224 protein-coding genes, 1 tRNA gene, 1 riboswitch and 1 other annotated feature (1 of these 227 running past the window's edge) are annotated in these 230,686 nt (G+C 52.0%); of the genes, 62 read left to right on the top strand and 163 right to left on the bottom strand.

The window, feature by feature from the left end:
* Positions 1 to 474: the 5' portion of a helix-turn-helix transcriptional regulator gene (locus NSU01_RS15335; RefSeq protein WP_076244768.1), read on the bottom strand. The gene continues 378 nt to the left of window position 1, outside the view; 474 of the gene's 852 nt are visible here — the first part of the coding sequence; the start codon lies at positions 472 to 474; its stop codon lies beyond the left edge, outside the window.
* 171 nt (positions 475 to 645) lie between these two features.
* Between NSU01_RS15335 and fabF the strand changes: the two genes are divergently transcribed.
* Complete coding sequence (gene fabF / locus NSU01_RS15330; RefSeq protein WP_076244766.1) at positions 646 to 1,884, top strand: beta-ketoacyl-ACP synthase II; 1,239 nt, start codon at positions 646 to 648, stop codon at positions 1,882 to 1,884.
* Positions 1,885 to 2,291: 407 nt separating this feature from the next.
* Here fabF and NSU01_RS15325 read toward each other — a convergent pair whose 3' ends face one another.
* Positions 2,292 to 3,167 (bottom strand): LysR family transcriptional regulator, encoded by an 876-nt coding sequence (locus NSU01_RS15325; RefSeq protein ID WP_083705569.1) that lies wholly within the window; start codon positions 3,165 to 3,167, stop codon positions 2,292 to 2,294.
* Between the two features lie 166 nt (positions 3,168 to 3,333).
* Here NSU01_RS15325 and NSU01_RS15320 point away from each other — a divergent pair, with 166 nt between their 5' ends.
* Complete coding sequence (locus NSU01_RS15320; protein WP_076244761.1) at positions 3,334 to 4,497, top strand: MFS transporter; 1,164 nt, start codon at positions 3,334 to 3,336, stop codon at positions 4,495 to 4,497.
* A gap of 83 nt (positions 4,498 to 4,580) precedes the next feature.
* Here the strand turns inward: NSU01_RS15320 and NSU01_RS15315 are convergent, their stop codons facing one another.
* The 3 genes from NSU01_RS15315 to NSU01_RS15305 form a co-directional block, all read right to left on the bottom strand.
* Positions 4,581 to 5,975 (bottom strand): glycoside hydrolase family 43 protein, encoded by a 1,395-nt coding sequence (locus NSU01_RS15315; RefSeq protein WP_076244981.1) that lies wholly within the window; start codon positions 5,973 to 5,975, stop codon positions 4,581 to 4,583.
* Positions 5,976 to 6,270: 295 nt separating this feature from the next.
* On the bottom strand, positions 6,271 to 7,341 hold the full coding sequence (locus NSU01_RS15310; protein ID WP_042213143.1) for an ABC transporter ATP-binding protein: 1,071 nt from the start codon (positions 7,339 to 7,341) through the stop codon (positions 6,271 to 6,273).
* A gap of 140 nt (positions 7,342 to 7,481) precedes the next feature.
* Positions 7,482 to 8,024 (bottom strand): HXXEE domain-containing protein, encoded by a 543-nt coding sequence (locus NSU01_RS15305; protein WP_042136773.1) that lies wholly within the window; start codon positions 8,022 to 8,024, stop codon positions 7,482 to 7,484.
* Positions 8,025 to 8,294: 270 nt separating this feature from the next.
* Between NSU01_RS15305 and fabV the strand changes: the two genes are divergently transcribed.
* The gene (fabV, locus tag NSU01_RS15300; protein WP_076244759.1) at positions 8,295 to 9,485 is read left to right on the top strand and encodes an enoyl-ACP reductase FabV; all 1,191 of its coding nucleotides are present in this window, start codon (positions 8,295 to 8,297) and stop codon (positions 9,483 to 9,485) included.
* A 101-nt stretch (positions 9,486 to 9,586) separates the two neighbouring features.
* Here the strand turns inward: fabV and NSU01_RS15295 are convergent, their stop codons facing one another.
* The 5 genes from NSU01_RS15295 to NSU01_RS15275 are packed head-to-tail and all read right to left on the bottom strand — an operon-like array spanning position 9,587 to position 14,543.
* Entirely contained in the window at positions 9,587 to 10,555 is a 969-nt protein-coding gene (locus tag NSU01_RS15295; protein ID WP_076244756.1) for an aminoglycoside phosphotransferase family protein, read from the bottom strand.
* Positions 10,556 to 10,558: 3 nt separating this feature from the next.
* Positions 10,559 to 11,527 (bottom strand): sugar phosphate isomerase/epimerase, encoded by a 969-nt coding sequence (locus tag NSU01_RS15290; RefSeq protein WP_042136766.1) that lies wholly within the window; start codon positions 11,525 to 11,527, stop codon positions 10,559 to 10,561.
* A 39-nt stretch (positions 11,528 to 11,566) separates the two neighbouring features.
* Complete coding sequence (locus NSU01_RS15285; RefSeq protein ID WP_042136765.1) at positions 11,567 to 12,637, bottom strand: Gfo/Idh/MocA family oxidoreductase; 1,071 nt, start codon at positions 12,635 to 12,637, stop codon at positions 11,567 to 11,569.
* 48 nt (positions 12,638 to 12,685) lie between these two features.
* Positions 12,686 to 13,783, bottom strand: coding sequence for a Gfo/Idh/MocA family oxidoreductase (locus NSU01_RS15280; RefSeq protein WP_039303577.1), 1,098 nt, complete (start codon positions 13,781 to 13,783; stop codon positions 12,686 to 12,688).
* The gene (locus NSU01_RS15275; RefSeq protein ID WP_042136762.1) at positions 13,776 to 14,543 is read right to left on the bottom strand and encodes a sugar phosphate isomerase/epimerase; all 768 of its coding nucleotides are present in this window, start codon (positions 14,541 to 14,543) and stop codon (positions 13,776 to 13,778) included. Before NSU01_RS15275 ends, NSU01_RS15280 begins: the two co-directional genes overlap by 8 nt.
* Before the next feature lie 312 nt (positions 14,544 to 14,855).
* Between NSU01_RS15275 and NSU01_RS15270 the strand changes: the two genes are divergently transcribed.
* The gene (locus tag NSU01_RS15270) at positions 14,856 to 15,674 is read left to right on the top strand and encodes a helix-turn-helix domain-containing protein (RefSeq protein ID WP_039303582.1); all 819 of its coding nucleotides are present in this window, start codon (positions 14,856 to 14,858) and stop codon (positions 15,672 to 15,674) included.
* A 2-nt stretch (positions 15,675 to 15,676) separates the two neighbouring features.
* Here the strand turns inward: NSU01_RS15270 and NSU01_RS15265 are convergent, their stop codons facing one another.
* Positions 15,677 to 15,889 carry a hypothetical protein gene (locus tag NSU01_RS15265; protein ID WP_076244754.1) on the bottom strand — a complete coding sequence of 71 codons (213 nt, stop codon included), beginning with the start codon at positions 15,887 to 15,889 and terminating at the stop codon, positions 15,677 to 15,679.
* 260 nt (positions 15,890 to 16,149) lie between these two features.
* Here NSU01_RS15265 and NSU01_RS15260 point away from each other — a divergent pair, with 260 nt between their 5' ends.
* Positions 16,150 to 16,830: a TIGR00266 family protein gene (locus NSU01_RS15260; RefSeq protein WP_076244752.1), complete on the top strand. Its 681-nt coding sequence runs from the start codon at positions 16,150 to 16,152 to the stop codon at positions 16,828 to 16,830.
* Between the two features lie 105 nt (positions 16,831 to 16,935).
* Here the strand turns inward: NSU01_RS15260 and NSU01_RS15255 are convergent, their stop codons facing one another.
* Both NSU01_RS15255 and NSU01_RS15250 read right to left on the bottom strand, forming a co-directional pair.
* Entirely contained in the window at positions 16,936 to 17,526 is a 591-nt protein-coding gene (locus tag NSU01_RS15255) for a TetR family transcriptional regulator C-terminal domain-containing protein (RefSeq protein WP_042136757.1), read from the bottom strand.
* 138 nt (positions 17,527 to 17,664) lie between these two features.
* Positions 17,665 to 18,138, bottom strand: a complete 474-nt coding sequence (locus tag NSU01_RS15250; protein ID WP_076244750.1) for a transcriptional repressor — start codon at positions 18,136 to 18,138, stop codon at positions 17,665 to 17,667.
* 253 nt (positions 18,139 to 18,391) lie between these two features.
* Between NSU01_RS15250 and NSU01_RS15245 the strand changes: the two genes are divergently transcribed.
* On the top strand, positions 18,392 to 18,967 hold the full coding sequence (locus NSU01_RS15245; protein WP_076244748.1) for a hypothetical protein: 576 nt from the start codon (positions 18,392 to 18,394) through the stop codon (positions 18,965 to 18,967).
* A 132-nt stretch (positions 18,968 to 19,099) separates the two neighbouring features.
* Positions 19,100 to 19,774 (top strand): S-layer homology domain-containing protein, encoded by a 675-nt coding sequence (locus NSU01_RS15240; RefSeq protein ID WP_076244745.1) that lies wholly within the window; start codon positions 19,100 to 19,102, stop codon positions 19,772 to 19,774.
* Between the two features lie 115 nt (positions 19,775 to 19,889).
* Here the strand turns inward: NSU01_RS15240 and NSU01_RS15235 are convergent, their stop codons facing one another.
* The 4 genes from NSU01_RS15235 to NSU01_RS15220 all read right to left on the bottom strand — a co-directional run bounded on the left by NSU01_RS15235 (position 19,890) and on the right by NSU01_RS15220 (position 24,051).
* Positions 19,890 to 20,639: an amino acid ABC transporter ATP-binding protein gene (locus tag NSU01_RS15235; RefSeq protein WP_042136749.1), complete on the bottom strand. Its 750-nt coding sequence runs from the start codon at positions 20,637 to 20,639 to the stop codon at positions 19,890 to 19,892.
* 12 nt (positions 20,640 to 20,651) lie between these two features.
* Positions 20,652 to 21,320: an amino acid ABC transporter permease gene (locus NSU01_RS15230; protein ID WP_042136746.1), complete on the bottom strand. Its 669-nt coding sequence runs from the start codon at positions 21,318 to 21,320 to the stop codon at positions 20,652 to 20,654.
* Positions 21,321 to 21,413: 93 nt separating this feature from the next.
* The gene (locus tag NSU01_RS15225) at positions 21,414 to 22,268 is read right to left on the bottom strand and encodes an amino acid ABC transporter substrate-binding protein (RefSeq protein WP_042136744.1); all 855 of its coding nucleotides are present in this window, start codon (positions 22,266 to 22,268) and stop codon (positions 21,414 to 21,416) included.
* A gap of 262 nt (positions 22,269 to 22,530) precedes the next feature.
* The gene (locus NSU01_RS15220; RefSeq protein WP_076244743.1) at positions 22,531 to 24,051 is read right to left on the bottom strand and encodes a DHA2 family efflux MFS transporter permease subunit; all 1,521 of its coding nucleotides are present in this window, start codon (positions 24,049 to 24,051) and stop codon (positions 22,531 to 22,533) included.
* A 408-nt stretch (positions 24,052 to 24,459) separates the two neighbouring features.
* Between NSU01_RS15220 and NSU01_RS15215 the strand changes: the two genes are divergently transcribed.
* The 9 genes from NSU01_RS15215 to NSU01_RS15175 all read left to right on the top strand — a co-directional run bounded on the left by NSU01_RS15215 (position 24,460) and on the right by NSU01_RS15175 (position 32,983).
* A complete protein-coding gene (locus NSU01_RS15215; protein WP_179093535.1) occupies positions 24,460 to 25,152 on the top strand; it encodes a TetR/AcrR family transcriptional regulator in 693 nt (230 codons plus the stop codon).
* 68 nt (positions 25,153 to 25,220) lie between these two features.
* A riboswitch (TPP riboswitch) is annotated at positions 25,221 to 25,323 on the top strand.
* 112 nt (positions 25,324 to 25,435) lie between these two features.
* Entirely contained in the window at positions 25,436 to 26,218 is a 783-nt protein-coding gene (locus NSU01_RS15210) for an ABC transporter ATP-binding protein (protein WP_256703900.1), read from the top strand.
* A complete protein-coding gene (locus tag NSU01_RS15205) occupies positions 26,199 to 26,975 on the top strand; it encodes an ABC transporter permease (protein ID WP_076244736.1) in 777 nt (258 codons plus the stop codon). The genes NSU01_RS15210 and NSU01_RS15205 overlap by 20 nt, the downstream gene beginning before the upstream one ends.
* Positions 26,972 to 28,069 carry an ABC transporter substrate-binding protein gene (locus tag NSU01_RS15200; RefSeq protein WP_076244733.1) on the top strand — a complete coding sequence of 366 codons (1,098 nt, stop codon included), beginning with the start codon at positions 26,972 to 26,974 and terminating at the stop codon, positions 28,067 to 28,069. The genes NSU01_RS15205 and NSU01_RS15200 overlap by 4 nt, the downstream gene beginning before the upstream one ends.
* 76 nt (positions 28,070 to 28,145) lie before the next feature.
* Entirely contained in the window at positions 28,146 to 28,943 is a 798-nt protein-coding gene (thiM, locus tag NSU01_RS15195) for a hydroxyethylthiazole kinase (RefSeq protein ID WP_083705566.1), read from the top strand.
* A 27-nt stretch (positions 28,944 to 28,970) separates the two neighbouring features.
* A complete protein-coding gene (gene thiD / locus NSU01_RS15190) occupies positions 28,971 to 29,798 on the top strand; it encodes a bifunctional hydroxymethylpyrimidine kinase/phosphomethylpyrimidine kinase (RefSeq protein ID WP_076244729.1) in 828 nt (275 codons plus the stop codon).
* Positions 29,795 to 30,466 (top strand): thiamine phosphate synthase, encoded by a 672-nt coding sequence (gene thiE, locus NSU01_RS15185; RefSeq protein ID WP_076244727.1) that lies wholly within the window; start codon positions 29,795 to 29,797, stop codon positions 30,464 to 30,466. Before thiD ends, thiE begins: the two co-directional genes overlap by 4 nt.
* A gap of 207 nt (positions 30,467 to 30,673) precedes the next feature.
* On the top strand, positions 30,674 to 31,144 hold the full coding sequence (locus NSU01_RS15180; RefSeq protein WP_076244724.1) for a MarR family winged helix-turn-helix transcriptional regulator: 471 nt from the start codon (positions 30,674 to 30,676) through the stop codon (positions 31,142 to 31,144).
* Positions 31,145 to 31,150: 6 nt separating this feature from the next.
* A complete protein-coding gene (locus NSU01_RS15175) occupies positions 31,151 to 32,983 on the top strand; it encodes an ABC transporter ATP-binding protein (protein ID WP_256703899.1) in 1,833 nt (610 codons plus the stop codon).
* 89 nt (positions 32,984 to 33,072) lie between these two features.
* Here NSU01_RS15175 and NSU01_RS15170 read toward each other — a convergent pair whose 3' ends face one another.
* The 13 genes from NSU01_RS15170 to NSU01_RS15110 all read right to left on the bottom strand — a co-directional run bounded on the left by NSU01_RS15170 (position 33,073) and on the right by NSU01_RS15110 (position 49,365).
* Positions 33,073 to 34,017, bottom strand: a complete 945-nt coding sequence (locus NSU01_RS15170) for a hypothetical protein (RefSeq protein ID WP_042136724.1) — start codon at positions 34,015 to 34,017, stop codon at positions 33,073 to 33,075.
* A 56-nt stretch (positions 34,018 to 34,073) separates the two neighbouring features.
* Complete coding sequence (locus NSU01_RS15165; RefSeq protein ID WP_042136721.1) at positions 34,074 to 34,775, bottom strand: pseudouridine synthase; 702 nt, start codon at positions 34,773 to 34,775, stop codon at positions 34,074 to 34,076.
* Positions 34,776 to 34,860: 85 nt separating this feature from the next.
* Complete coding sequence (locus tag NSU01_RS15160; RefSeq protein ID WP_144026107.1) at positions 34,861 to 35,058, bottom strand: DUF3934 family protein; 198 nt, start codon at positions 35,056 to 35,058, stop codon at positions 34,861 to 34,863.
* A 146-nt stretch (positions 35,059 to 35,204) separates the two neighbouring features.
* A complete protein-coding gene (gene asd / locus NSU01_RS15155; protein ID WP_042136717.1) occupies positions 35,205 to 36,290 on the bottom strand; it encodes an aspartate-semialdehyde dehydrogenase in 1,086 nt (361 codons plus the stop codon).
* A gap of 122 nt (positions 36,291 to 36,412) precedes the next feature.
* Positions 36,413 to 37,639, bottom strand: coding sequence for a VWA domain-containing protein (locus NSU01_RS15150; protein ID WP_042136716.1), 1,227 nt, complete (start codon positions 37,637 to 37,639; stop codon positions 36,413 to 36,415).
* Positions 37,640 to 39,988, bottom strand: a complete 2,349-nt coding sequence (locus NSU01_RS15145) for a DUF5682 family protein (RefSeq protein ID WP_076244715.1) — start codon at positions 39,986 to 39,988, stop codon at positions 37,640 to 37,642. It lies immediately after the preceding gene.
* Positions 39,985 to 41,088: an AAA family ATPase gene (locus NSU01_RS15140; protein WP_042136712.1), complete on the bottom strand. Its 1,104-nt coding sequence runs from the start codon at positions 41,086 to 41,088 to the stop codon at positions 39,985 to 39,987. The genes NSU01_RS15145 and NSU01_RS15140 overlap by 4 nt, the downstream gene beginning before the upstream one ends.
* Positions 41,089 to 41,148: 60 nt before the next feature.
* A complete protein-coding gene (locus NSU01_RS15135) occupies positions 41,149 to 42,996 on the bottom strand; it encodes a HEAT repeat domain-containing protein (protein WP_076244712.1) in 1,848 nt (615 codons plus the stop codon).
* Positions 42,997 to 43,070: 74 nt separating this feature from the next.
* Entirely contained in the window at positions 43,071 to 44,516 is a 1,446-nt protein-coding gene (locus NSU01_RS15130; protein WP_076244709.1) for an SWIM zinc finger family protein, read from the bottom strand.
* 565 nt (positions 44,517 to 45,081) lie between these two features.
* Positions 45,082 to 45,684 (bottom strand): response regulator transcription factor, encoded by a 603-nt coding sequence (locus NSU01_RS15125; RefSeq protein WP_042136705.1) that lies wholly within the window; start codon positions 45,682 to 45,684, stop codon positions 45,082 to 45,084.
* On the bottom strand, positions 45,684 to 46,820 hold the full coding sequence (locus tag NSU01_RS15120; protein WP_042136703.1) for a sensor histidine kinase: 1,137 nt from the start codon (positions 46,818 to 46,820) through the stop codon (positions 45,684 to 45,686). Before NSU01_RS15120 ends, NSU01_RS15125 begins: the two co-directional genes overlap by 1 nt.
* Before the next feature lie 150 nt (positions 46,821 to 46,970).
* Positions 46,971 to 48,038, bottom strand: coding sequence for a fatty acid desaturase (locus NSU01_RS15115; protein ID WP_042136702.1), 1,068 nt, complete (start codon positions 48,036 to 48,038; stop codon positions 46,971 to 46,973).
* Positions 48,039 to 48,159: 121 nt separating this feature from the next.
* Positions 48,160 to 49,365: an MFS transporter gene (locus NSU01_RS15110; protein WP_179093534.1), complete on the bottom strand. Its 1,206-nt coding sequence runs from the start codon at positions 49,363 to 49,365 to the stop codon at positions 48,160 to 48,162.
* Positions 49,366 to 50,434: 1,069 nt separating this feature from the next.
* Here NSU01_RS15110 and NSU01_RS15105 point away from each other — a divergent pair.
* The gene (locus NSU01_RS15105) at positions 50,435 to 50,749 is read left to right on the top strand and encodes a helix-turn-helix domain-containing protein (RefSeq protein ID WP_052421685.1); all 315 of its coding nucleotides are present in this window, start codon (positions 50,435 to 50,437) and stop codon (positions 50,747 to 50,749) included.
* Between the two features lie 172 nt (positions 50,750 to 50,921).
* A complete protein-coding gene (locus tag NSU01_RS15100; RefSeq protein WP_339303493.1) occupies positions 50,922 to 51,686 on the top strand; it encodes an IS3 family transposase in 765 nt (254 codons plus the stop codon).
* Between the two features lie 717 nt (positions 51,687 to 52,403).
* Here the strand turns inward: NSU01_RS15100 and NSU01_RS15095 are convergent.
* The 6 genes from NSU01_RS15095 to NSU01_RS15070 all read right to left on the bottom strand — a co-directional run bounded on the left by NSU01_RS15095 (position 52,404) and on the right by NSU01_RS15070 (position 60,511).
* A complete protein-coding gene (locus tag NSU01_RS15095) occupies positions 52,404 to 53,999 on the bottom strand; it encodes a response regulator (protein ID WP_076245518.1) in 1,596 nt (531 codons plus the stop codon).
* A gap of 21 nt (positions 54,000 to 54,020) precedes the next feature.
* A complete protein-coding gene (locus NSU01_RS15090) occupies positions 54,021 to 55,388 on the bottom strand; it encodes an extracellular solute-binding protein (RefSeq protein ID WP_076245515.1) in 1,368 nt (455 codons plus the stop codon).
* A gap of 14 nt (positions 55,389 to 55,402) precedes the next feature.
* Entirely contained in the window at positions 55,403 to 57,130 is a 1,728-nt protein-coding gene (locus NSU01_RS15085; protein WP_039298143.1) for a sensor histidine kinase, read from the bottom strand.
* Positions 57,131 to 57,214: 84 nt separating this feature from the next.
* A complete protein-coding gene (locus NSU01_RS15080) occupies positions 57,215 to 58,078 on the bottom strand; it encodes a carbohydrate ABC transporter permease (RefSeq protein WP_039298142.1) in 864 nt (287 codons plus the stop codon).
* Positions 58,075 to 59,028 (bottom strand): sugar ABC transporter permease, encoded by a 954-nt coding sequence (locus tag NSU01_RS15075; protein WP_039298140.1) that lies wholly within the window; start codon positions 59,026 to 59,028, stop codon positions 58,075 to 58,077. The genes NSU01_RS15080 and NSU01_RS15075 overlap by 4 nt, the downstream gene beginning before the upstream one ends.
* A 121-nt stretch (positions 59,029 to 59,149) precedes the next feature.
* Positions 59,150 to 60,511, bottom strand: coding sequence for an extracellular solute-binding protein (locus NSU01_RS15070; RefSeq protein WP_042136697.1), 1,362 nt, complete (start codon positions 60,509 to 60,511; stop codon positions 59,150 to 59,152).
* Between the two features lie 329 nt (positions 60,512 to 60,840).
* Between NSU01_RS15070 and NSU01_RS15065 the strand changes: the two genes are divergently transcribed.
* From NSU01_RS15065 to NSU01_RS15055, 3 genes are all read left to right on the top strand, one after another.
* Positions 60,841 to 61,053 (top strand): hypothetical protein, encoded by a 213-nt coding sequence (locus tag NSU01_RS15065; RefSeq protein WP_039298136.1) that lies wholly within the window; start codon positions 60,841 to 60,843, stop codon positions 61,051 to 61,053.
* A gap of 3 nt (positions 61,054 to 61,056) precedes the next feature.
* Complete coding sequence (locus NSU01_RS15060) at positions 61,057 to 61,362, top strand: HNH endonuclease signature motif containing protein (RefSeq protein WP_042136695.1); 306 nt, start codon at positions 61,057 to 61,059, stop codon at positions 61,360 to 61,362.
* A 103-nt stretch (positions 61,363 to 61,465) separates the two neighbouring features.
* A complete protein-coding gene (locus tag NSU01_RS15055; RefSeq protein ID WP_042136694.1) occupies positions 61,466 to 62,368 on the top strand; it encodes a manganese catalase family protein in 903 nt (300 codons plus the stop codon).
* 151 nt (positions 62,369 to 62,519) lie between these two features.
* Here the strand turns inward: NSU01_RS15055 and NSU01_RS15050 are convergent, their stop codons facing one another.
* The 3 genes from NSU01_RS15050 to NSU01_RS15040 form a co-directional block, all read right to left on the bottom strand.
* A complete protein-coding gene (locus tag NSU01_RS15050) occupies positions 62,520 to 62,678 on the bottom strand; it encodes a hypothetical protein (RefSeq protein WP_179093555.1) in 159 nt (52 codons plus the stop codon).
* Positions 62,679 to 62,970: 292 nt separating this feature from the next.
* A complete protein-coding gene (locus NSU01_RS15045) occupies positions 62,971 to 63,333 on the bottom strand; it encodes a hypothetical protein (RefSeq protein ID WP_042136692.1) in 363 nt (120 codons plus the stop codon).
* 315 nt (positions 63,334 to 63,648) lie between these two features.
* Complete coding sequence (locus tag NSU01_RS15040) at positions 63,649 to 64,650, bottom strand: aldo/keto reductase (RefSeq protein ID WP_076245512.1); 1,002 nt, start codon at positions 64,648 to 64,650, stop codon at positions 63,649 to 63,651.
* A gap of 248 nt (positions 64,651 to 64,898) precedes the next feature.
* Here NSU01_RS15040 and NSU01_RS15035 point away from each other — a divergent pair, with 248 nt between their 5' ends.
* Positions 64,899 to 65,570 (top strand): tetratricopeptide repeat protein, encoded by a 672-nt coding sequence (locus NSU01_RS15035; RefSeq protein WP_076245510.1) that lies wholly within the window; start codon positions 64,899 to 64,901, stop codon positions 65,568 to 65,570.
* Between the two features lie 84 nt (positions 65,571 to 65,654).
* Here the strand turns inward: NSU01_RS15035 and NSU01_RS15030 are convergent, their stop codons facing one another.
* From NSU01_RS15030 to rpiA, 9 genes are all read right to left on the bottom strand, one after another.
* Entirely contained in the window at positions 65,655 to 66,788 is a 1,134-nt protein-coding gene (locus NSU01_RS15030; RefSeq protein ID WP_076245507.1) for a DUF4179 domain-containing protein, read from the bottom strand.
* Complete coding sequence (locus NSU01_RS15025) at positions 66,785 to 66,913, bottom strand: sigma factor-like helix-turn-helix DNA-binding protein (RefSeq protein WP_144026122.1); 129 nt, start codon at positions 66,911 to 66,913, stop codon at positions 66,785 to 66,787. The genes NSU01_RS15030 and NSU01_RS15025 overlap by 4 nt, the downstream gene beginning before the upstream one ends.
* Positions 66,910 to 67,038 carry a hypothetical protein gene (locus tag NSU01_RS15020; RefSeq protein WP_339303317.1) on the bottom strand — a complete coding sequence of 43 codons (129 nt, stop codon included), beginning with the start codon at positions 67,036 to 67,038 and terminating at the stop codon, positions 66,910 to 66,912. The genes NSU01_RS15025 and NSU01_RS15020 overlap by 4 nt, the downstream gene beginning before the upstream one ends.
* Positions 67,039 to 67,074: 36 nt before the next feature.
* Positions 67,075 to 67,218: a sigma factor gene (locus tag NSU01_RS15015; protein ID WP_339303315.1), complete on the bottom strand. Its 144-nt coding sequence runs from the start codon at positions 67,216 to 67,218 to the stop codon at positions 67,075 to 67,077.
* A gap of 296 nt (positions 67,219 to 67,514) precedes the next feature.
* Entirely contained in the window at positions 67,515 to 70,673 is a 3,159-nt protein-coding gene (locus tag NSU01_RS15010; protein WP_076245504.1) for an MMPL family transporter, read from the bottom strand.
* On the bottom strand, positions 70,670 to 71,122 hold the full coding sequence (locus NSU01_RS15005; protein ID WP_042136684.1) for a MarR family transcriptional regulator: 453 nt from the start codon (positions 71,120 to 71,122) through the stop codon (positions 70,670 to 70,672). The genes NSU01_RS15010 and NSU01_RS15005 overlap by 4 nt, the downstream gene beginning before the upstream one ends.
* Before the next feature lie 211 nt (positions 71,123 to 71,333).
* The gene (locus tag NSU01_RS15000; RefSeq protein WP_076245501.1) at positions 71,334 to 71,774 is read right to left on the bottom strand and encodes a GNAT family N-acetyltransferase; all 441 of its coding nucleotides are present in this window, start codon (positions 71,772 to 71,774) and stop codon (positions 71,334 to 71,336) included.
* A 136-nt stretch (positions 71,775 to 71,910) separates the two neighbouring features.
* Entirely contained in the window at positions 71,911 to 72,417 is a 507-nt protein-coding gene (locus NSU01_RS14995; protein ID WP_052421844.1) for a VanZ family protein, read from the bottom strand.
* The gene (rpiA, locus tag NSU01_RS14990) at positions 72,386 to 73,066 is read right to left on the bottom strand and encodes a ribose-5-phosphate isomerase RpiA (RefSeq protein ID WP_179093556.1); all 681 of its coding nucleotides are present in this window, start codon (positions 73,064 to 73,066) and stop codon (positions 72,386 to 72,388) included. Before rpiA ends, NSU01_RS14995 begins: the two co-directional genes overlap by 32 nt.
* Before the next feature lie 72 nt (positions 73,067 to 73,138).
* On the opposite strand from rpiA, the gene NSU01_RS14985 reads away from it, so the two are divergent.
* Positions 73,139 to 73,336 carry a hypothetical protein gene (locus tag NSU01_RS14985; protein WP_042136681.1) on the top strand — a complete coding sequence of 66 codons (198 nt, stop codon included), beginning with the start codon at positions 73,139 to 73,141 and terminating at the stop codon, positions 73,334 to 73,336.
* Positions 73,337 to 73,397: 61 nt separating this feature from the next.
* Here NSU01_RS14985 and NSU01_RS14980 read toward each other — a convergent pair whose 3' ends face one another.
* Together NSU01_RS14980 and NSU01_RS14975 are read right to left on the bottom strand one after the other, a co-directional pair.
* On the bottom strand, positions 73,398 to 73,952 hold the full coding sequence (locus tag NSU01_RS14980) for a macro domain-containing protein (RefSeq protein WP_076245498.1): 555 nt from the start codon (positions 73,950 to 73,952) through the stop codon (positions 73,398 to 73,400).
* On the bottom strand, positions 73,936 to 74,379 hold the full coding sequence (locus NSU01_RS14975; protein WP_042136677.1) for a hypothetical protein: 444 nt from the start codon (positions 74,377 to 74,379) through the stop codon (positions 73,936 to 73,938). Before NSU01_RS14975 ends, NSU01_RS14980 begins: the two co-directional genes overlap by 17 nt.
* A 238-nt stretch (positions 74,380 to 74,617) precedes the next feature.
* On the opposite strand from NSU01_RS14975, the gene fsa reads away from it, so the two are divergent.
* The 3 genes from fsa to NSU01_RS14960 all read left to right on the top strand — a co-directional run bounded on the left by fsa (position 74,618) and on the right by NSU01_RS14960 (position 77,075).
* Positions 74,618 to 75,265, top strand: coding sequence for a fructose-6-phosphate aldolase (fsa, locus tag NSU01_RS14970; protein WP_039298111.1), 648 nt, complete (start codon positions 74,618 to 74,620; stop codon positions 75,263 to 75,265).
* Positions 75,266 to 75,413: 148 nt separating this feature from the next.
* Complete coding sequence (locus NSU01_RS14965; protein ID WP_076245495.1) at positions 75,414 to 75,851, top strand: MarR family transcriptional regulator; 438 nt, start codon at positions 75,414 to 75,416, stop codon at positions 75,849 to 75,851.
* A gap of 12 nt (positions 75,852 to 75,863) precedes the next feature.
* Positions 75,864 to 77,075 carry an MFS transporter gene (locus NSU01_RS14960; RefSeq protein ID WP_076245492.1) on the top strand — a complete coding sequence of 404 codons (1,212 nt, stop codon included), beginning with the start codon at positions 75,864 to 75,866 and terminating at the stop codon, positions 77,073 to 77,075.
* Between the two features lie 236 nt (positions 77,076 to 77,311).
* Here NSU01_RS14960 and helD read toward each other — a convergent pair whose 3' ends face one another.
* Positions 77,312 to 79,669: an RNA polymerase recycling motor HelD gene (gene helD, locus NSU01_RS14955; protein ID WP_042136671.1), complete on the bottom strand. Its 2,358-nt coding sequence runs from the start codon at positions 79,667 to 79,669 to the stop codon at positions 77,312 to 77,314.
* 238 nt (positions 79,670 to 79,907) lie between these two features.
* Positions 79,908 to 80,963 carry an aromatic acid exporter family protein gene (locus NSU01_RS14950; protein WP_042136669.1) on the bottom strand — a complete coding sequence of 352 codons (1,056 nt, stop codon included), beginning with the start codon at positions 80,961 to 80,963 and terminating at the stop codon, positions 79,908 to 79,910.
* Positions 80,964 to 81,191: 228 nt separating this feature from the next.
* On the opposite strand from NSU01_RS14950, the gene NSU01_RS14945 reads away from it, so the two are divergent.
* Positions 81,192 to 81,692, top strand: coding sequence for a hypothetical protein (locus tag NSU01_RS14945; protein WP_076245490.1), 501 nt, complete (start codon positions 81,192 to 81,194; stop codon positions 81,690 to 81,692).
* Between the two features lie 32 nt (positions 81,693 to 81,724).
* Here the strand turns inward: NSU01_RS14945 and NSU01_RS14940 are convergent, their stop codons facing one another.
* Positions 81,725 to 82,405, bottom strand: coding sequence for a phosphatase PAP2 family protein (locus NSU01_RS14940; protein WP_076245488.1), 681 nt, complete (start codon positions 82,403 to 82,405; stop codon positions 81,725 to 81,727).
* Between the two features lie 111 nt (positions 82,406 to 82,516).
* Here NSU01_RS14940 and hfq point away from each other — a divergent pair, with 111 nt between their 5' ends.
* Positions 82,517 to 82,738 carry an RNA chaperone Hfq gene (gene hfq, locus NSU01_RS14935; protein WP_039298097.1) on the top strand — a complete coding sequence of 74 codons (222 nt, stop codon included), beginning with the start codon at positions 82,517 to 82,519 and terminating at the stop codon, positions 82,736 to 82,738.
* Between the two features lie 157 nt (positions 82,739 to 82,895).
* On the opposite strand, the gene NSU01_RS14930 is transcribed toward hfq, so the two are convergent.
* Complete coding sequence (locus NSU01_RS14930; protein ID WP_042136662.1) at positions 82,896 to 84,002, bottom strand: lactonase family protein; 1,107 nt, start codon at positions 84,000 to 84,002, stop codon at positions 82,896 to 82,898.
* A 199-nt stretch (positions 84,003 to 84,201) separates the two neighbouring features.
* On the opposite strand from NSU01_RS14930, the gene NSU01_RS14925 reads away from it, so the two are divergent.
* The gene (locus tag NSU01_RS14925; protein ID WP_039298093.1) at positions 84,202 to 84,537 is read left to right on the top strand and encodes a LytTR family transcriptional regulator DNA-binding domain-containing protein; all 336 of its coding nucleotides are present in this window, start codon (positions 84,202 to 84,204) and stop codon (positions 84,535 to 84,537) included.
* 253 nt (positions 84,538 to 84,790) lie between these two features.
* Positions 84,791 to 86,035: a peptidylprolyl isomerase gene (locus tag NSU01_RS14920; protein ID WP_076245485.1), complete on the top strand. Its 1,245-nt coding sequence runs from the start codon at positions 84,791 to 84,793 to the stop codon at positions 86,033 to 86,035.
* Positions 86,036 to 86,132: 97 nt separating this feature from the next.
* Here the strand turns inward: NSU01_RS14920 and NSU01_RS14915 are convergent, their stop codons facing one another.
* Positions 86,133 to 86,327, bottom strand: a complete 195-nt coding sequence (locus tag NSU01_RS14915; protein ID WP_039298089.1) for a hypothetical protein — start codon at positions 86,325 to 86,327, stop codon at positions 86,133 to 86,135.
* A gap of 79 nt (positions 86,328 to 86,406) precedes the next feature.
* Entirely contained in the window at positions 86,407 to 87,006 is a 600-nt protein-coding gene (locus NSU01_RS14910) for a nitroreductase family protein (RefSeq protein ID WP_042136658.1), read from the bottom strand.
* 313 nt (positions 87,007 to 87,319) lie between these two features.
* On the opposite strand from NSU01_RS14910, the gene NSU01_RS14905 reads away from it, so the two are divergent.
* Both NSU01_RS14905 and NSU01_RS14900 read left to right on the top strand, forming a co-directional pair.
* The gene (locus NSU01_RS14905; RefSeq protein ID WP_339303309.1) at positions 87,320 to 88,696 is read left to right on the top strand and encodes a metallophosphoesterase; all 1,377 of its coding nucleotides are present in this window, start codon (positions 87,320 to 87,322) and stop codon (positions 88,694 to 88,696) included.
* A gap of 29 nt (positions 88,697 to 88,725) precedes the next feature.
* On the top strand, positions 88,726 to 88,941 hold the full coding sequence (locus NSU01_RS14900; protein ID WP_076245482.1) for a DNA-binding protein: 216 nt from the start codon (positions 88,726 to 88,728) through the stop codon (positions 88,939 to 88,941).
* A 338-nt stretch (positions 88,942 to 89,279) separates the two neighbouring features.
* On the opposite strand, the gene NSU01_RS14895 is transcribed toward NSU01_RS14900, so the two are convergent.
* From NSU01_RS14895 to NSU01_RS14880, 4 genes are all read right to left on the bottom strand, one after another.
* Complete coding sequence (locus NSU01_RS14895; protein WP_042136654.1) at positions 89,280 to 89,654, bottom strand: hypothetical protein; 375 nt, start codon at positions 89,652 to 89,654, stop codon at positions 89,280 to 89,282.
* A 103-nt stretch (positions 89,655 to 89,757) separates the two neighbouring features.
* Positions 89,758 to 90,687 (bottom strand): phosphotransferase, encoded by a 930-nt coding sequence (locus NSU01_RS14890; protein WP_076245547.1) that lies wholly within the window; start codon positions 90,685 to 90,687, stop codon positions 89,758 to 89,760.
* Between the two features lie 278 nt (positions 90,688 to 90,965).
* On the bottom strand, positions 90,966 to 92,180 hold the full coding sequence (locus NSU01_RS14885; RefSeq protein WP_042136652.1) for a chromate transporter: 1,215 nt from the start codon (positions 92,178 to 92,180) through the stop codon (positions 90,966 to 90,968).
* 76 nt (positions 92,181 to 92,256) lie between these two features.
* Positions 92,257 to 92,601 carry a helix-turn-helix domain-containing protein gene (locus NSU01_RS14880; protein WP_042136651.1) on the bottom strand — a complete coding sequence of 115 codons (345 nt, stop codon included), beginning with the start codon at positions 92,599 to 92,601 and terminating at the stop codon, positions 92,257 to 92,259.
* A 136-nt stretch (positions 92,602 to 92,737) separates the two neighbouring features.
* Between NSU01_RS14880 and NSU01_RS14875 the strand changes: the two genes are divergently transcribed.
* Entirely contained in the window at positions 92,738 to 93,091 is a 354-nt protein-coding gene (locus NSU01_RS14875) for a DoxX family protein (protein ID WP_042136649.1), read from the top strand.
* A gap of 29 nt (positions 93,092 to 93,120) precedes the next feature.
* On the opposite strand, the gene NSU01_RS14870 is transcribed toward NSU01_RS14875, so the two are convergent.
* From NSU01_RS14870 to NSU01_RS14825, 10 genes are all read right to left on the bottom strand, one after another.
* The gene (locus NSU01_RS14870; RefSeq protein ID WP_042136647.1) at positions 93,121 to 93,396 is read right to left on the bottom strand and encodes a hypothetical protein; all 276 of its coding nucleotides are present in this window, start codon (positions 93,394 to 93,396) and stop codon (positions 93,121 to 93,123) included.
* Between the two features lie 126 nt (positions 93,397 to 93,522).
* A complete protein-coding gene (locus tag NSU01_RS14865; protein WP_083705610.1) occupies positions 93,523 to 95,031 on the bottom strand; it encodes a copper amine oxidase N-terminal domain-containing protein in 1,509 nt (502 codons plus the stop codon).
* A gap of 93 nt (positions 95,032 to 95,124) precedes the next feature.
* Positions 95,125 to 95,793 (bottom strand): TraX family protein, encoded by a 669-nt coding sequence (locus NSU01_RS14860; protein ID WP_076245479.1) that lies wholly within the window; start codon positions 95,791 to 95,793, stop codon positions 95,125 to 95,127.
* Between the two features lie 150 nt (positions 95,794 to 95,943).
* Entirely contained in the window at positions 95,944 to 97,107 is a 1,164-nt protein-coding gene (mmsB, locus tag NSU01_RS14855) for a multiple monosaccharide ABC transporter permease (protein ID WP_042136644.1), read from the bottom strand.
* Between the two features lie 6 nt (positions 97,108 to 97,113).
* A complete protein-coding gene (gene mmsA / locus NSU01_RS14850) occupies positions 97,114 to 98,643 on the bottom strand; it encodes a multiple monosaccharide ABC transporter ATP-binding protein (protein WP_042136642.1) in 1,530 nt (509 codons plus the stop codon).
* Positions 98,644 to 98,796: 153 nt separating this feature from the next.
* Complete coding sequence (gene chvE, locus NSU01_RS14845; RefSeq protein ID WP_076245477.1) at positions 98,797 to 99,885, bottom strand: multiple monosaccharide ABC transporter substrate-binding protein; 1,089 nt, start codon at positions 99,883 to 99,885, stop codon at positions 98,797 to 98,799.
* Positions 99,886 to 100,086: 201 nt separating this feature from the next.
* Entirely contained in the window at positions 100,087 to 100,419 is a 333-nt protein-coding gene (locus tag NSU01_RS14840) for a hypothetical protein (RefSeq protein WP_042136638.1), read from the bottom strand.
* 36 nt (positions 100,420 to 100,455) lie between these two features.
* On the bottom strand, positions 100,456 to 101,691 hold the full coding sequence (locus NSU01_RS14835; protein ID WP_076245475.1) for a response regulator: 1,236 nt from the start codon (positions 101,689 to 101,691) through the stop codon (positions 100,456 to 100,458).
* A gap of 21 nt (positions 101,692 to 101,712) precedes the next feature.
* Complete coding sequence (locus NSU01_RS14830; protein ID WP_076245473.1) at positions 101,713 to 103,578, bottom strand: sensor histidine kinase; 1,866 nt, start codon at positions 103,576 to 103,578, stop codon at positions 101,713 to 101,715.
* A 30-nt stretch (positions 103,579 to 103,608) separates the two neighbouring features.
* On the bottom strand, positions 103,609 to 104,622 hold the full coding sequence (locus NSU01_RS14825) for a substrate-binding domain-containing protein (RefSeq protein ID WP_042136634.1): 1,014 nt from the start codon (positions 104,620 to 104,622) through the stop codon (positions 103,609 to 103,611).
* A 268-nt stretch (positions 104,623 to 104,890) separates the two neighbouring features.
* Between NSU01_RS14825 and NSU01_RS14820 the strand changes: the two genes are divergently transcribed.
* The 4 genes from NSU01_RS14820 to NSU01_RS14805 all read left to right on the top strand — a co-directional run bounded on the left by NSU01_RS14820 (position 104,891) and on the right by NSU01_RS14805 (position 108,090).
* Positions 104,891 to 105,079 (top strand): hypothetical protein, encoded by a 189-nt coding sequence (locus NSU01_RS14820; protein ID WP_042136633.1) that lies wholly within the window; start codon positions 104,891 to 104,893, stop codon positions 105,077 to 105,079.
* A 125-nt stretch (positions 105,080 to 105,204) separates the two neighbouring features.
* Positions 105,205 to 106,125: a WYL domain-containing protein gene (locus tag NSU01_RS14815; protein ID WP_076245471.1), complete on the top strand. Its 921-nt coding sequence runs from the start codon at positions 105,205 to 105,207 to the stop codon at positions 106,123 to 106,125.
* Entirely contained in the window at positions 106,115 to 107,107 is a 993-nt protein-coding gene (locus NSU01_RS14810; protein WP_256703933.1) for a hypothetical protein, read from the top strand. Before NSU01_RS14815 ends, NSU01_RS14810 begins: the two co-directional genes overlap by 11 nt.
* Positions 107,104 to 108,090: a hypothetical protein gene (locus NSU01_RS14805; protein ID WP_042136628.1), complete on the top strand. Its 987-nt coding sequence runs from the start codon at positions 107,104 to 107,106 to the stop codon at positions 108,088 to 108,090. The genes NSU01_RS14810 and NSU01_RS14805 overlap by 4 nt, the downstream gene beginning before the upstream one ends.
* Positions 108,091 to 108,105: 15 nt before the next feature.
* Here the strand turns inward: NSU01_RS14805 and NSU01_RS14800 are convergent, their stop codons facing one another.
* From NSU01_RS14800 to NSU01_RS14785, 4 genes are all read right to left on the bottom strand, one after another.
* Positions 108,106 to 109,917 carry an LTA synthase family protein gene (locus NSU01_RS14800; protein WP_076245466.1) on the bottom strand — a complete coding sequence of 604 codons (1,812 nt, stop codon included), beginning with the start codon at positions 109,915 to 109,917 and terminating at the stop codon, positions 108,106 to 108,108.
* Positions 109,918 to 110,341: 424 nt separating this feature from the next.
* Positions 110,342 to 111,331 carry an aldose 1-epimerase gene (locus NSU01_RS14795; protein ID WP_076245463.1) on the bottom strand — a complete coding sequence of 330 codons (990 nt, stop codon included), beginning with the start codon at positions 111,329 to 111,331 and terminating at the stop codon, positions 110,342 to 110,344.
* An 86-nt stretch (positions 111,332 to 111,417) separates the two neighbouring features.
* Positions 111,418 to 112,143: an MgtC/SapB family protein gene (locus NSU01_RS14790; protein ID WP_042136622.1), complete on the bottom strand. Its 726-nt coding sequence runs from the start codon at positions 112,141 to 112,143 to the stop codon at positions 111,418 to 111,420.
* 224 nt (positions 112,144 to 112,367) lie between these two features.
* Complete coding sequence (locus tag NSU01_RS14785) at positions 112,368 to 113,159, bottom strand: SDR family NAD(P)-dependent oxidoreductase (RefSeq protein WP_042136621.1); 792 nt, start codon at positions 113,157 to 113,159, stop codon at positions 112,368 to 112,370.
* Between the two features lie 194 nt (positions 113,160 to 113,353).
* Here NSU01_RS14785 and NSU01_RS14780 point away from each other — a divergent pair, with 194 nt between their 5' ends.
* On the top strand, positions 113,354 to 113,839 hold the full coding sequence (locus NSU01_RS14780; protein ID WP_179093553.1) for a DinB family protein: 486 nt from the start codon (positions 113,354 to 113,356) through the stop codon (positions 113,837 to 113,839).
* A 109-nt stretch (positions 113,840 to 113,948) separates the two neighbouring features.
* Here the strand turns inward: NSU01_RS14780 and NSU01_RS14775 are convergent, their stop codons facing one another.
* The 3 genes from NSU01_RS14775 to NSU01_RS14765 all read right to left on the bottom strand — a co-directional run bounded on the left by NSU01_RS14775 (position 113,949) and on the right by NSU01_RS14765 (position 116,798).
* Positions 113,949 to 114,743 carry an ABC transporter ATP-binding protein gene (locus NSU01_RS14775; RefSeq protein WP_039298046.1) on the bottom strand — a complete coding sequence of 265 codons (795 nt, stop codon included), beginning with the start codon at positions 114,741 to 114,743 and terminating at the stop codon, positions 113,949 to 113,951.
* Positions 114,730 to 115,656 (bottom strand): ABC transporter permease, encoded by a 927-nt coding sequence (locus tag NSU01_RS14770; protein ID WP_042136618.1) that lies wholly within the window; start codon positions 115,654 to 115,656, stop codon positions 114,730 to 114,732. Before NSU01_RS14770 ends, NSU01_RS14775 begins: the two co-directional genes overlap by 14 nt.
* Before the next feature lie 68 nt (positions 115,657 to 115,724).
* Entirely contained in the window at positions 115,725 to 116,798 is a 1,074-nt protein-coding gene (locus NSU01_RS14765) for an ABC transporter substrate-binding protein (RefSeq protein WP_042136616.1), read from the bottom strand.
* Between the two features lie 326 nt (positions 116,799 to 117,124).
* Here NSU01_RS14765 and NSU01_RS14760 point away from each other — a divergent pair, with 326 nt between their 5' ends.
* Positions 117,125 to 118,054, top strand: coding sequence for a C40 family peptidase (locus NSU01_RS14760; protein WP_076245461.1), 930 nt, complete (start codon positions 117,125 to 117,127; stop codon positions 118,052 to 118,054).
* A 99-nt stretch (positions 118,055 to 118,153) separates the two neighbouring features.
* Here NSU01_RS14760 and NSU01_RS14755 read toward each other — a convergent pair whose 3' ends face one another.
* Entirely contained in the window at positions 118,154 to 120,904 is a 2,751-nt protein-coding gene (locus NSU01_RS14755; RefSeq protein WP_305954216.1) for a calcium-translocating P-type ATPase, SERCA-type, read from the bottom strand.
* A gap of 95 nt (positions 120,905 to 120,999) precedes the next feature.
* Positions 121,000 to 121,413, bottom strand: coding sequence for a DUF2500 domain-containing protein (locus NSU01_RS14750; RefSeq protein WP_231575361.1), 414 nt, complete (start codon positions 121,411 to 121,413; stop codon positions 121,000 to 121,002).
* 185 nt (positions 121,414 to 121,598) lie between these two features.
* Here NSU01_RS14750 and NSU01_RS14745 point away from each other — a divergent pair, with 185 nt between their 5' ends.
* Together NSU01_RS14745 and NSU01_RS14740 are read left to right on the top strand one after the other, a co-directional pair.
* Positions 121,599 to 121,955, top strand: a complete 357-nt coding sequence (locus NSU01_RS14745) for a hypothetical protein (protein WP_076245458.1) — start codon at positions 121,599 to 121,601, stop codon at positions 121,953 to 121,955.
* Between the two features lie 92 nt (positions 121,956 to 122,047).
* Positions 122,048 to 122,920, top strand: coding sequence for a YitT family protein (locus tag NSU01_RS14740; protein ID WP_042136610.1), 873 nt, complete (start codon positions 122,048 to 122,050; stop codon positions 122,918 to 122,920).
* 111 nt (positions 122,921 to 123,031) lie between these two features.
* On the opposite strand, the gene NSU01_RS14735 is transcribed toward NSU01_RS14740, so the two are convergent.
* The 4 genes from NSU01_RS14735 to NSU01_RS14720 all read right to left on the bottom strand — a co-directional run bounded on the left by NSU01_RS14735 (position 123,032) and on the right by NSU01_RS14720 (position 128,151).
* Entirely contained in the window at positions 123,032 to 123,319 is a 288-nt protein-coding gene (locus NSU01_RS14735; protein ID WP_039298036.1) for a stage VI sporulation protein F, read from the bottom strand.
* Between the two features lie 66 nt (positions 123,320 to 123,385).
* On the bottom strand, positions 123,386 to 125,437 hold the full coding sequence (gene recG / locus NSU01_RS14730) for an ATP-dependent DNA helicase RecG (protein WP_076245456.1): 2,052 nt from the start codon (positions 125,435 to 125,437) through the stop codon (positions 123,386 to 123,388).
* A 14-nt stretch (positions 125,438 to 125,451) separates the two neighbouring features.
* Positions 125,452 to 126,312, bottom strand: a complete 861-nt coding sequence (locus NSU01_RS14725) for a DegV family protein (RefSeq protein WP_042136608.1) — start codon at positions 126,310 to 126,312, stop codon at positions 125,452 to 125,454.
* A gap of 60 nt (positions 126,313 to 126,372) precedes the next feature.
* Positions 126,373 to 128,151, bottom strand: a complete 1,779-nt coding sequence (locus tag NSU01_RS14720; protein ID WP_076245453.1) for a DAK2 domain-containing protein — start codon at positions 128,149 to 128,151, stop codon at positions 126,373 to 126,375.
* 191 nt (positions 128,152 to 128,342) lie between these two features.
* Here NSU01_RS14720 and rpmB point away from each other — a divergent pair, with 191 nt between their 5' ends.
* The gene (gene rpmB / locus NSU01_RS14715) at positions 128,343 to 128,531 is read left to right on the top strand and encodes a 50S ribosomal protein L28 (protein WP_019911441.1); all 189 of its coding nucleotides are present in this window, start codon (positions 128,343 to 128,345) and stop codon (positions 128,529 to 128,531) included.
* 198 nt (positions 128,532 to 128,729) lie between these two features.
* Here the strand turns inward: rpmB and spoVM are convergent, their stop codons facing one another.
* The 16 genes from spoVM to NSU01_RS14635 form a co-directional block, all read right to left on the bottom strand.
* Positions 128,730 to 128,810 carry a stage V sporulation protein SpoVM gene (gene spoVM, locus NSU01_RS14710; RefSeq protein ID WP_020431362.1) on the bottom strand — a complete coding sequence of 27 codons (81 nt, stop codon included), beginning with the start codon at positions 128,808 to 128,810 and terminating at the stop codon, positions 128,730 to 128,732.
* 171 nt (positions 128,811 to 128,981) lie between these two features.
* Positions 128,982 to 129,650 carry a ribulose-phosphate 3-epimerase gene (gene rpe, locus NSU01_RS14705; protein WP_042136604.1) on the bottom strand — a complete coding sequence of 223 codons (669 nt, stop codon included), beginning with the start codon at positions 129,648 to 129,650 and terminating at the stop codon, positions 128,982 to 128,984.
* Positions 129,651 to 129,654: 4 nt separating this feature from the next.
* A complete protein-coding gene (gene rsgA / locus NSU01_RS14700) occupies positions 129,655 to 130,560 on the bottom strand; it encodes a ribosome small subunit-dependent GTPase A (RefSeq protein WP_042136602.1) in 906 nt (301 codons plus the stop codon).
* 117 nt (positions 130,561 to 130,677) lie between these two features.
* Positions 130,678 to 132,888, bottom strand: coding sequence for a Stk1 family PASTA domain-containing Ser/Thr kinase (gene pknB, locus NSU01_RS14695; protein ID WP_042136600.1), 2,211 nt, complete (start codon positions 132,886 to 132,888; stop codon positions 130,678 to 130,680).
* Positions 132,885 to 133,661, bottom strand: a complete 777-nt coding sequence (locus NSU01_RS14690) for a Stp1/IreP family PP2C-type Ser/Thr phosphatase (protein WP_039298018.1) — start codon at positions 133,659 to 133,661, stop codon at positions 132,885 to 132,887. The genes pknB and NSU01_RS14690 overlap by 4 nt, the downstream gene beginning before the upstream one ends.
* A gap of 6 nt (positions 133,662 to 133,667) precedes the next feature.
* A complete protein-coding gene (gene rlmN / locus NSU01_RS14685; RefSeq protein WP_042136599.1) occupies positions 133,668 to 134,708 on the bottom strand; it encodes a 23S rRNA (adenine(2503)-C(2))-methyltransferase RlmN in 1,041 nt (346 codons plus the stop codon).
* Positions 134,709 to 134,859: 151 nt separating this feature from the next.
* Entirely contained in the window at positions 134,860 to 136,236 is a 1,377-nt protein-coding gene (gene rsmB, locus NSU01_RS14680) for a 16S rRNA (cytosine(967)-C(5))-methyltransferase RsmB (protein WP_076245450.1), read from the bottom strand.
* 104 nt (positions 136,237 to 136,340) lie between these two features.
* Positions 136,341 to 137,282 (bottom strand): methionyl-tRNA formyltransferase, encoded by a 942-nt coding sequence (gene fmt / locus NSU01_RS14675; protein ID WP_076245448.1) that lies wholly within the window; start codon positions 137,280 to 137,282, stop codon positions 136,341 to 136,343.
* Between the two features lie 5 nt (positions 137,283 to 137,287).
* Positions 137,288 to 137,773 carry a peptide deformylase gene (gene def, locus NSU01_RS14670; protein ID WP_042136593.1) on the bottom strand — a complete coding sequence of 162 codons (486 nt, stop codon included), beginning with the start codon at positions 137,771 to 137,773 and terminating at the stop codon, positions 137,288 to 137,290.
* Positions 137,774 to 137,877: 104 nt separating this feature from the next.
* Positions 137,878 to 140,409, bottom strand: a complete 2,532-nt coding sequence (gene priA / locus NSU01_RS14665) for a primosomal protein N' (RefSeq protein WP_076245446.1) — start codon at positions 140,407 to 140,409, stop codon at positions 137,878 to 137,880.
* On the bottom strand, positions 140,409 to 141,641 hold the full coding sequence (gene coaBC / locus NSU01_RS14660) for a bifunctional phosphopantothenoylcysteine decarboxylase/phosphopantothenate--cysteine ligase CoaBC (RefSeq protein WP_076245444.1): 1,233 nt from the start codon (positions 141,639 to 141,641) through the stop codon (positions 140,409 to 140,411). The genes priA and coaBC overlap by 1 nt, the downstream gene beginning before the upstream one ends.
* A gap of 312 nt (positions 141,642 to 141,953) precedes the next feature.
* Entirely contained in the window at positions 141,954 to 142,157 is a 204-nt protein-coding gene (gene rpoZ / locus NSU01_RS14655; RefSeq protein WP_042136588.1) for a DNA-directed RNA polymerase subunit omega, read from the bottom strand.
* 54 nt (positions 142,158 to 142,211) lie between these two features.
* Entirely contained in the window at positions 142,212 to 142,781 is a 570-nt protein-coding gene (gene gmk / locus NSU01_RS14650) for a guanylate kinase (RefSeq protein WP_039298007.1), read from the bottom strand.
* A gap of 18 nt (positions 142,782 to 142,799) precedes the next feature.
* On the bottom strand, positions 142,800 to 143,060 hold the full coding sequence (locus NSU01_RS14645; protein ID WP_006209218.1) for a DUF370 domain-containing protein: 261 nt from the start codon (positions 143,058 to 143,060) through the stop codon (positions 142,800 to 142,802).
* Between the two features lie 51 nt (positions 143,061 to 143,111).
* Positions 143,112 to 144,008 carry a YicC/YloC family endoribonuclease gene (locus NSU01_RS14640; RefSeq protein ID WP_076245441.1) on the bottom strand — a complete coding sequence of 299 codons (897 nt, stop codon included), beginning with the start codon at positions 144,006 to 144,008 and terminating at the stop codon, positions 143,112 to 143,114.
* A gap of 38 nt (positions 144,009 to 144,046) precedes the next feature.
* Entirely contained in the window at positions 144,047 to 145,921 is a 1,875-nt protein-coding gene (locus tag NSU01_RS14635; RefSeq protein WP_076245438.1) for a bifunctional homocysteine S-methyltransferase/methylenetetrahydrofolate reductase, read from the bottom strand.
* Between the two features lie 156 nt (positions 145,922 to 146,077).
* Between NSU01_RS14635 and NSU01_RS14630 the strand changes: the two genes are divergently transcribed.
* Positions 146,078 to 146,335 (top strand): hypothetical protein, encoded by a 258-nt coding sequence (locus NSU01_RS14630; RefSeq protein WP_042136582.1) that lies wholly within the window; start codon positions 146,078 to 146,080, stop codon positions 146,333 to 146,335.
* Here NSU01_RS14630 and NSU01_RS14625 read toward each other — a convergent pair.
* The 5 genes from NSU01_RS14625 to NSU01_RS14605 form a co-directional block, all read right to left on the bottom strand.
* Positions 146,308 to 147,408, bottom strand: a complete 1,101-nt coding sequence (locus NSU01_RS14625) for a GerAB/ArcD/ProY family transporter (RefSeq protein ID WP_042136580.1) — start codon at positions 147,406 to 147,408, stop codon at positions 146,308 to 146,310. The two genes, NSU01_RS14630 and NSU01_RS14625, sit on opposite strands and share 28 nt — an antisense overlap.
* 18 nt (positions 147,409 to 147,426) lie before the next feature.
* Positions 147,427 to 148,641, bottom strand: coding sequence for a Ger(x)C family spore germination protein (locus NSU01_RS14620; RefSeq protein WP_339303490.1), 1,215 nt, complete (start codon positions 148,639 to 148,641; stop codon positions 147,427 to 147,429).
* Positions 148,625 to 150,448, bottom strand: coding sequence for a spore germination protein (locus NSU01_RS14615; RefSeq protein ID WP_256703932.1), 1,824 nt, complete (start codon positions 150,446 to 150,448; stop codon positions 148,625 to 148,627). The genes NSU01_RS14620 and NSU01_RS14615 overlap by 17 nt, the downstream gene beginning before the upstream one ends.
* Positions 150,449 to 150,978: 530 nt before the next feature.
* Positions 150,979 to 151,815 carry a diaminopimelate epimerase gene (gene dapF, locus NSU01_RS14610; protein ID WP_042136578.1) on the bottom strand — a complete coding sequence of 279 codons (837 nt, stop codon included), beginning with the start codon at positions 151,813 to 151,815 and terminating at the stop codon, positions 150,979 to 150,981.
* Between the two features lie 112 nt (positions 151,816 to 151,927).
* Positions 151,928 to 154,738 carry a calcium-translocating P-type ATPase, SERCA-type gene (locus tag NSU01_RS14605; protein WP_076245435.1) on the bottom strand — a complete coding sequence of 937 codons (2,811 nt, stop codon included), beginning with the start codon at positions 154,736 to 154,738 and terminating at the stop codon, positions 151,928 to 151,930.
* Between the two features lie 190 nt (positions 154,739 to 154,928).
* On the opposite strand from NSU01_RS14605, the gene NSU01_RS14600 reads away from it, so the two are divergent.
* Entirely contained in the window at positions 154,929 to 156,815 is a 1,887-nt protein-coding gene (locus tag NSU01_RS14600) for an NFACT RNA binding domain-containing protein (protein ID WP_076245432.1), read from the top strand.
* 153 nt (positions 156,816 to 156,968) lie between these two features.
* Here NSU01_RS14600 and NSU01_RS14595 read toward each other — a convergent pair whose 3' ends face one another.
* The 14 genes from NSU01_RS14595 to NSU01_RS14530 form a co-directional block, all read right to left on the bottom strand.
* Positions 156,969 to 157,868: a PHP domain-containing protein gene (locus NSU01_RS14595; RefSeq protein WP_083705606.1), complete on the bottom strand. Its 900-nt coding sequence runs from the start codon at positions 157,866 to 157,868 to the stop codon at positions 156,969 to 156,971.
* A gap of 54 nt (positions 157,869 to 157,922) precedes the next feature.
* Positions 157,923 to 158,822, bottom strand: coding sequence for a selenium metabolism-associated LysR family transcriptional regulator (locus tag NSU01_RS14590; protein WP_076245429.1), 900 nt, complete (start codon positions 158,820 to 158,822; stop codon positions 157,923 to 157,925).
* 120 nt (positions 158,823 to 158,942) lie between these two features.
* Positions 158,943 to 159,380, bottom strand: coding sequence for a hypothetical protein (locus tag NSU01_RS14585; protein WP_076245426.1), 438 nt, complete (start codon positions 159,378 to 159,380; stop codon positions 158,943 to 158,945).
* 117 nt (positions 159,381 to 159,497) lie between these two features.
* Positions 159,498 to 160,466 (bottom strand): GGDEF domain-containing protein, encoded by a 969-nt coding sequence (locus NSU01_RS14580; RefSeq protein WP_076245423.1) that lies wholly within the window; start codon positions 160,464 to 160,466, stop codon positions 159,498 to 159,500.
* A complete protein-coding gene (locus tag NSU01_RS14575; RefSeq protein ID WP_076245420.1) occupies positions 160,447 to 161,355 on the bottom strand; it encodes an EAL domain-containing protein in 909 nt (302 codons plus the stop codon). The genes NSU01_RS14580 and NSU01_RS14575 overlap by 20 nt, the downstream gene beginning before the upstream one ends.
* 607 nt (positions 161,356 to 161,962) lie before the next feature.
* The gene (gene eutC / locus NSU01_RS14570; RefSeq protein ID WP_076245418.1) at positions 161,963 to 162,673 is read right to left on the bottom strand and encodes an ethanolamine ammonia-lyase subunit EutC; all 711 of its coding nucleotides are present in this window, start codon (positions 162,671 to 162,673) and stop codon (positions 161,963 to 161,965) included.
* A 20-nt stretch (positions 162,674 to 162,693) separates the two neighbouring features.
* Positions 162,694 to 164,049: an ethanolamine ammonia-lyase subunit EutB gene (locus tag NSU01_RS14565; protein WP_076245416.1), complete on the bottom strand. Its 1,356-nt coding sequence runs from the start codon at positions 164,047 to 164,049 to the stop codon at positions 162,694 to 162,696.
* 21 nt (positions 164,050 to 164,070) lie between these two features.
* Positions 164,071 to 165,591: an ethanolamine ammonia-lyase reactivating factor EutA gene (locus tag NSU01_RS14560; protein WP_179093552.1), complete on the bottom strand. Its 1,521-nt coding sequence runs from the start codon at positions 165,589 to 165,591 to the stop codon at positions 164,071 to 164,073.
* Positions 165,592 to 166,356: 765 nt separating this feature from the next.
* Complete coding sequence (locus NSU01_RS14555) at positions 166,357 to 166,620, bottom strand: YlbG family protein (protein ID WP_020432997.1); 264 nt, start codon at positions 166,618 to 166,620, stop codon at positions 166,357 to 166,359.
* A gap of 42 nt (positions 166,621 to 166,662) precedes the next feature.
* A complete protein-coding gene (locus NSU01_RS14550; RefSeq protein ID WP_042136559.1) occupies positions 166,663 to 167,100 on the bottom strand; it encodes a YlbF family regulator in 438 nt (145 codons plus the stop codon).
* A 46-nt stretch (positions 167,101 to 167,146) separates the two neighbouring features.
* Positions 167,147 to 169,300, bottom strand: a complete 2,154-nt coding sequence (locus tag NSU01_RS14545; RefSeq protein WP_076245411.1) for a helicase-associated domain-containing protein — start codon at positions 169,298 to 169,300, stop codon at positions 167,147 to 167,149.
* Positions 169,297 to 171,009 (bottom strand): DNA repair helicase XPB, encoded by a 1,713-nt coding sequence (locus tag NSU01_RS14540; RefSeq protein WP_076245409.1) that lies wholly within the window; start codon positions 171,007 to 171,009, stop codon positions 169,297 to 169,299. Before NSU01_RS14540 ends, NSU01_RS14545 begins: the two co-directional genes overlap by 4 nt.
* 173 nt (positions 171,010 to 171,182) lie before the next feature.
* Positions 171,183 to 171,614, bottom strand: coding sequence for a CBS domain-containing protein (locus NSU01_RS14535; RefSeq protein ID WP_076245407.1), 432 nt, complete (start codon positions 171,612 to 171,614; stop codon positions 171,183 to 171,185).
* Between the two features lie 80 nt (positions 171,615 to 171,694).
* Entirely contained in the window at positions 171,695 to 172,867 is a 1,173-nt protein-coding gene (locus tag NSU01_RS14530; protein ID WP_076245405.1) for an amidohydrolase, read from the bottom strand.
* Between the two features lie 239 nt (positions 172,868 to 173,106).
* On the opposite strand from NSU01_RS14530, the gene NSU01_RS14525 reads away from it, so the two are divergent.
* Complete coding sequence (locus NSU01_RS14525; RefSeq protein ID WP_042136549.1) at positions 173,107 to 173,454, top strand: YugN family protein; 348 nt, start codon at positions 173,107 to 173,109, stop codon at positions 173,452 to 173,454.
* A complete protein-coding gene (gene ftsW / locus NSU01_RS14520; protein ID WP_081969965.1) occupies positions 173,451 to 174,719 on the top strand; it encodes a putative lipid II flippase FtsW in 1,269 nt (422 codons plus the stop codon). Before NSU01_RS14525 ends, ftsW begins: the two co-directional genes overlap by 4 nt.
* Before the next feature lie 105 nt (positions 174,720 to 174,824).
* Here the strand turns inward: ftsW and NSU01_RS14515 are convergent, their stop codons facing one another.
* The gene (locus NSU01_RS14515; RefSeq protein ID WP_019911482.1) at positions 174,825 to 175,190 is read right to left on the bottom strand and encodes an Asp23/Gls24 family envelope stress response protein; all 366 of its coding nucleotides are present in this window, start codon (positions 175,188 to 175,190) and stop codon (positions 174,825 to 174,827) included.
* Between the two features lie 154 nt (positions 175,191 to 175,344).
* On the opposite strand from NSU01_RS14515, the gene cax reads away from it, so the two are divergent.
* Complete coding sequence (gene cax, locus NSU01_RS14510) at positions 175,345 to 176,415, top strand: calcium/proton exchanger (protein WP_042136546.1); 1,071 nt, start codon at positions 175,345 to 175,347, stop codon at positions 176,413 to 176,415.
* A 72-nt stretch (positions 176,416 to 176,487) separates the two neighbouring features.
* Here the strand turns inward: cax and NSU01_RS14505 are convergent, their stop codons facing one another.
* From NSU01_RS14505 to NSU01_RS14485, 5 genes are all read right to left on the bottom strand, one after another.
* Positions 176,488 to 176,790 carry a YlaN family protein gene (locus NSU01_RS14505; protein ID WP_039297956.1) on the bottom strand — a complete coding sequence of 101 codons (303 nt, stop codon included), beginning with the start codon at positions 176,788 to 176,790 and terminating at the stop codon, positions 176,488 to 176,490.
* A 178-nt stretch (positions 176,791 to 176,968) separates the two neighbouring features.
* On the bottom strand, positions 176,969 to 177,214 hold the full coding sequence (locus NSU01_RS14500) for an HPr family phosphocarrier protein (RefSeq protein WP_042136544.1): 246 nt from the start codon (positions 177,212 to 177,214) through the stop codon (positions 176,969 to 176,971).
* Between the two features lie 138 nt (positions 177,215 to 177,352).
* Positions 177,353 to 178,468, bottom strand: a complete 1,116-nt coding sequence (locus NSU01_RS14495; protein WP_042136541.1) for an aminopeptidase — start codon at positions 178,466 to 178,468, stop codon at positions 177,353 to 177,355.
* A 95-nt stretch (positions 178,469 to 178,563) separates the two neighbouring features.
* Positions 178,564 to 179,430 carry a hypothetical protein gene (locus NSU01_RS14490; protein WP_076245403.1) on the bottom strand — a complete coding sequence of 289 codons (867 nt, stop codon included), beginning with the start codon at positions 179,428 to 179,430 and terminating at the stop codon, positions 178,564 to 178,566.
* A 173-nt stretch (positions 179,431 to 179,603) separates the two neighbouring features.
* Positions 179,604 to 181,604, bottom strand: a complete 2,001-nt coding sequence (locus NSU01_RS14485) for a diguanylate cyclase (protein ID WP_076245401.1) — start codon at positions 181,602 to 181,604, stop codon at positions 179,604 to 179,606.
* A 391-nt stretch (positions 181,605 to 181,995) separates the two neighbouring features.
* Between NSU01_RS14485 and rpsD the strand changes: the two genes are divergently transcribed.
* Positions 181,996 to 182,595 (top strand): 30S ribosomal protein S4, encoded by a 600-nt coding sequence (rpsD, locus tag NSU01_RS14480; protein WP_039297946.1) that lies wholly within the window; start codon positions 181,996 to 181,998, stop codon positions 182,593 to 182,595.
* 245 nt (positions 182,596 to 182,840) lie between these two features.
* Positions 182,841 to 185,759 (top strand): transglycosylase domain-containing protein, encoded by a 2,919-nt coding sequence (locus tag NSU01_RS14475; protein WP_081969964.1) that lies wholly within the window; start codon positions 182,841 to 182,843, stop codon positions 185,757 to 185,759.
* 97 nt (positions 185,760 to 185,856) lie between these two features.
* Here NSU01_RS14475 and acsA read toward each other — a convergent pair whose 3' ends face one another.
* Entirely contained in the window at positions 185,857 to 187,581 is a 1,725-nt protein-coding gene (acsA, locus tag NSU01_RS14470) for an acetate--CoA ligase (RefSeq protein ID WP_076245398.1), read from the bottom strand.
* 160 nt (positions 187,582 to 187,741) lie between these two features.
* Here acsA and NSU01_RS14465 point away from each other — a divergent pair, with 160 nt between their 5' ends.
* A complete protein-coding gene (locus tag NSU01_RS14465) occupies positions 187,742 to 188,374 on the top strand; it encodes a GNAT family N-acetyltransferase (protein ID WP_042136533.1) in 633 nt (210 codons plus the stop codon).
* Between the two features lie 25 nt (positions 188,375 to 188,399).
* Here NSU01_RS14465 and NSU01_RS14460 read toward each other — a convergent pair whose 3' ends face one another.
* The 3 genes from NSU01_RS14460 to NSU01_RS14450 form a co-directional block, all read right to left on the bottom strand.
* A complete protein-coding gene (locus NSU01_RS14460) occupies positions 188,400 to 189,095 on the bottom strand; it encodes a 5'-methylthioadenosine/adenosylhomocysteine nucleosidase (protein WP_042136531.1) in 696 nt (231 codons plus the stop codon).
* A gap of 94 nt (positions 189,096 to 189,189) precedes the next feature.
* Positions 189,190 to 190,200, bottom strand: coding sequence for a catabolite control protein A (gene ccpA, locus NSU01_RS14455; protein WP_036695017.1), 1,011 nt, complete (start codon positions 190,198 to 190,200; stop codon positions 189,190 to 189,192).
* Positions 190,201 to 190,575: 375 nt separating this feature from the next.
* On the bottom strand, positions 190,576 to 191,031 hold the full coding sequence (locus tag NSU01_RS14450) for a hypothetical protein (RefSeq protein WP_076245396.1): 456 nt from the start codon (positions 191,029 to 191,031) through the stop codon (positions 190,576 to 190,578).
* A gap of 283 nt (positions 191,032 to 191,314) precedes the next feature.
* Here NSU01_RS14450 and NSU01_RS14445 point away from each other — a divergent pair, with 283 nt between their 5' ends.
* On the top strand, positions 191,315 to 191,839 hold the full coding sequence (locus NSU01_RS14445) for a type 1 glutamine amidotransferase domain-containing protein (protein ID WP_042136527.1): 525 nt from the start codon (positions 191,315 to 191,317) through the stop codon (positions 191,837 to 191,839).
* 103 nt (positions 191,840 to 191,942) lie between these two features.
* Here the strand turns inward: NSU01_RS14445 and NSU01_RS14440 are convergent, their stop codons facing one another.
* The 8 genes from NSU01_RS14440 to aroA form a co-directional block, all read right to left on the bottom strand.
* Positions 191,943 to 193,352 carry a hypothetical protein gene (locus NSU01_RS14440; RefSeq protein ID WP_076245394.1) on the bottom strand — a complete coding sequence of 470 codons (1,410 nt, stop codon included), beginning with the start codon at positions 193,350 to 193,352 and terminating at the stop codon, positions 191,943 to 191,945.
* A 1-nt stretch (position 193,353) separates the two neighbouring features.
* The gene (locus tag NSU01_RS14435) at positions 193,354 to 193,878 is read right to left on the bottom strand and encodes a sigma-70 family RNA polymerase sigma factor (protein ID WP_081969963.1); all 525 of its coding nucleotides are present in this window, start codon (positions 193,876 to 193,878) and stop codon (positions 193,354 to 193,356) included.
* Between the two features lie 221 nt (positions 193,879 to 194,099).
* Complete coding sequence (gene ptsP, locus NSU01_RS14430) at positions 194,100 to 195,866, bottom strand: phosphoenolpyruvate--protein phosphotransferase (RefSeq protein ID WP_042136523.1); 1,767 nt, start codon at positions 195,864 to 195,866, stop codon at positions 194,100 to 194,102.
* Positions 195,863 to 197,749 carry a glucose PTS transporter subunit IIA gene (locus tag NSU01_RS14425; RefSeq protein ID WP_042136521.1) on the bottom strand — a complete coding sequence of 629 codons (1,887 nt, stop codon included), beginning with the start codon at positions 197,747 to 197,749 and terminating at the stop codon, positions 195,863 to 195,865. The genes ptsP and NSU01_RS14425 overlap by 4 nt, the downstream gene beginning before the upstream one ends.
* Positions 197,750 to 198,631: 882 nt before the next feature.
* On the bottom strand, positions 198,632 to 199,300 hold the full coding sequence (locus NSU01_RS14420) for a hypothetical protein (protein WP_042136519.1): 669 nt from the start codon (positions 199,298 to 199,300) through the stop codon (positions 198,632 to 198,634).
* Positions 199,301 to 199,534: 234 nt separating this feature from the next.
* A complete protein-coding gene (locus tag NSU01_RS14415; protein WP_042136517.1) occupies positions 199,535 to 199,969 on the bottom strand; it encodes a CoA-binding protein in 435 nt (144 codons plus the stop codon).
* 167 nt (positions 199,970 to 200,136) lie between these two features.
* On the bottom strand, positions 200,137 to 200,688 hold the full coding sequence (locus NSU01_RS14410; protein ID WP_083705604.1) for a GNAT family N-acetyltransferase: 552 nt from the start codon (positions 200,686 to 200,688) through the stop codon (positions 200,137 to 200,139).
* Positions 200,676 to 201,968, bottom strand: a complete 1,293-nt coding sequence (gene aroA / locus NSU01_RS14405) for a 3-phosphoshikimate 1-carboxyvinyltransferase (RefSeq protein ID WP_076245392.1) — start codon at positions 201,966 to 201,968, stop codon at positions 200,676 to 200,678. The genes NSU01_RS14410 and aroA overlap by 13 nt, the downstream gene beginning before the upstream one ends.
* Positions 201,969 to 202,085: 117 nt before the next feature.
* Between aroA and NSU01_RS14400 the strand changes: the two genes are divergently transcribed.
* A complete protein-coding gene (locus tag NSU01_RS14400) occupies positions 202,086 to 202,394 on the top strand; it encodes a rhodanese-like domain-containing protein (protein ID WP_042136512.1) in 309 nt (102 codons plus the stop codon).
* Between the two features lie 26 nt (positions 202,395 to 202,420).
* On the opposite strand, the gene NSU01_RS14395 is transcribed toward NSU01_RS14400, so the two are convergent.
* From NSU01_RS14395 to NSU01_RS14380, 4 genes are all read right to left on the bottom strand, one after another.
* Positions 202,421 to 202,969, bottom strand: coding sequence for a shikimate kinase (locus NSU01_RS14395; protein ID WP_042136510.1), 549 nt, complete (start codon positions 202,967 to 202,969; stop codon positions 202,421 to 202,423).
* A 147-nt stretch (positions 202,970 to 203,116) separates the two neighbouring features.
* Entirely contained in the window at positions 203,117 to 204,529 is a 1,413-nt protein-coding gene (gene gndA / locus NSU01_RS14390; RefSeq protein ID WP_039297916.1) for an NADP-dependent phosphogluconate dehydrogenase, read from the bottom strand.
* A gap of 267 nt (positions 204,530 to 204,796) precedes the next feature.
* Positions 204,797 to 205,393, bottom strand: a complete 597-nt coding sequence (locus NSU01_RS14385) for a hypothetical protein (protein ID WP_076245389.1) — start codon at positions 205,391 to 205,393, stop codon at positions 204,797 to 204,799.
* A 321-nt stretch (positions 205,394 to 205,714) separates the two neighbouring features.
* Entirely contained in the window at positions 205,715 to 207,004 is a 1,290-nt protein-coding gene (locus tag NSU01_RS14380; RefSeq protein WP_042136506.1) for an MFS transporter, read from the bottom strand.
* A 189-nt stretch (positions 207,005 to 207,193) separates the two neighbouring features.
* Between NSU01_RS14380 and NSU01_RS14375 the strand changes: the two genes are divergently transcribed.
* A complete protein-coding gene (locus NSU01_RS14375) occupies positions 207,194 to 208,669 on the top strand; it encodes an aminotransferase class I/II-fold pyridoxal phosphate-dependent enzyme (protein ID WP_039297911.1) in 1,476 nt (491 codons plus the stop codon).
* A 117-nt stretch (positions 208,670 to 208,786) separates the two neighbouring features.
* On the opposite strand, the gene NSU01_RS14370 is transcribed toward NSU01_RS14375, so the two are convergent.
* The 6 genes from NSU01_RS14370 to NSU01_RS14345 form a co-directional block, all read right to left on the bottom strand.
* Entirely contained in the window at positions 208,787 to 209,110 is a 324-nt protein-coding gene (locus NSU01_RS14370) for a DUF1292 domain-containing protein (protein ID WP_019911532.1), read from the bottom strand.
* A gap of 84 nt (positions 209,111 to 209,194) precedes the next feature.
* On the bottom strand, positions 209,195 to 209,749 hold the full coding sequence (locus NSU01_RS14365; RefSeq protein ID WP_042136504.1) for a hypothetical protein: 555 nt from the start codon (positions 209,747 to 209,749) through the stop codon (positions 209,195 to 209,197).
* A 246-nt stretch (positions 209,750 to 209,995) separates the two neighbouring features.
* Positions 209,996 to 210,232 carry a DUF3892 domain-containing protein gene (locus NSU01_RS14360; RefSeq protein WP_039297904.1) on the bottom strand — a complete coding sequence of 79 codons (237 nt, stop codon included), beginning with the start codon at positions 210,230 to 210,232 and terminating at the stop codon, positions 209,996 to 209,998.
* A 92-nt stretch (positions 210,233 to 210,324) separates the two neighbouring features.
* Complete coding sequence (locus tag NSU01_RS14355) at positions 210,325 to 210,768, bottom strand: GNAT family N-acetyltransferase (protein ID WP_042136503.1); 444 nt, start codon at positions 210,766 to 210,768, stop codon at positions 210,325 to 210,327.
* Between the two features lie 122 nt (positions 210,769 to 210,890).
* Complete coding sequence (locus NSU01_RS14350; protein ID WP_144026120.1) at positions 210,891 to 211,106, bottom strand: hypothetical protein; 216 nt, start codon at positions 211,104 to 211,106, stop codon at positions 210,891 to 210,893.
* A gap of 67 nt (positions 211,107 to 211,173) precedes the next feature.
* Positions 211,174 to 212,259 carry a site-2 protease family protein gene (locus tag NSU01_RS14345; protein WP_076245387.1) on the bottom strand — a complete coding sequence of 362 codons (1,086 nt, stop codon included), beginning with the start codon at positions 212,257 to 212,259 and terminating at the stop codon, positions 211,174 to 211,176.
* Between the two features lie 74 nt (positions 212,260 to 212,333).
* Positions 212,334 to 212,603: a binding site (T-box leader), on the top strand.
* A gap of 115 nt (positions 212,604 to 212,718) precedes the next feature.
* Here NSU01_RS14345 and metG point away from each other — a divergent pair.
* Positions 212,719 to 214,380: a methionine--tRNA ligase gene (metG, locus tag NSU01_RS14340; RefSeq protein ID WP_076245384.1), complete on the top strand. Its 1,662-nt coding sequence runs from the start codon at positions 212,719 to 212,721 to the stop codon at positions 214,378 to 214,380.
* Positions 214,381 to 214,926: 546 nt separating this feature from the next.
* Here metG and NSU01_RS14335 read toward each other — a convergent pair.
* The 5 genes from NSU01_RS14335 to NSU01_RS14315 all read right to left on the bottom strand — a co-directional run bounded on the left by NSU01_RS14335 (position 214,927) and on the right by NSU01_RS14315 (position 218,909).
* A complete protein-coding gene (locus NSU01_RS14335; RefSeq protein ID WP_076245382.1) occupies positions 214,927 to 215,877 on the bottom strand; it encodes an aldo/keto reductase in 951 nt (316 codons plus the stop codon).
* A gap of 174 nt (positions 215,878 to 216,051) precedes the next feature.
* A complete protein-coding gene (locus NSU01_RS14330) occupies positions 216,052 to 216,867 on the bottom strand; it encodes a helix-turn-helix transcriptional regulator (RefSeq protein ID WP_042136499.1) in 816 nt (271 codons plus the stop codon).
* 259 nt (positions 216,868 to 217,126) lie between these two features.
* Positions 217,127 to 217,897 (bottom strand): creatininase family protein, encoded by a 771-nt coding sequence (locus tag NSU01_RS14325; protein ID WP_042136498.1) that lies wholly within the window; start codon positions 217,895 to 217,897, stop codon positions 217,127 to 217,129.
* A gap of 26 nt (positions 217,898 to 217,923) precedes the next feature.
* A complete protein-coding gene (locus tag NSU01_RS14320) occupies positions 217,924 to 218,406 on the bottom strand; it encodes an NUDIX hydrolase (protein ID WP_042136497.1) in 483 nt (160 codons plus the stop codon).
* A 26-nt stretch (positions 218,407 to 218,432) separates the two neighbouring features.
* The gene (locus NSU01_RS14315; protein WP_076245379.1) at positions 218,433 to 218,909 is read right to left on the bottom strand and encodes an NUDIX domain-containing protein; all 477 of its coding nucleotides are present in this window, start codon (positions 218,907 to 218,909) and stop codon (positions 218,433 to 218,435) included.
* Between the two features lie 363 nt (positions 218,910 to 219,272).
* Here NSU01_RS14315 and NSU01_RS14310 point away from each other — a divergent pair.
* A tRNA-Val gene (locus tag NSU01_RS14310) sits at positions 219,273 to 219,344 on the top strand.
* A 1,170-nt stretch (positions 219,345 to 220,514) separates the two neighbouring features.
* Entirely contained in the window at positions 220,515 to 220,709 is a 195-nt protein-coding gene (locus NSU01_RS14305) for a YuzF family protein (protein ID WP_076245377.1), read from the top strand.
* 39 nt (positions 220,710 to 220,748) lie between these two features.
* On the opposite strand, the gene NSU01_RS14300 is transcribed toward NSU01_RS14305, so the two are convergent.
* Positions 220,749 to 220,871 (bottom strand): hypothetical protein, encoded by a 123-nt coding sequence (locus NSU01_RS14300; protein WP_256703930.1) that lies wholly within the window; start codon positions 220,869 to 220,871, stop codon positions 220,749 to 220,751.
* A gap of 88 nt (positions 220,872 to 220,959) precedes the next feature.
* Here NSU01_RS14300 and NSU01_RS14295 point away from each other — a divergent pair, with 88 nt between their 5' ends.
* Both NSU01_RS14295 and NSU01_RS14290 read left to right on the top strand, forming a co-directional pair.
* Positions 220,960 to 221,124 carry a hypothetical protein gene (locus NSU01_RS14295; RefSeq protein ID WP_179093550.1) on the top strand — a complete coding sequence of 55 codons (165 nt, stop codon included), beginning with the start codon at positions 220,960 to 220,962 and terminating at the stop codon, positions 221,122 to 221,124.
* Positions 221,125 to 221,165: 41 nt separating this feature from the next.
* Positions 221,166 to 221,360 carry a DUF6199 family natural product biosynthesis protein gene (locus NSU01_RS14290; protein ID WP_076245371.1) on the top strand — a complete coding sequence of 65 codons (195 nt, stop codon included), beginning with the start codon at positions 221,166 to 221,168 and terminating at the stop codon, positions 221,358 to 221,360.
* 548 nt (positions 221,361 to 221,908) lie between these two features.
* Here NSU01_RS14290 and NSU01_RS14285 read toward each other — a convergent pair.
* Positions 221,909 to 222,880: a helix-turn-helix transcriptional regulator gene (locus NSU01_RS14285; RefSeq protein WP_076245368.1), complete on the bottom strand. Its 972-nt coding sequence runs from the start codon at positions 222,878 to 222,880 to the stop codon at positions 221,909 to 221,911.
* 194 nt (positions 222,881 to 223,074) lie between these two features.
* Between NSU01_RS14285 and NSU01_RS14280 the strand changes: the two genes are divergently transcribed.
* Positions 223,075 to 223,500 (top strand): hypothetical protein, encoded by a 426-nt coding sequence (locus NSU01_RS14280; RefSeq protein ID WP_076245366.1) that lies wholly within the window; start codon positions 223,075 to 223,077, stop codon positions 223,498 to 223,500.
* Positions 223,501 to 223,573: 73 nt separating this feature from the next.
* Here NSU01_RS14280 and NSU01_RS14275 read toward each other — a convergent pair whose 3' ends face one another.
* Positions 223,574 to 224,056 (bottom strand): cupin domain-containing protein, encoded by a 483-nt coding sequence (locus NSU01_RS14275; RefSeq protein WP_076245363.1) that lies wholly within the window; start codon positions 224,054 to 224,056, stop codon positions 223,574 to 223,576.
* 15 nt (positions 224,057 to 224,071) lie between these two features.
* The gene (locus NSU01_RS14270) at positions 224,072 to 224,218 is read right to left on the bottom strand and encodes a hypothetical protein (protein WP_179093549.1); all 147 of its coding nucleotides are present in this window, start codon (positions 224,216 to 224,218) and stop codon (positions 224,072 to 224,074) included.
* Positions 224,219 to 224,505: 287 nt separating this feature from the next.
* Here NSU01_RS14270 and NSU01_RS14265 point away from each other — a divergent pair, with 287 nt between their 5' ends.
* On the top strand, positions 224,506 to 225,099 hold the full coding sequence (locus NSU01_RS14265) for a YdeI family protein (protein WP_076245361.1): 594 nt from the start codon (positions 224,506 to 224,508) through the stop codon (positions 225,097 to 225,099).
* 449 nt (positions 225,100 to 225,548) lie between these two features.
* Here NSU01_RS14265 and NSU01_RS14260 read toward each other — a convergent pair whose 3' ends face one another.
* From NSU01_RS14260 to NSU01_RS14240, 5 genes are all read right to left on the bottom strand, one after another.
* Positions 225,549 to 225,683, bottom strand: a complete 135-nt coding sequence (locus NSU01_RS14260; protein ID WP_081969953.1) for a cyclic lactone autoinducer peptide — start codon at positions 225,681 to 225,683, stop codon at positions 225,549 to 225,551.
* A complete protein-coding gene (locus tag NSU01_RS14255; RefSeq protein ID WP_042136302.1) occupies positions 225,680 to 226,213 on the bottom strand; it encodes an accessory gene regulator B family protein in 534 nt (177 codons plus the stop codon). Before NSU01_RS14255 ends, NSU01_RS14260 begins: the two co-directional genes overlap by 4 nt.
* Positions 226,206 to 226,832 carry a hypothetical protein gene (locus tag NSU01_RS14250; RefSeq protein ID WP_081969952.1) on the bottom strand — a complete coding sequence of 209 codons (627 nt, stop codon included), beginning with the start codon at positions 226,830 to 226,832 and terminating at the stop codon, positions 226,206 to 226,208. Before NSU01_RS14250 ends, NSU01_RS14255 begins: the two co-directional genes overlap by 8 nt.
* Before the next feature lie 277 nt (positions 226,833 to 227,109).
* The gene (locus tag NSU01_RS14245) at positions 227,110 to 227,301 is read right to left on the bottom strand and encodes a hypothetical protein (protein ID WP_171716490.1); all 192 of its coding nucleotides are present in this window, start codon (positions 227,299 to 227,301) and stop codon (positions 227,110 to 227,112) included.
* Between the two features lie 274 nt (positions 227,302 to 227,575).
* Complete coding sequence (locus NSU01_RS14240; protein WP_052421827.1) at positions 227,576 to 228,067, bottom strand: hypothetical protein; 492 nt, start codon at positions 228,065 to 228,067, stop codon at positions 227,576 to 227,578.
* Between the two features lie 131 nt (positions 228,068 to 228,198).
* Between NSU01_RS14240 and NSU01_RS14235 the strand changes: the two genes are divergently transcribed.
* Together NSU01_RS14235 and NSU01_RS14230 are read left to right on the top strand one after the other, a co-directional pair.
* Positions 228,199 to 228,375: a hypothetical protein gene (locus NSU01_RS14235; RefSeq protein WP_171716491.1), complete on the top strand. Its 177-nt coding sequence runs from the start codon at positions 228,199 to 228,201 to the stop codon at positions 228,373 to 228,375.
* A gap of 39 nt (positions 228,376 to 228,414) precedes the next feature.
* A complete protein-coding gene (locus NSU01_RS14230) occupies positions 228,415 to 229,020 on the top strand; it encodes a thermonuclease family protein (protein WP_076245355.1) in 606 nt (201 codons plus the stop codon).
* A gap of 36 nt (positions 229,021 to 229,056) precedes the next feature.
* On the opposite strand, the gene NSU01_RS14225 is transcribed toward NSU01_RS14230, so the two are convergent.
* From NSU01_RS14225 to NSU01_RS14215, 3 genes are all read right to left on the bottom strand, one after another.
* On the bottom strand, positions 229,057 to 229,728 hold the full coding sequence (locus tag NSU01_RS14225) for a stalk domain-containing protein (RefSeq protein WP_042136296.1): 672 nt from the start codon (positions 229,726 to 229,728) through the stop codon (positions 229,057 to 229,059).
* Between the two features lie 166 nt (positions 229,729 to 229,894).
* Complete coding sequence (locus NSU01_RS14220) at positions 229,895 to 230,110, bottom strand: hypothetical protein (RefSeq protein ID WP_039297855.1); 216 nt, start codon at positions 230,108 to 230,110, stop codon at positions 229,895 to 229,897.
* Positions 230,111 to 230,242: 132 nt separating this feature from the next.
* On the bottom strand, positions 230,243 to 230,650 hold the full coding sequence (locus NSU01_RS14215) for a hypothetical protein (protein WP_076245352.1): 408 nt from the start codon (positions 230,648 to 230,650) through the stop codon (positions 230,243 to 230,245).
* Positions 230,651 to 230,686: the final 36 nt, after the last annotated feature.

Genomic DNA, 230,686 nt, shown 5'->3' with positions numbered 1-230,686 from the left:
ATTGCGCTGCTCCGGCGGCAGCTTGGCGAAATCAAGAAACACATGTGCGGCCGCCTCATTCCAGCCGACAATGCCGCAGTGCCGGTCCGAGATGATTGTCGGACAGCTCTTCAGCTCCTGCAGGATCTTCTGCAGGGACGGATGAATCACTGAGCTCTCCTCTTGAGGATAAATCATACTTCCCGGCCCGTTATCCAGGGCCAGGGCAAATAAGTAGCTCCGCTCATCCTTGGTCAGCCGCAGTGCTGCGGCAATACAATCCAGAACGGATGGAGATACTTTAATATCACGCCCCTGCTCAAGCCACGTGTACCAGGTATTGCTGACCCCGGCCAGCTGTGCCACCTCTTCGCGTCTTAGCCCCGGCGTCCTTCTGCGCGAACCTTCCGGCAGTCCTGCCGCTGCCGGAGAGATGGCCGCTCGTCTGGATTTCAGGAAATCGGATAATGCTTGCAGCCTGTTCTGATTGGACATTGTATCTCCCTGCCTTCCGGTTGGTCTGCCTATTAGTGTAGTAGTAATTATACTAGTATAAACTACAACTTGTAATAGGATAAATTAAGTGGAACAATAGGTCTAGAACGCATCCGGTTATACTTACAACACTTAAGTTTATGCTCACATAACTTTTAGGAGGATTATCATATGGAACGCGTAGTGATCACAGGGATGGGCGTAATTTCGCCGCTTGGCAATACCGTAGAACAATTCTGGAGCCGCTTGGCTGCTGGTGAATCGGGAATTTCGCCGATCACTACTTTTGATACAACACATTTCAAGACCAAAATTGCCGGCTCTGTACAAGAGTTCGATCCTGACGCCAGATTCGGCCGCAAGGAAGCGCGGCGCATGGACCGGTTCAGCCAGTTCGCGCTTGCCGCCGCCGAGGAGGCCTGGGCCCATTCCGGCCTGCAGCTGGACAAGATTGACCGCGAACGGCTCGGTGTCTATGTAGGCTCCGGAGTAGGCGGCATCCAGACCCTGATGGAGCAGGGTGATCTGCTGCGCTCGCGTGGCCCGGTACGGGTAAGTCCAACCCTGATCCCGATGCTGATCTCCAATATGGCAGCAGCAATGATCAGCATTAAGCTGGGAGCCTTAGGGCCGACCCTCTCGCCGGTCACTGCCTGCTCGATTGGTAATACTGCCATCGGCGAAGCCTTCCGCCTGATCCGTTACGGCGGAGCCGATGTGATCCTCGCCGGGGGTGCCGAAGCGGCGGTGACCGAAATTGCCCTGGCCAGCTTCGGCAATGCAACCGCCCTATCCACCCGCAATGAGGAGCCGCAGAAGGCCAGCCGGCCTTTTGACCAGCGCCGCGACGGCTTTGTCATCGGGGAAGGCGGCGCCATTGTCATCCTGGAGTCCCTCTCCCATGCCTTGCAGCGGAATGCTGTCATCTATGGTGAAGTAACCGGCTATGGGGCCAGCTCCGATGCTTATCATATGGTAGCCACTCATCCCGAGGGCATAGGTGCCTATCAGGCGATGAAGCTGGCGCTGAGAGAGGCCGGAATCGCTCCGGCAGAGGTGGATGTAATTAGTGCCCACGCGACCAGTACGATCGTCGGGGACCGTTCTGAGACCATGGCGATCAAGAAGCTGTTCGGTGAGGACGCCTACCGGATTCCGGTCACTGCGAACAAGTCGATGACCGGACATGCACTCGGAGCAGCCGGCGGCCTGGAAGCCATCGCCCTGCTCAAAAGCATTCAGGAGGGTCTGATTCCGCCGACAATCAATCTGGAGCAGCCTGACGAATTGTGCGACCTGGATTATGTTCCTAACCATGCCCGTCAGGCTGATCTGAAGATCGGGATCTCCAATTCCTTTGGCTTCGGCGGACATAATGCGGTCATCGTGCTGCGCAGGTATGAGGAGTAAATCAAGATGAAGTTGCGGCATTCAATGGCCTAAGAATAGTATGTTACCAATTAACAGCGGATCTCCAGGCGGAGACCCGCTGTTTGTCATACAAGTTACCGGTCACGCAGCGAGACTGGAACACAGGAGACAATTCCTGCAATTGGATTCGTTACCGGCAGAATGGAGACTTTTAGAAAGCACTCTAGACCTAAATGTTGTACGTTCTGCAACTCTGACCGATAAGGAGCCGGGTGGTTGGAAGGATTGTTGTATAAAATACAAGAATAATCCGGCTAAGCCGCTTGAAAACGCTGAAATCCTACATTTTATACAACAATCTTGAATTTCTGCCGCTAGGATCAGGGAAATGTTGTATTATGGGCATGATTTTATAAGAAGTTACCCTATCAGGATTTGCATACAAATCAATTGAAATACGCAATAGTTTTCTCAATAAATGTCTTGGCCGATTGAGTCAGAAACCGGTCTGACCGGTGAATGATCTCAAAGTGACGGTATGGCGGATCATCTGTAATTCGGATGCAGCGCAGTGTCGGTTCATTCATCGCTTGGATCAGAGGATACGGCAGCAGGGTGCCTCCGACATTGGCTTTTACCAGGCTAATAATGGAAGTGGCCGAACTGATCTCCATGATCGTATTTAAGCTGAAGCCATATTTACGGCAATAGTTATCCACCAGTTCTCGGCCTGTAAATCCTTCGGGGAACATCACCGTTTGGATATCACGCAGCTCCCGGATACCAATTGAGCTTCGCTTCGCCCAATCATGATTCTCGGAAACGACGAGCACATATTCTTCACTGCACAAAGAAATGCGTACAAGCCGGTCATCAGGAGCAGACGAGACGTCGATGCCGATGTCTACTTCATTCTCCAGCACTTGATTCAAGACGAAGACCGAAGAGACAACCTTCAGCTGCACCTTGGGGAACCGGGTATGAAAATCTGCCAGCAAAGGAGTAATCCGGTAGTCCAGATCGGAAGGGAGAACACCGATTACCAGTCGGCCCCGCTGATCATTGCGGAATTCAGCTAATGCATCCCGGGTATTCTGTAAATGACGGATCATCTGTACACAGTGCTCCAGAAACAGGTTTCCTGCCTGTGTCATCACAATCTTCTTGCCGACCCGGTCGAATAAGGGAACGCCGAGTTCATCCTCCAGCGCACGTATTTGTTGACTCAGCGTAGGTTGGGATATGCCAAGTTTCTCAGCTGCCCGTGTGAAATGAAGCGCCTCGCACACCGCAATGAAGTTTTCCATCTGACGAATCTCCATATCAGCCACCTCCAATCATTGGTTTTAGTAATCATTTTAATAGAAACAATAGTATTGTTCAATCATTCTAATGATTCTATACTTAACCGTGCATCCCCCAATGCTCTGTCACGGGCTCATGCTCACGGGTGAAAGCCACAATACTACTACCACGAGGAGATTCAGAATGAAACTTTTTTACATCGTCTTGGCGCTTATCCTGGCTTCACTGAATTTACGGCCGCCTATTACATCCATTTCTCCTCTAATGAGCACCATACAAAATGATCTGGGTATAAGCGGGATTACCGCCAGTCTGTTAACCACACTTCCGGTATTATGCATGGGCCTATTTGCTCCGTTCTCCGTTAGATTAAGCAGAAGGTGGGGAAATGAAGGGGCCATTGTTCTGGCTCTAATCCTCATCGGGCTGGGTACGGGATTACGCTGGTTTGTGGACACAACTCCATTGATGATGTTCACTTCTTTTATGTCGGGTGTAGGGATCGCCTTGGCAGGACCGCTGTTGTCCAGCTTCATCAAACAGCATTTCCCTGACCGGGTGGCAGCCATGGTAGGGATCTACTCTACAGCGATGGTGGCGGGGGCGAGCATTAGTGTGGGACTATCGGTTCCGCTTCAGCATCTGCTGGGGGGATCATGGAGGAGCTCACTGGCTGTATGGGCATTCCCCGCAGCCATTGCATTGCCTGTCTGGTTGCGGTTAGCCTGGTCTGCGCACACAGACCGGCAATCCGGTATAACTAAGAGTGTATTTCATGCACCTCTTCCAGTGAAGAACAGGCGTGCCTGGGTGCTGACCCTATTCTTCGGGCTGATGGCAGCGATCTTCTATTCCTTAACCGCCTGGCTCGCGCCAGCCATCCAAAGCCAGGGGTACAGCCAGGAGACGGCCGGAAACATCCAAACCTTATTCACATTGATATCGCTGCCCTCTACGTTGTTCATACCCATGCTTGTACACCGCTACCAAAGACGTGTATTCTGGCTTGTCGGGTGTGCGTTAATGGAGTTGACCGGTGTCCTGATGCTGAACCTATCCGTTAGCCCTTGGCTCGCGGCGGTCCCGCTCGGTATTGGTGCGGGCGGAATGTTCCCGATTGCATTAATGTTGCCCATTGATGAAACAAGCAACGCCCAGGAAGCCAGTAGCTGGTCTGCAATGACCCAATCCGGCGGTTATATTCTCGGAGCGCTTGGGCCGCTGGCTATGGGCTGGTACTACGATGCTACGGGCAGCTTCGTACAAGCATTCTATGGTTTGGCTGGCATCATCGTACTTCAGATTATCGTTCAATTGGCAATAGGGAACAAAAAAAGTTCTCCATAATAAAAAACAGCGGCAGCCAGGGACTATAGTTCGTCCTTTGCTGCCGCTGTTTCATATGATCATAGCCACCGGGGAATGTAACGTTACTTGTTCTCCGGTGAAACCTGGCTTCCCCAGACTGAGATGCCTTCCGCCGACAATGCCGTGAATGTCATTACATTACTTCCAGTGGCTTCATTCCATTCGCGCAGGAACACTCCGCTGTACTCCGTCCCGTCTATAGTCAGCTTCGCACTATGCTCATCACCCAGGCTCCATGTACCTGTTACTGCGCCGCTTATCGTACCGTCTGTATTCAGCTTAAGGAGCTGCGACTCTACAATCTCTGCAGTAATATCTTTGCCGTGATTGATATATTTGTACTCCCCGGCCACATCCCTACCGGAGTACTTGCCGATCTTCTCCCCGCTGTAGCGGTGGGGCGCCACTACCGGCCAGCCCGCTTCGTTCAGGAACATCTGGTGTACCCGCACTTCATGCTGCTCGCCAAGATTCGGGAACCGGGTATGGAAGATCAGATAATACTGCCCGCTCTTCTCATCATAATATGCCGAGTTATGTCCGGGAGAGACATACCCTGCACCGCTGGCTGAAGGTTCCTGATCCGTGTTCAGGAACTCATAACTCCCCATCAGCTTCACTCCGTAAGGTGCATATGCCGGATCATCAAACAGAACACCAGCCGTCCCCCGCGCGTCAATCATAGCTTTGCCTTCAGAATCCTCAAACGGTCCGTCCGGGTTCTTGGAGCGTGCAACACGGATATTATAGCCGCCATTCGCATCGAGCCCGCCGTAAGACAAGAACAAGTAGTAGTAATCCGTCTCCGGACTGTACAGCATATAAGGCCCTTCTATCCGGGCATGATCCGCCCCCAGCAGCTTCTTGCCATACCCTTGGTCTGCCAGCGGAAAGCCCGTAGCCGGGTCCAGCTCCAGAATGAAGATGCCTCCGGAATACGAACCGTATACCATCCACAGCTTGCCGTTCTTATCAAAAAACACATCAGGATCTACTACATTAGGCTTCTCGGTAGCATCATAGACCTCAGCGTCATCTCCGGTGCCGGCCATACCAGATTTAAGAATAATTCCTTTATTCTTATAAGGGCCTTCGACCTTGTCAGCGGCTGCGATGCCGAGTGCCGACAGCGGAGAATCTCCCCGGCATGCATCGTAGTACATGTAGAACTTCCCGTCCGCCAGCTGAATGACATCAGGCGCCCACAGGGTGTCCGATTGTGCCCAGCTGAGAGTCTCACTGAGTTCCTCCGTTACATTGGGGATAAGCACGTTGTCATCCGTTACCCCGGAGGAAATCTGAGTCCACGACATCAGATCCTTGGATTTGGCCGAAGCCAAATGCGAACCAAACACATAATAAGTATCGTCAGCCTTGATCACGGATGGATCGTGTACCGATACATTCTCAAACTCAGGTGTGCCTGCAGCATTCCCGCCACTGCAGGCAGGCAGCAAAGCTAAGGATATTAAAGCGGTTAGCGTTCTTGTTCTCAAGTTATAACCCCCTTATGTATACCCTTACATTTTGCTGCGCAATGACAAATTAGTCAATACTTTTATTTATATATATTTGTATTATTTTATATTTATATAAACTTAAAGTCAGGCAGATCGGCCGGGCATGTTCTTTGCGGTAACTTTAAGCTTCGTCCACCTTCGAAGAAACTCATTGCTTCCTGAATCGTCAAAAAAGCGCCAAGCCGCAATCGGCCTGACGCTAATCTTAATAGTATGTGCTATAGCCCGGTTCTTAATACTCGCTGCTGTTCTGCACGAGAACCGGCTCCGGATAGGCATTGCTCAAAACGCGGCGCTGCTTCTTCACGACATCCGGCGGTTCTACCGCAGGTGCCATCGGATGCATCAGCCAGGACTTCACAAGATGAGTATCGGAAACCTTGTACATTGGCGGTTCTTTCTCCATGTCAATCGCCATGGCATATGTGCTCCGCAGTGCGAAGGCATCACCCTTAGGCGGCTTGATCAGATCGGGAGGTGTTCCCGGAATCGCTGTAAGCAGGGAACCCTTGCTCTCAAGGCTAGGCATGGAAGCCAGCAAGCCCCAAGTATACGGATGTCTCGGATCATAGAAGATCTCTTCCGCTGTGCCCATTTCAACGATTTGACCAGCGTACATTACGGCAACACGGTCTGCCATTCTCGCCACAACCCCAAGGTCATGGGTGATGAAAATGATCGCTGTATCAATCTTCTTCTGCAGGTCCTTCATCAGATCCAGGATCTGTGCCTGAATGGTTACGTCAAGCGCGGTTGTCGGCTCATCGGCAATCAGGAGCTTAGGGTTAGCGGCAAGTGCCATAGCGATTACGACACGTTGGCGCATCCCGCCGCTGAACTCATGCGGGTACTGCTGGAAACGGCGTTCAGGTGAAGGAATTCCCACCAGATTAAGCAGCTCGATGCCGCGTTTGTAAGCAGCTTCTTTTGTAATTTTCTCGTGCTTGAACAGTACTTCGGTAATCTGTCTGCCGACTTTCATCATCGGATTCAGCGAGGTCATCGGATCCTGGAAAATCATACCGATCTCTTTACCGCGGATTTTTTGCATTTGCTTCTCATTCTTGCCGATCAGATCTTGTCCATCGAACAGAATCTGTCCACGCTTATATTCGCCCGCAGGCTGAGGAACCAGCTTCATGACTGCTTGCGAGGTTACGCTCTTACCGGAACCGGATTCGCCTACAATCGCCAGAGTCTCCCCTTTATTTACATGAAAGCTGACACCACGGATTGCTTGGACTTCTCCTCCGCGTGTTCTGAATGATATAGCTAGGTCTTTTACCTCTAAAAGGCGCTCCATCCTGTCACCCTCTCTGCTTCTTTTCAAATTATGATAATAATTCTCAGTAGCCAAAAAACACGCAATAATATTATTTTATCTATCATTAGGGGGTCACGTCAAGATTTTTCTGAAAACGTCACCGTAACAAATCATCATTCTCAGCTGCGGTTATGTCTTGTCCGGTTCTTCATCATGCCCCATACAAGCAGTGGTGTCAGGATCAGCATGAGCAGCACCGACCACCCTATGTCAGCTTCGCTGACAACATTCTCATACAGCAGGCGGTAAAAAGCATATATCGAGTACGGCAATGCTACGAGCACAGCAGTCACTACACCCGGGGTATACAGCCTCAGAACAATACTTTGTGCCAAATGTGTGAAGACATGCAGCAGAAACACAGCGAGCACGGCTAAGTAGAGCCAGTAGAACTCTAAAAACACCGCAACGAAGGTTACCCCCACTATCAGAATATACACGAAGAGCACATCCATAGCAAAATTCCTGGTGGTCATGCCCATCATAGGCGCCAGGCGCTTCTGCAATGACGGGGAAAGCGACGATGTTATAGCTGGACCGTGTTTGTTCCCCCATGCCTCAACTGTAAGAATTTCCTCAAAATCATGAAACATGAAGAATACAGGCAGCAGCCAGAGCAAGCTTGTTACGTCCATATGTATTTGCAGCCAGTTCAACATCATAACATCCGTCTCCTTTCGCGGGAAAGTTGTCATCCGGTATGTTCTCCGCTGCCCGTCGTCCCTGCCTTACTTGCGGGAATAACATTCAATGAAGTAAATTAGATCAATATAGCATTCATACAGCCTGATCTGGGAGCTCAGATGTTTCTTCACTTCATTATAAGGATCACCTGAGAGGTTCACCATGAGAAAATACTCACTCCGAATCAGGCAACTCCTCTCGATTCTACAATCCCTGCAACCATCGATGAAAGCGAGGTAAATATTATAATGATCATAAAACCCAGAACGCGCGGTTTCATCTGTACGACTGCCCACCCCGCAGGCTGTGCGCATCAGGTACAGCAGCAAGTGAACTATGTACAAAATCAGGGAAAATTTACAGGCCCCCGCAATGTACTCGTAATCGGGGCTTCAACCGGGTATGGACTTGCAGTCAGGATTGCTGCAGCCTTCGGTGCAGGAGCAGCAACTGTAGGTGTCTATAGACCCAGCACAGCCAGCGAGACGCGGACGGCCTCCGCAGGCTGGTATAATTCCGCAGCTTTTGAGGAAATGGCCTATACAGCCGGCCTGCGCTCCTACAGCGTATGCGGGGACGCTTTCACCGCTGAAACGAAAGAACGGACCATAGAGTTAATCCGCAGGGAGCTCGGACAGGTTGATCTTGTCATTTACAGCGTAGCCTCGGCACGCAGAACAGACCCAGAGACCAGAGAAGTTCATCAGTCAGTATTGAAGCCGATCGGCAGCACTTATACCAATACAACGATCAATTTCCATACCGGAGAACTAAGCACGGTACAGATTGAACCGGCCACCGAAGCTGAAATCGATGACACGGTTCATGTGATGGGCGGAGAAGATTGGCAGCTCTGGATTGAAGCGCTCCGGAATTCCGGTGCTCTGGCGGCAGATGCGGTCACTCTCGCCTTCTCCTATATAGGTTCGGAGCTAACACAGGCCGTCTACCGCGACGGAACCATCGGCCGGGCTAAAGATCATCTGGAAGCCACAGCCTTAGAGCTGAATGCCCAATTATCACCAACCGGAGGCCGCGCCTATGTAGCAGTCAGCAAGGGCCTGGTCACCCAGTCCAGCTCGGCGATCCCTGTAGTTCCGCTCTACATCTCCGTTCTCTACAAGGTTATGAAAGAAAAGGGACTGCACGAAGGCTGCATCGAACAAGCATACCGGCTGTATACCGGTTTCCTGTACAACCCGGAAGGGACTCCGGTAGACGGACAAGGGCGCATCCGGATTGATGATCATGAGATGAGCTCCGCTGTGCAGACAGAAGTGGACCGCATATGGCCCAAGCTAAGCACGGAGAATGTCTATCAATATTCCGATCTGGACGGCTACAGACGTGAGTTCTTCCAGCTGTTCGGCTTCGAGACTGGCGGCGTTGATTACGAAGCAGACATCAACCCCGTTATCGCCATCCGGAACAGGTACTGAGTACTGAGTGCTGACTGACATCCAACTGTTCTGATGTGCTGCTCAACAACAACAGCCAGGAGGCCGGATCTCCGAAGAGAACCGGCCTCCTGTTTGTCTCGTCAGATTACAGCTGAGAACAGCTTCCAGGACTCCGCGAGGTTCTCGTGGGCCCAGTTTACATGATTCTCATCCTTATACTGGCGCGAATAACACTCAATAACCATAATAAGATCCAGATACAGGTCGTACAGCCGCTTCCGCAGTAGTTCGTCCGGACTGCTGAAAGCTGTCCCGTACCCCTCATAGAACGCTTCCGAGTTCTCGAAATGCCGGAAATAATACTCCAGCAGCACATCACCCCACATGGCCCGCTCCCAGTCAATAATGGATACGATCCTGCCATCCTGCACAAAAATATTACCGTTCCACAAATCCCAGTGTACAAGACGCGGCTGCGTCACTGCATCCAGCGCCGGCAGATAACGCCCCAGCGCCTGCTCAATTTCCGGCAGCAATGCAGGTAACGCGGCATCCAGTCTCACAGCATCCTGAAGCACATTCAGCAGCATCGCCTTGAAGGTCTCCCTCCAGGACATTCCGCCTCCGGCAGGATCTGCACCGAATAATCCAAAAACTGGCCCTTTAATCTCATTGATCAGACGCTGGTACCGCCCGAGTTCATACTCAATGGAAGAACGCTGCTCTGGAGACAGGCTCTCCTTCACATCACTGTACGGCTCACCTTCAATCTTCTCCATGAAGAAATAAGGGCATGGAATCAGCAGCAGGCTCTCATCATAACTGTAGACTTCAGGCACAGGAATCCCGCCTGCAGCACGGACCAGGCGGAGCGCTCCGACTTCAGCACGCATAATATCCTTCTCATAGCTAAGCACTGCTGTCCCCGGCCCAGGAGCAACCTTAAGGATGACCGACCGTCCATCGCTCAGCTCCAGATCATAACCTGTATTAAAAAAACCTCCGGTCAGCTCTCTGCTGCCGACAACCGCTGCATCTGCACCGAAGGCGCTTGCTGCTAATAGACTCAGCTCCCGGTCATTCAGCTTGACCTTGGTGAAGCTCTCCATCTGTTAGACCCACCACATCTCGGAAAGAGGCTCTTCAATAAGTACCTGGCGGAGATTGTCTACAGCCTTGGAGAAGCCTTCCTCAATAGACATCAGGCCGTCTTCGTGTTCAATGCTGACCACATAGTCGTATCCTACAAGGCGGAGCGCACTCATCATGTCCGCCCACACCTTGACATCATGTCCGTAGCCTACGGAACGGAACTGCCAGGCGCGGTCAAGCATATTCGTATAGGACTGCATATCGGTCAGGCCATGCTTGTTGACATTGACCGGATCAATTACCGTATCCTTCGCATGGAAGTGATGAATTGCGCCTTCACGGCCCAGAATATGAATCGCCTGTACCGGATCAATGCCCTGCCACCACATATGGCTCGGGTCCAGGTTCGCGCCAATGGCTTCCCCTGCAGCTTCTCTTAGTCTCAGCAGCGTAGCTGGCGTATGCACCGAGAATCCTCCGTGCAGTTCAAGGCCAATCTTCACATCATGCTCAGTTGCGAAAGCAGCCTGCTCCGTCCAATAAGGGATCACTTTGTTCTCCCACTGCCAGGTCAGAATCTCCTGGTAATCATTCGGCCATGGCGCAACCGGCCAGTTCGGATATTTCGCGCCTTCATGATCGCCGGGACAGCCGGAGAAGGTATTCACAACCTTAACACCCAGCTTCTGTGCCAGCTTAACCGTGTTCACGAAATCCTCATGGTCCTTGGCTGCCAGCTCCTTCTGCGGATGCAGCGGATTGCCGTGGCAGCTAAGTGCACTGATAATCAGACCGCGGGATTCTACTGCATGCTTGAATTCCTTAAGCGCTGCTTCATTCTCAAGCAGCAGCTTCGGATCGCAATGGCTGTTGCCGGGATAACCTCCGGTGCCGATCTCAACTGCCTTCAGCCCTTTGGATGCTACGTAATCCAGCGCTTCCTCCAGCTTGCGGCCGCCGAACAATACCATAAATACTCCAAGTTTCATTGATGTTGCCACCTCTCCCTGATCAGTTCTCGTATCTTGTTATGCACCGTAGATATCGAAATTCTTGATGGTCTCATTCTTCTCTGCCGCTTCAAAGATAGCTTCAATCAGAATAAGCACACGCAGCACTTCAGCGTTCTTGACAATCGGTTCAGCTGTACCTTCGATTACAGCAGCCAGATTATCATAGAAGCTGGAGGATAGCTCAGACGCCGCCGGCAGGTCTCCGGCAATTGTCGAGCCTTCCGATGGCGGAGCCATCGTCTTGGTTAACCCTACACCTGCACGGATCGGTGTCGGTTCTATTTTCTCGGATGCATTATTGCGGGTGACTATTCTTCCTCTCAGAGACCAGTCCTCAATAATAGCCGTTCCCTCAAGCCCCTTCACATACCATCTTGGCAGCGTGATAAAGTTGGTGGTTCCGACTTCAACGATGGCTTTGATCCCATTCTCAAACTGCAGGCTGGCCTCGAAACCGTCATCCACATCATTGCCGAGAATATAGCTCAGGCTGCTGCTTACGCTTGTGACTTTGCTGTCAATCATGAACAGCAGCTGATCCAGCAGATGAACGCCCCAGTCCAGCAGCATCCCTCCGCCCTGCGCCTTCACATGACGCCAGTCGCCGGGAATCCCGTTAGCACCATGCACCCGGGACTCAAGCTGGAAGAGTGATCCAATCGTCTCCTTCTCATACATCTCCTTGATTACGCGGAAATCCTCATCCCAGCGTCTGTTCTGGTGCACCATCAGCACACGTCCGGCCGTATCTGCCGCTGCCTGCATCTCGGTAAATTCGGCCGAAGACATGGCCACCGGCTTCTCACAGACCACATGCTTGCCCGCCTGAAATGCACGAACAGCAATATCCTTGTGCACATCATTCGGTGTTGCGATCAGAATAATGTCCACCTCCGGATCTGCCAGTACTTCCTCATAGCTGGAATAAGCGGTGTAACCTGCTTCGGCAGCCAGCGCGCGCCGCTCTTCCAGCAGATCGAAGGCTCCGCTCACTATCACGCGGTCGCTTTCTTTAATTAATTGCGTGTGATAGCTGCCCATTCCGCCGTAACCAACGATAACTACAGTATGTTTGATTGAACTCATGGATTCCACTCCTGTTTTCTCTAATAGTCGCGTGAACCGGAGATGCTCTTAGTTGTCAGAACTTCCGTCAAAATAAACGGCACGTCCGGTACGTGCTGATTCATACACTGCTTCAAGGATCTGGGTAACAACAAAAGCCTGCTCCGGCAATACAACCGGATCTTTATCTTCTCTTACCGCTTCCAGCCACAGACGCGCTTCACGGTCAGCTTCAGTCTCAGCAGCACCGGAGTAGAAGGCTACTCCGCCTGATCCAAGATCAACTTTGGTTTCGTACAGGCGTCCGGCACGTTCGCCGTTCAGACGCAGGCCATCCTTCATGTCTGCTCCGCCCTCCGTACCGGCGAGCATTGTCTTGGCTTCACCAAATTCTGACACATTCAGCGCCCAGCTGGCTTCAAGCACAATTGTAGCACCGTTCTCCATTGTAATGAAGCCGAATGCGGAATCTTCAACCTTGAATTGTTCCGGATCCCATGGACCGAAGGCATTCGCCGCATTCTTCTTCTGGCCCAGCTTGTGGAAGGTGGAGCCTACAACCATACGCGGTTTGTAGTTATCCATCAGCCAGAGCGTCAGATCCAGTGCATGTGTACCGATATCGATCAGCGGTCCGCCGCCCTGTTTCTCTTCATCCAGGAATACGCCCCAAGTCGGAACGGCACGGCGGCGAAGCGCAATAGCCTTACCGTAATAGATATCGCCGAGTTCTCCGCTCTCGCACAGCCCCTTCAGATAATCACTGTCTGCACGGAAACGGTTCTGATAAGCAATGGATAATTTCTTGCCAGTGCGCTTGGCGGCATCCAGCATTTCCTTCGCCTGGGCAGTGGTCTTCGCCATCGGCTTCTCGCACAGCACGTGATTGCCGGCTTCGAGGGCGGCCACAGTGATCTCGGAGTGGCTGTCGTTTGGTGTGCATACATGCACGATGTCGAATCCGCCGGCAGCCAGCAGCTCACGGAAATCGGTGAATACAGCAGCGCCTTCCGCTCCGTAAGTCTTGGCAGCCTCTTGAGCACGTTCTTCTACGATGTCACAGAATGCCACCATTTCGGCATCCGCCTGACGGGAAAGACTTGGCATATGTTTGCCGTTTGCGATACCACCGCAACCGATAATAGCAATTTTGAGTTTGTTAGACATGAATATTTCCTCCTTGATTACCATATGATTTGATCCAATTCAAACTGTCAGCTACACTGGCAAGCGGTGAACGGCTGCAATAATCCTGTTCAACCACTGCCCATTCCACACCAGCCGCCGCGGCTGCTTCAATAATTGCAGCCAGATTGACTTCGCCTTCACCCAAGACCACAGTCTCCGGAGAACCGTCTTCGCGTTTTTTCAGGTCCTTGAGGTGGATGATCGGCAGCCGTCCTGCGTATTTATTGATGTATTCTACCGGATCATATCCGCCATAATACACCCAGCATGTATCCATTTCCACTTGAAGCTGCTCAGCAGGCACCTCATCGAACAGGTAGTCAAAAGCTGTGCGGCCGCCCACCTTCTCCGTGAATTCGAAATCATGATTATGATAAGAAAGAACCGCCCCGCCTGCCCGGCATTTGTCGCCGATCAGCCGCAGGTTCTTAGCCACTTCAGGCCAATTACGCTGTTCTTCCGTCAGAAAAGGCACGATCAGATTGCGGTTGCCAATCTCCAGATTGAAGCTGATTTCCTGTTCCGTATCGTTCAGCATAACATCGTACGGGCGATGCGCTCCGAGAGCCACGAGTCCTGTTTCCTCAAGCAGTGCCTTCACCTGCCCGGCCGTCCGGCCGAAATAGTGGAAGAATTCCACACCGCTGTAGCCCAGTTCGGCAACCTTGCGTATTGTCCCTTCGAAATCCTGTTCCAGTTCGTCTCTCAGCGTATACAGCTGAAGTCCTACCTTCAACATTATTGCTCTCACTCCTAAGTTTGATCCGAGAGTCCGACTGATCTTGCCGCCACCGCCCTTTGCCCCGCACCTATGCCAGGCATTCCACCTGAACAAACGGGCTGTAAACATAGGATGTAATATAGCTGTCTATCTGTCATCCGCTGCCTCCAGTGTTTGCCTATGTAGCGATCAGAGCCGCAATACAGCCTCCCCCACATCATTTGTATGTTTTTTGCTTAGGTACATGGTAATATGAAAGCGTATATAATAAAATGAATAATATGATTAAAACATGAACAATCTGCTTATCATTTAACAACAGGAGGACTCATGACACCTAACGCAGCCTGCCACATCCTATCCGCCGGATTCTCCTTCCACCGCAAGCCGTTTCATATGTCCCGCAGCGAAGGCGTCCAGTATTATCTGCTGCGCCTCCAGACCGAAGGACGCAGCCGGACGATGGAAGGCGGAGTCATCACTACTGTCGAGAGCGGCAATCTGATGCTCTTCGCACCGACCGATCCCTACTACTTAAGTATCGACAAGGAAGTCTACCCTGTCGGCAAGCCGCGGATTGAGAGCGGCGACTATCATATTTTCTGCAGCGGCCCCTGGATTGAAGAATGGTGGGGACGCAAGCATCGCCCGGCTGTACTCCGGCTGCCGCTCAGCGACCATATTCTTGGCCTGTTCCGCCAGCTTGTACTGGAGCAGCGCCGTCTATCAGATTCTTCACCGGATATCTCCGCGTGTTATCTGCAGATTCTATGTATGGAGATTGACAGGCTGATGTCCGAGCAGCCGGCAATTTCACCCAAGGCCTATCTTGCTTACCGGATGAAGCAGTATGTCGAGGAGCATGCCGCGTACGCCTTCCGTCTGGAGGATGTGGCCGGCCATGTCGATATTTCCGTCTCCCGCGCGGTTCATCTGTTCAAAGAAGCGTTCGGCACTACGATTGTGAAATATGTAAATGACGTCAGGCTGGATATGGCCAGGGAGAAGATCACCTTCAGCCCGATGCCGCTGGAGCATGTATCTGAAACTTGCGGGTTTGCCAACTATACGTACTTCCACCGTGTCTTCCGCAGCCGGTTCGGAATGTCACCCAAGCAGTACCGTATCCATAGCAGGGCGCAGGCGTAAGGTCACGAGACCAGTAGGCATGCAAAAGGAGCGCCATCATTATAGATCCGCTCCTTGTGTTTGACTTTATTCAATTGCTGGCGCTTGCCGGGTGTCGTCCGTACATGCTGGGAGATGGCGCCGTAGTCCTGATTCATCCTGCGGTTTCTTTCGGCACACCAGGTGCCGGAGCGTTCTGCCTTCAGCAGAGCTTTTTGCGTGCGTGTACGTGCCATATGCGGCCACACTCCTTGTCATAAGCTTATTCAGTACATGCGGTACTGTTATTTTAATTTTAACATAATCAACACATTACTGCCCGGTATAATTAACTATAATAGTCTATTACCTTGCCGTCAGCTTACACAGCCTTGTCTCCAGCTTGCGGCGGTGCAGCTTATTACAGTATTCTTGATGGGCAAGGTACATGCGTCTGGCAGAAGAAAGTCATCAATCATACTTAGAAATGAATAGGCAGAATCAGGAGGAGAAATCAATGAAATACGATGTGCTGTATGACGGCGCTTTTGCCATGCTGAAGGTAGTCCTGGAATCAGGAGAAAGTGTGAAGGCGGAGATGGGGGCGATGGTCGCCATGTCGCCGAATGTGGAGCTGAGAGGCACGGTAGACGGCGGGCTCATGCGCGGACTCGGCCGGATGCTGAGCGGGGAGAAATTCTTCTTCCAGGAGCTGACCGCCACCCGCGGACAGAGTGAAGTGCTGCTCTCACCAGGGGCAATCGGGGATATTCAGGCCATTGAGCTGGACGGCTCGTACAAGCTGATGGTGCAGAAGGATGGTTTCCTGGCTGGAACCCACGGTATTCAAGTGAACACCAAAATGCAGAATCTGACCCGCGGCTTATTCTCCGGCGAAGGCTTCTTCATTGTAGAAATCAGCGGCAGAGGTACGGTCTTCCTCTCTTCCTTCGGAGCCATTCACGCCATTAACCTCGGCCCTGGCGAGGAAATGATCATTGATAACGGCCACCTCGTGGCCTGGCCGGATTATATGGATTATAAGGTGGAAAAGGCAGCCTCCGGCTGGCTGAACAGCTTAACCAGCGGGGAGGCACTGGTCTGCCGGTTCCGCGGCGAAGGCGTCGTTCTGGTACAGACCCGCAATCCCGGAAGCTTCGGGACGTGGATCAAGTCCTTTGTGCCGAACCGGCCGTAGCAGCGGCGGGCTGCCGATTCCGAAATTTAAAAAAGATTGAACCTGTTAATAGAAGAATCACAGGTTCAATCTTTTTTGGAAATTCATCCGCGTTTGACCGGGTACTTAAGCCATCAGCTTGTCGAAATGACTGGAAATGAGCATAATCATATCTTCCGGTGTTACCATTTCGGGATAGATTACACTATGGACGACCAATCCGTCTACTAATGCATGCAGCGTCTTAATTTCCCGGTCCAGATCCAGGTCCTGTCTTAACAGATTCACGGCATCCAGGTACTCCATCATCTGGCAGAAGCCGCTATACAGCCCGTTATGTACTTCCTGTTTCAGCGCCTGTATGGCGGGGTCCGCTGCTGCCCGTCCGACAAAAGCCAACCAGACCTCCGCTTCCGCTCTCCTCTCTTCATCAATGGGCATTAATTCATGAATCAGCCTCTCCACATCCTCCCGGGGATTCCCCGAGTATTGAAAGACCTCAACTCTCTGATAACTTCGTTCACTCACCAGTCTCATGGAGAAGGCAAGCAGCTCGGATTGGCTGGCAAAATAATGCCGCAGCGATCCCAGCGACATGCCTGCCTCCTTGGCAACATTCCGCACGGATACAGCTTCCAGACCATCACGCCGGATGATCCGCCAAGCCGCCTCCGCCAGATGATTACGGCGTTCATCATGGTCCACTTTTTTTGGCATAACGTCATTATAGCATGTGCACCAGCGTCATATCCCTGCTCCATAAGTCGCAAATGCGCTGATTCTCCGCTGCAGTCAAACAAAAAGACGCCGGCTGTTAAATCAGCCATGCGTCTTTGAATGTGCCCCAGCTGCGGCTCAGGATACAGCCCGGCATTCTTTATCGCCCTTGCAGCCGTTTCCCTTGCAGGTATTATAGGTGCCTTTGAAATCAAGCCGGTGATCGGTCACACTGAAGCCGTACTCACGGGCCAGCCGCGCTTCAAGGTCCAGCAGCCAGTCATCCTTAATCTCCTCCAGCTTGCCGCATACACTGCAGATCAGGTGGTGGTGCATATGAACATGATCGTCACTGCGCAGGTCATAGCGGGCAACGCCATCGCCGAAATTCATCTTTTCTACAATATGAAGTTCACACAGCAGCTCCAAGGTACGGTATACGGTCGCAAGTCCCAAATGCGGATAACTGCGCTTGACCAGCATATAGACCTCTTCTACGCTTAAGTGATCCTTCTCGTTGTCCAGCAATACTCTTACTATAGCCTCGCGCTGAGGCGTAAGCTTATAATTCTGCGCCGCAAACTGCTGGCTGATATTTGCTACTCGGTTCACCCGGGTTCCCACCTTTCCGGAAGTTGAACAATTCCCGATAATAATTAGTAATCTTTACGATATAAGCATAACAAACTTGTCCGTCAAAGAAAAGGCCTGACACCAGTATAACATCACTTTTCCCCAAAAACGTATAAATAGGTTCTGCGGATTATGATTATATTATTGCCGGCTAGTCTTACGCCCAATCCGAAGTGCGCCCTCCCTCCATACCTTATATAGACTAAATCTCTTATAAGTGAGGATGATTCGGATGGTGAAAATAAAACCTAAGCAGACCCAGCGGCTTGTAACAGCCCGTGTACTGCGCAGAGTAGCCACGGCCATGCTGCCGTTCTACCGGAAAATTGCCGGAAACAGCAGTTATGCCGCTGATTGGACAACCGCTGTTGTCTCCGCAGATCTTGATCTGATGGGCAGCCTGCTGGCCAGAATTCCCACCCTTGCCAGGGTAGAGAATTATGGGACGAACGGCATCGGCTATTTCATCTCGTTTCCTTTTCCGCTGCCGGTTGCGTTCTACACGAATGGAACAACGATTCCGCCGGGCACGGTCCAGTTCACCTTCAGTACAGCAGCCCACCGGAGCATCGCACGGGCCGTTATTCCGCTCTACCGGGAGCTCTCTGTAAATAACTGCTTCGCGGAGAGTCTGGCTGCAGCCATCCGGCGCAGAGACCGCGGTGCGGTAACAGCGATGGTACGCAGCCTCGTCACAGCAGATTCGCTGAAATCCGTAACCATTGAAGACAGCGGGATCGCGCTGCTGTTCAGAACCCGGTTCAGTAAATACCCTTACCGCAACCTGCTGTTCCAGGAAATGATGTAAAACGTCTGCAACCTTTTCTATTGTCATTGCGTCATTAGAGTCAAGTTGAAACGGTTACGCCGTGCTGTAACGGACAATCACCGGATCAGCGTGAAATCTAGTGGTACAACCTACAATAGAGGTGGAATTCAGATGAGTATCAAAAAAAACACGATCGCAGCTTTTACAGCCGTAACGGTTCTTACCTTCTCTTTCGGCGGACAAATTTTTGCAGCCGGCAGCAGCTTTAAGGATATTGACAGTGTAACCGGTAAGGACAAAATCAACTCTCTGAAGCAGCAGGGCCTGATCAAAGGGATATCGGATACCCAGTTTCTGCCCGCATCCACTGTAACTACAGCACAAGGCGTTCAGTTTATCACGGGCGGACTCCAGCTTAGCCTGGCCGCAATCAGTTTCAACAAGGCTCCCGTAGCCAGTGCGATCTTCTCCAAAGTAAAAGACAACGCCTGGTACGCAGAAGCCTTCATCAATGCACACTATAATGACGTGGATATTCCCGCTGATATTGATCCATCCAAACCGATTACCAAAGAGCTGTTCACCAGCCTGCTGATTCAGGGCGTTGAGAAGGCAGGCAACCTGCCGATGATCAACATCGTGCCGGTGGACATCGCCGATGCAGATGCGCTTGAGCCATCCTACCAGGGCACTATCCAGCGGTCCCTGAAATACAACATCAATACACTGGATGCTAACGGCAAGTTCAACCCGAAGAGCCAGCTCACCCGCGCCGAAGCGGCAATTATGCTCTACAACGCACTGGACTATTTGAACTCACGCAGTGATGGAGCAACACAGAACTAACTAATGGCTGAGTAATCCTTCGTGCACTCCCCCGCGCATGATGAATTCACAAGCAGAAAAGGCAGTCCGGGATTCCCCTCCCGGACTGCCTTTTTGCATTAATGCCCACATTCGTTTAGTCTTCTCCGCTGAGCCGGTTCAGGAACTGCAGGGCGCGCGGATTCTTCGTCTGCTCCAGCACCTGCTGCGGAGTTCCCTGCTCCAGAATGACCCCGTTATCCATTAAGATGATCCGGTCGGCCACATCGGCCGCGAATTTCATCTCATGGGTAACAATGACCATCGTCATTCCTTCCCGGGCCAGCTGCTTGATGACCTTCAGCACCTCACCGACCAGCTCCGGATCGAGCGCCGAGGTTGGCTCATCGAACAGCAGCACCTCCGGCTCGACCGCCATCGCCCGGGCAATCGCCACACGCTGCTGCTGGCCGCCGGACAGCTGATGCGGATAGGTATCCGCCTTGTCGGCCAGCCCTACCTTGTCCAGCAGGGCAAGCGCCTTCGTTCTGGCTTCCTCCCTGGAACGCTTCTGAACTGTCACCTGGCCCTCCATTACATTACCGAGCGCCGTCATATGCGGGAACAGATTGTAGGACTGGAAGACCATTCCCGTCTGCTGGCGAAGAGACAGCACGGTACGCTGTGGAATTTTGCCGCCGGGAGTGAAATCCAGCTTAATATTATTCAGAGCCAGGCTGCCCTTGTCGGGAGTCTCCAGCAGGTTGAAGCAGCGCAGCAGGGTGGTTTTGCCGGAGCCGGAAGGTCCGATAATGACCATCACCTGGCCATGCTCAACGGTAAGATCAACCCCCTTCAAGACCTGCAGCGGACCGAAGGATTTATGTAAATCACGTATTTCAATCATGGGTATGCCTCCTTAACTGGCCGAATACCGGTCCAGCCGCTTCTCCAGGTATTTCTGCAGCACCGATAATACTGAGCAAAATAACAGATAGAATAAACCCGCTTCGCAATACAACAGCAGCGGTTCATAGGTGGTGGCTGTAATTTGCTGAGCTTTTCTGAACATTTCTACATATGTGATGCTTGCTGCAAGTGATGTATCCTTTACCAGACTAATAAATGAATTGGATAATGGCGGAACCGATACCCGGGCAGCTTGAGGCAGAATCACCCGCCGCAAAGCCTGTCCACGGCTCATACCGACGGAGAAGGCAGCCTCCCATTGCCCTTTATGTATGGAGAGAATAGCCGCCCGGACAATTTCCGAGGAGTATGCCCCGACACTAAGGGTGAAGCCAATCACAGCTGCGATGAACGGATCAAGCACAATACCTACCGTAGGCAGCCCGTAGAAAATAATAAACAGCTGAAGCAGCAGCGGTGTTCCGCGGATGACCCAGACGTAGAAGCCGGCAATCAGCTTCGGAATTCTCCAGGAAGAGAGCCGCACAAGCGCAGTAATTACAGCAAGTGTAAGCCCAAGTGCAAAGGAGACCAAGGTCAGCGGAATGGTAAAAGCCACCCCGGCTTTGAACAGAGGCAGCAGTGAATCGAGAAATATTTGTATTTTGCGGTCATCCATCGTTCTGACATCCTTCTTGGAACGGCAAGGCGGAAGCAACCAGCTCCGCCCTGTGTCCATAAGTTATTTGAGACTGCCGTCAAGCAGGCAAGCTTATTTCGATACATCAGCTCCGAAGTACTTCTCGGAAATCTTCAGATATGTGCCATCATCATGCATGGCAGTCAGCGCTTCATTCACTGCCTGCACAAGCTCATCGTTACCCTTCAGGAAGACCGCTGCACTATACGAGCCTTCTGCAATCTCATCAACCTTCTTGATCTTGATATCAGGCTTCTGCTTCTTCAGATCCAGGAAGGACAAGCCGTCATTGACGGTTGCATCAATCCGGCCGGAGGTCAGCAGATCAATTGCCTGATTGAAGCCTTCGGTGGATACAATCTCTGCACCGTTATCCGTTGCAATCTGTCCGAGGTTACTTGTCAGGGACTGGCCGGCTTTCTTGCCCTTGAGGTCCGCGAATGATTTGATATCTTCATTATCTTCACTGACGATCAGCACAGCCTTGGATACGATATACGGGTCGGAGAAATCATATTTCACTTTGCGCTCATCCGTAATGGAAACTTCGTTGAAGATCGTATCGAACCGCTTGGCATCCATGCCGGCAAAAATACCGTCCCACTGAGTCTCGATAAACTCGGCTTCCACGCCCAGACGTTTAGTTACTTCTTCAGCAATTTCCACATCGAAACCGGTCAGCTTGCCGTCGGCATCATGATATGTGAACGGGGCATAGGTGCCTTCTGTTCCGATACGCAGCTTGCCGCTGGCTTTGACAGCTTCCAGACTATTCTGCTCAGCAGGTGCTGCACTATCAGTAGCCGCCGCAGTCGGTTCAGCCGCCGCATTGCCGCCTGTTGCTGAATTATTGTTATTGTTGTTGCCGCATGCCGCAACCACGGCCATGGTCAGGAGCAGCATAATTGTCAGACTAAGTTTTTTCATAAGATTAATCCCCTCTCATCTCTCTTTATGTTCCGGACTTGCCGGCAAAATGAATCGTAACACTGAGCTGTTACATCCGTCAATAACTTTTTCCGATAATAAACATCGGATTTATGTTATATAGGTTTTTGATAGTTTAGCTTGCCCCGAAATTGCATTTCTACATCAGTGGAAGACAAACTAAATGATCCACAACGCAAAACAGCGACCCTCCAGTAACGGAGAATCGCCGCCTTACTTCTTATGAATGTGAATGCACCTATTAACCGTGCATGATTTCAGGCAACGCTTTCTCCCTGGAGCCTCCGCTTTCTGGTTTGCGGCCCCTGCGCAGCAGCAGTCCAAGGACGGCGCCGCCTAAAGCTACAAAAATCATAATGTGGAAGGTGTCGGCAAAGCCTTGGGCCAATACAGTCTGCTTGGCCAGCTGCAGGGCTTCCTTCGAGACTCCGTCCACCGTCTGCCCGGCAGCGGCTGCCGCCTCCTGCATTTCAAGACCACGCGCGGAGGTTCTGGCCGTCAGAATCGTAACCAGTGTTGACACTGCAAGTGAGTTAATGACCTGCTGCATGGAGTTGGTGAGTGAGGTTACCCGGTTGACCAGATTGCCTGGCGCCTTGTTCAGCAGATGCGTATTCATCGGCATCATCATCATCCCCATCCCTGCACCGCACATGATTAGCGGAAGAATGAGATCACGGCTCTGGGTGGTCAGATCGACATGGGAATACTGAAACAATGCGCCAGAGACCAGACTGAGTCCGCAAACCACCAGCCAGCGCACCCCGATCCGGTCGAACAGAATTCCGGCAATTGGCATCATCAGCCCGGAAGCAATGGCCTGCGGCAGCAGGGTCAATCCGGTATCAAATGCGCCGAAGCCGCGGGCCTGCTGCAGAAACTGCGGCAGTAGAAATAAAGCACCATATAAGCCGAACTGGGCGATCCACTGCACGATAATTCCGGTGGTGAAATCCACGGATTTCAGAATCCGCAGCTCCAGTAAAGGGGTCCTGGAACGCAGCTCGGCAATGACAAAGGCAATCAGTGCAACAGCTCCCAGAGATAACCCGATTAGCGTTTTGTCCGAGGTCCAGCTCTGCGCACCCTGACTTACACCGTAAGTGAGTGAAGCAAAAGCCAGCGGTCCGAGCACCATTCCGAATTTATCCATGCCGGGAACGGTGTTCTTCGCCGCATTCGGCAGCTTTCGCAGCCCGATCAGCACACAGATAATACCGATGGGGATATTAATCAGGAAGATCCAGCGCCAGGAGTGGTATTCCACCAGCCAGCCTGACAATACAGGACCAATCGCCGGAGCGAACAGCACGGGAATTCCCATAATCCCCATAACAACGCCGACTTTACTCTTCGGAGCCAGTCTGTACACATAAGCCATCCCGACCGGGAGCACACAGCCCCCTCCAAGACCCTGCAATACCCGGAAAACGACCAGCCATTCTGCACTGCTTGGCGTTGCACACAGAATGGAGCCGATCGTAAACACAATAACAGCTGTCAAAAAGACGTTCTTAGCCCCGAACCGGTCAGACAGCCAGCCTGACAGCGGAATGACCGAAGCCTGCGCCAGCATATACCCGGTTACGACCCACTGCAGCGTATGCAGGTCTGTATTGAAATCCACTACCATCCTGGACAATGCCACATTCATTGCCGTACTATCCAGCACGACCATAAATACGCCGGCAATAATCGCCAGCAGCGGAACTAGAATGCCGGATAACCGGAAATCGGCATCCTGCTTCAAGGTCTGATCCATACTCCTTCTCCTCCTGAACTGTCCGCTGTCATCTACGTTGACCTGCGGGCAGGTTTGTCTATATAATTAGTGAACGGACAATTGTCCGCGTTCGCATTTCATAGTCTACGGACAATTGTCCGATGTGTCAAGCGGAATACGCCAATTCCCCACACTTGATTCGTTTACCGGCAGAATAGAGATTTCTTAGGACGCACTGTAGGCATAAATGTTGTATATTTTGCAGCTTTGATTCATGGATAGCCGGGTTTCCGGATGGATTGTTGTATGAAATGCAAGAATAGTTCTGCTAAACTGCTTGAACAAGCTGAAATAATGCATTTTATACAACAATTTGGGATTTAGGCCGATCGAATGAGGGAAATGTTGTATTATGGGCAGGATTTACTTTATATGAAAGGGGATATCATGAAAAAAACAGAAACGGAAGTTGAACCTGTAACATCAGCAGCTCCGGACAATACAGAGAACACAGAGAACAAAGATAACACAGTGAACACAGACATCGCTGCAAAAGAACCCGCCGATCCTTATATGCAGCGGATACTCGAGGCGGCCCGCCAGCTGTTCACCGAGAGCGGCCTCGAAGCTGTCAGTATGTACGGCATCGCCAAACGGGCCGGTATAGGGCAGGGATCGCTCTACCGCCGCTTCACTGATAAGGGCGAAATCTGTTCGGCCCTGCTGCTGGACAGCACCGAGCAGTTTCTGTCGGGGATGGAACAGCAGCTTGCTGCCAGCGCTGGTGAAACGGCTGCCCTCGCGCATCTGCAGAGCAGCATTGAGCAGGTCGTTGGTTTCATTGAGCAATATGCGGAGCTCTTGAACATGATCAAATCCGAATTCACCGGCAAGAAGCAGCTTACCCAGTTCGAACATCCTTTTTTCCAGCGGCTCGGAGTGATTATGGGTGAACTTCTGCACCGCGCATCCGCGAATGGAGAGATTATCGGGATCGATCCCCGCTTCGCTGCCACAGCGCTGATCTCTGTACTTAGTCCCGATCTTTACCTGTATGAACAGAAACGGAACGGCTCCTCCAAAGAGGAAATCTCGCGGGGAATTGTTGCGTTGTTCATCACCGGCCTCTCCAAGCGCTGAGCACAGGCTCTTTACAAGCGGGGAAATTATGGTATATTAAGTACCAATTACGAATTCAATAGCACCTGTTATTTCACTAGGGGAGTCGGCCGACTGAGACGGAGCTTAAGCTCCGGACCCTTGGAACCTGATCTGGATCATACCAGCGGAGGGAAGTGGAGCAGAATGTATCAGCGGTTCCGCGTCTTTGCAAACTGACTGTACCTTCAGGCCCATTCATTTCCTCCGGAAATGGATGGGTCTTTCTTGTTTTCGTAGCGTAATCACTTTTCCCTAAGGAGGCTTGCTTCCCCATCCTATGATCAACATCGCTAACCTGTCCTATTCTTTCGGCGCAGCTTCAAGGGCTCCGGTCTTCTCCGGAATCTCCATGAAGGTCCGCCGCGGCGAGTTCATCTCCGTCGTGGGTGCCAGCGGCTGCGGCAAAAGTACGCTGTTCAAGATTATCGCCGGCCTGCTGGAACCCGGCAGCGGCGAGGTTGCCCTGCATGGGCAACCGCCTAATAACGCCTCGGAGCGGCTCGGCCAGGTCGGCTATATGCCGCAGCGGGATCTCCTGCTGCCCTGGAGAACCGTACTGGACAATTGCCTGCTGCCCTGGGAACTGAAGCGGAGCGGCTCCAAAGAGGAAGCCGTTATTCAGATCCGCAGCATGCTGCAGCAGTTCGGTCTTGGTGATACGGGGGCTGCGTATCCGCATGAGCTGTCGGGCGGCATGCGCCAGCGGGTTGCGGTACTCCGCACCATTGCCGCCGGGAATGAGCTGCTCCTGCTGGACGAGCCGTTCGGGGCACTGGACGCCATAACCAAGCGGGAGCTTCACCGCTGGCTGCTGGAATTATGGTCAGGACTGGACAAGACTGTGCTGTTCATTACCCATGACCTTGAAGAAGCGCTTCTGCTTAGTGACCGCATCTATCTGATGACCGGCAGTGCCGGGGGCGGTATGCAGGAGTTCATCACCGGTCTTCCCCGCCCCAGACATCATAGTCAGAATTACGAACCGCAGTTTGTTGCCCTGCGGCAGGATTTGGAGCTGAAGCTGTATGACAACCGTCTTCTATAGAAGATTGCTGCGGGAGTACAGCCCGGCTATTCTGCTTGTGCTGCTGATTCTTGCGGTCTGGGAAACGGTGTCCCGGCTGGGGCTGATTCCTCCGTTCATCCTGCCGGCTCCCACTGCCATCTGGATTGCTCTGATGGAAGACAGGCATTTACTCTTCGGCGTTCACCTGCCTGCAACGCTGCTTGAGGTACTAACAGGCTTCGCTCTGTCCGTCTTCTGCGGCAGTCTGCTGGGAACGGGCATGCATCTGTTCAGGCCGCTGGCCAAAGCGCTGTATCCGCTGCTGATTATCAGCCAGACGATTCCGCTGGTTGCCCTCTCTCCCCTGTTTATCATGTGGTTCGGCTATACCTTGTGGAGTAAGGTTGCCGTAGTGTTCCTGACCGCCTTCTTCCCGGTGGTTGTCGGCACCTACGATGGGCTGGGCAAGAATACGGAGCAGTACCGCGAGCTGTTGTTGACGCTTGGCGCGAACCGCTGGCAGATTCTCCGCAAGGCTGCTGTTCCGCTGGCCCTGCCGTCCTTTTTCTCCGGACTGAAGCTGTCGGTGGTGTACTGCGTCATTGGCGCTACCATCGGCGAATGGCTTGGAGGCAGCCGGGGGCTTGGTTATTTCAGCCGGAGAATGGCCGGCAATCTGCAAAGTGCCGAGATGTTTGCCGCTGTTGTGCTGCTGTCCGCCCTTGGGATCACTTTGTTTCTGTGTATTGCTACGCTCGAGAAGTTATTTCTGAAGAAAAGAGGACGTTATTCATGACTCCAATCCGCTATAACCGTTATCTCTACACCCGTAGTGCTCAACCTTATAAGTTGCTGCCTTATATATTGCTCCTGTCTGTTCTTTTGGTGCTGCCGGGCTGCGCCGGCAATAACGGGTCGGCTGGCAATAACGTGCCGGCTGGCTCCGGCTCATCATCGGCATCATCCGCTCCGGCGGCAGCCGCAGACGGTACAGCCCATAAGCTGACGATCATGCTCGACTGGTATCCGAACGCCGTTCATTCCTTTTTGTATGCGGCACAGAGTGAGGGGTATTTTGCCGAAGAGGGGCTTGATGTTGAGATACAGATGCCTGCCGACAGCAACGACGCGCTGAAACTGGTAGCTGCCGGACAAGTCGATCTGGCCCTCAGCTACCAGCCGCAGGTGCTGATGGCCCGGGGAGAGCAGATTCCGGTCAAATCCGTTGCCGCTCTGGTACGGCATCCCCTGAACCATCTCATGGTTTCCGCAGACAGCGGAATAACCCGGCCCGGGGAGCTCTCAGGCAAGCAAGCCGGTTACTCCTCCATTCCGCTGTATGAAGCCATGCTGCACACTATGATCCAAACCGATGGCGGCGATCCCGCCTCCCTGAAGCTGATTGACGTCGGCTTTGAGCTTATCCCTGCCCTCTCCACCGGGCGTGTGGATGGAATTATGGGCGGATTCATCAACCATGAGCAGCTGATATTAGAGCAGGAAGGCCATCCTGTGCGTTCGTTCAATCCTGTTGACTACGGGGTTCCTGATTATTATGAGCTGGTGCTGGTCGCAAGTGACCAGGGTCTGCAGAATTCCTCGGAATATTTCCAGAAGTTCATGAATGCTGCGCGCAAGGGTCAGCAGTTCGTCACTAAGCAGCCGGAGCAGGCGCTGAAGCTTCTGCTGGAGCATCAGGATGCCACCGCACCGCTTGATGAAGCCATCGAGAAGCGCAGCCTGGAAATTCTGCTGCCGCTGATGGATGCCGGTGCACAGCCCTTCGGTTATCAGGATAGCGTTTCCTGGGAGAATGTGCGCAAATGGCTGAGCGAGGGCGGTCTGCTGGCTGAGGAAGTTGACAGTGCGGATGCTTTTATTAATTTATAGAACATGCTTTCGAAGTTAGTTTTGCGAAATGATCTCAAGGATGCGTATGCTATCAAAACTTTCAGGAGGAATAATCATGTCTTTTCTATCCAAGGTACGGCAGGCAAATCCGCTCGTACATAACATTACCAATATTGTAGTGGCTAATTTCACCGCTAACGGACTGCTGGCGCTGGGGGCTTCCCCGTTCATGGCCGACGCACTGGAAGAGGTGGCGGATGTTGCCGCGATGTCCGGGGCGGTCGTGCTGAACATCGGTACACTGAATGAAGCTATCATCACTTCAATGGTGAAGGCCGGGCAAGCCGCGAACCGGCATGGTGTCCCGCTCGTGCTTGATCCCGTTGGAGCAGGTGCTACACCGTACCGCACTGACGTTACCGCGAAGCTGCTGGGTGAGCTGCAGCTGACCGCTCTGCGCGGCAATGTGGCCGAAGTAGCCAATGTCGCCGGAGAGCGCTGGGCGAGCAAAGGCGTCGATGCCGGAGCAGGTGAAGGCGATGTGATCGCCTTGGCGAACAAGGCTGCGCGGAAGCTGAACTGCGTGGTGATCATCACCGGCAAGGAGGATATCATTAGCGACGGCACGCGCACCTACATCGCCAGCAACGGCCATTCCATCCTGACCCAAGTGACGGGAACCGGCTGTCTGCTCAGTGCCGTAGTAGGCGCATTTCTTGCAGTAAGCGGCGGGAATGCGCTTAAGGCAGCTGCCGAAGCACTCTCGTTCTACGGCGTGGCAGCCGAGATTGCCGCAGAAGCCGCGGAAGGACAAGGACCCGGCAGCTTCCAGATAGAGTTCCTGAATCAATTGTCCCTGGTGAAGCCAGATATCTACAGCAGCCGGTCACGCCTGCAACTGCTTGAACAATAAAACACACCTCTAAAAGGAGAATACCCGATGACCCGTATACGTAAAGCGTTAACGATTGCCGGCTCTGACAGCGGCGGCGGTGCCGGTATCCAGGCTGATCTGAAGACCTTCCAGGAGCTTGGAGTCTACGGAATGTCCGCGCTCACAGCGGTCACGGCACAGAATACCTTAGGTGTTCAAGGCGTATATCCGCTGGAGCCGGAAGCCGTTGCTGCGCAGCTGGATTCTATTGGCAGCGACTTGGCGCCAGATGCCATTAAGACCGGTATGCTGTTCAGCAGTGAGATTATCGGTGTTGTAGCGGATAAGGTGACAGCGTACGGCTGGCAGCAGCGGCTTGTGATCGACCCGGTAATGATTGCCAAGGGCGGGTCCGCTCTGCTGCTGCAGGAAGCCGTGCAGGCACTGATTACCGGACTGCTGCCGTTGGCTCTTGTGGTTACCCCCAATCTTCCCGAGGCAGAGATTCTCACGGGGATGAAGATCAATGGAATGTCAGACAGAGAACAGGCTGCACGACTCCTTCATCAGATGGGTCCGCAGTACATTGTTCTTAAGGGCGGACATGATCCGGCAGGCGATCAGCTGGTGGACCTGCTCTATGACGGCCGGGAATTCCAATATCTGACCAGTCCGCGGATTGAGACCAGGCATACGCATGGGACCGGCTGTACTTTCTCGGCGGCGGTGGCGGCAGGACTTGCGCTCGGCCACTCTATAAATGAAGCGGTGCATACAGCCAAAGCCTTCATTCAGGCAGCCATTGAGGACAGTCTGAATATCGGGGCAGGACAAGGGCCGACCAATCATTTTGCTTACGGGAACCGCATCAGATCAGGGGGGCAGCAGCTATGAAACGGATTGACAGTGAGGATATGCGTAAGCTCCTTAAGGTATATTTCATTATGGGCAGCGTGAACTGCCGCCTCTCTCCAGCCGAGACTTTATCTGCCGCAGCAGACGGGGGAATCACCTTATTCCAGTTCCGTGAAAAGGGTCCCGGTGCTCTGACCGGCGCTGCTCTGCTAGAGCTTGGACAGCAGCTCCGGGCAATCTGCCGGGACCGGCGGATTCCGTTCATCGTCAATGACGACCTGGAGCTGGCGGTTGCACTTGATGCAGACGGGGTCCATGTGGGCCAGGGTGATCTGCCGGCCCGGACGATCCGCCAGCGGCTCGGTGAGCACAAGATCATCGGCGTTTCCGCCCATAATCTCGCGGAAGCGCAGCAGGCGATTGCGGACGGAGCCGATTATCTCGGGGTCGGTCCGGTCTACCCCACCTCCTCCAAAGACGATGCCGAAGCCGTTCAAGGGACGGCTGTCATTGATACGCTCCGCCGCAGCGGGCTTAATATCCCCCTGGTAGGGATAGGCGGTATAACCCTGGATAACGCCCTGCCGGTGATCCGGGCCGGTGCAGACGGAATCTCCGTAATCTCGGCCATTGCCGGAGCGGAGGATATCCGTGAGACCGCGAGGGCGTTCGGGCGGATTATACAAAGCGGAATGCTTCCGGAATGAGCTTAAATAAATGAGTGTATTTCAATTCCAAAAACACCCGCAGCTGCCTTCACACAGGCGCTGCGGGTGTTTATTGTGCATTCCGGCATAACCTGTTTACCGCTATTTCAGCGTAACATTTACTTTTGGAATATTCAGGCGTATAATCAGTTTACATTGTTAACTGTTAACAAAAGAAACTATTATCAGGTCAGAGGAGGTTGCCCCATGACAGATCCGGCGCAAACGATAGAGGTGTATCATTCCTTGCTCGCCGTTGCCCGCCAGCTCCGTAAGCTGGCCCATCAGAGCGCTGCGGATCTCGGATTAACCGTGCATCAGATCGGTATACTGAATTCTCTCCTCAAGCATCCCGGTCAATCGCAGAAGGAAATAACGGAGCGTCTGGTATTTGCCAAGAGCCGCGTAAGCCTGCATATTGATGCATTGGCCGAGAAGGAACTGGTGACCCGGACCACCTCCGAGGCAGACCGCAGGGAAACGAGGCTGAATCTCACACCGGCAGGTGAAGCGCTGTGCAGGCAATATAACGAAGACGCCTACTCATACCAAATGCTGGGAGCGGCACTGGATCATTTCTCCGGAGAAGAAGTCCAGTCGCTCATTCAAATGCACTCACAGCTGCTTGAACAGCTGACCCGGAATCAGGATAACTTAAATAACACACAAAGCTGGTGATGAATAATGTCCAGAGGTTTCGGTCCAATGGGATTCGGCGGACCCGGGCATGGCAAATTAAAGTTCGATGATGATGAGGCGAAGCCGGATATATCCAAGACGCTGCTGCTCCGCATCGTGAAATATTTCCTTCCTTACTGGAAGCAGACCCTTCTGGTGATGATTGTGCTGTGCATTACTGCAGTGCTAGGGCTGCTTCCTCCGATCCTGATTCAGCATATTATTGACCGCGCGCTCCCTGATAAAAACCTGAGGCTGCTGGTTCTGCTCGTCCTCGCCTCGCTCGGTACAACTGTAGTGTCCGGTCTGCTGGGCGTGCTGCAGAATTACCTGAATTCCTTTATCTCACAAAATATTGTCCACGATATGAAAAATCAGATGTACCGCCATCTGCAGGGCATGCCGCTGCAGTTCTTCTCAGGGGTCAAGCAAGGGGAAGTCATCACCCGGATGACCAGTGATATTGCCGGGATACAGGGCGTGTTCAACAGCACCATCGTCAATTTTGCCAGCAATCTGTTCATTCTGACTACGACAGCGGCAACTCTGTTTATCATGAACTGGAAGCTGGCGCTACTGGGCATACTGGTTGTCCCCCTGTTCATTATGCCAACCCGCAAAATGGGCAATGTGCGCTGGAAGCTGGCCAAGAAAACCCAGGAGAAGATCTCCGAGCAAAACCAGATCATCCAGGAAACGCTCAGTCTCAGCGGATATATGCTCATGAAGCTGTTCACCAAGGAAGACAACGAGCTGGCGAGCTTCAGAACCGTTAATGCCCAGGCGACACGCCTGCAGATCCGGGAATCGATGGCCGGACGCTGGTTTATGCTGGTCCTCACCACCTTCACCAGTATCGGGCCCATGCTGATTTATCTGTACGGGGGTTATTTATTTATCCAGGGAGAGCTGACGGTTGGTGCGATTATCACCTTTGTGGCGCTGCTGGGCAGATTATACGGGCCGGTCATGCAAATGACCAATCTGTATGTGGATGTGAACCGGTCGGTGGCGCTGTTTGAACGGATTTTTGACTATTTCGATATGGACCCGCTGATTGTGGATTCGCCGCTGGCCCTGCCAAGCAGTGCTGACGGCCAGGATATCGTCTTCGACAAGGTGAATTTCGCCTATCAGCCGGGCAAACCGGCCCTGCGGGAAATTTCCTTCACGGCTGCCGCCGGATCACTGACTGCGCTGGTCGGCCCCAGCGGAGCGGGTAAAACAACCATTACCAACCTCATCCCCAGACTCTATGAACTGGATTCGGGTGTGATCCGCATCGGCGGCAAGGATATCCGTGAGTTCACGCTGCACTCCCTACGCTCTCAGATCGGGCTGGTTACCCAGGACACATATCTGTTCAACGGGACCATCCAGGAGAATCTGCTCTATGCAAGCGCCGGTGCCACGGAGTCCGAGATGATTGCCGCCTGTGAAGCCGCTTATATTCATGATTTCATTATGAAGCTGCCTGAAGGCTACAATACGGTAGTCGGTAACCGGGGAATCAAGCTGTCCGGCGGAGAGAAGCAGCGGATCTCGATCGCCCGCGTGCTGCTCAAGAATCCGCCTATTATCATCATGGATGAAGCCACCTCGTCACTGGATACAGTGTCGGAGTTCTATATCCAACAGGCGATGCATCAGCTGCTGCTGGGCAAGACCAGCATCGTTATCGCCCACAGGCTTTCCACCATTATGGCTGCCGATACCATTCTTGTCGTTCAGGACGGCGCTATTGTGGAGTCTGGACAACATGCTTCTCTGCTGGCGGACAACGGGGTCTACAGAGATTTGTATAACAAGCAGTTTCAGGCGTCAGAGTCCGCCACTTGATATTGTACGGAATTGAAAAAGGGATTCACGGAGGCCATTAACCGCTGCCTCCGGAATCCCTTTTTATAATTGAACAGACAAGTCCAGGTTTATCTCTCTGTACGCAATGGCTCCAGCTTATCCATCCATCCGCTGAAGTATTCCGGCGTCTCGTTCTTCTTCAAGCGGTCATAATATTCGTCCACAAAACCGCCGTCTCCGGCACGCTGTCCTGCCCACTCATAGAATTCTTCAAACCGCGTCAATGCAAAACTACGCTTCTCCAGAATCAGATAAGCACTGAGCAGGCTGTCCAATGTCAGGTCTGTGGGGTTATTTTTGTACTCCTGCTCACTTAGCCGCAGCTGGTCTTCCGCATATTGCTTGGTGAGGGTCTTATCCGGTACATACCGTGTTCCCTGAAGCTCATACACGCCTACCAGCGCTGGACCAAGCGGCAATTGCCCGGAAAAGGGACTTGCAAGCAAATCCTCATCTCCGTCCTGATCCGTATCCTCATAGTTCACCGATACATTATCGTTAACAGTTACCTGCATGACTCCGTCGATTTCCTCCACGACAATATAGGATGATTCAGGACGGTTATCCATCAGACTGAACAAAAAAGTGGCATGATTATTCTGCACAAGCGCTTCCGCCCAGAGATCATCTTCCTCACTCCAGATATTGCCGCCTTCCATCTTAATTCCGGCTTGCTTGCTGTCAAAGACAATCTTCCCGTCCTTCACAACCGCAAACTGCGTATACGTAAACTCCCCTTTGTTCCAGTAATACACCTCGTAGATCTGCCCGTTCAGCTGAACGGCATCCATATGTAAGAAGCCTGAATATTTATCCGAAATCTCGGGGGAGACTTCCGGTACTTCCCCCGTAAAATCAGCGGTTGCATCCGCCGGAGAGGCTTGTGGTGCAGTTGACTGTGCTGCTGCTTCTGAAGTCACAGATGCTTCCGGCGGCTCCGCAGATTCATTACTGCCGGTTCCCGAGCAACCGGCTATAACCATTAGCGCTAATAGCAAACTTATTATTCTCATTTGATCCTCCTGATGGTTTGTCAGTATGTCAGCAAACGCTTAAATGCTGTGAATCCCTATTTCTCTGCGTCCAGTCTGGAGTAGAGTTCAGCCAGCTCTTCTGCGGTCAGATGCCTCCACTGCCCCCGCTCAAGGCCGCTGAGCGTAATGTGCATGATCCGGATGCGCTCCAGGCGGAGCACCCGGTATCCCAGCTCCTTGCACATCCGGCGGATCTGCAGATTCAGCCCCTGGGTTAAAACAATCGCGAACTCGTTGTCCGTGATCCTGCGGGTGAGGCAAGGCTTGGTCCGGGTCCCGAGAATACCCACACCGGCTGACATCTCCTGAAGGAATGCTTCAGTCACTGGCTTGTCCACCGTAACGTTATATTCCTTCTCATGCCCATGCTCGGAGCGCATCATCCGGTTAACCACGGCTCCGTCATTGGTCATGAGTATCAGTCCTTCGGACTGTTTGTCCAGCCTGCCGACGGCAAAGATCCGGGAAGGATAACCGACATAATCAATGATATTCCCTTCCACCTGCCGGGCAGCTGTACAGGTAATCCCAACTGGCTTGTTAAGAGCCAGATAGACCCGTTCTTCCCGGTCCGGGCTCAGCGTAACGCCGTCAACGGCCACCGTATCTCCAGGCTCAACACTGGCCCCCGCTGCACAGGCTATACCGTTAATGGTTATCCGTCCCGCCGCAATCAGCCGGTCCGTCTCTCTGCGCGGATATACGCCTGTCTCACTTATATATTTATTAATTCTCACTCCAGTACCCGCTTTCCTGCCCTACATATTAAAGAACACCTGATTCACTTACAAATCAGATGTTGCATATGGGCACATGGCCGCCTTATTTACTGCCTCCGGTTTTGTTGCCTCCGCCGCCGCCCTTGGCTGCGCTTGCTCCCTTAGTTCCCGGTTTGGTACCCGGGCTTCCGGGAGGTCCGCCTTTTGCCGGCTTCACGGGTTTCGCCGTCTTATTCCAGCGGGTCCAGCCCTTGCTCCCTGTCCCTCTGCCTGTGCCGCCGCCTTTACTTTTTGCCACAATATCACTCCGTCGGTATTCAGTTTTCGTCATGCATTCCTCTATCTTACCATTATTCCGGGGGTAATGTCAGGTAAAACCGCAAACAACCTGCGCGGAGAGGCTCCGGCAGGCTGCATTACGAACTGAAATGAAGCTGTTGCTGCTGCTTATTTCGGCTGAATATAACCTTCAGCCTTCAGAAGCTCAGCGATCAGGACAGCACCGCCGGCAGCACCTCTTACAGTGTTGTGGGACAGGCTGACAAATTTGTAGTCATAGAGTGAATCCTCACGGAGTCTGCCGGCCGAAATTCCCATTCCGTTCTCAATATCACGGTCCAGACGGGTCTGCGGACGGTTCTCTTCTTCGAAATAGGTAATGAACTGTTTAGGTGCGCTTGGCAGTCCCAGCTGCTGCGGACGTCCCTGGAAGCTGTTCCAGTGTTCCAGAATCTCTTCCCTGCTAGGCTTCTGCTCAAAGGATGCGAATACCGCAGCCATATGGCCATCAGCAACCGGCACACGAATACACTGTGTGGTGATTACTGGCTGTTCGCTTTTGACAATCCCCTCTTCGGTTACCTTCCCCCAGATCCGCAAAGGCTCCTGCTCACTCTTCTCTTCTTCGCCGCCGATGAATGGAATCACGTTGTCCACCATGTCCGGCCAGTCGGCAAAGGTTTTACCAGCTCCGGAAATCGCCTGATACGTCGTCACAACAACCTTCGAAGGCTTGAAATCATGAAGCGCATGCAGTGTAGGCATGTAGCTTTGAATGGAACAGTTTGGCTTCACAGCGATAAATCCGGTTTCGGTACCCAGACGTTTGCGCTGCTGGGCAATCACCTCAAGATGCTCAGGGTTGATCTCAGGAATCACCATCGGAACATCCGGCGTCCAGCGGTGCGCGGAATTGTTGGAAATAACCGGAGTACCAGTGCGTGCGTAGGCTTCTTCCAGTGCCTTGATTTCTTCTTTCTTCATATCTACAGCGCAGAAGATCAGATCCACATCCGCAGACACTTCCTCTACCTTGGAGGCGTCCTGAACCATGATACTCTTAACGGCCTCCGGCATTGGTGTAGACAGCTTCCATCTGCCTTTGACGGACTCTTCGTACGTCTTACCGGCCGAATTCGCGCTCGCGGCAATAGCCGTTACCTGAAACCAGGGATGATTCTCAAGAAGTGCAATGAAACGCTGGCCGACCATACCGGTACCGCCAACAATACCCGCTCTCAACTTACTTGACATAAGAAATTCATTTCCTTTCAAGCAGCGCCTAGCGATAGGTGCTTTTTAATAACCGATTATAAATGATATATGCATGTTACACAATATGTGATTATAAAGTAAGTGTTTCCTGTTCCTAAAAATTATCGCGCCATCCCCAGACGCTTGGACAATTCACCGAGATCCTGGCCCTTGAGCGCTCCCTCGACCAAAACAGGAAGTAACGCCGGAGTACAGGCAAAGCAAGGGGTTCCGTCACGGGTGAGCTGGGCGGCCAGACGCTCGTCGTAGGAAGGCTTCCCTTCATCCGACAGGGCCAGCAGTGTCATCGTCCGCACACCGGATTCGCGCAGCTCACGCATCCGCCGGACCAGTCCGGCCTGGTTGCCGTTCTCATACAGATCGGAAACAATGATGAACAGCGTCTTCTTCGGCTCCTCAATGAACTGCTCACAATACTTCACGGACTTATGGATATCCGTGCCGCCGCCAAGCTGAATGCCGAAGAGCATGTCTACAGGATCATTGGCACATTGCTCAGTCAAATCTACGACCTCAGTGTCAAAAGCGACCACACGCGTGTTAAGCGCCGGAATGCTGGCGAAGATCGAGCCGATGACCGAAGCCCAGATGACAGAGCTGGCCATCGATCCGCTCTGGTCAATGTCCACGATCACGGTCCATTCCTTGCTGCGGCGTGCCCGGTCGAAATAAAAGAACCGCTCGGGGATAATCATCCGCCGCTCTGCATCGTAATGCTTCAGATTGCGCTCAATGGTCCGCTTCCAGTCCAGCCCGCTCAGGGACGGCAGCGGAGAATGCTGCCGCTTGTTCAGCGCGCCGGTGACGGCACGGCGGATATCCGTCTCCAGCAGCTTGACCAGCTCATCAACCAGTGCCTGGACTAGCATTCTTGCGGTGTCCTTTGTTTTCTCAGGAATTTTGCCTTTGAGTGCCAGAAGCGTACCGACCAGCTGGATATCCGGCTTCACTGCCGCCAGCAGCTCCGGCTCGAACAGCAGCTGCTTCCAGCCTTTGCGCTCCATGGCATCACTCTGGATAATCGAGACAACATCCTCCGGGAAGAAGGTGCGCACATCCCCAAGCCATTTGGACAGGTTAATAGCGGCATGCCCTGATCCCGCCCCTCTGCCCTTCGAACCCGCTTGAGAGGTCCCGTCAGCTCCGCCAGCACCTGCCTCATTATAGATGGCAGCCAGCGCCGCATCCATAATCCGTTCTTCCTCGGTCAGTGTAGGCCCGCCGCCTGTCCCGTAACCGGATAAAGCTTCCTCTGCTTCCTGGCCCAATATCAGCCTCCAGCGCGATACCGCCCCGTTCCGTCCGTTATCCTTAATATCCCCCGCCATCTATAGGTCACCGAAGTCAAAATCATTCAGCTCATCCAGCATTTTGGCTTCCTCCTCCTTCAGCTCGCCTGTAAGAATCTCAGCAGCCTGTTCTGTGTTCACACCCCACAGCTCACCCAGAAGCTCGGAGATCATCGTCTTCTCCCGGGGAGAGAAGGTGCTGAATGCCCGGCGCAGAAAGACCAGGGCACGCTTGAATTCCTCATCGTCCAGGGCATTAATATAATCATTCAGCTGCTCCCACAGGCTCATCCGCGACAACAGGCCGTAGCGGTTACGCATAGACAGCCCTTCGAACCAGCCCGCCCCCAGATCAGCTGGGATACCCGGAGACAGCCGGCGCGACACCTCTGCGGCCACATCTTCCGCAGAGACCGCAGCCCGCTCCATCAGGATCGCGCAGGCGAAGCCGGACAGCCGGGGGTTACGGTCATCCCGCTGTGACAGCTGCTGCAGCTCCTGCAGCCACAGGGCAGTATCCAGAGTCCCGCTATGTTCCAGCGAGATGCCGTTCAGCTCATTCATGGCGCTGATCATCAGCGCCGCAGCTTCGTCGTTACAGCCGCTCGCATCCAGCAGGAACAGGCAGCCGCGCCGGAACAGCTCCTCCAGCAGCGGCACGAGCGGAGCGGTATCCACCTTGCGGATATCGCCGAAGCCGATAATTGTCGCCAGCTCCCGGGCAGCGGCGGCAATAGCAACTACATCGCGGCTGTCCACCGCCAGGCTCTGCAGCACCCGGCTGCTCTCCTCCATCTGCGAGGTCATCGCACACTGGCAGGCGATGCGGATCAGCGCAGACGCATCAGTAATGGAGCGGCACTCCAGCAGCTTCTCCTTCAGCACATAAGCTGAAGCGACTTCAATGGTCTCGCCCAGGAGCGTCGATTCAACCACCTGAATCTCCACCTCCGGTGACCACTGGATAATCCAGTGCTCTGCCCAGGTTGCCCCGGACTGTCCGCTTGGCATATTCCGCACGAAGGATATGCCCAGCAGCTCCAGCCTGTGAAACAGCACGGAACGGTGCAGATCCAGGTAGGCCGCTTCAGCGCTGGACACCCGGCGGTTCTCACGCAGATCGAGCGCCAGGTCACTGGCTACAGTGGACTTATATTTCTCCAGCTTATACCGTTTCAGCAGCCGGTTCAGGTCATCCTGGATCGGTGTCTGGCTGACACCTTCGGCCAGGCTGCCAATCGCCGTACCGACATCTACCCGGGCCAGCGATTCGGCAACAACCGAGAGGTCGCCATGGCCGAGCAGTGTCTGGGCGGCATCGCGCAGATCACGCAGTGTAGGCGCGCTCCCGCCGTGCAGTGCTGCCAGCGACTCTGCCAGCCGGACCGCTTCAATGACTTCAGCCGTGGAGCGGTGCGTCCCGGATCTGCGTACCTGCCTAGCCACGGAGGACAGGTAGAGATGCGGCAGCTCCTCAGCCCTGCCGGACTCCATCAGCTCCCACATCAGCTCGAAGTAATGCGGAGCCCCGTTGCCTGCACCATAGCCGGACATTGTAGAGAGCTTGTAATACGAATACGGCATCAGTGTCAGCTTCGTGCTGCGTGCAGGCAGTGACGCCAGCTCGCTGTCGGTCATCCCGTCTGCAAGGTCTGCCAGTGCAGCAGCATGGTAAGCGCCGCAGATCACTACTATCTTCTCCGGCTGATGGCCGGCTTCAATCTTCTTCCGGATCTGGCGCCGCATATAAGCTTCGCGCAGCGCGTTATAAGCATATTCGCGGGGCTGCTCTACCAGCTCCCGGGACTCTGACAGCTCACGCATCCGGGCTGAGAACGCCAGTATCGCCGCACGGTACGCTCCGCTGCTGGCGTTATGCTCGTAATTGCGTTCCCAATACATATCATAATCAGATTCACCGGCGAGCCGGGCAATCCGGCTGTACACCGATTCCTGCTCCTGCAGCTCATCATCCGTAGGCTCACCTTGTTCATCCGCCGCAGGCTTAAGCACCGGCCTGCTCCCGGATTCAAGCCGCAGGGCATCCTGCAGACCCAGGGTTACGGATGAGGGAAGATCGATGAATTCCGCTTCTGCCCCATGCTCCTTCGCCCATCGCATCCCCTGGTATTCCGGGGAGTAGACAGCAAACGGCCACAGCACCGTCCGCACAGGCAAATCCTCAGTAAAGGCCAGAATTGCAACCGGAGGTTTCGTGACGGTGTGAGTCAAATGACGGATCTCGTCAGTCGCATCACCGGGTCCTTCGATCAGTACGGCGGTCGGCTGAAGCTCATTCAAGTATTCCAGCAGATGCTTCGCACCGCCCGGAGACAGATGGCGCACCCCGAAAATATTCACAACGGCAGCAACAGCCGCCCCACTCACTCGTTCATCTCCTTGCAGGCTTGATACAATCCGCGCCAGTCCGCTCCTTTTTTCTTCATTACATTATCGAGGTATTCCTTCCAGACCAGCTTATCCTTGTCATCATCCTTGACGATAGCCCCCTGCAGGCCGGCAGCCAGATCCCCGTCGGTCAATTCTCCGCTGCCGAAGCTGGCTGCCAGGGCCATGCTGTTCGTCAGCAGGGAGATGGCTTCCGCCGTGGAGATTACACCGGCCGGTGTCTTCACCTTCTCCTTCTTGTCGAGCGTCATGCCGCTGCGCAGCTCGCGGAAGATCGTCACTACCTTGAGCAGTGCTTCATCCGCCGGAACAGAAGCCTGAAGCTCATACGAAGAAGCAATCTCTGCAACCCGCTTCTTCACGATCGACAGCTCGGTCTCCAGATCAGACGGTGCCGGCAGCACTATGATGTTGAACCGGCGCTTGAGCGCCGCTGACATTTCGTTCACGCCGCGGTCGCGCGTGTTGGCGGTGGCAATAATGGAGAAGCCTTTGCGGGCACTGGTCTCCTTGCCCAGCTCCGGCACGGAGATCGTCTTCTCCGAGAGGATGGAGATCAGCGCATCCTGCACCTCGGAAGCGCAGCGGGAGATCTCCTCAAACCGGGCTAGCCCGCCGTCCTCCATTGCCCGCATAATCGGACTCTTGACCAGCGCCTCCGGCGTTGGCCCGTTCGCCAGGAGCATGGCATAGTTCCATGAATAACGTACATGCTCCTCACTGGTTCCGGCAGTCCCTTGCACAACCAGGCCCGAGTTGCCGTAGATCGCAGCCGCCAGATTCTCGGACAGCCAGGACTTTGCCGTTCCCGGCTCACCGATCAGAAGCAGCGCCCGGTCTGTTACCAGCGTGGCGACCGCCATCTCGATTAGCCGCGTGTTACCGATATATTTCGGGGTAATCACGGTCTTGCCCGCCTTGCCTCCGGCAATGAACGTTAACACCGAACGCGGCGACATCTGCCACCCGGCAGGGATACGGCCTGTATCTTCCCTGCGTAAGGCCTCCAGTTCCTCACGGTATAGAACCTCGGCTGGCAGACGCATGTAATCCTGAAGCTGACTTTGTTCCGTCGACATGAACACCTCTCCTTTATAAGAACTCTTCAATTAGATTTCTCAAGCTACATCCGCCCAGGATTATTGCGCACTCTTCAAGCTGTTCAGCACATACTCCAGCTGCTGCTTGCATTCATATCTATATTTAGGGACAATCGCTTCCAGACGTCCAGCATAGCTGACCGGGAAGCGCTCAATCAGTTTGAATAAGTAGAGCTCAAATGTGTAAGCTGTATGAACATTTTTATTCTCAAGGGCTGTCATCAGCAGCTCAAGACGCTCCGGCTCCGGCACCCCGGCCCTCTCCAGACCCTTGAAAATATTAGAAAGGAGATCATAAGTCGTGCGTTTAAATGGCTCCTGCAGCTTGCCAAGCAGGTAGTCCCGCACGCCCTTATGACCCGGCCGGGCAAAAGCGCTTGCCAGGTTCACCGCATCATGCTGAATGAACCAGTCCAGCCAGCGGGAATCCCAGGCTGCCGCAATTTCCTCGGCTGACAGCATCTCCCTGCTGTAAGGCTGCCTGATTCCTGCAGCATCCCACTCTACCTCATACGCCCTCCGGCGGATATCCACGACCCGCTCCTCTATCGTATTAATCAGCAGCTGGGCGCGCTGAGCCGCATCTTTGGCATCCTTGCCCACCAGCGCTTTCAATTTGTCCATAAAGGTTCCGCCGAACCGGCTATACAGCTCCTTGGGCGTCATCACCCGCTGGGCGGCGTGGAAGTAATTCGGCAGGAAACGCACACTCCGCTTCTCCAGCGCCTCCAGCTCTGCCAGTGCAGCTCCGCCCGGAGTATTCTCTTTATACCAGGCTGCCTGGTCAATGAGCGGAATCCAGCCGAGCGGGGAAAACCTGGCATATTCCTGAAGGATATAGCTGTAGATTTCATCCAGCTGCGGGCTACGCTCATGGCGAAGAGCGGTCAAGAATGGAAGAAGGCTATTCCATGCGGCCTCTGTGAGCTTCTTGTCTGCATTATTCTGCGGCGCCTTCTGCAGTTCTTCCATGAACAATGCCGCCAGCTTATCAGACACCTCTGCGGAAGCTCTGCCCGCCAGTACACCGGCAACCATCTCACGGTCCTTTTTCGCCGTGAAAGCCTCCACAAGCCGTTCACCGCCCTGCTGCGAACCGCCTGCAGCCAGCGCCGAGAAGGCAGCTTCACGGATGGCCTTCTTCTTATCTGTTGTCCACTCCAAGAGTGCATCCACATACTGCTCATGACCGGCGAGCCATTTCATAGCGGCTACCCGGATGTCTTCACTGCCGCTTCCGGCGATGCGGAACATCTCCTCCAGATACCGGTCTCCTCCCACCTTGCCGATCACCTCAAGCTTGCGGACCTCGCTCCTGCCGCCGGCTGGATCCAAGCTTTCGAACAGGAATCCGGCAATGTCCGGTCCATAGGACGGAAGAATATCGGTCATCGCAAAGTCTGCAAGTTCCGAATAAGGATCGTTCAGCGCCGAGACTGCCGGCGGCAGCAGCCGCAAATCCTGAAAAACACCTTCCTTGAAAGCATCAATTACAATTTCATATCTTCCGCTTCCCGTTGTGCTGAGCGCCTGCTGAACGGCACCAATCTTGCGGTAGGGCTGATTCGTCTTAAGTTCAAAGCTCAAGGCCGGCAAAGGTCCAGGGGTTCCGTCAACTGCTGTTGTCCCCTGGGTATACAGCACCGACTCCAGCAGCAGCGTAAGCTCCTGCAGTTGAACACCGGGAGCGGCCTCTTCAGCACCGTCAGGCTCCAGCAATGAAGCCACGCCCTCGCCCAGCTTCTTAAAGACCGGTGCGCGTTCCCCCAGCTGCTGAAACTGCGGAAGCAGTCGTTTCAGGCGGAAGTCTCCAGCCGCTAACCCGCTTCCGGCAATATACAGTCTTCTAATCTCCTGATGCAGCTCCTGTAATAACGCTGTGCTCATGGACTGTCCTCCTATATGAATGAACTTGAGTTTAATTAGAGTTCAGATGCTCGCCGCTGTCCTTCCTTGAACTTCTAATACAGCAACCGGATGATTTCTTCACCCTTAATGACTGTCAGCGGCTGGGCAGTCAGCCTTCCCTTGTCCAGGTTATGCTCGAACATCACCAGCAGGTAGCAATCCGTATGCGCGGCAGCCGGCACAAACGGCAGCATATGCACGGTTCCCTGCGGCAGGGACGGAATATCCTCCAGCGCCAGCCTGCTGCCGGATTCATCCGTTATGACATATTGGCCGCTCTCCGTAATGCCCAGACTGGCGGCATGCAGCAGCATCACCGGCAGCTTATCGCTGAGCGGATTCTTGATCTGGTTCTTCACCATCTTGACAGCTTCCGCGTAGGAGCGGTGAGCCTGGGCAGTAGCCCGTTCTATATCCGGGCCTTGCACTGTTCTTGGAGACATGGCTTCAAAACGGACCCGGGCATTCATATCTCCCGGATAAGTATATAGCTGAGGGACCACAGCAATCTCAAAGAAGCTGTCTTCCTCACGCATCAGCTTAGCGGCCTTATACGGCCGGTAATTGACCGTCCGGTGGATCTTCCCGCCTTCCGCAGTGAGGTCCACCCAATACCCGAGATCTACATATTCCAGCCGGGCCATATCATTGAAGCTGTAGAAGGCGAGCTGCAGCAGCTCTGCCCCTTCCTTCACCAGTCCGTATTCCTTCAGTTCACTCAGCTGCCAGGCATGCCCCAGCCACTCATCGATGGTCGATTCATGGTCGAGTGCATGCTCCGGGTCCTCGCTCCGGGCCAGCAGATACGCCCGGCCCTTCTTAATAAATGCATGAAGCCGTGACAGCTGCTCCATCGCATATGTATAGTTCTGTTCCTGGTCCTTGCCGCCGAACATGAGAATCGTGAACCGTCGCAGCTCAATCTGTGCTCCTGACAGATAATAGTTGCCAAGCTGCTTCACCTGCTCCTGAATCGTCTTCATGCTCGAACGGTCAATGGTGGACAGTCCGCCGCGGACGAACCCCAGCACCAGCTTCTCAAGCATATCGAGCCCTTCAAGCTGGGCGGTAATTTTTTTCTTAAGCGCGGATTTGTTAACCTTCTTTGGCTTAGGGTCTGCCCCTTCGGCCGCCTGCTTCACCTTATTCTCTTCCCGCTTCTCAGCCTTCTCACGTTTGGAGGCTATGTCCTCAGGGACGGGGGCGGGGCTGAACGTCTGACCTTCGGCCTTGGCATAGAGCAGCCCTAACGCATGCTTACAGGGAAACTGGCGGCTGGGGCAGCTGCAGCGGAATACCGGATTGTCCGGCACGATGAAATCCACAGAACACTCATAGGGAGTCTTGCCGCTCCCTGCACATTTTCCAAACAGCAGCTCTCCGTCCTCCGACTGATGGAGCTCTATGAAGCTTTTTTTGCGGACCAGACCTTGACCGTTCTTGATGGCTGCAGCATTGGGTGCAAGTGAATCAACGTATGATGAAGTAAGTTCAGGCAAATCAGATTCCTCCCGGCTGAAATAGGATGTACGCGGCATAAATAGGAGTGCGGTTATGACACATGCAAGTTATTACCCAACTTCAACGGATAAGATCACATGTTTGCATTTATCTTAGCAAAAATATTCCACCGATCCAATCCAGAAGACTGTCACAGGGTTAAAATAGTTAATATGACCTAGCTTACTTATCCAGTTAGCGCAGGCAGGGAATAAGTGTATTTCGTACAGTTAAAAACAGGCTTTCCAGCGGATTTGTTCCGTTAATTGTATTCTGTACAACTAAAAATTACGAAAAGTGATCATTCAACGAAAGGCAGTCTATATAAGTGTATAAAATACAGTTATCCTGCTTAACTCGTACTTTCAGGCGATTTTAGTTGCACTAAATGCAGTTAGAGCCAGGCTGGTTTCTCTGCTTCAAGCAAAGTCCGGGTCTGCTCCACTCCTTACGTCTGCCCGTCTGCCCTACCACTAGAATAAGCCTTGTCTCTGTCTGCAAAAAAAAGAAACGGCCCGCTGTCACAGAAGACAGCTGCCGTTTCAATATTCCAAGCAAGTTATTTTATTTAAACCAGCCTTTTTCCTTAAAGCGCGTGATCGCTTCAATCCGGTTGCCGACATCCAGCTTGTCCAGGATCACAGAGATATAGTTGCGGACCGTTCCGGTCGTAATATACAGCTGGCTGGCGATCTCCTTCGTATTCTTGCCGTCTGCGATCAGCCCCAGCACTTCCTTCTCACGCTGCGTGAGCGGATTAGCTTCGCTGCTGTAAGCCTCATCCATCAGCTCCGGCGCATATATCCGTCTGCCGTCCATCACATTGCGGATCGACAAGGCCAACTCTTCGCTTGGACTGTCTTTGAGCAGATAGGCATCAACTCCGGCTTTGACCGCACGTTCGAAATAACCGGTCCGGGCAAACGTGGTCAGAATCATGATTTTGCAGCCCGATCCCTTCAGTGCTTCCGCCGCTTCGAGACCTGTCATGGCCGGCATTTCAATATCCATGATGCAAATATCCGGCTGATGCTGCTTCACCAGCTTCACGGCCTCTTCCCCGTTGCCTGCCCGGCCCACAACCTTCATATCCTCCTCCAGATCCAGGAGGGCAGCGAGCGCCCCCAGCAGCATGCGCTGATCTTCGGCAATCACTATCGTAATCATTACACGTTTACCTCCATTTCCGGCCGCTGTGCAACATTGGGCACCTTAATGACAATCGTTGTTCCTTCGTCACGCACCACTTCCATACTGCCGTTGACGAATTCAAGCCGTTCCCTCATCCCTTGAAGCCCATGACCTTTATGGTAGTGATTAGTCCCTTCAATTCCCGCGCCGTTATCCTTCACCTTGATGATCAGGTCGGTCCGGGAAGGTTCAATCTGAATCAGGCACAGCGAGGCACCGCTATGTTTGACCACATTGTTCACGGCCTCCTTCATACACATGCTCAGCACATTCTCGGTAATCAGGGAAGTGTTGGTCAGGTTAGGGTCACCCTCCAGCATGTAGCCAATCTCTGCCGCCTGGAGTAATTGCCGGATACGGATCAACTCATCTTCAAGCCGGATGCCCCGCATCTGGGTAATCATTTCCCGGACTTCCTTGAGGGCGCTGCGGGCCGTCATCCGGACATCATTAATTTCGATCTGGGCCTGCGCCGGATTCTTGGTGATCAGCTTGCCTGCCAGGTCACTCTTAAGGCCAATCAGCGACAGCCGCTGCCCCAGCGTATCATGCAGATCACGGGAGATCCGCTGGCGCTCCTCCATAATGACCAGCTCGGAGATCCGTTTGTTGGCATCCTCCAGCTGTCCCTGCAGCTTATCCTGATTGTTGCGGTTATAGGTCGTGACCGGCAGCAGCACCACGGCAATGATACTGACCAGCACGAACGGCAGCTGCGAGAGGAACACGGGATTACGCGTAATCAGCTCATAGTTGATGGCCACGATCGTTGTCAGCAGATGAATCGAGTACAGGGTGAAGAACGCGGCCCTTTTCTGGATATTTCCGATGAAAAAAGCCAGGAACAGCGCAAAGTACATATACCCGAAGAGCAGCGTCATCGTTATCGAGACAACAATCTGCACACTGGTCCAGAAATAGACTACCCATCCTTTCGATTTAAACGCCAGCACATAGCAGGCGAAGAAGACGATAATCATCAGAATTCCGTATACCCAGCGGCCTGCCGAGGCCGAGCGAAAGATCGAATAGAACGGAAGAATGTAAAAAACGACCCATACATAGGGGCTCAGTCCCGTGCTTTTATGAAAAATATGATGCCACTTCTGCATGTTAGCCATCCTTTTTGCCAGCAAGATTATACCCCCATTTTAGCATAAACGAACCTGCAACCGGCAATTCCACGCAATGTTTCGGACAAAAAGAAAGAACAGGCCCGGCAACTGCGCTCCCGGTCCTGCCTTCCTCTTCTGTGGCGGCTACTATTTACTCTGGAATCCCGGTTTGATTACCTTCAATACCTCGGCTGCCGCAGGCTTCTTCTGCTGCAGCCGCTGCTTCATTTCCTTGAAGCTGACGAACGTTTTGTGCTCCTCATCCCACAGACGGTATTTCAAGGCCTGCAGACTGGTGCTGAGTGTAATGGTTGTCGCTTTTTGCAGCGGCGGGGTGGCATTATGGGCCAATTCCAGGTTATAGTTAGGCACCTTCGGACTTAAATGATGCACATGATGAAAACCGATATTGCCGGTAATCCACTGCAGCAGCTTCGGCAGCTTATAGTAGGAGCTTCCTTCTACTGCGGCGTTGACATAGCTCCATTCCTCATCATGCGCGAAGTAGGTATCTTCAAACTGATGCTGCACATAGAACAGCCAAATGCCGAGAAAACCGGAGACGAACACAACCGGCAGCTGCACCAGCAGGAATGCCTGCCAACCGACAAGCATAATCATCGTACCGTACAGAGCCACTATCGAGACATTCGTCAAATACGTATTCATGCGTTCCTTGCGTCTGGCACCTTTGGCGTTGAAACGGTACTGGATCACGAAGACGGCAATGGGTCCGAGTACAAACAAAACCAGAGGGTTACGATAGATCCGGTAGTATAGTCGCTGTAGCGGTTTCGCGGCTGCATATTCATCCACGGTCATAATCCAGATGTCGCCGGTGCCTCTTTTGTCGAGGTTGCTGCTTCCCGCATGATGTATCGAATGGCTGTGCTTCCACTGGCGGTAAGGGACCAGAGTGAGCACACCGGTTATTGTTCCGAAAATATCGTTCGCTTTGCGGTTCTTGAAGAATGAGCCGTGACAGCAGTCATGACAAATAATAAAGGTGCGGATGACAAAACCTGCAGCCGGAATGGCGAACAGCAGCGTCAGCCAGTAGGAAACGGATAAGCTGAAATAAGCAGCAGTCCATAGGAGCACTAGTGGTCCAAGTGTATTAATGAGCTGGTAGATGCTCGCTTTACGGTCTGTTTTTTCGTAAGGGGCTACGCTTTTCTTCAAGCTGGAGAGCTGGGATGTCTGGTTTGTAGTCATCGGGATCGTTTCCTCCTCGGATGCATCCATTCAAGGATACTTATCTCTCTACATTATAGAGAAGAAAGTGTCACCCCTGTAAGTCACAAACATCAACCCCGGTGTATGACATATGTCATAGTCACCCCTGAAGAGATTGCCGTCCGGACTCCTTCGCCCTGACCATCGGCAGCAGAATCAGCATCGCGATCAGGAACAGTATGCCGCTTCCGGTGAATACCGTGAACAGCGAGAAGGCTTCCTTCAAATAACCTGCCGCAGACATTCCGATCACCATAAAGCCCATGAACATCGGCCCCATAATACCGCCAACCCTGCCCATAAAGCCGGCCTCGGTATTCCGCAGAATCAGTGTGTTGATGCCGATATGGATACACGGGTAAAAGAATCCGGTCAGCGTCTGCAGTGTGATCGTCAATGCTGTATGATGCGACCACCCCACGCCGACCGTTCCAGCCGCACTGACCAGGAGGCCGAAGGCCAGCATTGTCTGTGGTTTCACGGCTTTGCCTTTGCTCATAATAAGCATTCCGCCGAGCAGCATCGATGCCCCGTTCGCCATCATGATCCATTGCAGGAACCCTCTGTCCCTGCCCAGATTCTCAATGATTACGAATACCCCCAGCGGCTGAATCAGCCCTGCGGCAAGCCCCGCAAACGCAAAAGCCGCGCCCAGATTCCTCAGCACCCGGCTCGAACGCACATAATCCAGTCCGGATTTCATTTCAGCCATGATCCCGTTCCGTGTCTTTCCGGCCTGCTGCGGCGCGTCTTTGGGCAGCAGGCCCAGTATGAGCGCAGAGCCAATGAACATACCGCCCATTACAGCCAGCGATACCTCAATCCCGTAATGATTATAGATGAAAGCGCCGATTACCGGACCAATTACCATAAAGAAAGCAGACAGCGACTGGAACATGGCCATCACACTCTGCAGCTGATTTTCAGGCACATGCTGTTTGAACAGCTTCATCGCAGAAGGCTGCGAGAACTGTGACAATATAGCTGATACCAGGGTGGCCAGCAGCAGTGCTCTCCACGATCCGGATATGACAACTACCAGCACTACAAAGACGGAACATGCCGATAACGCATCACTGATCATCATCGTCCGTTTGGGCAGCCACCTGTCCGCGAAGGTACCGCCTATAATGGCAAACAGAAAGATCGGAGCATATTCGGCCACCGAAATGAGCGAGACATAGAAGGGATCATTATGCGTAATATCCGTCACATACAGCAGAATCGCAAAGTTCCTCACCCATACTCCGAGCTGCAGCAATACCCTTGACATAATAATCGTTCTTACATATTTGTTCCTTAACACGATCCTATCCCCCATACATTAATATAGACTAAATAGATATATATCTAATCTGTTTATTAATATATAGATATTAAGTTATTTTGTCTAGTTATAAAATAGATTATTATTTCATTGATCTAATTCAAAACTGTGAATGTAGCTCGAATCCTATAACGTCACAGACGGACACTGTTCCATAAAAAAGCTCCGATCAAGTGAAAGATCCTGGAGCTTGTAGAGCTTGTGCGGCTTGTTCAGCTTATAAGATATTAAGAAGACCACCGCACATTACTTCATTTAGATTACTATTGGGCTGCCTCCAGCAAACAAACTCCCCTTATCCTCCTCATTTTTCCGTGGAGGCACATTGTGTTCGATTTTTCGCATGTATTTGGCCCTAACACCCTCGCGGAGGCACATTGTATTCGGTTTTTCGCATACATTCGGCCTGATTATCCTCGGGGAAGCTCATTGTGTTCGGTTTTTCGCATACATTTGGCCCTAACACCCTCGCGGAGGCACATTGTGTTCGGTTTTTCGCATACATTTGGCCCTAACACCCTCGCGGAGGCACATTGTGTTCGGTTTTTCGCATACATTTGGCCGGATTACCTTCGCGATAGCACATTGTATTCGGTTTTTCGTATACATTTGACCTAACACCCTCGCGGAGGCACATTGTGTTCGGTTTTTCGCATACATTTGGCCGGATTACCTTCGCGATAGCACATTGTATTCGGTTTTTCGTATACATTTGACCTGATTACCCTCGCGGAGGCACATTGTATTCGGTTTTTCGCATACATTTGGCTCGTCTACCTTCGTGGAAGCACATTGTATTCGGTTTTTCGCATACATTTGGCCCGATAACCTTCGCTGAGGCGCATTGTATTCGGTTTTTCGCATACATTTGGCCCGATAACCTTCGCGGAAACACATTGTGTTCGGTTTTTCGCATACATTCGGCCTGATTATCCTAGCGGAAGCTCATTGTATTCGATTTTTCGCATACATTCTCCACAGCCCCCTAATGAAGTTGGAGTCCTCCCCCATAAAAATGTAGACTGAATACAGGAGGAGGATGAACACAATGGGACACTTAACGGGAACAAGAGAGAAGGCAGCGCAAGAGGTGTTGTCTGGCATTAAGGCAGCGGTGGTTGCCCGAAAATATGGGGTGACCCCAGCGACGGTGAATCAGTGGGTGAGAGATTACCGAGGGGCCCATGGGGAACAAGATCATCCGTATCCCCAGGAGCAGGTGGAGGAACTAAAGCGCCTCCTGGAAGTGGAGCAGAAATACGAGAAGGCCGTCAAGATACTCGGCGAAAAGGAGTTAGAGATTGAGATTCTGCGTGAACTGCTAAAAAAGCCAACCCCTGCTTATCCGAAAAAATCGAGGTAGCCGACATGTTCATTAAGCAGGGGAATACCGCAGCTTTGGTACTGCGTCTCATGGGGCTAGCAGAGTCCACGTACTACGACCGTAAGAAACGCAGGTCACTGTCCCCAAAGGCCGATCAAGGGGGCGTGGAAGACCCCAGCCAGGCTACTCCTTTAACGAGTCTGGGGAAAAGATTAGTGACGAGGAGATCCAGGAATGGCTGCTGGAATTAATCGCTGGAGAAGAGCACGTGTACGGGTACAAACTCCTGGCCAAGTGCTTGTGGAACCAGCACCGATTGAAGCTCAATCACAAGAAAAGCTACCGGCTGTGTCAGGAGCTGGATATCCTGCAGCCCCAGCGTCAGAAGCGCTTTAAGCATCCCCGGAAGCTGCCGGAGAACCGAGTCATTACAGGAGCGAGCCAGCTCTGGCAGATGGACATTAAATACGGGTATGTGGAGGGACGTGACCGGCATTTCTTTGTCCTGAGCATTATCGATGTGTTTACCCGTGTCATCGTCGGCTACCACCGGGGATCGTCGTGTGAGGCCAAGCACGCCTGCCAGACGCTGGCGCGCGCCATGGAGCATCACTGCGCCCCTGACAGCGCTCGCCCTGTGATCCGCACCGACAACGGCCCACAGTTCATCAGCCACCTGTTTGGCGACATGTGTGAAAGCTGGGAAATGACCCATGAACGTATTCCGCCTCGAACGCCGGATTTAAATGCTTTTATTGAATCATTCCACAGTAATATCGATCGGGATTTGTTCCGCAAAGAGGCATTCGAAACGTTCGAAGAGGCCTATGAAGCGGTGGACCGGTACATGGACTTTTACAACAATCGCAGAATGCATACGAGCCTTCGTAACCTGCCGCCAGCTACCTTTGCAGAGTGGGTGCTGACCCTAGAAGACCGCTCCCGCTTCTTCTGGCCGAGAGAAAAAGCGAAATAAAGAGCATATCTACAACAAGTACTGATTTTATACGGAGGACTCCGGGATAAGGGGGTCGCACCGCATTTGGCTCGTCTACCTTCGCGGAAGCACATTGTATTCGGTTTTTCGCATACATTTGGCCGGATTACCCTCGCGGAGGCACATTGTATTCGGTTTTTCGCATACATTTGGCTCGTCTACCTTCGTGGAAGCACATTGTATTCGGTTTTTCGCATACATTTGGCCCGATAACCTTCGCTGAGGCGCATTGTATTCGGTTTTTCGCATACATTTGGCCCGATAACCTTCGCGGAAACACATTGTGTTCGGTTTTTCGCATACATTTGGCCCTAACACCCTCGCGGAGGCACATTGTATTCGGTTTTTCGCATACATTTGGCTTGATTACCCTCGCAGAGGCACATTGTATTCGGTTTTTCGCATACATTGGCCCGGTTACCTTCGCAGTAGCACATTGTATTCGGTTTTTCGCATACATTGGCACTCCCTTGGATCGCGTCCGGTGAAACCAGAGGGGATACTGCAATTATCTTCAGTTATATACCCATAAAAAAAAGCACCCGAAGGTGCTCAATGTGCTCGTGCTCGTCCTTATGCTTATATTCTTATGTTCCTATGTTCCTATGTTCCTACGTTCCTATGTTCCTACGTTCCTACGTTCCAACTTCCTATCTTTCCTTATCTACTCTTTACAGTTAGAGCCGCCCCGCTGCATCATGCCTGCTTCACATGCTCCTCACGATACTCCGTCGGCGTCTTGCCCGTAGCCTTCTTGAACACTTGCGTGAAATACCGCGGGTCCTGATAACCGACCATTGGAGCCACCTGATAGACCTTCACCGTACTGTTCTGCAGAATGTACTTGGCGTTCTCCATCCGGCAGTGGGTGACGAATTCCAGGAAGGTATAGCCCGAGATTTGTTTGAACAGGGTGCAGAAATGGCTGATGCTGAGATCGGCCACCTCGGACACTTCCTCGATGCTGAGATCCTTGTGGTAATTGGATTCAATGTACCGTTTGACTTTCTCAATGATGCTGCGCCCGTCTTCGCGGGCTGCCGTACTGTGACTCTGCTGCAGCCATTCGCGGAATTCCGTCTTGAGCGCTTCAATCATATCCGACAGTGTTCCCAAGCCGTGAAGCTTACTTAAGAGACCCTCTACCGACCATTCATTATGCGTGTTCAGATGCTCGAACTGCCGGTACAGCACCACACTCATCTCAATAATCAGGCGTTCCGCCAGCTGCTGCGGCAGGGCCTGGGATTCTATGAAGACAGACATCTCATCAAAGAGGGCAAGCATACGCTCCAGGTTCAGTGTGCGGATGCTCTCAATCAGCGAGAGCTCCAGCTCCTTGGGATATTTCACCTCACGGCTGCCGGCTGCCGCAGTCTCCTCTTCGATGAACACGCCCGCCTGCCCGGAATAGAATCGCTGATACAAGGCTTGTGCGGCCAAGGGATACACCGTGCTTAACTGATCTATCCCCCGGGTGGTGCGGCTGATGCCCACAGAGCAGTTCAGCTTAGAGTAACGCTTGATACCGTTGATCAGCTGTTCACCTAGCGCTCTTTTGCCGGTGCTGATGGCGGCAGGGAAGAGCAGGATCCACTCCCCGTTATAGAACGGGAAGATCGACAGCGCCCCGTTCTCCAGCGACCATTCCTCCAGGATATTGCGGACCGCGAACAGCCAGAGATGCTTCTCTTCTGCACTCCACTTGGCCGTGAGGCCGGCATAGTCGTCCAGACGGACAACGGCCATGAAATATTCTTCCTCAAGCTCACTGTTCTCCAGCCACTTCAGATGCTGCAGCGGGCGCGGATTGCCGAGCGTGAACTCGGCCAGCATCCGCTCGCGGGCAAGCAGCGACAAGGTCTGGACGGAGAGCATCAGCTGCTCATTCTCCTTCTGGCGGTCGAGCCGTTCTCTGGCCCGGGTGAGCATCACCGCCAGCTCCTCATGATCAATCGGCTTCAGCAGGTAATCAAACGCGCCAAGCCTTAAGGCTTCCCTGGCATACTCGAACTCACCGTAGCCGCTGATGAAGATGAAGATCAGCTTGGAGCTGCGCGGCAGCACCTCTTTCATCAGCGCAATCCCGTCTATGACCGGCATGCGGATATCACTGATGATGATCTGCGGTGAGGTCTCCTGAATCAGCTGCAGAGCGGCCTCCCCGTTCTTCGCTTCACCAGCAATAGTCAAACCCAGCTCTTCCCAAGGAATCGCAACCTTCAGGCTGCGCAGAATAATCGGCTCATCATCCACGAGCAATACTTTATATTTCTCCTGATGCTCACTCATTTTATTGCACCCCCCCAGGCTTTATTGAACGTCCGAGCTCCGGATTAGATTCCAGTATTGCTTGGACGCGTCTTGCAGCTCCTGCAGAGCCTGACCGGCCTGCATTCCTCCACCGATCATCTCTTCAATCACACTTAAGAATGTCTTCTTCACTTCAGGAGACAACAGATTATCGTAGGGTACGAAGCTCTGGTGGCTCTCTTCCATCAGCTCCATCACCTGGGCGAATACCGGTCCGGTCTTATGCGGATCGAAGGCAATCCGCATTGAAGGTATTCTTAGGCCTTCATACACAATACGCGTCTGGATTTCCTTGGTATAAAAGCCTTTCATCAGCTCCAGCGCAGCTTCCCGTTTCGCACCGGTGAGGCTCGATGACAGCCCGATCCCCATGGTGTAGCCGCCGGCAATCGACGGCTCCGCCCCTTTGACCATTGCCGGAAACGGAATCACACCCACCTGATTCTGGAATTCCGCCGGGGCTGTCTGGCCTGAGAAAAGGTTGATGTCCCAGTTTCCGTTAAGATACATCGCCGCCTTCCCGTCAGTGAACAGACGCACTGCATTCTCGGTTGACGTATCGTTGGATTCGCTGCTAAAAGCGCCCTCGCCGATCCACCGGTTCAGATGCTGGAAGGCCTTCATATAGCCGCTGTTCTGAAATCCGGCTTCACTCTCGCCTGTCACCAGCTCCTGAATCAGCTCCGGCCCGGCATAGCGGTCCATTAAGTAATGGGCGAAGATCCCGGCAGGCCAGCGGTCCTCATTCCCCAGGGCGAACGGGATATAGCCCGCCTGCTTCAGCTTCACAATCGTCTCGTCCAGTTCCGCCACTGTTTCCGGAATTTCCAGTCCAAGCTTATGAAAAATAGTTTTGTTGTAATAGAGCGGCTCTGCATTGCCTTCGATGGGCAGGCCATAAATATGTTTGTTAAAGGTCCACAGATGCAGGTCCTTAAACTGATTGCTTAGTCCGTTCTGGTCCGTGAACTCGGTCAGATCCATCAGCCGGTTCGAGCGGACATAGGGCTCAATCTCCGCCCCGCCGAACAAAACGAACATATCCGGCGGCGTACCCGTCACCATCTCGCTTTTAAGCTTCTGTTCCCGGTGAATGTTCTGGTCCAGTCCTTCGAAGTTCACCTTCACGTTCGGATGGCTCTCCTGGTAGCTCCGCACAACCTCCTCGAAGATGGCCAGCAGCGGCCGGTCATGCTCTTTGTTCCAGAAGTGCCGGAAGGTTAAGGTGATTTTCTCGGGAGAGTTATCTTCAATCGGCTCCCGGTCCTCCTGCATAATGAACCAGACCGCACCGGACATGAGCACGATGTAGAGCAGAATCCACCCCCAGTTGGTCAACCATCTCGCAACGTTCCGTTGGTCCTTCATTCCGTTTCTCCTTCTCATGATGGCTGAATCTTCGGAATGCGGATACAAACCGCTGATCCGAAGCCGGGGGATGAGCAGACCAGAATGCCATAAGGATTGCCGAACCGGATGTTCAGGCGTTCATGTACATTCTTCAGCCCCACCCCGCTGTCGCTGTATTTTCTCAGATTGGCACGTTCCTTGTTCCACTGGCTCATCAGCACGGCAAGGTCAAAGCCCGGCCCGTTATCCTTGACGATTATAATGATATCCTTGCCGTTCTCCTGGGCTTTGACCGTAATGGTGCCATGCTCCTCCATCTGCTCAATGGCATGATATAAAGCGTTTTCTACGATTGGCTGGACAATCAGCTTCTGGGTCATCACCATCTTCAGGGAATCGGGCAGGTCCAGCTCATACGAGAATTTCTCTTCGAAACGGAACTTCTGAATATCAAGATAGTGGCGGACATGCTCGAACTCCATTTGCAGCGGAATCAGCTCCTGATTCTGGCTGATGCTGATGCGCAGCAGCCTGCCGAGCGAGATGACCATTTTGCTGATATCCCTGTTGCCGGCCAGCACCGCCATCGAGTTAATGGATTCCAGTGAATTATAGATGAAATGCGGGTTAATCTGCGCCATCAGCGCCTGCATCTCCGCTTCCTTCTTGCGCCCCTGCTCGGTCTGTACCTGCTCGATCAGCTCATTGATCTGCGAGCTCATCCGGTTGAAGCCGTCGATCAGCGAATCGCTCTCATCATTGGCACGGAGCGGCACCGTGATCGGCATGAATATCCCCTGCTTGACCCGCTTCATCCCGTTCACCGCACTGTTAATGCTGCGGACGAGCCTGCGGATGAAATAATGGTCGAACAGAAAAGCAGACAGCAGCGATACCATCCCAAGAATAATGGCGATATTGCGGATGGACACCGATTCCGATGAAATCAGATTCATCGGGGTAATCGCGGCCAGATACCAGTCTGTATTATGTGAAGGCAGGAAAGTGATCAGAGACCGCTCTCCTTGATAATTGTCAATGTAATAGTCCTGCTCCTGGGTATAATTCTCCTGCAAAAAAGGAAAATCCGTCCTTTGTCCAATATACTCTCCGGACTTGTTGAAGACGATATTGCCCTGCTTGTTCACCAGCAGAATATCCCCTTTTTTCAGGGTCGCCGCTTCCCAGAAGATCTGATCGAGCAAATCCGGCTTGACATACACAACCAGATAGCCGATATCCTCCAGTGAATAATAATCTTTAATGACTCTGGCCTGTACCAGCACCGGTTTGCCCGCGCTTGCCGAGCCGTTCTCTCCGGGACCGGACCAGACGGGACGCCCTTCAGCGCTCTCCATCGCTCCGAACCAGACCTGTTTGTGCATATCGGCAAAAGACATCGGCGCATTATATTGATACAGCAGCCGGTCTTTACCGTACAGACTGAAGGATGTGACCATCGGATGATTGATCAGCAGATTGTTAATCTCCTGCTTGCGGTCATAGGTAAGCACAAAGTTCTGCTGCTTGAGCGATTGCTGAATCGCCGGCTGCGTGATCGCAGAATTGGTAATCGATGAAATCTCGCTGAGCGCGAACTTGAGCTTGCGGTCCGTCTCCAGCAATGAAATCCAGTAGAAATTGCTTGATTTCTTCTCCATGGCATTGGAGAAATTGACATACGTAACAATCCCCATAACGATCACGGGAATGAATACGAGAAGAATAATAGCGAACAAGATCTTGCGGCGGAGCTTCATGTATGGTCCCTTCCTCCTGCTGACTCTGTCCATTATTATTCTTCACAGCATTCTATATTTCCTGTTACAGCCAATAACAGTTCATCAGCTCTTGATAGCGCCTGAGGTCAGACCGGCAATAACCCAGCGGCTGAACAGCAGGAATACGACCAGCAGCGGCAAGGTTGCCGTGAAGGTTGCGGACATAATCATTCCATAATCCAGACCGTCACGGGTAGTGAACAGCTGCTGCAGAGCAATCTGTATTGTATAATGCTCCTTGTTCTTCAGCACCACCAGCGGCCAGAAGAAATCATTCCATACGGTCATGAAGTTGAGAATACCCAGTGTAGCCATTGCAGGTGTAATTACCGGCACCGCAATCTTCCAGAAAATTCTGAAGTGCCCGCCTCCGTCGATCCGTCCGGCTTCAATCAGCTCGGTTGGAACCGCAGCGGATATGTACTGGCGCATCCAGAAAATCCCAAAGGCATTAACCATCGCCGGCACAATCAGCGCCTTGAAGCTGTCAATCCAGTGCAGCTTAGCCATAATAACATAGGTCGGCAATACCCCGAGCTGCTGCGGAACAATCAGTGTAGCGATTACGAATACAAACAGCATATTTTTACCCGGGAATTCATATTTGGCGAACGCATAACCGGCCAGTGTACAGAAGAACACGACCGAGATCGTCACCATGGACGATACGAACAGCGAGTTGCCGAGCGCCTGGAAGAAGTCCGATTTTTCCAGCACACGCTTGAAGTTGTCGAAGAACTGGTCTCCAACCGTCAATAGCGGCGGTACATGGAACACGGCTCCCTTGTCATTCGTACCGACGACGAACATCCAATAGAACGGGAAGATAGAGACCAGTGCCCCGAGGATCAGCAGACAATAGAAGCCCAGCTTGCCGAAAAAGCCGAGATCATCCGGTTTTTTTCTGAACATACGAAGTGTGCTCACGCTTTTTTCCCTCCAGTCTCTCTGCTGCCGCTTCTGGAAATCAGCATATTCAGGACAGAGAACAGTATCGTAACGAGGAACAGCAGAACTGCTGTAGCCGCCGCAGTACCGAAGAATCCGTTGCGGAATGCTTCGCTATACAAATAGGTAACCATTGTGATACCTTCCTGCCGGGTAGATCCGGTTCCGGATTGGCCGAGGAAGACATACGGCTCTGTGAAGAGCTGCAGGGCACCAATTGTCGATTGCAGGGTTACGAAAATAATAAACGGCTTAAGCAGCGGCAAGGTGATGGAGAACAGCTGCTGTCTGCGGTTAGCCCCGTCGATCCGGGCAGATTCATACAGATCCATCGGAATACTCTGCAGTCCGGAGAGGAACAGAATCGCGTTATAGCCCGTCCAGCGCCACATCACCATCGTTGAAATGGCGATTTTGACTCCCCACCAGCCGGAGTTGAACGCCATGCTCTCTACACCGATTCCGTTAAGCAGCCAGTTGATCATTCCGTTGTTACCGAACAAGGTGCTGAATACGAGCGTAACGGCAACGATGGAAGTGATATTCGGCATGAAATAGAGAATGCGGAAAGTCTTTTTGAACCGGGTCATGCCCGAGTGGAGCAGCACAGCCAGAAGCAGCGCCAGGAACACCTGCGGCACAGTACCCATCAGGCCCATGATCAGCGTGTTGCTGAATGAGATCCAGAAGGTCGGATCGCTGGTGATCAGATCGTAGTTTTTGAAGCCCACGTATTTCATGGGACCCAGTGCATCCCACTTGAAGAACGATAAATAGAATGTGAAGAAGATCGGATACAGTCCGAATATCGAGAACAGAATAAAGAACGGTGAAATAAATGTATACGCAGTGAAGCGGCTCCGTCTTTGTTCGGTCAAAAAAGGACGTTTGCTCTCGGCATGCGGACTCGCTAATACGGGCTCAGCCATGTCACACCTCCAGTGAATTCGTAAATATAAATCCGGACTCACAGAGGATGAAGCTCTCCGTGAATCCGGACATTTGAGGAATCGTCTTCCTCAATAGACTAAGATTAGCGTCACCAGGAATTTAGCCGCGCTCTGCCAGAGTTTTCGACTGCTTTACAGCATCTTCCCACTCTTTTGCCGGATCAGCTTTCTTCTCAAGTACGTTCTTGAGCGCATTCTTGAAGAAGGTATCCGTCTGGTCATGCAGCGGTCCGTAGTATACCGGTTTAACGCGGTTAGCCGCTTTACCGAATTCAACAGCTGTCTGCTGACCGCCGAAGAACTCATCCTTGAAGTCTACGAATGCAGGATCTTCATACAGTGCAGGGATAGAAGGCATCAGACCTTTGGTCTTGAAGGATTCCAGCTGGTTGTCTTTGTTAACAAGCCATTGGATGAAATCATATGCCTCTTTCGAATGCTTGCCTTCCTTAGGAAGGGTGATGAATGAACCGCCCCAGTTGCCGGCTCCTTCAGGAAGCTGGGCAATTTTCCACTTGCCGGAGGAATCAGGTGCGTTGCTCTTGATGTTACCAGCCATCCATGCCGGGCCCATTACCACTGCGAACGAACCGTCGTTCATGCCTTGGCCCCATTCAGGCGACCAGAGCATAACATTGCTGATCCAGCCTTCTTGAATGCCTTTTACTGTAAAATCATAGGCTTTCTTCACTTGCGGATTGGTGTCGCCGATGAAAGTTCCGTCCGCTTTGCTGAAGTAGATTTCGTCAGCCGACTGGTCACGCAGCGCGTTGTACGTAAGATCCGTCAGATCGGAGAAGTACTTGCCGGTTTTATCTTTGAAGGCTTTGGCTACAGTAGCGAATTTATCCCAGGTATCGATCGCTGCGCTGAATCCTTCAGGATCGCTTGGCAGGCCGGCTGCTTCAGCCAGATCGGTACGGTAATAGACTACAGTTGGTCCGATATCTGTCGGAAGTCCAAGCTGGAAGCTGCCGTCAATAGAAGAAGCCTGTTTCCATTTCCAGTCCAGATAGTTGGCTTGGATGTCTTTGGCACCCAGATCGTTCAGGTTGTAGAATTTGTCCTGTGCGCCCAGGAAGCGTTCCATGAAACCGATTTCAAGCTGGAAAATATCAGGTGCGCCCGAACCGGCCGACAACGCTGTGGTCAGGTTGTTGTGGTGGGCCGTCTGGTCACCGGTGTTCTGTACCTTGATGGTTACATTCGGATGTTCCTTAGTGTATTCAGTAGCCAGCTCTTCATAGTTCACGTTACCCAGTGTCCAGAAGGACAGCTCTACCTTCTCTGCTGGCTCTGTATTAGCCCCTTCAGTTGCCGGTGCATTAGTGCTTGCTGCGTTGCCGCCTGTATTTCCTTCTGCAGCCTTGTTGCCGCCGTTGTTGTTTCCTCCGCATGCCGCGAGCGAACTCATGAGCATGATGGAAACCAGCGTCAGCGCCAGGTTTTTCACTTTTTTCATTCCTCTGTACCCCTCTCAAAGGTTTCTCTTACAAGATTTAGTGTACAGTAGGCAGATGTTTTTTTTGAGGAGGCAAACTCCCGGTTTATGGTGGAAATATTTATGATTCATATAAGACGCACTTAAGTTTGAACTTGAAGCTTCATCGTCACTGCGGTGAACCTTTGGACTTCCGGCCGCTGCCCGCCCCCAGATTTCTTCATCTCATCTGCTGTTCGCGGTGGAGATCCGGTGACTAAAGCTGCCGAAGTGGATTTGAAGCCTGGACCCAGTTATACTAATTGTATTTGCTGTACAGCAGTTATCCCGATATAAAGGAGAATTACCCCATGCCCATCAACCGTCCTTTGCTGACCGACAGCGATCTGCAGGAAGCGATTGACCGCAAGCTGCCCGTCCGTGTATTCCAGGATGACCATCTGGTGAATTCAGGTGCGACGGTGGTCCGTTTCACTGACTCGGATGTTGTTATCCAGTCCCGGGTCAGCGATTTAACCTATTATTCGCGCAGCCGCTGCGAATTCTTCGAAGTCCGGCCGTAGCCCATGAAAGAACAAGCCTTGGGCAAGTGTGAGCTATGCGGCCGTTCCCCTCTCGCAACCACCGTCCATCATCTGACTCCCCGGGAGAAAGGCGGAGCGCTGCTGCCTACCACACTTCTCTGCAAGGCTTGCCACCGGCAGATTCATGCCCTGTATACCAACAGCGATCTGGTTGTTCTTAACCTGACCACGCTGGACAACCTGAGGCGTGATTCACAGATTGCCGCTTATCTCAAATGGATTACCAGGCAGCCGCCCGGTTCCGAGCCCAGGCTCCGCAAATCCAAGCATGTGCGGGGCGGGCGTTAGGCCGCCTCGCATTAGGCATGAATAGATTGCCTGTTATAGAGACACTATAGAGCGGAGAATGGCCGACAGGCTAACCATAATCTATAGTTAGGCAGGTGCATTTATGTTCAAGCGCTTTGACGAAATTGCCATTGAGATTCCCGAAGTAGAGCGTCCAGACCCGAATGCCGCGGCTGCAGTTCAAGAGCTGATGGGCGGTAAATTCGGCGAGATGTCGACGCTGAACAACTATCTGTTCCAGTCCTTCAATTTCCGCGGCAAAAAAAAGCTCAAGCCCTTCTATGACCTCGTTACGAGCATCACTGCCGAAGAGCTGGGGCATGTAGAGCTGGTGTCACATGCGGTCAATAAATGCCTGTTCGGATCGACATCGTACAAGGACCCGGATCAGACTCCGCTTGAACCTTTCAAAGATGCGCGAAACACTTATTTTGCGCTCAGCGGTGCGCAGTCGTCTATGCCTTTTGACTCGATGGGCCGTCCCTGGAGCGGGGAATATGTGTTCAACAGCGGGAACCTGATTCTCGATCTGCTGCACAACTTCTTCCTGGAATGCGGAGCCCGTGCGCACAAAATGAAGGTGTACGAATTAACGGATCATCCGGCAGCACGTGAAGTAGTAGGCTATCTGCTCGTCCGCGGCGGAGTCCATGTCGTGGCTTATGCCAAAGCGCTGGAGATGGCTACGGGAGTTGATGTAAGCAAACTCGTCCCCATCCCTTCCCTCAGCAACAAAGCCTTCAACGAGACACGCAAATACGAATCACGCGGACTGCACACGAAGCTGTACACGAACAGTGAAGGTGATTTCACGGCGATTAAGCAGATCTGGAAGGGACCGCATCCGGAGGATGGCCAGCCGCTTGAAGTCATCGAAGGCTCGCCTAAGGGATTTCCGGTTCCCGATGCACCTGAAGTACCGGAAGAATTCGCACCGGGATTCTCCGAAGAGGAATTTCTGGCTATTGCAGCACGTCTGCAGTCAGCCGCCAATATAAGAGAATAGAAATTGAAGGTTTAACCAACACAAGCAAGAAGAGTTAACAGATAAATATTGCAAAAAAAGCAGGTGCCTTCCTATGATGGAAGGCACCTGCTTCTGCTGGTTCTATAGTTTGCTGCGATATATTCTGCATCTGGTGGTTCCTAGTAAAGATTCATTTCTTCCTATCGCCATAGGCACTGAGCTTCTCATTGAGAACTTCCTGGAAGCTCTGGACTTTGTCTTCTGATCTCTGCGGCTTAGGATTGAGAACGGGCTGAGGTCTAAAAAACTGATGATTAAAAGCCATAAGATTATGTACGCTCATACTCATTGAAGTTCAACCTCCTTCTGTAATCTTCACCTTAGTTTGCGTGAGTGCGAAATATCTTATCCCTTATATAACCTGCTCTTTCAATTCCTAAACAGTTTTATCTCAGAAAAATGGAAATAGCGGACCCAGACTTGAAAAATAAAGTCCGGGTCCGCCGCTGAGGCTTATCTTTGCATTAACATCATTAATGGAGGAGAGCAGCGAACAACCTGTAATGATCTTCACCTCATGAACCAATCTTATTCCATCACGTTACGTTGATACACAAGCCCTGAATGGTAGGATGAAAGCATTATAACGAAAAATCAGTCACGCCTTTCTTAGAGGCATATTTCAGCGTATAGGTTCCTCCGCCCTCAAAGGGCATCGTGGCCATTTTTATCCGGGTATAATCAAGCCTATGCTCTCTTAATACCTTTTTGATCAGAGCCATACCCCGTTGTTCATTTGTAACGACACAAAAGATGTTAAGCGCAAATTGATGCGGGTCTGACACCGTTTTGCCCAACTCATAACCATCCACATAGCCGAGTTCAGCATCAGCCAAGTATTTATTCAGATATTCCGTTACTTTATCCCTCAACCATTCATCGCGCTGGCTCCCTTTAATGCTTTTCAAGGGATATTGTACGACTACCCAGCATTTCTCATTCATTCCAGTTCACTCCCTCGGTCTGATTAGCCCTCAACATGTCCTACGCAGAAAAAGCCAGCACCCGCACCTGCCTGATTATGTATGTGAACTCTCAGAAGTCCCAAACGGCGGATAATTGTATTTCATACAATTAAAAGGTAGCAAAAAACGGAATGTGCCGGATTAGCTGTATTCTGTACAATTAAAAATGGCCGAAAGTCCATATTTAACGAAAGAAGGGGTTTTAGCTGTATGAAATACAGTTAACCCCCCAGTCATTCGATAATCAGTTGATTTTATTGTACGAAATGCAGCTAAAACGCCCCTAATTCCGCATTATTTCTTCACTGCTGCCCAGGACGCTTCATCCAGCAGTTCCAGCTCCTCCGGGTTTAGCCGGAAGGCCATGGCTCCGATATTCTCCCGGGCATGGCGGGCTTTGGATGCTCCCGGGATGGCAACTACGGTGTCGCCATGATAGTGAATCAGCCAGTTAAGGGCAACCTGGCCCGGTGTCACCTCATATTTCTCTGCCAGCTTACCCAGAGAATCAATCAACGGCTTACTGCGGGTCAGACTGGCATCGTCCAGACCCGATTGCATCCGCCGGATCCGGGAGACTGCAGCAATCTGCGACGGATCCTTATGGAAGCGTCCGGTCAGGATGCCCTGCTGCAATGGAGAGTAGGCGATAATGGAAATCCCCAGCTCCTTGGCAGCGGCCAGAGTCCCGTTCTGATCGATATTGCGGTGCAGCAGATTGTATTTGACCTGATTGGAAACAAGCGGAAGCCCGTAGGTTTTCAACAGCCGGTGTGCCTCAACCATCTGCTTGGCCGAATAGTTGCTTACGCCTACATAACGGATTTTGCCTGCCCGCACAAGTCCTGCCATGGCCTTCATCTCGCTGGCAATGGAGGATAAGGAGAACGGCTGGTGTATCTGATACAGATCAATTCCTCTTCCTCCCAGACAGGCGATACGCTGGTCAATCGTTGCGGTAATGGAGCCGGCTGTCCGCAGCAGCGGCCACCACTTGGTAGCGATCAGCGGTGCGGCATGCAGACTGCCCTCCTTCCGGAGCTGATCCAGCACATGAGCCAGCGCCTCTTCCGATTTGCCCCCTCCATAGATTTCTGCTGTATCAACCCAGTTCATACCGCCTTCCAGGCTGATCTTCACGATCTCCAGAATATGCGTATCGGTAAGATTGCTCCAGTAGCGGCCTACAATGCCGCTTCCCCGGCTGAACTGCCAGCAGCCGAGTCCAAGCGGCGATACGGATAAATCTGACTGTCCCAGCGGGCGTAAATTGACCTTGCTTGCGAGTGTCTCCATATTTCATCCTTCTCTCAGAGAATTAATTGAATACAATATGTAAGAGCTTATATAGCTATGAGACAATATAACTGTACACAAAGCTTAAGTCTTACCCTACAGGCTGTCAATTGTAGTGCCATTAAACACTGCATAATAAGGCCATGGCCTTAAAAAAGGAGGATATGGTATAATTACCCTGCCATACTGCTCTAATTCTTGCAGGAAGCTTACATAAACACAATTATAACGGAGGGAATTCATTATCCATGATTAAAATTCTAGGTTTCCTGCTGCTGTACCGTCTGCTCGGCAATCCATTTCTGGCTCTGATCATTCTGCTCGTCGTTCTATATTTCGTAGACCGCCGTTATGTGGGCATTCTGCCCAGCTTCTCCAAGCCTTTCCGCCGCAGCCGCCAGATTTCCAAACTGCGCTTGACCATTGCACAGAACCCGAATGATGTAACCGCCAAATTCGACCTTGCCCGGCTGCTGACAGAGCGCAAACGCTACAGCGAGTCCAAGGAGCTTCTGACAGCAATTGTTGACCGTTACGAAACATCGGCTGAGTATTGGGTGGAGCTGGGGTACGCCAACCTCAAGCTTGGCCAGCTTCCCGAAGGAGAGTCCCAGATGCTCAAGGGACTGGAGATCAACCGCAGGGCGCAATACGGGCAGCCCTACCTTCGGCTCGCCGAAACCTTCCGGCATACGGACCACGACAAGGCCCTCTACTATGTGAGCCAATTCCAGGAGATTCAGACCTCCTCCAGCGAAGCTTATTATCTGGCGGGTTCCATGTACAAAGCGTTGGGGCGCGAGGAAGATGCCAAGCGTGCTTTTGCCGAATCGCTTGCCATTTACCGTTCATTACCCAAATACAAGAAACGACAGGAACGCGGCTGGGCGCTGCGCAGTTATTTCGCCAAGCTGCGCTGAGCGGCATATTATTAATGATACAGGACCTTTACCGCAAACAACCTCCGGCCGCTGCACGTTAACGTGCCCCGGAGGTTGTTTGGGTTATTTTACAGGAACCGTTATTTCAAGTTCAGGAATATATAGCTTATGCCCGTCTTTCCAGACGTAAGGTTTGATTATGATACTCTCCGGCCTCTTCTCAAAAGGTTCAAAGACACTGCTCTGTGATATCGTATGCCCGTTACCGCTACTGCTGCCATCTACCATAACGGCCTCTTGCCCTTGCCCATTCCACAGCTCGAACCAAAAAATGAAACTCCCCTGTTGCTTGTATTTATCTGGAATGGCTTCCTCTATAGCCTTGATATCCGCTCCGGGGTCTCCCGTAACTTCAGTTAGCAGCCGGGTCGATGTTTGGCTTAGTTCCAGCCGCGTGACCCGCAAATGAATATGGTCATGTACCTTGACCTCTCCGGGAACAAGCACAAGATCGCCCAAAGTATTCTTGCTCACCGGAAACTCAAAGCGGAATGGCTGATCAATTCCATTAATAGAGACCAACATGGTGAGATCAAATTGCTCAGGGAGTTGCAGATTAACTCCACTCAGTGCTGTAACGATGACAGAGTCAGGTGCACCCGTCCCTCCCGAAGCCATGGCGTTTCCCGTATTCACCGATTTTCCGTTTATCCGAAACTCAATATTATTGATTCCTCCCGCTTCCTCACCCATACGGGTCAAATCTAACCATTTCCCCTTGTCACCACCGTCTGCCTGAGCACGGGTAAGCACCAATGACAAGCGGCTTCCGTCATACATTTGTTCCGAAACAGTGATCGTCGTCCCGTCCTGAGTAACGCTCTGCTGAATATTTGTGGTTAGACCTGCTTTATTTGCTTTTTGAAGCCCGGCATCTCCTACAAGATTAAACACACTTTCCATGAAGGGCAGCTGCTTCAGGGTCTCTGCCATTGCCGGAGAGATGAACCCCAGGCTAATGATGATCCCAAGCCCCGCAGCCACTGACGCTGCACTGATTATCACCCGGGACAGACAGCTACGTTTGCTCCTGTGTTTGGAGATGTCCTTGTCTGGAGTCTCCTCCAAGCTTGCCTCATCCCGTTCAACGATCATCCGGTAAGTTTTCTCCATACGTGTGTGCACAACTTCCGGCAGTTCAGGAAGACGCTCTTCCTTGAGGCCTTCCAGCCTGCTCTCCAATGGCTGCTGACTCATTCGTTCACCTTCCTTTCTACGGGTTGCGCGAGAGCTTGATATAAGGTTTTTCTGGACCTGTGCAGTCTGGTTTTGACTGCGCTCTCTGAAAGCTCAAGCAGCTCTGCAATCTCCTGTAGCCTCAATCCCTATAATAATGCGGCTTAACAATCGTCCGCGATACCTCTTCCAGCCCGCTGATCGCCTGACGCAGATCTATATCTTCGGCGGATGAAGAAGAGGACTCTATGCTCTCCGGCGGATCGGACATAACTACCACCTTGTCCCGTCTGCGCAGGATCATGTTTCATTCATTAATCAGAATACGAAACAGCCAAGTGTTGAAATAGGCCGCCTCTTTCAATCCGGAGATTGCTCTAAATGCCTTCAGCACAGTCTCCTGCATGGCGTCCGCACAATCCTCGTCATTCCTGACCATGGACTTCGCCATACTGTACATCCGCCTATCCAGACTCTTCACCAGTTGGATGAAGACCTCACTGTCGCCTGCCTGTGCACGCCGGACCAGATCCTCTTGTACGGTATCCAGGGTAGATCTCCTCCCTTCCTTCGGGATGCTGCTGCTTCCCGCTTGTTAGTTTGTTTATATCTGTTTAGATGAAGCACAGGCGCATAAGGTTACCTCAGTACGAACATTATTTTCTTTTCTTATGTAAACAGCAAAGAACAGGCTCCATTAAACTGGAAGCCTGCTCTTTATTGTATCCTATCAGATAATACTGAACCTTAGAGATTCAGGGTTTTCGGCTTTTCCTCTGCAGCTGCCGTACTGAACGGCCACCAGTTGGCCCGCCCGAACAGCCGCACCATTACCGGCACGAAGAACGGAAGGAACAGCAATGCGTACAGGGCCAGACCCGAGAGCACCACGGTGGCAATCTGCATCATCGACAGCACCCCTGAAGGATACATCGAGGCGAAGGTTCCGCCCAGGATAACAACGGCTGACAGAATTACCGTTCCCATATTCCGCATGGCATGCAGAATGGCTTCACGCACATCCCATGTTTTATTCTCATTGAACCGGGCCATCAGGAAGATACTATAATCTACCCCGAGGGCAATCAGCATGACGAAGCTGAAGAACGGAGTCGTCCAGGTGATCCCGGAATAGTTCAGCAGATGGACGAAGATCGCCTCCGTTACGCCCAGTGCTGTAAAGTAGGTAATCAGCAGGGAGATAATCAGATACAGCGGCATAAGGATTGACCGGAGCAGCAGCACCAATATGATGAAAATACCGCCCAGCATCAGAATCACCGTCCGCGTGTAATCCTCATTAGAGATTTTCTGCAAATCGCTGTAGGTGCTGGTCACGCCGCTCATGGCTGTCTCCGCATTTTCCAGCTTCGTACCGGCCACGGCGCGGTCCACCGCCGCCTGGATATCCCCCACACTGTCAATGGCTTCAGCACTGTATGGATTCTCAGCGAATACAACATCCAGCGTCATGACCTTGCGGTCTCCGGACAGATAGGTGTCAAATACCTGCTGAATGCCGTCAGCTTCAAGCGCTTCTGCCGGTACGAAGAACCCGCTCAGCTCGTCATCCTTGGCATCCTGAATCTGCTTAAGATAATCCTGCGCGGAACTCAGGCCGCCTGTGATTTGTCCCAGGCCATCCGCACTTTGGGTAAGACCATCTGTCAGCTGGCCGAGCTGGCCTGTAAGCTCACCGAAACCGTCCGCGAGCTGCTGCTGTCCGCCCTGCAGCTGATCCAGCCCGCTGGTGATGGACGGAAGCTTGCCGACAATCTGTCCCTGTCCGTCTGCCGCCTGATTCAGGCCGGATTGCAGCTGGCCGATACCGGCCACCAGCTGATCCAGCCCCTTCGCCAGCGCGGATTGGCCTGCTGCCGCTTTGGCATAACCGGCATTGGCTTCGCTCAGGCCCGCTGCCGCACCTTTGAGCTGGGCTGAAATCTGGCCCAGCCCTCCGGCCAGCCCTGCAGCTCCAGCGCCGCTCTGCGTCACTGTACCTTTGATCGTCTGGTAATTGATATCCTGCAGCAGCTCCGGATGCGCGGACTCAAGTCCTGCGAAGGAGCCTTCCAGACCTGTCAGAGCATCTGCAACACCCTGAAGCTGTGTCTGCAGGCCGGCAAGCCCTCCATCCAGCGCCGTCAGGCCGCTGCCGATCTTCTTGTAGCCTTCGAGCAGCGCGGTATTGGCCGCTGCCAGCTGTTTCGCGCTTGCCGCCGCCTGCGAGAGGCCGGCCTTAATCTCTCCGGCTCCGGCTGATCCGCTGCGGATGCCGTTCTCAATACGCGACAGGCCGTCACCCAGCGCAACGATGCCTTCCTTGAGCTCAGCTGTACCTTCCGTCAGCTTGGCGCTCCCGGATGCGGCCTCTGTAAGTTTCGGCCCATTCTCTTTCAGCTGCTCGCTTGCTTCTGCAAGCCCGCTCTGAATTTTGGTTAAGCCTTCATTGCTCTGATCCAGCCCGTCGGCGAGCGTAGCGACCTGGGTAGGGATCAGGAAGTCATTAATTTGCTCCCCGGTCGGACGGGACATGCTGCGCACTGCCTTGACTCCGTCCACCTTTTCCAGCTCACGGCTGATTTTCTCGGCCAGGCCCATATATTCAGCCGTATCCATCCGGTCATCATTCTTAATGACAATCTTGCCCGGCATCGACTCACCCGGACCGAAGCTCTCCGAGATAATGTTGAAGCCTTTGACCGACGCGTAATCCGAGCCGATTTCATCCATGCTGTTGAAGCTCAGCTTCCCGCTGTATGTAAGCAGGAACGGCACAACGATGACTGCCACAATCAGCAGCGCAGCCCAGGGTCTCTTCAGGGAGAAGGAGCCTGCCGCCCCCCAAATCCGGCTCTCACTGTGCTCCAGCTTGCCGCGTGACGGCCAGAACAGCTTTTGGCCCAGCACCGCCATGAAGAACGGTACAATCGTCACGAGCGCCAGCAGCATCACGGCAATCCCGACAGCCACCGCGACCGCTGAACGGTACAGCATGAATTTGGACAGGCCGATCGCCAGGAATCCGACGAACACCGCCAGCCCTGAATAGAATACGGTACCGCCCGCTTTACGGTAAGTTGAGATAATAGCACTTTGTGTATCCTCGGAATGGGCAAGCTCTTCCTTGAACCGGCTGATCAGCAGGATGCAGTAATCCGTCCCGATCCCGAACATAACTGCGACCATGAATATCTGTGTGAACGTGGACAGGGGAAAATCAAACCGGTCCACCAGAAAAGCCACAACCGACTGTGACACAATATAACTCAGCCCCACGGTAAGCAGCGGCACAAACGGCGCTACGAATGAGCGGAACACAACGAACAGAATGAGCAGAATAAAGACAACTGTAATGTATTCCGACTTCTTCAGCCCGGCTTCCGAGCTGGCAATCGTATCTTCTGTAATCAGCCCTTCACTGGTCATATAATGATCAGCAGTGACGTCACCCAGCAATGCCCCGGCCTTGGCCGGCAGCTCTTTAACCTCTTCCTCTCCGCCCTGCACCGACAAAGCAACCATGATCGTATTGCCGTCTTTGGCAATAAGGGTATCCTTAAGTTCAGGCTGTGTAAAAGGATCGGTAATCGCACTGAGATTCAGGGAATCCTTATTCGCGGCCAGCTTCTCAACGCCTTGCTTAATACTCTCGGTGTCCGCAGCCTGCAGGCCCTCCGGCTTGTTGAACACAAGCGCAACCTGATGTACCGTTTCCCCGCCTTTGGCTTCTGCCACTTCCTTCATGATCTCGGCGGCCTTTGACGAAGTGTATCCTGCCGGGACCGAGATCTGCCCCTTCTCCCGTACCAGATCGGACATAGCCGGGGCGGTCAGGAATAACACTACTGCCACCGCCAGCCATATAGCGATAATTGCCCATCTTGCTTTTAAAATGGTTCTCAATTGTTTCTACCTCCTGGTTCCTGCATCAGAAATGCCAGCTTCTCAAACATCGTAATGAACCGCTCGATATCGTGATCCTCGAAGTGGAACAAGTAGGGGGAGATAACCTCCTGCATCTGCTTCTCGGAAGTGCTGTAGACACTTTTGCCATGCTCCGTCATCGTCAGATACACCTGCCGGCGGTCATTCTCATCACGGGTCCGCTCAATCATTCCCGCTTCGTCCAGCCGGTTGATAATAGCCGTAATTGAGCTCTTGCCCACCGCCACTGCCTCAGCCAAATAGGTGGAGGTACACTTCTCCTGTCCGGCAATCAGCCGGAGAATCAGGAACTGGTCATTCGTCAGCCCTTCGCCAAAAATATCCCTGAGTCTGGCATTAATCTGCCTGGTCACAACCATATAAGCGTCCACGTAACGGTTGATCCATTCCTCTGCATCCTTTTTCATGCGGGTTCCTCCTTTACGAAATAATAGTTCACGTGTAGAACAGTTTCACAGTAAAACTGTATTGTCCTATTCTTAAAAAGTCAACCGCTGATCATGAATTTTACATTCCAGCGTAAAAACAGCCACCCTGCACCGTAAAGTGCTGAATGGCTGATCTCTTCCCCTATAATCTGTCAGTAATGTTCTGTTACGTTGAGGCCAGCCTTCCGCTTTACTCCTCGTCCTCGGTCTCTTCAACCTCGTACACACAGCGGAACATTTCGATTCCGGCTGCGTTCTCGCCCAGGCTGTATACCATAAATCCAAGGCTGCGGTAGAAATCCGCGGCAATCTCATCTTCGGTCTCCGCCACCAGATAACGCGGCTGACGGGTCGTCACCAGCTCCAGAATCATCCCCCGCGCATAGCCCTTGCCCCGGTTCTCCGGCAGCACTGCAATATGGCGGATATCCAGCGATCCGTCCTCAGTCTCTTCAAAGCCGGTGAGGCCGAGCAGCAGCCCCTCCTCCTCCCAGCCGCATAGCTGCAGTGCCGTTTGCTCCCGGTATTCTGCCGAAGTGCGCTCCAGCGCATCCGGATCATCTATAACCGCATAAGCCAGCAGTTCGTTCACCTCAGGGGTTCCGACAAGCGGCTTCAAATCAATCAACATTATTTGACCTCCTAAAAGTTTGTTTAGCACTTCCTACCATTAAGCGCCTTCCTGCAAGCCTGCTTCGAAAGCACATGCTTAAGTGGGGAATGTTCTCCTGTTGCCGGTGAGATCAAAGGTTCAGAGCAGACTCCGCCTATCCCCGCACCAGCCGCAGCAGTGCATATCCCGCCCATACCCCCAGCAGGTTAAGCAGCAGATCATCAATATCCAGGCTGCCCGCCCGCAGCAGCATTTGCATCAGCTCAAGCACTATTATACATAGAACGGATACTAGCGTTAACCGCAGCAATGAGCGGTAAGCGGTGCTAACCAGAGGCAGCAGGATGCCAAAAGGCACAAACACGGCCACATTTCCCAGCAGGTTAACCAGCCGCCCCGAGTAAGACACTCCGTTACTCATATCAAAATACAGACGCATGGTGCGCAGCGGCTCCAGATTGTAGCGCAGCGGCCCCTCTGTCTGAAGCGTCCGTCCAAAGCCGAGAAACATCCAGTAGATCAGCACTGCACTGTATATGAGTAGCAGCAGCCAGGCCAGTATCCGCCGCCCCGGGGGCAGCTTCTGTCTATTTGCCGCCGGTTTTCCTTTCCGGCGGTGTTTACGCGTGTTAGAGATTGCTCTCACCTTCAATGATTTCAATGGTGCCGTCATTCTTGCCGATCACTGCCATATCGGCAATGCCGATGAACAGCCCGTGCTCCACGACTCCCGGAATACGCTGGAGGGCAAGCGCCAGATCAGCAGCCGAGTCAATAGCCTCGAAGCGGCAGTCGGCAATATAGTTGCCGTTATCCGTCTTATACAGCTCACCGCCGCTGCGGCGCAGCTCCGGCTTACAGCCAAGCTTGGCCAGGTCAGCGACAGTCCACTCCCAGGCAAACGGCACGATCTCAACCGGCAAAGGGAATTTTCCAAGTGTGGTCACGGCCTTGCTCTCATCTGCGACCACAATCATACGGGTGCTGCCCATCGCAACAATCTTCTCGCGGAGAAGCGCGCCGCCGCCCCCTTTGATCAGCTGCAGTGCACCATCAAGCTCATCCGCACCGTCAATGGTCAGATCCAGAGAATCCACCTCGCCAAAGGCAACCAGCGGAATTCCCAGCTCACGGGCCTGATCCTCCGAAGCCTGCGAAGTAGCCACTGCCGTGATCTTCAACCCTTCACTAACACGTTCACCCAGCTTGCGGATGGCCCAGTAAGCCGTAGAACCTGTACCCAGTCCTACCTTCATTCCGTCCTGTACGTACTCGACGGCTTTCTCTGCTGCCAGCTGCTTAACATTGATACTCATTTTATTACCCCCATGTTATCCGTTATAATGAACCAAGTACAATAATGCACACCAGGAGGATTCCGGATGAGAACCGAAAATCAGATTCAATCCAAAATCAACGAATTGACGCTTCAGCGCAGATCTCTGGAGTCGCGTCTGGCACCCTTGTCTGCCGAAGATCCGCAGCGGGCAGCGCTGAATGCCCAACTGACCCGGCTGGAAGATATGATGATGATGCTCGAATGGGTACTGAACGCACCCACGGGTAAATATCACGCCTAACGGGTAGTTAAGGACAATATGTAAGCCCGAACAGATCAGCAGGCAGGCCTACACTGTCAGCTCAGCTATAATCTTTGAGCATGGCCTCATATAGTATGACATTGTCATGTTCAAAGCAGATAAATTCAATCCGCTGCAGCGGGAGCTCCGCTGATGTCCGTTCACGCACATAAGTCACGACTGAATCCAGCGCCGTCTTGCAGGCCAGCTCTTTGGGGAAGTTATAGATTCCTGTACTGATGTTCGGAAAGGCGACACTCCGTGCCCCGTAAGAGCATGCCAGACTGAGGCTGCTGCTGTAACATTGGGATAAAATAGCCGTCTCGCCTGCAGCGCCCCCTTTCCAAATCGGTCCTACGGTATGAATGACTCCCCGGAACGGGAGAAGACCTGCTGTGGTTACCGCGGCTTGTCCCGGGAGTATCCCGCCTTGCTTCTGCCGGATTACAGCGCATTCTTCCGCAATCCGGGGGCCGCCTGCCCGGTGAATCGCACCGTCCACTCCCCCGCCCCCGTAGAGGCCTGAGTTGGATGCGTTCACAATCATCTCACCCTGCCAGGCGGTAATATCGCCTTCACTTACTGAAATCACTACATTGTTAACTGTGATTTGCATGTTCGGCCTCCTGTTTCGCCGCAGTCTCCAGCGCTTTAATCAATTCCTTCTCCCCCCTGCGGACAGCCTTGCCCGGAAAAGATAAATGTTCAAACCGGACTCCCTGCATCGCGGCCTGGCGGAGATTGCTGAGCATATAATTCTGCGCGTCGGACAACACCATCTCGCCCCGTCCGGCAGCAACCCTGCACAGCGCATGCGTGATGAAGGACTCTCTGTCCGCCCCGTCAAACAGCGTGAATTGAAACAAAGGGACTGCTTCCGGCAACTCCTCATTCGGAGAGAAAGTCTGATGATATACAGAATACATCAAATGGCCGGTATAGGCTCTGGATGAATCATTCTCCCGTTCAGCAAGCATTCTGCTGTTCTGAAAGGCAATAATTCCGGCGGCGAACAGCAGAAACAGCACCACACTTCCAATCAAAGTAAATATTCCCTTCACCGCCAATCGCATGAAATGGACAATACCGTTTCTATATTATCATGTAGAGAAGTCTGCCGTGAATGGCCCGGAGGCAAGAAATGTTTATTTAAGCGTTTCATCTATAAAGTTATTTTGAGATATTCAAATTAACAGTTGAAACTTCCCGTGGCATGTCTCATAATGAAGTGGAGCAAACTGATTTGTCAATCCATACGAAATCAAGGGAGGATACCTGGAAATGAAATTTTTCTTGGATACCGGAAATATTGAGGAAATCAAACGTATTACCCGCCTCGGATTAGTGGATGGCGTAACGACGAACCCGTCGCTGATCGCCAAGGAAGGCAGATTGTTTAAAGATGTTATCCAAGAGATCGTGGCGATTGTACCCGGTCCGGTCAGCGCCGAAGTTATCGGTCTCACAGCGGAAGAAATGCTTAAGGAAGCTTACGAAATCGCTGAATGGGCTCCGAACGTCGTAATCAAGCTGCCAATGACTGAAGATGGTCTTGAAGCTTGTTATGAACTGACCAAGAAAGGCATCAAAACTAACGTTACGCTCGTATTCTCCGCTGCTCAAGGCCTCATGGCAGCCAAAGCGGGAGCTACTTATATCAGCCCGTTCGTCGGACGTCTGGACGATATCGGTGTTGACGGCATGAAGCTGATCAAGGATCTGAAGACCATTCTCACTAACTATGGCCTGAAATCCGAAATCATTGCAGCCAGCATCCGCAATATCGCCCACGTAGAGCAAGCAGCTATTGCCGGCGCTCATATTGCTACCATCCCGGGTTCACTCTTGCCTTCCCTCTGGAAGCACCCGCTGACAGACAACGGTATTGAGCGTTTCCTGAAGGATTGGGAGAAAGTGCCGCAAGTTTAAAATCATAAAGGTTTATTAGTTTAAGCCCCCTTCCGCGAAACGCGGAGCGGGGCTTTTTGTTATTTGGCGTCCCGCAAATGCCTTGACCAATTTGCTTGTTGTAATTATAATTGTCATAACAACTAATTTTTCGAAGGAGCATTTTTTTATGCCGCATTCTTCTCCGCAGCAATTTCTCGGTTTCCTGCTGGGCTCCACCCACCGCAGGATTACCACCGGCTTTGCCAGGGCTCTGAAGCCTTATGATATTACTCCCGAGCAATGGTCGGTCCTGCTCATGATCTGTGACCGCAGCGGGATCAGCCAGAAGGAGGTAGCCGCTGCTGCCGCCAAGGACCAGCCGACCACTGCACGGATCGTTGAGCTCCTGCTCAAGAAAGGATTCATCAGCAAGTCCATGAATCCCGGTGACCGCAGGGCTTTTCAGCTCTACGCCACAGAAGAAGGGCAGTCGCTAATCGGAAATACGCTCGGGCTGGAGCAGCAGACCATTAATACTGCTGTGACCGGGCTGAATCCGCAGCAGCTTGAAGAGCTCCGCAGCATGCTGGAGCTGATCTACCACAACACTAACCATCAAGAATAGGAGCACACACCTTTGAGCAATTCAACAGAACGTCTATGGACCAAGTCCTTCATTACTCTCACCCTATGCAATCTGCTGCTGTTCACCGGCCTGCAGATGACCTTATCCACCCTTCCGGCGTATGCGGAAGGCACACTGCATGCAACTTCCGTGCAGGTCAGCCTCGTAACCAGCCTGTTCGCACTCAGCGCTATCGCTTCCCGTCTATTCTCGGCCAAAGCCATGGAGAAGGGCGGCCGTAATCTGCTGATCTTCCTCGGACTGTCCGTTTCACTCGCGGCCGTAGCCGGCTATTACTTTGCAGGCAGTATCGCTGCCCTGCTGCTGCTCCGGATGTTATTCGGCGTTGGCTTCGGAATGGCCAGTACTGCCTTTCCGACTATGGCATCCGACGTAATTCCTGTCCGCCGGATGGGTGAAGGCATGGGCTATTTCGGGCTGTCCACCAGTCTGGCAATGTCCGCCGGTCCGCTGATCGGGCTCAGCCTGCTGCAGGGACCCGGCTTTGGCTCCCTGCTCCTCGGCGCAGGAGCTGCGCTGGCCATTATCTTCCCGCTGGGCTACCGCCTGGCCAAGACCTTGCCCCCGCAGCACAAAGAGCCCGCAGGAGTACCCGTTGCTGCCTCCGGGGGCGGGGCGTACCGCAGGCTGTTTCTTCCCTGCCTCCTTAACTTCCTGTTATCCATCTCCTATGGCGGACTGATTGGCTTCCTGGCGCTCTTCGGAGCTGAGAAGAGCCTGCCCCACGTAGCCTACTTCTTCCTGTTCAATGCCGTGTCGATTGTGATTATCCGTCCGCTGTCCGGCAAGATTTATGACCGCTTTGGCCCGGCAGCACTGCTTATCCCGGGAAGCCTGTTTATCGCCGGCGGTTTGCTGCTGCTCTCTTTTGCATCAACGACAGCTGCCCTGTTCCCAGCCGCCCTATGTTACGGCTTCGGCTTCGGGTCGATGCAGCCTGCACTCCAGACCTGGATGATCCAATCCGTAGAACCGCGCCAGCGCGGGCTGGCTAACGGCATGTTCTTTAACTCCCTTGATCTCGGAGTCGCCATCGGCACCTTGCTGCTTGGTGCAATTGCCTTATATACAAGCTATGCGGTTATGTACAGATATTCTATAATCGCACCTGTCCTGCTGCTCGTAATCTACCTCTTCGTCTATGCATCACAGCGCAGCAGAAGACGCCACTCCCCTGCACAGGAAGTGATCAGCCACACGTAACCCACGCTATAGTTCAAATACCTTCCAATGCCCCCATGACATCAGCAGCAGCGAACCATCGGCGGTCCAAGTGCCACTCCGGTGAATCCAATGCTGCTGTACAGGGCGGCACTCATCGTTTACAACACCTTTTATTGTGGTTATTGTGGTTGGTTCTGGAGTCTGATATTCGCCAGCGTCAAAAAAACCGCCCGGCGTTTACACGCGTAGACGGTTCTGCAGACAATCCATTGCTCTCAGTCCTGTAAAGCTCCTGCCGATACAGTCTCGCGCACCGCAGCCGGAAGGAACGGATTAGGCTGACCCAGGCTGTAGATATGAAGCAGATGCATCGCCCGGGTACAGGCGGTATAGAAAAGCTTGCGTTCATGCTCACGGCCATATTTCTCTGCGGAGCCATCGTAGATAATTACGGCATCGAACTCCACGCCTTTAGCCAGATAGGCGGGCAGCACCAGAGTGCCCTTTTGAAAATTAGGCGTTTCCTTGGTAACCAGCCTAACCGGCAGCCTGCTCTGCAGTTCATTATGCACCCGTGCACTTTCTTCCGCTGTTTTGCAGATAACAGCTACATAATGATAGCCCTGTGCATGCAGACTCAGCACATCCTGCTCCACCGAGGCCAGCAGGTCGTCTTCACTGTCCACGACTGTCAGCAAAGGCTCCTCGCCGCGCCGGTTAAACGGTACGATTTTCTCCCCTCCGGGAATCATCGCCCGTGTAAACTCGACAATCTCATAGGTAGAGCGGTAGCTGCGGGTCAATGAGATCACTTCCGTGTTCTCTTCGCCATAGATGCTGACCAGCCCGGCCAAATCCCCCAGCACCTCACCTTGCGCATAGATGGCCTGGTTGAGATCGCCCAGCACAGTCATTTTGGCCCGCGGAAAGAGCCGGCGCATGAATTCCAGCTGGAACGGCGAATAATCCTGCACTTCATCGACGATCACATGACGGATCAGTGTATTGGTGCGGAAGCCCTGACTGAGCTCCTTCAAATACAGAAATGGTGTCGCGTCTTCGTAGGCCAGTTCGTTCCCGGCAATGGTAGCCAGCGTGAAGCTGCAGATGTCATCCCATACATCAGGCAGAACCTGGCTGCTGTTCAGGCTGTCCATTAACTCCCGGTCGGTAAACAGCCGGCTGTACAGCCCCTTCACATCAACGAACCGTCCGCGTTTGGTCCAGCCGCGCAGCGGCTTGAGGCGCTGGCTGACGATATAACGGGCGAGCATGATTTTCTCCGTTTCAAAATCATCAAAGCTATCATTATGCCCTCCGCCCTTGCGGCGCATCATATTATAAGCACGCTGATAGTCGCTGTTGTCCATAAGCTCAATCTGGTCATCGACCCATGATGCACTGCGTTCCTCAATGCTAAATGCTGCTATTCTTTTGAGCAGCCAGCCGGTCATCAGTTCGATCCGGTTAGCCAGCTTGATACCCGGGTCATAGCTATAGAACTGGCGCTCCATCTCTTCCTTGCCGACAACCGCACGCCCCTGGAACATCAGCGGCTTGAACATCATGCCTTCGTGCTCCAGCAGGTTTACATACCGCCGGATGACATCCAGGAACGATACGGAGGATTTATAGGTGATCCCTGCTCTGCGTATGGACGCTTCCGGCCCATCCGGCGCATTCAGCAGGCTCTCCGTCTGATTGAACACATCCTCCAGCTGAAACTCCTGTCCGAGCCGGTGCTCCAGATACATCTGGAAGGTGGTCTGCTGCATGTTCTCTTCACCGAGTTCAGGCAGAACGGTGGATACATAGCTGTTAAACAGCGGGTTTGGTGAAAAGAGCAGCATCTGGTCTGCCTGCAGCACCTCGCGGTATTTGTAGAGCAGGTAAGCTACCCGCTGCAGCGCCGCTGAGGTCTTGCCGCTTCCGGCCGCACCCTGCACAACCAGCATCCGGCTTCTGTCGTTGCGGATCACCGCATTCTGCTCCTTCTGGATGGTCGCAACAATGCTCTTCATCCGGTCATCGGCGCTGTGGCTCAGCACCTGCTGAAGCAGCTCATCGCCGATCGTTACGCCGGTATCGAACATCACTTCGATCTCTCCATTATCGATTACAAACTGGCGTTTGAGCTCCATGTTCCCCGTAATTAGTCCGCCCGGCGTGTCATAGGACGCCGGACCCGGCGCACCGTCATAATACAGGCTCGATATCGGGGCCCGCCAGTCGTAGATCAGGAAGGTTCCGTTATCCTCCATCAGTGAACCGATGCCCAGATAGATTTTATCTGCCGCAGCATCAGCTGATTCCGAGAAATCAATCCGGCCAAAGTAGGGGGATACGACCAGCTTTTTATATTTTTTGAGTGCTTTACTGGACTGCAGATGATGGCGTTCGCGTTCGTTCAGGATCTGCGCCTGCTGCCGCAGGCTTGTTGAGGTCTCGCCCAGATCGTCAGGACTGCTGAAGTTCACGGTAACTTCTTCCCAGAAGTCCTTACGCATATCCACGACATCCGTACGGTGGAGTCCAAGCTCCTCCGACAGCAGCCGGATGTGGGTAGATAACTGCCTGGTAATTCCGGTTACCCGCTCCTGCTCCTCTTGCCACTCGTGATCATGTTTATCCAATGCATTTCATCCCCTTCAGAAGGTTGACATTCATAATTCTACATGTTATAATTAAATTGAATAACTATGTTTTTTTGAATTAGGCTTTATTTGATATCTTTTTATATTACCAACTCTTTAGCGCTTTTACAAGTTTCCGGCACAATTTATTTCTAAGATAAGAATTGCTTCACGCAATACATAACCCTATGATGTATATATTCATCCGGTCCCTCTGGGACCGGATTTTTTTTGTTCTTTATATTTTTCCCGTCATATCGGCAGTGTCCTTCTCGTCCGTGTTCATCCGGTTAATCTGATCAGCCACCCTATCCAGACGATCCAGCTGATAGCCGTAATCATATATTGCCGCTGCCACCACGGACAACCGCAGCTGCCCGGATTTCTCAGGATCATATCCGTGGATGGCCGCCTCCAGAAATCGGTCGTTGTCCTCTGCCAGAAGTTCAGAATCATTCGCACCCGGCTTCAGCTTATCCTCGAATTTCAGCAGGATGTACTCATGATATTTAATCAGTTGCTCCAGATGCCGGTCAAACAGCTCATCGGTACGTTCTGTCCGCTCGGCCTGGAAGTAATGCCGGTCTATAGCCTCCAGCACCTGAAACCCCTTCTGCAGAGAATTGAGCAGATTCTTATACACCACCATCTGCCTTGTCTGACTGTATTTCGCCCTTCTTAGCTGCTTCTGCTCCTCTTCGAACAATGCATACTTGTCAGCCAATGCCTTAATGGAACCCTCCAGAGCGTTCTTCTCATCCCGGAATACACTTTCCTTCATTTCATGCGATACCGCAGTCCTTAGCAGCAGCGACAGGCTGGTGAACACATTCTCAATCTGCTGGATGTACTGCTTGCGCGGCTTCGGCGGAAAGACAGCGATATTAATAATGAATGCCGACAGAATACCGGTCAGCGTCAGCAGAAAACGGGTGAGCGCAAATTGCCACTGCCCGGAAGCCTCCATTACGGAGATTACGGTAACCAGCGTCAGGCCGATTGTATCAGCGCGGTTCATTTTCATGCTGATCATAATCACCAGAATACATACCAGCCCGACCGCAATCGGTTCATTGGACAGCAGCATTCCGCCCAGCAGTGCTATCACAGCTCCCATGGTGCTGGTCTGAATCTGATCGAGGAAATACCTCCATGATCTGTATATGGATGGCTGCATTGCAAAAATTGCTGCTATAGCCGCACCGACAGGGGAGGCGAAATTAAATAGAACGGACAGATAAAGTGCGAGCGTGACTGCCATTCCTGTTTTGAGTATGCGGGCACCAAAAGCCAAATCCATCCCTCCTAAAGAGCTTGATCTATTTCAATATAGATGCTGTGAATAAAAATTTATGTATATCCTGAAGGTATTCGGTAAATCTCTAATAATTGCACACACATTATTACCCATGAAGCACGCTGGCGAATTTTAGTATGGCTTAAGCCGGGTTTAAGGATTCTTTCAGCTTTCGGGGAATACTGGGTACATGTCAGCCAACATACAACTCAGAAGAGGTGAATCATGAACAACCCTATCCAAAGAATTACTGCATTCACTGCAGCCGTAATGCTCACTATGGCACCGGCTGCCGCTTTTGCGGAGAATCCGTCTACCGGCACAGCCACTTCCGCACCGGATTCCATACACGCCGGCAGGGAGCATGGGCATCCTCACGGCGGGAACAAGAACTTCCGGGCCGGAGGCCATTTCATCATCAATGAAACGGCTAAGCTGCTTGAGATGGACCGTTCAGAGCTCATTGACAGCCTGAAGGCAGGCAAGACACTCTCTGCCCTCGCCCAGGAGAAAAAGGGCTGGAGCGAAGATCAGTACATCCAGAAGCTGAGTGAAGCCGCCAGCCTCAAGGTCGACGAGTCGGTCAAGGACGGCCGGATTACGAAAGAGGACGCCGACAAGCTGAAGGCCGGGCTGCCCGTAATGATCAAGCTGAGCCTTAGCCGTGCGGCTCAGTTTCATCAGGCCAAGCCTTCACAGCAGCCTGCTGCGCCGAAGACACGCTAAAGCACCAGTCAATGATGCGGATGCCCTGCAGATTATTTGCGGGCATCCTTTTTGCCGTGCGGGCCTCCCCCTTTGCGCTCCTTGGAGTTCCGGTAAGCCTCGAAGCAGGCGGCAGACAGCATGAGCCATGCGCCGCTGGCTGCGTAGCCGCCGATCACATCACTGGGATAATGCACGCCCAGATAAATCCGGCTCCAGCCGATCCCGCCGGTCATCAGCACGGTGAACAGAATCAGGATGAATCGCTCACGTCTGTTGTGCATATGCCTCCAGAGAAGATAGGCAATCACTCCGTATAAAGAGAAGGCAGCCATAGAATGTCCGCTCGGAAAGCTGTACCCGGCCTGTTCAATGAGTCTGTGTATAGTGGGACGTTCGCGGTGGAACCACAGCTTCAGCAGTGTATTCAGCAATTGCGAGCCTAAGCCTACCCACAGAAACAAAGCCAGCTCCATCCGGTGCTTCAAGGCGAAGAATAATATAGTCATAGTCAGCAGCGAAATCCCGATAGCCAGCCTCGAGGAGCCGACGAGCGATAAGCTTTTGGCCAGCGCAGTGAGCGGCGGCGATTCCACAGATTGCACGATATGTATAACGGCACGGTCAAAGCCTGCAGCTCCGCCCTGCTTCACCAATACAGCGATCAGGATAAATCCCAGCAAAAACCATATAAAACGGCGAAATCCGCCGGACCAGTAATGATAATAAAGCATAACTACCCCCTTGTCTATTTCCGCGCCTGATGACAGATTTCCTGGAAGAGTCTCTCCCGTGTTATAATTGCCTAAGAAGTTAATTCATACTAAAGATGGAGTGCTGCCAAAGTGGAAAGTCTAAAATTACAGGAACGATTGTTGAACCAGTGTATCTCAACAAAAGTGCCCGTGACCATTTTTACAACTAACGGAGTCAAAATGCAGGGACTCGTAACCTCTTATGACGCTTATACTATCACCTTGCAGGGTCAAGGTGACGGCAGACAGAACGTACTCTTCAAATCGGCAGTCTCCACGGTAGTGCCGCTGAAGCCCGTCTCACTCAAATAAGCAGTCCCGCCCGGCGCATCTCTGGGCCTAACACCTACAAATTAACCGTCCCGAATTCAAAAGGAACACCGGAGCAAGCCATTCCGGTGTTCCTTTTGCCATTGTTGCCTGGCAGGACAAGCATTACACTTTGCAGTTAGTAACCGGTCCGAAATAATTATCCGGCAAATACTGCAGGCATTACACAGACCGGCTTGGACAATTCCGCCGTATTTCCTGTGAAGGTTAACCGCCCGCCGGCAGCATCCAGTGAGAAGACCACCAGATTATTGCCGTCCCGGTTGGCTACAATCAGATAGGCTCCGTCCGGCGTGACCGTGAAGTGGCGCGGATGCCCCCCTCTTGTGGATACATGCTCCACCAATGTAAGCTCAGCCGATGCCGGATTTACAGCGTAGACCACAATACTGTCGTGACCGCGGTTAGAGCCGTACAGATATCTGCCATCCTTGGAAAATGCAATTTCGGCACAGCTGTTATTCTCTGACGGGTAACCTTCCGGAAGTGTCGATACCGTAAATGCCGTCTGCAGAGTCCCTGCATCAGCATCATATAGGAAGGAAGTTACGGTGGAATCCAGCTCATTGATCACATAAGCGGATTTGCCATCCGGATGGAACACGAAATGGCGTGGTCCCGCTCCTTCATGCAGTACAGTATCTCCAAGCGCTTCAAGCTTCTTCGCTTCTTTGTTAATCCGGTAGGTCCGGATCAGATCCAGCCCCAGATCAGACACAAACAGGAAGCGCTCATCCGGACTGAAGATGGCCGAATGCGGATGCGGCCGGTCGTGGCCCGGAAGATCACTATGTCCGGTATGTACTGCAATATCCGTCAGGGCTTCGGGTATCCCGTCTGCATCCAGGGTAAGCAGTCCTACCGTTCCCCCGTGATAGCTGCATACTACAATATGTTCGCTTTCAGCATCTCTATTGATATTACAGGTCGTGGTTTGACCCGTGCCTGCGGCAGGCATCGTCGGAGTCCGCTTCAATTCAGTCAGCTTGCCGGTCTTCGGCTCAATCGCGAAGGTTACAATCTCTCCCTCTTTGCCGCCCTCCCCACTTGGCTTCTCGCCAATCGCATACAGCTTCAGCCCGGAAGGGTCCACATTTACGAACGTCGGGTTCGTTATGCCATCAGCTGTATCCAGCCTCTCAAGTGTACCTCCGGCTTCACCGTCAAAAGCAAACACCTGAACTCCGCTCTCCTCAGCCGTTGCATAAGAGCCGGTAAACAACAGCAGCTTCGTATTCTCATTCATCTGGGTAATCCTCCTCCAACTTGTGGTTATGGATGCATATCAGCCATCTATATAATTTACAGTTTTTCGTGAGGTATGACAAATGCAACGGAAAAAATGACAAAAAACATTTCAAAAATAAGACTTCTCAAAGCAAAAAGAGTATGCTATAATGAAAGCGCTAACATCAATGTTAATTATGTATAAAGGGGGAACACGAATGAGCAGCCTGCTGGAAGCCAGAAATGTATATGAGGACTTCGAGGTGGAGACAGACATTCTGTTCTTTAAGGTCGGGGACCATGACCTTGTCATTTTTCACGGCAGAAACTACAACATTAAAAAGAGAATGACTGCCGAGCAACTGAACCGCTTATTGTCGAGTAACAGCTATTATCATGTGTACGGGGGCTGCTACGTTAACCTGAACAAGATCAGCTCCATCGAAGATGACTGTATCTATTTCGGTGAAATGGGCTTGTATGCGAAATCTGTACGCGTTCCCAGACGCAAACAGGAAAGCATCCGCCATCTGCTGAGAGGACTTAGCTCCTGAGGCGGATACATATCCGTTGCCTGCTAATCCGTAGAATACAGCACAGAATTATTTTTACGCATTCAATGTCTCTCTCATCTGGCCGGAGCGCGCATGGGGAAACCTATTGCTGCTCCGGCTTTTTCCTGTTTCTTAATGGAATATTAAAAAGTTATTATGCTTTTTTATACTTTCTTAAGGTTTGGAATTCTGTTTTCTGGTAAAGTTGTAGAAAGACAGGCACCACCTATATTGAAGGGAGTCATTAATTATAATGGACAAAAAAGATTTCAACGAAAATGGACAGCTTGAAAACGGCGGAACGCCGCCGGAAGAGAACGACACTTCTGTAGTTACCCCGGAAGATGGAATTGAACGTGCCGAGGCCGTATCTGAACCTCAGGCTGAAGTAATTATTCCGGCAGAACCTGTACAAGCTGCAACAGAAAGCTCCAGCAGCGTGCACTCTCCGAAAATTGAAGAAAGCGTTCCCGTGATGAACAAGGTAGGCGACGGTACTCCTCCTTCGAAGCCGGCAGCACCTGCAGGCGGCAAAGGCTGGATGATCGCCTCCATCATATTGGCAGCGGCATTAATTGTAGTCCTGATTGTGCAGCCTTTCAAGAAAGACGACAGCAAGATCGCTGTTGCTACCGTTAACGGAACGGATATCACGAAAGCACAGCTTTACGATAAATTGGTTGAAGCAGGCGGCGAATCCACGCTGCAGAACCTGATTACTACCACTCTCGTGGATCAGGAAGCGAAGAAAGCCAACATTACCGTAACCGATGAAGACATTAACCAGGAGATCGCAGATCTGACCACCCAGTTCGGCGGTGAGGAAGCCCTGAATTCTGCTCTGCAGCAGAGCTCCATGACTCTGGATGACCTGAAGAAGCAAATGCCTTTGCAGGTTGAGATCCGCAAGCTGGTTGAACCGAAGGTTACCATTACGGATGAGGACATCTCCAAATACTACGATGAGAACAAAGCTACCTTCAATCAGGAAGAAGAAGTTCGCGCTTCACACATCCTCGTTGAAACCAAAGAAGAAGCTGATGCCATCGTCAAACAGCTGAAAGACGGAGCAGACTTCGCCACACTCGCTAAAGAGAAATCTGCAGATACCGGTTCCAAAGACAAAGGCGGAGACCTCGACTTCTTCAAACGTGCCGATATGGTTGCTGAATTCTCCGATGCGGCCTTCAACATGAAGGTTGGTGAAACCAGCGGTGCTGTGAAGACCGATTACGGTTACCACATTATCAAGGTTACTGACCGTAAAGAAGCACATGAATACACGCTTGCTGAGAAAAAAGAGGAAATCACCAAGACTCTGAAAGCGCAAAAAGTCTCGGAAATGTCTTCTACCTGGCTGGCTGATTTGACCAAGAATGCCACCATCACTAATACTTTGACCGATACTCCTGATGCATCCGCTACTCCGGCAGCATCTGCCGCACCAGATGCCAGTGCAGACCCTGCTGCTGCTGCAACAGAAGCTCCAGCCAAGTAATCTATTCATTCCTGCATAATACACACATACCTAAAGAGGACAGGCGGATTCCCGCCTGTCCTCTTTGCTTGTCCGGCCTTAGGCCCGGACGCAGCCGTCAATGATTCTTTTTACGGATCTGTTTGTCGTGATTCTCGCCCCACTCCTTGGCCTGTGCGGTTGCAATGGCAATCGCCCGCCCCTCCTCATAACCATCCTCAAGCAGCGCATTGGCAATTTCCACAGCCTTGTTGCGCACAGGTGCAGTGAAGTTCTTCAGAGAATCCGGATAGTCTCCTTTATTCCATGGCATAACAAAAACCTCCTTGATCTGACTATACTCATACTTAGCCGGATCAGGGAGGTTCTAAACCACTTATTGTAATGTTTCCTTATTTAATGACTTTCACACGCTCTTCAATCGGCTGGAATTCTTTCTCTCCCGGAGGGGTTACAATGGTACCGAACGGCAGCTGTGCAATCAGCTTCCACTCTGCCGGAATACCGAATGTTTCTTTGACTTCATCGTCAATCAGCGGATTGTAATGCTGAAGCGAAGCGCCCAGACCCTGTTCTGCGAATGCTGTCCACACTACGAACTGCAGAATTCCTGAGGACTGGTTGGCCCAGATCGGGAAATTCTCTGCATACAGCGCGAAGTTCTCCTGAAGATGCTTCACCACCGCCTGGTCTTCGAAGAAGAGCACGGAGCCGTAACCGGCTTTGAAAGAAGCTAATTTCTGGGCAGTGCCTTCGAATTGTTCAGTCGGAACGATTTTACGCAAGGTTTCTGCAGTGATATCCCACAGTTTATCATGTTGTTCACCCAGCAGGACCACGGCTCTGGAGCTCTGGGAGTTGAAGGAAGTCGGGCTATGTAATACTGCCTCTTCAACGATCTTCTGGATCTGTTCATCAGAGATTGGGGATTCTTTGCTGATTGCATATACGGAACGTCTGCCTTTTACCGCTTCGAAAAAGTTCTTAGACATAAAATAACTACCTCCATTTAATTAAGTAACTTACTTTTATAAATCTTAACACTTTTCCTACCGGAATACAACTCTTATTCACAACTTTTTCCTGTCTGCTTACTTATGCTTATATATCAGCTCTTAGTGTCGCTGTATTCGCAGTAATTATGCGCCTTCCACTATTTTCTATAAGCTGATCTTCACGTTTAGAAACATGGCACTAACTTTTCGTATATACAACCTGTCAATAAATACGCTACAATGATTCAGCAAAAGTGCAGAAAGAAGGTCATTTATGAGCTCCCCTTTTAAGGATGGAACTAAACGAACAATGAAATTCACATTATTAATGCTGCTAAGTTCTGCCTTGATTCTAAGCGGCTGCAGAGACACAGCTTCGACATCATTAAATGCAGCGGCCGCGGTTACAGAACCTGAGACAGCTATAGATTCCACTGCACCTGTGTCCTTCTGGGTCGCTACCGATACACATTATCTGGATAAAGCGCTTGAGGATGGCGGCCAAGCCTTCCAGACCTATGTCACAGGCGGAGACGGTAAGATGCTTCCCTACAGTGATGAATTAACTGAGGCTCTTGTCTATGATGTGGAACAGAAGAAACCTGAATTCCTCATTCTCAGCGGCGATCTCACCAACAATGGTGAAGCAAGCAGCCATAAAGAGTTAGCCGCGAAGCTGCACCGGATTGAGGCAATGGGCACCAGCGTATATGTTATTCCCGGCAACCACGATATCAATAACCCTTGGGCCAGATCCTTTGACGGTGACAAGCAGGTAGTTGCAGATCATATTAATGTGGAGGATTTCCTCGCGACCTATGAGGATTTCGGTTACCATGAGGCGCTATCCCGGGATGCTGACAGCCTAAGCTATGTGGTTAAGGCCGCCCCAGGCCTCTGGCTTCTGATGATTGACAGCGCCCAGTATGCGCATAATGAAGAATATAATTTTCCGCAGACGGACGGGCGGATCTTACCTTCAACCTTGTCGTGGATGGATGAGAATGTGAAGCTGGCCGCACAGGAGCATGCCTCGATCATTACTGTAATGCATCATAACCTGTTAAGCCACACCTCCATGGCGGTATCCGGCTTCAAGCTTAACAACAGCCAGGAAACCATGAAGACGCTCCGCAAGGATGGCCTCAATCTGGTCTTATCCGGGCATATCCATATGCAGGATATCCGCCGGGACCCTGCCGAGGATTCTATTGATCCGGCCATGCCTGTATACGATATTGCTACAAGCGCAATGGCGGTTAATCCCCATCAGTACGGCGCGATGACGTTTGATCCGGTCTCCCGTGCTTTTACCTATAATACGGCCGCAGTCGACGTGGAGGGCTGGGCTCAAGCGAAGGATATTACCGATCCTCATCTGCTGAACTTCAAATCGTATGCTGAAGATACCTTTGCAGGTGAATCTTATGAGAAGGCAATGACCAGACTGAAGGATAGCACCTTTACAGAAGCTCAGAAGCAGTCAATGGCCGAGGTCATGTCCAAGCTGAACGTGAAATATTTCGCCGGCACCGCCGCTGACTCACTGGACGAGATCCAAGCCATGCCGGGATACAAGCTGTGGGAGAGTATGGAGGGCGGATTCATGTCCGGGTATATCCGCAGTATGGCCGAGCATTCAGAACAGAGCAATGTATCGCTGGAGATGGTTCTGACTACACAGTAACCGACATTATTTTGAGAGGAGCATGCTTAGTGACAGATACTCATGAATCCCCGCCAGGCAGCAGCCTGCCTGAGATCATCTCCAAGCCGGCGCACCGGGCGCTGGCCGGAGCCGGTATTGTAAACCTGGAGCAGCTAACCACAATTACAGAAGCAGAGCTGCTGAAGCTGCACGGTATGGGTCCTAAGGGCATCCGTATCCTCCGGCAGGCGCTTGCAGACAAAGGGCTTGATTTTGCCAAGTAAGCTGGTGTAGTGTGACGCTCAACGTGATACATCAAACAGCGGCAGCCATGGACGGGATGAAGTCCTGAGCTGCCGCTGTTATGTTGTACTGGCTTAGCTTGAGACATGAGCCAGCTTTAACTGTATTTTGTACAACTAAAGCTTGCCCACATGCCTCAGAAGGAGTTTTAATTGCACTCTGTACACTTATATAATTCTTTTTTTGCCGAAGAAGAATATTTTGCTCAATTTTAATTGTACAGAATACAGTTATTCCTGTACATCCGGGTTTTCGCCGTCTTTTAATTGTACAGAATACAGTTATCTGCCATGCGCTCCGTACCGCCTGCTTGAATTCTTCATTTACTTATAAGCGCTGCCACAGAGAAAACCGCCAGAGAGAAAATCAGGCAGAGCGCTTCAATTTCTTGTGTAATATAATAGATGGCTCCGACAACCCCAAGCCCCGTTGCATTGGAGATAACAAGCCGCTTTACCAGCGATTCCCCGGCAAATCTGATGACTGCAAATTGAAAAATACTAAGCAGGATATGCAGAGGGTATAGAATTAAAAAGAACAGCACAAACACGACGAATCCGCCGGGGCCACTGATATATGTGGTCTCAGACACTAATGAATTATCGATGCCCGTGACCATTATGCCGTATAACACACTTAACACTGGCGAGATGAGGCAGATATTCATTAAAAGTTCCCTTTTAGCTTTGTCCATGTTCTAAACTCCTAACAGAAGTCTCTCATCCACATCGTGGAGAGAGACTTTCTTTCTGAAGTCCGCAGTATTTTTTATTTCGCGGTTACATCTTTGATTCCCCTCAAGATTCTATAAACTGCAAAGCACGTCTGGTATGATAATCAGAGATTCCCTTTGCAGTCTGCTGATCCGGATAACCTCTCTGGACCAGCTTTAAGCCAGCCGAGATCAACGAAAGATGATGATGATATTGATAGAACAGCTTCCTGTTTACATCGAGATTATCATTCTTCAGATACCGGTAGAAATCACCAAAACGGAATTCCATAAAACTGTGCTCGTGCTCAATATCGTAGAATCCGGCTCCTTCAATATCAATCAAACAGGGTTCAAGCTGATCCGTAACCAGCACATGGTTAGGACCGAGCTCTCCATGGATATATCCATAACGGCTTCTGCGTTCTACTCTTGATTCAAGTTTGTACAGCATATCGAGCAGCTTACCCTGATTCCTGCGGATAACATCAATATATTCAGAGGCATATGACAACTGGATTATAGCATTTTGCAATTGGATAAGATGACATTGTCCCGAACTTCGCTCTGTTTGATCCGGCTTCCCGTAGATATCGCTTTCCCCCGCATGCATGCCCGTAATCATGTCTCCCAGGCGTTGGAAGATAGTATCCTTAACCCTGGAATCAGAATGATTGAAATAGGCCTCGGCAGCTTGCCCGGTTACATACTCAACAAGCGCATAATCAAAATCATAAGGATTCCTGTCCTTATTCATATCATAGAGGGCAGGCGTCCGGATAGATTGTTCTAGTAAGTATCTGTTGTTTATCTCAAATTGTTCACTGCCGTAGGATTGCACATTCGTATTCTGATTCACAATTTCTTCCTGAAAATAATTCATCGTAATATCCCACACATACAGAACGCAGGAAAATCCATTAGTGCAGTCTATCTTATAGACCACCTTTTGCGCGCCTCCATGCATCTTTGTAACCATTGCAACACAATAACTTGTGCCAAAGACCTTCTCCACATACGCCTGTAAGGCAGCAGGATCGAGATGACAATAATTTTCCAAGGAACAACACTCCGCTTCTTCATTTATTGCCGGCTACCCCACTGTATTATATTTTCCGGAAAAAATATAGACTGTTTCTTTCGTTTCTGTTATTATGTTGAATTAGGTCTTGAATAAAATCGGCATACAAAACAGTCTCTGGAATCATTCCAGAGACTGTTTTGTATTTGCTGTATTTTCCCGGATATAGCCCCTGTTCGGTTTGAGTGCTCATGTGCTAATCTCCCCGCTGACTAATATACTCCAAGTAACATTCCGCCCGCTGAACCAGCTACAACGACTACCCAAGGCGGAAGCTTCCAGAAAACCAGCATAATAAATAGAATGGCGGCCAGCGCGAAATCCATCGGCTCCACAATAGCAGAAGTCCACAGGGGATCATACAAGGCAGCAAGTAATAACCCAACAACAGCTGCATTAATTCCGGCCAGGGCTCCCTGAATTTTCAGGTTTTTTCTTAAGCTGTTCCAAAAAGGAAGTGCGCCGACTACGAGAAGAAAGGCCGGCAGGAAGATGGCGGACGTGGCAACGATTGCCCCGGTAACACCTCCGGTCAGGGCCCCAAGGTAACTTGCAAAAGTGAACAACGGACCCGGAACTGCTTGCGTGGCTCCGTACCCCGCCAGGAAATCTGCTTGGCTAACCCAGCCTGAAGGAACTACTTCTCTTTCCAGAAGCGGAAGCACAACATGTCCGCCGCCGAATACCAAAGAACCGGAACGATAAAAGCTGTCAAATATCGCCAACCCTCCGGTCTCTGCAGTTCCTCTTAATAAAGGGAGAGCTACTAAGAGACCAAAAAATAATAGTAAACAGAGAATAGCAAAGGTTCGGCTGATTGAAACGTGAAGGTTTGCTGTGCCTTCCGCAGTTTTTTTGCGATAAAGCCAAACCCCAACTATGCCAGCTGCAGCAATTGTAAGTACCTGGCTGTAGGCTGTCTGCCAGGACAATGTAACAGCTGCTCCAATAACAGCGATGGTTACTCTTTCCCGGTCAGGTGTCAGCTTTTGCCCCATTCCAAGAATAGCATGGGCAACAACCGCCACAGCAACGATCTTCAGTCCATGAATCCAGCCTGCACTGCCTATATCATATCCTTGAAGCAAAAAGGCAAAGGCAACCAGCGCAATGACAGAAGGTAAAGTAAAGCCTAGCCACGCAACAACCCCTCCCAGCAAACCTGCTCTTACAACACCGATACCGATACCAACCTGGCTGCTCGCCGGACCAGGGAGAAACTGGCAAAGAGCTACCAGATCAGCGTAGCTCCGTTCATCCATCCATTTCCGGCGGCGTATATACTCATTGTGAAAGTAACCCAGGTGAGCGATCGGTCCTCCAAACGAAGTAAGACCCAGTTTAGCAGATACAAGCAGTACTTCAAGAAGAGCCCCCGCTCTCCCCTTCTGAATATCTTCCGGTACCCTCTGCTCATCCGTCTGCATTTACATTGCCCCCTTGATTTTGAACTGCACAGCTAAACTTTACTGATTAGAGTATCCAGCATTTCCTTGCGTCCGCTTAACTCCCTGAACGGTCCACACCATACAGCTTCTTCATATGCTCAATATGAGAAACTCCCCAATCATTCAATACCTGCAGCACAGAACTTAATCCTTTCCCATATTCCGAGATTGAATATTCAACCTTTGGCGGGATCTGATTGTACACTTCACGGTGAACGATATCGTTATACTCTAACTCCCTTAACTGCTGGGTGAGCATCTTCTTGTTAATATCCGGAATGGATTTCTGCAGTTCTCCGAATCGCATGGTGCCTTTGTTCATTAGCTGCAGCAGAATAACAGGCTTCCATTTCCCGATCAGAATGTCCAGTGCCGATTCAAACTTACAATACGATTCCATAGCCTCCAGCTCCTTATCCTGCGTATGGTTACTTATTCTTAACTATGTTTATTAAAAGTGCCTACTTTCGCGTATCGCTTCATTGGGGCTATTATACCAGTAACAGACAGCAAAAACGTATCAGGAGGAGTCATTTATGAATACTGCATTATGGATTGTACAGGGAATTGCAGCAGCAGGTTTTGTATATTCGGGCTGGCTTAAGGCCTTTCGGTACGGGCAGGCGAAAAAATCCTGGGGATGGGTATCGGATGTTCCCAAGGCATTAGTGGTCTTTATAGGGGTAGCCGAACTATTGGGCGCACTTGGATTGATACTTCCTTATGCGCTGAATATTGTACCTGTGTTAACGCCGGCTGCCGCAGCAGCCCTTGCAGTGACTGTCCTGTGCGGCGCCCTTTTTCATATCAGACGCAAGGAATACCGGGAGATCGGCGTGAACATCTTCTTTATCGTGTTGGCTCTAATTGTCGCGGCTGGACGGTTCTGAACGAGAAAGTCAAGATAGTCCTACTCAGCTTACAGATGATCCATCCAGATATTCCAGGACAGAAAAACGCAAACCGCCGCCATTACAAAAAAAACAGCAGAAACCCGGGTGTTTGAACGGAAATTAACGCCATAGGCTGTAAAAAAGATTGCTGCTGCTAATTTAGAGGTAAGCTGATAATAACCATTTTGCGGAAAAGAGGAGCTGCTAAATATAACGGCCGCAAGCAATGTGGTAATAATAAGAATCTTAAACCACAGTGGTTCTGTTAAGAATTGTTTGTAGATTAGAATGATCCGCTGCATGCTAGCCGCCCTTTCATTTATCTGAAATTTTATCCTTTTCTTTAATTTCACTATACCTGAATATAAAAAAAACCGGAACCACCTAATTTCTTAGGGGTTCCGGCTTCATGCTTACCTCTTTAAACCTTACGGACGGTCAATCCAGATATATCCGTCTTCATCCACTTCAACGGTAGCATGTAGACCTTGTGCCAGAACACGCAGCGGCACATAAGCATCTCCGTATTCATCCACGAATACAGGCTGTGGAAGCTTAACGGTAGCGCCGGCAATCTGTGCCTGTGCGGAGCCGATTTTGAATACCAGCAGATCGCCGTAGACATCATCGGTTACATTAATCGCGCGATTAGCCGCATCCCACTCAACAGAAGCATCCAGGTCCTCTGCAATATAGCGCAGCGGAACATAAGTGGTGCCGTTGTCCACGATAGGATAATAATAATCATCATCCGGTGCCATCATCAGGCTCTTGGACGTAATCCCCATATCATCCTTGAGCAGGTTGTAGACCGCAGAACCCTGTTCAAAGCTTCTCAGCGTCTCACCCGGAGTAAGCTGCGCTGAGGAGAAATCAATGCCGCCGGTTGTGCTGATCGGATCAGCAGTTACAGGACCATTCACGTTCCAGGTCTCCGAAACCAGCTTCACATTGATACTCTGCAGCGGCAGATCTTCACTGGCCGGAAGAGCAACCTTAAGATCAATGTTCTGCTTACGGACATGGAAGCCGCTGTCCACGAACAGGTCCACGGTCAGCTTCGTATCTTTGCCGAGAACAGTCTTCAGTTCAGGAGTGCTCTCATAGAGATTCTCGAGCTGCTTGTCGTAGACCAGCAGTAGAGCATCCACTGCCAGCTTGGCAGCATCATGCGCTACAGTAACTACGCCTTCTTTGTCATCCAGCGGAATCTCTCCAAAGCCGAGACTGTTCAGATCTTCACCTGAAGCCTCAAGTAGCGGATACAGATAATCATAGAGGCCGCTGATCAGGGCAGTGAAGCCTTCAGTGTCTTTGGAGATCGATCTCAGGAAGCTCTTCAGCAGCACCGGAAGCTCTTCACCATTAATTTCGGTATGTAGCTTCGTCAAGCTCGTCTGCTGGCCATATACAGTTTCCGATACCGAGGCAACCGTAATTGCTCCAGGATTCGGCAGGTTCTTCACCACGAACTGGGAGATCAGCTTGGAGAGCTCCAGTGTCTTCGTCTGATCCAGACCTTCTATACCGAGTGTGTCTTCATATCCCTGAATCGGGAAGTAGAACGGTTGCTTGGCTCCTTCAGCGGTAAAGACAATATTCGCCTGATCCATGAAGAAGGAGAAAGGAATTTTGGATTGCTTATACCCTAGAATTCCCGATGCCGAGACATTGCCGTTGTCCTGCAGCTTCACATTTCCAAGCGTAAGGGATAATGAATTAATAAGATCGACAATCTCTTGATCCTCCGCACGGATGCCTACTGCAGGAACAGCGCTTAAGCTAAGCGTCGTACTTGATTCTGAGGACTTCACATCGAGATCCCCGAGCAATGCCTTGTTGACATCAAATCCGCCGACGGTTTGGCAGCCTGCCAGGATCAGCAGCAGTGCGAGAAACGGCACTATCCATTTGGTTCTTGCTTTCATTTTCTTCATAGCATGTCTCCTCTAGCTCATAATGTGGTAACGTATCCATCATCTCAAAGGAGGAAGGATTTGTAAATGTAGAGGTCAGATTCTATTCCCCCTTCATAGGGTAAATAAACTCCGCCACTCTATAGATACCCAATCTTGGAAAAAGAGAATCTTTACCAACGCAAGTACCGCTAAATGTGCGGGATAAAATGACCACCAGACCCAGCGCGGCAGCCGTTTCCGCTCCAGTAATATCCAGAAGCCCGGAGTCAGCGCAATGAGGATGGTAGGGACTATACTGGCCATCTGCACCAGCCAGTTATAATAGAACAAATAGAATACGTTCAGTGCAAAATGTGCCAGCACAAGCCAATACGAGCGGGAATAACGGAAAATCAGCACCAGAAGCAGCCCGTACGCATTATAATCCAGCGGCAGAATATCCATGAGCAGCACCGCAAGGATAATTACCGGAATCCCGTACCACAGCTTCGGCAGCTTATCGAGCAGCGTCAGCACGGCAGCAGACAGCAGGAGGGTGAACACCACATTCCATCCGCCGGGGTCCAGCGCCAAATTATACGGAATCTGGGCAAGCAGGGCGATCACCAGCAGCCGCCGCAGATAGCGGGGTCTCGATGAAGTATGTATATGCCCTTGCACCAGCGCGTAGCAGTAAATCGGAAAAGCAATTCTCCCCACTACCCTCCAGGCAAGCTCGCCCGGGAAAAAAATATAGCCGATGTGGTCGATCAGCATGGTCAGCATGGCAATAATCTGCATCTGTGGCCTCCTGTCACAGTTATGTATTAGTTTACGCCTTAGATGCTATTATCCATGGCCGGGCGGGATGCTGCAAGTGTTGCATGGGATCTTTATGTCAAAAAACCAGAATGCTCCCTGCCTGGGAGCAATTCTGGCGGTAATTCAAGCCTAAGCTGTCTTCGACTTATTATAAATATCAAAACCTACTGCCAGCAGCAGCACCAGACCTTTAATGCCCTGCTGCCAGTCTACGCCGAGGCCGACGAGCGACATCCCGTTATTCATAACCCCCATGACCAGACCGCCGATGATTGCGCCGACCACGGTCCCGATCCCGCCGGAAGCGGATGCTCCGCCGATGAAGCAGGCGGCGATGGCATCCAGCTCGAAGTTGGTGCCGGCTTTGGGTGTAGCCGAGTTGAGCCGTGCAGCGAACACGAGCCCGGACAATGCGGCAAGCACCCCCATGTTAACGAATACCCAGAAGGTGACACGTTTGGTTTTGACCCCGGAGAGGCTTGCCGCCTTCTCGTTGCCGCCAAGTGCGTAGATATGCCGGCCCATCGTCATGTGATTCATGACGAATGAATAAATCGCGATCAGCACCAGCAGAATGACGAGGATGTTCGGAATCCCGTTATATTGGGCAATGACATAAGTGAACAGGTTGATTACAATGACCAGTGCCGCCGCCTTGCCAACCGAAATCCACACCGGGGATTGTTCGAAGCCGTATTTAAGTGTGATTTGGCGGCTGCGGTATTCCTGATAGACAACCAGAACGGACAGGATGACTCCGATGACCAGGGTCAGCACATTCAGCGAACTGCCGCCGGCAATATCGGGGAGGAACCCCGAGCTGATCTTCTGAAAAGCCTTGGGAAACGGTGCAATGGATTGTCCATTAAGCACGATCATCGTTAGGCCCCGGAACAGCAGCATCCCTGCCAGGGTGACGATAAACGCGGGGATTTTGATATAAGCGACCCAGAAGCCCTGCCATGCACCGACCAGAGCGCCCATCAATAGCGAGAGAATCACAGCTAGCACAGGATTCATCTTCATATCGACCATCATAATGGCCGAAAGTGCGCCGATGAAGGCGGCCACCGAACCTACTGACAGATCAATGTGCCCGGTGATAATGACGAGTACCATCCCGATGGCGAGCACCAGAATGTAGCTGTTCTGCAGAATCAGATTGGTTACGTTCAGCGGCTTCAGCAGAATGCCGTCCGTCATAATTTGAAAGAAAATAGAAATAAAGATCAACGCAATAATCATGCCGTATTGGCGGATATTCTTTTTGAAAAGTTCAGTAATGGCTCCCATGCGGTGTTACCCCCTGCTTCGTGTCATAAATTTCATCAACAGCTCCTGCGATGCATCCTTCCGCTCCACTTCCCCGCTGATGCGCCCTTCGCACATCGTGTAGATCCGGTCACACATCCCGATAATTTCCGGCAGCTCGGACGAGATGACCAGCACGCCTTTACCTTCTGCCGCCAGACCGTTAATAATCGAGTAGATTTCGTATTTAGCGCCAACATCAATCCCGCGTGTAGGCTCATCCAGGATCAGAATATCCGGCTGGGCATAGATCCATTTGCTGAGCACCACCTTCTGTTGGTTGCCGCCGCTGAGATTGACGGTCTTTTGCAGAATGCTCGGCGTCTTGATGTTCAGCTTCTTGCGGTATTCCTCGGCGACCAGCACTTCCTCATTCTCATTGATCACCCCGCGGCGTGAGAGCTTCTTCAGATTGCTGAGTGAAATGTTACGTTTGATATCGTCAATCAGAATGAGGCCGTATTGCTTGCGGTCTTCAGTGACGTAGGCTAGCCCGCTTTCTATTGCCTGGGTAATATTGTTAAGGTGTACCTCTCTGCCGTGCATAAAGGTCTGTCCGCTGATCCGCTTGCCGTAAGACTTCCCGAACACGCTCATGGCCAGCTCCGTGCGTCCAGCGCCCATCAGCCCGGCAATGCCGACAACCTCGCCGCGCCGGATGTGCAGATTGATCTGATCCAGCATTTTGCGGTCCTGCTGGGTGGGATGATATACTTCCCAGTTACGGATCTCGAAGATGGTTTCCCCCAGCTCCGGCGTCCGCTCCGGATAACGGTTCGTCAGATCGCGCCCGACCATGCCCTTAATAATCACATCTTCAGTGACTGCATCGCGCTTCATATCCAGCGTCTTAATGGTCTGCCCATCCCGCAGAATCGTTACAGAATCCGCTATCTTCTCGATTTCGTTCAATTTGTGGGAAATGATAATCGAGGAAATCCCCCGCTTCTTCAGCTCCAGAATGAGCAGCAGCAGGTTCTCGCTATCATCCTCGTTCAGCGCCGCCGTCGGTTCGTCGAGAATGAGCAGCTTCACTTCCTTGGAGAGCGCCTTGGCGATCTCTACGAGCTGCTGCTTGCCGACGCCGATCGTTGATACTCCGGTAAACGGCGATTCCTTGAGACCGACGGTTGTAAGCAGCTCCTTGGTCTTCACCGTCGTTTCGTTCCAGTTGATCACCCCGCGCCGCGCTTGCTCATTGCCGAGGAAGATGTTCTCCGAAATCGACAAATACGGAATCAGCGCCAGCTCCTGGTGGATAATGACGATGCCCAGGCCCTCACTGTCCTTAATATCCTTGAACTGGCATACCTGCCCCTGATACAAAATATCCCCTTCGTAGGTGCCATGCGGATACACTCCGCTAAGCACCTTCATCAGCGTGGACTTGCCGGCCCCGTTCTCCCCGCAGAGGGCGTGGATCTCGCCTGCCTTAACCTGCAGATTGACATTCGCGAGCGCTTTAACGCCGGGAAATGTCTTCGTAATGCCTTTCATCTCCAAGATATATTCACTCAAGTGTCTCTCACCCAGCTTTCCTTGTGACTGTGCAGCGGCTGACGGCGGCTGCCCTGAATCCTGGCTGCCGCCGTCAGCCGCTAAATAACTGCCATATAAGCTGAACTTAAGAAGGATCTCTTCCTGCTTCTTAAGTTCACTCTGTGCAGCCGGTTACTCTCCCAGCTGATCTTTAGTATAGTAGCCGCCGTCTACCAGCACCTTGTCTACGTTGCTTGCATCCACAGACACTGGCTCCAGCAGGTAGGACGGAACGATTTTGACACCATTGTCGTAGGTTGTGGTATCGTTGACTTCAGCTTCCGTACCCTTCAGCACGCTTTCGGTCATCTCCACCGCCTTCTTGGCCAGCTCACGGGTATCCTTGAATACCGTCTGCGTCTGTTCTCCGGCCAGAATGGATTTCACGGAAGCCAGCTCGGCATCCTGTCCGGTAACTACCGGAAGCTTCTTGTCTCCCGACCCGTAGCCCACGCCCTTCAGGGAAGAGAGAATTCCGATGCTGATACCATCGTAAGGAGACAATACAGCGTCGAGATTATCGCTGGCATAGTTGGCGCTCAGCAGGTTATCCATCCGCGCCTGGGCAGCGGCACCGTCCCAGCGCAGCGTAGCGACCTGATCCATCGTAAGCTGCTTGCTGCGGACGACCAGCTTGCCGGAATCGATATACGGCTTCAGGATGGACATCGCCCCATCGAAGAAGAAGTATGCATTGTTGTCATCCGGCGATCCGCCGAACAGCTCGATATTGAACGGTCCTTTGCCGTCTTTCAGGCCCAGCTTCTCTTCAATGTAGGAGCCTTGCAGCACGCCCACCTTGAAATTATCGAAGGTTGCATAGTAGTCTACATATTCACTTTTTTTGATCAGACGGTCATAAGCGATGACTTTGACATCCGCATCATGCGCCTTCTGCAGCACATCCGTCAGGGCCTCTCCGTCAATTGAAGCGATTACAATCGCATTCACGCCTTTGGTGATCATATTCTCAATCTGGGATACCTGGTTCTCCACGACATCCTCGGCATACTGCAGATCGGTGCCGTAGCCCAGCTTTTCGAACTCCTTCACCATGTTGTTGCCGTCATTTACCCAGCGTTCCGAGGATTTCGTAGGCATTGCAATGCCTACTTTGCCTTTGGACGCATCTGTGCCGCTTGATGAATTCCCGTTGCTGCCGCATGCGGATAAGATAAGTACGAGTGTTAGTAGCAATGTGATCACTGAATATTTTTTCATTCCTGCACTACCCCCTGGACTATTCTGTTGTCTTCCACGGGTGCTCCCGTGTGACATGTTGAGTATAGCAACGGAGGCCATGGGGCGTATTTACACTCAGACTACTGTTTTTATAAAAATCCAACTTTTGTAATACGAGGGCACAACAAAAAACCGCATGCAGCCCGGAGGTGCACACGGTTAAGGGTTGAAGCAATGGAGTTATACGGGCTGATTCAAATCGCTTAATGCCTGCTTAATCTCTTCCAGCTCCTGCTTCAATTGGGTGAACAGAAGACGGTTACTCTCTGCAGTCTTGAGTTTGAAATTGGTCTTGCTCAAAAAGGCCATATAAACACCCGAAATTCTTCTGGTGATATTCTCCGCTTCCGCAGGTCCTGAGGATAGCCTGAAAAACTGATTCATCTGCTGTCTGGTCAGCTCGGTGAACGCAAATTTCTCCAGACACGACTCCAGAACTGCGATGCTGCCCAGTGCAGCTTGTCTATATTCTCCGGCTGTTCCGGCATTGCTCACAGCATTGACTTCTTCCAAGTTGCGCACCCCTTGCGGTATGTATATATGAATATCCTACTCTTTTCTGGGCCTGCCGTCACTCCCATTCTCAGGCTGCACCCCTTTGCGGAACTGCAGGGGCGACACGCCGGTCTGCCTCTTGAAAGCTGTGCTGAAATAATGCTGTGTCTCATACCCCGACTGCTCAGCCACCTCATGGATGCTCAGCTCTGTTGAATGCAGCAGCTGGGCGGCCCGGCGGATTCGTATTTGCGTCAAATACATGCCGAAGGATTCGCCCAGCTCCTGCTTGAACAGGCGGCTGAGATATACAGGTGACGCCAGAAGCTGGCCGGCCATCCCCTCCAGGGTAAGCCCGTATTCGCTGTAATGCTCCTGTATATACTGCTTCGCCCGGCGGACGAGCGGTGACAGCGGCTGCTCTTTGGCCAGCGCCACCCGGCAGCTCCGGTAGGCTGAAGCCAGCTCAGTAATCTCCCCCTGTACAAGCCGGGTGCCGACTTCAACAGCAATTTTGAGATTGCTTCGCACAGCACCTTCTACCCCGGCAAATACCTGCTCGCCTGCGTCATCCCACAGCAGTGCAACGACCAGTCCGGCGGTGTCCCGGAAGATCACCTTGGTATAAGGCTCCAGCAGCTCCGTGATGATATTCTCGATCGCGAACAGGAACAGCTGGCGTTCGTTCTCCTTCATCCCCGGATGCTGGCCCTCCCATCTCCAGCGGATAATGCCGATCCGCTCCGGCCGCTGCGGCGGCAGCTGCAGGAATTGCAGCTGCTCCCTGATCTCCGCCTGGCTCAGATTCCCGTCCAGCCATTCCTGACAGAAGCGCTCGCGCAGCAGCGGGAAATTCTTCTGCAGCTGCCGGGAGGCCTGCTGCAGATGCTGGCTCTGCTGCTTCTCCGATTCCAGCTCATCCCTGACACCCCGGAGCACCTGCATCAGCTGCTTCGGCTCGGCTGGCTTCAGAATGTAGTCATTCACCTGCAAACGGATCGACTCCTGGGCATATGAGAATTCATCATGGCCGGTGATGACGATGATTTTGCAGCCGGGCAGCTGTTCCCTCAGCCGCTTCATTAGCTCCATGCCATGCATAATCGGCATATTAAGATCCACCAGCGCAATATGAATGGAATGCTGCACCGCCAGCTCCAGCGCCTCTTCCCCGTCCTCTGCCTCAGCAACCACAGTCATACCCAGACTGTCCCAGTCCACACATTGCCGGATGCCTTCGCGGATGATCCCCTCATCATCGGCAATCATTACTTTCCATTTGTCCAGCATGTTCGGATATCCTCCTCTTCCTTAATCCTTCGCAGGATAACTGTCACGGACCACCGGATGCCGGACAGTTACGACCGTGCCGCTTCCGGGTTCACTCTCAAGTGTAATTCCATACGGCTTCCCGTAGGTCAGTCTAATCCGTGCCTGCACGTTCAGAATTCCGTAGCCGCTTCCCGCGCTGTCCGGCAGCGGCGCTTCTGTCTCCATATGCCCGCTGTCCTGTGTTCCTACAGCCTCAAGCCGCTGCTTCAGCAGACTCAGCCGCTGCGGAGTGATCCCTGCACCGTCATCACGAACTGTAAGGTATAGCTCATTCTCCCTTTCCACGACTTCTATAGAGAGATGTCCGGGACCGCGGCGTTCCTTAATGCCGTGATAAATCGCATTCTCCACCATCGGCTGCAGCAGCAGCTTAAGCACATACAGCTCCTGAAGCTGCGGCTCCACTTCGATGGAATATGTCAGCTTGCTGCTGTAGCGGACATGCTGGATCTTCAGATAGCTGACGATATGCTCCAGCTCATCGGAGAGCGGGATCATATCGCTCCCTTTGCTTAAGCCCAGCCGGAACAGCTTGGACAGGGACTGCACCACCTCGGCAATATCCTCCGCCCCCTTGCTGCGGGCCATCCAGTGGATCGTATCCAGCGTATTGTAGAGAAAATGCGGCTTGATATGCGCCTGCAGACTGCGCAGCTCCGCTTCCCTCTTTTGCCGCGCCTGCAGTTCTGTCAGAGACAAGAGCCGGCCAATCTGGGCCAGCATGGTATTGAAGCTGCGCCCGAGCAGCCCGATCTCATCAGAACGGTTCCCCCAGTAGCGGATCGTCAGATCGCCCGACTGCGCCTTGCTCATGAAGGAAGCCAGCTGTCCGATCGGACGGGATATGGAATATGCGAGATAGAAGGAAGCCGTCATCCCCAGCATACAGACTACAAACACGAAGGTTACGACATTGAAGGTAATCTCGCGTACCCCAAAGGCTGACTCATCCATCGGAAACACACCCATCGTTGTCCAGCCTGTAAAAGGAGAGGTCCGGTAGATCAGCTGCAAATGGCGGCCGTCCACGATTTCCGAGGTGATACCCGAAGACTCGGTGAACAGGCCTGCCGGAATCTTTTGCATAAATGGGTGCTGCGGCGCGTAGATCATCTCCCCGTTGTCGTCCACCACCGTCAAGTAGCCTGTCTTGCCCAGTGTGACATCTCTGGCTGTCTCGGCAATGACCCGCAGCTTCAGGTCGACCAGCACCACTCCCTGCACAACCTGCGTTTCAGGATCAACAATTGCCCTTACGGCAGAGACCACCTCGCTCTCCTTATAATCCACATGGGACATTACAGCGCGGCCGTAAGGATGCCCGACAATCTTGAAGATCCCCTTGTTCTCCGCTGCCTGCTTGTACCAGGCCTCCTCCGTCAGCCGGGTACCGGAACGGGTATACATCTCATTGCTGATGAAATCGCCTTCACTATTGACCAGCATTATCCCGGCAATCTCGGAGCTGAGTGTAGTGAAGCCCTGCAGAAACTTGCGGATGTTATATTCCGCCGACTCCCCGTTGCCCTCAGTACTGCCTCGCTGCCCGTTACCCGTCACATTCCCCTTCAGAAATTTCTGCACACCGGGGTCAAACGAAATCAGATAGGTAATCTTCTGCAGATTCTCTACATCGCTCTCTATGGCCGTATTCACCTTGCCGATCAGCTGCACCGTGTTCTCGTTGCTCTGTTCCTCCACGATCCGGTCAACCGTCCAGCCAATCAGCAGCCCCAGCCCGATGGAGGGCAGAATGCTGATCAGCAAAAAATGAATAATCAGCTTGTAGCGGATCGGCATATTATTCAGCTTCAGCTTCTCCATGTTCAGGCTGCCCTTGCGCATCACATGCTCCCCCTCTGCCGCAGCAGCAGCCTACTTGGCATAATAGTTATCCACGTTCACCCGTGTGACCACGTCTATCCCTGTATCGACCGTATCCGGCACGGGCACGGGCTTATTGTTCGCATACGCTTCAGGGTCCGCTTCCAGATCACGATGCAGATGAAACAGCTCTGTCAGCGACCAGTAGCCCATATTCCAGGTCCCCTGCGCCATGGTTGCCGCAATCTTGCCTTCCTTCACCAGATCGAGCGTGCCCTTATCGGTATCGAAGCTGATAATCTGCGGTGCAAGGCCGCTGCCTAGAGCAGCATCCACCGCCTCTGCCACACCGATCCCGCCATTGGATTCCGTGGCAAAAATCCCGGCCAGCTGCGGGTACCCGGCCAGCAGCTGCTCGGCAGCTTCCCGCGAGGCCACCTGGTCTCCCCGGCCATCTTTGACGGCTACAAGCGTCATCTCCGGATACTCGTTTCGGATAGTATCCCGGAAGCCATCGGTCCGCTCTTGATGATTATGCTGATCCGGTGTGGTGATGATGGCCACTTCGCCTTTGCTGCCGGTCAGCTCAGCCATCTTATGTGCGGCCTGGGTCCCGGCATTGTAATTATCCGTTCCCAGGAAGGAATAAGCCTTGCTGTCCGGCGCTCCCGAATCAAATAATACCACCGGAATGCCGGCCTCCACCGCCTTGTTGATGGTCGCCGTGAGCAGCTTGGAATTCACCGCCGAAATCGCAATCCCTGCCGGCTTCTTGGCGATGGTCTGCTCCAGCACGGTCATCTGTTCATTGGCATTATGCTGGGTCGAGCCGTGGTATTCCACGGACACATTAAGCTCCTCTGCCGCATCCTCGAAGCCCTTCAGCACGCTTTTCCAGTAGTCGATGCCGATCTGGAACGTGACCATCACATATTTATCTTCAATATTCCCGCGCAGTCCGGCTGTCTCCCACGGGTCCGCCGAATCCCCCTGCTGCTTGTAATTCAGCACATAGATCAGGAAGATACCGATTAGCAGTACATAGACTAGCCAGAGCTTTTTCACATATGTAACCCCTTTCAAAAAAAGAAGTAAAGGACATCGTCCGCTTGCCCTGACCGATGTCCAGTCTAGTCTAAAGGCTTAGCAGGCTTTCCGTCAATTACGATCCGCTTGTTTGATCTGCTTCGGCTGGAGCATCAGTTTGAGCATCGGTTAGGCGGTCCGGAAGCCTTGCTCTTAGAATTATGAATCTGATGCGACATTTTATGTCGTACCAGCTGTTTTATACTGGAACAGTAACATTCAAATTGCTGAAATGAGGACAACACAAATGGTAAAAACAAAGCGCGGACGGGTACTCTGGACCCTGCCCTCCCATGGCCGCGGCACCTGCCCGGTCTGCGGAACAACCAGAATTAAGCTGCTCTACACAAAAGTAAAGTCTGATGGGGGAACCCTGAAGGTCTGCAAGCGCTGTGACAAGGCTCCACAAGCCAAAGTAGATGCCGTAGCCAAGTAAACACAACCCGGATGTCCGCCCGGCTTCATGCTTCATGCATGGATGTCCGGGCGGCATCTTTGCCTTGTTGCGGTGGAAGTTCAGCAGACGCTATACTGAAATCTGACAGAAAGGAGCGGAGCCGCATGAGCCATATTCACCGTATTCAGTGGTTTGACCAGCAAATCAGAAATGCCTGTTATCCGAACAGCAATATTCTTGCGGAGCAATTCGAAATCTCCAGGCGCCAGGCGCAGCGGGATATTGAATATATGGCGGAATCTCTGCGGGCTCCGCTCCGGTACGTGGCCAGCCAGCGCGGGTATATGTATGAGGATAACAGCTTTGTCCTGCCTCATCTGTACATCACGGACGAAGAGCAGCAGGTACTGAAATATCTGGCTTACCGGTACAGCCATTATGATTATGAGAACGGCCAGACTATCCGGAGAGTCGGTGGCCTGCTGGAACGGTTCACAGACCAGCACTTGCAGGCGGGGGAATACAGGCTGCCTCTGTTTGAAGTAAATGCCCGGCGTCTGCAGGTTATCGGGCTCCTGGAACAAGCCATTCAGGCCCGTAATGTAATTCACATCCTCTGCCGGAAACAGCCTGACAAACCACAGGAGCTATATCTCTGTCCCCTGAAACTGAGCCGCCGTCTGGATGAAGATTATGTGCTTGCTGCCATAGAGGGGAATTCCCGGACAGAGTTTTTTAACTTGACTGAAATCCTGCAGCTGAAGCTGACGGACAGATATTTCGCAGCGGACGATGAATTCTCAGCCGCTCCGCCGGAACAGAATAGACAGCTGAAGCCGTTCACAGCCAGAATCCGGCTAAGCGGGATGCCTGCAGATTCCTCATGGGGAGGGTATACGATTCGGTCCGCTGATGGAGAAGTCTATGAAATCGAATTTTTTGACACGGAGGCCTTTGTGGGGCAGCTGTTCAGCTCGGAATGGTCCGAAATCCTGTCCCCCAAATGGCTGAAAGAGAAAGTAAGAATCAGATGCCAGAACGTACTGAATCTGCTGAATGAACAGGAGGGCCGGAGTGATCATTAACGGAATACAAATGAAGCGCGAATCCAAATCTTTTACCGATGCCCTCTATGCCGTTCTCACTGCCGCCGGGTTATTCCATGGACCCACATTCATGCTCTCCGGGCTCAGCGGTATGGCCTTCAAATTCTCTGTGCATGAGAAGCTCTTCCCCTTCTCCGTTACTGCTTATGGACAGTGGGGCAAAGAGCATGGACCTGCCATCGATAACCTCGGCATCCTTACCGGACATAGCGGAGGCAGAACAAGACATGATTCGTTCGCCGTATATCAGCAGGCCGCCATTGAAGATGTGAAGCATAGTCTGGACCGCGGACTCGCCTGTGTCTACTGGATACCGGAGTTCGGTGTTATTCACGGCTATGATGAGGACGACCGGGTGTTCTATGTGCAGGATGGATCGTCCATCGAGACCCGTTATGTGCTCTATGATAATTTCGGCCTCAACATTACCCCGTTCTGGTATTGCCAGTATATCGGAGATAAGGTGGATATTCCGCTGCGTGACGCAGTACTGGAATCACTGAGGCTCGCCCTTGAGGATTGGGAGACTCCGTACAAAACACTCCCCGATCCAAGCATTGCATCAGGCAGACTGGCTTACAGCTTCCTGATCCGGGCTCTTCAGCAGGGAGAGTTCGACAGCAGCGGGGCCGTCTATATTCTCGAATCTTACCTGACGGCGCGCTCAGAGATCACGAGTTATCTGCAGGAGGTTGAGTCCGTATTGCCGGGCCTGAATGAGGTACACAGTATTTATGCTGAGCTGGAAGAGATGGTGCGCGGGCAGTTGAAGGTTGCACTTCCGTTGACTAACAGCAACCGGGCGCTGGTACACCAGCAGCTTCCCTCACTCTGTACCACCCTGCAGCAGGCGCTTGAGCTGGAGGAACGCGCGATGCAGCAGCTTAGAATTATCTCCGGGCGGTATCCGGACCGGAAACGTTCAATTATTCCAAGATGGGGGGCGCATACGGCCAGATGATGAACAGAACAGAATTGGATTCAGTACCGGCGGCCGTGCATCCTCCGCAATTGTCTCATTCTTATGTAGATGCCATGTACCAGGTTCTGTCGGCTAACGGCTGGTTCACAATGCCCAAATATATGTTATCCGGAATGACTGCCTCCTGTTTCCGTCTGTCCGTGCATAGGCAGCTTCACCGTGACTCACCTACGGCTTATAACTGGATGGCTGAGCACACGGTGGCAGCAGATTTAATCGGCATTGTTACTGCACAAGCGGCAGGGTTTCATTTCACCCCTACGTTTCCGCTCTATCAGAGACAGGCTATCCTGGCAATCCGCAAATCGCTTGAGCAAGGCACAGGCGTCATCTGCTGGAAAGATAACTTTGTGGTGATAACCCGCTCCGATGATCAGAAGCAGGTATTCTGCTACAACGAAATATCTTCAAGAGCAGAGCTGGAGCTGCCTTATGAGCAGCTGGGAAGAAATGCGGGCCCTTATTGGCACTGTCAGATCATCGAAGGACAGATCCGGAAGGACATACGGCAGGTGATCAGAGAATCCTTCATTCAGGCTGTATACAAGGCAGAGGTACACGATCCGATGCTGCCGGAATCGCAGTATGCCTGCGGACTGCAGGCTTATGATGCCATGCTGGATGCCTTGACAGGCAGATCATATGATGCTGCCGGTGCATATGAAACCTTGGTGTTCTATGCTGCCAGTAAGAAGGACGCGTCCAGCTACACCAGAGCAGCCTGCGAATATTGGCCTGAGCTCGAGTCCACCGCCAGCCATTATGAGCATCTCTCCGCTGTCTACGGTGAAATCACAGCTCTATTAAGCCCGAACGCGTCACTTGCTCCAACTCTACGGCAACAAAGGCTGCTTCCTCTCGTCAGAGAGGCTAAGCATACCGAGACCGAAGCGATCCAGTCTATCCGCCTGCTGCTGCGCGAGCCGATCGAGAACCGCTTCCATGATGTGGGGCTGCGCTGATTATAGCCAATCCGGTTAGAACATTAAGCCCTCGGCATACTTCTCCCCTTCCAGCAGGTCATACTCGATCAGGCGATAGTCATCCAGCAGCTCCTGCTGCCCGGGTGTCAATTCACTCAGGATTCCGCTGCTGCCGGTCCCGACCAGCACATTCTTGCTGAGACCGGGGATTTCTTCCTGCACCTGCTTCAGCAGCTTGTAATAGGCAGGCAGCGGCTGGCCGGATAGTCTAAAGACGGTCGGGCCAAGGAAGGCCGGACTAAGTGTGCCCAGCGGCTCATTACCGATCTCATAGTTAGCCAGAATCAGCAGCTGTGTCTCGTGCTTCAGCCTAGGCTCCTGATCCCAGCCAGCCTCTGTATAGATCCCGGCGGTCAGCGCCGGCAGATGGTCACCCCAGAATACAGCAATGGTCGGACGTTCAATCGTCAGCAGCTCCTGCTGCAGATAAGCCAGTGCCTCGTCAGTCAGCTTAGTATCCTGCACATAGGTTTCCATCTCGTCCTTCTGTCCCGGCTGTCCGCCTTCTACGGTAATCGTATTCGGTCCATTCAGACCTTTGGTGAACGGGAAATGATTCTGCATCGTCACCAGATGCAGGAAGGCCGGCCCGGACGCCGACTTAAGCTCGCGGACAGCCTCCTGTACAGCAGCCTTGTCGGAGATATAGCCATCCGGGGTGAGGCGGTTAGCCTCCGGCAGATCCTTTTCACTGATGAAGCTGTCAAAACCAAGTACCGGATAGACACGGTTGCGGTTATAGAAGGTCTCATCGAACGGATGCAGCGCCAGTGCCTGATAGCCCCGCGATTTCAGAATACTGACGATCGACGGCAGTGAGGACATTTTGACAATGCGCTGTTGATAGGGAATGGTTCCGTCTCCAAGGAAATACATCGACAGCCCGGTCAGGGCCTCGAATTCAACATTGGCCGTATTGCCGCCGAATTCCGGTGACAGCAAATAACCAGATGGAGTCTCCCCCGCCGCCGCATGAATGAATTTCAGCGGATCTTCGCTTAAGGCATACCCCGGCAGACGCGTAGGATCAAAGAAAGCCTCATCCATCATAAACAGCATATTCGGCTGTTCCTCAGGACTGGCTGCCGCCGGTTCATCCGGCAATGCCGAATACTTGGCTGACACCGCTTCAACCGCTTCACGGCTGTACCCTTCGGGCTTCTCCAGCAGGCTCTGGCGCAAATTCCCGGCAAAAGCAAATATGAATCCGTTCTGCGTATAGTTCACCTTCTGGTTCCAGAAGATGTTCTGGTAGTTCATAGCCGTAACAACAGATGAATGGCCCGAGACAAGCACAAGAAAACCTGCGCTCAGCGCCACAGAGATCCCGCCCAGGCTTAAGCGCAAAGGCAGGTTGATTCTGTTCCTGGGCAGCTTGCGGATCATGTACGCCAGACCAACAGCCACTAATATTGCGGCTATTACCGCCAGCGGTGAGATCATTCCTTTGGTAATCTTGCTCATTTCACCGGCATTTTTGACCAGCATGAGATCCCATGGAAAAAGAGGTTCGCCCCTCGTAACAAGCTTCTGATAATCGGCAATACCCAGCAGCAGACATAGTACACTGACAACCGCTGGCCCCGCATATGTATTAGGCAATATCACTGAACTTAAGAGCAGGATGAAGAAAATGAACAGGCTTCCTGCACCATACAGCCATGGGTACCTGCCGATCCACTGCAGAGCACCCGTCAAATTCATACTAAAGGAAGCCGCCTGCAGGAAATAATTCAGCACAAATCCCCCGGCCAGCAGGACTAACAGCAAATAAGACAAACGTTTGGAAGGCAATAACCGCGACAAATGGATTCACTCCTAACTGGATTAAAGGAGTAGTATACGCCTTTTAGCTTAAAGCCGCCTTAAAATTCAGTATCCAAAAGAAGTACATCTTCGTATTATGCACCTTACAGCCTCTTCCATAATCCCCTGATACGAGTTTATCAGCATGGTATTTCACGCAAAAAAGAGCAGCGAACTTCGCTGCTCTTCATTCTGCTATCTCTACAACTATATAAACTGAAAAAAAGAATAAACAATAAGCAAAAGGACCGGAGGGGAAATTTGGAACTGTAGGAGCGGTAGCGTCCGCCTTTGTCACCGGATTTCAACCGCGGGCAGCGGTATATATCAAGAAATCTGGGGACAACAGCGGCCGGAAGTCCAAATCTTCACCGCAGTGACGCCGAAGCTTTATGTTAACCTCTGAAATTCAGTTTATACCCCCCTACTTCACATACAGGCGGCTAGTCTCCTCCCAATACTCTCCCGGCTCCAGACCAAACAATCCGATGTCATCGGCAGGAAGATCTACCTTCGGTGCATTAACCAGGTTGATCTGCGGCTCCGGACAGAAGAATCCTTCAGTAGATCCATTGTTCCAAATCATCCACTGCTTATACGAGGTTCCCACATCATACACCAGCGTAACGCCGGCTTTGCTGTCGGTAAGCTCCATGCGGTTGCGGCCGTTCTGGGCTACAGCGGTATAGTGGTTGTCCATTGGCGCATAGAACGGATACAAGCCCTCATCACGCAGTGCCACTTCATCCGCAGTCAGCTCCTGGAATTTGCCGGTCGGCAGCATCCGGTCGCTAAGCTCCCAGCGCTCGCCGATAGTCAGCTTCATGCGGTAATCCTGCGGCGTACTGCCGGGTGCGAACGGTGCATTAATGGCAGTATGGAACGCCAGCAGACAAGGCATCAGCTCTGCACCGTCATTATGGACCAGCAACTGCTGGGACAGGCCGCCTTCTCCCAGAGTATAGCGCAGCTTGACGGTGTATTTGAACGGCAGATATTGATAAGAAGGATGATTCTCATCCACCTTAATCGCTACAGTGACGAAGCTTTCGCTTTTGCCGCTGCCGAATTCTTCGACCTCCCAGGCCGCTGTATGTAGGAATCCGTGCAAATGGTTGCCAGTCTTGGCTTCATTAACAGGGAAACGGTAGGTTTGTCCATTCCACGGGAACTCTCCATCCTCATAACGGTTCGGCGGGAACAGTACAGGGATACCGTGAATCCCGGGGCTTGCCTTGAAGGCTTCCATTTCCTCTGCGCCTGGCTCATGCAGGAAACGGTAACCGCTCTCAGTATCACGGAAGCAGATCAGGTTGCCTCCGATGCCCGGCAGAACGGCTGCCTCATAACGTCCGGCCTTGAGCCAGACTGCGGCTTCTCCCTCATATTGTCCTTCAAATGCAGTAATCGACATAATAATTTTAATCTCCCTTCCATAAGCTCATAATGACTCTCTCATAGATAGAGTACCACATCTGCCGGATCGGCAACATGTCAATTTTACAGCTGTTCCACTTCGACGCTCATCACATGCTCAATTTTCTTCACATCGTAATAGATTTCCGTAGCATAATCACGGTCCGGTGCGGAGATCACCATATCAATCATTTGTCTCCCGTCTTCGAGATCCTTGATCTTCATACGCCGGATCGTCCGGCCGGTTTTACGTGTTTTACGCTGCTCGGCAATGATATGGCGCTGCTCAATTTTCTGGATCACATCGGTTAGAATATAGTTCGGTTCCATGATGATTTTAATCGATATCTCATGTTTGTTCAGCACCTCCGGGCCGATGGCCTTAATTAGCAGGGGCACCGCATTTACCGCGAACATAAGCAGCACCACTGCATAACCCGCTTCTACATAGAATCCCGCGCCGACCGCAATCCCGATACCGGAAGCCGTCCAGATGAGCGCCGCAGATGTCAGTCCCGAAATCGCATCTCCGCCTCTGCGCAGAATGACGCCTGCCCCGAGAAAACCGATCCCGCTGACAATCTGCGCCGCCAGCCGCATAGGGTCCATGTTGGGATGCTCCGGCCCGCCGAATTTATCATAAGCATGGATCGAGACCAGTGTCACCAGACAGCTGGCGATACTAATGACCATACTGGTCCGGATTCCCAGCGGTTTCTGTTTTAATTGCCGGTCAATCCCGATGAACAGCCCGAACAGCATGGCCACAAGCAGCTTCACAATCGATTCTGTGTGTAAATCAATGTTCATTGTTGTCCTCCTCTCCATGACAGATAGAATCAGTATACCTGAAAATCACTGCAATCCTTACTGTAATTTTTCGCAAGCTGATTTCAAAAGAATAAACGGACGTCAGCACCTCTGCAGCCGGTCATCAAACGGTTTCTGATGAGCTCCGGCAAAGGGACAACGTCCGCTTCAGTTAAAGGCTGCACTTCACACATTATATGAGTGTTAAAGTACGATTAGAAGAATCAGCCATGCAGCAGCGACTCTGCCCCATCGCAATAAATCTCGGTTCCTGTAATATGATCCGAATCCGCAGAAGCCAGGAACAGCGCCAGCTTGGCTACCTGATCAGGTCGCCCGGGCCCCTTCTCCAGCGGCTGTCCGCCATCCGGGAATTCAACCTCGATCTGCACTTCCTTGAGATCATCCGAAGGGTACGTATTGTCATCAATGTTGGTGGTGATCGCACCAGGACAGATGGCGTTTACGCGGATTTTGTACTGGGCCAGCTCCAGCGCCGCCATTTTCATAAAAGCGACCTGCCCGGCCTTCGTGGTGCTGTATGCCGAGAATCCGATGTTGGAGAATACCCGGTTCCCGTTGATGGAGCTGTTGATCAGGATACTGCCGCCCTGCTCCTTCAAATGGGGGATGGCATATTTAACCGTAGCGAACGTACCGCGCAGATTGATCTGAATGGTCTGGTCCCAGGACTCGATATCCATCGTCTCAATTGGTGTCATCGCACCGTTGATTCCGGCATTCGCGAACACGATGTCCAGCTGTCCCCACTTGGCAACCACCTGCTTCACGGCGTCCTCCACCTGCTGCGGCTCGGCGATGTCGCATTCGAACACAGCGGCTTCTCCGCCTTCCTGCACCACCTGATGTGCGACCTTCTCTGCGTTCTCCACAGTGCGGTCCAGAAGTGCCACCTTGGCTCCGTTTCTGGCGAACTCCAGCACCGACGCCCGGCCGATCCCCGATCCGCCTCCGGTTACGATTGCTACTTTGCCTTCCAGTTTCTTAGTGGTCATAAGTGTAGTCTCCTCCCAAGGTCGTTGTTATTGTTCAAGTCAAGTTCTCTCCTTAAACTTTACCTCTCATACCGCGTAGTGAATCGGCTGCCCTGCTGTTTTGCCAATCCTCATTTGGGGATATAATTTAAGAAGCAATAATGAAATTGACTTTAGACATGCCTTTATTTTCTACACAGAGGAGATTATTACTCATGATGAACCATAATGAAGAGATTCGTGATCAAATCTGCGCTGCAGTCTCCGGACTCTCTTCCGAGACTTTGAACCGGAAGCCAGCCGAAGGCAAATGGTCACCTGTGCAAGTACTGGAGCATCTGTATCTGATGGCAAAAGCGATCACCGCCGGGATCATGCAGGCGCTTGCTGCCACGGAAGAAGCTGTCACAGAGCCGAAGCCCTATCAGCTGACGCTGGACCGCAACCGGTTCATTGATGCCCCGCCCCATCTTGTGCCGTCCGAGGAATTCATCCCGCTTGGCGATGTACGGGCCCGGCTGGACCAGTCCCGTTCTGACCTGAAGACGGTGCTGGCCCAGAGTGAAGAGAGCCTGTGGAACCGCAAGCTGTATCCCCACCCGGTGTTCGGCCCGATGGATGTCGCCCAGTGGGTGGATTTCATCGGCATTCATGAAGAACGTCATCTGGCTCAGCTGAAGGAAGCCCTGGATGGAATTTGACCCCATTCTCTGCACCATTAAAAAGTAAAGACAAAGACACAACAATAAAGGCTTGAGCAGCTGTCCAGCTAACAGACAGCACTCAAGCCTTCTTCAGTTCAATCCCTGCTTATCCCAGCATCATCCGGTCATCCGCCAGCTTATGGCCGCTGATGGCTTCGAATTCACCAAGCAGCCGCTCTACCGTCAGATCCTTCTTGCGGGATTCATCAAAATCGAGAATGATCGATCCCTTGTCCATCATAATCAGCCGGTTGCCTAAACGGATGGCCTGATCCATGTTGTGGGTGACCATCAGTGTAGTCAGCTTCATCTCACGGACAATGGATTCCGTAAGCTTCGTGATCAGTTCAGCGCGCGAAGGGTCCAGCGCAGCTGTATGCTCATCCAGCAGCAGAATCTGCGGCTGGGTGAAGGTCGCCATCAGCAGGCTAAGCGCCTGCCGCTCGCCTCCGGAGAGCAGCCCTACCTTGGCGCGCAGCCGGTTCTCGAGGCCAATGCCCAGCTTGCTGAGCTGCTCACGGAACAGCGTGCGTCTGGCCGCATTCACCCCGAAGGACAGCCCGCGGCTCTGGCCCCGCTTATAAGCCATGGCCAGGTTCTCCTCAATGGTCATATGAGGCGCCGTACCGGCCATCGGGTCCTGGAAGACCCGGCCGATCCAGCGTGCGCGCTGGTACTCGGCCAGATTGCTGATCGAGCTGCCTTCAATGCGCGCTTCACCGAGATCCGGCTTCATGACACCGGAGATAATATTCATCAGTGTCGATTTACCGGCCCCGTTGCTGCCGATAATGGTCACGAAATCTCCGGCGCTCAGTTCCAGATCGATGCCCAGCAGGGCAATCTTCTCGTCAGGTGAACCCGGGTTGAACAGCTTGGATACATTATCAAGCTTTAGCATCGGCTGCCCCTCCTTTCTTGCTGCTGCGCGTCAGCTCCGCAAGCTCTTCAGTCCGTCTGCGGGCCATCGTCTTCTGCTTCAGGAACCGCTGAACGGACGGGAAGACGAGGGCGATGATAACGATAATAGCCGTAATCAGCTTGAGATCCGAAGCCTTGAGCCATGGCACCCGCAGAGCCAGCGCCACAACGATCCGGTAGACGATGGAGCCGAGCACTACGGCCAATGTAGCGCGGAAGACGTTGCCCGCACCGAATATCGCTTCCCCGATAATTACCGAAGCAAGCCCGATAACAATCATGCCTATACCCATGGATGAATCGGCAAACGTAGAATATTGGGCGATCAGCGCACCCGAGAGGGCCACCATTCCGTTCGCAAGACTGATGCCGAGAATCGTAGTAGTATCCGTATTGACACCGAAGCTGCGGATCATCCGGGAATTATCTCCTGTAGCACGCAAGGCAAGTCCAAGGTCTGTACGCAGGAACAGATCCATCAGAATCTTGACCAGCAGAACCACAAAAGGCATAACCAGCAAAGGATTAATAGAGCTGAAGAGGGATACCTCACCCATTAAGGAAACATTCGGCCGCACGAGAATCCGCAGATTGATGGAATATAGCGCAATCATCATCAGAATCCCGGATAGCAGGCCGTTGATCTTCCCTTTAGTGTGCAGCAGACCTGTACACATGCCTGCAGCCATCCCTCCGAGCAGGGCACATACTGTTGCCAGCAGGGGAGAATATCCGTGGGTGATCATGACTGCGGCAATCGCGCCGCCGGTGGTGAAGCTCCCGTCTACAGTTAAATCCGGGAAATCAAGAATACGAAAGGTAATATACACCCCGAGTGCCATAAAAGCGTACAGCAGGCCCATTTCCAGGGCCCCGATTAATGAACTATACATAGATGACTTCCTCCCTCAAGCGGCAAAGGGCGCCCGCATTGGAAACGCCCCGTTATGATATCTGTATGTTATTGAATAATGTTATTGTCAGGATCTGCAACTTCAGCCTTCATAGCATCCGTTACTTCAATGCCTTGTGCTGCTGCCGCTTTGAGGTTAAGAATGAGGTCCAGCTTCTCTTGCATCGTTATTTTCATGTCGCCTGGACTTGTGCCGTTCTTAAGCACTTCCACTGCCATTTCGCCAACCTGGTAGCCATGGTCATAGTATTTGAAGCCCACAGTGGCAAAAGCACCCTTCTCCACCGTATCACGGTCTGCCGAGAAGAACGGCAGCTTGTTGTCATTAGCCGTCTGAATAATCGTATCCACACCGCTTACGACAGAATTATCAAGTGTAATATAAAGGGCATCCACACGTCCTACAAGGGATTCAGCTGCCTGCTTCACCTCTGAAGTATTCGTGATAGCCGCCTTCACCAGCTCAATTCCATGCTTGTCCAATTCTTCTTTGGCGATATCCGCCATAACTACTGCGTTAGGTTCACCTTCATTAATGACAAGCCCCAGCTTCTTCACATCCGGGAACTGCGTTGCGATGAAATTCATCAGTCGTGTAATTGACTCAGGGTTCGTATCGGATGCGCCGGAGACATTGCCGCCGGGATGTTCCAGGTCGCTTACGAGCTTGGCATCCAGCGGATCAGTGACTGCCGCGAACAGAATCGGCGTATCCTTCACTTTCTGGACAATGGATTGTGCGGACGGAGTGGCGATCGCCAGCACCAGATCATTCTTGTCACCCGCAATCTTCTGGGCAATGGACAGGTTGTTCGCCTGATCCGCCTGGGCATTCTCCAGATCCACCTTCAAGTTCTCACCTTCTACGATTCCGGCATCCTTCAGTGCCGCCAGGAAGCCTTCCCGTGTAGCATCCAGCGACGGATGTTCTACATACTGTGAGATGGCAATCGTGTAGGATTTGGTGTCCGCAGAACCGGTGTCTGCCGGAGCGCTGGTTGCGTTTGCCGGAGCATTTCCTGCATTGGATCCATTATTTACGGCTGCATTATTGTTACCGCAACCTGCTGCTACCAGCATCAAGGACATACTCAGGCCAAGCCAAATGTTCTTTCTCTTCATCAGATAACCCCTCTTCTTTTACGGATTCAGCGCGCGAACCTGGGTTAGCGGTTCAGCATTATCGCTTTCATCTTTGAAAGCATTAAAGCAAAAGCCCGCACCATTTCCGCATCCACTGCCGCAATCTATTAAACATATATTATATGTAGGTTGATTTTCCGTCAATCATTTATCACGGCTCCATATTTTACAAAAAACGCACAATGGGCTGATGTTTCGACAAGAACAAGCCTGTTGCTCTTGACATTGATTGCTAAACCCTTTTCCACATAAAAAAAGCCGCCCTGCACAAACTTTACTTAAAGTTTGAAGATGGAGCGTGCCAAATGCCAATAATCAATTCATCCAAAACTGCGGCCACAGCCGCAGTGCTTACTGCCGTCATTCTTGGCTCAACCGCCTGCAGCTATTCCAGCAAGGACACTACCCCGAAGGTGAATTCGGTTACGCCAACCGGAACATTTGCCGGGAGCTACTATGAGAAGAATTCCATCACGGACAAAGAAGGCAAGTATTGGATTCCGCTGAAGCCGGCCGCTGCCTCCATAGGATACAGAATGAAAGACGACACCTCAAGCGGAGGATATACCAAGCTGGGCTACAGCGATGTAATGTACATGCTCCGTCTGGATTCCAGCCAGGTTTTCTCCCTGGGGGAGAAGATCACCCTGCCGGACGTTCCCATCCGCCGCGAAGGTCAGATCTACATCACGCCTAATGCATTGTCCAAGCTGCTGCAGACCGAGGTTGGCTGGAATCCAAGCACCGGAGAGATCAATATTGCTGCCCCCTCTGACAGGGATACTACCGCCAATGCAGGTGCAGGTGATGCAGCCAAACCGCTGCGGATCCAGAGCGTCTCCAATGTGGATACCGGTGAACTGATCGCCTATGCCAAGAAGTATCTCGGCGTACCCTACGATTTCGGTGCCGGACCTTATGAGGAGACCAAACGGTTTGACTGCTCATCCTTCACCCGTCATGTATTCAAGAAATTTGGCGTAGATCTCCCGCGGCTGGCCAAAGATCAGGATAATATCGGCAGACGCATATCAAGAAGCGAGCTGGAGCCCGGGGATTTAATTTTCTTCACGGTACCCGGCCGGTTCGAGAGCGACGCCATTCCCGGTCATGTAGGCATCTACATGGGGGGCGGCAGTTTCATTCATACTTGGGGCGATCCCGGAGTACAGATCAGTGACCTGGACAGCGGGTACTGGAGTAATGTTATTCTGCACATGCAGCGGGTGTTATAATCCCCTAAATACAACAAATGCAAGGAAGGTTACGGGCTTCTGCCGAAGCGCCGGACCTCCTTGCATTTTTTTATGCCACCGCCATTATCCGGCAGTATACTATTCCCAGTTCTTACTGCGCCCGCTTAAGCGGAGAACCAGCTTCACCAGCTCCACAATCACCACTATCGCCACTGCAGCCCCGCAGACAATTCCCCACTGCAGACCGCTAAGATGCTCCACTCCGAACCATTCATTCAGCCCGGGAATGATAATAACCAGCACCAGCAGAAGTCCCGAGATGACCGAAGCCCCCAGCATGTAGCGGTTGCTGAACAAGCCGATCTGGAACAATGACTTGGTATTGGATCTGACATTGAAAGCATGGGTAAGCTGCAGCAGTCCCAGCGTAGCAAAGGCCATCGTGACTGCAACGCCTTCGTCGTAATGGGTATGTGCCCAGTAATACACCAGCAGGGTCAGTGCCGCCTCAAGCAGCCCTTGATAGATGATTCCGATCCCCACGCCTCCGGCAAAAATACTGCTGCTTGATTTACGCGGTTTCTTCGACATCACATCATTATCCGCTTTTTCCAGTCCGAGCGCGAGCGCCGGCAGGGTATCTGTGACCAGATTAATCCACAGGATATGAATCGGTTCAAGAATCCGCCAGCCGATCAGCGTCGCAATGAACAGGGTCACCACTTCCCCCAAATTGGCCGACAGCAGGAACTGGATCGCTTTGCGGATGTTGCTGTATACCTTGCGTCCTTCTTCGACAGCAACGACAATCGTAGTGAAATTATCATCGGCCAGTACCATGTCGGATACGCCTTTGGCCACATCTGTTCCTGTGATGCCCATACCAACGCCGATATCCGCTGATTTGAGCGCAGGCGCATCATTGACTCCGTCTCCGGTCATAGCAACGATTTTGCCCATTTGTCTCCATGCCTTGACGATCCGCACCTTATGCTCAGGCGATACACGGGCGTACACGGAATAATCGGCCACTCTTGTGGCAAAATCCGCCTCGCTGATCTGATCCAGCTCGCGGCCGGTCAGCACTGCCTTGTCATCATCGATGATTCCAAGCCGCTTAGCAATGGCTGCAGCCGTGTCCCGGTGGTCCCCGGTAATCATCACCGGCCGGATGCCCGCCCGTCTGCATACGGCAACCGCATCCCGGACCTCCTCACGCGGCGGATCGATCATCCCGGTCAGGCCGATGAACACCAGATCCTTCTCCGTCCCCTCCGTTGAAGGATCGGAGGGCTGCTCTGCATCGTTGCGGTAAGCAAACGCCAACACCCGCAGCGCCTCGTCTGCCAGACTTTTGTTGCTGGCTGTGATCCGGCTGATATGTGCCTCCGTCAAGGGCACCACAGTGCCATTCTCTTGAATATGGCTGCATTTGGACACCAGCACATCCGGCGCTCCCTTGGTCAGCACCCGGAACCCGCCGTTATCCAGCTTATGGATCGTCGTCATCAGCTTGCGGTCCGAATCAAAAGGCAGCTCATTCACCCGCGGATAACGCTGCTCCAGCTCCCGTTTGTCAGTCCCGATGCTGAGTGCGAAGTCAACCAGCGCCGTTTCGGTAGGGTCGCCGATAAGGGCTTTACCGCTCCGGGTCCCGCCTGCTGAACCAGGCTTCGCCTCTGCCCGGGCTCCATCCGTAGCTTTCCCTCCAGCACTTTTGCCTTCGTCTATGCTGGAATCATTGCACAGGGTCATCGCCTGCAGAAGCAAATCACCGCCCGGCGTTTCGTTAAGCTTCGAATCGGCCTCGATAGTCTCTCCGCCCACATACAGCTTTTCCACGGTCATCTTGTTAAGTGTTAATGTGCCCGTCTTGTCAGAACAGATAATCTCTGTACTGCCCAGTGTCTCCACCGCAGGCAGCTTGCGGATAATTGCCTTGCGCTTAGCCATCCGCTGCACGCCTAGCGCCAGAATGATGGTTACGATGGCCGGAAGACCCTCCGGAATCGCCGCTACCGCAAGTGAGATGGAGGTCAGCAGCATATCAAGCAGCTCTCTGCCCTCCAGCCAGCCGACCACGAAGATAACGACACAGACACCCAGAATAATGAAGGTGAAATATTTGCCAAGCTCATCCAGCTTTTTCTGCAATGGGGTAACTTCATTCTCCGCCTCCGAGATGTATCCGGCGATCCGGCCCACTTCGGTATGCATCCCCGTAGCCGTTACCACACCCACACCCCGGCCATAGGTTACGCTGCTGCTCATATAAGCCATATTCGTCCGGTCACCGATCACAAGATCATTGCCCGCAAGCACTCCCGACTGCTTATCCGAGGGCAGTGATTCACCCGTCAGCGCCGCCTCCTCGGTCTTCAGTGACGCCGCTTCGAGCAGCCGCAGATCAGCAGGCACCACGTTGCCGGCTTCCAGCAGCACAATATCGCCGGGCACCAGCTCCTCGCTTTTGATCTCTGTGACCTGCCCGCCCCGGCGGACTCTCGCCTGCGGAGAGGACATGCTTTTGAGAGCCTCCAGCGCCTGCTCCGCTTTGTTCTCCTGGATGACACCCAGCACCGCGTTCAGGATCACCACCAGCAAAATAATAACGGTATCCGTCCACTCTCCGAGGATTCCCGAGAGCACGGCAGCCGCCAGCAGGATGAAGATCATTACATTCTTGAACTGCTCAATGAATTTAGCCAGCAGCGATTTAGACTTGGCTTCCTGCAGCATGTTTTTTCCGTAACGTTCCAGTTGCCTTGCCGCTTCTTCTGCAGTCAGTCCGGCTTCCCTGCTCTCCAGCTGCTTCAGCACCTCGGCCGTATCCAGAGTATGGAACAATACACCTTCTTTACTTTTGCTTTTAGCAGAATCTGAGTTCAAGTCATCCGCTCCTTCTATAATTTATTTAGTTCAAACCCTTATATGGAGTTTTACCCAAAAATAGCAGGAGAATTCTAAAAACATATGTAGATTTATCAAAGGTTGTGCCTGCCCGAACGGGCAAATCCTTTGAACCGGGTCCCCTTGGTGGACAGCTCGCCCCTGTCTCCCTCAACGATCAGACCATACGCTTTGGCCTTCACCTCCAGCTCCCTCCGGCTCCCGTTCTGGAATTCAAAGGTTACATAGTAGCTGGTGTGTGTGCCCGCATGCCCTCTGCCGCCCCAGACCTCTGTGCGTTTCGTAACAGCTGTCGCCACCCTCGACTCGAGCGGACTGGCATTATTGGTCATCCAGATCTTCAGGGCTCTGGCAATAGTGTAAGCAACAAAAACTGCGATCAGCAGCAGCACAAGCTGTAATAAATAAGGCCCTTCGGAGAAGAAGCCGCGGGAGGAACTGGCTACAGCCGAATTCAGAAATCCGTTAAAAATGCCCTCTTTATGCAAATTAAACGCTCCTTTGGTAAAAATAATTATAAAATGTTCATTTTACTAGAGAATACGCGGTGTAACGGCTCCGGTTTCGTATTTTCATGACATTTACCCCAAAAAAACAGCTCCGGAAATTTGGTCCTGCCCAGAATCCTATGTTATGCTTTAACTACAATATACAGTAAGGAGGTGTTCTCTTGATGACATATCTAGCGCGCTTACCCATTTCTAAGCTACTGAAGGCGGCCTTCATACCGGTGCTTCTCCTGACATTTCTGGCTGCTTCTTCCCAGCTGCTGAACGAACAGGAGGCTTCCGTAGTGCAGCATGCCAGACTGGAGCGTTATGAGCATAAAATGGCTCAGCCGGTACGGGTGCACAGCACAACGTTCCATTACATTCCTTCCGCGCGGGTGGCCCATCCTGAGAATCTGCTGGCGCTTCATCCGGAAGCGTCCCTGCCTCTGCTCTGTGTGTCGTTCTTCCCCATCATTTACATCATTCTGAAGCGGCTGCTGCTGTATCCGCTGAAATGCACATCACACTTTATAAGGTAAAGGCTCTCCAATAAATCCTTTGAGCGCACAACGCATTATCTATAGCAAACGAACCTACAAATTCAGGTTTCCTGCTGAAAGGAGGAAATCCATTGAAAATCAGATATAGAGGGGCTGCCCCCCTGCGCCATTCCAAAATCCTGCGCCTGCTCTCTGTTATAGGCGGGGGCTTGCTCGCTGCTGTAGGACTGGAACTGTTCCTGATGCCGCACAAGCTGCTGCCTGGCGGAATCGCCGGATTGTCTGCTCTGCTGTCACATTTAACCGAAATGCGTCTTGGCTTATTTCTGTTCCTGCTCAACCTTCCGTTCATTCTAATGTCGCGCAGGCAGATTAATCTCCGGTTTGCCCTCTATACGATGCTTGGATTAATCTGTCTGACGGCGGGCTCGCTGGCCCTTCACCACTTCCCTGCAGCCACCAGCGAACCGTTGCCTGCTGCAATAGCCGGCGGACTGTGCCTGGGCTTTGGGCTTGGCATCTCTGTCCGCTTCGGAGGCATTACCAGCGGAAGCGAGAAGCAGGGAGTCCGGCTGCTGAACGGCGGTCCGCCCAAATCTGCTGAAATGGGCATTATGCTGTTCAACTGTGCCATTCTGCTCTTCGGCGGTTCATTGTTCGGCTGGGATCAGGCTATGTACAGCATCATTGCTTACCTGCTGGCCTTTGAAGCATTGCGCTTCTCGTTAAGAGACCTATCCCTCTCCCAGGCTGTCTGGATTACGAGCAGCAACTGTGAAGAGATCCGCCGCAGGCTCCAGCAGTCACTTGACCGCGAAGTTAAACTCGTCAGGTCCACCGGTCCTGAGGGACAGCCCGGCACCGTCTTCTGCCTGGCAAGCAGGCTGGAGGAAGAGGAGCTGGCTTCCATCGTCCACGGATGCGACCAGGACAGTAAGATCGTCATCAATGCGGCCCGGAACAGCCGGATTTCCGCGCTCTTCCGTAATCACCCGCCTGGTTGACCGATGGTATTCAGCGGACAGCTTATAGCCCCTGATCAACCAAAAAGCGTTCCCGCATTTAGTTGCGGGAACGCTTTTTGGTTAGATCAGGCAAGGGCAGGCTCCGCTCTTTCAGCGGAACATTCCCCATAAGCGGATCAGGTGAAAGGTGTTGCCCGGATCAATCTTCTGGGCAATCACAAATTTAACAATTTGCTCTTCCTGCGAGGACGTCAGCTTCTCATTCATCACTGCAGAAGCGTTGCGCACCAGCCTGCGCACAACGGCAGTGTCCTGCAGCTCTTGCTTGGAAATTCCGTTGATCATATTCTTGATGCGTTCCTTAACCGCCGGATTCTTCATCTTCAGCTTAATGCGATCCACCAGCGCAGGACTGATTCCGAATTGCTGATAACCCAAGCATAGCACCTCCCGTCATATCCAATCATTCACAGTATATGAGGGCCGGTCTCCGCATGTGCCTAATCAGTCAATTAAATCTCCCTGGAATATTTGCTCCTGCTGCAAATACCCGCGCAGCGGAGCATAATCCGCCGATGTCCAGAACGCGGCATCCCGCAGCAGCTCTGCCGCGTCATCACGCGCCAGTTCCAGCGTCTCGAAATCAGCCGTCATATCCGCCAGCCGGAATTCCGGCAGCCCGCTCTGCTTCGTCCCGAAGAAATCCCCCGGTCCCCGCAGCTCCAGATCACGCCGGGACACCTCGAAGCCGTCATCCGTATCCGTCATCGCCGTCATCCGCTCTCTGCCAATTTCCGATTTGGGATCTGCCATCAGCACGCAGTAGGACGCATGTTCCCCTCTGCCGACCCGTCCGCGCAGCTGATGCAGCTGTGACAGGCCGAAGCGGTCGGCATCCATAATGATCATCAATGTGGCATTCGGTACATCCACACCCACCTCAACGACCGTAGTAGAGACTAACAGCTGCAGCTCATTGCTGTAGAAGGCGCGCATTACTTCATCCTTCTCTGCAGGCGTCATCCGCCCGTGAAGCAGCCCAACCTTATAGTTCGGGAAAGCCTGCGACATCTGAACATGCAGATCAATCGCATTCTGCACATCCAGCTTCTCCGACTCCTCAATAAGCGGGCAGATCAGATAGGCCTGCCGCCCCTGGTCGATCTCACGGCTGATCAGATTCAATACCCGCTCCATCAGATCAGGCTTCACCCAGTAGGTCGTAATCGGTACACGCCCTTTTGGCCGTTCGGACAGCGTAGACACATCCATATCGCCAAAAACAGTGATCGCCAGCGTACGCGGAATCGGGGTGGCCGTCATCGTCAGCACATCCGGGTTGTAGCCCTTGCGCCGCAGGACACTGCGCTGGTTCACCCCGAAACGGTGCTGCTCATCTGTGACTACAAGTCCCAGACTGCGGAAGAAGACATCATCCTGAATTAAGGCATGGGTTCCGACGACCACATCCAGCATTCCCAGCTGCAGAGAAGCCAGCAGATCCTTACGTTTGCGTCCGTTCACACTGCCGGTCAGCAGACCGACTGTAATGCCGAACGGTTCAAACATTCTGGTGAGCGAGCGTATATGCTGTTCGGCCAGAATCTCAGTCGGCACCATCAGTGCCCCCTGAAATCCCGATCTTACGGTCGCATACAGTGCAATAGCCGCCAGAACGGTTTTGCCGGAGCCTACATCCCCTTGCAGCAGCCTGTTCATACAGTACCCTGAGCGCATGTCATGCAGAATCTCCAGTTCCACATGCTTCTGGGCGTCCGTCAGTTCAAACGGCAGGCTCCGCACAAACTGGCGGACTGTGGCGTTATCCACTGTATGGACCACACCGTCCATTCTGCCGCGGTTCAGTACACGGAAGGCCTGTACCTTGAGCTGGAACAAGAATAGCTCCTCATAGACCATCCTGCGCCTTCCCTGCTGTCCTTCGCGTGTATCCTCCGGCTGGTGGATCGTAGCAATTGCCTTTTTACGCGACATGAAATCATACTTGCGCATAATACTGTGCGGGAGGATTTCCGGAATCAGCTCTCCATACTGCTGCAGGGCCTGGCCTATGACTTTGCGGATCCAGGATTGTGTGATCTTGCCGCCTACAGAGTACACCGGCTGCAAGGTTCCCGTCTTGCCTTCTCCCCGGTCCGGAAATTCATAATTGGTTACAGTAATCTGATTGCGTTTCTGGTCCCATTTCCCGGTTAATACTACTTCGCGGCCTACTGTCAGCTGCTCACGTGCATAATGCTGATTGAACCATGTTGCCGTGAACATCCACGGCTCGGCCACCATCTTGCAGCTCATACGTGATTTGCCCCCGAAGCGCTGCAGCACCGGAATGCCGATTACCTTAGCTACGACGGTTGCTTTATCGCCATGCTTAACTTCACTAAGAGACTTAGGCCGGAAATCCTCATAACGGAACGGGTAGTATTCCAGCAAATCCTTCACTGTAAAGACGCCAAAGGCGTGAAGCTCGCCTTGCTTTTGAGCGCTCACGCCAGTTATTTGTTTCACTTCAATTGATTCCAAAGCCAGCACCATGTTCATCCCCTATACTAGGCGGGCCAGATGAATACGGCTAAGGTCCCGTTGCCGACATGGCTGCCTACGACAGGTCCAATGTTGGTCAGTACCTTCTCTTCCAAGGTGAAATGCCCGGACAATTCCCTCAGGAATTCTTCGCCGGAAGCCGGTTCAGCCGTATGACCCACGGCCACATTGATTTTGTTCACACCCGGCAGATCCGCCTTGAACAGCTCGATCATGCGGGCAACTGCCTTCTTGCGGCCTCTAACCTTCTCTACCGCATAGATGATTCCTTCTGCATCGATCGACAGGATCGGCTTGATATTGAGCAGCGTACCCAGGATGGCGGACGCTTTGCCGATTCTGCCGCCCTTCTGGAGATATTCCAGCGTATCCACCAGGAAGTACAGCTTGCGCGACTTGCGCATACTCTCTACCTGCTCCAGAATTTCCTCCGGTGCCTTACCCTGCCCGGCCAATCTAGCGGCTTCCACTACCATGAACCCGAATCCGTAGGAAGCGGACAGGGAGTCAACCACGGTGACCGACTCCCCTTCCTCTTCCAGCATGGATTTGGCCAGGACAGCAGATTGATAGGTTCCGCTAAGTCCGGAGGAGATATGGAAGGACAGGATCGGACTGCCCGGATAACGTTCCTGAATGCTGCGGTACACGTTCATATATTCGACCGGCGACGGCTGTGAGGTGGTCGGCAACTGCGGCGAGCGGGGAAGACGCTCATAGAACTGCTCCGGAGTCATATCCAGATTATCCCGGAAAGCCTCTTCGCCGAACATCAGTGTCAGCGGAACGACTTCAATGCCGAACTGATCCGCCAAGGCTGGCGGGATATCGGAAGTGCTGTCGGTAACGATTACGGTACGATTCATGGATTTCCTCCCCATACTATGATTTAGCTGATCCACTCTGCTTGCTTAGGTCTAAGATGTCTATGGCTCCACTGAGAAAAGATAGTAATACAGCGGCTGGCCTCCATCATGAACTTCTACTTCAACCTGCGGGTACGTTTCTTCCAGCCATGTGCTGAGGGAATCCGTAACGTCTGCTTCGGCATCTGCACCTGTCAGCAGCGTCACAATCTCGTCACCGTTCACCAGCATGCTAGCCAGCAGCTGCTTGCTTACAGCAAGCAATTCATCGGCGGCAGCAACGATCTTGGAGTTCGAGATTCCGATATACTGCCCGGCTTTGATCTCCAGCTCTTCAATGACTGTATCCCGCACGGCATTGGTAACCTGTCCCGATTTGACCTGTGCAATTGCCTCCAGCATATTGCTTGTGTTGGCATCTACCGCTTCCTCTTCCTGGAAAGCAAAGGCGGCCGAGATTCCCTGGGGAATACTCTTGCTAGGGATAACCGTGATGTCACGTTCGCCTTCCAGCAGCTCCTTGGCCTGCTGCGCAGCCAGTACTATATTGGAGTTATTCGGCAAAATGTAGATATGCTTCGCTGAAATAGAAGATATCGCATTAACGAAATCCTCCGTGCTAGGATTCATCGTCTGGCCGCCGGCCAGGATGGCATCCACGCCAAGACTGCGGAAGATATCAGAGATTCCATCTCCCGAAGAGACTGCGATGAAGCCGTATGGCGCCAGATCATCCGCAGGAGGAACTGCAGGCGACTGTACGCTGGCCTTCTCTTCCGGAATATCGGCGAATACATCCGGCATTGGAGCAATATCCATTCCGGCTGTCAACAGATCGCGGTGCTGCTCACGCATGTTAAGAATGTGAATCTGTGTGATCTCACCATGCAGCAGCGCCAGGTTAAGCACCTCGCCGGGAGTCTTCGAGTGCACATGCACCTTGATGGTCTCATCATCCGAAATTACGATAATGGAGTCACCGTTAACTGACAACGCTTTCCGAAAAACTTCCTCATCAAAATCTGATTTCACAGATGCGTCAAGCTGGCGGTTGATGAAAAATTCCATATCATATAGAAATTCGATGTCTTCCGTAGAAAGCTGGGATTGGGCGGAAGACTGTACGGAGGACAATACGTTCTCAGGTTTAGTCAGTACTGCTGCAGGAATTGGTGCAGGAACTGAGGCTTGTCCTTGTACAGGTGTCTGTACAGCGGCTGATCCGCTGGTCAGATACTGGTGGAAACCTTCATAGATGTAGACCAGACCCTGACCGCCGGAATCCACAACACCGACCTGCTTGAGCACAGGCAGAAGTTCAGGTGTATTGGCTAGCGCTTCCTTGGCTTTGGCCAATACTTCGGTCATAAGCTCAGTAACATCCGTTGTACGGCGCGCATAATACACTGCATGTCTCGCAGCTTCCTTGGCGACGGTAAGAATCGTGCCTTCAACCGGTTTAACCACTGCTTTGTAGGCTGTATCAACGCCAGTCTGCAGTGCTGCAGCGAACTGCTGCGTGTTCAATTCTTCATATTGGGCTGCATAACGTCCAAGACCTCTGAATAACTGCGACAAAATAACGCCGGAGTTCCCCCGCGCGCCCATCAAGAGTCCTTTGGAGAGTACTCCTGCACATTGGCCTACAGAGGCAGTATTATTTTTCTTCAATTCATTCGCGCCAGCGGTCATCGTCAAATTCATGTTGGTTCCCGTGTCTCCATCCGGAACCGGAAAAACATTTAAAGAATTGACATGCTCCGCATGCTGCTGCAGCTTTTCCGCACCGGCGAGTACCATTGCGGTAAAATCTGTCCCGTTTATAGAACGCTTACTCAATGAGAATTCCCCTTCCTAACTTCATGCCTAATCAATTCTATGATTAACTGGACATAATGCACTAATTTATATTGTACTATAAGAGTCTAAAGAAATAAATGTTTTTGAATCGGTTGACGTAGCAAATTTTGCTGTGATATTATATTTAAGTATTGTTTTACGCAGGTGTAAGTAACAAGGAGGTGTAATCTATGTCCCGCAAATGTACAGTAACAGGCAAGAAACCGGGCAGCGGCAACCACGTGTCTCACGCAAACAACCGCAACCGTCGCTCTTGGGGAGTTAACGTTCAGAAGGTCCGTATCCTAGTGAACGGCAAACCGAAACGCGTGTACGTCAGCACCCGTGCTTTGAAAGCCGGTAAAGTTGAACGCGTTTAGTCTTGGATTATTCTAGGGCCTAGCGATATCTCATATCAAGTAGAAACGGACATGCCGTCCTTAAATAGACGGTATCCGTTTCAGCGAGAAATAGAAGGACACTTTATAGTGCAAAGCATATAAAGTCTTATATTTGAAGCAAAAAGCACCCTTTACATTCGTAAGGTGCTTTTTTTCATGTTTTCTGTTCTGCCTCGCTCAGCTCTTCTGAAAAGTGTTCAAAATCGCTTTAACAAAACCTCCCAAAAATCTTGGCAGCTTGAACGTGTAAAATTTCATGATTAACCCTCCCATCAATTCATGCCATGCAGTAGGAGACTATCCTGTCATGATGTGTATGCCAACGAACTGCAGACCTCCCTTATTGTACAAAAAAAGGCTACATGAGATTTCTGCTCATGTAACCATATTTATGCGGGTATAACTTGGCCTATACCTAAGCACTCGCGATTAAAGGACAGCACCATCCGCCGCCTCGCGGATCGCCCGGATTGCACCTGCGCGGTCACTGCGTCCAAAGACCGCATTGCCCGCTACCAATACATCAGCCCCTGCTTGAGCCACGAGAGGTGCTGTAGCTTCGGCAATTCCTCCGTCCACCTCAATACGCAGCCCCTTGTGATTGATCTCACCGGCCCATTCTCTAAGCTGTGTAATCTTATGCAGCGTACGCGGAATGAAGGCTTGTCCGCCAAACCCCGGATTCACTGTCATGACCAGCACCAGATCAACATCCTCGAGAACCTCACGCACAGCAGCTGCCGGAGTACCCGGATTAATCGCCACACCGGCCATCAGGCCGAGCTCCTTGATCTGATGAACCACCCGGTGCAGGTGTACACAAGCTTCTGCATGGACGGTAATTACAGCCGCCCCTGCGGCGGCAAAATCAGCAATATACCGTTCCGGATTCTCGATCATCAAATGAACATCAAGCGGCAGTGAAGTATGGGCTTTGACCGCTGCCACAATGGCAGGACCCAGGGTAATATTCGGCACAAAATGACCGTCCATCACATCTACATGAATCCAGTCTGCACCGCTGGCTTCGGCTTCCGTGACTTCTGCGCCAAGTGCGGCAAAATCTGCTGACAATATGGAAGGAGCAATAATAACCATGTGTTTAGTACCTCCGCTTTTTATCTTTCATTTCGTTGTAGAACAGCTTGTAATGCTCATAGCGGCTGTCCGCAATCTCTCCAGCCTGCAATGCTTCTATCACCTTGCAGCCCGGTTCGTGAAGATGGCTGCAGCCGCGGAATTTGCAATTCTCCGCATAGGAAGCGAACTCACGGAAGCATTCGGACAATTCATCCACACCCAGCTCCAGAAAGTCCAGCTGGCTGAACCCCGGTGTATCGGCTACGAAACCGCCATTCCCGATATCCATCAATTCAACGTGACGTGTCGTATGACGCCCGCGGCCAAGCCGCATGCTGATTTCACCTGTCTCCAGCTCAAGGCCCGGTACGAGGCGGTTCAGCAGGGTTGACTTCCCTACGCCGGACTGGCCTGAGAATACACTGATGATTCCGCCCAATCGCTTCCGCAGCTCATCGGCGCCTGATCCGTTTAGTGAGCTCGTAACCATTACTTCATAGCCAATTTGTTCATAGAGAGCTTTGACTGCTTCTGTAGCCTGGCCCTCATCATCCGCCAGATCCTGCTTGGTCAGTACAATCAGCGTGTCCAGTCCGGAATGCTCGATATGAACGAGGAATTTGTCCAGCAGGTTGAGGTTCATATCCGGTTCCCGTACAGAGAACAGCAGTACGGCCAGCTTCACGTTCGCTACCTGCGGACGGATCAGTTCAGAATCACGGGGGAGCAGTTCATCCACCATCCCCTCCCCGTTCTCGGTCAGCATATAGATAATCCGGTCACCTACCAGAGGAGCTATTCCTCTTTTCTTAAGTATTCCGCGTCCCCGGCATTGTACAGCCTGTTCCTCCGTTGCGATGAGTCCATCCTTAAGCGGCTTCACATAATAATATCCGCTCAGCGCTTTGATAATGATTCCTTCAGGCATACATATTAAGCCTTCCTCTCCTGATTTTGCGCAAATGACCCAAGATTATATCCCCGGGTCATTTCGCCGCTCCAGCTGTAATGGTGTTGCCACCGCCCCGCTGAAGCTTATCTCTTTTTATTTATTCTTGTCCTTGCCTTTGCCCTTGCCATTTCCAGGGGAAGCGGCAATCAGTTTATTATTGTTGTCTTTACCTGGTACGAAGCCCGTCTGATCACCTGCACCTGTCTCTTCGCCCTCTCCGGTGCCCGGCGGCAGAATCTCCGGTTCGATTGTCGGCTCAACAGGAGTCTCGGTCGGTGCAACGGTCGGCTCAGGTGTCTGTGTCTGAACCGGAGGCGGTTCAGGCGTCTGCACATTATTATTCTTGACATCCACGTAAGTTATAGGATAAGTCTCGAGGAAATCCCCGTCCCGGTATACGGATACCATCCCATCCTTGTTGGGAGCAAGCAACATGTTCACGGATAAGGTCTGACTTTTGCCAATTGTGCGTGTGCCCCACTCCTGGTTCTCGCCATTATTACGCGCATCTGCAAAGACAATGCGGATTTTGCTCTTCTGTCCGTCCACTGCTGGTGCAACCGGTACGTTAAAGGTATATTCCAGTGCTTCCGGAGGATAACCTGTACTGAGGTAAATGGTTATTTTCTCCCCGGGAGTAACCTGATCTCCTTCCTCATACGCCCATTGCTTCGTGACTTTGCCCTTCTCATACGTGAAGCTGGGCTCTTCCTTAATTTCATCCAGCACAAGGCCGGCTTTCTCAATCGCTGCCTTCGCTTCCTTCTCCGTCATTCCAAGGAGGCCCGGCATATTGGTGCTCTCTTTCCCTTTACTCACGATCAGCTTAACCGTTATAGTCTCAGGATCATACTCACTATTTGCCTCAGGCTCAGAGCTGATTACTTTGCCCTTCTCAAATTCCTCACTGAAACGTTCGTCCGGAGTGATTCTATCCTGTGCAATTCCCAGTGCAATTAGTTCCTTGACTGCATCATCATAGCTCATATTAGAAACATCCTTAAGCTTAGGCAGAACCTTGGCGGTACTTACCGTCAGAATAATATGCGTCCCTTCCTTGACCATCGTGTCAGTCTTGCTCTGTTTCCAGACGATATTTTCTGCAAAATTCGGGTTGTATGCCTGCACCGGCGGCTCTTCTGCGAACAAGCCTACCTCTTCAAGGGCAGCTTTGGCTTGCTCAAAAGAAATACCGGTAACAACCGGCACCGCCACTTCATCCACGGACAATTTGGAGTTGACATACCAGACGACCCCGCCCATGGCGATCAGCAGTATCAGGGTAAGACTGATCCACAGCGCCGCGCGGCCCGATTTGCGCTTGCCGGGTGGAGGAGGCGGAGCATCCTCCATACTGCGGACACGTTCCTCTCCCCCGCCGCCACGGCTGCCCAGCCCCCGCTGGAGCGGTTTGATTGCAGGAATTACCCGTGTTCTGTCCTCGTCCTCTTCGTCATCGAATAAGACCTTGGACTCGCTCCGCCGTTCTGGCAGCAGACAGGTCTCCAGATCCTGCAGCATTTGCTTGGCGGACTGATACCGTTCTTCCGGATTCTTGCGCATTGATCTCAGGATTACATTCTCCACGCTTTGCGGAATCAGCGGATTCAGCAGGCGCGGCTCCTCAAATTCCTCCTGCAGATGCTTCAGTGCTACACTAATCGGGCTTTCCCCCAGAAAAGGCAGCACCCCGGTAAGCATCTGATAGAGCACGATCCCCAGAGAATAGAGGTCGGACTTCTCTCCTGTGGTCACGCCTTTGGCATGCTCAGGCGAGAAATAATGTACGGAACCGACCACGGAACCCGTCTGGGTTATTGTAGTGGACGTAACCGCCCGGGCAATCCCGAAATCCGTTACTTTAACCCGGCCATTACGGCCGATCAGAATATTATGAGGTTTAATATCGCGGTGAATAATCTGGTTCAAATGCGCATGATCAAGTGCATCACAAATTTGTGATGCAATCCGCACGGACTCGTCAACCTGCAGCGGAGCCCGCTCTTTAATGATTTCGTTAAGATTCTTGCCTTCAATATATTCCATAACAATATAATGGACTTCATCTTCCTGGCCGACATCGTAAATGCTGACTACATTTGGATGAGATAACGATGCAGCTGATTGCGCCTCCCGCCGGAACCGGCGGATGAATTCCTCATCATGCACAAACTGGTTGCGCAATACTTTGATAGCAACATTCCGGTTGAGCAGAATGTCATGGGCTCTGTAGACAAGCGCCATGCCACCTCCACCGATCCGTTCGATGACTTGGTAGCGGCCGCCCAATTCGTGACCGATCATCTATCCCACTCCTTTGTCTCGGGCACTGCGGCCTCTCCTTGGTGTTCTAACATAGCAACGCTGATATTATCGTTGCCGCCGGCAAGCAAAGCCAGCTGAAGTAAACGATCCGCTCTTTCTTCCAGAGAAATCTCATGAATTCCGGCTACCTTGGCCATATGCTCGGGGCTGACGAAATTGCTGAGTCCGTCGCTGCACAGCAGCAGAAGCTCCCCAAGTGCAAGCGTAACAGAAGCCAGATCCGCAGACACCACGGCATCCGTCCCCAGAGCCCGGGTCAGCACATTTCGGCGCGGATGGCTGCCCAGCTCCTCCAGGCTGATCTGGCCGTTCTTGAACAGCTCATTGACCAGCGTATGGTCCTCGGTTAGTTGTATTGCAGCACCGTCCTGAATGAGATATGCCCTGCTGTCTCCGATATGGCCGATGTATCCCGCTGACCCTTTCAGTAGAGCAGCTACGATGGTAGTCCCCATGTTGTGGTATTTCTCATCGCTTTGAGCCTCTTTGTGGACCGTGTGATTGGCTTCCAATATGGCGGCTGACAGTGCCTCCTTCAGCTCTGCCTCCGGAAGATCAGGCTGCAGCTGGTCCAGAATGTTCCTGACCGTCTCCAGCGCAATCCTGCTCGCGGTATCGCCAGCCAAATGTCCCCCCATCCCGTCGGCTATAATGCCGAGGGTATAACCGTGGCGCGTAGCGCCGATCCAGACCGAATCCTCATTGACGGTACGTACCCGGCCAATGTCGCTGGCTTGAACTGTTCTGATCAAATATCCTCACCCCAACTCCATATGTTTGGCACGCAGCTGACCGCATGCGGCCGCAATATCATGGCCTTGCTCACGGCGGATCGTAACGTTCACGCCATGATCGGCCAGTATACGCTGAAATTCAAAGATATCATTGCGGGAAGTCCGTACATACTTGCGCTCAGGCACATGGTTAACCGGAATCAGGTTCACATGGCAGAGCATGGTCTTAAGCACACCCGCTAATTCCTCGGCATGCTCGGGCTGATCGTTCACGCCGCCGATCAAGGCATATTCGAAGCTGATCCGGCGGCCTGTCTTGGCCTGATAATAGCGCAATGACTCGATTACATCATCAAAAGGATAGCGGCGGTTAACCGGCATCAGCTTGGAACGGAGCGTATCATTAGGCGCATGAATCGAGATCGCCAGATTGATCTGCGTATCCTCATCAGCAAACTTGTAAATATTCGGCACAATCCCGCTGGTCGATACTGTAATATGGCGCTGGCCAATATTCAGACCCTTCTCATGGATCATGAGGCGCAGGAATCTCATGGTTGCGTCGTAGTTCTCGAAAGGTTCGCCGGTGCCCATGATAACAATGCTGCTGACGCGTTCGCCGCGGGCATCAAGAATCTGCTGGGAACGCACTACCTGGGCTACAATTTCCCCTGCGGTCAAATCGCGCTTCAGACCTCCAAGCGTAGACGCGCAGAAGGTACAGCCGATCCGGCAGCCAACCTGGGTAGTTACACATACGCTGTTGCCGTAATTGTGCTTCATAATAACTGTCTCAATCGCATGATCATCATGCAGACCGAACAGGAATTTCACAGTACCGTCTTTGGATTCCAGCTTCGTAATTTCAGTCAGAGCCGAAATACTGAATTGTTCCACCAGCTTGCCGCGCAGTGCCTTGGAGAGATTGCTCATGGATTCAAAATCATTGACCCGCTTCACATACAGCCAGTCAAAAATCTGTCCGCCGCGAAAAGCCGGCTCTCCGTTATCCTTGGCCCACTGCTGCAACTCTTCTAAAGAAAAATCATATATTAAAGGTTTCATTGTTATTAGCACCTGTTCTTTCGTAAATTATATGCGTATTATTTCTCATTCTTCCTATTTTAACACAAATTCCAGAGCCGGTAAAAGAAAAGCCCGCCGCGCAAAACCTCTGCGGGGCGGGAAGCTGTAATTCCATGCAGAAATCACTATATTACGAGAGTCGCTTCAGCCGGGCAATATAGAATCCGTCGCTTCCGAAATGATGGGGAAGCAGCTGTATTCCATCGCCTGCGGCAATTGCGGTTCCCTCAAGCCGTTCCCAGACGGCGGTCTTGAAGCTGACCGGAGCGAACCCGGGATTATGCTCCAGGAAATCCCTGACAATCCGGCTGTTCTCCGCCTGCTCGGTAGTGCAGGTGCTGTAGACCAGCACACCGCCAGGCTTCAGGAGCCCGGCGACCGACTGCAGCAGTTCATGCTGCAGCGCAGCTACGCTGTCCACATCTCCGGGCTGCTTCCGCCACTTCAGATCCGGCTTGCGCCGGATCACCCCAAGCCCCGAGCAAGGGGCATCCAGCAGAATCCGGTCGAAGGATTCCGGTTGAAGAGCAGCACCCAGCTGCAGTGCGTCGCCGCTTAAGGTAGCAATGCATTCCAGACCCAGACGGGCCGCCTGATCTGCGATAAGCTTCGCCTTATGCTCATGCAGATCATTGGCCAGTATAGATCCTTCGTCCTTCATCATCTCGCCCATATGCGCGCTTTTGCCTCCGGGAGCGGCGCAGCAGTCCAGCACCTTCATCCCTGCTACAGGGTCTACAACTTCAGCCACCAGCATGGAGCTTTCATCCTGCACTGAGAGATATCCGTCCCTGTACCAGGAAGTCAGAGCCATATTGCCGCCGCCCTTGACAATCAGCCCGAAGGGGCTAACCTTCGATTCAGAGGCCTCAAGACCCGCTTCGAGCATCTCGGCCAGCAGCGCCTCACGGCTGATCATAGTTGTATTGACGCGGACACTGACCGCAGGCGCTTCGTTATTCGCAGCACACATGGCCTCCGCCGTGTCTGTGCCATATTCCGCAGACCAGCGCTGCACCATCCAGAGCGGATGGGAATGAACAATAGAGATCCGCTCTTCCCTGCTGAGCCCCTCCGGCAACACCGGCAGTTCCCCGGCCCGCAGCACGCTGCGAAGCACGCCGTTAACCATGCCGGAGATACCCTGATGGCCGTGTTTCTTGGCTATATTCACAGCCTCATTAACGGCTGCATGCGAAGGAACCCGGTCCAGATACATAATCTGGTACAGGCTCAGACGCAGCAGATTACGCACCCAAGGCTGAAGCTTAGCTACTCCCTTGCTCACAAAACCCTCCAGAACATAATCCAGAGTAATCATCCGTGAGATCGTGCCATACACCAGCTCCGTAGCCAGTCCGGTATCTTCACGGCTGAGAGCGCCTTTCTGCAGGCTGCTGCCGAGCAGCAGATTGCTGTAGGCCCCCTGCTGCTCTACGCGGACAAGAACATCAAGCGCAACCTCGCGTGCAGAAGCTGCCGCCGGCGGTTTGCCGCCCGGCTTCATCTTGCCTGCTCCTCTGGCTTGACCACCCGGAGCTGAGCTCCCGGAAGCCGCTGACCCGTTGCCGCCAGTGGGATTACGCGGTCCGCCGCCTTTGCCGCCCGCGCTCACCCCAGCACCGTGCCGGGCTTAAGACTTGCGCCGCGGCTGAAATCTGCCGCACTCATCGCTTTTTTGCCGGCAGGCTGTACGGTTGTCAGCAGGAGAATCCCGTCGCCGGTCTTCACTTCAACCCCTAGTTCACTTACAGACAGCACTGTACCCGGAGCAGCATTGCCGCCGGCGGAACTGCCGTTATCCGGCTTCGCCGCCGCCCATACCTTGAAGGTCTCGTCATTCCATAGGGTGAAGGCACCCGAGAATGGTACCAGCCCGCGGATACGGTTATAGGTTGCCAGTGACCCGGCTGTCCAGTCGATCCGTTCATCTTCGCGGCTGAGATTTGGCGCATAAGTTGCTTCGCTGTCATTCTGCACCGTCGCCTCTACACGTCCAGCCGCGAGGCGCGGCATTTCCGCCTTCAGTAAATCACGTCCGGCAATGCTCAGCTTCCCGAACATGGTGCCTGAGGTATCCTCGTCTTCAATCGGCACCTCTACCCGCGAGATCATATCTCCGGTATCCAGTCCTTCCGCCATATACATCAGCGTCACACCCGTTACCTTCTCACCGTTAATGATGCAGCGCTGGATCGGGGCGCCTCCGCGGTATTTCGGCAGCAGTGAGCCATGGACATTCACACATCCGTTCTTCGGCAGCTCCAGCACACTCTTCGGCAGAATCTGCCCGTAAGCCGCTGTAACAATCAGATCCGGCTCATAGGCAGCCAGTTCAGCTACCGCCTCCGGGCGCCGCATCCGTTCCGGCTGAAGAACCGGCAAGCCCAGTTCAAGTGCAGCCTCTTTCACAGGTGAAGGGGCAAGCGTCTTCTTGCGGCCTTGCGGACGGTCCGGCTGGGTAACCACAGCGACTACCTCATAGCCCTCCTCCAGCAGCATCCGCAGGGAGGGTACCGCAAAAGCCGGCGTTCCCATGAACACTATCTTCATTTCATTCACTCCTCAGTTTCACTGCGTTCAGCTGTATACTCATATACCTTCTCGGCGATATCCGTGAACAGCACACCGTTCAGGTGATCGATTTCATGCTGAAATGCCCGTGCAAGCAATCCGCTTCCGGTAATTGTAACTTCGTTGCCTTCACGGTCCAGACCGCGTACGGTTACTGTCTCTGCACGGCGTACATCGCCGTTCAGGCCGGGGATACTCAGGCAGCCTTCAGGTCCGAACTGCTCCCCGTCCATGCTGACAATCTCAGGGTTAATCAGCTTGATCAATCCATGCTCTTCATCGGCATCGATTACGATTAGACGCTTTAGAATTCCAACCTGCGGAGCTGCGAGACCAACACCTTCCGCGTCATACATCGTATCTGCCATATCGTCGAGCAGTTTTTGCACATTCGGGGTTACGGTTGTTACGGTCTTAGCTTTCTTGTGTAATACTTCATCCGGTTCTTTCACGATCAGCCTGATTGCCATTACAAAAACACCATCCTTGTTCTGAACATGTCTATAGTATATAAAATGAAATCATTCTTTCATTTCATAGTAAAACACCTTACCCATTGTAACACGCCGGGAGATTACATCAACATCTGCGGGTCCACATCAATGCTGATCTGCAGTCCTTTGTCACGGACAGAGTCCTCCAGCTCCTCGGCCACCTGACGGGCCAGTCCGATCGCATCAATCGCACCGCGCCATTTAATAATACACTGGAATCTGTAACGGCCTTTGAGCCGCGGCAAGGGTGACGCTACCGGACCCAGCAGATCCAGTGCATCCGAGGAGAGCTTGTCCAGACTGCCATACCAGCGCAGCTGCCTTGCTTTGCCCTGGATATTCAGGGCATAATTCTCCGCCAGCTTCAGCAGCAGCGGCAGCTGCTCATGCGACAGCGTAACCAGAATCAGCCGGCAATACGGCGGATAATGCAGCTCCTTGCGGTGCTTCAGTTCATCCCGTACGAACGATCTGTAATCATGTCCGCTGGCATGGATGATCGAATAATGCTCCGGTGTATAAGACTGCACAACCACTTCGCCGGGCAGCTGATGTCTGCCCGCTCTTCCGGCAACCTGTGTGAGCAGCTGGAAGGTCTTCTCGGCCGCCCGGAAATCCGGCAGGTTCAGCGCCGAGTCCGCAGTGATGACACCGACCAGGGTAACATCGGGGAAGTCTAGCCCTTTAGCCACCATCTGCGTTCCCAGCAGTACATCGGCCTTCTTATCCCTGAACTGGTTGAGCAGCTTCTCATGTGAACCCTTCTCTGTGGTTGTATCTACATCCATGCGGATGACGCGGATACCGGGAAACAGCTTGCCCAGCTCCTCTTCAACCCGCTGGGTTCCTGTCCCGAAGAAGCGGATATGCTCGCTGCCGCATTCGGGACACAGCTTAGGTGCCGGCTCGGCATGGCCGCAGTAATGGCAGCGCAGATTGTCACTGCGGCTATGATAGGTCAGCGAGATATCGCATTCTGGACAACCGGCGACATATCCGCAGCTCCGGCACATGACGAAGGTAGAGAACCCTCTGCGGTTCAAGAGAAGTACCGTCTGCTCCCCGCGTTCCAGCCTGCTCACCAGCGCAGCATGCAGCCTGCGGCTGAACATCGAGCGGTTGCCTTCCTTCAGCTCGTCGCGCATGTCGACCACTGCCACCTTGGGCAGCTCGTTGCCGAGTGCGCGGCTAGGCATCTCCAGCAGGATAGGCGAGAAATGAATATCGCTCTGTGATCTGGCTGCGTGATAGCTCTCCAGTGAAGGCGTAGCCGAGCCCAGAATCACTACTGCCCCGCCCTGTTCAGCCCGGCGGACCGCGACATCACGGGCATGGTATTTCGGATTTTCTTCCTGCTTATAGGAGCCTTCATGCTCTTCATCCATGATAATGAGGCCCAGATTAGCAAACGGAGCAAACACAGCCGAGCGTGCGCCGACAGCAACCATCGCTTTGCCCTCACGGATCTTGCGCCATTCGTCGTAGCGTTCGCCGACAGACAGCCGGCTGTGCATTACCGCCACCCCGCTGCCGAACCGGCCTTTGAACCGTTCAACCATCTGTGGAGTCAGGGCAATTTCCGGCACCAGCACTACAGCCTGACGCCCTTGCTCCACACAGCGCTGAATGCACTGCAGATAAATCTCCGTCTTCCCGCTGCCCGTTACCCCGTGCAATAAGAAGACTTCATGCGTTTGCTGCTCTACAGTTCCCACAATCCGCTTATAGACAACCTCTTGCTCCGCTGTCAGCGGCAAGGGTGTGCTCGGCTTGAAATCGCGTCCCTGATAGGGGTCGCGGTATACTTCAATTTCACTAATCTCAATATACCCTTTGTCCTCCAGAGCCTTCACCGTGCCGGCCGTAACCTGAAGAACCGACAGCACATCCTTGAGCGGCATGGGAAGTGTTGCCTCCATATCGATCAGGAAGGACAGCACTTCCTTCTGGCGCGCCGAACGCGCCGGGAAGCCGGACAGGGATTCGCGTGCTGCGGAGAGGCCTATGGCCAAATCAACCGCCTTTAGCTTCTTCTTGCCCATCTTATCCTTGATCGACTGGCTCTCCGCCAGCACACCGCGCCGCACCATGAACTTTACAGTCTCAGCAGCCTCCGGGAAGGTGCGGGTCAGCAGCTTCATGGATACTTCCCCGTGGCGTCTGACGAAGTCAGTAATCTCCTGCTCTTCGTTGTCAGTCTCCAGGAAAAGCGGAAACAGCTCATCTCCGGGAGTATGGGCTGCTGCCTCTGCATCACCCAGCGAGATCAGCCGCTCGGCTTTGCCCTTCAGGGCAGTCGGAAGCATAGCCTGCAGTGCGGAGATCCGTCTGCAGGCATATCTTTGGCTCATCCAGTCGCCCAGCTCTACCAGCTCCGGCGACAGCGGAGGCAGCAGATCGAGCACTTCCACAATCGGCTTCATTCTTGATACACTGCCGGTCTCTCCCGACTCCAGGGATACAACAAAGCCCTGAACGGTCCGGGGTCCAAACGGAACCGCCACTCTGCTGCCAACTTCAATCCAAAGCTTCAGTGAATCGGGAATCAAATAATCAAACGGCCGGTCGGTGCTGCGCACAGGAACATCGACAATGACCTTGGCAATATCCATTATAACAAGGCTCCGGCAACACGCTCAGCGGCGAGCTGCAGCACCCGGCGCGCCACCTCATCCTTGGAAGCTAAGGGAAGATCCAGTACCAGGCCGTCTGCATCATAGACTGACACAATGTTGGTATCGGTGCCGAATCCGGCACCTTCCACTGCAACATCGTTGGCTACGATCAGGTCAAGATTCTTGCGAACCAGCTTGTCTTTGGCGTAATATTCCGCATTTCCGGTTTCGGCGGCAAACCCGATCAGGAACTGCTTATCCTTCATTTTGCCGAGACTCTCCAGAATATCGGTAGTCTTCACCAGTTCAAGGGTCATGGTGTCACCGCTCTTTTTGATCTTGGACTCCGCGCTGTGTCTCGGGCGGTAATCTGCGACAGCTGCCGCTTTAATGAGGATGTCGCAATCGGCCCAGCGTTCCGCGACCGCTTCATACATATCCTGCGCCGATTCCACGCGGACCAGCCGGATATCGGCATCGCGCGGCGGCGCTTCATCCGTACGCGCGGCGATCAAGGTAACCTCTGCCCCCATGGCGCGTGCTGCCCGTGCCAGCGCGAAGCCCATTTTTCCGGAGGAATCATTGGAAATGTAACGGACAGGATCGATACGTTCTACCGTACCGCCAGCGGTAACAACTACCTTTTTACCAGCGAGCGGCCCGGATTTCTTGTCGTTCTGCAGCGCAAAGAAGTTCTCCACAACCTTCACGATCGCTTCCGGCTCTTCCAGCCGCCCTTTGCCCACGTAACCGCAGGCCAGCAGTCCTTCGCCCGGTTCAATAAAGTGTACCCCCCGGTTGTAGAGTGTATCGATATTGCTCAATACCGCCGGATGCTGATACATATGAACATTCATCGCAGGGGCTACCATTACAGGAGCTGTAGCGGCAAGCAGTGTAGTAGACAGCATATCATCTGCCAGTCCATGCGCCATTTTGGCAATAATATTCGCGGTAGCCGGTGCGATCAGGACCAGATCGGCCGAATCCGCCAGATCAATATGTGAGATGGAGGACGGGTCGCGTTCCTGAAAAGTATCGCTGTATACCCGTTGCTTCGACAATGACTGCAGTGTCAACTCCGTAATGAACTGCTTGGCCGACGCTGTCATGATGACATGAACCTCGGCGCCTTGCTGGGTAAGCTTGCTGGTCAGGGCCGCCGCCTTATAGGCAGCAATGCCTCCTGTAATTCCGAGTATAATCGACTTTCCTTGTAAACTCTTCAAACTGATCTCCCCCCTGTACCTCAATCTGTGCCCATTGTATATGCCGCTATGAAAAGAAGAAATGAAAATCTTCATATTTACGTCAAAAGGAAGCTGTATAGATTTCATTTAGTTTTTTGAATAAAGGAACTAAATTCCCTTATAAATAGAGAAAAAAATAACAACCTTCCGGTTGTCAGGAACAGCCCGGTGCGGGCTATTATCTATTTCATTGTGCAGCTTAACTGGCTTAACTCAAGAAGAAACGGCTGCGCCATCCCTAAGCGGGATGGTTTCCGTTTCTGCTGTGAGCCTTGAGCCGGAACCTTGAGACTATTCTTCGTCGCCGCGTGTTACGATAATGCGGTCTTCATAGATCTCTTCAAGCGCAACACCAACAAACTTGTGCGATCTCGGGTTCTTGATATCAGTCTTTCCGCCTTCACGGAGCGCTCTAGCCCGGCGGGCTGAAGCGACAACCAGGGAATACTTACTGTCGACCTTGGTCACCAGTTCGTCAATGGATGGATATAGCATGCAGAACACCTCTTCATCTTTTACTATAAATATGAACCAATCCTGTAGAACCTATCATCTCACCTTACAATGTTCGGCGATAATAATGCTTTCTATTCGCTTGCAGGCCAGATCGATCTCGTCATTCACTACTGCGTAATCATAATGCCGGATCAGGCCGATTTCATCCTCTGCAACAGACATGCGGTGATTAATCACATCAGGATGCTCCGTACCGCGTCCGCGGATACGGTCCTTCAACTCGTCCATCGACGGAGGAAGAAGGAAGACAAAGATACCTTCCGGGAATTTGTCTTTGACTTTGAGAGCTCCCTGAACCTCGATTTCCAGAATAATATCTCTTCCGCTCTCGAGTGTTCTCTCCACAAAGTCACGCGGAGTACCGTAATAATTGCCTACGTACTCCGCATATTCGAGCAGCTGGTCACCTTCAATCATGTCCGCGAACTGCTCTCTGGATTTGAAAAAATAATTGACGCCGTTCTCTTCACCTGCACGCGGTGAACGCGTGGTGGCGGAAACGGAATAGACGAGTTCAGGCATCTTCGGCCGCAGCGCAGTGCATACCGTACCTTTGCCGACGCCGGAAGGGCCGGATAGTATGATCAGCAATCCTTTTGACATAGTACACTCCATTTGTTGTTATTCGTCGTTATCGTCATCTTTGCTGGATAGGCGGTGAGCAACGGTCTCCGGCTGAACAGCCGAGAGAATGACGTGGTCGCTGTCTGTAATAATGACGGCCCGCGTCCGTCTTCCGTAGGTGGCGTCGATCAGCATATGCCGGTCTCTGGCCTCCTGAATAATTCGTTTGATCGGTGCAGATTCCGGGCTGACAATGGAAATAATGCGGTTGGCCGACACGATATTCCCAAAGCCGATGTTGATTAATTTGATTGCCATGTTCCGGTTGTTCCCCCCATAAGTTACATCTTTGCTTGTTTCAGGTCCCTGTTATTCTAGATTCGCCGCTTGCTCGCGTATCTTCTCAAGCTCCGCCTTCATGTCAAGCGTGAGATTCACGATGTCCAGATGATTGCACTTGGACCCGATGGTGTTGGTCTCCCTGTTCATCTCCTGAATGAGAAAATCAAGTTTGCGCCCTGCAGGTTCACTGCCAAGCAGCAAAGCCCTGCATTGCCCGAAATGACTGTACAGCCGGGTAAGCTCCTCATCTATACTGCAGCGGTCGGCGAAAATAGCAATGTCCATGCCGAATTTTTGCTCATCCCACGGGAAGTTCCCGTCATTCAGTCCGCTGAGCCGCTGCCGCAGCTTCTCGCGGTATTCATGCACAACCATAGGCGCAAGCCCGGTTATCCCGGCATGCAGCTCCTCCAGCCGGTCAAGCCGGCGTGACAGGTCAGCAGCCAAATACCCGCCCTCGCGGGCACGCATCTCCAGCAGGGCCTCCAGACTAAGGCGGAGCCCCTTCTCGAGGAGCTCTGCAACTTCTTCAGAGGGAGACGCAGCAGCAGTCGGAATCTCTTCCTTGAATTCCATAACACCGGGCATAGAAAGTATATCACGGAGAGTCAACTCTCCCTGGAATCCATACTCCCGTCTTAAGGCCTCTGCTGCGTCCAGATAGGACTTCACCAGCGTGCGGTTCAGCGCATGCGCTTCAGCAGCACCCTCGGTGAGTTCCCTATTAATGATGACATCTACCCGTCCCCGTTTGATATGGGCTTGAACCAGCCGCCGCACCATATCCTCATAACCCGTCCAATCCCGGGGCATCCGCAGCACAACTTCGCAGTAACGGTTATTCACCGATTTGACTTCGAAACTAATCTTGTGTCCACCGAATTGCAGGGATGACTGACCGTATCCGGTCATACTAAATGACAACGGAATCACATCCATTACACTATTGTAATTGATTCTTACTAGCGAAACAAGGGGGACAATCTGCGTCCCTGCTTCTCCCAGACATACTCCAGCAGCTGTACACTCATATCATAGAACATAAAGGGTGTAATCAGATAGATGCCGTTAAAATGCGCAGTCGCCGCATCCAGCAGCTCCTTGGCGATAAGAACGCCTTCCGCGCGCCCCGCTTCGCCTTCCAGTCCCTGCATGCGGCTGCGGACCTCGGGGGAGAGCTGAATTCCCGGAACCTCATTATGGAGATATTCAGCGTTCCGGCCGCTGGCCAGCGGCATGATTCCGATAAAGATCGGGATATCCAGATGCTCTGTGGCTTTGGCAATCCGGGCAATTAATTCAGGATCATAGACAGGCTGGGTCATAATATAATCCGCACCGGATGCGATCTTCTTCTCCAGCCGCTCCACCGCCTTGTCCAAATGCTTGACGTTGGGATTAAACGCAGCACCGATCACGAACTTCGCCTTCTGTTTGAGCGGCTTGCCCGAGAAGGCCACACCGTCATTCAGCTGCCTGATCATACGTATGATTTCAAAAGAAGTCAGATCATAAATCGAGCTGGACCCGGGCAGATCACCGAAACGCGCAGGATCACCGGTTACCGCCAGGACATGGTCAATGCCAAGGGCATCAAAGCCCATTAAATGCGACTGGGTACCAATCAGATTGCGGTCCCGGCAGGCAATATGCACCAGCGGCCGCAAGCCCGTACGTGCCTGAACCAGATGTCCCAGTGCCATATTGCTCATCCGGGTAACAGCGAGCGAGTTGTCTGCCAGTGTCAGCGCATCCGCACCGGCTCTACGCAGCGCTTCTGCTCCCCGCATGAACTTCGCGATGTCCAAATCACGCGGCGGGTCAAGCTCTACGATTACCGTATGCCGTTCCTTGACCAGATCCACAAGTGTCGGTTCAGCTCCGCCCTGTCCTTCATCCTCGCTCAAATGCTCATGTACAGAAATCCGTTCTGCCATTCTATGTTCATCAGGCTCCGGAAGCGGCGTAACCGTGTACTCCTTGAGTGCAGCGGAAATTTCCGCAATATGCCGGGGAGTGGTGCCGCAGCATCCTCCGATGATCCGGCTGCCCATATCCGCGAAGACCGGAGCCATCTGGCCGAAATATTCCGGTGATGCCCCATAGCGGTACTGGCCGTCCACATAATCTGCTACCCCCGCATTGGGATAGATCGATACCGGAAGCACAAGCCGCCCCTGAAGAGTGCCCAGCGCACGCTTGATGCCGTTCGGTCCGGTGTTGCAGTTGAAGCCGATGACATCTGCACCGTCCTGTTCCAGAATGCGGAACGCCTCAGGCAGTGTCAGCCCGTCCAGTGTGCGCGCCGAGTCATCTACAGCCAGCTGGCAGATTACAGGAAGCCCGCTGAGCTTGCGGACGGTTCTGAGTGCCAGGTGAAGCTCTTCCACATCATAAAAGGTCTCCAGCATGATACCGTCCGGCTGCTCTTCCAGCAGCGCAGCAATCTGCTGCGAGAAAAACCGCTTAAGTTCGGCCGAGGACAAATTAGCCCGTTTGCCGGCGCGTATAGATCCCACAGCCCCGACTACATAGCCGGTCTCTCCGGCGGCAGTGCGGGCAATTCTTATCCCGGCACGGTTGATCTCGGCAACCTTCGATTCCAGCCCGAATTTGGAGAGCTTATCATAGTTTGCCGAATATGTGTTACTCTCCAGCAGGACAGAACCGGCCTCCATATAGCTCCGGTGCACATCCTCAATCACCTCCGGAGAGGTCAGATTTAATTCCTCATAGGAGATGCCTACAGGGAAACCCTTTTGATATAAAAAGGTTCCCATCGCTCCGTCTCCGACCAATACGTTATTCTCCCATGCAGAACGCAAATCCGGCTTCACCGCAAGAACCTCCCCTTTTTTGTCATTAGTTTCATACTAATGTAACATAAAACGGGATGGATGATAAGCTTTGATCAGCGGAAACAGACGCCCTTTGCATGGCATACCGGCAAATGATTCATACTACTCCTATTCTTTTACAGAGGAGCCTGTCCAATGAAAAAAAACACCCGTAAGCTGCTGCTGCGCAAATATGCTGTCATCCTGCTGCTGTCCGCCCTCTCGCTGCTGTATTTGTATCTGGGGGATTGGCTTTTCGGGTACGGGCTGGATAATATCGGCTACATTTTCGATTACCTGCTCTATACTGCTTCCGAGAAGCTGACCGCAACAGTGCTGATCCTCTGCATGATCGTGCCGGATGCCGTCTACTGGATACGCGGAACTCAGCCCGGACGCGGTGCAGAGAAATGAGCCCGGACTGCCGCCATCACCACCAGCACCGCCGGAACAACCAGCATGAAAAAAGGATACACCAAATATAAAAGACCTCCGCCCTCATCCAGATGCTCTGTAAAGCTGCGGGCATCCAGCATGGAGGTGAACAGAATAATCAGCGCACAAGGATACAGCATCCGGCGGAAAGGCATATGGAACAGCTCCGAAATACCGACCAGTGCAGCGGCAAAGAATACGGCCATTTTGAAAAATACCCCGATAATCAGCACCATCACTACAAATATATCCACACGCTGGATGAAATCCGAGATCGAAATCTTGCTGATCGTCGGCATCAGCGGCAGCGGCGAGCGCTCCACAATATCCTCACCCAGGACTGAAATATTCAAGGCCATAGTGAAGCTGAGCAGAATGGCGGAGAAGAGGATACCGGCGGCGATGACCCATGGTCCTTTTTTGACACTGGACAAATAGGGCATCAGCATGGTGAAGCAAACCATCTCACCGAACGGAAACATGTAATTCTGATGCGCCACCGAGACCAGCACAGGCTGGAGGCCATTCTCGAGCACGGGCAGCAGTCTGTGCAAATTGATAGACCCCGAGAGCACCAGCATAATTGTGCCGAACAAGCCGATCAGCATCACGACAAGCGCAAAAACCACCGAAGTCCTGCTCAGCACCTCCACGCCTTTATGCAGCACATACGCCCCCGAGAGCACCATCAGCGTGCTGAGAATAAACAGCGGAGTGTTGTGCATGGTTGCCATAGCGAGCATAGTGCTGCCATCGCGCAAATCCCGGGCGGCAAGGTTAATGTAGAGAATGATGTACAGTATGGCCACCGGGGTTCCGATATATTTGCCGAGCAATTGCCGCGTATAGGCGGTAAATGGCATGTCGGGGTGCTTGCGGTACAGATAGGCATAACCCGTGAACACGATCAGACCGGCCACACAGCCGACCAGAATCGAGAGCCAGGCATCCCTGCCGGACTCCATGCCCAGATTGACAACCAGTGCCGTTCCCAGCTCAAACAAAACGGTCAAGCAGAAGAACTGGCCCAGTCCAATTTTGATCGTCCCCATATGTAGACCTCCCCGGATTTATTTGTTGATCTGAAAAGAGTTGCTGCGCATATCCGTATGCCGGATGACGGCATCTGCGTCAAATTGGACTTCACAGGCTGCAAAAATATCCTCCCAATGATCCTTGACCTGCTTCCAGCCGCGCGGATGGGTCCGCTGCAGCACCTGGCCGAAGCCGAGATAATCGCTTTTGAACTCCCGGGCTGAAGCAATTGCTGCCATAATCTGCTTGATCGTTTCCTCGGTCAGCTGTTCAGACAATCCCTCCAGTACCTCCGGTGAAGTAAGGTCCAGGGAATTGGCAGATTCCTTAATCGCAGCCTGTTGTCTGATTTTCACGATAATGACCGGATGCTCCGGATCTGTAACAGCCGCCTTCAAGGTTACCTGGGACTGATAGACATTGAAAGACAGATAGCCGCCTTCTTTGTCCTTGATTACAACGGGAAACTCTTTGATTTTGTTATGCAAAAGAACGGTGCCCAGCGCGGCGTCGCCGTCCAGCCAGCCTTTCATCTTATCGTCCTTGAACGCTGCCAGTCCTGAAATTCTCAGAATGTTCTTGGGTGAAATGCTTTTCAGGTTATCGTTGGTGTCTGCGCCCTCCCTGCTTCCGCTCGTAAACACCCCATTGATAATAGGTCCGCCTCCTGTGAGCTGAACCCCGCGGATCACATCATCCACCTCCATCCGGAAGTTGTAGCCGAACTGCTTCGAGGTCGTCTCCAGCTTCTCCACCAGATCATTCGCGGGGATTTTGCTGAACACAGTCATCGTCGACATCAGTTCATGCGCCGGCTGTCCTTTGGCGATAAAGATCAGACTGGTGAGCCTGGTATCACTCTCCCGCTCCAGCACATCCAGGATATCCTTGATTCCTTCACGGGCAAGCTCCTCGGACACCACCAGCACCCGTACATGCCCCAGGGATAAGAAACGCGCTGTTTGCCGGGAAGCATCGGCCAGTGCCTCGAACATCGTCCGGCCGGTACCTGTGTACATGGCAACCGGGGAAATCCCACGGGCATTCTCCCCGGAAATTTCCTCAGCAACGATGACCTGAAAAGACAGCCGGTATTTCTCGGCCTCGGTCGGCCCCCGGTCGATGGCTACCCCTGAGACAATGGCCCGTCGGTTAAGCTCCACATTGTCCCAGCAGCCGGTAAGCAGGAGCAGCGGCAGAAGAGCCAGCAGCAGTCCAGGGATGACGGTTATCTTATTCATCAGTTTCATGTTGTTCACCTTCGGCCTGCTGCCTGGCAGCGGTATTATTCTTGAGAATGAGCGGAGACAGCTGCTCGTCATAGCCCGTTGTTAGCTGCATGTATTCAGGCAGCTCTGCGCGCATCTGCTGCGGTGATTTGCGGGGGCCCATCAGCCAGAGCGGCAGCCTGAGAATCGTATCCTTCTGCCCTTTGACCGAAAGAGGCACGAACGGGGACAGATAGGGAATGCCGAAGGAACGCAGGCTGTTCATATGTGCCACTAGTACAATCAGTGCCAGCGTAATCCCGTAGAAGCCGAACATGCTTGCCATGATCAGAAAAGCAAACCGGATAAGCCTACCGGCAATCGCCATGTTATACGCCGGAATGGCAAAGCTGGCAATCCCGGTCAACGCTACCACGATAACCATGATCGGTGTAATGATCCCCGCTTCCACCACAGCGGTTCCCAGGATAAGCGCACCGACAACGGATACCGTTTGCCCGATGACACGGGGCATCCGCACTCCGGCTTCCCGGAGAATCTCAAAAGCCGTTTCCATCAGCAGCACCTCCACAAAAGCCGGGAAAGGTACATTCTCCCGCTGCGAGAGCAGATTGATCAGCAGTGTTGTCGGTATCATCTCATAATGATAGGTAGTCAGTGCCAGATAAACGGAAGGGCCGAGAATCAGGACCAGAAAGCTGACATAACGGATGACCCGCATCAAAATGGCGATATCAAAACGCTGGGAATAATCCTCTGCAGACTGAAAAAACTGTGTGAACACTGCCGGAAGGATCAGGACAAACGGGGTTCCGTCGACAATAATGACCACTCTGCCTTCCAGCAGATTACCTGCCGCCACATCCGGCCGTTCCGAATTGTATATGGTAGGAAACGGTGTGAACGTCTTATCCTGAATTAATTCTTCAATGAAGCCCGACTCCAGCACTTCATCTAGGGCTATCTTATGCAGACGTTCCCTGACTTCCCGGATCAGATCTTCCCCGGCTATCCCCTTCATATACATCAGAGCCACATGGGTCTGTGTTTCTGTACCTATCTTCATGTATTCCAGACGCAGCTTGGGCGATTTGATCCGGCGGCGGATCAGTGAGATGTTCGTGGCCACTGACTCTACAAAACCATCCTTCGGCCCCCGGACCACAAGCTGTGAGGAAGGCTCGCTGACCGAGCGTTGCTCCCCGCCCCGGGTCTCGCAGATAATAGCTGTCCGGTATCCCTCCAGCAATATAACGGTGTCGCCTGAGAGAACGGCCAACATGATATCCTTCCATCCCTCCTGAAGTACCGCGTCGCCGATTTCCAGGGCGCGGTTTAGAATCAGCTGCGGAAGGGTGGAGCGTCCGGTGCCGGGCTCTGCGGTGAATATGGGGGCAGACTTAGCAGCGGAGTTAGCAGCAGACTCAGCTGTGGCGTTAATTGCAGCTTCCGCCCGAGCGGCGGTGCCGGAAGCTGCTGCACCGCCATGGTTGGTCTCCGGTGCGGCTTGATCGCTGGCTGTTACCGTATCGTCCGAATCGTCCGGGAACAGGTCCTCCGTATTGCCCAGCAGCGAGCCAATCACAAATTCGTTAACGGCCACCGTATCGGCCAATCCGCTGAGGTGGATTGCCGCCGCTTCAATCCGGCGTTCTCCCCCGATCTGGATTCTGCGGACTTTGAGATCCGGACTGCCGCCAAGCTCAGACTGCATATTATCCAGATTCCGGGCAACGTTATCGGACAGATCAGGAGTTCCGCCTTCAGCTGGCCGGTTCGCCGGAGCTGCAGCTGTTGTCTGTTTATGTTTATTGGACCATGACTTCATATCCGCCTCATCCCTCCCATGCTCATGCAGAGTTCTATTATTCGCGGATATCCTTGCCATTATTCGGCTGGGTTCCCTTAGGCCTGGAGCTCCCGGGTATCAATGGGCTGAATTGAGATTCTTAAGTTCACGCCGCTTAAATTCACGCCACTTGAATTCACGCCACACCGGCAAAATGTTGCACGTATTACAGCTTTGGCTCATAGATACCGGGGCATTCTAGAGGATTGTTGTATGAAATACAGGAATTATCTCGCAAAGTGGGTTGGAGGAGGTGAAATGCTGCTTTTCGTACAACAATTCCGGATTTGGAGCTGATTAACGTGGGAAATGTTGTATTTCGGGCAGGATTTTTAAAAAATGGCGGGCTATGGTGCAATTGGCGGAGTTCATCAGGGAAATCGTGCTCCAGCCGCAGCGAAAAGTTCAAATTCCACCGGGGGAAGCCCCGGCGGCGGATGCAGAAATCCCCCGTAAGCTCGCAGCTCGCGGGGGATTCCATATCTAATGCTATTGGTGTTTAATCCGGCTTAAATATCCACCGAACCGGTATACACCACCTGTGCAGGACCGGTCATATACACATGATTATCTTCCTCATTCCACTCGATGAACAGGTCGCCGCCCTTCAGGCTGATCCAGGCTGAACGGTCCGTTACCCCGTTCAGTACGGAGGAGACCAGAGTGGCACAGGCTCCGGTTCCGCAGGCCAGCGTAGGTCCGGCACCGCGCTCCCAGACACGCATATCCACATGTCCGCGGTCCACAACGGTAGCAAACTCCACATTTACTTTGCGCGGGAAGAGCGGATGTACTTCCAGCTTCGGTCCCCACGTGCCGAGGTCGAAGGATACAGCATCGTCTACATAAATAACCGCATGCGGATTGCCCATGGATACGGCGGTGAATTTGAATTCCGTTCCGTCCGCCTCGATCGGCTGATCCAGCACTGGCTCCGCATCGATCGCTACAGGAATCTGAAGTCCGGACAGAACCGGCTCGCCCATATCCACGGTAACAGTCTCCACCACACCATCTTTTACCTTCAGGGACACCTTCTGTTCACCGGCACCAATCGTTTCAATCACAATCTGCTCCGATTCCACCAGTCCGTGCTCATACACATATTTGGAGACACAGCGGATGGCATTGCCGCATTGCTCGGCTTCCGAGCCGTCAGAGTTCATGATACGCATCATATAATCACCGCGCTCTGAAGGCAGAATGTACACCAGCCCGTCAGCCCCTATGCCGAAGAACCGGTTGCACAGCGTAACTGCCAGCTCCGAAGCATTGCCCGGCAGCTCCTCTTCGCCGAATACAACTATAAAGTCATTGCCTAGTCCGTGCATCTTAGTAAATTCCATTGTATCGTCCACTCCTAAAAGTTTTGTTTGAAATATGCCAGCCGGTTCATCGTAAACCAAGCTTCCCAGTGTAACCAGCATACCTTAAAGGAGTGGAGTGATGCTATTGATTTTATGCCGAAAACTTTGTACTTTTTATCATCTGCCGTCCGCCGCTGCGGCTGCGGTTCTTCTTGCCGCCCCAGACGCTGCCCGCACCCATCAGGAAAGTCGGGACGCCGGCCATCACCAGCACCAGGCACCATTCGCGGAAGCTGAGCGGAACGGTTTTGAATACCGGCTGCAGGAACGGCAGGTACATAACGGCCAGCATCAGGATCACGGATGACAGAACGGCGAGCACCAGCGCTTTGTTCTGGAACGGATTCCGGTGGAATACCGACCGGGAGCTGCGGCAGTCGAAGACATGGATGAGCTGGGCCATAACCAGTGTGGCAAAAGCAACCGACTGCGCCCGCACCAGCTGCTGTGCATTATCCGGAGCAATACGCAGCGTCAGCCAGAATGCGGCCAGGGTGCAGAGGCCGATCAGCAGACCGCGGCTGACGATCTTCCAGCCCAGACGGCGGGCGAAGATATTTTCCTTGGCTCCGCGCGGCTTGTGCTCCATTAAATCCTTCTCCGGCTGGTCTACCCCCAGCGCCATCGCAGGCAGTCCATCCGTGACCAGGTTGACCCAGAGAATCTGGATCGGCACCAGCGGCAGCGGCAGCCCCAGCATCATGGCGAAGAACATCGTCAGAATCTCGCCGACATTCGAAGCCAAGAGATAGCGGATAAACTTGCGGATGTTCTCATAGATGTTCCGGCCTTCTTCAATGGCTGCAACTATCGTCGAGAAATTGTCATCCCCTAAGATAAGTGATGATGCTTCTTTGGTTACATCCGTGCCGGTGATACCCATGGAGATTCCGATATCGGCCGCCTTGATTGCCGGAGCATCGTTCACACCATCCCCGGTCATCGCCACCACATGGCCCTGGCGCTGCAGCGACTTGATAATCCGCAGCTTATGCTCAGGAGATACCCGGGCGTATACATAGACGTTATCGGATACTTTGTCGAGTGCATCATCGTCCATCCGGGTAAGCTGGCTGCCGGTCAGGACAGTTCCCCCACGCTGCAGAATGCCAAGCTGATGGGCAATTGCTTCCGCAGTCGTTCCATGGTCTCCGGTAATCATCACGGTTTTGATTCCGGCCCGGCGGGTAACTTGAATCGCATCGCGCACTTCACGGCGCGGCGGGTCAATCATTCCGGCAAGCCCTACGAAGACAAGCTGGCACTCCGCTTCTTTCTCGCTGCCGGCCACTTCTCCGGTACGCATCTCGCGGTATGCCATCCCCAGTACGCGCAGCGCACCTCCGGCCATTTCCTCATTGGCCTCCAGCACCTTCTGGCGCAAGGTTGGCGTACAAGGAACTACTCCGCCTTCCCACAGCATATAGGAGCAGCAATTCAGCAGCACATCAGGTGCGCCCTTGGTGCAGATCATCCGTCCGCCGGGATGGCTGACGATTACAGACATCAGCTTGCGTTCTGAATCAAACGGAAACTCCGTTTCCCGGGTATAGGTAACAGCAAGCGTTTGTGCGGTTAACCCCATTTTGGCAGACAGGGTTACCAGCGCACCCTCTGTCGGATCTCCCTTAAGCTCCCACACAGACTGGGTGTCCGCAACCTTTTCGGCTTCCGCGCCTTTGCCCTTCTTCTTGCCGCGTGTATCAGCAATAGTCTCAAAAATCTCAGCATTACTGCATAAAGCACCCACCTGCAGCATCCGCCGCAGACTCTGGTCATTCTTCAGATCTACAGGCTTGCCTTTATGGAGTACATGTCCCGCAGGCGAATAACCCTCTCCGGTCACTTCCAGACTCCGTCCGCCGTTCCACACCCGCGTTACCGTCATTTTATTCTGAGTGAGCGTCCCCGTCTTATCCGAGCAGATGACCGAGGCACAGCCCAGGGTCTCTACGGACGGCAGCTTCCGGACGATGGCCTTGCGCTTGATCATCCGCTGGACACCCAGGGCAAGAGCAATGGTTACAATCGCCGGAAGACCTTCCGGAATGGCTGCTACGGCCAGACTGACACCTGCCAGGAACATCGCCGGTGCAGGCTGTCCATGCAGAATCCCTGCAAGAACAACGACAATCGTGAGGCCCAGGGAGACATAGATCAGAATCTTGCCAAGCTGCTCCAGGCGGTGCTGCAGCGGCGTTTCCTGGGTTTCTGTATTCTGGATCAGGTCAGCAATCTTGCCCATCTCGGTATTCATGCCGGTGCGGATGACGACTGCCCGGCCTGTTCCCCGGGTCACCATCGTGCCCATGAAGCCGATATTTTTCTGGTCGCCAAGGGGAATCTCTTCGGCATGAATCGCCTCCGCATGCTTGGAGACCGGTAAGGATTCCCCCGTCAGTGCCGATTCTTCGGCGTAGAGGGCGCTGCACTGCAGCCAGCGGACATCCGCAGGGATACGGTCACCGCTCTCCAGCAGGACGATATCACCGGGGACCAGCATTTTGGCTGCAATCAATTCCTGCTTCCCTCCGCGCAATACCTTGGCAGACGGGGCAGACAGCTGTTTCAGTGCCCGGAGCGAACGCTCGGCGCGGAACTCCTGTACGAAACCGAGCACCCCGTTAAGCAGAATAATGGCAATAATCGTAATTGCATCGAGATATTCGCCCAGCAGGCCGGATACCAGTGTCGCACCCATCAGCACCAGCACCATGAAATCCTTGAACTGATTGAGCATGAGCGTAACAGGCGATACCTTTTTGCCCTCCGACAGCTCATTGTACCCGCTCTCTTTACGTCTCTCTGCAGCAGCCTCCGCGCTCAGACCCGCTCCCGGATGAACGCTGAACATCTCCTGCAGCTCCTCTGCACCGAGGCGGTGCCAACTTTTTTGTTCCATGACTTATCTTTCCCCTCCCGGTCGTTTCTTGACTTCCGGCGGCGCACAGCTTTTCCACCTGTTCATGTCCAAGTGTATTCATGGTCGTCCCAAATTATCACCGCATCCGGTTTCTCCTTTTGCGCGAACGAGTGAAAGTATGGCATCATAGAGGGAGTACATTATTTTTAGGCGACAGGAGAACTTTATCATGGCATTAGACGGCATCGTTACCAAAGCGATCGTGCATGAGCTTCAACCCTTCATCGGTGCACGCGTCGGCAAAATATATCAACCCAGCACACATGATCTGATCTTCACCCTGCGCGGTGCGGGCGGCGGCGGCAAGCTGCTACTGTCAGCGAATCCGACCTACCCCCGGCTGCATCTGACCGAGAGAAGCACTATCAATCCGGCAGAAGCGCCCATGTTCTGCATGCTGATGCGCAAGCATTGTGAAGGCGGTACCATCGAGAGCATCACGCAGGTGGGCATGGAGCGGATCATTCATATCACTATCAGGACCCGGGATGAGCTGGGAGATGTCTCCGCCAAAAAGATCATCATTGAGCTGATGGGACGGCATAGCAACATCATTCTGACCGAGCTGTCCACCGGCACGATTATCGACGGGATTCATCACGTCACACCGTCAATCAGCAGCTACCGGGTCGTTATGCCGGGAGCAGCCTATACCGAGCCGCCGCAGCAGCATAAGCTGAATCCACTCGGCATAAGCCAGGCCGCTTTCATCTCGTTGATGGCTTCGGCAGAAGAAGCCGCCCTATATGCTGCGGAGCATCCGGAGGAGCCTGAGGAGGATATGATCGAGGGCGAGATTGCGGGGCTTCTGGCCTCACTGGAAGAACCGAAAGCCGACGGCTCCGGCGGCCCTTCCCCATCAGCCGACCCTACGGGCTGGCTGGTGCATGCTTTTAACGGCCTGAGTCCGCTCATTGCCGGTGAGATCGTCCACCGCTATAAGGCACTCGGGGGCGATGCCCAGGAGTTCAGCAGCGGGGTAAACCACCCGGACCAGCTGTGGGAAGCCTTCAATTCCGTAATGGAGCCGGTTAGGGAGCTCCGGTTCTCGCCGGTCTCCGGCTTGAATGCCAAAGGCAAGCCCATCTTCTCCGCCATACCGCTGAAGCTGATGGGCGGGAATGTGAAGCAGTACAGCTCCATCAGCACGTGTCTGGAGGATTATTACGGGGATAAAGCGGAGAAGGATACCGTGAAGCAGCGGGTAAGCGACCTGATCCGTTTCCTCGGCAATGAGCGCGGCAAAAACATCAAGAAGCTTGCCAATCTGCAGAAGGATCTGGACGAGGCCCAGGACGCCGACCAGTTCCGGATCTGGGGCGAGCTGCTGTTCGCTTCCCTGCACACTTTGAACAAAGGGGATAAGACGGCAAAGCTAGTAAACTATTACGATGAGAATCAGGCAGAAATCACTGTTCCGCTAGATCCGCTCTTAAGCCCTACGGACAATGCGCAGCGCTATTTCAAGAAATACAACAAATATAAGAACAGCCTGCGGGTCATTGGCGAACAGCTGCTCAAGACCCATGAGGAGATTGCCTACATGGAGACGCTGCAGCAGCAGCTCGCCCACGCCTCACTGAATGATATCGAGGAAATCCGTGAGGAGCTGGTAAGTCAGGGCTACCTGCGTGACCGCAGCAAAAAGGGCAAAAAGAAGAAGAAGGCGACCCGCCCTACCCTGCAGGTGTTCTCCTCTTCCGAAGGCATCGACATCTATGTAGGCAAAAACAATCTCCAGAACGAATATGTCACCAACCGTCTGGCTTCGGCGAACGATACCTGGCTGCACACCAAAGACATTCCGGGTTCGCATGTGGTCATCCGCAGCGAGGAATTCGGCGATGCCACCTTAGAAGAAGCTGCACAGCTCGCCGCTTACTTCAGCCAGGCGAAGCAGTCGAGCAGCGTTCCGGTAGACTGCACCCTGATCCGGCATGTCCGCAAGCCCAGCGGAGCGAAACCGGGCTTCGTCATCTACGATCATCAGCGGACGCTATTCGTCACACCGGATGAAGAGCGTATCAAAGGTCTGGCAAGTGTTCTGCGAAGCTAGTCCCGGGAAACCAAACAACCTCCAGCCACTGGCGTTATCGCCAATGGAATGGAGGTTGTTTTTGGTATTGCCGCCCTCTAATTTGATAGGGCAGGTATTTTCACAGGCTGCCGGCCCTTCCTTAAGCGGATCGCTTACCATTCAGGTTCAGGCTCAGCTTCGGGCTGCCTTCAACTGCTCCAGCACAGCTGTGGAGACATGGACACTGCCGATATCCCCGTGGAAAACCACGCCTTGCCGCGCCCCATGGAAATCCGAGCCGCCGGTGACCAGCAGGCCGAATTCCTCAGCCAGCGCAAGATAACGCTCATGCTCCGCCGGACCATGATCGGAATGGTAGACCTCGATTCCGCGCAGAGCACCGGTCTCCAGGATCTTCCGCACCAGTTCATCATCCCCGTAAATGCCGGGATGGGCCAGCACCGCCGCACCGCCCGCTTCCTGTATCCAGCGGCAGGCGGTTTCCGGCGTGATGCGCGGAGGCGATACATACGCCGCTGCACCTTCAGCCAGATATTTATCGAACGCATCCCGCATGTCCGCTGCTGCTCCCAGGCGCACCAGCTCATCGGCAATATGCGGCCGGCCGACACTCTCATCCGGCTTCAGCTCCCGGCCCATGCCCGATAACACCTGTTCCATGCTGATCTCAATCCCCAGCCCGCGAAGCTTGTCTATTATTGCCTCATTTCGCCCCAGGCGGGTGTTCCGCTGCTGTTCCAGCCGGGACAGGAACAGCTCCTGCTCTGTATCGATATAATAGCCGAGCACGTGAATCTCTTTCCCTCCGGCCCGCGTACTGATCTCTACACCGGGAACCACCGTAATTCCCAGCCGCTTACCGGCTTCCAGCGCTTCTGCGATACCGCTTACGGTATCATGGTCGGTAATGGCTACCGCTGCCAGCCCTTTCTCATAAGCCAGACGCACATTCTCAGCCGGAGGCTGCATACCGTCCGAAGCCTGTGTGTGGCTATGCAGATCACATCTTCCCGGCGCGGGCCCCTCTTCGATTCCCTGCGTATGTTCACTGTTATTATTCTTCTCTTCCATATGAATGCCCCTCCATTCTCCAAGTTATACCTTGTCTGCGGCGTTCTTATTCAGCTATTGCCCGTCCGCATGCTGGCGCAGGAAGGTCAGGAACGTTACAGCCGAAATCGGCAGCAGCGTTGACTTCAGATGAATCGCGTAGAACTGCCGTTTGAACGAGGCATCTGTAAGATTGACAATCTTCAGCAGTCCGAGCGCCACCTCATGTTTAACCGATGATGTTGAAATAATCGTAATTCCAAGCCCGGCCTCCACTGCTGACTTCACTGCGCCTGTACTGCCCAGCTCCATCACAATCCGCATGGCACCGGGATCAAGCCCCTTCGCTAACAGCTGCTCTTCCATCACTCTCCGTGTCCCTGAGCCCTGCTCACGCAGCACGAACGGATAGCCGAGCGCATCGCTTAGGGTAACTTCAGCCTGGTCCGCCAGCGTATGACCCTGCGGAACGATCAGCTTGAGCTCATCGCCCATAACGGGCTCGATGACCATATCCGGATGGGACACCGGCGCTTCGATCAGCCCGAAGTTCAGCTGGTGTTTGTTAATCTCCTCCATAATCTGTGTGGTGTTCATCACCTTCATCATGATTGAGATGTTCGGGTATTCCCTGCCGAAGGGGCCGAGCAGGCGCGGAAGCACATATTCGCCGATCGTCAGGCTCGCGCCCAGCTGCAGCCGGCCCTCCAGCATATGGGTGAAGGCTGACATCGCCTGATCCGTCTCCCGCATCAGCTGCATACTGCGCAGCGCGAATGGCATCAGCGTGCGGCCGGCTTCGGAGAGCATTATTTTTTTAGTCGACCGGTCAAACAGCTTGGCTCCGAAATAATCCTCCAGCGCCTGAATCTGCATCGTCACTGCGGGCTGTGTCATATGCAGCGTCAGTGCCGCCGCCGAGAAGCTGCCCCGTTCGGATACGGTATAAAAAATATGTAGCTGGTGAAAGTTCATGCTTTTCTGACTCCTTTTCAAAATAACCACTCAAAGTGGCGATTTGCTTCGAATGAATGGCAATTCTTCAAAAAAGGGCACGCAGCCATAAGCCGCATGCCTTCGTTGCCATACTCTCTTCTACTTGCGTCTGCGGCGCTTCTTCATCAGCTTCATGCGGCGGGAGTGGCGCAGCCACGAATAGTATTTCTTGAGATCCCGCAGCTGGGGAGTCGCCGAAATCCGGCCGAGAAACGACACCACCACCATGACGTACAGCGGCTCACCGGAGAGCGTGGTTACGCCCTCAAGCTGCCTGAAATCGACCACAATCACCGTATCATCATCGATTAGATAGGCATTATACTCACTGTGCGAATAGGGTCTAACCCTGTTCTGCTTCAAGCATTGCCAGATCCATGCCGTCACGTCGCCGTTCCCGTTATTCGCCTCAGCGACCCGGTCCGCATAGCGGCTCTTCGCATGCTGGGTAAGCACGATATCGGCAATCCCGTAGTTATTCAGCACGATATGGAAGGGCTCATACGCCCCCCACCATTCCATCCCCTTGCCATGCATTGTCATCACACTCCACGTAAAAGGGTCTTGGCATGCTCTTATTGTTGTCAATCTTACCGCATTGATGTCTGTTGTTCAAGCATTCCGCCCTCCCTGTGAAGTGTACAGGCGTGAGTCTTAGTGTCCGATCTTGTGCAGGCTGATATCGCTATCATCGACATAGCTGCTGCCTTTGATCATTTTGCAGCTTTTTTTGAAGCGGGCCGCTTCTTCGGACAGATCCTCAACCGAAGCGAATCTGCGGCTGCGGTTGGTTACAACGGCGATGGAGATCGAGACCAGCGGAATCTCCTCCATCCGTCCTGAACGGCTCTCGGTCAGCACAAACTGCTGGGCCAGATGCCCGGCATGATAGAAATCTTGTACCACCCTATCGAACGCCCTGATGATGCTCCTGCAGCACTCCTCATATTGATAATGGCTGATGAAAATAATGAAGTCATCCCCGCCGATATGTCCCAAAAAACCGTCCAGACGCAGCGCCTCATGCTTCAGAAGCTCCGCCGTAGCCTGAATCATCCGGTCGCCTTCCTTAAACCCGTATGTATCGTTGTAGGCCTTAAAGTGATCCAGATCAATGTAAAGAACACTGAACTGCTCCTGCAGCAGTGACTTAACCATCCACTCTGTAATACTGACATTGCCCGGCAGTCCCGTTAACGGGTTCAGAAAGCTGGCCGCCACCGCCTGAATTTCCGCAAAATTAAGCAGCAGATCCCGCACGCTCACCGCTCCGGACAATGCGTTCCCGTGGGTGACGATCACATAGTCGTACAGATTCTCTTCGTTCCTTGCCATAGCCAGCCTGCTCACCTCAATGATCGGCGTCTTATAATCCACCACAAGCGGATTTTTATCCATCACCAGCTCCACGGATCTGCCCATATACAGCGTATAACCATACAGCGTACCGATCTGCTGATAAAAACGGATTCTCATGATGAGCGCTACCGTACAGCCATTGTCAGTTACTGCGACGCCCTGGAGCTGTGGATTCTTTTTGAAAATCTGATCTACGTACTCACATTTGTGATGGATCGTAATTTCCGGAATCTGTTCGGCGATTTCACCAATTTGAAGAAACATGCCTATACCCTCCTCTTACTGGAAACGGCAGTGCCGAAGACGGAAATCCTCCATGCTCAGGCAGATGGGCCGGTCTTCCAAGCGCATAGCCTTGACCAAACTCCACTCCTGCCATCTGCAAAAAAAGCAGCTCATGCGCCGTCTCGATGCCTTCGGCAATCACCCGGGTAGACGAGCGCTCCGCGTATTCCCGGACCAGCTCCAGCAGCTCCTGCTGTTCCCTGCTGCTGTGAATCCCGCGGATCAGCGACTTGTCCAGCTTAATGAACTCCGGCTTCAGGTAGACCAGCGTCTTGAGACTATTGTAGCCGGAGCCGGCATCGTCCACCGCAATTCTGAAGCCCTGTTCGCGATAATGGGACAACACTTTCTCGAATCCGATATAATCCTGCACGGCCTGACGTTCCGTCAGCTCAAACACCACACGCTCCGGCGCAAGCCCCAGCTCCTTCAGGAGGGTAAGGGTTTCACCGCTTTTGTGGCGGGAATCATTCAGCACCCCCGGATGCACATTAACAAATACCAGCTTATCACCCGCAGCATCCGCCTCCGGCAGCCTCTCCATATAACGGGACAAGGACATTCTCCGGCAGTACTGCTCGAATCTGAACATCTGCTCTGTCCTTCCGGCAAAATCATAGAAATGCTCGGTGCTCGGGAACTGCGGAGAACTGGGCGGACGGTTCAGCACTTCATGTCCGATCGTTGTCCCGCTCCGCAGATGCAGAATCGGCTGAAAGTATGTATCCAGCATCTCCTTATCCATAATATCAAGCAGCACCGATAATCTGCCCAGCTCCCTGGCTTCTTCCCTGAATCTTCCGCTCAGATGCTGAAAGTATTGCGGCAGCGCCGCGAGCTTGCGGGACAGTGTCCCTGATTTATTCATTTTATCACCTGTATGTTTTCTTCGTGAATTTTGTCACCCTCTCTCCAGCATAGTCCGGAAGTATTAAGCAGGTATAAACTATGGGCGGCAGTCACCGGTTTCCGGCAGTAATTTAGGACAATCCCGGACTGGTATAGCGTCAGATTCACACTAGTACAAATCACTTAGGCAAAACGCCTGCTGAGGGTCTGCAGTGATCCGGTTATGGTATATGCCTAGGAGTATCCGGTATGCTTAATTGCACTTTGTACAACTAAATCCTCTGACTTTGAACCCCCTCAACGTTTAGTTGTATTTCGTGCAATTAAAGTGACTGTTGCAGAAGGTTTCCACCCAATTTGGCAGATTTAGTTGTACAGAATACAGTTAAACGATGCAAGCACATCTTTTCGCTGTTTTTAACTGCACAAACTACAACTATCACTGAATACCCAATTGATACTGGATACACAAATTGTTGCATTAAATGAGCTGTTGTACTACCCGGAACATACTCAAGGTATTTCCGGGTACAGCAAATAACCTCAGGCCCGCATTGGCGGAATGAGGTTAGGTTAGAAACACAAAAGAGCATGAGACTTATAGGTACGTTAGAATTAAAGCTCAGTTACAGCTCCAGGCCCACTCCGCTCATTCTGAGCTCCAGCATCCTGGCGATTAGGCTGCCCAGATGAGCTCCGGCCTCAACCGGAGGAGTGCCTCCCTGATGAATGTTGGATAGAACCATCCGCTGGGAATCTGTCATTCCGGAACGCGGCCTGTAGCCAAGATAAGCACTCATGGACCGGGAGGTGATCAGCCCCGGACGTTCCCCGATGAGCAGAACAATCACTTCGGGCTCCAGAATATCGCCAATAGCATTCATACAGCCGACCCTGGCCTTCCGTACAAAAAATGGCGTCCCCGCAGCCAGCCCGTGAACTGCCAGAGAGTCCAGCAGCGCCGGATAAATATCCCGCAGGTTGCTCTCAATGGCATCGGCACTTAGTCCGTCCGACACCACAATCTGCACCTGCGGAGCCTGGATACAGCGCTCCCGCAGAAGCCGGATACTGCTCTCTGGCAGCTGCCGGCCCAGATCCGGCCGTTTCAGGTACAGCTCCTTGTCCGTCACCTCTGAGTTAACCGCAAACAGCTCCAGATCATCCAGCAAGATGCTGCTGACGCTGCCGTATACTGAATCGACTGCAGCCGCATGATCCAGGCGCAGCTGCAGCTGCTCACGGGTCGTCGGCCGTGTTCCTGCCCGGCCTGTGCCGATCCGCGCCGGTGTAGCCTTACGCAATCTTTCCATTCCATCCGGATCGTGGAATACCATGCTTGCTCCTCCTTCATTGTTTAGATAAACCGCGTCGGATCACCGGCAAGTGCAGTCAGTCGGCCATTCTTCAGGATACCCATTTTTTCCGCCCAGGCTGAGAACTCTGCCCCCGGCTGCAGACGCAGCAGCTCCCGTACAGTAGCAATATCATGAAAGCTGGTCGACTGGTAATTCAGCATGCAGTCATCCGCCATCGGAACCCCGATGAAGAAGTTTACTCCGGCGGCCGCCAGGAGGACAGCTAAGTTATCCATGTCATTCTGGTCTGCCTTCATGTGGTTCGTATAACAGACATCCACACCCATCGGGAGTCCCTGGATCTTGCCCATGAAATGATCCTCAAGCCCGGCCCGGATTACCTGCTTGCTGTCATACAGGTACTCAGGTCCGATAAAACCGACGACGGTGTTCACCAGAAACGGCTTGAATGCTTTGGCCAGACCATAGCAGCGGGATTCCAGTGTAAGCTGGTCCACACCGTGATGACTGCCCGCTGACAGCTCAGATCCCTGGCCCGTCTCGAAATACCAGCGGTTCTCCCCGCTGGCCGTGCCGGACTCCCGGATCAGCTGATCCGCCTCCTGCAGCAGCCGCAGATCAATCCCGAAGGATTGGTTGCCGCTCTCTGTACCGGCAAGACTCTGGAAGATCAGATCCGCCGGAGCCCCCTTGGATATGGCTCTCATCTGGGTGGTCACATGGGCAAGCACACTGTTTTGCGTTGGTATGCCCCATCTGTGAATGACCTCTTTGGTTTCGTGGAGGAGGCGGATAATATTGTCTGTTGTATCAATGACAGGATTGATACCGATTACCGCATCCCCGATGCCGTAGCTCAATGCTTCATAGATGGAAGCCTTCATCCCCAGCGGATCATCCGTAGGATGATTGGGCTGGGCCCGGCTCCCGAGCCGCCCGCGTTCTCCCAGCGTAGTATTGCAGCGGGTAATCACTTCACACTTGGCCGCGGCCTGGATCAGATCCAGATTGGACATCAGCTTGGCCGCCGCAGCGGCCATCTCACTATTCAGGCCTCTGCCGATCCGGCGCACCTCAGTCTCAGATGCAGCGAGCAGCTGTTCTCTCAGCTCTCCAACCGTCCAGCTGCGGATCGTTTCGTAGACCGCTTCATCGACTCCCTCTTCGATCACTCTGGACACCTCGTCAGTCTCTGGAGGCAGCAGCGGGTTGCTGCGGATATCCGCAAGGGTCAAATCGGCCAGCACAAGCTTGGCTGCCATCCGTTCGCGGTCGTCCGCTGCAGCGATTCCGGCAAGCTGGTCCCCTGACTTTTCTTCATTTGCCTTGGCAAACAGCTCCTTCAGATCATGAAACCGGTAGCTCTCGCCAAGCAGGGAGACTGTCAGCTTCATCGGTTATCACTTCCTTTCCGCCTAATTTGTTGAATTGAAAACCAGGGTCTTAACGGCAACCGGTATATAATTCCCGTCCGCCGGGATTCCAATGTCAATATAATCGCCATGCGCCACTGTAATCTGGTCCAGACAGACGCAGGCTTGCCGGCCTTGGGATAGCAGATAGATACAATTGCCCAAAGCTTTGGCAATGTCATTCTCACAGATCAGGATGCAAAGCTTCAGCTTATACTTCCGGGAGCACCCGGTCACTGCTTCAGCAATCCGGCGTAACACAGCATAGGAACAGGGGGTGATTTCCGGGATCGCGATTGCAAACTGCATTGCTTCCGGTTCAATTGAACCGTGCCTTATGGCTCCCGCAGCAAAAGCGGCTTGTATAGAGGCTAAAAACGCATCCGGCTGCTCAACGTCCTGGATCTGTACGGGCCAGACCAGCTCTATTACGGGAATATTCCGCAACGGCAGCAGGTTGGGGTCTGCATAAACCGTTGAACCGCTGAGCTGCAGGGTATGAACACCGGCACCAATCACTGTAGCCCGCTGCGCGCCTGGAGCGGCCTGCAGCTTCACCGGGTAGTGTTCGGCCGCCTTTTTAATGGCATGAGCGAGCAGTGGCCCGATATCCCCATACCTTGCAGTCTCCGCGATATTGCGGGGAGCGGCCTGCTCCATTAATGCACCCACACCCCCGGAGATCCAAAGCTCCGTAACTGCAGTCTCTCTTGCAATTGCAGCCGGAAGGTCCGGGTGACCATAGATTAATGGACAGGCTTGCGGATCACTGCCCTTAAGCAGGACCTCAAGCAGCAGTTCACTCCATCTCCGGGTGACCTCCTGCAGCACAGGCCAATCCGCCTGCTCCCCCTCTTGCAGCCAGAGCCCTTCCCGGTTCAGCCATTGCCGGGCTGCAGGATATATTTTCGCTACGGTTCCAGCCTTATCCAGCATGATCAGCCGGCCGCCGATATGAAAGTTCAAGGTTCCTTTGCAACTTCCGCTATTGAAATATGCCGCGTTTGCCGTACCGCCTCCGATATCCACATTGACTATTGTCCCCGCCGCTCTTTGCGAATGAGCTTCCGCTCCAGCGCCTTTACCTGCAAGGACAGCCTCCAGATCCCCGCCTGCCTGGGCAACCACGAACTCTCCCGACTCCCCCGCCAGCTGATGGAGGATGGAATCCGCGTTCGGTCTTACCGCCGTTTCTCCAGTAATAATGACAGCCCCTGTATCTACCTCCTCAGGCTTCAGTGCCGCGCTGTGGTACTCTGCCGACAGGATCTGCTGTAGCGCCGGAAGATCGATTTGCGATTCGCCTATTAGCGGTGTTAGATGCATCGGGCTCTCATATATAATATTCCGCTCCGTGATTTGATATTGCGGCAGCATGGACAGACCATATCTCCGTCCGACCGTAAGTCTGCTGAAGACTATTTTAGTCGTACTAGTTCCAATATCAATTCCGACACTGGTGATCTCGCGCTTCGGTTCTATGCCGTTCCCTCCCGCCTGCTGCAGTACCAAAATAAATGCCAAAGTATAAAAAAGACGCCTTATCAGACTTGCATCGCTCTGCCATGCGTGGCTATTACGTCTGAGACCTCTGTTGAACTCATTGTGTTGTATTTATTGTATTGTATTGTATTTATTGTATAGATCTATTGCAGATAATCCCAGCGGGATCAGCTTGCTTTCCTTGAGGATATAGTAAGTCACCGGCGATTAGCTGTCAATTTAGTTAACATTCCCCCGGGAAAATGTCATCCGTCCCGCTTTTGGCAGATTCCAAGGTAATCATACCCCACATTGTATTCGTTTTGTCGCATACATTTGGCTCGTCTTCCCTATCGCTGGAGCATTGTATTCGGTTTTTCGCATACATTTGGCTCGTCTGCCCTACCATTGGCACATTGTATTCGGTTTTCGCATACATTTGGCTCTTCTACCCCATCATTGGCAGATTGTATTCGGTTTTTCGCATACATTTGGCTCATCTACCCCATCATTGGCAGATTGTATTCGGTTTTTCGCATACATTTGGCTCATCTACCCTATCATTGGAGCATTGTACTCGGTTTTTCGCATACATTCGGCTCATCTACCCTATCATTGGAGCATTGTACTCGGTTTTTCGCTTACATTCGGCTCATCTACCCTATCATTGGCACATTGTATTCGGTTTTTCGCTTACATTCGGCTCGTCTGCCCTACCGCTGGCAAATTGTTTATGTGATCATAAAATATATTAAATACAAAAAAACAGACGCCAGCGGCGCCTGTCCAAAATGGCTATATTTAAATTTACAAACCGTAATAACGGGACTTGTCCGGTCCATTGCTGGTGTATTCAGTCTTGAGTTCATTGCGGTAGGAACGTTCAATCTTACGCACGTAGGAAAGTCTGCGGACATTCTTCATAACTTCCTCGGCGCGTTCCGCGTTCACATACATTACCGCATAGTGCATCTTTCGGGAAACATAGTGCAGTGTTCCGTATTTCTCCAGGTTACGCGCTGCCTTGACGTCGCTAACCCAAACGATATAACCTGTCCGTTCCGCAAACATAAGCTCATCCGCCTTTCTTTCTCTATTCTCAATACGGCCAGCTTATCCGCAAGAGCATTTGCCTCCGCTGCCGCATCCGCCTTTGGGGGACGGGTCATTGCTCGGAACCTTGATGCTGTCCGATACCGAGAAGGCGATTGCTTCAGACATGGAGTGAAGAATATCATCCAGCGTCTTCTCCGCATTCTTGAAGCGGACAACCTCTTCGAACTGTTCCAGCTCCCGCTCTACTAACTCAACCTCATCCTTGGCCGAATGATAGTTCGGGTGAAAATGTCCAAACCGCTGTGTCTCCTCAAACAGCTCCTTCTTGCTCTGCAGCCGTCTGACCATGGCCTGGATTTCGGGGCTCTGATCGACCCGCCCTTTCCAGTATAAGTAATCCGACACTTCGGCGGATTGATTAATCATATCGCCTAATTCATAGGCGTATGTCAGCACTTCGGCCATATCGACCGTATTTAATTCCGCTACGCTCATGAACTTCAACTCTTTTCTGCATTAATGTTCTACCGCAAACGGTAGACTACCTTATCATAACATATCCGGCTGCTCGAGAAGAAGAGGAATTTCTCTGTTTGACCGGATGCAGCAGCTTCATTTCCTGCCAGTCTTCGGCGGCAAGCTGAATCTGCTCTACAGTCCCTGAACCTGAACGCAGCAGATTCCCCCGTACTCTCCACGGGCGCCCGCTTATTTGCTCCGGAATGAAGTCTGCAGTTTGGCCCTGCATAGAAATTCTAACCTTGATTCCCCAGCCCAGCGCCTGCTCCATCACCTTCTGCGCCGTTGTCACATGGTATTGCCTCCACTGGTTGAACCACATTTGCGGAACGGCATCTTCACCCGGAAGCAGCTCCTGATCCTGCGCTGTCCCCGCCAGCGGCAGGAGCTTCGGACACGCTGCAGCACCAAGCAGTCCTCGTTCCGCGGCAGTGGAAGGAAGCTCATAACGGAGTGATGCTGCGGACCGTTCAAAAGGTCCGAACGGGTTGTGCGGCTGCAAGGCATCCTCCCGGCCGCCGATGATTCTTGGCGGAGCCAGCCCGGCTGCAGCCAGCTCCTTGCGCAGCTGGCCGACAGATTCCGGGCGAACGATGAAGTGGAGCGGGCCAATCCGTGTCAGAATATCCTGCAGCCGGGGATGCGCAGCAATATCTCCGCTCTCCTGTTCACCTGCACAGGACAACAGAATAACCTCGGACAATGATGTCCGCCCGATTCCCTTAGCCCACTGCCGAAGCGACAGCTCCACCTGCTCCGGCAGCCCCCCCTGAGCATGCGCGGTAAGCCAAGCAATGGCATTCCCTGGAGGACAGCCCAGCTCTGCTGCGGACTCCAGCATTTCCCGGGTCAGCCGGAAGCTCCAGAGGTCCTGATTATGCAGCAGCTCGGCGTATCCTGCCAGGATCCAGCGGAGGGTATACGGAACTTCAGGCGGGACCAGCACCTCGAAATCCGGCTGGACAACGAACCTGCCGGCCGCAGGTACAGCAAATTCTGCAGGCAAACCCCAGTCCGCGCCAGTCTCCCCTGGCTTCAATGAGCTGCCGGAGAGTGACTCCTCCTGCACCTGCACCTGCTCCTGCTCCTGCTCATAATCATGCTCATGTTCTGGCCGGCCTTCTGGTACAGCAGATCCGCCGCAGGCTTCATCTGGCTGCGATTCCTCCGCTTTCACTATACCTGTATCTTCTCCGCTTATCTCCGGCTCTATTGTACCTGCCGAAGCTCCGTCCAGTTGCGGCTTCACTGCCTTCCACCGGAAGCAGGGCTCTCCCTTGGCTGAATAACCCAGGTCACACCAGCCGAAGCCTGACAGGCAGCGGAGCCAGGCCATGGCGGACGCATGCAGCTCCGGACCGTCCGAACCAGCAACAGACTGCTCTTTGGCAAGGCCGCTCTGTATCATCCATTCCAGAAGAGGCGGCACGGCAAACCATTCTCCCGGGGGGAATTCCGCCGTGGAGATCAGATGTCTGAAATGCTGTCCGGCAGGCTCCGGTGAGCCGTATCGGCTAATTACAATGCGGTATAGCGTATCGGTCATCTCCTGCTCAGTCAGCGCCAGCCAGCACTGCAGCTTCGTTATGTCTATTAAATATCCGCTGCTGCTGCGGCTGATCAGACCCAGAACAGCCATCAAATCTACGATAACGGTTACCGGAAGCGGGTAAGGCTCAGAACTGGCCTGGTTGAGCTTAAGTCCAGCAAGATGCTCCTCCTGCATCGACAGCTGGCCTGCCAGCAGACCGAGCTGCTTCTTGTGTATAAGTCCCTTGGCCGTCAGCGGCAAGCCCTCCCGCGCTGTAAATAACAGTCCCCGGAACAGCTCGGCAGCCAGACCCGTGCAGGCAGCAAGCTGGGCCTGTACATCCGTTTCTCCAAGACTCTGCGGACAGGCAGGCCAGAAGCTCCGCACGATCCGGGGGAACCTCTGCTGCGGGATCTGATACAGCTTCTCTCCCCACATTTTCTGGCGCAGCTCCAGCATCCCTGCCATGAGCAGCTCATTCAGCGCCAGCTCCTGCTCAGCACGGCACAGGAATGCCGGCCGCAGCCGTTCAATGGTATCCGCCGCCCAAGGACTGGCTGCGTGTTCCGCACAAATCGCCTGGAGCACTGCCTGCGCTTCCGGCGTCAGCTTCTGAATATCTGCATCAGGCTCCTGCCTCATCATAGAATAGCCTCCTCCGCGGATTCCAGCATTCTGACTGCGTAATCGTAGCCTTGCTCGGTTAAGAACATCCTGCGCCGCAAGGCAAATTCCTGCTCCCTGCTATCCCCCGAGACCAGCGTATAGAAATACGCCTTGTTGTCGCCCGGCTTAGGCCGCAAAATACGCCCCAGCCGCTGAGCCTCCTCCTGCCGTGAGCCGAAGGCTCCGGATACCTCAATCGCCACCGAGGCATCCGGCAGATTGACGGCAAAATTAGCCACCTTCGAAACGACCAGCAGGGGCAACCGCCCTTCGTTGAAGGCGGCATACAATGCGCTCCGTTCCTTCTGTGTAGTTTTGCCGGTAATAAGCGGTGCGCCCAGAGTCTCCGCCAGCTGCTCCAGCTGGTCCAGGTACTGGCCGATCACCAAGATCGCCGCCCCGGCATGTGCCGCAGCAATCGATGCCGCGGCCGCAGCCTTAGCCTGATTGCCGGCCGCAAGGCGGAACTGTTCTTTCGCCCCGGCATAGATATATTGCTGCCGCAGCCGCTCATCCATCGGGACTATCACTTCTGTACAATCCACTGCCGCAATCCATCCCTGCCTCTCCAGCACCTTCCAGGGCAGATCGTAACATTTGGGCCCGATCAGGGAGAACACATCACCTTCCCTGCCGTCCTCCCGGACCAGCGTTGCTGTAAGACCCAGCCGGCGCGTAGCCTGAATGTCTGCCGTTGCCCTGAAGACAGGAGCCGGAAGCAGATGGACCTCATCATAAATTATGAGTCCCCAGTTCCGCTCATTGAACAGATTCATGTGGACAAACGGCCCTCCCTTGGCTGTACGGTGGGTCAGAATCTGATAGGTGGCGACCGTGACAGGCCGTACCTCCCGCTTCTCACCGGAATATTCCCCGACTTCATCCACGTTCAGGGTCGTCCGCTGCAGCAGCTCACCCCGCCACTGCTCGACCGAGGTCGTGCTGGAGGTAAGAATCAGCGTTTCACACTGCAGATGCTCCAGTACTGCAATCCCTACTACCGTTTTGCCCGCACCGCAAGGCAGAACAACAACACCGCTGCCGCCGATGCCCCCAATCCCCTGGAACTGCTGTACAGCATCTCTCTGGTAATCCCGGAGCCCGAAAGCCTCGCCGCTAATTCCGGCCCCCTTCCCCGCTTCCTCCGTCCAGGCAAGCTTCAGCTCCTGCCCGTCCCGGAAACCGGCATAATCGAGTACAGGATAACCAAGTCCTGTTAATTCCTGCTTGAGCAGCCCCCTGTTGCTCTTCGGACAATGGCTCTGCAAAGAGCCTGCCCTGTACCAGCCCAGCTCTTTCAGAATCAGGCTGCCCTCCAGTTCATCCAGCAGTCCGGCCTGATCAGCCGAGAGCGTAATGAGCAGCGGATCAGTTTCATGCGTGCGCAGCTGCAATCTTCCGTACCGGGCCATCAGCTGCCTGATTTCACCCTCAAGGCCGGAGGGAATTCCCCAGCGTGACAGCATGCGGAGCTTAGCAATAACCGCCTCTGCCTCCTGGCCTCCAGCCGCTGCATTCCACAGGGACAACGGCGTTATCCGGTAGGTGTGATAGACCGGAGGGCTTTTGACAAGCTCGGCAAAATCAGCCAGGACTGCCCGGGCTTCCTCATATCCGGGATGGCCGCATTCCAGCAGAATGGTCCGGTCGTTTCTGGTAATGCACGCACCCTTTCCATCAGCATTCATAGTATTCCCTCCTTGTGATCTACAGTGTATAAGCTTTAATACAGCAGGAAATGGATTATCCCCATAAACAGGTAGCACAAAATAACCCCACAACGTGGGGCTTTCTGCATATTAATTTCAATTTTGAAAAAGCCCACCTCCGTTTAACGGACATGAGCTTCCCATAACCCTATTTAATGCAGCTGCCGCTGGGAGATACCGCTTAACGCCTCTGCTGCCTCATCCGCATGAATCCTTTTCACCGCCAAGTCGCCAAGCGACACAATTCCGATCAGCTTCTTGTCACGGGTCACCGGAATACGGCGGATTTGCCTTGAAGCCATCAGTTCCGCTGCCTCATCAACAGAAGCCGTCTCCGAAATGGAGATAACCTCCCGGCTCATGACGGTTTCAACGGCTGTGGAGCCGGGATGCTTGTCCGCATAGCCTCGTAATACAAGATCACGGTCCGTGATTACACCCAGCAGCGTTGCCCCGTCGGCCGAATCTACTACAGGAATGAAGCCCGTCCCGTAATCTCTCATTTTGACGGCAACCTCATAGATATTATCGAGCAGCGTGACCGAAGCCGGATTGGCGGTCATTACTTCCTTGACTGTCTTCAAGAATGAACCCTCCTGTCTGCCATGTCACCATGCCATTTGTGAGTAGTTTTTCCTCAAGCGTCAAATATTATACAAATACATTATTGTTCATTCAGACAGGAATCGGCCATGGCTACCAGAAGCTTCGCCCCATAGAGCATGGCATCCTCGTCAAAATCAAATTTGCTGTGATGATGCGGATAGACGGCATCCTTGGCAGGATTGCCAGCGCCCACAAAGATGAAGCAGCCGGGGATTTCCTTAACATAATAGGAGAAGTCCTCCGCAGGCATAATTTTCTCCATCAGCATAACAGTTGCGCCTTCTCCCAGCGCTTCCGGGGCGACACGGTAAAAGCGGTTAAATTCCGCTTCATCATTCACCAGCGGCGGGTAACCCATCAGATAATCGACAGTCGCCTCTGCACCATACGCTGCTGCGATGGAAGCTGTCATCTCCTCGATTCTGCGGCGGATCAGATAGCGCGTCTCTTCATCGAACGCACGCACAGTCCCGGTAATCCGGCAGCGCTCGGCAATAATATTCTGGGCAGATCCGCCTTGAATCGTCCCTACGCTGACCACTGCAGGACGCAGCGGATCTACAGTCCGGCTGACAATGCTCTGCAGCTGGGTGACCAGGGCCGCCCCTGCCACAATGCTGTCCACCGTACGGTGCGGCATGCCGCCGTGGCCGCCCTTGCCGATAATATCAATGAAAAATTCATCGGCAGAGGCCATCAGCGGGCCTGGCGCGCTGCCTACGGTTCCTAGCGGAAACGGCGTCCACAGATGCAGTCCATAGACGGCATCTGCACCGTCCAGCACACCTTCTGCGATCATCCCCATTGCACCGCCCGGACAGACCTCTTCCGCCGGCTGGAACAGGAAACGGATCTCGCCGCGGATATCTTCACGGCGTGCACTGTAATAGGCAGCCGCAGCCAGCAGCATAGCCGTATGCCCGTCATGTCCGCAGGCATGCATAACCCCGGGATTCTGCGAAGCATATTCCCGTCCATTTTCTTCAGTTATCGCCAGGGCATCCATATCTGCACGCAGAACAACTGTTCTGCCGGGCAGTGCCCCTGTAAGTATACCTGTCAGTCCGTAGCCGGACCCGCTTCTTCTAACTTCAATCCCAAGTTTGGACAGTCTTGCCCCGACATAGGCGGATGTCTCCTTCTCCTGATAAGACAGCTCCGGATGGCGGTGTAAATGGCGGCGCCATTTCACCATCTCCGGCAGCAGCTCCTCTACCGCTAACCTCTCCATAATTCTCCATTCCCTTCTCCGGCAGCATACTTCGGACAAGCCTGCAGTCTGACTCTTCTATGTAAAGACCGGCCGCAGCATGCCATATATCTTTTATTGTAGCAGAAACACAAAAAAGTGGGTATCAATAGGCCCGCTCTACCTTGCACAACCCCGTGAAACATACTATCATGAGGAGGAACATCGCAAATTTTAATTACAAATGTATCATTATACTTCATACAGGGGAGTTGTGCGCTATGATATTTGAGAACACGGGCCTCGAAGGATTGAAGAGTGACCTTCTTTATCTGGACGAGAGCGCAACCAAAGCCGGGTTTATCCGCTGGCAGTGGGAATACTACCGCGCTACATACGACTGCAAGATAGAAGACCGCCAGAACGGCGGCGAGTACTTCCTGCGGATCAACACCCGCGCTGTGGAAGGGAAGCTGGAAAAGGCGGATGCCATACTGGCCATTGAAGCCGTCTACTTGGGCAAAGCCACTTTCCCCCACGGTCTGGAGTATGAATCTAAGGTGCCTCAGGCGGTACTGGATACCGCAACAGAGCATATTCATCAATTGAAAGAGCTGCTGGAAGCTTGAGTACCGCGAAGGGAAAAACAGCCTCCAAAGCCAGCCTGCCCAAAAGAGGAACGCCCGATTTCCAGTTGCTTATTCTTACCCTGCTGCTCGTCGGCTTCGGTCTGGTCATGGTCTTCAGCGCGAGCTCCAGCTTAACTTTGGCCAGTGAGAAATTCAGCTATGACGCTTTTTATTTCGTGAAACGCCAGTTAGTCTGGGCCGTGCTGGGAAGCTTCGTCATGTTCACTGTGATGAATATCCATTACAGCAAGTTCAAGAAATGGTACGCTCCGATCTTCGTCATCACGCTGGTGCTCCTGCTCTTCGTGGCTACCACCGAGAGAATTAACGGAGCCAAGAGCTGGATGAACATCGGAGGCCTTGGCATCCAGCCTACCGAGCTGGCCAAGATCTCTATCATTCTGTACCTGTCTGCACTCATCACCAAAAAAGGCGAACGTTTGCGGGATCTTCGCACCGGATACATTCCTGTGATGATCATCGTCGGTATTGTGGCCGGACTGATCATGATGCAGCCGGATCTGGGCTCTTGTCTGATTCTCGTGGCTACCAGCGGTCTTGTTATCTATGCCGGCGGCGCGAGCATGAAGCATATTCTTGGCTCAATCGGCTTGCTGGTCCTGGGTGTCGCTCTTGTCATGGGAGCCAAGACAGCCATCGACTCCTTGTCGCCGCCGACCGAGAAGGCAGCGGCCAATCAGGATTACAGACAAGGCCGGATCGAGGCCTTCCTGGACCCCGAGAATAACTCGGAAGGCAGCGGCTATAACATTATGCAGTCACTGATCGCTTTGGGAGAAGGCGGGACACAAGGCTCCGGTTTCGGCCAAAGCATCCAGAAGCTGCACTATCTGCCGTACCCTTATACGGATTTTATTTTTGCCATTATCGGTGAAGAGCTCGGATTTGTAGGAACCTCCATCTTCCTGTTGCTCTATCTGTATTTCATCTGGAGAGGCATTCTGATCGCGCTGCGGTGTACAGACCCCTTCGGCACACTGGTCGGCATAGGTGTGATGGGGCTGATTGCGATTCAGGCCTTTATCAATATCGGCGGTGTGACCAACACTATTCCGCTTACGGGAGTTACGTTACCCTTCATCAGCTACGGGGGCTCTTCCCTGCTGGTCACCATGCTCTGTATGGGGATTATGCTCAGCATCTCCAGGGAAACCAACCGTCCCTCCAAAGAGGAAGTCGTCAAGTCCGTCACTACCGTCAGACAGGTACGTGCGAATAGCCGTGCCAGCACGCGTGCCCGTTAAGAGGCTGCATCCTGACCGGTTGAATAAGGTATAACAAAAGGCAGTCCGGATAAATTCCCCGGACTGCCTTTTGTGTACCCGTCATGCGCTTTATGCAGTTAGCGCTTACGAGATCTCATCGTTCTTGAAGGCCACGCCTTCTACCTTAACATTTACCTCTACGATATGAAGCCCTGTCATGCTCTCCACAGCCTCGCGGACATTCTGCTGCAGCATCCGGCACACTTCATGAATCGGCGTTTCATAGAGAACAATAATGCGCAAATCCACTGCCGCTTCCAGCTGGCCCACTTCAACAGTAACGCCCTTCTGCACATTCTTACCGCTCAGGCGTTTCGCCCAGCCCTCAGACAAACCGCCAGACATGGCTGCAATTCCGGGAGTCTCCAAAGCTGCCAATCCGGCAATTTTCGAGACAACATCATTCGATATCCGTATATTTCCCATTTCTAGTTGAAGTTGTTCTGCCATGCCATATCCCCCCTACACTCATTATCAATTATTGTAATTCGAAAACAGGCTAAAAAGCAAATGACTTTCTCGCATTCCCGTTTACAGTCAGGAACAATTTGGGTATATTGATTATGAATTCAACCTACATACAGAGACTGGAGTGTGCTTTACCTTGAAAAAATGGATCTCGCCGGCGCTGCTGGTCATCACCTTCCTCCTCAGCGCCATCGGACATTATGCGGACTGGGACCATACCCTGCAGTTCGTATTATCCGCTATCTCGGTTATCTTCGTGGCCGGTTTCCTCGGCCGGGCGACAGAAAGCGTAGCCCACTATGCCGGTCAGCGGCTTGGAGGGTTCCTTAACGCCACATTCGGCAACGCTGCCGAACTGATCATTGCCTTCTTCCTGGTCAAAGAAGGACTTTTCGACATGGTCAAAGCCAGTCTCACCGGCTCGATCATCGGTAACCTCCTGCTGGTGCTGGGACTCAGTATTTTTGCCGGCGGTATGAAGTTCAAGGTTCAGAACTTCAATGTCACGCTCGCCGGGCTGAACGGATCGCTGATGATTGTTGCCGTCATCGCCCTGTTCGTGCCCGCCATGTTCTTCAACACCCACTCTATCACAGAGAAGGATACAGATGTACTCAGCCTTGTCGTCGCCGGCCTCCTGATTGCCGCTTACATGGCCTGGCTCGTCTTCTCTATGATTACGCACAAGAAATATCTCGCTGATGTAACGGATGACAGTGCAGAAGAGCTGCCTAATGAGCATGCTCCGGTCTGGTCCAGAAACCGTTCGATCCTCTACCTGGTGGTCGCTACGGTTATGGTCGCTTTCGTCAGCGAATGGCTGGTCGGCACCCTGGAGACCCTGACAGAACGCTTCGGCTTCAGTGAGCTGTTCGTCGGTGCATTCCTGGTGGCAATCATAGGTAATGCCGCCGAGCACAGTGCAGCCATTATGCTGGCCATGAAGAACAAGATCGGCGCTGCGGTAGAGATTGCCGTAGGAAGCAGTCTGCAGATTGCCCTGTTCGTTGCCCCGGTGCTGATCTTTGCCAGCTACTTCATGGGCAACACCATGTCCATCGTATTCACCACCATCGAGATTGTAGCTATTGCTGTATCGGTATTTATCGCCAAGTCGATTATTCAGGACGGCTCAACCAACTGGTACGAAGGTCTGCTGCTGCTCGCGGTATATCTGATTCTCGGTGTATCGTTCTATCTGGTATAACAACTCTGCACAAAAAAAACGCACATGAGCGGCCTCCCGGGTCCCCGTGTGCGTTTTTATGAATGACCGGAATTACATCTCCCGCTCCTCAGCCTTCTTATTGAGTGCTTCGTACAGTACAGCCAAGTTGCGTTCCAGCTTGCTCAGGACCTGCTTGCCTGTGAATTCAGGCACCAGCCCGGCTCTGACCGCAAAATCAACCTCTCTGGAGAAACCATACATCTGGGTATCCAGCACTTCCTCATAGAGAGGGCAGTAACGAGTCGCCAAATTCTCCATCTGCACTTCAATAAGCTTCTCAATTTTATTGGCATCTTCTTGTAGAAGATTGATTGCTTTGATATTAAGCTGTTCCTGCAAATCCGATGAAGTCATGCATTATCCCCCCTATGTCCAAAAGTTACAGCTTCTACTGCTTATTATACTTAATATTAGTCGAAATCAGGACCTAATACAAGAATTCAGTTTACGATTCGTGAAGAACGGACAAATATTACGGGTCACACAGCAAAAACGCCCTGCCGCAAGGCCGGACGTCTTCGGAAATAATGGATTACTCCGCTACAACTGTAAAGTTCAAATTGTGCTTAGCAAACACTTCGCTCATTGCTTTCTTGGCTTCCTCGGCATCTGTGCCATGTACATGAAGCTCGTAGCTTTGGCTCGATACCAGAGTAGTGAACAGACCAAGGATACTCTTAACATCAATGTACTTGTTGTCCGCTTGAAGAACGATAGATGAATTAAACTGGCTGGCTGTTTGTGCAATATCCACGATTGCCGCATTGTTACTGGACATAGAAATCCCTCCGCAACTTGATAATAAACTTAAGTTCATTTGTAACCAATTCCATGATACATTGAATCCGCTTACTCACGCAAGGTGTTTCTTGAAAACAAGCTTACAGGCTTGCATTTCAGAGCTTTGTATTACATTTTATTTCAGATTCTCGGGATTCAGACCTTCAAGCTCCGGCAGCACAAAAATCCCGTCCTTGCGGATCAGCACATCGTCAAAGTAAATCTCTCCGCCGCCGTACTCCGGACGCTGAATGAGCACGAGATCCCAGTGAATGGACGAACGGTTGCCGTTGTCCGTAACATCATAAGCCTGGCCCGGTGTAAAGTGCAGGCTGCCTGCGATCTTCTCATCGAACAGAATGTCCTTCATCGGATGCAGAATATACGGGTTGAAGCCAATGGCGAATTCACCGATATGGCGCGCGCCGTCATCGGAATCGAGTATCTCGTTCAACCGCACCGTGTCATTACTGGAGGCTTCGATGATTTTGCCGTTCTCAAACGTAAACTTCACATTCTCAAAAGTCACGCCGTTATAGAGCGTCGCAGCATTGTAGCTGATCGTCCCGTTCACAGAGTCACGCACTGGTGCGCTGTAGACTTCACCGTCGGGAATGTTCTTCTGGCCGGAGCATTTCTCTGCGCCGATGCCTTTGATGGAGAAGGTAAGCTCCGTTCCGGGACCGGCAATCCGCACCTTGTCCGTTCTGCGCATAAGCTCAGCCAGCGAATCCTGGGCTTTGTCCATTTTGGCATAATCCAGATTGCAGACCGCAAAGTAAAAGTCTTCAAAAGCCTCGGTTGTTGTATTGGCAAGCTGCGCCATACTGGCATTAGGGTAACGCAATACTACCCATTTGGTATGCTTGACGCGTTGTTCGCTATGTACCGGGTGGGAATAGAGTGAATTGTAGAGCTTCATGTTCTCTTCCGGCACATCAGCCAGATCATTGACATTCTCACCGGCACGGATGCCGATATAGCAGTCCATCTGCTTCATCCGGTTCAGATCGATCTCTGCCCAGGTCTGGATGCCTTCAGGTGTAGCATATTTAAGCATGCTGCGCAGAACGGTACGATCCGTCAGCTGTACAAATGCACGGCCTCCGGCTTTGCCCACTTCTTCCACTACTGCTTTAATTAAATCTCTTTCACTGCCGATCATTTCGACGAGCACATTCTCGCCGGGTTGTACGTTTACGGAATACCCTACCAGGTTCGCCGCAAGCTTCTGAATTCGTGGATCATTCATGTTTCTCTCTCTTCCTTCCTCATGCTGAAAATAAATATACCGTTATATTGTAGCACGCCCGCTAAAGAGCGCAAGCTCTTACGGCATGTGAGCTTTCATTGATAGCCATAGAAATCAACCTGTGTAATGTAGGTTTCCTCAGTAACCACTCCCGCACTGCCGGGGGAGGTTGTCGTCCGGTTACAGGTCAGCCGCGCGGGCAGATTGCGCTTCGCATCTACCTTGAGATAATAAACCGTCCTGATACTGGCTTGCTTCAGTCTCTGCTGCAGTTCAGCCTGCTTCTGCTCCCATAATGCTGCGCGTGCCTCCAGCTCCTTAGCGGGCTCCCCAGCAGCCGTTCCAGCGGCAACCTGGCTAGCCGGCCTTATCGCCTGCATCTCCCGTTCCAGCTCCGCCGACAGCTGGCTGCGCGCTTCCTCCGGCGTCAGTTCAATGCGCAGCACGCGGGTTCCCCTGGCACTCCCCGCCTCCTCGGTTACCGTCTTCTCCAGCCCCTCCAGCTCTTCCAGCTGCCGGAGCGGGTTCAGCGCCTCCAGCGGATTGCTCTCCTGCAGAGCCGGCGCTGCCTGCTGCGTCTTCCATTCACCGTCTTCCTTCACCAGTCTGGTGTAGTAGACCGGAACATCCCCTGAGCCCTGCTCAAGAGGATGCGGAGCTGATCCGGCGGCGGCACCCGGCTGGCTCCCGTCCGGCAGCAGGGAATATAAGCTGACTTTGTTATGGTCCGCCACCTTTCCTCCATAATAGAGTGAGGATTCCGGAACCGCCTTGCCGCCGACCAGCAGCGCTGCCGCCCCTTCGAAGGAAACGCCGTCACTGCCGTCCATCCCGGCCAGCACGAGACTCAGATCCTCGTCAGCCGGCCTGTCATTCATGACGCGGCAGCCGCTTACAGGAATCAAGCAGATCAGCAGGACAAGGGAGAGGATTCCTGCACGGGACAGCAATAATTTCACCATGGCATTCAAGACCTCCGGTCGGATTATCATTCATTCTTCCTAGGGTCTCCCTGATTGCAGGGCTTATACGCAAATTAACCCCAAAAACAACCCCACAAAGTGGAGCTTAGGCTTCGATGATGACTCAAGTACTTTGCGGGGGCCCCAAAAATAAATAAAAGAACCCTTGAGGCTTAGGCCCAAGGATTCTTAGCGGTATTCTCAACGATTTTGTTATCAATCACTACCTGGTTCCGGCCGTTGTTCTTGGCTTCATACAGCGCCATGTCCGCCCGGTAGAACAGCGATTCTACACTCACCCGCTCATCTGTCCAGCTCCACTCTGCAATACCGCAGGACACGGTTACACGCGGCTCCGTCTCCCCCATCACCCGCTTGCGGATGCGCTCGGCCACAAATACTGCCTGCTGCACCCCAAGCTGGGGCAGATACACGGCAAGCTCTTCTCCGCCCCACCTGGCCGCGATATCCCCCTGGCGGATCGAGGACTTCACAATTTCACTTACCTGCTTCAGTATCTTGTCACCCTTCTGGTGGCCGTAAGTGTCATTGACCGCCTTGAACTGATCGATGTCAACAACAATCAGCGTTCCGCAGAAATCCGTAGACTGCCGCTGTTTGATCTCCTCATCCAGATAATGCCGGGCGAAGAGTCCGGTCAGGCTGTCGCGGTTCGCCAGGCGCCGCACTTCAGCATGCAGCCGCGCGTTGCCGACCGCAAGCCCGATATGCCCGGCCATAGCCTGCAGCAGCCTGTAGCTGTCGTAGGAGAAGAAGTGGGCGTCCTTATGGGCAAGCATAATAGCCCCCCGGACTTCTCCCCCTACATTTAGCGGAGTGGCGATCAGCGACTGCGAGCCGGTCGCATCCAAAAGCTTAGAGGTCATTCCGGCGGCGTACTTATAGTCGGATAGAAGAAGCGGCTCGCCTGAAGTATAGACCTTCCCGCCCAGTCCTTGCCCGGCTTCCACCAATTCCCCCAGCAGCGGGATATGATTACAGGCAATGACTTCGAGTCCGCCTCTTTCTTCATTCATATGGAGGATGCAGCAATAATCGGCCTCGAACATCCCCAGAAGCTCCTCAAAGGCAAATTGAAAAATATCCCCAAGACGCAGGCTCTGATTGAGGCGCTGCGTAAGCTCATTACTCATACGCAGCTCCCGGATAAGCTGGTTGGAGCGTTCATACAGCTTGGCGTTCTCGAATGCCGTGCCGGCCGTATCCGCAACCATGGTCAGAAAACGCAGATCCACTTCACGGAAGGAGGGCTTGTCCATTACCATATGAAAGACACCATAGACACCCTGCTTGCCTCCGAGCGGAAGACCTACCTCGACCGTACAGCTGTCCTCACGTCCGGCATGAAGCGCAACCCGTCCATCCTTGAAGGCTCTGGCACAGACGTCATTAATGGCCCAGTGGAGCGGCAGCGGTTTGACCTGGGGATGCGTACTGCGGTGGTCCTGCGACATGAACAGGTCCAGCCGCGCCCCGGGATACATCGCCGCAATACTGTCGATCACCTCGGTAAGCACGGCATCCACATCTATGTTGTCATGCATCCGCTGGACAATCTGAAAGAGCAGTGAACGGCGGCTGCTCTCCCGCTCGGCATGCAGGTGCACACCTGCAAGATCCGAAACAAATACATGTTCAAATTTATGATAAAAGCAGGTCTGGAAGTGCATCGACATCGCTTCTGCCGTATGTCTTCCACCCTCGGCATACTGCTCTGACGGCATCTCACAGCCAAGGACCGCGAATATTTCCCCGTGCCCGCGTGTAAAGATCGGCATAGCTAATAATGTCCGCGCCTGTCCATCCTCCTGAACCTCAATGGCATGCATCCCGCCAGAGCGCAGGCAGGCTCCCGCCGCCTCTTCCCATTCTGACTTCCAGCGCCCCTGCCGGAATTCGTATATGGGATCAATCCATTCTGCTTCATAGTTCAGTACACACCAGTTCCAGGACTTGGCGAAGGACGGTACGGCCTGTCCCAGCCATTCATTGAAACTCTCGGCAATCAGGTTGGCTGCATAAGGAAAATCATGGGACACTATGTCCGTCTCCCTCAGCCAAGCAGCGGGATCTTCATAATCTCCGCCTGATTGCTTGGTGTCCTGTAACAGCATACGACTGCCCTTGCGGTCGTATGCTTCCTGCTCCGACATAAAGAGGATCCCCTTTGCTATTTGATATCAAATTTTCCCGATAACATCTAATTAGCTATATTTTACTCCCTTTTCTTAGGTATTGCATTATATTTTCCTCAAAACCGGGATTTTTTTTAGGACCAAAGAACTAACGACAAAGATAGACAAAAACTCTTTTAAGTTGCGCTTGACTTTGACTGTCATTTTCATATAATATTTATTGTTGAACAAGACTGTAACAAGTCTTAATTGGGCGTAACGTTGTGTCACCCTCTACGCATTTCGTTACTGCCAGGGCAGCGGCTGAACTTCCCTCGGCAGTGTGAAACCATCTAACGCTTTCACGGATACGATTTGCGGCGCAAATAGGCCCTACAATACATTTGCAAATTAAAAGGAGTCTACTATAATGGCACGTTACACCGGACCTAAATTCAAACTCAGCCGCCGTCTGGGCATTTCCCTAAGCGGTACAGGCAAAGACCTGAAACGCCCTTTCCCACCAGGACAGCACGGCGCTAACCAACGCAGAAAAGTAAGTAACTACGGAATGCAGCTTTTGGAAAAACAAAAACTGCGTCACATGTACGGCTTGGGCGAAAAGCAGTTTAAAACTCTTTTCACCAAAGCACAAAAGCTCCAGGGTATCGCGGGCGAAAACTTCATGTTCCTGCTCGAAAGCCGCTTGGACAACCTGGTTTACCGTCTTGGATTTGCTAACTCCCGTGCAGGCGCACGTCAGCTGGTATCCCACGGCCACGTAACCGTTAACGGCAAAAAAGTCGACATCGCTTCTTACCGCGTAAGCGTGGGCGACGTTATCGGACTTCGTGAAAGAAGCCGCGCTATGGGTTCTATCAAAGAAGCTCTTGACAACCGCTCCCACCTTCCAGGCTACTTGGAATATGCTGATGGTTCATTCGAAGGCAAATACATTCGTTTGCCGGAACGTGCCGAGCTGTCCCAAGATATCGATGAGAAACAAATCGTCGAATTCTACAACCGTTAAGATTCTGCTTCCAGCGAATCTGATCAAAGCTCCCGGATACTTTATCCGGGAGCTTTTTTTTGTTCTATACCCTCTCCCCGCTTGCCGTTACTCCTATAGTTTGCTCCCTGAAACAGCGCTTAGGACTATTCCGTACTCAGAATCTATGGCAAAAGCAGCGTAAGAGTAAATCCCCTGCGGCAGAAGCGCATTCAAAATCGCCAAATTGTGCTATAATAGTTCCGTTAAAAGGAGGATAATCATCGATGGTTGAGGAGAATAAGAAGAAGACCGCAAAACAGCGTCCACCGCGCAGATCCTGGCTCCGCAGGTTCGGTTCAGTCGTGAAGTGGATGTTTATACTCGGTATACTCGGCATTCTGTTTGCCGGTGGCGCTGTGGCAGGCTACGTGACTTCGATAGTGAAAGATGACCCTGTCCGCACCGAAGAATTAATTCAACAGGAAGTCAGCCAGAATGCCATTACCGGCTTTGCCTATTTCAGTGACGGGCAGCCGATCGGCCAGCTCCGGACGGAAGAAGACCGCAGACTTATTGAATTCAACGATATTCCACAGCTTGTGATTGATGCCGTTCTCGCTATAGAGGACAATAATTTCTACAATCATAAAGGGGTGGATTTCAACGGCACCCTGCGTGCAGTCAAGCAGAGGCTGCTGAACGAATCCGTTCAGACCGGGGGCAGTACACTGACCCAGCAGCTGGCACGCCGCGTGTTCCTGAATCTGGACCGCACAGAAGACCGCAAGGTGAAGGAGATCCTGCTGTCGCTGCGGCTGGAACGTTTTCTGTCCAAGCAGGAAATTTTAACGGCATACTTAAATAAGGTTCCTTTCGGGAACGGTTCGAACGGTTATAATGTATTCGGCATCAAGGCTGCCGCCAAAGGCATCTTCGGTCTTGATGATCTGGAAAAGCTGAACGTGGCACAAGCGGCTTATCTGGCCGGCCTGCCCCAGCTCCCCTCCAAATACTCCGCGTTTAACGGCGTAGGCGAATTCAATGAAACTGCCTTTGGCCGGGCCATGGACCGCCAGCGCCTGGTGCTGCGGCGGATGCTGGAAGAGAACAAGATTACTACGTCGCAATATGATGAAGCCCTGCTCTTTGATATCAAGGGCTCGCTTGCTCCGCATACGAAGAAGGCTTATGCTACCTTCCCTTATCTGATGCTGGAGACAGAGCGCAAAGCGGCTGAAATTATGCTGACGCTGAACGAAGACAACACAGGTGCTGCTTCGGATTCTGCCGCCGCCACCACCACCGACAACACGCTGCTTCTCGAGGAAGCCCGCCAGCAGCTGATGACCGGTGGCTACCGGGTATACACTACCATTGATAAGAAAGTGTACAGCGCGATGCACAGCATCTCGGAAGACAGTGATAACTTCACGAAGGACAGCAAGGCCAGAGGCAAGGAACAGACGGCCGGCATCATGATTAACAACAAGACCGGAGCGATTCTCGGGATGATTGAAGGGCGTGACTTCAACATCGAGCAAATGAATTATGCTACCCAGATGGTCCGCCAGCCCGGTTCCACCATGAAGCCGATTGCCGCGTATCTGCCTGCGCTGGATGCCGGATTAATCCAGCCTGCCGGCATCCTGGATGATGCCCCGATTGTAATGAAGGACGGCGGCAAGGGCTTCCACATTCCGAAGAATGCCAATAACCGCTATCAGGGGCTGGTTACCGCCCGTTATGCCCTGAATAAATCCCTCAACCTGCCGGCCTTGAAGCTGTTCAATGACAAGGTTGGCATTGAGAATGCCTGGACTTTTTCCAAAAAGCTCGGGATTACTACGATTCAGGACGATGATTATAACGCACAGACCGGAGTAATCGGGGGGCTGCGTTACGGGGTTTCCGTTGAAGAATTAACCAATGCCTATTCCTCAATCGGCAATCAGGGCGCATTCAATGATGCTTATATGATTGAGAAGATTGTAGACTCCCAAGGCAAGATCATCTATCAGCACAAAGTGAATCCGGAGCAGGTCTTCTCCGAGCAGACCGCTTACCTGATGACGGATATGCTGCGCACAGTAATAACAGACGGTACAGCAAGTACAGTCAAAAGCAAATATGAGCACTTCAAAGAAGTTCCGATTGTCGGCAAAACCGGTTCTACGCAGAACTACGGGGATGTCTGGTTCATGGGCTATACCCCGGATGTTACCCTGGGCATGTGGGTTGGATACAAAGAACAGATAAACACTCTGCAGGGAGATACGCAGAAACGGCAGGCGCAGACTTTGTGGACCAAGGTTATGAATACCGTGATCAACAAACGTCCGGAGCTGTTCGTGACGAAGGAATTCCCGAAGCCGGAGGGCATCGTCAAAGCAACGGTCTCCGCTTACAGCGGCAAGAAGCCGTCAGAGCTGACGGATAAATTCACCACGGACCTGTTCAACGCCAAGTTCGTACCCACAGAAAGTGATGACGGAATCTCCAGGGCCAAATATATCACCTACAACGGGGTGAATTACCTTCCGCTGGAAGGAACGCCGGAGGATTTCCTGAAAGAGAAGATTGTCGTCAAGCGCGAGAAGCCGATTCAGAGCTTGGTCAAAGAATTGCTTGCGGCCTTCCCGGCCATGAAAGAACATGAATCTCTGTCTTACTACATGCCGGAAGATGCCAAGACTGACTTCCCGACTGAGGTGGACCCCCGGGTGGATGACGGCAACGCGCCTAGTGCTCCGGGTGAAGTGATGGTCTCCTACAGTACAGGCAAAGCTGTAGTTACCTTCACTCCAAGCGGATCATCCGATGTTGCGGGTTACCGGTTATACCGTTCACTGAACGGCGGCTCCTTCCAAAAGCAGGCCGTGCTATCAGCCGGTGAGAGTACCGTCTTCAAGCCCGGCACGCCTGCCAGCGCCAATGCCACCTTCTATGTGGCTGCTGTAGACGTTGCAGGGCATGAGACAGCCTCCGGCAGTGTAGCCGGGACTCAGCCTACACCAGAGCCGACGCTGCCTCCGGAGGAAGTGCCGGGCTCTGACGGCACGGAGCCAACGCCGGATCCGGGAATCATCCCGGAAAGCAGCGATGATCCGGGAATGATCATTGTCCAGCCGCCGGGCGGCAATGAAGCAACGCCGTCTGGCAGCAGTAACGGAGCCGGCGGCAATACCGGTGCAACCACGCCATAAGCTAAAGTCTATGGATGGCACCCATTGAATGAACTGTAAAAGACCGTTCCCTGTATCTGAGGGAACGGTCTTTTCTATAAGCTGGCTGATATAGGCTTCAATCCTCAATCGTAGATAAATCGCCTGCCGGAAGATGCAGCTCCCAGGCCTTTAGGACACGGCGCATAATTTTGCCGGAGCGGGTCTTCGGAAGCTTCTCCTTGAATTCAATCTCACGCGGCGCAGCATGGGCAGACAGGCCCGCTTTGACAAAAGCAGCAATCTCGTCCTTCAGCTCTGCAGTCGGGGAGTAGCCATCCCGCAGTGAAATGAACGCTTTGATAATCTCTCCGCGCATCACATCCGGCTTGCCGATCACTCCTGCCTCAGCCACCGCCGGGTGTTCAACCAGTTTGCTCTCCACCTCGAACGGACCGATCCGCTCTCCGGAAGAATTGATTACATCATCAATCCTGCCCTGGAACCAGAAGTAACCGTCTTCGTCCATATAAGCCGAATCCCCGGAAATATACCATCCGGCAATCCGGAAGTATTCATCATATTTGGCCTGATTGTTCCAAACCTTACCCATCATCGACGGCCAGGGTGTCCGGATCGCCAGATTGCCCATGGAATACGGCGGCAGAATGTTGCCGTGATCATCCAGGATCGCAGCTTCAATTCCGGGCAGCGGCCGCCCCATGGAGCCGGGCTTGATATCCATCCCCGGATAATTACAGATTAGCTGCGCACCTGTCTCCGTCATCCACCAGGTGTCATGAATCCGCTGATGGTAGAATTTATCACCCCAGCGCACGACTTCCGGGTTCAGCGGTTCCCCTACTGACAGAACATGGCGCAGACTGCTCAGATCAATATCCTGAAGGCTTCCTTCCCCTGCGCCCATCAGCATACGGAAAGCCGTAGGCGCGCTGTACCACACCGTTACCCCATAGCGTTCAATGGTCTTATACCAGTCCTGCGGGCTGAAGCGGCCTCCCCGGATCACGTTGGCTACTCCGTTTAGCCAGGGAGCGAAGATCCCGTAGGAGGTTCCGGTCACCCAGCCGGGATCTGCTGTACACCAGTACACATCATCCGGACGCAAATCCAGTACAACCTTGCCTGTATAATAATGCTGAATCATTGCCCGCTGCACATGATAGATGCCCTTAGGCTTGCCGGTGGACCCGGAGGTATAATGCATGATCAGACCATCCTCAAGACTCAACCATTCCGGTTCCAGCTCTGCCGAAGCTGCTGCCATTTCCGCTTCATAACTCAGCAGCCCCGGATCTTCAGCTGCGGAACCTCCGACCAGAATAATGTGACGCAGCCCCGGAAGCTGGTCTCGCTTCACCCGCTGCAGCAGATCCGGCGTAGTCACCAGAGCCACCGCTCCGCTATCCTCCAGGCGGTCCTTCACTGCCGTTTCCATGAACGCCTCGAACAGCGGTCCTGCTACGGCTCCCACCTTCAGAATGCCCAGCAGGCTGAAGTACAGCTCCGGTGTGCGCGGCATGAAGATGAATACCCGGTCCCCTTTGCCAATCCCATATTTATGGAGCACATTACCGAACTTGTTCGACCGCTCACGCAAGTCGGCAAAGGTGTACCTCTCCTCGCGCACAGTATCACTATAGATCAAAGCAGTAGCTGCTCCCCGCCCTTCCTGCACATGACGGTCTACGGCTTCATGAGCCATATTCACCTTACCTGTCCCATGCCAGGAGAAGCTTCTCTCGACATCCTCCCACCGGAATTCGTCAACAGCCCTTGAATAATCCTTCATATTCGAGTGCTGCACACGGCCCGGCAAAATTTCGCTGTGGACTTGCCCCATTACTCTTGCCTCCCCTACTGGTTTGATTTAAGCTTTAAGGGTAAGAATCTCTTAACTGCAATGATGTCAACGCGCCAAATGTGAATTTTTCGTGTCGGAACCAGTATATCACAGGAAGCGGTTACATTCCATAATATAGTGAACCGGAGGGAGCCCAATCATGGAGCACTGCAAAATCCCCGTGTCCCATACCTTAGAGCATAAAGAAAGGCTTATATCCGTTGAAGGACCTTTATCTCCGGATACTCTCAAGCTCCTGGCTATGCACCGCGATCTGGATGCCTTCCGGAAGCCGCAGGAGCAGCTGGAAGCATTGATCGAGATATCAGGACTGCCGGAGGGCCGGGTCGTCGCTGCAGTGGTCTCAGGCGTTATAGTAGGGTATGTCACCTTTCATTATCCGGATGAGCTGGAGCTGTGGTCCCAGGGAGGGATGGAAGATCTCGTAGAGCTGGGGGCCATCGAAGTCGCGGATGAATACCGGGGATGCGGGCTTGCGAAGCTACTGGTCTCCAGTGCTTTTGAAGAAGGGCAATTGGAGAACTGCATCGTATTCACTACGGAATATTATTGGCATTGGGATCTGAAGGGCAGCGGCCTCACGGTCTGGGAATACAGGCAGATGATGGAGAAGCTGATGAAGACCGTAGATATGGTGTGGTATGCCACGGATGACCCGGAAATCTGCTCCCATCCGGCCAATTGCCTGATGGTCCGCATGGGCCAGGCTGTTCCGCTGTCCTCCCGCGAGACCTTCGACCGGGTCCGCTTCAGACAGCGGTTCATGTATTGAGGGCCGGGATTGCATTACACAGAGCTTACATTGCCTTCAGCATATACTCCAGTATGGCGTGTGAACGTTCCGAAGCAGTCACCGTGAACTCACGGTAATTGACATGGGCCGAACCATCCGCTTTGTCAGACATGGAACGGATGATCACAAACGGCGTTCCGTTCATATTGCAGACCTGGGCGACAGCGGCCCCCTCCATCTCAGCACAAGCTCCGTCCAGCTGCTCACGCAGCACGGTAACGGTCTCCTTACTTGCAATAAACTGATCTCCGGATAGTACTATCCCTGTCACAGACTTCTGCTTCAGCTCCCGGCACGCCTGCTCCGCCAGCTTCACCAGCTGCGGATCTGCCGGAAATGAAGAGGTCTCCTGGTAAGGAATCACCCCTCTGGCGTAACCGAGTGCTGTCACATCCATATCGTGCTGGATGCACTGCGATGAAATGACAATGTCCCCGATATTCAAATCGGGATGCACTGCACCTGCCACACCAGTGAACAATACCCGCGAAACGCCGAAGCTGTCCAGCAGAATCTGCGTTGTTACTGCAGCATTCACCTTGCCGACCCCCGATTTGCAGAGCACCGCTGTTTTGCCGAATACAGTTCCCGAATGGAAGGTAATCCCCGCCCTCACGGTTGTCTGTCTATTCTCCATTTCCTCAAGCAGCAGCATAATCTCTTCATCCATTGCGCCAATCAGACCCAGAACTTCACTCATCCTTAACCCTCCCATTTATAACTTCCCTGAAACATAAAAAGCTCCCGAAGGAGCTTTCTACGTACCTTATATTCACTTGTTGAACGGACAAATCTTATTTGTTCACATGGTTGACGGACAGGCGAAGAATGGTTTCATGCGGCAGAATAACCCGTGGGTTCTCCACCGTTTCCTTCTTCATCAGTTTTGTCAGCAGTCTCATCGCTACGGCTCCCAGATCGTACATTGGCTGTGCCACAGTAGTGAGCAAAGGACGAACCATAGATGCCATCCGGATATTATCGACACTGATGATCGAGAAATCGTCTGGAACCTTCAATCCTTCATCCTGAATACTGTGAATTGCCCCAATGGCCATCTCATCGGTTGCTGCAAAAATAGCAGTAGGTTTCTTCTTGAGACCGAGGAAATACTTCATGGCTTCGACACCGGATTCGTAACGATAGTTACCGATGCGGACCAGATCCTCCTGGTACTCAATGCCTGCCGCTTCCAGCGCTTTCTTGTAGCCGTGGAACCGGGCATAGCCGTTCGCGGGATCCTGCAGTGTTCCGCTGATCATTGCAATCTCACGGTGGCCGTGACGGATGAGCGTGTTCACTGCATCAAACGCAGCCGTCTCATGATCGATATCGACGGAAGGGTAGGTGCCCTTCTCATCACGAGTGGCGCAGAGCACAATTGGAACTGCTGAGGTCTGGAAGGCCTGAATATGCTCCTCCGTAACGGTTCCGCCCATGAAGAGCAGCCCGTCCACTTGTTTCTCAAGCAGCGTGTTAATAACACGAATTTCCTTCTCCTTGCGCTTGTCCGCATTACACAAAATGATATTGTAGTGATACATATTGGCAATATCTTCAATCCCGCGTGCAATTTCCGCAAAAATCGAGTTGGAGATATCAGGGATAACAACCCCAACGGTTGTCGTTTTCTTGCTGGCGAGACCTCTCGCCACGGCATTTGGACGATAGCCCAAACGCTCAATCGCTTCAAAAACCTTCTTCCGGGTCTGCGGTTTCACGTTCGGGTTATTATTCACAACCCGTGATACCGTAGCCATAGATACGCCTGCTTCTCGAGCTACATCGTAAATGGTTACCGTCAAATTACTCTCTCCATTGCGATAAATTTTATCGTTCGACTAATTAAAATTATGATACGACACTTTATACAATTGTGCAATGATAACGCTTCATTTTCCTTTCAAAATTTCTTTCAAAGGTTGAAACGCCAGTCCTGGCGCGGCTTTAACGCCTTCCGCCAATTCCTGATACTCCAATAACTCCCAGCCGTAAAACGCTTTAAATTTCAGAAATGCAGCGGCGGATCAAAGCCGATATTGCGCTCCAACCACCGGACAGCTGCAGCAATCCTGTAATCTCTTTCTATCGTATCAAAAAGTGCGTGAAAAATCCAACATTCGCTGAAATATTTTCATTGATTTTGCAGAAAAATTTTTCAAAACGCCAAAAAACGCCATTTATTTGGCACTTTCTGCCGATTGAGCCGTTAATTGGGACAGTCTAAGTCCAGTTTCACCCATCCATGACCTGTCGGACATATCTGCAGCTAAGCGGTAAATGTCCAATAGCAGATCAATCCGCCCCTGAATCGCACTCCGGATGGACTCTTCCAGTTCAGGCAACCCGCCGGCAAATAAACCGGTAGCAAACGTTTCCTTCAGCACACTGGCCCACTCATTGCGCTCCGCAAACGAAAGCTGCTTCCGGCCAGGCGGAGTAGCAACAAGCTCACCGATGAGCTTCCCCAGATCCCGTTTGATCACGGGCAAAGGTTCATAGCGGGCACACTGCCTGCAGGTATATACCGGTACATGAGTAATTTTGATCTTTGCACTATAAATCAGCGTATGCATATGTATGGTCATGATCCCGCCGCAGCCGCATGACTTCTTCATTAAATTATCTTTATACATCTCCCACACCTCAGAATGATCTTTTAATAATCCAAGCAGAAACAGCTACGCCGTCCTGGAACAATTATTGCGTGAAGCCTATCCATTATCTTTCAAAAAACACGTAAGGTTACCTGTTCAGATGCTATATTCGACCTTACTCCTGCGAATCCCTGCCGTTTTGCATATAATGATTTAATTGGCAAAATACTTAAACTTTACCATATGAAAAGTGACTTCAACTTTTTCTTTTGATAGAATGGCTTAGAACCGAGATGTTATTAACCGGAAGGAGCTGCATGGAATGAGACTGGCTGGCAAAAAGGTTATAGCGCTTGTAGATGATGAGTTTGAAGATTTGGAGCTCTGGTATCCTGTGTACCGCGTGCGGGAAGAAGGCGCCGAGGTTCATTTGGCCGGGCTGGAGAAAAACAAGACCTATGTGGGCAAATACGGCGTACCCGCCACTGCTGAATATTCATGGGATGAACTGAACGCAGCCGATTATGACGGCATCCTGGTACCCGGAGGCTGGGCTCCCGACAAAATCCGCCGTTACAGCGCAGTACTGAAGCTGGTGCAGGATTTCAACGACGCCAAGAAGCCGATCGGGCAGATCTGCCATGCCGGCTGGGTCTTGATCTCTGCCAAAATACTGGAGGGTGTAACCGTCACCTCCACTCCCGGCATCCGTGATGATATGGAGAATGCCGGAGCCATCTGGAAGGACGAGCCTGTGGTAACCGACGGACATATCATTTCCGCCCGCCGTCCACCGGATCTGCCGCCTTACGGCAAGGCTTTCTGCGATGCGCTGGCGGGAGAATAAGGCCGTAACATATTGAAATTAAATGAAACTAATACGTGAAGATACATGAAGAGCCCTGTTCACCGCTGTAGCGGCGAGCAGGGCTTTTTTAAATTACATTGTGTTATTTGCGAAGAGTAAGCTCTGCTGAACCTTTAATCAGATTCGGGTAACTGATGATCTTGAATGTCAAAGGCTGCGGCAGCTCAGCCGTTCCCAGCTTGTATCCATACTGAAACGGAGGAACCTTGTCATCAGCATGAGCAGAATCAATAAGAGGCACCGCGGAATTATACGTAGCCGTATGCAGTTTGCCTGCTCCGTCCTTGAATGTCTGATCCAGAATTACATTTGCATTATAACCAGCGCTTTTATTGCTGGGTCTTTGGTATTCCATAATCAAGCTATGAGTATTAGACGCAGCGGTTATCCGCAGGCGGTCGTCAGGTCCTTTGATAATTTGCTTCTTATCCGTATCTACTATCAGCTCCTGGGCAGATTTCTCTAGTCCATTGATACCGTCTATTTGCAGCTTCATGGTTCCAGGTGACAATTCACTGCCAGGGAATACGAGGAACTGTTTGCCCTCAACATTAATCGATGCTTTTGAATACAATGCAGTGAAATCATTACCGCCTCCAAGCAGAATATGCGGGCTGTTCAGACCGAATATTTCCACGGAATTCTGCGGGCTGTATGCAGTTTCCACATAAATGCCAGTTGCAGCTATATATACGTCCCCGATCTCAACATCCTGGCCAGCGATTTCCATAGTCCGGTTAATGGATACGGTCTCTCCGGACTGTGCAACAGCATTCTGCTCAATGGTAATCGGGACATACACCTCAGTGGTTGTCGCAAAGTTCTGTATGCCATCGACCACCCCGCCTACCGGCCCCACCACACTCAGCTTTACCGCCATCCGCTCCGGCAGCTTCGTATAATTGCGGTTCCAAAGTGCTTTTTGGTATCCTCGTGTTACTCCAGATACAGCTTTCGGATTACTGCTGAAGTAAGCCCCTTGTCCTAGTTCTATATCTGCAACTGTAGTCACTGAGAGCGAATAAGCAGATGCACTTAAGTTCTTATTCTCCAGCTTATAGAAAAAGAGGATTCCCATCCGGTCTGCTGCAACGGCTTCCACTGTCAGAACATACCCATCCGTCTCTGCTGTTGCACCGCTTATCGGCTTAATGAGACCTGCCGCCAATGCTGAATTAACTGTAGAATCACTTCCGGCAACTTTGCTGTAAGCTTCGAACCACTTCATATCCTGCACCGTTACCTGCGAACTCAAAGCACCACTTCGCGGCTTCAAAGCCTCGCTCCCCCAAGGAAAAACGAACAGCAGCAGAATCGCCAGCATAGCCGCCGAACCTAAAACATAACGCGCTTTTAGAGACATATTGAATTTCTGCGACCGGGTTATCCCCTTGCGAATTGCAGCATTCAGCTTCAGCTCAGCAATTTCATCCGCTTCGACTGACAGACTGTGATAATACTCCTTCAGCAGTGTTTCTTCACTCGTAGCCATCCTATAGTCCCCCTCTAATTCTCATTTTGTCGCGCAGCTGCTTCAGTCCCTTGTTCAGCCAAGTTTTGACCGTCCCTTCAGGCTTGCCCAGCACCTCGGCGATTTCGGTCAGTGTCATATCCCGGTAATACTTCAGCACAAGCACCTGGCGGTATTTCGGCTTGACCCCATTCAGCGCCTGCTCCATATCCAGCTTGCGGTCACTGGTCATCTCCTGCAGGCCGCCGCTAATCTGAACCGGACCAGGAGACGCCAGACGTTTCCTCCGCTTCAATTCATCCTTACAGCAGTTGATCAGAATTCTTGTCAGCCATGGTGCAAATCGCTCTGTATCCTTCAGGCTCCCACGCTTGACCCAGGCTCTATATGTAGTTTCCTGCACAACTTCAAGTGCCTCCGCCTCGCTCCGCAAGTAGCTATAGGCTATGCTGTAGAGTATTTTCTTCTGCTCTAGCACCCGGCTGATGAACAGCTGTTCCTGCTCATTTAAGACCCGCATCCGCTCGCCTTCCCAAACATTCTCCATCCCGCATCCTCCCTCTGCTTTTTTTGATTTCTGTATATACTGACTGCGCAGCGCCGCAAACGGTTTTACTTTTTTGGGACAAATAAGATAAACGGGTTAGAAATTCTCTCTTTGAGGAGTCTGTAACAGCTGTGATTCACAGCAAAAAGCCCGGCGTGTATGGGTTGACCACCACGCCGGACTTTATATTAGATAAGCTCATTATGTGTGCCCGTTAATGGTTATGACGTTTTTTCTTTGGAATCCCCGCCTGCACCCAGCGTAATTCCGCTGCGCCCTGCAAAGGCACTCAGCTGCTCCTCTGTCTCCGAGCTGGTCCGGTTACGGAAGCAGAGCTTGGCAACTTCTCTGGCTTCGGAAGCCAGCGTGTTCAGGGTACGGTGCTTCACCTTAAGCAGCGCCTGAGGCGACATGCTCAGCACACTGATTCCGAGCTCCAGCCAGAGCGGTAATGACCGTTCATCTGCGGCCATCTCACCGCACACACTGACATCGATCCCTACGCTGCGGGCCGCATCCACGGTCATCTTGATCATGCGCAGCACTGCCGGATGGTAGGGATGATACATATGGGCAATCTGCTCATTCATCCGGTCCACAGCGAGTACGTACTGCACCAGATCATTCGTGCCGATACTGAAGAAATCCACTTCCTCCGCCAGCAGATCGGCAATCATAACAGCGGCTGGTACCTCAATCATAATGCCCACAGGCAGCTTGCGGTCATATGGAATCCCACGGCTGTCCAGCTCGCTTTTCACTTCCTCCAGCACGGCTTTGGCAGCCTGAACCTCTTCTACGGAGGAGATCATCGGGAACATCATCCGGACATTGCCGTAATGGCTGGCCCGCAGAATTGCCGTCATCTGCGTCTTGAACATGTCCTTGCGGTCCAGACTGATGCGGATCGCGCGGTAGCCGAGGAACGGATTCTGCTCCTCCGGCAGCTGGAAGTAATCCAGATGCTTGTCTCCTCCGATATCCAGAGTGCGGATGACTACAGACTCCTTGCCGACTTTTTCAGCTACAAGCTTATAGACTTCAAACTGTTCATCTTCCGTCGGGAACGTATTACGGTCCATATACAGAAACTCCGTACGGAACAGTCCCACACCTTCGGCTCCATATTTCAGCGCCATATTGAGCTCCTTCACAGAGCTGATATTGCCGGCCAGACGAAGAGATACGCCGTCTTTGGTGAAAGCTTCAACGGTAGCGAGCAGCTCCAGCTGTTCCCGCTTTTTGAGCTGCTTGGCACGTCTGGAGGTGAAATCCCGCACGGTGGACTCATCCGGATGGAGCATCACTGCTCCGGTCTCCCCGTCGAGCACCAGCATGTCCCCGGTCTGAATGGGGGTAATGATTTTGTTCTCCAGGCCCGCGACCAGCGGAATGCCGAGCGCCCGGGCCATGATGGAGGAATGCGAAGTCTTGCCGCCCATCATCGTGACAATGCCCAGCACATAGGCCGGGTTCAAATGCGCCAGCTGGGACGGAGAGAGCTCCTTCGCCACAAGAATATAAGGCTGTGTATCGGACGGAAGGGTAACTTCCGGCGCACCCAGCAGATGCTTCAGCAGACGGTTGCCGACATCCTTGATATCCACCGCCCGCTCCTTCATATACTCATCGTCCAGCAGATCGAACATAGCTACAAAATGGTCAATGGCTTCCTTAACCGCCACCTCGGCCGCTTTATACTGGCGTTCGATAATGCCGCGGATTTCGCTCATGAACACAGGGTCGTCCAGGATCGCCAGATGGGCATCAAAAATACTCGATTCCTCCGGCCCGACGACCTCCCGGAATTCTCTTTTGATAAATTCGATCTCATCCTTGGAGGTGCGGATCCCTTCGTATAAACGTTCAAACTCCTTAGCCAGATCCACCGGATTCACCTGAGTGTCCGGCAGACTCCATTCCCAGTTCGGCAAGACAAAGGCCTTCCCGATGGCAACACCTGCTGCGGCGCCTATGCCTTGTATCATGCTTCGATCCCTCCAACATTACTTTCGTGTAGAACAACGGACATGACTGACGACTGCCCCTTTTTAACATTTTTAAATGGAGCATAGCTCCAGGATTTTACGCGGTCCGGATTGGTAATGACCATAGGTGTAGCGAGTGAAGCGGCATGCTCCTTCAAGAAAGCCAGATCAAATCTGACCAGCAGCTGCCCGGGCTCCACGCTGTCACCCTCTTGTACAAGCGCCTCAAACGGCCCTTTAAGCTGCGAAGTATCAATCCCTATATGCATAAGCACCTCAAGCCCTTCGGGTGTAGAAATACCCACTGCGTGCATTGTAGGGTATACATGCATCACCTTGCCGAATACGGGCGAGACCAGCTCTCCTTTTTCCGGGAAAAAGGCTACTCCGTCCCCGACCAGCTTCGCTGCGAAAATATGATCCGGCACCTCTTCGATTGGCATCATCCGGCCCTGGATGGGCGAGCTGAACAGCACCTGCGGCAAATCGCGCAGCATCAGCTTGTCAATCTCTTCGCGGATCAGCTCCGAGTATGTGCCGAAGACGACCTGCACGTTGCCGCCGCCCAGCTTGATAATGCCTGCGGAGCCAAGCCCCTTGAGTGCTCCTGTATCTATCAAACGGTCGTTATGCACAGTTAATCTTAGCCGGGTGATGCAGGCCTGTACCTGTACGATATTCTCTTTGCCGCCCAGCGCCTCCAGAATCAGCGGAGCCTGATAAGGTATATTCCCCGCCCAGTCCCCTAGCTCGGACCCTTCTTCCCGGCCCGGTGTAGGAATCTGGAAGCGGCGTATCGCCCAGCGGAACACATTATAGTAGACGATGCCATAGCCGATCCCGATCGGAATCAGCAGCCAGGCCCGCTGGGACAGATGCAGATTGAGGAAGAAATCGATCGCACCTGCCGAATACGAGAACCCGTGATGAATGCCGAGCGAGTAGGTCAGTACCATGGCAAGGCCGGACATGACTACATGCAGCGCGAACAAATAGGGTGAAGCGAACAGAAACGCGAACTCAATCTGCTCCGACACCCCGGTCAGAAAGCAGACCAAAGCGGCACGCAAAAAAGTCTTCTTGATCTTTGGCTTGAGGTCCTCACGCGCTTCCTGGATAATAGCAAAGGCGATCGCAGGCAAGGCAAACATCATGATCGGGAACAGCCCGGCCATGAAGATCCCCGCTGTAGGGTCACCGGCAAAAAAACGCGGCAAATCCCCTTGCACGACCGCACTTCCGTCAGGCGTCGTGAAGGAGCCCAGCTGAAACCAGAATACATTATTGAGAATATGATGCAGGCCAAAGGCCGTCAGCACCCTGTATAATACCCCGTAGACAAATACTCCATATCCGCCGGTAACCTGCACGACCCGGAAGAGATCATTCAGCAGCTGTTGGAGCAGCGGTGATACGCCGAGCATCACCCAGGCGAACAGCGCCGAGAACAAACCCATAAAGAGCAGTACAAAACGCGACCCTCCGAAAAACTGGATCGCCTCCGGCAGTTTGATATTCTTAAACCGGTTATGCGCTACGCCGGCTACAATCCCAAGGATAATACCAATTAATGTTGCAGGCTGTACAGCCCCGTCTCCCATGTTGGAAACAATCCGGTCATAAGTGAACATCCCTGCGAGCGCTGCCAGTCCGGCAGGTCCGGCCTGATTGGACAATCCCCACGCCACACCGACAGCAAACAAATAAGGCATGAAATAGAATATTCCTTGCCCAGCGTATGTCGTCACTTCGGATACCGAAGAAAGTCCCCATGCAGACCACGGTAAGCTGCCCAGACTCAGCAGGATGGCCGCCGCCGGAAGCACCATGGTAGGAAGCATAATGGCTCTGCCTAACTGCTGCAAAGATCCGAGCCAATTCAAGGTGACCCTCTCCTTTCTTTCTATATTGAATGGTAAGCGCTGCAGCAGTTTTTGTCAAAAGAATACGTGTAAACAAACACAGCAAGGATAGCCTGGCTCGGGGGCGATTACCAGGATACTTTTACCTGACACAAACTATCCTCTGCAATGCAGGTCAGTCGCAGGACTCCTGCGACTCCTGCGACTCCTGCGACTCCTGCGACTCCTGCGACTCCTGCGACTCCTGCGACTCCTGCGACTCCTGCGACTCCTGCGACTCCTGCGACTCCTGCGACTCCTGCGACTCCTGCGACTCCTGCGACTCCTGCGACTCCTGCGACTCCTGCGACTCCTGCGACTCCTGCGACTCCTGCGACTCCTGCGACTCCTGCGACTCCTGCGACTCCTGCGACTCCTGCGACTCCTGCGACTCCTGCGACTCCTGCGACTCCTGCGACTCCTGCGACTCCTGCGACTCCTGCGACTCCTGCGACTCCTGCGACTCCTGCGACTCCTGCGACTGAATAAGTGTAGTTTGTACAACTATAATTGACTAGGAGATCTTATATTTTATTTTAATTGCATTCTGTACAACTATTCAGGTTCAATTCCGCTTAAATCGCAAAAATCTGTTTTTTAATTGTACGAAGTGCAGTTATTCCTGAAAAACCCCTTGTAGAGCACATTTTAGTTGTACTAAATACACTTATCTCCTACTACACCGGATGGCCTAAAAACTTTAGCAGTAAAAGTAGGAACTTCAGCATTGATCAGCTGTCATTGGCGCAACCTTAATCTGAAACATTACTAGTTGTCACGCAAAGGAAGGGTGTTCTGAGTGTTCTGAGTGTTCTGAGTGTTCTGAGTGTTCTGAGTGTTCTGAGTGTTCTGAGTGTTCTGAAGTCACCATACGATATCGGACCGCATTGTGCTAACCTCGTAGTACCGCACCCGTTCCTTTGAAAATACAGGTTTAAGCAGTCCTTTATCGCTCAAGGCAATCAGCAGCTTGCGCGCCGTCCGGAAATTGATGTGTAAATATTCAGTCACATCCTTGGGACGAAGCGGCCGTGCAATCCGCCATGCCAGTCTTAACACATCCATCTCTTCAGAAATCAAATGCTGAGCGGCTGTACTCCGGGCTAAATAAGGTGCCAACGCCAGCTGCAGCAGCATCCGGCATACCTCCGGACGCTGCCGGATATCGTCGAATGAGAAATGCAGCATTTTCCAGCCCATTCCCGTTAAGAAGGTATCCCTGTTAAGTGCATAGCTGAATTTTTCACGGTCCACGTCTTTAACATGACTCTGAAAACCATCGCATTCAATTCCGAAACGACGGCCGCTTGCAGGCAGAAAAGCAAAATCCAAAAATTGCGACTTGCGGTTCCAGTCATACACTTCGTATTCCGGATGCAGATGCTCCAGCGACTCAAACAACGGCCACCATACATTCTGTAAAAACAGTTTCTCCGCATAGTTGTGTCCACGCACCAGCCTCCCCCGCCGTTCACCAGCTCTTTCATTAGTATGCATCTCAATAAACGTGCAATGTGCCTGTTCAAAGTCCATATGAATGACCTCCTGTAAAATAAAAAAAACGCCCTTCCCCCATGAAATGGAGTAAAGGACGTTCTTCGTCTGTTTCAAGTATAGCAATCGCAATCAATAAAATCTATATTCTGCATGAGCAACATTCGGATTCCAAGGCTTCGCACTGTTCCAGCATTCCGGATTATGAAAACCAGAAGCCGGAGCTTACTCCGGCTCCCCTATGAGCTCTTTCATCCGGCTGCAACCGAGCACTTACCCCCGGCTCCGGCCCTTCATCGTAATCGCCTCTTCCACCTTGATGCAGCGGTCCATGATGGCGATCATGCCGTGTTCAGCTGCGATGTCAGCCGCCTCCTGGCTGATGATGCCCTGCTGCAGCCAGAGCACGCGCGCTCCGATATCTGCGGCTTCCTGCGCTACAGCCGCGCAGTATTCACTGCGGCGGAATACATTCACAATATCCACCGGCTCAGGAATTTCCGCCAGCGTGTGATAGCATTTCTCACCCAGGATCTCCCCGTCTACCGATGGATTGACCGGAATAATCCGGTACCCCCGGCTCTGCATAGCGCCTGCGACCATATACGAGGTGCGGTCCGTTTTGTCAGATAGGCCAACTACGGCAATATTGCCTGCTCCAGCCAGAATATCTCCGATTTCTTCCCTGCTTGGATTCTCAAAGCTCATGTGTATTTCCCCTTCCCGTGGTTAGATGTTCGTTATAAATACATCATACAGCGGAGCGTACCAAGTTCCAAATTCACATGACTCCCGCAACGGCCGAATCCATTCTTAAACAGGCCGGTTTGAAGCCGTGCGGCCGGAGATGCGGTGCCGTTAGTGCGGCAGAACCCTCAGCTTACCGTACACAGCCAGACCATATGGACAGAATCCGGACCCCAATAATCCTTAACTATCACATAGGGTTCTCCGAATTTCCGCAGCCACCTGGTTTGTGCACGTCTGTAGCCGCTGTCCAGGCAGAACCGATCAATACCCTGCTCCCGAAGAAATACCATGAGCATTGCAATCAAAGCCGACCCAATCCCTTGCCCCTGATATTCAGGCAAAACATACAGACTGCCCAGCTCGCCTACAGCATCAAGCTGATTCCCGGTGCAGACCCTGATGTCTTCTCCGCATGGAGCATAAGAAATGGTGCCGACAACCCTACCGTCAATTCTCGCGACCCAGAACCAGATGTCTGAATTCAGCGGATTAAGAGACGCTGCTGCCATTCGTATCTTGGATTCAATCTCCTGCTGAATGTCACCCTGCAGGTGACCCAGTCCGTCGCTTTCAAAAGCATCCGTAATCGCAAGCTTATAAAGATCCGATACCGGAGAAATATCATCCTCCGTGAGCGGATTGATATTTAACGGACCCACCTTTGTTATTCTACCCATTCCACATTCGCACCCAGCGAACGCAGATGGTCAAAGTATTGCGGGTAAGATTTCGCGACATGATGGGCATCCTTGATCCGCAGCGGCTGACGGGCTCTGAGGCCCACTACAGTAAGCGCCATAATTACGCGGTGATCATAATGCGCGTTAATGGTTACGCCGCCTTCAACACCCTCGGGCGTGCCATGGACAATGATCTCGTCACGGCGCTCCTCCACCTTCGCACCAGCACGGGTCAGCTCGGCCAGGTAGTCGGTAATGCGGTCGCATTCCTTATATCGCAAATTCTCAACGTTGTAGAAGCGTGAGGTTCCTTCAGCAAATACGGCAGCGGCCACCATGGCCAGCACAGCGTCCGTAGCTGCATCACCATCGAATTCTACTGCCTTCAGAATACCGTTGCCCTGCACATGCACGGTACCATTCTCATGCGTGAGCGGCACTTCCATCATCCGCAGCACATCAACAATCGCGCGTTCCCCCTGCTTGCTCTTCTCAGCCAGACGGTGAATCGTCACATCCGACTTCGTCACCGCTGCGGCAGCAAGTACGGCTGCCGAACCCGGGTAATCCCCCTGAACCGTATATGACTTGGCCGCATAAGCCTGCCTACCCGGCACCTTGAAGGACATGTAATCGTCAGCAGCATGTACAGTAATGCCTGCCTGCTCCATGACTTCAAGTGTCTGGCCAATGACCACTTTGGATTTCAGATCATCCAGTACAATAATTTCACTGTCTTCCTCTAACAGCGGCGTGAGGAACAACAGCGCACTAAGATACTGTGAGCTTACAGCACCGGATACGGTAATCCGTCCGCCCTGCGGTTTACCGCCGCGAATAGTGATCGGCAGCCTTCCATTATTATGCTCCACCTCTACACCAAGCTGGCCCAGCGCCTGAATCAGGTCATCATGCGGGCGTTTGCCTAGTGAATCCGGATACGTATTCACGAAAGTGACCTCCGGGCTGAGCGCGGCAACCGCCATCAGGAAACGCAGCACGGCGCCGGCATTCCCGACATTCAGCTCTTTGACATCACGCGGGTGACGCCCGAACCCCTGAACTACAATCTTCTCCTCATCTTCGGTCAGTACAGCCCCGAGATCGGCGATACATCTGCGGATGGCATCGCTGTCCTCACTGTGCGCGGGATGATAAATCGTGCTGACTCCTTCCGACAGGGCAGCTACCAGCAGGTAGCGTGTTGTGTAATTTTTGGATGACAGAGCTCCGAATTCTCCTTGCAGCGTCGGCGTTGGCCTAACAATAACGTCCATAATCTAAGCGCTCCTTAAAGTAATATAGTTTCTGTATGTACGGCCCCGTTTGACAGGGTAATCCGCAGTTGTGTTATCATTGATACATTCTATTAGGACAGAAAAGAGGGTACAACCATGAATGAAATCCCACAGATTACACCACAGGAACTGCGTGAGCGGCTCGCTTCAGGCGAAGAGCTTGTTCTGATCGACGTCCGCGAAGATGATGAGGTTGCCTTCGGCATGATTCCCGGTGCGCAGCATATCCCAATGGGCCAGATCCCGCAGCAGACTGATGAGCTTCCGGCTGATACTGAGATCATCTTCATTTGCCGTTCCGGCAACCGCAGCCAGCGTGTCTGCGAATATCTGCAGCAATTCGGCATTAAGGGCTCGAATCTGAGCGGCGGCATGATTGAATGGAATGAAACCGGACAAGCCTAGTCCAAGCCACGAACACACTTAAAAGCTCAAGCGCGGTAATGCATTAAAATATATTGTGAGACTTCGGCCACATTCAGCTCCGTTGTATCGACCGTGCAGTGCGCGAAACGGTAAGCCTCCCTGCGCTGCTCCATAATAGCGCGGACCCGTTCTTCGGCATTGCCGGCGAGCAGCGGCCGGTTCTCATCCCCGCTGACACGGGCGATAATCGCTTCCTCAGTGGCCGTAAGCGCCACAACAAGCCCCTGCTCGAGCATAACCTCCGCATTACCGGGTGCCAGCACTGCGCCTCCGCCTGTAGAGATTATTCTGCGCTCACCCTGCAGCATCCGCTTCAGTACGGCCGATTCAATCTTCCGGAAAGCCTCTTCGCCGCCTGCGGCAAAAATCTCCGCAATACTCCGGCCTTCACTCTCCGTAATCACTGCATCCAGATCAACCAGTTCATATCCAAGCTCCTCAGCCAGCATAGCGCCTACCGTTGACTTCCCCGTAGCCATCATTCCGACGAGTATGATATTTCTGTTCTCTGTTATTTCCCGTATATTCTGCCGTTCTTCCTGATCCCCAGCCATAACTACCTCCAACCGCGACATTTGTCATATCATAACACAGGGTGAAAAGTTTGCACAATGCAGCAGAGGTGCAAAAAAGCCCGAAAGCTCTCCGCAGGAAGCGAAAAGCATTTCGGGCTCTCTATAGCCTAAGCTGGGCGGTTACAATTACTCAGCCAGCCAGTTGTGGTGGAACACGCCTTCTTTGTCCACGCGTTTGAAGGTGTGGGCGCCGAAATAATCGCGTTGTGCCTGCAGCAGGTTCGCCGGAAGGCGTTCAGTGCGGTAGCTGTCATAATAAGCAAGCGCACTGGAGAAGCCTGGAACCGGAATACCCAGGGTTACGGCCGAAGCAATAACTTTGCGCCATGCGGATTGGTAGTTATCCATAACATCCTTGAAGAACGGATCAAGCAGCAGGTTCTTCAGGTCTGCATTATTGGCATAGGCATCCGTGATGTTCTGCAGGAACCGGGAGCGGATAATGCAGCCGCCGCGCCAGATCTTGGCCAGTTCACCATATTTCAGATCCCAGCCGTATTCATCAGAAGCTACACGCAGCTGTGCGAAGCCTTGTGCATACGATACGATTTTGCTGGCGAACAATGCTTTACGCACGTTCTCGATGAATTCAGCCTTGTCACCATCGAAGGCTACAGCAGCAGGACCGCTCAGCACTTTGCTGGCTTCAACGCGTTCTTCCTTCATTGCAGACAGGAAGCGGGAGAATACGGATTCGGTGATCATGGACAGAGGCACGCCGAGATCCAGCGAGCTTTGGCTTGTCCATTTGCCGGTACCCTTTTGTCCGGCAGCATCAAGAATGACGTCTACCATGGGTTTGCCGGTTTCTTCGTCATACTGCGCGAAGATATCCTTAGTAATTTCGATCAGGTAGCTGTCCAGCTCGCCGCTGTTCCACTCTGCGAAGGTGTTGTGCAGTTCCTTGGCATCCAGGCCCAGCACATCTTTCAGCAAATGGTACGCTTCGCCGATCAGCTGCATGTCGCCGTACTCAATGCCGTTATGCACCATTTTTACATAGTGCCCGGCACCGTCCGGTCCGATATATGTACAGCAAGGCTCTCCGTCCACTTTGGCAGAAATAGCCGTAAGAATAGGTTCAACCAGCTTATACGCGCTTTCCTGACCTCCAGGCATAATGGAAGGACCTTTCAGTGCGCCTTCTTCGCCGCCGGATACGCCAGTACCTACGAAACGGAAGCCTTTGTCCTCAAGATATTTGCTGCGGCGAACAGTGTCAGGGAAATAAGCGTTACCGCCATCGATAATAATATCGCCCTGATCCAAGAACGGCAGCAGCTGCTCAATGGTAGCATCGGTTGCTTTGCCCGCCTGAACCATAATCAGGATTTTGCGCGGCACTTCCAGGGATTGTACAAACTCCTCAACTGAGAAAGTACCTACCAGGTTCTTGCCTGCTGCTTCTGCGACCAGATCATGTGTCTTCTCCGGGGAACGGTTAAACACGGATACGCTAAAGCCTTTGCTCTCGATGTTAAGAGCCAAATTTTTGCCCATTACCGCCAAGCCAATGACGCCGATTTGTTGTTTTGACATCTGGTTCTCCACCCTTTGCACCCTGTATTTTTTGTGAAATCCATTTCTCGCAGTATAAGAATACCACCCTTTGTCAGAGACAGCAAAGTTCCGCCTGCGAAAGAGAGATCAATTTCATTGACAAAGTCCTAAGAATCAGGGAAATTGCTCACAATGACTATTTTAACGGTTTTGAGCGCAGAAGTGAACCCCTGCACGCAACTTGCATTACAAAGTTCAAGGCACCCCATAGCGGGATGCCTTGAACAGAAGATAATTCATTCAATTTCACCATTCAAGCGCGGCAAGCTCCCTGGTCAGAATGTTCAGCCTGGCCGTGCAAGCCTCCACCTCTGCAGAATCCTTATTGTGCATGGCTTCACTCAGCCGGTCCAGCTGCTCATCAACCTCCAGCCGGCGGTCACGGATCCGCTCCTCGCCTTCAATAGAGTAGAACAGCTTCGTCAGTTCCTGATCGGATAGCAGCGGACCTTTCTGATACAGCACACGCTGCTGATATCCGGAAATCTCCACCAGTCGGATCACTTCGCCGAAAAGAATATTCTCAATAATAATCTGGCGGTCGCGGAAACGTTTGACTACGGCATGGCCGCGCATATCACCAATCAGCTTCTCCATCCATTCAGCCAGGCGCGCATCACGGATCATATAATCTCCCACCAGCTTGAAGCCATCCTTAATCCGCTGGAAGCGCAGCTTCACAAGCTTGCGTCCGGTGCGCACCGAAATAAGAAAAACATTCTCATTCTCACTCCAGTAAAGGGAATAGCCTTCCTTTATCAGATCCTTGATCAAGTCCTGGATATGTTGTCTGTCAAACCGGAGCTCCAGATTGCAGTACTCCACTTCGTCATTTTTGTTCACGGCACTCCCCCCTAACTGCTTGGTTACAGCATAGCCAGTTTCATGGCCTAACTTTAGAAGTAGAACTGACTGCCGGACCTCCACATACGCCCCATCATTTTGCCTTCGTCTTACACTTATTTTATACTTCATTTTATGTAGCGGTAACTTGGTTTATTGACTATTTTTACCCGCTTTCCGCCTTTTCCAAACGCCAGACCCTACTTTTGAAGTCATTCCCCGGTCTATTGTGCAAAATAAATATATAAAAGCCGCAGGCAGCCGGGTTTACCGGTCTGTCTGCGGCTTTAGTATTTCCTAATACTTTAATATAAGCAGCACTTAATGCGCGCTTCCTTGCTTCAGCTTCGTCCGGTGGACAATCAGCAAATGCAGGCCGAAGAGCAGGACCATTACACCTGCACTGGCCAGAAAAGGCGCACTATGGCTGACGGAATCCCACAGCTTGCCGGACAACACGGGACCTGCAACCATTCCTGAGCCCTGCAGCGTCAGGAACAGGCCCCAGACCGTCCCCCGCTCTCCCTTGGGAACCTGCTTGGCCAGGAAGGCATTCCATGCCGGCAGAATAAGCGCATAGCTTATTCCGACCAGCGCCACGGCAACGAAGGCCAGCGGCAGCCAGCGGACCTGCGAGAAGAACGCCAGGGAACAGGCTGCCAGCAGGAAGCCGATGTTGAGGAAGACCGATGTCCCGATTTTATCAACCAGCTTGCCCGCCGGAATCAGCGCCAGCACCGTGATGCCCCCGCCGGCAATCAGCAGCAGGCTGAACTGGTTAGGCGTCACATGCAGCTCGGAGCGGGCGAACAAAGTAACCACCGGGGTCATGAGCCCGATGGCAAAAGCCTGCAGGAACAGCGCCGGGAAGAGCAGCCGGCTTACCTTCAGGGAAGTTCTGACCTGATGCCAGGTCCGCTTCAGGCTCTGCAGCGGCCGCAGCGGCGTGCGCGGCACTGCAGTCCCTTCGGGATTCATCTCACGGACGACATGAGGCGCATGGCCGCCAATTCTAGAAGGCAGCAGCAGTGCTACAGCCACTACGGCAGCGGCGAAGCCCATCAGCACCAGGAATACTGTACGGTAGCTCTGTCCGCCATGGTCCATCATGAAATTGACGATAATCGGGCCAATCCCGGTACCGGCCAGCGACGCCATCTCCACAGCACCCATAGCCGCCCCGCTGCTGCCGCTTTCCGTAGAACCGGCAAGTTCGGTAATCCCGGTCATAGTACAAGGCCATAGCGGCGAAGTTCCGATGCCCAGGACTAGACAGGCAATAGACAATGTGGTTGCATCTTTGGCATAGATAATCATTCCGACAGCCACCAGAATCAGCAGCAGCGCACCTGTCATCGTCCAGCGGTAGCCAATCCGCTCCATCACCCAGCCGAACGGGCTGCGGAACAGATTATCTCCCAGATACTGCAGGGCAAAGGCGAAGCCGACCACCGTCACCGACAGGCCCAGAATATTCTCCATGTAGACTGGAAGCAGGGCTACCAGCAGCGATCCTTTGACGAATTCGACCAGAAAAATAATGACCCACATCTCCACAATGAACGGTGAGGCCAAATTGATATGCATACGCTGCGCTACTTTGCCAGACATTTCATCACATCCTAGTATTATGTTGATTGATTTGTTATACTGATGCTTGCTCAAGCAGAAATGGCTAGTCCGTCCTCAAATGGACGGTATCCGTTTCAGCGAGAAATATAAGGATGAAGTTTAGTGTAAACTAATACTTCCTTATATTTTGAAAAATCGACTCTTCGCGAAAGGTTGTGACAGCATTAAATGGATCAACATGTAACTCCCCTCTTCACAGCTCTTAAAAAGCATGCCGCCGGAAACCCAGTTCAATTTCATATTCCGGGACATAAGAAGGGGCTAGGGACCGATGCCGAATTCCGTGAGTTTATCGGCGATAACGCTCTATCCATAGATTTGATCAATATTGCACCGCTTGATGACCTTCATCAGCCCACCGGGGTTATTCTTGAAGCTCAGAAGCTGGCTGCAGAGGCCTTCGGCGCCGATTACACGTATTTCAGTGTACAAGGCACGAGCAATGCCATCATGACTATGATCCTCTCTGTCTGCTCAGAAGGAGATAAAATTATTGTGCCGCGCAATATTCACAAATCAGTGATGTCGGCCATTATTTTCTCCGGAGCCAAGCCTATTTTCGTCTCTCCTGTACAGGATGAGAATCTTGGGATAGACCACGGCATAACCACAAGCTCGCTCGAACGGGCTTTGAGGCGCCATCCGGATGCCAAAGGTGTCCTCGTTATCAATCCGACGTATTTTGGCGTGTGCGCCGACCTGCGTTCGATTGTCGACCTGGCCCACAGTTACGGGGTTCCCGTACTTGTGGACGAGGCACATGGAGTATTGATTCATTTTCATGAGGAATTACCGGTATCGGCCATGCAGGCCGGTGCGGATATGGCAGCAACCAGCGTGCATAAACTGGGCGGCTCCATGACGCAGAGCTCGGTACTGAATCTCAATGCCAAGACAGGTCTTGTTAACCCTCAGCGGGTACAAACCATTCTCAGCATGCTGACCACAACTTCAACATCATATATTCTGCTTGCTTCTCTGGATACCTCCAGACGCAACCTGGCGCTAAACGGCCATGAGATGGCCTCCAGAACCATCGCTTTATCCAACTATGCCCGGGACGCTATTAACAGCATTGAAGGCTTGTACAGCTTCGGCAAAGAAATTCTCGGTACAGAGGCAACCTTTAATCTCGACCCGACCAAGCTTAACATTCACGTCCGCCATCTGGGCATTACCGGATACGAAACCGAGAACTGGCTGCGTCAGAAGTATAACATCGAAGTAGAACTCAGCGACATGTATAATATTCTTTGCCTGATTACCCCTGGAGATACCCAAGAATCGGTAGATAAGTTGTTAGCCGCTCTGCGCGTGCTCTCAGCGATCCATTACAGCAAAGGTGAGATCTATGAGATGAAGGTGCAGGTGCCGAATATTCCGCAGCTGGCCCTGATTCCGAGAGATGCCTTCTACGCCGATACACAGCTGGTTCCCTTCCGGGAGTCTGCAGGCTACATTATTGCAGAATTCATCTATGTTTATCCGCCGGGCATCCCGATTCTTCTCCCTGGTGAAGTTATTACCCAAGATAACATTGACTATATCATCGACCATGTGGAAATCGGCCTGCCGGTCAAAGGCCCTGAGGACCGCAGCATCACCAACATCAAAGTAATTGTAGAGGCTGAGCCGATTTCTTAATCGGCTCTGGCCCTGCAGCAATACAAAACCCCGATACTGTTACAGTATCGGGGTTTTGGTATTAGGCGGTGCTGTCTTGTCCAAGACAGCAAGCCTAAGTACTTGATTCACTGAAATCTATTCTTGCTGGGCCAGCAGCTCGTTGTAAGCTTCTTCAACAGCTTTCCATTCAGCTTCATCTTCAATGTTGTAGAGAACCATTTCTTCGTCTTCTTCTTCCATACGCAGAATGATGCCGTCTGCTTCAGGGTTTTCGCGCTCGAGCAGCAGTGCGTATAACTTCTCGCCTACGTCAAACGTTTCTACCAGCACCATTTCTACATCTTCGCCCTGCTCGTTCGTCAAGGTCAGCACAAACTCCTCGTGCTCATGGTCGTGATCATGTCCGCAACCGCATGCTTCACCATGTTCATGGCCATGCTCATGTTTGTGATCGCTCATTGAAATACCTCACTTTAAATTGAATTATCCTACATTTGGTATCGTAACACGTAAGATAAGTTCAGGTCAATTTGCAGACCCCGGTTAATTCTTGGCCGAAGCCGTAACCACCTTTTCTGACACAAGAACGTAATCTCCGCTCTTGGATGACTTGATGAAGAACCCTACACTGTATTTGCCGGATTCTTTGAAATCATAGGTGAATTCCGGGGTGGAGAACCAGAAGTCCTCATTCTTCGAGCCGCCGGCATCCTCCAGAATATCCTTCACATTCCCTGACGGATCGGTGATTGACACCTTCACAGCTGAGACGCTGTCCTTCAGGCTGTCAACCTGGGTAAGGATCTTCATCTTCAGCTTGCCTGTATTTACATTGCCGAATACCGTATCGCCCTTGAACAGCACAATATGCACATTAGGCTTGAGGATCGTCACTTTGCCTGAACCGTCCCAGCTGACGACACCTCCCGCTTCTCTCGCAGGGATATAGGCCTTGCCGTCAATCAAATAGCCCCCATCGGCTATTTCCTTTCCATTGCTCCACACTTTGATTTTCTGGTTTACAGCGTCAGCGAACAAATATGAGCTTCCCATCATGGAAAACACAACCACGCATAGAGCAATTTTTTTCCATCTCATTGTAGAGCCCCTCCAAATAATTCATGCTGTTAATGTATACTACCAACCCTTCGACAAGTTGCGCAGAATTCAGGGAATTATTTCTTTTTGCAGTAGAAAAGAAACATGCATCATTATGCAACCGGTTTCGGTATGGAATCTATGGAATTTCAGGGAAATGTGCCCTCCTCACAAAACAAAAAAAGCCGGACATTAGCATCAAAATAGATGCTTGCCCGGCCGTTTCATCCTGTTATCTATGCCTGGTTAAAATTGCGGAAGCTGATCCAGATTGTTGGTAGGATCCCCATCTGCATCGCCGCGAATATACATTTCGCCGTCTTTCCCTTTGAATGCGTTGACTCCGGCAATACTCCCGGACTGAACCTCCTGAAGTGCCTGCTGATAATCCAGCACACGGCCGGAAGAGGTCTGGAACTTGGTCAGATCACCATCACCGTTTCTTTGGGCTGCAATAAAGCGTTCACGTTCGTTGTTCATCACTTAGGATCTTCTCCTTCGCGCCTGGGATTAGCCATCAATCTGGCTCACAGATAGCTTGTCCATAGAATCGAAAGAGTATGTACCCGGGCTGATTACAGCGTTTTCTGCATTCTCACGTGAAGAATACCGGCATCATAGAAGGGCTCCGGGGAAATTACTTCATAGCCCAGTTTGCTGTAAAAGGCTTCTGCATGACACTGGGCGTCGAGAATAGAGGCTACCAGGCCGAGTTCACGGGCATGCCCCTCCATAGCGAGCAGCAAAATCCGTCCGAAACCCTTGGACCGGTAATGCTCGTGAACAGCAATCCGCTGCATTTTAGCGGTCTCTGCCTTGTAATAAATCAGTCTTCCGGTAGCTGCCGGCTCCCCGTTGTCCTTAAGCAGGAAATGATGCGCATTGTCACCGATCACATCATATTCATCAATCTCCTCTTCGGCCGGCACCTTCTGTTCCTCCACAAATACCTTATTGCGGATCGCAAGCGCCATCTGGAGCTGCTCCTCTGTAGTGACATGTACGATTTCCACTGCCATTCTCCTCTAGCCCCTCTCTATAGGTCCAATCAACATTGAGCCATTATACAGAATTTTTAATATCCTGTATAGAGCCTCTGTTCTTCAGGGATAGGGAAGACGGATAAGCCGCGTCCGCCGGACTACTGAATGGAATACACCTCTTCCGGAATCGAACGGTCGTACACATCCTGCATAACCGGTGATATAAGACTATCCGGTGTATCCAGTCTGCCATCCAGCCCGTTCATCTTATGAATCCCCGTATACCCGGGAGACTCACCGCCAGCCGCACATCCGGCCGTCCCCAGCATCACACATACTCCAATGACCCCGCTCCACACTATTGACCTGCGCATAATTGTACCCCCTGTTCTTCTTGGCTCTATACAGCTTTGACGAATCAGGGGCTTCATAAACGATTTCTTACAGATTTACATTGCCAACGATATGCACAAGGTACATCATGCCGCCGAGAAAGCCTGCGAGTACAAAATAAGCAATACCATATCTCCAGCGTAACGCGGCCGGCACATCATAATATTTATCATTATCAAACACTGTAAAACTGATCTCACACTGCATCTTCAGCTGCAGCTTAGCATCCACATACAGCTGGTCCAGCTGTACGATCCGGACTTTATCGATAATGGACTGCACAGGCATAGTCGTTGTACCGTAGTAGTCCAGATTGTCCCAGCGGACACCAAGATATTGCTGGCGGTTCAAATCACTGTAGGTGGTAAAAGGCAGTTCCCTTTTGTGCTCAGGTCCGGGAATCAGATACCCTTGATCCTGCAAATCTTCAATCGGTATCAGGAAGCTCTTCAATACGGCATGCATCTGATTCTTCGTGCGCCGGCTGATATATTTCTTGTACATGTCATAGGCAAATAACAGCCAGATAATACCGAACAGAATAGATTTCAGATAGATGATCACAGCCAGACCTCCAACCAGACCCACCAGCCATAACCACCGGGTAACCGCAGTTGCAATTCTTCCCCCATCCAGCGGATGAATCGGCAGCAGGTTGATCAGGTTTATAAAGAATCCGACATAAGCCAGTGAATACAGCAGCGGGCTGTGATAGTAATAAGCTGCTCCGAAGACGGCGGCCGCGCCAATGCTCCCCAGAATGGGACCTCCAAAAGCAACGTAGGCTTCCTCTCTGGCATCCAGCGGTTGTTTCTTCATCGTAATGAGTGCTCCCATAAAAGGAACAAACAGCGGTGCGCTCACCGGCAGCCCGATCCGCTTGGCAGCGATAACATGGCCTATCTCATGAACGAATAATAAGGCAACGAAGCCCACTGCAAATTGCCATGGTGAGATCAGTGCATAGGCCCAGATAGACACCATCATCGAAATCAGCGGTCCCGCAATCTTCCCCAGCTTAAGCAGAGACAGAATGGTTTTGCCCTTCAGCAGCAGCAGTACTCCCGCACTACCAAGCCATCCCATTATGCCTGAGCTTTTCTTTTCCTGCTTTTTTTCCGGCAAAAGTCTCATTCTCCTTTATCTCTATATCTGGTGTTGACATAAGCCATCACCTGCATATATGATATCCAGTAATTAGGATAACCACAATAGCTATGAAGAGAAAGAGTACCTTGGCAATTCTTTCACAGAGAGCTCCGGCCGCTGAAAAGGAGCAAAGAAAACCCACGGGAATATGGTCTCAGAGCTGCGCATCGAAGCCCGCATAAACGGGACGTAGGCTGCGCCGGAACCCGCATCCGTTACCATGCTAGGGTATACCCGCAGGCTTATGCGGACGTACCTGAAGAGGTGGATGCCGCAAGGCATTGATGAATTTGGGTGGTAACACGTGAGCACAGGCTCTCGTCCCTTTTGGGGATGAGAGTCTTTTTTGTGCGCTTAGAAATCTAAACATGTTTTCCGAAAGGGATTTGTCCGAATCCGTTTCAAGGAAACATCTGTCAACAAAACTTATAGGAGGACAATGACATGACAAACATTTTTATCGGAGGGGCTTGGCCGTATGCCAATGGCTCCCTGCATCTGGGCAGGCTTGCGAGTATTCTACCAGGAGATATCCTGGCCCGCTATCACCGTGCCAAAGGCGACGCTGTGCTGTATGTCTCCGGCAGTGACTGCCATGGCACTCCCGTCGCTGTGCAGGCGGCGCAGGAAGGTGTATCCCCTGGTGAATTCGCCAGCAGATATCATCAGGAATTCACAGATTGCTTCCGTTCGCTTGGATTCACCTATGACTTATACACCCGGACCGATCAGGAGCATCACCACAGTGTGGTGCAGGAGCTGTTCCTTAAGCTGCTGGATAACGGCCATCTGTACCAGAAGTCTACGCTCCAATGCTACTGTGAGCAGGATCAGCGCTACTTGCCGGACCGCTATGTAGAGGGAATCTGCCCGGTCTGCGGACAGCAGGCCCGGGGTGACCAATGTGATTACTGTTCTACGATACTCGACCCGGTTGACCTGCTGGAGCGTACCTGCAAAATCTGCGGAACCCCGCCGGTGCTGCGTTCCACCCTGCATTATTATTTGTCACTGTCCAGCTTCCAATGCGCACTCTCAGATTATGTGGATTCTGCGCAGGGCTGGAGAGACAATGCTGTGCGTTTAACCCGCAGATATCTGCAGGAAGGACTGCAGGACCGCGCCGCAACGCGGGATCTGGATTGGGGGGTAGATGTTCCTGTAGATGGCTTCACGGACAAAAAAATCTATGTGTGGATTGAAGCGGTCAGCGGCTATCTGTCCGCCAGCAAGCAGTGGGCTGCCGGGACTGGCAACCTCTGGGAGGATTTCTGGCTTGAATCCACTGAGAACAAGGACGCCGGGTACCCTCCCATTACAGCCTATTATGTGCATGGCAAGGATAATGTGCCTTTTCACAGCCTGATCTGGCCGGCTCTGCTGCTGGGTGCTGGAGACCTTCATCTGCCGGACCGTATCTTCTCCTGTGAATACATGACTCTCGAAGGGGAGAAATTCTCCACAAGCCGTAACTGGGCCGTATGGGTACCAGATATTCTCTGCCGCTACGATCCGGACTCCATCCGGTATTTCCTGACGGCGAACGGTCCCGAGAAACGGGATGCCGACTTCTCGTGGAGAGAATTCATCTACAGCCATAACAGCGAGCTGCTGGGTGCCTTCGGTAATTTCGTCAACCGCAGTCTGGTATTCGTGAATAAGTTATGGAATGGCGAGGTGCCTGAGGGCACACTGGATGCCGCATGGGCCGGCAGCATTAATACATTGTACAGTGAGACCGGGAGACTTATTGAGGGGGGCAGCTTCAAAGAAGCGCTCGAGCATGTCTTCACCCATATCCGCCAGGCCAACAAATATTTCGATCAGCAGCAGCCGTGGCTGCAGATTAAGAATGACCCCGCCGCCTGTGCCAGCACGCTGTATACCTGTGTACAGATCATTGCTAATCTATCCAACCTGTTGAACCCGTTCATTCCATTCTCCTGCGGCAAGATCAGGGGGTTTCTGGCCCTTGAACAGCCTGTCTGGCAGCCGGTAGACGTTCCGGCGCATCAGCGGGTGCAGGGGCTGGAATTATTGTTCGAACGGATTGATGTGGCGCGGATTGAGGAGGAGACCGAGCGGCTTAAGAGCTTGCAGCACTGAGGCGGAAAACTTCATCATCTCCTCGTCAGCTGGCTGATGAGGCGGACTGAGATTCCTCTATTCCTGCAAATCAGGCAGATTCCCGGGTCAATCGGACTGAGAATCTCTTATATGCCCGGCCGCCCCTCATTTTGGGGCCGGATGAACAAAATAACGCACTCAGTCCGTTGCAGCCTCAAAATGCGGCTTTTTCGGGAAATAGGGTCCTCTCAGTCCGCTTCACTTTTGCGATGAACACTTGCTCCAGTAAACCTGCTACCTGTTACTCGTCACCTGTCACCTGTCACCTGTCACCTGTCACCTGTCGCCTGTCGTCAGTCGCCTGTCACCTATCACCCGTCACCTGCTACCTGTCACCTGCTACCTACTACCTTTTACTTGTTACCTATTTCCGTTTTCACAAGATTCCGAACACCTGCGGTATGCGGCGCAACTCAAAAAAGCATCCTTATCCGCAGACCGCTTACAAAACAAGCGGTGCAGATAAGAACGCTTTTGGATTTCAATGCATAACTGATGCTGCTGCAATTCTTAACCCTTCAGCCCTTAATGGCCGGGAAAGCGCCCTCCGGCTGCAACACCCTGCGGGGAGATCCGCTCGATCCGGGCCAGATCATCCGCTGACAATACTACCTGCAACGCACCGAGATTCTCTTGCACCCGATCCAGCCGCTTTGTTCCCGGGATCGGCACAATTTGCTCACCCTGCGCAAGCAGCCAAGCCAGCGCAAGCTGCGAAGGAGCACAGTCCTTCTCGGCTGCCATCTGCCCGATAAGCGAGACCACTTCGAGATTCCTGGCGAAATTCGCTCCCTGGAACCGCGGGTAGCTACGGCGGTAATCGTCCGGCGGCAGGTCGTTGAAGCTTTTAATCTGACCGGTCAGAAATCCGCGGCCCAGCGGACTATAAGGAACGAATCCGATGCCCAGTTCTTTGACCAGCGGCAGTATTTCATCCTCCACCTCCCGGCTCCAGAGCGAATATTCTGTCTGCAGTGCCGTAAGGGGATGTACCGCATGTGCGCGGCGTATCAGCTCAGGTAAAGCTTCCGATAAGCCAATGTAGCGGATCTTCCCTTCCTTGACCAGTTCAGCCAGCGTGCCTATAGTCTCCTCGATAGGTGTGTTCGGATCAGGACGGTGCTGATAATACAGATCAATATAATCCATACCGAGATGGTATAGGCTGGAATCTACGGATTTTTTGATATAAGCCGGATCACCCTTGGGGCCCTGAGTATGCGTAATGCCAAATTTGGTCGCAATAACCGCTTTATCCCGTCTGCCCTTAAGTGCGCGGCCCACGAGCCTCTCATTGCTGCCAAAACGCTGCTGCGCGAAATCTCCATAGATATCTGCTGTGTCCAGCAGGGTTACTCCCAGGTCGAGTGCCCCATGGATCACTTTTACCGACTCTTCGTTCTCCGGCATCATCATCGTTCCTAGTCCCAGAGCCGATACTGTCAGCCCTTCGTTTCCGAGTGTTCTTGTCTGCATTTGGTTGTCTCCCTCTTTTCCCGGTGAAAGATTCTTCGGATATGTCCCTATTCTAACCTTCCTGCCATGGAGCAGCCACAGTACGTTTATGCTAGTAAGATCATTACCAGGTAACAGAACAGCACAGAACAGAAATAGAAACAGACCGGCCGTCCAGGTGACTCCTTTCGATTCTCAGCTCTCTGCCACCACAGGTGTATAAATACAGATATGCAGACCCGGATGATCGGCCAGACTCGCAACGGAGTTAATGTCATAGGTCACAGACTGATTTGTGCTTAGACTTTGTATGACTACGCGATTTACTTTTTTGCCTTGAATGTTGTGCAGCTTCCACATCTCTGCGAAATCCATACTGTCCTCACAGAGCTTCACTACCATGTCTTTGTACCAGGGATCGTGCAGATGCATGTCATAATAGGTTCTGAACACAGCTACTGAATAGAGCGCGAACTCCTCCCAATTCAGCATCCGGCGGCGCAGCCCCTGATCGAGAAACAATAGACGGAGCATAATGCGCTCGGAAGCGGGCAGCTTCCCGAAATTGCTAAGAACTTCACCCGCCTTATCATTCCAGGCCAGAACCTCGGACCGCTCATTCGTAATAAAAGACGGATAAGACAGCTGGCTGATAATATCCCGCCACTGCGGATTCAGCCCGGGACTCACCGTATTAATAGAAGGAACTGTATCTGGGTTCCCTGGATTCCACAGCTCGAACAGATGCGTCCGCTCATCAGGGGTCAAGCGCAGGGCCTGGCTGAGACTCTCCATAATCTCTCTGGAAGCAGTAACTTCTCTGCCTTGCTCCAGCCACGTATAATAGGTGCTGCTGACACCCGCCAGAATCGCCACTTCCTCCCGCCGTAGTCCGGGTGTTCTGCGCTGGCTGTTCGTTTCCTTAAGCCCGGCAGCTTCAGGCTGCAGCCGGTCCCGGCGTGATTTCAGATACTCTCCAAGCCGCTTAAACTTCGAATTCTCATCGCTCATAAACTAACCTCTTCTCACAGCAATTGGTGTCCCTATTCTACCTTATTCTCTGCCGTTCACAAACTCACACGGAATTCGGACCTGAGAAGCTATACCATAATCTCTCGCATAAAAAGCTGTAGAACACCCTTCGCTTCGCACCGCGATCAATAGAAATAACCCCGCTGGCTTCTCCAAGCCGCTGGTGCGGTAACATGGACGAGGCTTACGGGGCTTAACTATCTCGCATGTGTCTCTCTGCTGCTTGCCTATGTTTGCATTACAGCCTGGAAGCTTCAGCCGTAGTAATTTCAACAGCCTGCGCAGCAATCTTCTGCAGCTCGGCTGCGATAGCCTCCACAGAGCCCTTCCACAGCTTGCGGCCTAATTCTTCACTGGCATGAGTCGGATCACCTATGACACCCGTTGCCGAGTACCTGGTGAAGTCGAGTCCGGGATCATCCCAGTCCGGTTCACTGCTGCCGGGATTGGCAATCAGCTCCTCACGGATGCACTCAGGATGTTTATAGAGTCCCAGCGATGTGGTGAAGCTATCAGCATGACCACCCGGAATATGCGGATCGGCATGTGTGCACCAGACACCATGGAACGGATGATGCGGAAGATGAACCCTGGCTTTTCCTGCATACTCCTGATTAAATTTCACAGCCACCTGGTTCAGCATATGTCCGCCGCAGCCGCGCATAATCACCAGCTGCTTGAAGCCCTGGTCAGCCAGTGAAACCAGAACCGCATAGATCACATCCTCATATACCTTCTGCGGGATGTCGATGTAGCCATAGCCGTAATTGCGGTGCTCGGGAGTTGGACCAAATGGAATCGTCGGAATTACCAGCGACTTCACACCGTAGCTCAAATTTGCCATAGTTGCTGCTTCAATAGACAGCTCGGTAGCCAGCCAGATATCAAAATCCACCGTCGCATGCGGCCCCTGCTGCTCCGTGCAGCCAGTTGGAATAATAGCCATATAGCCTTCGGCTGCTTTTTGCTTAATCTCCAGAAAAGTTAATTTCCCATATTCTACGTTCATCTATAATCTCCTTATATGGTACTGCATCATATCTTCCTGCTCAGACTTACTGTAAATTCGGGCTTGGTCTGGTAGGCCATATAAGCGACTGTACCGTCAAATGCCAGATAAGCTTCATAACGGGTGCGGATAGCAGGGCTGGTAATCATCTCAAGCACTTTATCCCGGCTGACCCAACAGCTCTCCGATGTTTCATCCGATGTTGCTAATGCCCCGCCGATTGGCCTGCACACATAGTCCAGCATCACTTTGGTCGGGACATCGGTTACACCGTCATGCCATTTGTACATCCCCGTATTGGAATACACGCCGATCAGCTGGTCAACCACAGTGAGGATGCCACTTTCCTCCTGTATTTCACGGGTTAGCGCATCCATCAGATTCTCTCCCGCCTCCACTTGCCCTCCAGGAAACACCCAACCGCCATGAAACGTTCGGACCAGCAAAATTTCTCCTTGCCCATTCTCAACAATCCCGCCGACCGCCACAATATGAGTAGGCATAGACACGGCAATCACTCCGTTCAATGGTATGATTATTGCGCACCAAATTCCACTTGTTCAATAGATCTGCTTTCATTGGCATTTCCGCTCAGTTGCTTGATATATTCAGTTACTCTCGCGATTAGCATCGGATATATCCCCGGATACGTAACCGTTTCCGGAATTTCTCTGAATCTGCGAATCTCCTCCATTTCATATGGGGGCAGGGGGCCGAACTTATCTACAGCTGCAAAGTATAGCATCCCGTAGTTCGCGGGTACTTCTTCACTTCTGACCGAATATACACATATAGGGTATAACTTGTACGCCTCAGCGCCTGTTTCCTCATACAACTCCCTGGCGGCAGCTTCATCAGAACTCTCTCCTGCTTCAATATGTCCTCCGGCAAATTCCCATGTGGACCGCTCGCGGTGCCGCACCAGAACCCAGTCCTCACCCTGCTTCATGACAATCACAACATACTTAAGACTAACCTCAGGCATTTCAGATTCATGCAAAGTTACGATCATTAGAAGAACTCCTTCGGCTTCATTATGTATAATGGAATGATTGAGAGATATTCCCAGACAATTGCCATCATTATATTATAAAATCTTTTCTGTGTCGCTCAACTTTTTCGCTGCAAAAAAGCCCCGCTCACATTCAGCGGGACCTGCACCTTAACTTATCATCTGCCGCCAGTAAAGGGATTAATCTAACCTGTCAAATCACGGCCGGCCTTCTTCTCTTCCGCCGTGATCCGCTTCCCCAGAGTAGCATAGCAATACCTCCTATTTATTTCCATTAAACCCCATATGACATCCAGTCTATTTCTTCGTTATAAAAAATTCTTGCCATTCCCTCACATCGTATGGTATTATAAATTTCGTTGCAGGACGGTAGCTCAGCGGGAGAGCACTATCTTGACAGGGTAGGGGTCATGGGTTCGAACCCCATCCGTCCTATATTGCATCACCTGACAAAACCTTTATTTTATAAGGGTTTTGTCTTTTTTTGATTATAGCATCTCTTCAACTTTTTGAGATTGGGGACGTTTTTTCCATCAAAAACGGCTACCCTCTTGCCTTGATCAGCTCAAGCAGCTGTAATTTTGCCAATGACTGTCCCTTTCTTCACAACTCCCTGACATTTTTTCAAAAGGATGCCACCGGCAAGTTTCGCTTGATTGTCAGTGGACAATAAAACTTCCGTAAACATCTGTGTGAATTCCGGTCCAGGACCTGGGAAACCGCCATAAGGATATCAGTCCATGTTTAGTTCACCTCCTTGATCTGATCACCGCGACCAACTCTTTTTAATGAAACAATTGCTGCTTCCTGCAGTTGTTCAGGTGTCTTCTGCCCGCCGTTTGCTTGTGGATTGGGAGGCGGTGGACACCATACCCCGGCTTACGCTGTATCCTAGATAGTTTGATTGGGTTTTGTCTCCATTAGGTAGCCTACATTTAAATGTGTATTTGATAGTTCTCTTCCAATCCTTTACAATCGAGTTGTGAGGGCTTGCCCAATCTTTCGCTTCGACCTCTCCCCTACACTAAAAATTGGGAGAGGTATTTTATTTAAGAGGTGCATTTATGAACGGAAATAAAGTTATCCTTATTCTTCTTGCCATCTCAATACTGGGTGTAATCCTTTTCTTCGGAATAACTTATATATTATTATGGTATATCATTAGTAATTAATAGCTAACACTAACCGGCCTCCCTGCGCTGAGATTATCTGGTCGCGTGTCGATGGCCTTCGGCCTGACCAACAACTTCTCCTGAAATAAACTCCTTCACCCAGTTCAGTTCACTTTTCTCTAAAATGACTCGGTCTTGCATATCCGCAGCATGGAAACTAATAATTCTATTGGTAAACTCTCTTGCCATTTCAGCAAGTTCATCGGGACATCTGATTACGATACAATTAGAATCTACATTGTCCGAAACGATTCCCTCCGTTGAATTATTATTTTAACGTATTTGTGTCATAACGCTTAGTACCTATCTTAAATGGGCTCTCGCCTAGCTCTTTAATTAGGCGTTTGCATAGCATGAGGTATAACCATTTGGGAGGTAACAAAGTGCTGAATAATCAAATGTATCCAATGCATCAACAGATGCCGCAAGCCATATGGTCTATCCAATTGATCCCTATGTTGTTGAAACCTTAATGTCTGTAAAAGGTAAGCAGGTGGTACTTGAAACCACTCGCGGCGGGATTAGCGGCTGTTTGATGGATGTAAAGCCAGACCACGTTGTATTGGATACCAGAGGCAGAAAATTCTTTGTACGCATCTGTGAGATCGTTTGGATCATGCCAGAGTAAATGGCAGTTCATGAGAGAGTTGCGAAAGCAGCTCTTTTTTTATGCCTTTTCCACCTGAGCCCCGAGAAGCTTTCTTGCTGCAGCCCAAAAGCTTACTGCCGGTGTCTTCTCGTCCGCCTGGGTTGATCCGGTGGTGCAGAGAGGATGAACTATGTGCTTCATGTCTGTTCCCTCCCTGGGGCTATCCCCCTCGAAACTAAAATCTCTGATCGGCGTACAAATGTTAAATAATTGAAAAGGGTGCTGCGTGTTGAAATATAATAGAAGATTGCTCTCTGCGCTTTTTATAGGCATCAGTTTTGGTATTGCATTCTCCATTGTTTTTGACAACATCGCCATTGGTGGCGGGTTAGGACTTATATTTGGAGTCTCCATGTATGAGGCAGAGAAACCAAAGCCCCCTAAAGATAAGTGAGGTTCCGCTCATGCCTAAATTTGATAAAGGAGTTGGTGAAGATGGTGGGCTTCGCTATTCTTTTCATAGCACTTTCACTGATCAATATTTTCTTTCCGTCATTGGGCTGGTACACGCGTTATGGTTGGATGGTAAAGGGCGACTCCGAACCAAGTAAGGCTTATCTCGTAATCAGTAGAGTAAGCAGTATTATTATGCTTCTTCTCTTTTTCATATTCTTTTTTCCGATGCTGTAGATTTAAATGGACTAGAAAAGGCAATAGCTCCTGCCTCCTTCATTGCGAAAATCCACCTATTATCGTATTGTTTATTCAAAGGAGTGATTGTTGTGCGTATAGCCTTTTGGATTGTATTTGCCTTTGTTGGTATTTTGATCTTTGGGATCGTTGGCGGCTTAATTGGCCGTAAGAAACGGAAGTAATCAATAGGGGGTATAACAGCCCCTATTAATCTATATAATGATTGCCACCATGCGGATGAATTGATTCGAGCAATTGCATAACATAACAGCCAGCTCCATTCCCGTACTCGCCTCGCCGCCCCCGCGAAGTTATCAACAATGATCTGTGATCATCTCCTCTATTAAACGTCTCTGTGTAGCCGCATGAGTGCAGAAACGGTCATTCTTCATGCCCTTTAAGTTCCATCCACACTTAGGGCGTAACCACCTCCCAGGACATAGAAAAAGGCCACCCTTTTAAAAGCAGTGACCTTTAAATTTCTGATATTATTTCATTTCATATAAATCAAAACGCGCATATTGCCAGCCGCGGGAGCGTGTTCTTTAAAGGTGGCTCCGCACAGGTCTGATGTACTTAAAATGCCGTTCCGGATTAAAATAAAAGTAAATCATCCTACCGGCGGAAGTATCAAATGAGTAACCCGTGCCTGCAAAATCAAAAGTTGCCATTACCCGTTCAATCTTTTCCTCCACACTACGATTCTCCTGCTCATAATCGAATGGCCCATGTTCAAATACAATATATTTATCTTCCGGAACATCAGCCATAAGCATTTGTGGTGGTACTTCGCCTTTATAATCCAAAGGAAGCCGTGCACCATAACACTCTGTACGCGGGATACCCCAATCACAGAGTCTGCCGTCCGGGTCATTCATATACGCCATAATCTGACCGCTGCCCCCATTAGGTTCACTCCCGCCATCGTCATCCAATTTGCCCTTGATACTATCGAGTAAGCCGCAGACGGTTTCGTAATCCTGTCCCTGGATAAGATTTTGCTTTTGCCAAAAATCCCAGTACCCATTACTCTCATAGTTTTTAATGTGCAAAAATTTGTGAGCGGGAATGGTTACAAAATAAATTTTCACATCATCTGTAGATTTCATCATCCCAATCTCTCCCAATCCAAAAAAGTAGCGGTCAAACGGGTTTAATTTTGTACGAAGAACGACTGGCTTAGGATTTTTCCGGAAATTACTTGGGGTTACAGCATAGGTTCCCTTAAAGGCTCTGGTAAACGCTTCATGTGATGAAAAGCCATAATTAAAGGCAATATCTAAAAGGCTTTTTTCACTATCCCGAACTTCTTTAAGCGCAAAGGCTAATTTTCTATGCCGCAGATAATCCCTAAATTGCATACCCGATATTTCCTTGAATTTTCTCGTAGTATGAAATTCGGAATAACCCAGCCTGCGGGAAAGATTGCGTAGTGTCAAGGCTTCATCATTATAATTTTTAATACATAAGTCTATTTCATCAACGATGATTTGAATTTGTTTCTGCCACTCGTACATTCGTCATTTCACCCCGTTTCAATCACCCTACATTTATTTTAAAGATAATGGAAGATCCTTACTTGATTTTACTTGCTGTTATTTCATTTCTCTCTTTTTAAGTTAAATGTATATAATCATCAGGAACTACGTCCAATATATACTTGCGGATTTACAATATATTAACGTATACCGATGAAATGGAGTGATGATAAATGGCGACAATTATTAGTTATGGTTCAGAGGCAAAAATCCCGTTAGACCCGTTCAATTCTGCTGTAACGGTTGCGGGGATTCCTGGAGCAGGCGCGGCTCTAGCCACAGCGCAAGTAAATATTAGTCCTGCTAATCCTGCCTCTTTCTCCAGTAGAGTCGAGTTAAAAGGCAGCTTTAGTCTTACTGCACTTGCTAATAGTCAATTTTTAGTTATCATCCGGCGTGCCGGGGTCGATATTTATAGTTCCTTTTTTCGTTTTACTACAAACACTGATATCCAATTAAATGTTCTGTGGGTTGATGGTCCTTATCTTGGAATCCACAACTATGAATTGATCATCCAAAATGATAGTATCTTGCCTATAAATCTTTTTGGGCCTATAGCATTCACAGCAACCGCTATTGGAGGAGAAGGCGTAATTTAAAAAATTAAAAAAAGCCCTGCGGACCATTACTGGCTGCAGGGCTTTTAACCCTGCTCCCGGACTGCACGCCAGCTCACTTCCATTTCTCCGCAACATTTTCCTCGCCTTCATAGTAGTCCACCCGCTCTTCCGCCATATAGATTTCCTCGTACGGCAGAATGTTGATCTTTCCGGAATCCGGATATTCACAAATATCGATCCCCAGGTTCGTACGTAAATCCAAGTACCTGCAAGGCTCTGCGGTATGATTAAATAATTGATGCGCCCCTTCCGGCCCCGTTTCAAAAAACACCGTATCACCTTCCTGCACTTCCTGAAACCCTGCTGGCGTTCTGAGCGTAGCCCGGCCTGAAATAATTACAAATACCTCTTCTACACTTCTATGGAAATGATATGGATACGAATACTTCCCTGGATCAAGCGACCTGATTTCAAAAAGCAATTGCTTCGCCCCTGCCATCTCCGCCAGCTTCCTGCTTGTATGCCAGGCGAACTCAGGAACCGGGGATTGTCTTTGTTCAAACGAAACGTTCTTGTCATTAAAAATAGTAGCCATCTGAACCTCTCCTCATTATCGGATATTCTCAACATAACCTGCTGGTATAATTCCACTATTACAAAAATCATAAAATCCGGATCTCTTGCTATTATTGGCCAGGTATAACCCACACGCTGTTATAAGAGTCACCACAAATACCATTAACATGATAATTGCCATCCTTGTACCCTCCTAGTCGAAAATGATATTGTTATACCAATCGCCGCCCGGGAAATAGGCACTAGTAAGAAAGCTTTCTACGCTGCCCTGGAAGAGATACATAAAGCAGACTGGGCTACAATATTACTTTTAAACGGGGCGGTTTACTAAATCGCATAAAGTTGGCCGTTGTTACCGGCAGCAGGCTAACTCAATCCGGCCGTTACTTCATCACAGACTTCGAGCGTAAAGTTGCCAGTGAGGATAGCCATCACAATATATATATCAAAAAGAAGAGGTGTATCTGAATGACGGGTAGTGAAATGAATCCTAAAGTGGATTTTTTCTTTAATAAAGCAAGCCAATGGAAGGAAGAATACGGGAAACTCCGGGCGATCCTGCTTGGATGTCAGCTGACAGAGGAATTGAAGTGGGGGGTTCCTTGTTATACGTTTCAAGGCGGGAATATCGCTCTAATCCACGGATTCAAAGAATATTGTGCGATTATGTTCGTCAAAGGCTCCTTGCTGCCTGATCCCCAGGGCATTCTAATTCAGCAAACCAGGAATGTGCAGGCCGGGCGTCAGATCCGGTTCAATACGGTTCAAGAAATAGCCGATAGGGAAGCTACTATTAAAGACTATATCTATAATGCCATAGAGGTTGAAACCGCTGGTCTGGAAGTGGATTATAAGAAGGATACGGAGTATGAGATTCCTGAAGAGTTTCAAACAAAGCTCGATGAGAATCCGGATTTGCAAGCAGCCTTTGAAGCCCTAACCCCCGGACGAAAAAGACAATATATCACTTATTTCACAGACCCCAAACAATCCAAAACCCGTACAGCACGGGTTGAGAAGTATACGCCGCATATTTTGAATGGCAAGGGATTGAGTGATTAGGGGCTCCCTTTAACTTCACCGAATAAAAAAAATGAGCTACCACTCCGGTAGCTCGACAAATTTAATATTCGTTTCGGACGTTTTAACATTTTTGAGAACTTCTTTGTAACCCTTTTCTGAAAGAAAACACTTTTGTTCGACCCCTTTGTGGTCTTCCCCGAAATAAGCGATATGAAATGTCTTATCCATCTGGATAATATTGGTGACTTGTATTAACGTGTTTCTATCCGCAAGAACGAAATTATATCCTGAACTGGCTAGGGTGTTAAGCCAATATTTCAGCGTACCTACTGTATAAAAGGTTTGATCGTACGTATGGACGATTATCCTATAGATAGTTCGTTCAAATTCCATATAAGTTATTTTTGCAATATCGAGTGAGAATACACCAGTGTTTCCCTCTGTGTCTCTTGTGACAGATATACTACTCAAAGGGATCAGCTCCAATATTAATTGAGTAACTCTTCAGGGACTTCCGGTTGATTTACATATAATACGCTAGCGGTAACCAAAACTAGAAGAGCGGCCATTGCGGACAAACCAGAAGCAAGTTTGTAAACAGCTTTACGTTGCAGTGATTTCATCGTAAGGTTTTCACCTCCTTTCTAGCGACTATCAGACTAATGGATTGTGCCATAAAACTGGCAGCAATAGCTGGTGAAGCTATAAATATATTAGCTGTCACAAGTAGTGCAGCTACAATTCTCAACTTGGGCCATTGCGTTCTTGGAATCCGGGTCTGACGTTCGATTCCAATCGGGGCCAGCCATAGAACCACTATAAGACTGATACCGTTCATAAGCAGAATAAATGAGGGGCTAACTTCAATAAAGGACAAAAGCGTAAACAACGTTGTCGTAAACAAGACGCATGCTGTTCCGGATTTGAGATGTGCTCCTCCAGATACTTGACGTAATAATGCAAAGGAGATCAGTATCTGGATGGCTTCTCCTGTCCTACCGGTCAGAAGGGATACAGCCAACGTGAGACCCATAATAAATACCACATTAAGGACTACCTCAATAGCAAACTTTAAAACGGCATAGGACGCCGGGTGCTCCGGAACAATATTTTTTATCCCGGTAGCGAGCTTCGCGGACATGATATCAAGCATCTTCCTTCTCCTTTCTGGTTGAATAATATAGAAGGAATACAGACATGATCACAAAGATCACAGCATTTAACAGGATATCATTGTAGTAGAGCAGTACTGATATGCCTATCACAAAACCTAGTATCAATACAGACAGAAGAATATCTTCTAATTTCAGTCTTAGTTTATCCAGATCAAAAGTGAATCCTTTCCCTTTGCGGTAAGCATAACTGAAGATAAAGAACACAACGGCAGAAGTCAGGAGTTGCAGAAAATATCCATTCCCTACGCTAGCATAAATATCAGATATGGAGCCAAATACTAGAAGGACTATGATCGTTTGAATCACAGCAAAAATAACGTAACCTGATATTGTAGCAATGATTGATAGAATTAGAGGCATCCTGACCACAGCGGAGAAGAACAGGATGAAAATCAATATTAGAATGAGCGGCGAGATATTCGCCATCCCGAGCTCATTTCTTAACAAATAGCTTTGAAGATTATTTAGTAAAATAACGAATAATACTTGCCATAAGTACCATTTCCATTTAAATCTAAAGAGCGACATAATGAGATAATATAGAGCAAGAGTTTCTATTGTTGAGAAAAACATAAAGCCAACAGGTTCCCATGACAAACCATAACACCGCCTGACTGATTTTCGTTCATTGAATTAATTATATAACTGCTCACGCCACAGCGTATACTACTTATTTACATTATTCGACACTTTCTCCCCCATTCTGCGTATTTTTTTCAACAATTAGCTGTTAACCAAGTCTATTGCACAAAATTGCATTCGTACTCTATGGCTCTCCCCTGTTTCTCTCCGCCTTTGTCCAGCACAAAACTCTCTGCCCTGCATTCTATATAAAGAACCTTAATAGAAAGGGGTAGATTAGCATGGCGACTCGTCAGCCGGATTTGGTGTTGATCAATTGGAGCCGGAACCCGTTAGTGCCCGGATCTGCACGCAGAATTACCGCCAGCCGGGTTATCGGAAATGCCGAACCCTGCTTGCCCAGCTTAAGAACCAACGGATTGCTTAGCACGGCCTTAGCCTGTCTGCAGGATAACGACATCGGTTTCAGAATCGTGTTCCGCAAAAAAACCTCAAGCATCAGCGGATATTTGTTACTCCAGCGTAATTGATAGGATTTCAGGGGTCTGGCTAATTGCCAGGCTCTTTATTTTGCAGCTTCTCTTAGGGGACAAGCGTAACAAGTGAAGGGAATTCAGGCTTATTGCTGCCATTCTCTGGTCCACGCGGGATTAATATCTGGGGATTGTATGGTAAAATACACTAATACAAACAGAACATCCGCCGGTCTCTCCTGACCATACACCAACGGATGTTCATCACTAAACAGGATTGTTAATTTATAATTCCGCCCATGTTACATTTAGCTCTACAGTACCTTCCTGGGAAGCCAAAGAACCGCCGATGATCGACCAGCTCTGCTTATTGTCTTTGGTGGTACCCTGGATAATCAGGTTCTTGTCATCAAGGGTTTGTGCAGAATCGCTTCCGAGTCTTGAAGAGAAATAATCCTGATAGAGCTTCGATACTGTATCCATGCTTTGTGTTGTGGTGAAGATCAGAAGAGCTGTCTTTTTGCCTTCGTTCTCTTCAGAATGGGATAGCTTGATTTGAACATCCTCCGGCAGCGGGAAATCCTCCGGCAGATTCTCCGGCAGCTCTTGGGAAACGGCAGAAGCATCCGGCTGAGCCGTAACTCCATTGTTCCCGGCGGACGGTGCAGAGGTCTGCATAGAATCAGTTGCAGGCACATCCGGCTGATTACTGCAGGCATTCACTGCCAACATGGATAACATCATCGATAAGGTCAAGATTAGTTTTTTGGTATACACATCTTCACTCCTTAAGCGTTCTAGGCCTAACATTGCCAGTAAGATATGCAGGCTTACCGGATAATACCCTTTATGCTATTCCGCCAATCAGCTGCTTGATTTTAATTACATCTATTCAAGGAGACATGGATATGGATAAGAAAAAAGACTCCTCCCAAGGCATCGCCCTGGGCTTATGTTTTGGTATAGTGTTTTGGATGGCTTTTGATAATTTGCCTTTGGGCATAGCCTTGGGTATTGCCTTTGGAGTTGTTTTCTCTAGGCCCGGCAAATCTAAGAATGATCCAAAAGATCCTCCGGCTGAGTGAACCGGAATGATATATTCACGGCAAAGGAGTCATTAGCACATGTTCCAATCTAATAACGGTAAGAAGCTTACCAGGTACGGCTTGATTGTATTAGCTCTTACGATTTCGTTGGTGACAGCTGTCCTGTCGAAAGATGAACCGGACAATACCTTTGAAACACTGGACACGATTGTTCTTACACATCCTTCTCAGGCTGAAGTTCTATCTGTGACCGACGGAGATACTTTCAAAGTTAAGTTCGAAGATGGTACGGTGGACAAAATCCGGCTCCTGCTCATTGATACTCCTGAAACCAAGCGCGCCAATACACCGGTTCAGCCCTTTGGCCCTGAGGCCAGTGAATACTTAACGGAGCTTCTGCACGGGCAAACGGTTAGGGTCGAAATGGATGTGACTGAACGTGATCAATACGGCCGGATTCTGGCTTATGTCTATCTCGGTGATGAGATGGTGAATGAAATGCTGATTGCAGAGGGTCTGGCCAGGGTTGCCGTGTATCCGCCGGATGTGAAATATGTGGATCAGCTCAGAGCCACTGAGAAACAGGCTAAGTCTGCGAGGCTGGGGATTTGGAGCATAGAGAATTATGTGACCGACCGGGGATACGACACTTCTGTCACAGCTACCCCCGCCAACAAAAAATAGACCCGAGAGACAAAAGTCTCCCGGGTTCTTCTATAGTTATTTATAATAGGAAGTAGTCAATGGAACGAACATGGATGAGCCGTCTTGTACGTCTCCGGTTACATAGATAGAGCTTACTCCGGCAATGTCCACCTCTACGGTTACGAGCCCTTCTTCAGGGGTAATGTTCAGCTTCTTAAGCACCGTATCCGTATCGCTGTCTTGCACGGTAAAGTCTTTAATATCAGTGCCGATCGCCGCGACCTGAATATACAGCTTCTGATATTTCTTGTTCGGGTAGAGCATGAACGAGCTGCCGCGAGTGCCGCTGCCATTATCGAAATGGACATCTTTATAGTCCTTATCTTTATAGACGGTTTTGTCAGGATCTTTGGTATGGTACGACGAGTCAAAACCGGCTGCAATCGAGACTCCTTCCGTCTGCTCGCCTAATGAAATGGTATTGGAGGCGGCATCGAATTTAACGGTAACTCCGAGCAGATCCGACACAGAACGGACTGGCAGATACGTAGTATCCTTATAAGAAATCGGAGCGATCACTGCACCGCTGCTATTCTTCAGCTGCACAGGCTGGCCATCTACCTTGAATTTAATTCCCGGGTTCAGAAAAGCTTTGATCTCCTGCAGATTGGCTCCGGCGTATACCCCCGTTCCCATTCCTCCAAGTACAGCAAAAACAGTCAGCGCAGCGGTTAATTTCTTTTTCACCCGATCAAACTCCTCTCCATGTATTTCAAATTTAAAACTTACATACTGGGAGTATAATAAATCTTACCATAATATGCAAATGGCTGAGAATCCGCCGAAATACAAAAAAACACCCCGCCTTCAGGCAGGGCATCCATACTTCCAATTCCAATTGGCTATGTATCATTTAGAACTCATCTTTTTTGTGAACGGATTCGTAATGGTTGCGGATTTCCAGATTCTTGGCATGATTGTACAGATCCAATGCAACAATTCCTCTGCGCGCGAGCTTCACTACCAGAACGAATAAATAAATACCGAGCCCCAGACATGCCAGCCAGACTAAAAAGAAAAATATACTAAAACTGCCGGCAAGCAATGACCCAAAACCTGTTGCCATCATTTCTCACAGCCCCTCTCCTCGTATAGAGTTCAGAATCTTTAAGTAAATCATAATTGCTTTGGAACAAATTGTATATACACTCAAAAAAAACCGCCGGACCGGAGTTCAGCGGGTTTGTTCTATGCATTTCTTTTATCCGATGGAGGTTCCTGAGAATGTCACGGGTCCCGTAACACTGGCTGCATTGAGCAGGATATTCAAGCTGTTATTGGCGACACCCAAGCTGTATGCATGATAGCCAGCGGGTACACTTCTATCCATATAAGCAATAGTAATAGGCTGAATGGCTAAAAGCGCAAGGCCGCTGGAGCCCATATTGAAGATGGGCTGCCCGTCCCGGTACAATGTGAAGACTACATTGGGTACGCCGAGCGTAGTTTGAAATCCGATGGAGGCACTCAGTAATACAACCCCCGAAGTTACAGTAGCAAGGCCAAACTCGGCCAAGATCAAATTGCCCGCAGGTGAAAGAATTGGAATAGATACGGTCTGACTGCCCGTTGTCGCAGTACTGGCCCCTGTGTCGATAATCGTTGCCATGGTGATTCCTCCTCTCTAATCTTCTACTCATAGAAT

It is taken from the genome of Paenibacillus sp. FSL H8-0259 (genome assembly GCF_037963255.1).
Classification (GTDB): Bacteria; Bacillota; Bacilli; order Paenibacillales; family Paenibacillaceae; genus Paenibacillus_AQ; species Paenibacillus_AQ phytohabitans.
The sequence above is the reverse complement of the archived record's forward strand: the minus strand, read 5'-3'. Positions and strand labels throughout refer to the sequence as shown.

What these genes read in the sequence shown, in the direction of transcription:
- NSU01_RS14870 (WP_042136647.1), bottom strand. Translation starts at nt 93,396, where the DNA reads ATGCAGCGGATCATTCTAATCTACAAACAATTCTTAACAGAACCACTG.
- NSU01_RS14550 (WP_042136559.1), bottom strand. Translation starts at nt 167,100, where the DNA reads ATGAGCGTAGCGGAATTAAATACGGTCGATATGGCCGAAGTGCTGACA.
- rpmB (WP_019911441.1), top strand. Translation starts at nt 128,343, where the DNA reads ATGTCCCGCAAATGTACAGTAACAGGCAAGAAACCGGGCAGCGGCAAC.
- NSU01_RS15265 (WP_076244754.1), bottom strand. Translation starts at nt 15,889, where the DNA reads ATGGCACGTACACGCACGCAAAAAGCTCTGCTGAAGGCAGAACGCTCC.
- NSU01_RS14600 (WP_076245432.1), top strand. Translation starts at nt 154,929, where the DNA reads ATGGCATTAGACGGCATCGTTACCAAAGCGATCGTGCATGAGCTTCAA.
- NSU01_RS14885 (WP_042136652.1), bottom strand. Translation starts at nt 92,180, where the DNA reads ATGCAGACGGATGAGCAGAGGGTACCGGAAGATATTCAGAAGGGGAGA.
- rpsD (WP_039297946.1), top strand. Translation starts at nt 181,996, where the DNA reads ATGGCACGTTACACCGGACCTAAATTCAAACTCAGCCGCCGTCTGGGC.
- NSU01_RS14965 (WP_076245495.1), top strand. Translation starts at nt 75,414, where the DNA reads ATGCCGCATTCTTCTCCGCAGCAATTTCTCGGTTTCCTGCTGGGCTCC.
- NSU01_RS14820 (WP_042136633.1), top strand. Translation starts at nt 104,891, where the DNA reads ATGGTAAAAACAAAGCGCGGACGGGTACTCTGGACCCTGCCCTCCCAT.
- rsgA (WP_042136602.1), bottom strand. Translation starts at nt 130,560, where the DNA reads ATGCCTGAAGGAATCATTATCAAAGCGCTGAGCGGATATTATTATGTG.
- NSU01_RS14875 (WP_042136649.1), top strand. Translation starts at nt 92,738, where the DNA reads ATGAATACTGCATTATGGATTGTACAGGGAATTGCAGCAGCAGGTTTT.
- NSU01_RS14910 (WP_042136658.1), bottom strand. Translation starts at nt 87,006, where the DNA reads ATGTCTAAGAACTTTTTCGAAGCGGTAAAAGGCAGACGTTCCGTATAT.
- NSU01_RS14220 (WP_039297855.1), bottom strand. Translation starts at nt 230,110, where the DNA reads ATGATGGCAACAGGTTTTGGGTCATTGCTTGCCGGCAGTTTTAGTATA.
- NSU01_RS14540 (WP_076245409.1), bottom strand. Translation starts at nt 171,009, where the DNA reads ATGAATGCTGATGGAAAGGGTGCGTGCATTACCAGAAACGACCGGACC.
- NSU01_RS15070 (WP_042136697.1), bottom strand. Translation starts at nt 60,511, where the DNA reads ATGAAAAAAGTGAAAAACCTGGCGCTGACGCTGGTTTCCATCATGCTC.
- thiM (WP_083705566.1), top strand. Translation starts at nt 28,146, where the DNA reads ATGTCTTTTCTATCCAAGGTACGGCAGGCAAATCCGCTCGTACATAAC.
- NSU01_RS15215 (WP_179093535.1), top strand. Translation starts at nt 24,460, where the DNA reads ATGAAAAAAACAGAAACGGAAGTTGAACCTGTAACATCAGCAGCTCCG.
- NSU01_RS14815 (WP_076245471.1), top strand. Translation starts at nt 105,205, where the DNA reads ATGAGCCATATTCACCGTATTCAGTGGTTTGACCAGCAAATCAGAAAT.
- NSU01_RS15260 (WP_076244752.1), top strand. Translation starts at nt 16,150, where the DNA reads ATGAAATACGATGTGCTGTATGACGGCGCTTTTGCCATGCTGAAGGTA.
- NSU01_RS14415 (WP_042136517.1), bottom strand. Translation starts at nt 199,969, where the DNA reads ATGAGCTTTGAGAATCCAAGCAGGGAAGAAATCGGAGATATTCTGGCT.
- NSU01_RS15030 (WP_076245507.1), bottom strand. Translation starts at nt 66,788, where the DNA reads ATGAGTCAGCAGCCATTGGAGAGCAGGCTGGAAGGCCTCAAGGAAGAG.
- NSU01_RS14460 (WP_042136531.1), bottom strand. Translation starts at nt 189,095, where the DNA reads ATGAGTGAAGTTCTGGGTCTGATTGGCGCAATGGATGAAGAGATTATG.
- NSU01_RS15180 (WP_076244724.1), top strand. Translation starts at nt 30,674, where the DNA reads ATGACAGATCCGGCGCAAACGATAGAGGTGTATCATTCCTTGCTCGCC.
- NSU01_RS15120 (WP_042136703.1), bottom strand. Translation starts at nt 46,820, where the DNA reads ATGCAGAAGTGGCATCATATTTTTCATAAAAGCACGGGACTGAGCCCC.
- NSU01_RS14985 (WP_042136681.1), top strand. Translation starts at nt 73,139, where the DNA reads ATGAGAACCGAAAATCAGATTCAATCCAAAATCAACGAATTGACGCTT.
- NSU01_RS14895 (WP_042136654.1), bottom strand. Translation starts at nt 89,654, where the DNA reads ATGGACAAAGCTAAAAGGGAACTTTTAATGAATATCTGCCTCATCTCG.
- NSU01_RS15220 (WP_076244743.1), bottom strand. Translation starts at nt 24,051, where the DNA reads ATGGATCAGACCTTGAAGCAGGATGCCGATTTCCGGTTATCCGGCATT.
- NSU01_RS14760 (WP_076245461.1), top strand. Translation starts at nt 117,125, where the DNA reads ATGCCAATAATCAATTCATCCAAAACTGCGGCCACAGCCGCAGTGCTT.
- NSU01_RS15075 (WP_039298140.1), bottom strand. Translation starts at nt 59,028, where the DNA reads ATGGCTGAGCCCGTATTAGCGAGTCCGCATGCCGAGAGCAAACGTCCT.
- rsmB (WP_076245450.1), bottom strand. Translation starts at nt 136,236, where the DNA reads ATGAAGCCGGGCGGCAAACCGCCGGCGGCAGCTTCTGCACGCGAGGTT.
- NSU01_RS14805 (WP_042136628.1), top strand. Translation starts at nt 107,104, where the DNA reads ATGATGAACAGAACAGAATTGGATTCAGTACCGGCGGCCGTGCATCCT.
- NSU01_RS14465 (WP_042136533.1), top strand. Translation starts at nt 187,742, where the DNA reads ATGGAGCACTGCAAAATCCCCGTGTCCCATACCTTAGAGCATAAAGAA.
- NSU01_RS14395 (WP_042136510.1), bottom strand. Translation starts at nt 202,969, where the DNA reads ATGGCTGGGGATCAGGAAGAACGGCAGAATATACGGGAAATAACAGAG.
- NSU01_RS14490 (WP_076245403.1), bottom strand. Translation starts at nt 179,430, where the DNA reads ATGGTGAAATTATTGCTGTCCCGTGCAGGAATCCTCTCCCTTGTCCTG.
- NSU01_RS14605 (WP_076245435.1), bottom strand. Translation starts at nt 154,738, where the DNA reads ATGGAACAAAAAAGTTGGCACCGCCTCGGTGCAGAGGAGCTGCAGGAG.
- NSU01_RS14725 (WP_042136608.1), bottom strand. Translation starts at nt 126,312, where the DNA reads ATGAATCGTACCGTAATCGTTACCGACAGCACTTCCGATATCCCGCCA.
- NSU01_RS14585 (WP_076245426.1), bottom strand. Translation starts at nt 159,380, where the DNA reads ATGCATGGCAAGGGGATGGAATGGTGGGGGGCGTATGAGCCCTTCCAT.
- NSU01_RS14930 (WP_042136662.1), bottom strand. Translation starts at nt 84,002, where the DNA reads ATGAATGAGAATACGAAGCTGCTGTTGTTTACCGGCTCTTATGCAACG.
- NSU01_RS14435 (WP_081969963.1), bottom strand. Translation starts at nt 193,878, where the DNA reads ATGGAGAATGTTTGGGAAGGCGAGCGGATGCGGGTCTTAAATGAGCAG.
- NSU01_RS15320 (WP_076244761.1), top strand. Translation starts at nt 3,334, where the DNA reads ATGAAACTTTTTTACATCGTCTTGGCGCTTATCCTGGCTTCACTGAAT.
- NSU01_RS15095 (WP_076245518.1), bottom strand. Translation starts at nt 53,999, where the DNA reads ATGAGTGAGCATCAGGAGAAATATAAAGTATTGCTCGTGGATGATGAG.
- NSU01_RS15005 (WP_042136684.1), bottom strand. Translation starts at nt 71,122, where the DNA reads ATGAAAAAGGATGCAGAGGAATGGATCAACCGTTACGTGGACGCTTAT.
- fsa (WP_039298111.1), top strand. Translation starts at nt 74,618, where the DNA reads ATGAAATTTTTCTTGGATACCGGAAATATTGAGGAAATCAAACGTATT.
- gndA (WP_039297916.1), bottom strand. Translation starts at nt 204,529, where the DNA reads ATGTCAAAACAACAAATCGGCGTCATTGGCTTGGCGGTAATGGGCAAA.
- NSU01_RS14345 (WP_076245387.1), bottom strand. Translation starts at nt 212,259, where the DNA reads ATGAGACTTTTGCCGGAAAAAAAGCAGGAAAAGAAAAGCTCAGGCATA.
- NSU01_RS14410 (WP_083705604.1), bottom strand. Translation starts at nt 200,688, where the DNA reads ATGGGTAGAATAACAAAGGTGGGTCCGTTAAATATCAATCCGCTCACG.
- aroA (WP_076245392.1), bottom strand. Translation starts at nt 201,968, where the DNA reads ATGGACGTTATTGTTAGGCCAACGCCGACGCTGCAAGGAGAATTCGGA.
- NSU01_RS14745 (WP_076245458.1), top strand. Translation starts at nt 121,599, where the DNA reads ATGACATATCTAGCGCGCTTACCCATTTCTAAGCTACTGAAGGCGGCC.
- asd (WP_042136717.1), bottom strand. Translation starts at nt 36,290, where the DNA reads ATGTCAAGTAAGTTGAGAGCGGGTATTGTTGGCGGTACCGGTATGGTC.
- NSU01_RS15020 (WP_339303317.1), bottom strand. Translation starts at nt 67,038, where the DNA reads ATGTCCGATCCGCCGGAGAGCATAGAGTCCTCTTCTTCATCCGCCGAA.
- NSU01_RS14865 (WP_083705610.1), bottom strand. Translation starts at nt 95,031, where the DNA reads ATGAAGAAAATGAAAGCAAGAACCAAATGGATAGTGCCGTTTCTCGCA.
- NSU01_RS14795 (WP_076245463.1), bottom strand. Translation starts at nt 111,331, where the DNA reads ATGTCGATTACTGCATTTGAAGGACAATATGAGGGAGAAGCCGCAGTC.
- NSU01_RS15150 (WP_042136716.1), bottom strand. Translation starts at nt 37,639, where the DNA reads ATGGCGGGGGATATTAAGGATAACGGACGGAACGGGGCGGTATCGCGC.
- rlmN (WP_042136599.1), bottom strand. Translation starts at nt 134,708, where the DNA reads ATGAAACCTTTAATATATGATTTTTCTTTAGAAGAGTTGCAGCAGTGG.
- NSU01_RS14445 (WP_042136527.1), top strand. Translation starts at nt 191,315, where the DNA reads ATGAGACTGGCTGGCAAAAAGGTTATAGCGCTTGTAGATGATGAGTTT.
- NSU01_RS14830 (WP_076245473.1), bottom strand. Translation starts at nt 103,578, where the DNA reads ATGCGCAAGGGCAGCCTGAACATGGAGAAGCTGAAGCTGAATAATATG.
- NSU01_RS14440 (WP_076245394.1), bottom strand. Translation starts at nt 193,352, where the DNA reads ATGGCTACGAGTGAAGAAACACTGCTGAAGGAGTATTATCACAGTCTG.
- NSU01_RS15000 (WP_076245501.1), bottom strand. Translation starts at nt 71,774, where the DNA reads ATGTTGATTGATTTGAAGCCGCTTGTCGGAACCCCTGAGGTGAACGAA.
- NSU01_RS14285 (WP_076245368.1), bottom strand. Translation starts at nt 222,880, where the DNA reads ATGTACGAGTGGCAGAAACAAATTCAAATCATCGTTGATGAAATAGAC.
- NSU01_RS14475 (WP_081969964.1), top strand. Translation starts at nt 182,841, where the DNA reads ATGGTTGAGGAGAATAAGAAGAAGACCGCAAAACAGCGTCCACCGCGC.
- NSU01_RS14305 (WP_076245377.1), top strand. Translation starts at nt 220,515, where the DNA reads ATGGTCTATCCAATTGATCCCTATGTTGTTGAAACCTTAATGTCTGTA.
- NSU01_RS14420 (WP_042136519.1), bottom strand. Translation starts at nt 199,300, where the DNA reads ATGGACTTTGAACAGGCACATTGCACGTTTATTGAGATGCATACTAAT.
- NSU01_RS15050 (WP_179093555.1), bottom strand. Translation starts at nt 62,678, where the DNA reads ATGAGTATGAGCGTACATAATCTTATGGCTTTTAATCATCAGTTTTTT.
- thiD (WP_076244729.1), top strand. Translation starts at nt 28,971, where the DNA reads ATGACCCGTATACGTAAAGCGTTAACGATTGCCGGCTCTGACAGCGGC.
- NSU01_RS14980 (WP_076245498.1), bottom strand. Translation starts at nt 73,952, where the DNA reads ATGCAAATCACAGTTAACAATGTAGTGATTTCAGTAAGTGAAGGCGAT.
- NSU01_RS14615 (WP_256703932.1), bottom strand. Translation starts at nt 150,448, where the DNA reads ATGAAGTCATGGTCCAATAAACATAAACAGACAACAGCTGCAGCTCCG.
- NSU01_RS15115 (WP_042136702.1), bottom strand. Translation starts at nt 48,038, where the DNA reads ATGACTACAAACCAGACATCCCAGCTCTCCAGCTTGAAGAAAAGCGTA.
- dapF (WP_042136578.1), bottom strand. Translation starts at nt 151,815, where the DNA reads ATGGAATTTACTAAGATGCACGGACTAGGCAATGACTTTATAGTTGTA.
- NSU01_RS14355 (WP_042136503.1), bottom strand. Translation starts at nt 210,768, where the DNA reads ATGGCAGTGGAAATCGTACATGTCACTACAGAGGAGCAGCTCCAGATG.
- NSU01_RS14765 (WP_042136616.1), bottom strand. Translation starts at nt 116,798, where the DNA reads ATGAAGAGAAAGAACATTTGGCTTGGCCTGAGTATGTCCTTGATGCTG.
- NSU01_RS15125 (WP_042136705.1), bottom strand. Translation starts at nt 45,684, where the DNA reads ATGATTACGATAGTGATTGCCGAAGATCAGCGCATGCTGCTGGGGGCG.
- NSU01_RS14580 (WP_076245423.1), bottom strand. Translation starts at nt 160,466, where the DNA reads ATGTTTCTTCAAATTGGTGAAATCGCCGAACAGATTCCGGAAATTACG.
- NSU01_RS14350 (WP_144026120.1), bottom strand. Translation starts at nt 211,106, where the DNA reads ATGCGCAGGTCAATAGTGTGGAGCGGGGTCATTGGAGTATGTGTGATG.
- NSU01_RS15270 (WP_039303582.1), top strand. Translation starts at nt 14,856, where the DNA reads ATGACACCTAACGCAGCCTGCCACATCCTATCCGCCGGATTCTCCTTC.
- NSU01_RS15135 (WP_076244712.1), bottom strand. Translation starts at nt 42,996, where the DNA reads ATGAGCACAGCGTTATTACAGGAGCTGCATCAGGAGATTAGAAGACTG.
- NSU01_RS15225 (WP_042136744.1), bottom strand. Translation starts at nt 22,268, where the DNA reads ATGAAAAAACTTAGTCTGACAATTATGCTGCTCCTGACCATGGCCGTG.
- NSU01_RS15055 (WP_042136694.1), top strand. Translation starts at nt 61,466, where the DNA reads ATGTTCAAGCGCTTTGACGAAATTGCCATTGAGATTCCCGAAGTAGAG.
- NSU01_RS14260 (WP_081969953.1), bottom strand. Translation starts at nt 225,683, where the DNA reads ATGAAATCACTGCAACGTAAAGCTGTTTACAAACTTGCTTCTGGTTTG.
- NSU01_RS15035 (WP_076245510.1), top strand. Translation starts at nt 64,899, where the DNA reads ATGATTAAAATTCTAGGTTTCCTGCTGCTGTACCGTCTGCTCGGCAAT.
- NSU01_RS15290 (WP_042136766.1), bottom strand. Translation starts at nt 11,527, where the DNA reads ATGAAACTTGGAGTATTTATGGTATTGTTCGGCGGCCGCAAGCTGGAG.
- NSU01_RS15305 (WP_042136773.1), bottom strand. Translation starts at nt 8,024, where the DNA reads ATGATGTTGAACTGGCTGCAAATACATATGGACGTAACAAGCTTGCTC.
- metG (WP_076245384.1), top strand. Translation starts at nt 212,719, where the DNA reads ATGACAAACATTTTTATCGGAGGGGCTTGGCCGTATGCCAATGGCTCC.
- chvE (WP_076245477.1), bottom strand. Translation starts at nt 99,885, where the DNA reads ATGAAAAAATATTCAGTGATCACATTGCTACTAACACTCGTACTTATC.
- NSU01_RS15065 (WP_039298136.1), top strand. Translation starts at nt 60,841, where the DNA reads ATGCCCATCAACCGTCCTTTGCTGACCGACAGCGATCTGCAGGAAGCG.
- NSU01_RS14555 (WP_020432997.1), bottom strand. Translation starts at nt 166,620, where the DNA reads ATGTTTGCGGAACGGACAGGTTATATCGTTTGGGTTAGCGACGTCAAG.
- NSU01_RS14575 (WP_076245420.1), bottom strand. Translation starts at nt 161,355, where the DNA reads ATGAATAAATCAGGGACACTGTCCCGCAAGCTCGCGGCGCTGCCGCAA.
- NSU01_RS15090 (WP_076245515.1), bottom strand. Translation starts at nt 55,388, where the DNA reads ATGAAGGACCAACGGAACGTTGCGAGATGGTTGACCAACTGGGGGTGG.
- NSU01_RS14785 (WP_042136621.1), bottom strand. Translation starts at nt 113,159, where the DNA reads ATGACCACTAAGAAACTGGAAGGCAAAGTAGCAATCGTAACCGGAGGC.
- NSU01_RS14630 (WP_042136582.1), top strand. Translation starts at nt 146,078, where the DNA reads ATGAAAAAAAACACCCGTAAGCTGCTGCTGCGCAAATATGCTGTCATC.
- fmt (WP_076245448.1), bottom strand. Translation starts at nt 137,282, where the DNA reads ATGAAGATAGTGTTCATGGGAACGCCGGCTTTTGCGGTACCCTCCCTG.
- NSU01_RS14215 (WP_076245352.1), bottom strand. Translation starts at nt 230,650, where the DNA reads ATGGCAACGATTATCGACACAGGGGCCAGTACTGCGACAACGGGCAGT.
- NSU01_RS15170 (WP_042136724.1), bottom strand. Translation starts at nt 34,017, where the DNA reads ATGAGAATAATAAGTTTGCTATTAGCGCTAATGGTTATAGCCGGTTGC.
- NSU01_RS15295 (WP_076244756.1), bottom strand. Translation starts at nt 10,555, where the DNA reads ATGGAGAGCTTCACCAAGGTCAAGCTGAATGACCGGGAGCTGAGTCTA.
- NSU01_RS14925 (WP_039298093.1), top strand. Translation starts at nt 84,202, where the DNA reads ATGAGCAGCCTGCTGGAAGCCAGAAATGTATATGAGGACTTCGAGGTG.
- NSU01_RS14495 (WP_042136541.1), bottom strand. Translation starts at nt 178,468, where the DNA reads ATGAATGATCCACGAATTCAGAAGCTTGCGGCGAACCTGGTAGGGTAT.
- NSU01_RS15045 (WP_042136692.1), bottom strand. Translation starts at nt 63,333, where the DNA reads ATGAATGAGAAATGCTGGGTAGTCGTACAATATCCCTTGAAAAGCATT.
- NSU01_RS14905 (WP_339303309.1), top strand. Translation starts at nt 87,320, where the DNA reads ATGAAATTCACATTATTAATGCTGCTAAGTTCTGCCTTGATTCTAAGC.
- NSU01_RS14775 (WP_039298046.1), bottom strand. Translation starts at nt 114,743, where the DNA reads ATGCTAAAGCTTGATAATGTATCCAAGCTGTTCAACCCGGGTTCACCT.
- NSU01_RS14280 (WP_076245366.1), top strand. Translation starts at nt 223,075, where the DNA reads ATGGCGACAATTATTAGTTATGGTTCAGAGGCAAAAATCCCGTTAGAC.
- NSU01_RS15235 (WP_042136749.1), bottom strand. Translation starts at nt 20,639, where the DNA reads ATGATTGAAATACGTGATTTACATAAATCCTTCGGTCCGCTGCAGGTC.
- NSU01_RS14275 (WP_076245363.1), bottom strand. Translation starts at nt 224,056, where the DNA reads ATGGCTACTATTTTTAATGACAAGAACGTTTCGTTTGAACAAAGACAA.
- NSU01_RS15200 (WP_076244733.1), top strand. Translation starts at nt 26,972, where the DNA reads ATGACTCCAATCCGCTATAACCGTTATCTCTACACCCGTAGTGCTCAA.
- NSU01_RS14525 (WP_042136549.1), top strand. Translation starts at nt 173,107, where the DNA reads ATGATATTTGAGAACACGGGCCTCGAAGGATTGAAGAGTGACCTTCTT.
- NSU01_RS14300 (WP_256703930.1), bottom strand. Translation starts at nt 220,871, where the DNA reads ATGAAGCACATAGTTCATCCTCTCTGCACCACCGGATCAACCCAGGCG.
- NSU01_RS14835 (WP_076245475.1), bottom strand. Translation starts at nt 101,691, where the DNA reads ATGCTGGACAAATGGAAAGTAATGATTGCCGATGATGAGGGGATCATC.
- NSU01_RS14450 (WP_076245396.1), bottom strand. Translation starts at nt 191,031, where the DNA reads ATGTATAAAGATAATTTAATGAAGAAGTCATGCGGCTGCGGCGGGATC.
- NSU01_RS15245 (WP_076244748.1), top strand. Translation starts at nt 18,392, where the DNA reads ATGGTGAAAATAAAACCTAAGCAGACCCAGCGGCTTGTAACAGCCCGT.
- NSU01_RS14230 (WP_076245355.1), top strand. Translation starts at nt 228,415, where the DNA reads ATGTTCCAATCTAATAACGGTAAGAAGCTTACCAGGTACGGCTTGATT.
- NSU01_RS15060 (WP_042136695.1), top strand. Translation starts at nt 61,057, where the DNA reads ATGAAAGAACAAGCCTTGGGCAAGTGTGAGCTATGCGGCCGTTCCCCT.
- eutC (WP_076245418.1), bottom strand. Translation starts at nt 162,673, where the DNA reads ATGGTATTCCACGATCCGGATGGAATGGAAAGATTGCGTAAGGCTACA.
- spoVM (WP_020431362.1), bottom strand. Translation starts at nt 128,810, where the DNA reads ATGAAATTTTACACGTTCAAGCTGCCAAGATTTTTGGGAGGTTTTGTT.
- NSU01_RS14595 (WP_083705606.1), bottom strand. Translation starts at nt 157,868, where the DNA reads ATGGAAGAGAAGAATAATAACAGTGAACATACGCAGGGAATCGAAGAG.
- NSU01_RS15230 (WP_042136746.1), bottom strand. Translation starts at nt 21,320, where the DNA reads ATGGATGACCGCAAAATACAAATATTTCTCGATTCACTGCTGCCTCTG.
- NSU01_RS14255 (WP_042136302.1), bottom strand. Translation starts at nt 226,213, where the DNA reads ATGCTTGATATCATGTCCGCGAAGCTCGCTACCGGGATAAAAAATATT.
- NSU01_RS14365 (WP_042136504.1), bottom strand. Translation starts at nt 209,749, where the DNA reads ATGAGATGGAAAAAAATTGCTCTATGCGTGGTTGTGTTTTCCATGATG.
- NSU01_RS15285 (WP_042136765.1), bottom strand. Translation starts at nt 12,637, where the DNA reads ATGAGTTCAATCAAACATACTGTAGTTATCGTTGGTTACGGCGGAATG.
- pknB (WP_042136600.1), bottom strand. Translation starts at nt 132,888, where the DNA reads ATGATCGGTCACGAATTGGGCGGCCGCTACCAAGTCATCGAACGGATC.
- thiE (WP_076244727.1), top strand. Translation starts at nt 29,795, where the DNA reads ATGAAACGGATTGACAGTGAGGATATGCGTAAGCTCCTTAAGGTATAT.
- NSU01_RS14940 (WP_076245488.1), bottom strand. Translation starts at nt 82,405, where the DNA reads ATGCTTTATTATCATTACTGGTCCGGCGGATTTCGCCGTTTTATATGG.
- mmsB (WP_042136644.1), bottom strand. Translation starts at nt 97,107, where the DNA reads ATGGGAGCCATTACTGAACTTTTCAAAAAGAATATCCGCCAATACGGC.
- NSU01_RS14530 (WP_076245405.1), bottom strand. Translation starts at nt 172,867, where the DNA reads ATGGAGAGGTTAGCGGTAGAGGAGCTGCTGCCGGAGATGGTGAAATGG.
- rpoZ (WP_042136588.1), bottom strand. Translation starts at nt 142,157, where the DNA reads ATGCTATATCCATCCATTGACGAACTGGTGACCAAGGTCGACAGTAAG.
- NSU01_RS14375 (WP_039297911.1), top strand. Translation starts at nt 207,194, where the DNA reads ATGGATCAACATGTAACTCCCCTCTTCACAGCTCTTAAAAAGCATGCC.
- NSU01_RS14325 (WP_042136498.1), bottom strand. Translation starts at nt 217,897, where the DNA reads ATGAACGTAGAATATGGGAAATTAACTTTTCTGGAGATTAAGCAAAAA.
- NSU01_RS15275 (WP_042136762.1), bottom strand. Translation starts at nt 14,543, where the DNA reads ATGTTGAAGGTAGGACTTCAGCTGTATACGCTGAGAGACGAACTGGAA.
- recG (WP_076245456.1), bottom strand. Translation starts at nt 125,437, where the DNA reads ATGGTGCTGGCTTTGGAATCAATTGAAGTGAAACAAATAACTGGCGTG.
- NSU01_RS14645 (WP_006209218.1), bottom strand. Translation starts at nt 143,060, where the DNA reads ATGGCAATCAAATTAATCAACATCGGCTTTGGGAATATCGTGTCGGCC.
- NSU01_RS14485 (WP_076245401.1), bottom strand. Translation starts at nt 181,604, where the DNA reads ATGTCGGAGCAGGAAGCATACGACCGCAAGGGCAGTCGTATGCTGTTA.
- NSU01_RS15040 (WP_076245512.1), bottom strand. Translation starts at nt 64,650, where the DNA reads ATGGAGACACTCGCAAGCAAGGTCAATTTACGCCCGCTGGGACAGTCA.
- NSU01_RS15310 (WP_042213143.1), bottom strand. Translation starts at nt 7,341, where the DNA reads ATGGAGCGCCTTTTAGAGGTAAAAGACCTAGCTATATCATTCAGAACA.
- NSU01_RS14915 (WP_039298089.1), bottom strand. Translation starts at nt 86,327, where the DNA reads ATGCCATGGAATAAAGGAGACTATCCGGATTCTCTGAAGAACTTCACT.
- fabF (WP_076244766.1), top strand. Translation starts at nt 646, where the DNA reads ATGGAACGCGTAGTGATCACAGGGATGGGCGTAATTTCGCCGCTTGGC.
- NSU01_RS14590 (WP_076245429.1), bottom strand. Translation starts at nt 158,822, where the DNA reads ATGAACTTTCACCAGCTACATATTTTTTATACCGTATCCGAACGGGGC.
- NSU01_RS15085 (WP_039298143.1), bottom strand. Translation starts at nt 57,130, where the DNA reads ATGAAGCTCCGCCGCAAGATCTTGTTCGCTATTATTCTTCTCGTATTC.
- NSU01_RS15240 (WP_076244745.1), top strand. Translation starts at nt 19,100, where the DNA reads ATGAGTATCAAAAAAAACACGATCGCAGCTTTTACAGCCGTAACGGTT.
- NSU01_RS14290 (WP_076245371.1), top strand. Translation starts at nt 221,166, where the DNA reads ATGGTGGGCTTCGCTATTCTTTTCATAGCACTTTCACTGATCAATATT.
- NSU01_RS14505 (WP_039297956.1), bottom strand. Translation starts at nt 176,790, where the DNA reads ATGACTTCATCGGATTTGCAGGAACAGCTTAATATCAAAGCAATCAAT.
- NSU01_RS14370 (WP_019911532.1), bottom strand. Translation starts at nt 209,110, where the DNA reads ATGAGCGATCACAAACATGAGCATGGCCATGAACATGGTGAAGCATGC.
- NSU01_RS15205 (WP_076244736.1), top strand. Translation starts at nt 26,199, where the DNA reads ATGACAACCGTCTTCTATAGAAGATTGCTGCGGGAGTACAGCCCGGCT.
- NSU01_RS14330 (WP_042136499.1), bottom strand. Translation starts at nt 216,867, where the DNA reads ATGAGCGATGAGAATTCGAAGTTTAAGCGGCTTGGAGAGTATCTGAAA.
- NSU01_RS15280 (WP_039303577.1), bottom strand. Translation starts at nt 13,783, where the DNA reads ATGTCTAACAAACTCAAAATTGCTATTATCGGTTGCGGTGGTATCGCA.
- NSU01_RS14380 (WP_042136506.1), bottom strand. Translation starts at nt 207,004, where the DNA reads ATGTCTGGCAAAGTAGCGCAGCGTATGCATATCAATTTGGCCTCACCG.
- def (WP_042136593.1), bottom strand. Translation starts at nt 137,773, where the DNA reads ATGGCAATCAGGCTGATCGTGAAAGAACCGGATGAAGTATTACACAAG.
- NSU01_RS15175 (WP_256703899.1), top strand. Translation starts at nt 31,151, where the DNA reads ATGTCCAGAGGTTTCGGTCCAATGGGATTCGGCGGACCCGGGCATGGC.
- rpe (WP_042136604.1), bottom strand. Translation starts at nt 129,650, where the DNA reads ATGGTTATTATTGCTCCTTCCATATTGTCAGCAGATTTTGCCGCACTT.
- NSU01_RS14545 (WP_076245411.1), bottom strand. Translation starts at nt 169,300, where the DNA reads ATGATGAGGCAGGAGCCTGATGCAGATATTCAGAAGCTGACGCCGGAA.
- NSU01_RS14265 (WP_076245361.1), top strand. Translation starts at nt 224,506, where the DNA reads ATGACGGGTAGTGAAATGAATCCTAAAGTGGATTTTTTCTTTAATAAA.
- NSU01_RS15105 (WP_052421685.1), top strand. Translation starts at nt 50,435, where the DNA reads ATGGGACACTTAACGGGAACAAGAGAGAAGGCAGCGCAAGAGGTGTTG.
- NSU01_RS14620 (WP_339303490.1), bottom strand. Translation starts at nt 148,641, where the DNA reads ATGAAACTGATGAATAAGATAACCGTCATCCCTGGACTGCTGCTGGCT.
- NSU01_RS15015 (WP_339303315.1), bottom strand. Translation starts at nt 67,218, where the DNA reads ATGGCGAAGTCCATGGTCAGGAATGACGAGGATTGTGCGGACGCCATG.
- NSU01_RS14315 (WP_076245379.1), bottom strand. Translation starts at nt 218,909, where the DNA reads ATGATCGTAACTTTGCATGAATCTGAAATGCCTGAGGTTAGTCTTAAG.
- NSU01_RS14880 (WP_042136651.1), bottom strand. Translation starts at nt 92,601, where the DNA reads ATGGAATCGTATTGTAAGTTTGAATCGGCACTGGACATTCTGATCGGG.
- NSU01_RS14565 (WP_076245416.1), bottom strand. Translation starts at nt 164,049, where the DNA reads ATGAAGCTGACAGTCTCCCTGCTTGGCGAGAGCTACCGGTTTCATGAT.
- NSU01_RS14625 (WP_042136580.1), bottom strand. Translation starts at nt 147,408, where the DNA reads ATGGGGACGATCAAAATTGGACTGGGCCAGTTCTTCTGCTTGACCGTT.
- NSU01_RS14335 (WP_076245382.1), bottom strand. Translation starts at nt 215,877, where the DNA reads ATGCAGACAAGAACACTCGGAAACGAAGGGCTGACAGTATCGGCTCTG.
- fabV (WP_076244759.1), top strand. Translation starts at nt 8,295, where the DNA reads ATGATCATAAAACCCAGAACGCGCGGTTTCATCTGTACGACTGCCCAC.
- NSU01_RS14945 (WP_076245490.1), top strand. Translation starts at nt 81,192, where the DNA reads ATGAACAACCCTATCCAAAGAATTACTGCATTCACTGCAGCCGTAATG.
- NSU01_RS15140 (WP_042136712.1), bottom strand. Translation starts at nt 41,088, where the DNA reads ATGTCGACGGAACAAAGTCAGCTTCAGGATTACATGCGTCTGCCAGCC.
- NSU01_RS14780 (WP_179093553.1), top strand. Translation starts at nt 113,354, where the DNA reads ATGATGAACCATAATGAAGAGATTCGTGATCAAATCTGCGCTGCAGTC.
- NSU01_RS14770 (WP_042136618.1), bottom strand. Translation starts at nt 115,656, where the DNA reads ATGTATAGTTCATTAATCGGGGCCCTGGAAATGGGCCTGCTGTACGCT.
- NSU01_RS14860 (WP_076245479.1), bottom strand. Translation starts at nt 95,793, where the DNA reads ATGCAGATTATTGCCATGCTGACCATGCTGATCGACCACATCGGCTAT.
- acsA (WP_076245398.1), bottom strand. Translation starts at nt 187,581, where the DNA reads ATGGGGCAAGTCCACAGCGAAATTTTGCCGGGCCGTGTGCAGCACTCG.
- NSU01_RS14515 (WP_019911482.1), bottom strand. Translation starts at nt 175,190, where the DNA reads ATGGCAGAACAACTTCAACTAGAAATGGGAAATATACGGATATCGAAT.
- NSU01_RS14500 (WP_042136544.1), bottom strand. Translation starts at nt 177,214, where the DNA reads ATGTCCAGTAACAATGCGGCAATCGTGGATATTGCACAAACAGCCAGC.
- NSU01_RS15325 (WP_083705569.1), bottom strand. Translation starts at nt 3,167, where the DNA reads ATGGAGATTCGTCAGATGGAAAACTTCATTGCGGTGTGCGAGGCGCTT.
- NSU01_RS14920 (WP_076245485.1), top strand. Translation starts at nt 84,791, where the DNA reads ATGGACAAAAAAGATTTCAACGAAAATGGACAGCTTGAAAACGGCGGA.
- NSU01_RS14790 (WP_042136622.1), bottom strand. Translation starts at nt 112,143, where the DNA reads ATGAACATTGATTTACACACAGAATCGATTGTGAAGCTGCTTGTGGCC.
- NSU01_RS14400 (WP_042136512.1), top strand. Translation starts at nt 202,086, where the DNA reads ATGAATGAAATCCCACAGATTACACCACAGGAACTGCGTGAGCGGCTC.
- priA (WP_076245446.1), bottom strand. Translation starts at nt 140,409, where the DNA reads ATGGATATTGCCAAGGTCATTGTCGATGTTCCTGTGCGCAGCACCGAC.
- NSU01_RS14270 (WP_179093549.1), bottom strand. Translation starts at nt 224,218, where the DNA reads ATGGCAATTATCATGTTAATGGTATTTGTGGTGACTCTTATAACAGCG.
- gmk (WP_039298007.1), bottom strand. Translation starts at nt 142,781, where the DNA reads ATGTCAAAAGGATTGCTGATCATACTATCCGGCCCTTCCGGCGTCGGC.
- ptsP (WP_042136523.1), bottom strand. Translation starts at nt 195,866, where the DNA reads ATGATACAAGGCATAGGCGCCGCAGCAGGTGTTGCCATCGGGAAGGCC.
- NSU01_RS14235 (WP_171716491.1), top strand. Translation starts at nt 228,199, where the DNA reads ATGGATAAGAAAAAAGACTCCTCCCAAGGCATCGCCCTGGGCTTATGT.
- NSU01_RS15255 (WP_042136757.1), bottom strand. Translation starts at nt 17,526, where the DNA reads ATGCCAAAAAAAGTGGACCATGATGAACGCCGTAATCATCTGGCGGAG.